Origin of the sequence: Pseudomonas frigoris (assembly GCF_047758635.1) — a bacterium.
GTDB classification, from domain to species: Bacteria; Pseudomonadota; Gammaproteobacteria; order Pseudomonadales; family Pseudomonadaceae; genus Aquipseudomonas; species Aquipseudomonas frigoris.
In genome coordinates this window covers 3,256,935-3,487,620 of the sequence record NZ_CP180479.1, presented here as the reverse complement: position 1 = coordinate 3,487,620, position 230,686 = coordinate 3,256,935, and the positions used below count along the sequence as shown (strand labels likewise).

At 57.2% G+C, this 230,686-nt stretch carries 186 protein-coding genes, 1 tRNA gene and 24 pseudogenes (2 of these 211 only partly in view); 101 read left to right on the top strand and 110 right to left on the bottom strand.

The genetic code is table 11. The features are described 5' to 3' along the window. A protein-coding gene (locus ACMXYH_RS15955; protein WP_415764087.1) for a PLP-dependent aminotransferase family protein crosses the window boundary here: on the top strand, positions 1-960 show its 3' portion. 441 nt of this gene lie to the left of the window's left edge; only the last 960 of its 1,401 coding nucleotides appear in the window; the start codon falls outside the window, past its left edge; it ends in the stop codon at positions 958-960. Positions 961-1,071: 111 nt separating this feature from the next. Continuing rightward, positions 1,072-2,718: a phosphoglucomutase (alpha-D-glucose-1,6-bisphosphate-dependent) gene (pgm, locus tag ACMXYH_RS15950; protein ID WP_415764086.1), complete on the top strand. Its 1,647-nt coding sequence runs from the start codon at positions 1,072-1,074 to the stop codon at positions 2,716-2,718. 61 nt (positions 2,719-2,779) lie between these two features. On the opposite strand, the gene ACMXYH_RS15945 is transcribed toward pgm, so the two are convergent. Continuing rightward, on the bottom strand, positions 2,780-3,475 hold the full coding sequence (locus ACMXYH_RS15945) for a pirin family protein (RefSeq protein WP_415764085.1): 696 nt from the start codon (positions 3,473-3,475) through the stop codon (positions 2,780-2,782). 274 nt (positions 3,476-3,749) lie between these two features. Here ACMXYH_RS15945 and ACMXYH_RS15940 point away from each other — a divergent pair, with 274 nt between their 5' ends. After that, a complete protein-coding gene (locus tag ACMXYH_RS15940; protein WP_415764084.1) occupies positions 3,750-6,224 on the top strand; it encodes a UvrD-helicase domain-containing protein in 2,475 nt (824 codons plus the stop codon). Positions 6,225-6,290: 66 nt separating this feature from the next. On the opposite strand, the gene ACMXYH_RS15935 is transcribed toward ACMXYH_RS15940, so the two are convergent. Continuing rightward, entirely contained in the window at positions 6,291-6,563 is a 273-nt protein-coding gene (locus tag ACMXYH_RS15935; RefSeq protein ID WP_129444231.1) for a DUF1652 domain-containing protein, read from the bottom strand. A gap of 263 nt (positions 6,564-6,826) precedes the next feature. Between ACMXYH_RS15935 and ACMXYH_RS15930 the strand changes: the two genes are divergently transcribed. The 14 genes from ACMXYH_RS15930 to ACMXYH_RS15865 all read left to right on the top strand — a co-directional run bounded on the left by ACMXYH_RS15930 (position 6,827) and on the right by ACMXYH_RS15865 (position 28,289). Then, positions 6,827-7,642, top strand: a complete 816-nt coding sequence (locus ACMXYH_RS15930) for a helix-turn-helix domain-containing protein (protein WP_129444229.1) — start codon at positions 6,827-6,829, stop codon at positions 7,640-7,642. Positions 7,643-7,692: 50 nt separating this feature from the next. Continuing rightward, complete coding sequence (locus ACMXYH_RS15925) at positions 7,693-9,096, top strand: NAD(P)/FAD-dependent oxidoreductase (protein ID WP_415764083.1); 1,404 nt, start codon at positions 7,693-7,695, stop codon at positions 9,094-9,096. 43 nt (positions 9,097-9,139) lie between these two features. Then, positions 9,140-9,481 (top strand): cupin domain-containing protein, encoded by a 342-nt coding sequence (locus ACMXYH_RS15920; protein WP_415764082.1) that lies wholly within the window; start codon positions 9,140-9,142, stop codon positions 9,479-9,481. Positions 9,482-9,541: 60 nt separating this feature from the next. After that, positions 9,542-10,627 carry a polyamine ABC transporter substrate-binding protein gene (locus tag ACMXYH_RS15915; RefSeq protein ID WP_415764081.1) on the top strand — a complete coding sequence of 362 codons (1,086 nt, stop codon included), beginning with the start codon at positions 9,542-9,544 and terminating at the stop codon, positions 10,625-10,627. 92 nt (positions 10,628-10,719) lie between these two features. Further along, a complete protein-coding gene (locus ACMXYH_RS15910) occupies positions 10,720-11,178 on the top strand; it encodes an REP-associated tyrosine transposase (RefSeq protein ID WP_415764080.1) in 459 nt (152 codons plus the stop codon). A gap of 477 nt (positions 11,179-11,655) precedes the next feature. Next, complete coding sequence (locus ACMXYH_RS15905; protein ID WP_415764079.1) at positions 11,656-13,113, top strand: serralysin family metalloprotease; 1,458 nt, start codon at positions 11,656-11,658, stop codon at positions 13,111-13,113. Between the two features lie 67 nt (positions 13,114-13,180). After that, positions 13,181-13,606: an AprI/Inh family metalloprotease inhibitor gene (locus tag ACMXYH_RS15900; RefSeq protein ID WP_415764078.1), complete on the top strand. Its 426-nt coding sequence runs from the start codon at positions 13,181-13,183 to the stop codon at positions 13,604-13,606. Between the two features lie 187 nt (positions 13,607-13,793). Next, entirely contained in the window at positions 13,794-15,569 is a 1,776-nt protein-coding gene (locus tag ACMXYH_RS15895; RefSeq protein WP_415764077.1) for a type I secretion system permease/ATPase, read from the top strand. Continuing rightward, complete coding sequence (locus tag ACMXYH_RS15890; RefSeq protein ID WP_415764076.1) at positions 15,566-16,900, top strand: HlyD family type I secretion periplasmic adaptor subunit; 1,335 nt, start codon at positions 15,566-15,568, stop codon at positions 16,898-16,900. Before ACMXYH_RS15895 ends, ACMXYH_RS15890 begins: the two co-directional genes overlap by 4 nt. A 2-nt stretch (positions 16,901-16,902) precedes the next feature. Next, the gene (locus ACMXYH_RS15885) at positions 16,903-18,267 is read left to right on the top strand and encodes a TolC family outer membrane protein (RefSeq protein WP_129444211.1); all 1,365 of its coding nucleotides are present in this window, start codon (positions 16,903-16,905) and stop codon (positions 18,265-18,267) included. A 135-nt stretch (positions 18,268-18,402) separates the two neighbouring features. After that, positions 18,403-21,360: an autotransporter domain-containing protein gene (locus ACMXYH_RS15880; RefSeq protein WP_415764075.1), complete on the top strand. Its 2,958-nt coding sequence runs from the start codon at positions 18,403-18,405 to the stop codon at positions 21,358-21,360. Positions 21,361-21,580: 220 nt separating this feature from the next. Further along, complete coding sequence (locus ACMXYH_RS15875) at positions 21,581-24,628, top strand: autotransporter domain-containing protein (protein ID WP_415764074.1); 3,048 nt, start codon at positions 21,581-21,583, stop codon at positions 24,626-24,628. A 23-nt stretch (positions 24,629-24,651) separates the two neighbouring features. Continuing rightward, a complete protein-coding gene (locus ACMXYH_RS15870; protein ID WP_415764073.1) occupies positions 24,652-26,340 on the top strand; it encodes a polyurethane esterase in 1,689 nt (562 codons plus the stop codon). Positions 26,341-26,435: 95 nt separating this feature from the next. Next, positions 26,436-28,289 carry a polyurethane esterase gene (locus ACMXYH_RS15865; protein WP_415764072.1) on the top strand — a complete coding sequence of 618 codons (1,854 nt, stop codon included), beginning with the start codon at positions 26,436-26,438 and terminating at the stop codon, positions 28,287-28,289. A 100-nt stretch (positions 28,290-28,389) separates the two neighbouring features. Here ACMXYH_RS15865 and ACMXYH_RS15860 read toward each other — a convergent pair whose 3' ends face one another. After that, positions 28,390-28,614: a YgdI/YgdR family lipoprotein gene (locus ACMXYH_RS15860; protein ID WP_129444202.1), complete on the bottom strand. Its 225-nt coding sequence runs from the start codon at positions 28,612-28,614 to the stop codon at positions 28,390-28,392. A 221-nt stretch (positions 28,615-28,835) separates the two neighbouring features. On the opposite strand from ACMXYH_RS15860, the gene ACMXYH_RS15855 reads away from it, so the two are divergent. The 4 genes from ACMXYH_RS15855 to ACMXYH_RS15840 all read left to right on the top strand — a co-directional run bounded on the left by ACMXYH_RS15855 (position 28,836) and on the right by ACMXYH_RS15840 (position 35,756). Next, on the top strand, positions 28,836-30,488 hold the full coding sequence (locus ACMXYH_RS15855; RefSeq protein ID WP_415764071.1) for a VRR-NUC domain-containing protein: 1,653 nt from the start codon (positions 28,836-28,838) through the stop codon (positions 30,486-30,488). Beyond that, on the top strand, positions 30,485-32,764 hold the full coding sequence (locus tag ACMXYH_RS15850; protein WP_415764070.1) for an ATP-dependent DNA helicase: 2,280 nt from the start codon (positions 30,485-30,487) through the stop codon (positions 32,762-32,764). The genes ACMXYH_RS15855 and ACMXYH_RS15850 overlap by 4 nt, the downstream gene beginning before the upstream one ends. 128 nt (positions 32,765-32,892) lie before the next feature. Continuing rightward, positions 32,893-33,801 carry a zeta toxin family protein gene (locus tag ACMXYH_RS15845; protein ID WP_415764069.1) on the top strand — a complete coding sequence of 303 codons (909 nt, stop codon included), beginning with the start codon at positions 32,893-32,895 and terminating at the stop codon, positions 33,799-33,801. Between the two features lie 86 nt (positions 33,802-33,887). Further along, positions 33,888-35,756 carry a hybrid sensor histidine kinase/response regulator gene (locus ACMXYH_RS15840; protein ID WP_415764068.1) on the top strand — a complete coding sequence of 623 codons (1,869 nt, stop codon included), beginning with the start codon at positions 33,888-33,890 and terminating at the stop codon, positions 35,754-35,756. A 60-nt stretch (positions 35,757-35,816) separates the two neighbouring features. Here ACMXYH_RS15840 and ACMXYH_RS15835 read toward each other — a convergent pair whose 3' ends face one another. Then, on the bottom strand, positions 35,817-36,062 hold the full coding sequence (locus tag ACMXYH_RS15835) for a hypothetical protein (RefSeq protein ID WP_129444192.1): 246 nt from the start codon (positions 36,060-36,062) through the stop codon (positions 35,817-35,819). Between the two features lie 151 nt (positions 36,063-36,213). Between ACMXYH_RS15835 and ACMXYH_RS15830 the strand changes: the two are divergent. Further along, positions 36,214-36,429, top strand: a pseudogene (locus ACMXYH_RS15830) (cupin); the annotation flags it as partial. Positions 36,430-36,494: 65 nt separating this feature from the next. Beyond that, complete coding sequence (locus ACMXYH_RS15825; protein WP_129445180.1) at positions 36,495-37,031, top strand: hypothetical protein; 537 nt, start codon at positions 36,495-36,497, stop codon at positions 37,029-37,031. Positions 37,032-37,284: 253 nt separating this feature from the next. Here the strand turns inward: ACMXYH_RS15825 and ACMXYH_RS15820 are convergent, their stop codons facing one another. The 5 genes from ACMXYH_RS15820 to ACMXYH_RS15800 form a co-directional block, all read right to left on the bottom strand. Then, positions 37,285-37,761: a hemerythrin domain-containing protein gene (locus ACMXYH_RS15820; protein ID WP_046055244.1), complete on the bottom strand. Its 477-nt coding sequence runs from the start codon at positions 37,759-37,761 to the stop codon at positions 37,285-37,287. A gap of 256 nt (positions 37,762-38,017) precedes the next feature. Next, on the bottom strand, positions 38,018-38,314 hold the full coding sequence (locus ACMXYH_RS15815; protein ID WP_129444190.1) for a hypothetical protein: 297 nt from the start codon (positions 38,312-38,314) through the stop codon (positions 38,018-38,020). Positions 38,315-38,501: 187 nt separating this feature from the next. Then, positions 38,502-39,845, bottom strand: coding sequence for a cation:proton antiporter (locus tag ACMXYH_RS15810; protein ID WP_415764067.1), 1,344 nt, complete (start codon positions 39,843-39,845; stop codon positions 38,502-38,504). Between the two features lie 99 nt (positions 39,846-39,944). Continuing rightward, on the bottom strand, positions 39,945-40,802 hold the full coding sequence (locus ACMXYH_RS15805) for an SDR family oxidoreductase (protein WP_415764066.1): 858 nt from the start codon (positions 40,800-40,802) through the stop codon (positions 39,945-39,947). Between the two features lie 177 nt (positions 40,803-40,979). Continuing rightward, positions 40,980-42,134 (bottom strand): MalY/PatB family protein, encoded by a 1,155-nt coding sequence (locus tag ACMXYH_RS15800; RefSeq protein ID WP_415764065.1) that lies wholly within the window; start codon positions 42,132-42,134, stop codon positions 40,980-40,982. Positions 42,135-42,368: 234 nt separating this feature from the next. Between ACMXYH_RS15800 and fdnG the strand changes: the two genes are divergently transcribed. From fdnG to ACMXYH_RS15765, 7 genes are all read left to right on the top strand, one after another. Then, a complete protein-coding gene (fdnG, locus tag ACMXYH_RS15795; protein WP_415764064.1) occupies positions 42,369-45,434 on the top strand; it encodes a formate dehydrogenase-N subunit alpha in 3,066 nt (1,021 codons plus the stop codon). Next, on the top strand, positions 45,435-46,370 hold the full coding sequence (gene fdxH / locus ACMXYH_RS15790; protein WP_415764063.1) for a formate dehydrogenase subunit beta: 936 nt from the start codon (positions 45,435-45,437) through the stop codon (positions 46,368-46,370). Further along, positions 46,367-47,020, top strand: a complete 654-nt coding sequence (locus ACMXYH_RS15785) for a formate dehydrogenase subunit gamma (protein ID WP_415764062.1) — start codon at positions 46,367-46,369, stop codon at positions 47,018-47,020. The genes fdxH and ACMXYH_RS15785 overlap by 4 nt, the downstream gene beginning before the upstream one ends. Before the next feature lie 5 nt (positions 47,021-47,025). After that, positions 47,026-47,952 carry a formate dehydrogenase accessory protein FdhE gene (fdhE, locus tag ACMXYH_RS15780; protein ID WP_415764061.1) on the top strand — a complete coding sequence of 309 codons (927 nt, stop codon included), beginning with the start codon at positions 47,026-47,028 and terminating at the stop codon, positions 47,950-47,952. 90 nt (positions 47,953-48,042) lie between these two features. After that, the gene (selA, locus tag ACMXYH_RS15775; protein WP_415764060.1) at positions 48,043-49,467 is read left to right on the top strand and encodes an L-seryl-tRNA(Sec) selenium transferase; all 1,425 of its coding nucleotides are present in this window, start codon (positions 48,043-48,045) and stop codon (positions 49,465-49,467) included. Continuing rightward, a complete protein-coding gene (gene selB, locus ACMXYH_RS15770) occupies positions 49,464-51,371 on the top strand; it encodes a selenocysteine-specific translation elongation factor (RefSeq protein ID WP_415764059.1) in 1,908 nt (635 codons plus the stop codon). The genes selA and selB overlap by 4 nt, the downstream gene beginning before the upstream one ends. A gap of 6 nt (positions 51,372-51,377) precedes the next feature. Next, a tRNA-Sec gene (locus ACMXYH_RS15765) sits at positions 51,378-51,473 on the top strand. 9 nt (positions 51,474-51,482) lie between these two features. Here ACMXYH_RS15765 and ACMXYH_RS15760 read toward each other — a convergent pair. The 5 genes from ACMXYH_RS15760 to phbB form a co-directional block, all read right to left on the bottom strand. Then, a complete protein-coding gene (locus ACMXYH_RS15760; RefSeq protein WP_134421893.1) occupies positions 51,483-51,971 on the bottom strand; it encodes an RES family NAD+ phosphorylase in 489 nt (162 codons plus the stop codon). Then, a complete protein-coding gene (locus ACMXYH_RS15755; protein ID WP_129444166.1) occupies positions 51,968-52,477 on the bottom strand; it encodes an antitoxin Xre/MbcA/ParS toxin-binding domain-containing protein in 510 nt (169 codons plus the stop codon). Before ACMXYH_RS15755 ends, ACMXYH_RS15760 begins: the two co-directional genes overlap by 4 nt. 532 nt (positions 52,478-53,009) lie before the next feature. After that, entirely contained in the window at positions 53,010-54,713 is a 1,704-nt protein-coding gene (gene phaC, locus ACMXYH_RS15750; RefSeq protein WP_415764058.1) for a class I poly(R)-hydroxyalkanoic acid synthase, read from the bottom strand. Between the two features lie 96 nt (positions 54,714-54,809). Next, the gene (locus ACMXYH_RS15745) at positions 54,810-55,988 is read right to left on the bottom strand and encodes an acetyl-CoA C-acetyltransferase (protein WP_415764057.1); all 1,179 of its coding nucleotides are present in this window, start codon (positions 55,986-55,988) and stop codon (positions 54,810-54,812) included. A 57-nt stretch (positions 55,989-56,045) separates the two neighbouring features. Then, positions 56,046-56,792: an acetoacetyl-CoA reductase gene (phbB, locus tag ACMXYH_RS15740; protein WP_129444160.1), complete on the bottom strand. Its 747-nt coding sequence runs from the start codon at positions 56,790-56,792 to the stop codon at positions 56,046-56,048. Positions 56,793-57,282: 490 nt separating this feature from the next. Here phbB and ACMXYH_RS15735 point away from each other — a divergent pair, with 490 nt between their 5' ends. Beyond that, entirely contained in the window at positions 57,283-58,320 is a 1,038-nt protein-coding gene (locus tag ACMXYH_RS15735; protein WP_415764056.1) for an AraC family transcriptional regulator, read from the top strand. Positions 58,321-58,379: 59 nt separating this feature from the next. Here ACMXYH_RS15735 and ACMXYH_RS15730 read toward each other — a convergent pair whose 3' ends face one another. After that, a complete protein-coding gene (locus tag ACMXYH_RS15730) occupies positions 58,380-60,848 on the bottom strand; it encodes a DUF3141 domain-containing protein (RefSeq protein WP_415764055.1) in 2,469 nt (822 codons plus the stop codon). A gap of 255 nt (positions 60,849-61,103) precedes the next feature. Here ACMXYH_RS15730 and phaP point away from each other — a divergent pair, with 255 nt between their 5' ends. Continuing rightward, positions 61,104-61,673, top strand: a complete 570-nt coding sequence (phaP, locus tag ACMXYH_RS15725) for a TIGR01841 family phasin (protein WP_415764054.1) — start codon at positions 61,104-61,106, stop codon at positions 61,671-61,673. Between the two features lie 35 nt (positions 61,674-61,708). On the opposite strand, the gene phaR is transcribed toward phaP, so the two are convergent. The 6 genes from phaR to ACMXYH_RS15695 all read right to left on the bottom strand — a co-directional run bounded on the left by phaR (position 61,709) and on the right by ACMXYH_RS15695 (position 69,413). Next, positions 61,709-62,257 carry a polyhydroxyalkanoate synthesis repressor PhaR gene (phaR, locus tag ACMXYH_RS15720; protein ID WP_415764053.1) on the bottom strand — a complete coding sequence of 183 codons (549 nt, stop codon included), beginning with the start codon at positions 62,255-62,257 and terminating at the stop codon, positions 61,709-61,711. Between the two features lie 159 nt (positions 62,258-62,416). Continuing rightward, the gene (locus ACMXYH_RS15715; RefSeq protein WP_415764052.1) at positions 62,417-63,685 is read right to left on the bottom strand and encodes an OprD family porin; all 1,269 of its coding nucleotides are present in this window, start codon (positions 63,683-63,685) and stop codon (positions 62,417-62,419) included. A gap of 129 nt (positions 63,686-63,814) precedes the next feature. Then, a complete protein-coding gene (locus ACMXYH_RS15710; RefSeq protein ID WP_415764051.1) occupies positions 63,815-65,587 on the bottom strand; it encodes an acyl-CoA dehydrogenase C-terminal domain-containing protein in 1,773 nt (590 codons plus the stop codon). Positions 65,588-65,651: 64 nt separating this feature from the next. Next, complete coding sequence (locus ACMXYH_RS15705; protein ID WP_129444145.1) at positions 65,652-67,322, bottom strand: cation acetate symporter; 1,671 nt, start codon at positions 67,320-67,322, stop codon at positions 65,652-65,654. After that, positions 67,322-67,648, bottom strand: a complete 327-nt coding sequence (locus ACMXYH_RS15700; protein WP_008146418.1) for a DUF485 domain-containing protein — start codon at positions 67,646-67,648, stop codon at positions 67,322-67,324. The genes ACMXYH_RS15705 and ACMXYH_RS15700 overlap by 1 nt, the downstream gene beginning before the upstream one ends. A gap of 142 nt (positions 67,649-67,790) precedes the next feature. Next, entirely contained in the window at positions 67,791-69,413 is a 1,623-nt protein-coding gene (locus ACMXYH_RS15695) for an acyl-CoA synthetase (protein WP_283180327.1), read from the bottom strand. A 230-nt stretch (positions 69,414-69,643) separates the two neighbouring features. On the opposite strand from ACMXYH_RS15695, the gene ACMXYH_RS15690 reads away from it, so the two are divergent. From ACMXYH_RS15690 to ACMXYH_RS15675, 4 genes are all read left to right on the top strand, one after another. After that, positions 69,644-71,923, top strand: a complete 2,280-nt coding sequence (locus ACMXYH_RS15690; RefSeq protein WP_415764050.1) for a PAS domain-containing sensor histidine kinase — start codon at positions 69,644-69,646, stop codon at positions 71,921-71,923. A 4-nt stretch (positions 71,924-71,927) separates the two neighbouring features. Beyond that, on the top strand, positions 71,928-72,563 hold the full coding sequence (locus ACMXYH_RS15685) for a response regulator transcription factor (protein ID WP_046055223.1): 636 nt from the start codon (positions 71,928-71,930) through the stop codon (positions 72,561-72,563). A 78-nt stretch (positions 72,564-72,641) separates the two neighbouring features. Next, positions 72,642-73,742, top strand: a complete 1,101-nt coding sequence (locus ACMXYH_RS15680) for an AI-2E family transporter (RefSeq protein ID WP_415764049.1) — start codon at positions 72,642-72,644, stop codon at positions 73,740-73,742. A gap of 88 nt (positions 73,743-73,830) precedes the next feature. After that, the gene (locus ACMXYH_RS15675) at positions 73,831-75,015 is read left to right on the top strand and encodes a patatin-like phospholipase family protein (RefSeq protein WP_415764048.1); all 1,185 of its coding nucleotides are present in this window, start codon (positions 73,831-73,833) and stop codon (positions 75,013-75,015) included. 261 nt (positions 75,016-75,276) lie between these two features. Here ACMXYH_RS15675 and ACMXYH_RS15670 read toward each other — a convergent pair whose 3' ends face one another. Continuing rightward, positions 75,277-75,924, bottom strand: coding sequence for an MliC family protein (locus tag ACMXYH_RS15670; RefSeq protein WP_415764047.1), 648 nt, complete (start codon positions 75,922-75,924; stop codon positions 75,277-75,279). A gap of 241 nt (positions 75,925-76,165) precedes the next feature. Between ACMXYH_RS15670 and ACMXYH_RS15665 the strand changes: the two genes are divergently transcribed. From ACMXYH_RS15665 to otnI, 6 genes are all read left to right on the top strand, one after another. Further along, entirely contained in the window at positions 76,166-76,333 is a 168-nt protein-coding gene (locus tag ACMXYH_RS15665) for a hypothetical protein (protein ID WP_166793860.1), read from the top strand. Further along, on the top strand, positions 76,326-77,231 hold the full coding sequence (gene ltnD / locus ACMXYH_RS15660) for an L-threonate dehydrogenase (RefSeq protein WP_415764046.1): 906 nt from the start codon (positions 76,326-76,328) through the stop codon (positions 77,229-77,231). The genes ACMXYH_RS15665 and ltnD overlap by 8 nt, the downstream gene beginning before the upstream one ends. A gap of 27 nt (positions 77,232-77,258) precedes the next feature. Continuing rightward, positions 77,259-78,551, top strand: coding sequence for a 3-oxo-tetronate kinase (otnK, locus tag ACMXYH_RS15655; RefSeq protein WP_415764045.1), 1,293 nt, complete (start codon positions 77,259-77,261; stop codon positions 78,549-78,551). Next, positions 78,548-79,186, top strand: a complete 639-nt coding sequence (locus ACMXYH_RS15650) for an aldolase (protein ID WP_415764044.1) — start codon at positions 78,548-78,550, stop codon at positions 79,184-79,186. Before otnK ends, ACMXYH_RS15650 begins: the two co-directional genes overlap by 4 nt. A 189-nt stretch (positions 79,187-79,375) precedes the next feature. Beyond that, a complete protein-coding gene (locus tag ACMXYH_RS15645; RefSeq protein WP_415764043.1) occupies positions 79,376-80,836 on the top strand; it encodes an SLC13 family permease in 1,461 nt (486 codons plus the stop codon). Positions 80,837-80,857: 21 nt separating this feature from the next. Further along, positions 80,858-81,640 carry a 2-oxo-tetronate isomerase gene (gene otnI, locus ACMXYH_RS15640; protein ID WP_415764041.1) on the top strand — a complete coding sequence of 261 codons (783 nt, stop codon included), beginning with the start codon at positions 80,858-80,860 and terminating at the stop codon, positions 81,638-81,640. Between the two features lie 46 nt (positions 81,641-81,686). Here the strand turns inward: otnI and ACMXYH_RS15635 are convergent, their stop codons facing one another. After that, positions 81,687-82,496: a DeoR/GlpR family DNA-binding transcription regulator gene (locus tag ACMXYH_RS15635; RefSeq protein WP_415764040.1), complete on the bottom strand. Its 810-nt coding sequence runs from the start codon at positions 82,494-82,496 to the stop codon at positions 81,687-81,689. 214 nt (positions 82,497-82,710) lie between these two features. Between ACMXYH_RS15635 and nspC the strand changes: the two genes are divergently transcribed. From nspC to ACMXYH_RS15615, 4 genes are all read left to right on the top strand, one after another. Beyond that, a complete protein-coding gene (nspC, locus tag ACMXYH_RS15630) occupies positions 82,711-83,808 on the top strand; it encodes a carboxynorspermidine decarboxylase (RefSeq protein WP_415764039.1) in 1,098 nt (365 codons plus the stop codon). Positions 83,809-83,835: 27 nt separating this feature from the next. After that, on the top strand, positions 83,836-85,071 hold the full coding sequence (locus ACMXYH_RS15625) for a saccharopine dehydrogenase family protein (protein WP_056742289.1): 1,236 nt from the start codon (positions 83,836-83,838) through the stop codon (positions 85,069-85,071). A 347-nt stretch (positions 85,072-85,418) separates the two neighbouring features. Then, positions 85,419-87,140 (top strand): type I secretion system permease/ATPase, encoded by a 1,722-nt coding sequence (locus ACMXYH_RS15620; protein ID WP_415767644.1) that lies wholly within the window; start codon positions 85,419-85,421, stop codon positions 87,138-87,140. After that, positions 87,133-88,503 (top strand): HlyD family type I secretion periplasmic adaptor subunit, encoded by a 1,371-nt coding sequence (locus ACMXYH_RS15615; protein ID WP_415767643.1) that lies wholly within the window; start codon positions 87,133-87,135, stop codon positions 88,501-88,503. The genes ACMXYH_RS15620 and ACMXYH_RS15615 overlap by 8 nt, the downstream gene beginning before the upstream one ends. A gap of 359 nt (positions 88,504-88,862) precedes the next feature. On the opposite strand, the gene ACMXYH_RS15610 is transcribed toward ACMXYH_RS15615, so the two are convergent. After that, positions 88,863-94,478: a putative Ig domain-containing protein gene (locus ACMXYH_RS15610; RefSeq protein WP_415767642.1), complete on the bottom strand. Its 5,616-nt coding sequence runs from the start codon at positions 94,476-94,478 to the stop codon at positions 88,863-88,865. Positions 94,479-94,832: 354 nt separating this feature from the next. On the opposite strand from ACMXYH_RS15610, the gene ACMXYH_RS15605 reads away from it, so the two are divergent. Then, positions 94,833-97,442 (top strand): bifunctional diguanylate cyclase/phosphodiesterase, encoded by a 2,610-nt coding sequence (locus ACMXYH_RS15605; protein WP_415767640.1) that lies wholly within the window; start codon positions 94,833-94,835, stop codon positions 97,440-97,442. 19 nt (positions 97,443-97,461) lie between these two features. Here the strand turns inward: ACMXYH_RS15605 and ACMXYH_RS15600 are convergent, their stop codons facing one another. The 8 genes from ACMXYH_RS15600 to ACMXYH_RS15565 form a co-directional block, all read right to left on the bottom strand. Next, on the bottom strand, positions 97,462-98,355 hold the full coding sequence (locus ACMXYH_RS15600) for a hypothetical protein (protein ID WP_415767639.1): 894 nt from the start codon (positions 98,353-98,355) through the stop codon (positions 97,462-97,464). After that, positions 98,322-99,311 carry an alginate O-acetyltransferase AlgX-related protein gene (locus tag ACMXYH_RS15595; protein ID WP_415767638.1) on the bottom strand — a complete coding sequence of 330 codons (990 nt, stop codon included), beginning with the start codon at positions 99,309-99,311 and terminating at the stop codon, positions 98,322-98,324. Before ACMXYH_RS15595 ends, ACMXYH_RS15600 begins: the two co-directional genes overlap by 34 nt. Continuing rightward, positions 99,308-99,961, bottom strand: coding sequence for an alginate O-acetyltransferase AlgF (locus ACMXYH_RS15590; protein WP_415767637.1), 654 nt, complete (start codon positions 99,959-99,961; stop codon positions 99,308-99,310). The genes ACMXYH_RS15595 and ACMXYH_RS15590 overlap by 4 nt, the downstream gene beginning before the upstream one ends. A gap of 8 nt (positions 99,962-99,969) precedes the next feature. Next, on the bottom strand, positions 99,970-102,513 hold the full coding sequence (locus ACMXYH_RS15585) for a bacteriophage N4 adsorption protein A (RefSeq protein ID WP_415767636.1): 2,544 nt from the start codon (positions 102,511-102,513) through the stop codon (positions 99,970-99,972). After that, positions 102,510-104,624 carry a glycosyl transferase family protein gene (locus ACMXYH_RS15580; protein ID WP_415767635.1) on the bottom strand — a complete coding sequence of 705 codons (2,115 nt, stop codon included), beginning with the start codon at positions 104,622-104,624 and terminating at the stop codon, positions 102,510-102,512. Before ACMXYH_RS15580 ends, ACMXYH_RS15585 begins: the two co-directional genes overlap by 4 nt. 12 nt (positions 104,625-104,636) lie before the next feature. Next, positions 104,637-106,850, bottom strand: coding sequence for a hypothetical protein (locus ACMXYH_RS15575; RefSeq protein ID WP_415767634.1), 2,214 nt, complete (start codon positions 106,848-106,850; stop codon positions 104,637-104,639). Positions 106,851-106,891: 41 nt separating this feature from the next. Further along, positions 106,892-108,103 carry a non-hydrolyzing UDP-N-acetylglucosamine 2-epimerase gene (wecB, locus tag ACMXYH_RS15570; RefSeq protein ID WP_415767709.1) on the bottom strand — a complete coding sequence of 404 codons (1,212 nt, stop codon included), beginning with the start codon at positions 108,101-108,103 and terminating at the stop codon, positions 106,892-106,894. Positions 108,104-108,872: 769 nt separating this feature from the next. Continuing rightward, a complete protein-coding gene (locus ACMXYH_RS15565) occupies positions 108,873-110,009 on the bottom strand; it encodes an ATP-binding protein (RefSeq protein ID WP_415767633.1) in 1,137 nt (378 codons plus the stop codon). Between the two features lie 291 nt (positions 110,010-110,300). Here ACMXYH_RS15565 and ACMXYH_RS15560 point away from each other — a divergent pair. The 10 genes and pseudogenes from ACMXYH_RS15560 to ACMXYH_RS15515 form a co-directional block, all read left to right on the top strand. Continuing rightward, positions 110,301-110,763: pseudogene (locus ACMXYH_RS15560) on the top strand (IS21 family transposase); the annotation flags it as partial. A 115-nt stretch (positions 110,764-110,878) separates the two neighbouring features. After that, a pseudogene (locus ACMXYH_RS15555) lies at positions 110,879-110,956 on the top strand (hypothetical protein); the annotation flags it as partial. A 71-nt stretch (positions 110,957-111,027) separates the two neighbouring features. Next, positions 111,028-111,498 carry an acyl-CoA thioesterase gene (locus tag ACMXYH_RS15550; RefSeq protein WP_415767632.1) on the top strand — a complete coding sequence of 157 codons (471 nt, stop codon included), beginning with the start codon at positions 111,028-111,030 and terminating at the stop codon, positions 111,496-111,498. 484 nt (positions 111,499-111,982) lie between these two features. After that, positions 111,983-113,260, top strand: a complete 1,278-nt coding sequence (locus ACMXYH_RS15545) for a cystathionine gamma-synthase family protein (protein WP_415767631.1) — start codon at positions 111,983-111,985, stop codon at positions 113,258-113,260. Positions 113,261-113,410: 150 nt separating this feature from the next. Then, a complete protein-coding gene (locus tag ACMXYH_RS15540; protein ID WP_415767630.1) occupies positions 113,411-114,841 on the top strand; it encodes an amino acid permease in 1,431 nt (476 codons plus the stop codon). A 60-nt stretch (positions 114,842-114,901) separates the two neighbouring features. Then, the gene (locus tag ACMXYH_RS15535; RefSeq protein WP_129444087.1) at positions 114,902-115,792 is read left to right on the top strand and encodes a LysR substrate-binding domain-containing protein; all 891 of its coding nucleotides are present in this window, start codon (positions 114,902-114,904) and stop codon (positions 115,790-115,792) included. Positions 115,793-115,808: 16 nt separating this feature from the next. Next, positions 115,809-117,188 carry a threonine synthase gene (thrC, locus tag ACMXYH_RS15530; protein WP_415767629.1) on the top strand — a complete coding sequence of 460 codons (1,380 nt, stop codon included), beginning with the start codon at positions 115,809-115,811 and terminating at the stop codon, positions 117,186-117,188. 22 nt (positions 117,189-117,210) lie between these two features. Next, on the top strand, positions 117,211-117,648 hold the full coding sequence (locus tag ACMXYH_RS15525; RefSeq protein WP_129444083.1) for an Lrp/AsnC family transcriptional regulator: 438 nt from the start codon (positions 117,211-117,213) through the stop codon (positions 117,646-117,648). 175 nt (positions 117,649-117,823) lie between these two features. Further along, entirely contained in the window at positions 117,824-118,873 is a 1,050-nt protein-coding gene (locus ACMXYH_RS15520; RefSeq protein WP_415767628.1) for a homoserine dehydrogenase, read from the top strand. A 5-nt stretch (positions 118,874-118,878) separates the two neighbouring features. Further along, positions 118,879-120,291: an aldehyde dehydrogenase family protein gene (locus ACMXYH_RS15515; RefSeq protein ID WP_415767627.1), complete on the top strand. Its 1,413-nt coding sequence runs from the start codon at positions 118,879-118,881 to the stop codon at positions 120,289-120,291. A gap of 354 nt (positions 120,292-120,645) precedes the next feature. On the opposite strand, the gene ACMXYH_RS15510 is transcribed toward ACMXYH_RS15515, so the two are convergent. Continuing rightward, positions 120,646-120,957 carry a hypothetical protein gene (locus ACMXYH_RS15510; protein ID WP_415767626.1) on the bottom strand — a complete coding sequence of 104 codons (312 nt, stop codon included), beginning with the start codon at positions 120,955-120,957 and terminating at the stop codon, positions 120,646-120,648. Between the two features lie 601 nt (positions 120,958-121,558). Here ACMXYH_RS15510 and ACMXYH_RS15505 point away from each other — a divergent pair. Next, on the top strand, positions 121,559-122,596 hold the full coding sequence (locus ACMXYH_RS15505; protein WP_178084155.1) for a GGDEF domain-containing protein: 1,038 nt from the start codon (positions 121,559-121,561) through the stop codon (positions 122,594-122,596). Between the two features lie 548 nt (positions 122,597-123,144). Here ACMXYH_RS15505 and gfa read toward each other — a convergent pair. Next, positions 123,145-123,723, bottom strand: a pseudogene (gfa, locus tag ACMXYH_RS15500) (S-(hydroxymethyl)glutathione synthase). 309 nt (positions 123,724-124,032) lie between these two features. Here gfa and ACMXYH_RS15495 point away from each other — a divergent pair. Further along, on the top strand, positions 124,033-124,683 hold the full coding sequence (locus tag ACMXYH_RS15495) for a dTMP kinase (protein WP_415767625.1): 651 nt from the start codon (positions 124,033-124,035) through the stop codon (positions 124,681-124,683). Between the two features lie 141 nt (positions 124,684-124,824). On the opposite strand, the gene ACMXYH_RS15490 is transcribed toward ACMXYH_RS15495, so the two are convergent. Together ACMXYH_RS15490 and ACMXYH_RS15485 are read right to left on the bottom strand one after the other, a co-directional pair. Next, positions 124,825-125,367: a hypothetical protein gene (locus ACMXYH_RS15490; protein ID WP_415767624.1), complete on the bottom strand. Its 543-nt coding sequence runs from the start codon at positions 125,365-125,367 to the stop codon at positions 124,825-124,827. A 414-nt stretch (positions 125,368-125,781) separates the two neighbouring features. After that, positions 125,782-127,029 carry a hypothetical protein gene (locus ACMXYH_RS15485; RefSeq protein ID WP_415767623.1) on the bottom strand — a complete coding sequence of 416 codons (1,248 nt, stop codon included), beginning with the start codon at positions 127,027-127,029 and terminating at the stop codon, positions 125,782-125,784. A 161-nt stretch (positions 127,030-127,190) separates the two neighbouring features. Here ACMXYH_RS15485 and ACMXYH_RS15480 point away from each other — a divergent pair. Next, positions 127,191-127,586: pseudogene (locus tag ACMXYH_RS15480) on the top strand (IS66 family transposase); the annotation flags it as partial. A 337-nt stretch (positions 127,587-127,923) separates the two neighbouring features. Continuing rightward, positions 127,924-128,235, top strand: coding sequence for a hypothetical protein (locus ACMXYH_RS15475; RefSeq protein WP_415767622.1), 312 nt, complete (start codon positions 127,924-127,926; stop codon positions 128,233-128,235). A gap of 36 nt (positions 128,236-128,271) precedes the next feature. On the opposite strand, the pseudogene ACMXYH_RS15470 reads toward ACMXYH_RS15475, so the two are convergent. The 3 genes and pseudogenes from ACMXYH_RS15470 to ACMXYH_RS15460 form a co-directional block, all read right to left on the bottom strand. Beyond that, positions 128,272-128,433: pseudogene (locus ACMXYH_RS15470) on the bottom strand (LysE family translocator); the annotation flags it as partial. Then, positions 128,434-128,649 carry a hypothetical protein gene (locus tag ACMXYH_RS15465; protein ID WP_415767621.1) on the bottom strand — a complete coding sequence of 72 codons (216 nt, stop codon included), beginning with the start codon at positions 128,647-128,649 and terminating at the stop codon, positions 128,434-128,436. A gap of 166 nt (positions 128,650-128,815) precedes the next feature. Further along, positions 128,816-129,007 (bottom strand): annotated as a pseudogene (locus ACMXYH_RS15460) (ParA family protein); the annotation flags it as partial. Between ACMXYH_RS15460 and ACMXYH_RS15455 the strand changes: the two are divergent. Next, positions 129,006-129,260, top strand: a pseudogene (locus ACMXYH_RS15455) (LysR substrate-binding domain-containing protein); the annotation flags it as partial. The pseudogenes ACMXYH_RS15460 and ACMXYH_RS15455 sit on opposite strands and share 2 nt — an antisense overlap. Before the next feature lie 595 nt (positions 129,261-129,855). Here the strand turns inward: ACMXYH_RS15455 and ACMXYH_RS15450 are convergent. After that, positions 129,856-131,421: a carbohydrate porin gene (locus ACMXYH_RS15450; protein WP_415767620.1), complete on the bottom strand. Its 1,566-nt coding sequence runs from the start codon at positions 131,419-131,421 to the stop codon at positions 129,856-129,858. Between the two features lie 168 nt (positions 131,422-131,589). Here ACMXYH_RS15450 and ACMXYH_RS15445 point away from each other — a divergent pair, with 168 nt between their 5' ends. The 6 genes from ACMXYH_RS15445 (at position 131,590) to ACMXYH_RS15420 (ending at position 138,427) form a co-directional block, all read left to right on the top strand. Continuing rightward, positions 131,590-132,864 (top strand): ABC transporter substrate-binding protein, encoded by a 1,275-nt coding sequence (locus ACMXYH_RS15445; RefSeq protein ID WP_415767619.1) that lies wholly within the window; start codon positions 131,590-131,592, stop codon positions 132,862-132,864. A 21-nt stretch (positions 132,865-132,885) separates the two neighbouring features. Continuing rightward, on the top strand, positions 132,886-133,848 hold the full coding sequence (locus tag ACMXYH_RS15440; RefSeq protein ID WP_415767618.1) for a carbohydrate ABC transporter permease: 963 nt from the start codon (positions 132,886-132,888) through the stop codon (positions 133,846-133,848). Next, positions 133,845-134,687 carry a carbohydrate ABC transporter permease gene (locus ACMXYH_RS15435; protein WP_415767617.1) on the top strand — a complete coding sequence of 281 codons (843 nt, stop codon included), beginning with the start codon at positions 133,845-133,847 and terminating at the stop codon, positions 134,685-134,687. The genes ACMXYH_RS15440 and ACMXYH_RS15435 overlap by 4 nt, the downstream gene beginning before the upstream one ends. A 27-nt stretch (positions 134,688-134,714) precedes the next feature. Further along, complete coding sequence (locus ACMXYH_RS15430) at positions 134,715-135,860, top strand: ABC transporter ATP-binding protein (protein ID WP_415767616.1); 1,146 nt, start codon at positions 134,715-134,717, stop codon at positions 135,858-135,860. Further along, the gene (locus tag ACMXYH_RS15425; protein WP_415767615.1) at positions 135,857-137,359 is read left to right on the top strand and encodes a glycoside hydrolase family 32 protein; all 1,503 of its coding nucleotides are present in this window, start codon (positions 135,857-135,859) and stop codon (positions 137,357-137,359) included. Before ACMXYH_RS15430 ends, ACMXYH_RS15425 begins: the two co-directional genes overlap by 4 nt. 75 nt (positions 137,360-137,434) lie before the next feature. After that, complete coding sequence (locus ACMXYH_RS15420) at positions 137,435-138,427, top strand: LacI family DNA-binding transcriptional regulator (protein WP_415767614.1); 993 nt, start codon at positions 137,435-137,437, stop codon at positions 138,425-138,427. 76 nt (positions 138,428-138,503) lie between these two features. Here ACMXYH_RS15420 and ACMXYH_RS15415 read toward each other — a convergent pair. Further along, positions 138,504-138,738 (bottom strand): annotated as a pseudogene (locus ACMXYH_RS15415) (group II intron reverse transcriptase/maturase); the annotation flags it as partial. A 95-nt stretch (positions 138,739-138,833) separates the two neighbouring features. Here ACMXYH_RS15415 and ACMXYH_RS15410 point away from each other — a divergent pair. From ACMXYH_RS15410 to ACMXYH_RS15405, 3 genes and pseudogenes are all read left to right on the top strand, one after another. Further along, positions 138,834-139,172: pseudogene (locus ACMXYH_RS15410) on the top strand (NAD(P)/FAD-dependent oxidoreductase); the annotation flags it as partial. A 39-nt stretch (positions 139,173-139,211) separates the two neighbouring features. Then, positions 139,212-139,421, top strand: a pseudogene (locus tag ACMXYH_RS31485) (DUF7693 family protein). 55 nt (positions 139,422-139,476) lie between these two features. Further along, complete coding sequence (locus ACMXYH_RS15405) at positions 139,477-139,719, top strand: AbrB/MazE/SpoVT family DNA-binding domain-containing protein (protein ID WP_415767613.1); 243 nt, start codon at positions 139,477-139,479, stop codon at positions 139,717-139,719. Positions 139,720-139,902: 183 nt separating this feature from the next. Here the strand turns inward: ACMXYH_RS15405 and ACMXYH_RS15400 are convergent, their stop codons facing one another. From ACMXYH_RS15400 to ACMXYH_RS15385, 4 genes and pseudogenes are all read right to left on the bottom strand, one after another. Continuing rightward, positions 139,903-140,670: a methyl-accepting chemotaxis protein gene (locus tag ACMXYH_RS15400; protein WP_415767708.1), complete on the bottom strand. Its 768-nt coding sequence runs from the start codon at positions 140,668-140,670 to the stop codon at positions 139,903-139,905. Between the two features lie 93 nt (positions 140,671-140,763). Continuing rightward, positions 140,764-141,849, bottom strand: a pseudogene (locus tag ACMXYH_RS15395) (cache domain-containing protein); the annotation flags it as partial. Positions 141,850-142,050: 201 nt separating this feature from the next. Then, positions 142,051-143,286, bottom strand: a complete 1,236-nt coding sequence (locus ACMXYH_RS15390; RefSeq protein WP_415767611.1) for an NAD(P)/FAD-dependent oxidoreductase — start codon at positions 143,284-143,286, stop codon at positions 142,051-142,053. A gap of 12 nt (positions 143,287-143,298) precedes the next feature. Next, on the bottom strand, positions 143,299-143,646 hold the full coding sequence (locus tag ACMXYH_RS15385; RefSeq protein WP_415767610.1) for a RidA family protein: 348 nt from the start codon (positions 143,644-143,646) through the stop codon (positions 143,299-143,301). A 741-nt stretch (positions 143,647-144,387) separates the two neighbouring features. On the opposite strand from ACMXYH_RS15385, the gene hisC reads away from it, so the two are divergent. The 3 genes and pseudogenes from hisC to ACMXYH_RS15370 all read left to right on the top strand — a co-directional run. Next, a complete protein-coding gene (gene hisC / locus ACMXYH_RS15380) occupies positions 144,388-145,524 on the top strand; it encodes a histidinol-phosphate transaminase (RefSeq protein ID WP_415767609.1) in 1,137 nt (378 codons plus the stop codon). Further along, positions 145,524-146,261, top strand: a complete 738-nt coding sequence (gene hutC, locus ACMXYH_RS15375) for a histidine utilization repressor (protein WP_415767608.1) — start codon at positions 145,524-145,526, stop codon at positions 146,259-146,261. The genes hisC and hutC (ACMXYH_RS15375) overlap by 1 nt, the downstream gene beginning before the upstream one ends. Positions 146,262-146,437: 176 nt before the next feature. Then, positions 146,438-146,857: pseudogene (locus tag ACMXYH_RS15370) on the top strand (MFS transporter); the annotation flags it as partial. 318 nt (positions 146,858-147,175) lie between these two features. Here ACMXYH_RS15370 and hutH read toward each other — a convergent pair. The 10 genes from hutH to ACMXYH_RS15320 all read right to left on the bottom strand — a co-directional run bounded on the left by hutH (position 147,176) and on the right by ACMXYH_RS15320 (position 157,359). Continuing rightward, on the bottom strand, positions 147,176-148,708 hold the full coding sequence (gene hutH, locus ACMXYH_RS15365) for a histidine ammonia-lyase (RefSeq protein WP_415767607.1): 1,533 nt from the start codon (positions 148,706-148,708) through the stop codon (positions 147,176-147,178). A gap of 12 nt (positions 148,709-148,720) precedes the next feature. Then, positions 148,721-150,397, bottom strand: a complete 1,677-nt coding sequence (hutU, locus tag ACMXYH_RS15360) for a urocanate hydratase (RefSeq protein ID WP_415767605.1) — start codon at positions 150,395-150,397, stop codon at positions 148,721-148,723. A 303-nt stretch (positions 150,398-150,700) separates the two neighbouring features. Continuing rightward, positions 150,701-151,453 (bottom strand): histidine utilization repressor, encoded by a 753-nt coding sequence (gene hutC / locus ACMXYH_RS15355; protein WP_415767604.1) that lies wholly within the window; start codon positions 151,451-151,453, stop codon positions 150,701-150,703. A 119-nt stretch (positions 151,454-151,572) separates the two neighbouring features. Then, positions 151,573-152,337, bottom strand: a complete 765-nt coding sequence (locus ACMXYH_RS15350) for an ABC transporter ATP-binding protein (RefSeq protein WP_415767603.1) — start codon at positions 152,335-152,337, stop codon at positions 151,573-151,575. A 16-nt stretch (positions 152,338-152,353) separates the two neighbouring features. After that, on the bottom strand, positions 152,354-153,064 hold the full coding sequence (locus ACMXYH_RS15345; RefSeq protein WP_415767602.1) for an ABC transporter permease: 711 nt from the start codon (positions 153,062-153,064) through the stop codon (positions 152,354-152,356). Then, positions 153,061-153,789: an ABC transporter permease gene (locus ACMXYH_RS15340; RefSeq protein ID WP_415767601.1), complete on the bottom strand. Its 729-nt coding sequence runs from the start codon at positions 153,787-153,789 to the stop codon at positions 153,061-153,063. Before ACMXYH_RS15340 ends, ACMXYH_RS15345 begins: the two co-directional genes overlap by 4 nt. Before the next feature lie 55 nt (positions 153,790-153,844). Continuing rightward, positions 153,845-154,627 (bottom strand): transporter substrate-binding domain-containing protein, encoded by a 783-nt coding sequence (locus tag ACMXYH_RS15335; RefSeq protein WP_415767600.1) that lies wholly within the window; start codon positions 154,625-154,627, stop codon positions 153,845-153,847. Positions 154,628-155,329: 702 nt separating this feature from the next. Continuing rightward, positions 155,330-155,530 carry a hypothetical protein gene (locus ACMXYH_RS15330; protein WP_415767707.1) on the bottom strand — a complete coding sequence of 67 codons (201 nt, stop codon included), beginning with the start codon at positions 155,528-155,530 and terminating at the stop codon, positions 155,330-155,332. 230 nt (positions 155,531-155,760) lie between these two features. After that, a complete protein-coding gene (locus ACMXYH_RS15325) occupies positions 155,761-156,066 on the bottom strand; it encodes an AEC family transporter (protein ID WP_415767706.1) in 306 nt (101 codons plus the stop codon). 315 nt (positions 156,067-156,381) lie between these two features. After that, positions 156,382-157,359, bottom strand: coding sequence for a GlxA family transcriptional regulator (locus ACMXYH_RS15320; protein ID WP_415767599.1), 978 nt, complete (start codon positions 157,357-157,359; stop codon positions 156,382-156,384). Positions 157,360-157,594: 235 nt separating this feature from the next. Between ACMXYH_RS15320 and ACMXYH_RS15315 the strand changes: the two genes are divergently transcribed. The 3 genes from ACMXYH_RS15315 to ACMXYH_RS15305 all read left to right on the top strand — a co-directional run bounded on the left by ACMXYH_RS15315 (position 157,595) and on the right by ACMXYH_RS15305 (position 159,992). Then, positions 157,595-158,485 (top strand): MBL fold metallo-hydrolase, encoded by an 891-nt coding sequence (locus ACMXYH_RS15315; RefSeq protein WP_415767598.1) that lies wholly within the window; start codon positions 157,595-157,597, stop codon positions 158,483-158,485. Between the two features lie 165 nt (positions 158,486-158,650). Continuing rightward, the gene (locus tag ACMXYH_RS15310; RefSeq protein ID WP_415767597.1) at positions 158,651-159,196 is read left to right on the top strand and encodes a cysteine hydrolase family protein; all 546 of its coding nucleotides are present in this window, start codon (positions 158,651-158,653) and stop codon (positions 159,194-159,196) included. Between the two features lie 559 nt (positions 159,197-159,755). Next, entirely contained in the window at positions 159,756-159,992 is a 237-nt protein-coding gene (locus ACMXYH_RS15305; RefSeq protein ID WP_415767596.1) for a hypothetical protein, read from the top strand. Between the two features lie 814 nt (positions 159,993-160,806). On the opposite strand, the gene ACMXYH_RS15300 is transcribed toward ACMXYH_RS15305, so the two are convergent. From ACMXYH_RS15300 to ACMXYH_RS15240, 13 genes and pseudogenes are all read right to left on the bottom strand, one after another. Further along, complete coding sequence (locus ACMXYH_RS15300) at positions 160,807-161,838, bottom strand: sensor histidine kinase (protein WP_415767595.1); 1,032 nt, start codon at positions 161,836-161,838, stop codon at positions 160,807-160,809. A gap of 9 nt (positions 161,839-161,847) precedes the next feature. Continuing rightward, complete coding sequence (locus ACMXYH_RS15295; RefSeq protein WP_415767594.1) at positions 161,848-163,323, bottom strand: RAD55 family ATPase; 1,476 nt, start codon at positions 163,321-163,323, stop codon at positions 161,848-161,850. Next, positions 163,320-163,754 carry a hypothetical protein gene (locus tag ACMXYH_RS15290; RefSeq protein WP_415767593.1) on the bottom strand — a complete coding sequence of 145 codons (435 nt, stop codon included), beginning with the start codon at positions 163,752-163,754 and terminating at the stop codon, positions 163,320-163,322. Before ACMXYH_RS15290 ends, ACMXYH_RS15295 begins: the two co-directional genes overlap by 4 nt. Positions 163,755-163,910: 156 nt before the next feature. Then, complete coding sequence (locus tag ACMXYH_RS15285) at positions 163,911-164,447, bottom strand: hypothetical protein (protein ID WP_415767705.1); 537 nt, start codon at positions 164,445-164,447, stop codon at positions 163,911-163,913. Between the two features lie 187 nt (positions 164,448-164,634). After that, a pseudogene (locus tag ACMXYH_RS15280) lies at positions 164,635-164,775 on the bottom strand (DNA binding protein); the annotation flags it as partial. A 169-nt stretch (positions 164,776-164,944) separates the two neighbouring features. Continuing rightward, the gene (locus ACMXYH_RS15275) at positions 164,945-165,139 is read right to left on the bottom strand and encodes a hypothetical protein (RefSeq protein WP_415767592.1); all 195 of its coding nucleotides are present in this window, start codon (positions 165,137-165,139) and stop codon (positions 164,945-164,947) included. A gap of 534 nt (positions 165,140-165,673) precedes the next feature. Further along, positions 165,674-166,015: an ATP-binding cassette domain-containing protein gene (locus ACMXYH_RS15270; protein ID WP_415767590.1), complete on the bottom strand. Its 342-nt coding sequence runs from the start codon at positions 166,013-166,015 to the stop codon at positions 165,674-165,676. Positions 166,016-166,079: 64 nt separating this feature from the next. Further along, the gene (locus ACMXYH_RS15265; RefSeq protein ID WP_415767589.1) at positions 166,080-166,793 is read right to left on the bottom strand and encodes a GGDEF domain-containing protein; all 714 of its coding nucleotides are present in this window, start codon (positions 166,791-166,793) and stop codon (positions 166,080-166,082) included. A gap of 517 nt (positions 166,794-167,310) precedes the next feature. Next, positions 167,311-167,514, bottom strand: a complete 204-nt coding sequence (gene tnpB / locus ACMXYH_RS15260; RefSeq protein ID WP_415767588.1) for an IS66 family insertion sequence element accessory protein TnpB — start codon at positions 167,512-167,514, stop codon at positions 167,311-167,313. A 33-nt stretch (positions 167,515-167,547) separates the two neighbouring features. Beyond that, entirely contained in the window at positions 167,548-168,816 is a 1,269-nt protein-coding gene (ltrA, locus tag ACMXYH_RS15255) for a group II intron reverse transcriptase/maturase (RefSeq protein ID WP_415767587.1), read from the bottom strand. A gap of 406 nt (positions 168,817-169,222) precedes the next feature. Beyond that, complete coding sequence (tnpB, locus tag ACMXYH_RS15250; RefSeq protein WP_017699433.1) at positions 169,223-169,531, bottom strand: IS66 family insertion sequence element accessory protein TnpB; 309 nt, start codon at positions 169,529-169,531, stop codon at positions 169,223-169,225. A gap of 282 nt (positions 169,532-169,813) precedes the next feature. Beyond that, positions 169,814-170,509, bottom strand: a complete 696-nt coding sequence (locus ACMXYH_RS15245; RefSeq protein ID WP_415767586.1) for a VIT1/CCC1 transporter family protein — start codon at positions 170,507-170,509, stop codon at positions 169,814-169,816. 455 nt (positions 170,510-170,964) lie between these two features. Continuing rightward, on the bottom strand, positions 170,965-171,864 hold the full coding sequence (locus ACMXYH_RS15240; protein WP_415767704.1) for a LysR substrate-binding domain-containing protein: 900 nt from the start codon (positions 171,862-171,864) through the stop codon (positions 170,965-170,967). Positions 171,865-172,048: 184 nt separating this feature from the next. Here ACMXYH_RS15240 and ACMXYH_RS15235 point away from each other — a divergent pair, with 184 nt between their 5' ends. Next, complete coding sequence (locus ACMXYH_RS15235; protein WP_415767585.1) at positions 172,049-173,059, top strand: zinc-dependent alcohol dehydrogenase family protein; 1,011 nt, start codon at positions 172,049-172,051, stop codon at positions 173,057-173,059. A gap of 132 nt (positions 173,060-173,191) precedes the next feature. Here the strand turns inward: ACMXYH_RS15235 and ACMXYH_RS15230 are convergent, their stop codons facing one another. The 4 genes and pseudogenes from ACMXYH_RS15230 to namA form a co-directional block, all read right to left on the bottom strand. Continuing rightward, positions 173,192-173,575 (bottom strand): nuclear transport factor 2 family protein, encoded by a 384-nt coding sequence (locus ACMXYH_RS15230; protein ID WP_140678742.1) that lies wholly within the window; start codon positions 173,573-173,575, stop codon positions 173,192-173,194. A gap of 296 nt (positions 173,576-173,871) precedes the next feature. Next, positions 173,872-174,892: pseudogene (locus tag ACMXYH_RS15225) on the bottom strand (alpha/beta hydrolase). Positions 174,893-174,983: 91 nt separating this feature from the next. Further along, entirely contained in the window at positions 174,984-175,367 is a 384-nt protein-coding gene (locus ACMXYH_RS15220; protein WP_415767584.1) for a nuclear transport factor 2 family protein, read from the bottom strand. Positions 175,368-175,427: 60 nt separating this feature from the next. Next, entirely contained in the window at positions 175,428-176,468 is a 1,041-nt protein-coding gene (namA, locus tag ACMXYH_RS15215; protein ID WP_415767582.1) for an NADPH dehydrogenase NamA, read from the bottom strand. Between the two features lie 112 nt (positions 176,469-176,580). On the opposite strand from namA, the gene ACMXYH_RS15210 reads away from it, so the two are divergent. Then, the gene (locus tag ACMXYH_RS15210) at positions 176,581-176,976 is read left to right on the top strand and encodes a winged helix-turn-helix transcriptional regulator (RefSeq protein ID WP_415767581.1); all 396 of its coding nucleotides are present in this window, start codon (positions 176,581-176,583) and stop codon (positions 176,974-176,976) included. 459 nt (positions 176,977-177,435) lie between these two features. Here the strand turns inward: ACMXYH_RS15210 and ACMXYH_RS15205 are convergent, their stop codons facing one another. The 12 genes and pseudogenes from ACMXYH_RS15205 to ACMXYH_RS15150 form a co-directional block, all read right to left on the bottom strand. Next, entirely contained in the window at positions 177,436-177,876 is a 441-nt protein-coding gene (locus ACMXYH_RS15205; RefSeq protein ID WP_415767580.1) for an SRPBCC family protein, read from the bottom strand. Between the two features lie 49 nt (positions 177,877-177,925). Then, positions 177,926-178,555 (bottom strand): NAD-dependent dehydratase, encoded by a 630-nt coding sequence (locus ACMXYH_RS15200; protein WP_415767579.1) that lies wholly within the window; start codon positions 178,553-178,555, stop codon positions 177,926-177,928. Continuing rightward, complete coding sequence (locus tag ACMXYH_RS15195; RefSeq protein WP_415767578.1) at positions 178,552-179,220, bottom strand: NAD(P)-binding oxidoreductase; 669 nt, start codon at positions 179,218-179,220, stop codon at positions 178,552-178,554. Before ACMXYH_RS15195 ends, ACMXYH_RS15200 begins: the two co-directional genes overlap by 4 nt. 69 nt (positions 179,221-179,289) lie before the next feature. Further along, positions 179,290-179,676 (bottom strand): nuclear transport factor 2 family protein, encoded by a 387-nt coding sequence (locus ACMXYH_RS15190; RefSeq protein ID WP_415767577.1) that lies wholly within the window; start codon positions 179,674-179,676, stop codon positions 179,290-179,292. Positions 179,677-179,735: 59 nt separating this feature from the next. Next, positions 179,736-180,116, bottom strand: coding sequence for a nuclear transport factor 2 family protein (locus ACMXYH_RS15185; RefSeq protein ID WP_415767576.1), 381 nt, complete (start codon positions 180,114-180,116; stop codon positions 179,736-179,738). 72 nt (positions 180,117-180,188) lie between these two features. Further along, positions 180,189-180,932, bottom strand: a complete 744-nt coding sequence (locus ACMXYH_RS15180; RefSeq protein WP_415767575.1) for an SDR family oxidoreductase — start codon at positions 180,930-180,932, stop codon at positions 180,189-180,191. Positions 180,933-181,004: 72 nt separating this feature from the next. After that, positions 181,005-182,108, bottom strand: a complete 1,104-nt coding sequence (locus tag ACMXYH_RS15175; RefSeq protein ID WP_415767574.1) for an alkene reductase — start codon at positions 182,106-182,108, stop codon at positions 181,005-181,007. 57 nt (positions 182,109-182,165) lie between these two features. Then, positions 182,166-182,747 (bottom strand): TetR/AcrR family transcriptional regulator, encoded by a 582-nt coding sequence (locus tag ACMXYH_RS15170; RefSeq protein ID WP_415767573.1) that lies wholly within the window; start codon positions 182,745-182,747, stop codon positions 182,166-182,168. Between the two features lie 156 nt (positions 182,748-182,903). Further along, complete coding sequence (gene ggt, locus ACMXYH_RS15165) at positions 182,904-184,649, bottom strand: gamma-glutamyltransferase (RefSeq protein ID WP_415767572.1); 1,746 nt, start codon at positions 184,647-184,649, stop codon at positions 182,904-182,906. Positions 184,650-184,833: 184 nt separating this feature from the next. After that, a pseudogene (locus ACMXYH_RS15160) lies at positions 184,834-186,092 on the bottom strand (cation:dicarboxylate symporter family transporter). A 114-nt stretch (positions 186,093-186,206) separates the two neighbouring features. Next, positions 186,207-186,632 (bottom strand): VOC family protein, encoded by a 426-nt coding sequence (locus ACMXYH_RS15155; protein ID WP_123364336.1) that lies wholly within the window; start codon positions 186,630-186,632, stop codon positions 186,207-186,209. A gap of 120 nt (positions 186,633-186,752) precedes the next feature. Continuing rightward, the gene (locus ACMXYH_RS15150; RefSeq protein ID WP_415767703.1) at positions 186,753-187,955 is read right to left on the bottom strand and encodes a pyridoxal phosphate-dependent aminotransferase; all 1,203 of its coding nucleotides are present in this window, start codon (positions 187,953-187,955) and stop codon (positions 186,753-186,755) included. A 101-nt stretch (positions 187,956-188,056) separates the two neighbouring features. On the opposite strand from ACMXYH_RS15150, the gene ACMXYH_RS15145 reads away from it, so the two are divergent. Then, a complete protein-coding gene (locus ACMXYH_RS15145) occupies positions 188,057-188,935 on the top strand; it encodes a LysR substrate-binding domain-containing protein (protein ID WP_129444019.1) in 879 nt (292 codons plus the stop codon). A gap of 100 nt (positions 188,936-189,035) precedes the next feature. Here ACMXYH_RS15145 and ACMXYH_RS15140 read toward each other — a convergent pair. From ACMXYH_RS15140 to ACMXYH_RS15120, 5 genes and pseudogenes are all read right to left on the bottom strand, one after another. Continuing rightward, a pseudogene (locus ACMXYH_RS15140) lies at positions 189,036-189,787 on the bottom strand (SDR family NAD(P)-dependent oxidoreductase). A gap of 143 nt (positions 189,788-189,930) precedes the next feature. Then, positions 189,931-190,241 (bottom strand): annotated as a pseudogene (locus ACMXYH_RS15135) (hypothetical protein); the annotation flags it as partial. A 57-nt stretch (positions 190,242-190,298) separates the two neighbouring features. Next, positions 190,299-191,276 (bottom strand): saccharopine dehydrogenase family protein, encoded by a 978-nt coding sequence (locus ACMXYH_RS15130; RefSeq protein ID WP_415767571.1) that lies wholly within the window; start codon positions 191,274-191,276, stop codon positions 190,299-190,301. After that, positions 191,273-191,674, bottom strand: a complete 402-nt coding sequence (locus tag ACMXYH_RS15125; RefSeq protein ID WP_415767570.1) for a VOC family protein — start codon at positions 191,672-191,674, stop codon at positions 191,273-191,275. Before ACMXYH_RS15125 ends, ACMXYH_RS15130 begins: the two co-directional genes overlap by 4 nt. 29 nt (positions 191,675-191,703) lie before the next feature. Next, positions 191,704-192,448 (bottom strand): annotated as a pseudogene (locus ACMXYH_RS15120) (SDR family NAD(P)-dependent oxidoreductase). A 138-nt stretch (positions 192,449-192,586) separates the two neighbouring features. Between ACMXYH_RS15120 and ACMXYH_RS15115 the strand changes: the two are divergent. Further along, positions 192,587-193,478, top strand: a pseudogene (locus ACMXYH_RS15115) (AraC family transcriptional regulator N-terminal domain-containing protein). Between the two features lie 188 nt (positions 193,479-193,666). Here the strand turns inward: ACMXYH_RS15115 and ACMXYH_RS15110 are convergent. The 3 genes from ACMXYH_RS15110 to ACMXYH_RS15100 all read right to left on the bottom strand — a co-directional run bounded on the left by ACMXYH_RS15110 (position 193,667) and on the right by ACMXYH_RS15100 (position 195,283). Further along, on the bottom strand, positions 193,667-193,903 hold the full coding sequence (locus ACMXYH_RS15110) for a hypothetical protein (protein ID WP_129444025.1): 237 nt from the start codon (positions 193,901-193,903) through the stop codon (positions 193,667-193,669). 346 nt (positions 193,904-194,249) lie between these two features. Continuing rightward, positions 194,250-194,561 carry a hypothetical protein gene (locus ACMXYH_RS15105; RefSeq protein ID WP_415767569.1) on the bottom strand — a complete coding sequence of 104 codons (312 nt, stop codon included), beginning with the start codon at positions 194,559-194,561 and terminating at the stop codon, positions 194,250-194,252. Between the two features lie 290 nt (positions 194,562-194,851). After that, complete coding sequence (locus ACMXYH_RS15100) at positions 194,852-195,283, bottom strand: general stress protein (protein ID WP_415767567.1); 432 nt, start codon at positions 195,281-195,283, stop codon at positions 194,852-194,854. A 264-nt stretch (positions 195,284-195,547) separates the two neighbouring features. Here ACMXYH_RS15100 and ACMXYH_RS15095 point away from each other — a divergent pair, with 264 nt between their 5' ends. Both ACMXYH_RS15095 and ACMXYH_RS15090 read left to right on the top strand, forming a co-directional pair. Beyond that, complete coding sequence (locus ACMXYH_RS15095) at positions 195,548-196,105, top strand: ATP-dependent Clp protease proteolytic subunit (RefSeq protein ID WP_129444031.1); 558 nt, start codon at positions 195,548-195,550, stop codon at positions 196,103-196,105. Positions 196,106-196,352: 247 nt separating this feature from the next. Then, positions 196,353-196,613 carry a hypothetical protein gene (locus ACMXYH_RS15090; RefSeq protein ID WP_129444033.1) on the top strand — a complete coding sequence of 87 codons (261 nt, stop codon included), beginning with the start codon at positions 196,353-196,355 and terminating at the stop codon, positions 196,611-196,613. A 199-nt stretch (positions 196,614-196,812) separates the two neighbouring features. Here ACMXYH_RS15090 and cydB read toward each other — a convergent pair whose 3' ends face one another. Continuing rightward, positions 196,813-197,814, bottom strand: coding sequence for a cytochrome d ubiquinol oxidase subunit II (gene cydB, locus ACMXYH_RS15085; protein WP_415767566.1), 1,002 nt, complete (start codon positions 197,812-197,814; stop codon positions 196,813-196,815). A 12-nt stretch (positions 197,815-197,826) separates the two neighbouring features. Then, the gene (locus tag ACMXYH_RS15080; protein WP_415767565.1) at positions 197,827-199,203 is read right to left on the bottom strand and encodes a cytochrome ubiquinol oxidase subunit I; all 1,377 of its coding nucleotides are present in this window, start codon (positions 199,201-199,203) and stop codon (positions 197,827-197,829) included. A 108-nt stretch (positions 199,204-199,311) separates the two neighbouring features. Here ACMXYH_RS15080 and ACMXYH_RS15075 point away from each other — a divergent pair. Continuing rightward, a pseudogene (locus ACMXYH_RS15075) lies at positions 199,312-199,455 on the top strand (hypothetical protein); the annotation flags it as partial. Between the two features lie 378 nt (positions 199,456-199,833). Here the strand turns inward: ACMXYH_RS15075 and ACMXYH_RS15070 are convergent. Beyond that, the gene (locus tag ACMXYH_RS15070; RefSeq protein WP_256661676.1) at positions 199,834-200,838 is read right to left on the bottom strand and encodes a GlxA family transcriptional regulator; all 1,005 of its coding nucleotides are present in this window, start codon (positions 200,836-200,838) and stop codon (positions 199,834-199,836) included. Positions 200,839-200,893: 55 nt separating this feature from the next. On the opposite strand from ACMXYH_RS15070, the gene ACMXYH_RS15065 reads away from it, so the two are divergent. The 4 genes and pseudogenes from ACMXYH_RS15065 (at position 200,894) to ACMXYH_RS15050 (ending at position 203,393) form a co-directional block, all read left to right on the top strand. Beyond that, the gene (locus tag ACMXYH_RS15065) at positions 200,894-201,673 is read left to right on the top strand and encodes an MBL fold metallo-hydrolase (RefSeq protein ID WP_415767702.1); all 780 of its coding nucleotides are present in this window, start codon (positions 200,894-200,896) and stop codon (positions 201,671-201,673) included. Positions 201,674-201,861: 188 nt separating this feature from the next. After that, positions 201,862-201,981, top strand: a pseudogene (locus tag ACMXYH_RS15060) (YkvA family protein); the annotation flags it as partial. A gap of 58 nt (positions 201,982-202,039) precedes the next feature. Continuing rightward, positions 202,040-202,612 (top strand): carboxymuconolactone decarboxylase family protein, encoded by a 573-nt coding sequence (locus tag ACMXYH_RS15055; protein WP_415767564.1) that lies wholly within the window; start codon positions 202,040-202,042, stop codon positions 202,610-202,612. 541 nt (positions 202,613-203,153) lie between these two features. After that, positions 203,154-203,393 carry a hypothetical protein gene (locus ACMXYH_RS15050; protein ID WP_129444040.1) on the top strand — a complete coding sequence of 80 codons (240 nt, stop codon included), beginning with the start codon at positions 203,154-203,156 and terminating at the stop codon, positions 203,391-203,393. Between the two features lie 76 nt (positions 203,394-203,469). On the opposite strand, the gene ACMXYH_RS15045 is transcribed toward ACMXYH_RS15050, so the two are convergent. From ACMXYH_RS15045 to ACMXYH_RS15035, 3 genes are read right to left on the bottom strand one after another with little or no spacing between them, the layout of a single operon-like run. Then, on the bottom strand, positions 203,470-204,294 hold the full coding sequence (locus ACMXYH_RS15045; RefSeq protein WP_415767563.1) for a DUF3618 domain-containing protein: 825 nt from the start codon (positions 204,292-204,294) through the stop codon (positions 203,470-203,472). Continuing rightward, positions 204,291-204,722, bottom strand: a complete 432-nt coding sequence (locus ACMXYH_RS15040; protein ID WP_129444044.1) for a phage holin family protein — start codon at positions 204,720-204,722, stop codon at positions 204,291-204,293. The genes ACMXYH_RS15045 and ACMXYH_RS15040 overlap by 4 nt, the downstream gene beginning before the upstream one ends. After that, positions 204,722-205,372 (bottom strand): hypothetical protein, encoded by a 651-nt coding sequence (locus tag ACMXYH_RS15035; protein ID WP_129444046.1) that lies wholly within the window; start codon positions 205,370-205,372, stop codon positions 204,722-204,724. The genes ACMXYH_RS15040 and ACMXYH_RS15035 overlap by 1 nt, the downstream gene beginning before the upstream one ends. Before the next feature lie 253 nt (positions 205,373-205,625). Here ACMXYH_RS15035 and ACMXYH_RS15030 point away from each other — a divergent pair, with 253 nt between their 5' ends. After that, positions 205,626-206,966 carry an SDR family oxidoreductase gene (locus tag ACMXYH_RS15030; protein WP_415767562.1) on the top strand — a complete coding sequence of 447 codons (1,341 nt, stop codon included), beginning with the start codon at positions 205,626-205,628 and terminating at the stop codon, positions 206,964-206,966. A 250-nt stretch (positions 206,967-207,216) separates the two neighbouring features. On the opposite strand, the pseudogene ACMXYH_RS15025 reads toward ACMXYH_RS15030, so the two are convergent. Next, positions 207,217-208,784, bottom strand: a pseudogene (locus tag ACMXYH_RS15025) (thiamine pyrophosphate-requiring protein); the annotation flags it as partial. Between the two features lie 54 nt (positions 208,785-208,838). Continuing rightward, on the bottom strand, positions 208,839-209,093 hold the full coding sequence (locus ACMXYH_RS15020; RefSeq protein WP_415767561.1) for a hypothetical protein: 255 nt from the start codon (positions 209,091-209,093) through the stop codon (positions 208,839-208,841). A 31-nt stretch (positions 209,094-209,124) separates the two neighbouring features. Here ACMXYH_RS15020 and ACMXYH_RS15015 point away from each other — a divergent pair, with 31 nt between their 5' ends. Next, complete coding sequence (locus tag ACMXYH_RS15015; protein ID WP_134422770.1) at positions 209,125-209,409, top strand: LysR substrate-binding domain-containing protein; 285 nt, start codon at positions 209,125-209,127, stop codon at positions 209,407-209,409. Positions 209,410-209,997: 588 nt separating this feature from the next. On the opposite strand, the gene ACMXYH_RS15010 is transcribed toward ACMXYH_RS15015, so the two are convergent. The 3 genes from ACMXYH_RS15010 to ACMXYH_RS15000 all read right to left on the bottom strand — a co-directional run bounded on the left by ACMXYH_RS15010 (position 209,998) and on the right by ACMXYH_RS15000 (position 211,438). Further along, positions 209,998-210,588 carry a cyclodeaminase/cyclohydrolase family protein gene (locus ACMXYH_RS15010; protein ID WP_415767560.1) on the bottom strand — a complete coding sequence of 197 codons (591 nt, stop codon included), beginning with the start codon at positions 210,586-210,588 and terminating at the stop codon, positions 209,998-210,000. A 247-nt stretch (positions 210,589-210,835) separates the two neighbouring features. After that, positions 210,836-211,000 carry a general stress protein gene (locus ACMXYH_RS15005; RefSeq protein WP_129444056.1) on the bottom strand — a complete coding sequence of 55 codons (165 nt, stop codon included), beginning with the start codon at positions 210,998-211,000 and terminating at the stop codon, positions 210,836-210,838. A 135-nt stretch (positions 211,001-211,135) separates the two neighbouring features. Beyond that, on the bottom strand, positions 211,136-211,438 hold the full coding sequence (locus ACMXYH_RS15000) for a hypothetical protein (RefSeq protein ID WP_134422776.1): 303 nt from the start codon (positions 211,436-211,438) through the stop codon (positions 211,136-211,138). A 229-nt stretch (positions 211,439-211,667) separates the two neighbouring features. Between ACMXYH_RS15000 and ACMXYH_RS14995 the strand changes: the two genes are divergently transcribed. Next, positions 211,668-212,645 carry a ribonuclease Z gene (locus ACMXYH_RS14995; RefSeq protein ID WP_415767559.1) on the top strand — a complete coding sequence of 326 codons (978 nt, stop codon included), beginning with the start codon at positions 211,668-211,670 and terminating at the stop codon, positions 212,643-212,645. 826 nt (positions 212,646-213,471) lie between these two features. On the opposite strand, the gene ACMXYH_RS14990 is transcribed toward ACMXYH_RS14995, so the two are convergent. Then, positions 213,472-213,837 (bottom strand): histone-like nucleoid-structuring protein, MvaT/MvaU family, encoded by a 366-nt coding sequence (locus tag ACMXYH_RS14990; RefSeq protein WP_129444065.1) that lies wholly within the window; start codon positions 213,835-213,837, stop codon positions 213,472-213,474. Positions 213,838-214,287: 450 nt separating this feature from the next. Between ACMXYH_RS14990 and ACMXYH_RS14985 the strand changes: the two genes are divergently transcribed. Then, complete coding sequence (locus tag ACMXYH_RS14985; RefSeq protein WP_415767558.1) at positions 214,288-214,629, top strand: hypothetical protein; 342 nt, start codon at positions 214,288-214,290, stop codon at positions 214,627-214,629. 119 nt (positions 214,630-214,748) lie between these two features. On the opposite strand, the gene ACMXYH_RS14980 is transcribed toward ACMXYH_RS14985, so the two are convergent. From ACMXYH_RS14980 to ACMXYH_RS14960, 5 genes and pseudogenes are all read right to left on the bottom strand, one after another. Further along, positions 214,749-215,450 carry a DUF3320 domain-containing protein gene (locus ACMXYH_RS14980; protein WP_415767557.1) on the bottom strand — a complete coding sequence of 234 codons (702 nt, stop codon included), beginning with the start codon at positions 215,448-215,450 and terminating at the stop codon, positions 214,749-214,751. A gap of 42 nt (positions 215,451-215,492) precedes the next feature. Next, on the bottom strand, positions 215,493-216,662 hold the full coding sequence (locus ACMXYH_RS14975; protein WP_415767556.1) for an AAA domain-containing protein: 1,170 nt from the start codon (positions 216,660-216,662) through the stop codon (positions 215,493-215,495). Then, a complete protein-coding gene (locus tag ACMXYH_RS14970) occupies positions 216,638-218,290 on the bottom strand; it encodes a hypothetical protein (protein WP_415767555.1) in 1,653 nt (550 codons plus the stop codon). Before ACMXYH_RS14970 ends, ACMXYH_RS14975 begins: the two co-directional genes overlap by 25 nt. 214 nt (positions 218,291-218,504) lie before the next feature. After that, positions 218,505-218,986, bottom strand: a pseudogene (locus ACMXYH_RS14965) (cupin domain-containing protein). Between the two features lie 164 nt (positions 218,987-219,150). After that, a complete protein-coding gene (locus tag ACMXYH_RS14960) occupies positions 219,151-219,675 on the bottom strand; it encodes a transporter suffix domain-containing protein (protein WP_129444011.1) in 525 nt (174 codons plus the stop codon). A 119-nt stretch (positions 219,676-219,794) separates the two neighbouring features. Here ACMXYH_RS14960 and ACMXYH_RS14955 point away from each other — a divergent pair, with 119 nt between their 5' ends. Genes ACMXYH_RS14955 through ACMXYH_RS14945 form a run of 3 tightly spaced genes read left to right on the top strand, consistent with a single transcriptional unit; the run spans position 219,795 to position 223,517 of the window. Next, positions 219,795-221,348, top strand: coding sequence for an efflux transporter outer membrane subunit (locus ACMXYH_RS14955; RefSeq protein WP_415767554.1), 1,554 nt, complete (start codon positions 219,795-219,797; stop codon positions 221,346-221,348). Further along, complete coding sequence (locus tag ACMXYH_RS14950) at positions 221,345-222,484, top strand: HlyD family secretion protein (RefSeq protein WP_415767553.1); 1,140 nt, start codon at positions 221,345-221,347, stop codon at positions 222,482-222,484. Before ACMXYH_RS14955 ends, ACMXYH_RS14950 begins: the two co-directional genes overlap by 4 nt. Positions 222,485-222,488: 4 nt before the next feature. Then, the gene (locus ACMXYH_RS14945) at positions 222,489-223,517 is read left to right on the top strand and encodes a DUF2955 domain-containing protein (RefSeq protein WP_415767701.1); all 1,029 of its coding nucleotides are present in this window, start codon (positions 222,489-222,491) and stop codon (positions 223,515-223,517) included. On the opposite strand, the gene ACMXYH_RS14940 is transcribed toward ACMXYH_RS14945, so the two are convergent. Continuing rightward, complete coding sequence (locus ACMXYH_RS14940) at positions 223,502-223,957, bottom strand: YMGG-like glycine zipper-containing protein (protein WP_134421513.1); 456 nt, start codon at positions 223,955-223,957, stop codon at positions 223,502-223,504. The genes ACMXYH_RS14945 and ACMXYH_RS14940 overlap by 16 nt on opposite strands. A gap of 227 nt (positions 223,958-224,184) precedes the next feature. On the opposite strand from ACMXYH_RS14940, the gene ACMXYH_RS14935 reads away from it, so the two are divergent. From ACMXYH_RS14935 to ACMXYH_RS14910, 6 genes are all read left to right on the top strand, one after another. Continuing rightward, entirely contained in the window at positions 224,185-226,572 is a 2,388-nt protein-coding gene (locus tag ACMXYH_RS14935; protein ID WP_415767552.1) for a DUF3772 domain-containing protein, read from the top strand. 214 nt (positions 226,573-226,786) lie between these two features. Next, positions 226,787-227,563, top strand: coding sequence for an ABC transporter substrate-binding protein (locus tag ACMXYH_RS14930; RefSeq protein ID WP_415767551.1), 777 nt, complete (start codon positions 226,787-226,789; stop codon positions 227,561-227,563). 100 nt (positions 227,564-227,663) lie between these two features. After that, positions 227,664-228,353: an ABC transporter permease gene (locus ACMXYH_RS14925; RefSeq protein ID WP_415767550.1), complete on the top strand. Its 690-nt coding sequence runs from the start codon at positions 227,664-227,666 to the stop codon at positions 228,351-228,353. A gap of 14 nt (positions 228,354-228,367) precedes the next feature. Continuing rightward, positions 228,368-229,066: an ABC transporter permease gene (locus ACMXYH_RS14920; RefSeq protein ID WP_415767549.1), complete on the top strand. Its 699-nt coding sequence runs from the start codon at positions 228,368-228,370 to the stop codon at positions 229,064-229,066. A gap of 9 nt (positions 229,067-229,075) precedes the next feature. Continuing rightward, positions 229,076-230,188 (top strand): succinylglutamate desuccinylase/aspartoacylase family protein, encoded by a 1,113-nt coding sequence (locus ACMXYH_RS14915; RefSeq protein WP_415767548.1) that lies wholly within the window; start codon positions 229,076-229,078, stop codon positions 230,186-230,188. Positions 230,189-230,206: 18 nt separating this feature from the next. Next, positions 230,207-230,686, top strand: partial view of an ABC transporter ATP-binding protein gene (locus ACMXYH_RS14910; RefSeq protein WP_415767547.1) — the 5' portion only. 285 nt of this gene lie beyond the right edge of the window; the window shows 480 of its 765 coding nt (coding positions 1-480); the start codon lies at positions 230,207-230,209; the stop codon falls past the right edge of the window.

Below are 230,686 nucleotides of genomic sequence, written 5' to 3'. Positions count from 1 at the left end.
ATTGCCTTGGCAGCGCGCTACACCACCTCGCCGCTGCGCTGCTGGCACGCCGACGATGTCTATATTGGCGCCGACCTGCGTGGCGTGCTGGAAATACTGATCGCTGTGTTGAATCTCAAGGACGCCACGGTGTTGGTCGAGTCGCCCTGCGACTGGGCGATTCTGCGGTTGCTGCAGGCTGCGCAGGTGCGAGTGATCGAGCTGGCGGTGCAATCCAGCGGTGGCCTGGACGTCGAATGGCTCAAGGAGTTGCTGGAGACCGAGCCGGTGCGGCTGGTGATGGTTTCATCCGGGCTGAACATGCCGCGAGGCAGCCTGGCACCCGACGACAACCGACAAGTCGTCGCGCACTTGCTGGAGCGACATGGCAGTTGGGTGTTGGAAAACGACTGCTACGGCGAACTCGGATTCGAACCGGACGGCCAGCGGTTTCGCGACTTGCTGGACCCCGATCGGCTAATCGTGTTTTCCACCTTCGAGAAAATCATCGGACCGGAGGCGCCATACGGCTATCTGCTGTCGCGGCATTTCAGTGCTGAACTGCAACGGTACTTTCTGCTGCGTTCGTTCCGCTTGTCACCGATTCGCCAGAAAGCCATCGCTCGCTTGTACGGCAACGGACGTGTCGATCAGCACCTTCAGGTATTACGGCGGATGCTCAAGGACCGCAAGGTGCAGATGACTCAGCTGTTGCAGGAGCGTCTGGGAGATGCCTTGCACTTTGTCGAACCCCAGGGCGGTGCAACCATCTGGGTTCGTTCGCTGCGCCAGGTCGATGTACGTCGCGTGTTTCAGCGCCTGCTCAAGCACCAGGTGGTGATCGCGCCGGGAGAGCTGTTCAGTCTCCAGGGCTTGCATGCGCAACACTTGCGCCTGAGTCACACCTTCGGTGGTGATCACGACCTTGCCGCGGCAGTGGGCTTGTTAGGGGACGCCTTGCGTATGGAATCGATCGATTGAACGGGGCCACACACCCTGCGTGACACTCATGGATCGATCCCATCGCGTTGCGGTCAAACTGCCAGTAAACTGCGTTCCTATTCCTGAACCACTCGACTTCAGAGGTTTTGCATGACACTCAGTCCTTTTGCGGGCAAACCGGCACCGGTAGAACTGTTGGTCGACATCCCGCGACTGGTAACGGCCTATTACACCGGCCAGCCCGATGCCGCCATTTCGACCCAGCGCGTAGCTTTTGGCACGTCCGGGCACCGAGGCAGCTCGTTCGACTTGAGTTTCAACGAATGGCATGTTCTGGCGATCAGCCAGGCGATCTGTCTGTACCGCGAAGCCCAAGGTATCGATGGCCCGCTGTTCGTCGGCATCGACACCCATGCGCTGTCCACCCCGGCCGGCGCCAGCGCCCTTGAAGTGCTGGCCGCCAACGGTGTGACAGTGATGATCGCCGAAGGTGACGAATACACCCCGACACCGGCCATTTCCCACGCCATTCTCTGCTATAACCGCGGACGCACATCGGGCCTGGCGGACGGCATTGTCATCACGCCGTCCCACAACCCGCCACAAAGCGGTGGCTACAAATACAACCCTACCAACGGTGGCCCGGCCGATACCCACATCACCAAGTGGATCGAAGCCAAGGCCAACGAACTGCTGAGCAACAAGCTCGCCGGCGTCAAACGCATCAGCTACGAGCAGGCGCTGAAGGCCAGCACGACCCATCGTCACGATTACCTCAATACCTACGTCGCCGACCTGATCAACGTGATCGACTTCGATGTCATCCGTGATGCCAAGCTGCGTCTGGGTGTCGATCCGCTGGGCGGAGCAGGGGTGCGCTACTGGTCGGCGATTGCCGAACATTACCGTCTGGATCTGGAAGTGGTCAACAAACAGGTCGATCCGACCTTCCGCTTCATGACCGTCGACTGGGATGGTCAGATCCGCATGGACCCATCGTCCACTCACGCCATGCAGGGCCTTATCGGTCTGAAAGAGCGTTTCGACGTAGCATTCGCGTGCGACCCGGACCACGATCGCCATGGCATCGTGACCCCGTCCGGTGGTTTGCTCGCGCCGAACAACTACCTCGCCGTATCGATCGATTACCTGTTCCAGAACCGCCCGCAATGGCGCGCCGATGCGGCCGTGGGTAAAACCGTGGTCAGCAGCGGCTTGATCGATCGCGTGGCAAAACGTCTGGGTCGTCGCCTGTACGAAGTGCCGGTCGGCTTCAAGTGGTTTGCTGACGGCCTGTTCGACGGCTCTCTGGGCTTTGGCGGCGAAGAAAGCGCCGGTGCTTCGTTCCTGCGCAAGGATGGCAGCGTCTGGTGCACCGACAAGGACGGCTTGATCCCGGCACTGCTGGCCGCAGAAATGACCGCCCGCACTAGCCGCGACCCAAGTCAGGCCTATCGCGCCTTGACCGATGAGCTGGGCGAGCCGTTTTCGGTGCGCGTCGATGCCAAGGCCAATCCTGAGCAGAAGGCACTGCTGAGCAAATTGTCGCCGGATCAGGTCACTTCGACCCAACTGGCGGGCGAAGCGATCCAGAGCATCCTCAGCCATGCACCGGGTAACGACCAAGCGATCGGTGGTCTGAAAGTCATGACCGAGAACGGCTGGTTCGCGGCGCGTCCGTCGGGCACTGAAGACATCTACAAGATTTACGCTGAAAGCTTCGTCAGTGACGACCACCTCAAGCAATTGGTGGCAGAAGCGCAAACACTGGTGGACGGCGCGATCTCTGCGAAGTAATCCAGAATGTAAAAAGGGGCGGCCATGACGGTCGCCCCTTTTTTTGTCCGCGTTTACCCGATCAAGCGAGGTCCACCAGGACGATTTCACTGTCTTCGATGGCGGTCACCCGCAACACTTGCTCATCGGCAACCGCAATACCGTCTCGAGCTTGTGCACGCAAGCCATTGACTTCAATGACGCCAGTAGCCGGTACCAGATAGGCGCGACGGCCATTGTCCAGGCGATATTCGGCGGATTCACCGGCCTTCAGGTTCGCGGCCACTAATCGGGCATCGGCTCGAATCCGCAGGCTTTGATCGTCGCCGGCCTTGCCGCTTGCCAGTGTCAAGAAACCTTCGCGCTGGCCTTTGGGGAAGGGCTTGGCGCCCCAGGACGGTGCCAAACCGGTTTCGTTCGGGATAATCCAGATCTGGAAGATCTTGGTCTCTGTCGCTTCCAGGTTGTATTCACTGTGGGCGATCCCGGTACCGGCGCTCATGACCTGAACGTCGCCCGCTTCGGTACGCCCCTTGTTGCCCAGGTTATCTTCGTGAGTGATTGCGCCTTCACGGACATAAGTAATGATTTCCATGTCCCGGTGCGGATGTTTCGGGAAACCGGTGCCAGAGGCAATCACGTCGTCGTTCCACACCCGCAGGTTGCCCCAGTTCATGCGTTTTGGGTCATGGTATTCGGCGAACGAAAAGTGGTGATGGGCATCCAACCAGCCATGGTGGGCGCCGCCCAGGGATTTGAAGGGTCTGAGTTCAAGCATGATCGTCTCCTGAAAAGGTTCGTCATGGGGCAGAGCGCCTGAGCCACGAAACGCGAACCGGTGGTTGATGGCGAGCATCATCTATCAGGCACTGATCGATAAAAAGCGTAAAAAATGCCTCAATACAATCGAATAATTTGATATCAAACAACCTCGAAAGATTCTCACCCAACCTTCACTTCATCGCATAAGCCAATGACCTGTAAGCATTTCACTAGAACTGAACGGCAAATGCAGACACCATAGCCCTCAACAGACCCTGGAGTCAGCCCGCGTGCCGCAACACACTCCCGATCTTCCTCCTGAACTTCGTCCCCTGACCGAGATGCCGCTGCTCAAGCGTCTGGCCGCCCGGTTCTTTGGTCACGGCCTGACGCGTCTGCGCGCACAACACCGGGCATCCTGGCTGCACGGCCAGGCTGACGGCTTTCGCAGTGGGCACAGTGCCGGGGTGGATTACGGCTATAAGGAAGGCAAACTTGAAGGGTTGGAAGAAGGCCGGCAGGTATTGCTGATCCGCGACTCACGCTCGACCGAACACCGGCCGCCCAACGTTGACGAGAATCTGTTCGACGATTGGCGTCTGCCGTTGAGCGCCGAGTTGAAGAAGCGTATGAAGACGGATGTCGCTCGCTTGCTGCCACCGCATGCCCAGCCCAGCGCCGCGCAGTGGAAAATGATCTTCAGCGACACGCCCTCGACCTCGGTGATTGCCGGCGCGGGTGCGGGCAAGTCGACCACGTTGGTGTTGCGAATTTTGCTGCTGACCCATTATCTGGGGTTCGAGCTGAGTTCGATGACGGTGGTGACCTTTACCCGTGAATCGCGCAAAGACTTCATCAACAAACTGATCGAGCTGTTTGCACTCTGGGATCGGTCGCTCAGTTTCAAAGAGGCGCGTGATCTGGTGCGCACCTTCCATTCGCGAATCCTGCCGATGGTTCGAAGCTTGCCGGGGTTCGAGCGGCTGCAAGCCTTCGAAAACCTCAGTCACCGTCCGCAAAACGGCGATGAGGAGGTCGATAGTAATCCTTTCGACCTGCGCATCAACGACGCCCAGCGCCAGCAACTCAACGCTTGCTATCACAGCCTGCACACTCGCAATGAGCGCTTTCGCGAATTGATCAAGCCCTTGTCCCGTCACGCGCTGCAACTCAAGGAGCTGGAACGCGATCACCCGGACGTGCAAAAGCGCATGGCTGTGACCGAACTGGCCGCCAAACGCGACGAGGAGCTCTGCGACGCTATCGAAGATTTGTGGTTTCGTGCGAGCGCCTGGCCAATCAAAGGCATCGAGCCGAAGCGCCAGACGTTCGATATCAACGGCTCGACATTTCATTGTCATGGCTATATTCCTAGCCTGGACGCTTGGGTGGTGCTGGGGTTCGATCCTCGGGAAAACCCGCAGGTCAGCCGCCCCAATGCCAAATTGAGCGTGCGGGCGGAATGGGCGGTCAAGCGCACCCTGTTTCAAGCTTTCTGTCGTAAGCCATTGATATGGCTGGATAGTTACGAGTCATCAAAGCGAGTATTGGCGTCCCTTGGAGGCGATGCCAGTGCCGGGCCGGGCTTCGATTACAAGGTCAAGGGCGAACTCAGCTCTGCGCCGTTACTGGACTGTTTTGTCGCTGCCGCCGGATTTATCGAGAACCTCGGCCTGGATGTACCCAATGCCGTGGGCCAGATGAGTTTTGCCAAGGACGACCCCGACCGGTTTTTCTTCGAGGCCTTGAGCCTGTACTGGCGAGCGCTGGAAGATCATCTGCTTGATCAGAAACCACCGGTGATGACCTACAACCGGATGTTCGCCTTGTTCAGCGAACATTCGCCGGAAAACCTGAAGCTGCTGACCGATGAGCTGCTCAGGCCGATGTCGCACTTGATGATCGACGAATTTCAGGACGTATCGCCGCAGATCGTTTCCTGGATTCGCGCGAGCCTCACGGAAATCCGCAGTCGCGGCCCGGCCATGCACGTGGGGCGCGGCGCACAACGTTCGTCGTTGCTCTGTGTCGGCGATGACTGGCAGTCCATCTATGGCTGGCGGGGCAGTTCGCCGACGTATTTCATGGAATTCAACAAGGAATTCCCTTCGCCGAGCACGACCAAGGTCATGCTCAGCGACAACTACCGCAGCCATCAGCACATCATCGATGCCGCCGAACACATCGTTCGTGCGGCGCCGGCGATCGCTGGCAAGAAGGCCAAGGCCAGTGGCGAGCCGAAGGCATTGCTGCCGGTTAACGTTCTCGATCGTGACGATCAAGGCATGGCCAAACGCCTGATGGAGCACTACAGAAAGGGCGATTCGATCTTGATGCTTTATCGAAAAAGTAGCGATAAGTCATTGATAGAAGAACATATTCAGTCTGTAGTTAATGTAGATTCTAGCTTGCCGTACGAAGCACGACGGCTGAAGCAGCTGACGTATCACAGCGCCAAGGGACTTCAGGCTGACGCCGTGTTCCTGTTGGGTGATTGCCAGCACCTGACCAGTTCGCCGTACAAGAACCAGGTCTATCGCATGGCGGGTCTTGGCAAGACAGGCGACAGCGAAGCGTACGACAGCGCACAGAAAGACGAGATCCTGCGACTGGCTTACGTCGGCATCACTCGGGCGGTGAGTCATTGCTATTGGTATGTCGATGGGCAAGACACCCAGGCAGCCAACCTGCCTAAAGCTTCCGATCGGATCGGCAAAGGCAAAGTGTTCTTTGCCGATCACCGACTGGGCAAGACATCGGCGTGAACCTTAAGATATCGTCGCACACAAAAAAGCCCACTTAACGTGGGCTTGTTGTTGAGTGTTCAGCCTTCAGGCGTAGCTCCTGAGGGCGGTGGGTGGAATGAAAGCCTCAAGCTCGTCTTCCACCGCTTCGATTATTCGTTCTACATCCGCAGCATTCATTACCGTCGCGCAAGGAATGCCGGCGATGGCGATCATGGTCTCGCCACTGGCACGGTCAAATAGACGGGCAATCATACTGCCCGGCGCATCCATGCTCGCCTCGAAACCCATGGGATGAAAATGCCAGCGCATCAGCTGGCAGGCGTTTGGAAAGGTGACTTTACTGAACCCTTTATTCATATGTAGCCCGCCTCATTCATCGAGCGCTTCCTTTAGCTCATGTTAGGAGGGAAGAGCCTTCAATGGCTCAACCGATGACTGCCTTTAAAAGTAGCAGCCAATTGTGAAAACGATGTGGATTTTTCAGGCCGTTTAGCGATTGGTTCAGTTTTTTTGATGCAGGTCACGGGAACGGTCGGTGTTCGGCAGTTGGCCACCACTGGTTGGTCATTGAAGCCGAGACGGAATTTCGGCAAGCTCGGCTTTTTCTCGCCGAGTCCTATATGCACGCTGATGATGATGGTCCGCTGCAAACCCAGGCCACGGGCGACACGGTGATGCGTTATCACTTGCGCTGGAAACACCGGGACCTGGGCGGAGTGATGGCGCTCTATCACCCAGAGATTCAGTACAGCGATTTCTTCCAGAACCGTGTGATGGGGCTGTCGGAATTACGTGAATACGTGCGCAGCAGCATGCCCCGCGATCCCGATGAAGCCCTGGAGCACTCGGACCGTATTCGTCTGGACGGCAACACGGCGTTCATTCAGTACCGTATAACCCTTCGCGGCGGTGAAGGCCTGGTGTCGTTCCGGGCCAGCGAGGCGATTACCGTACGTGACGGACTGATCTGGCAGGTCAACGAATACGCCTCGCTGGTCCATGAACAGCCCGTCAGCAAAGCCGCCAGCAGCCAACGCCCGGCGGTTAGTCGACTCGGGCTGTCTGCACGCCAGCTGAGTTTCATGGCTGAAGATTTGCAGCAGTATTTTCAGCGCCAACAACCTTACCTCGATGCCGAACTCGACCTGCAACGGGTGGCGAAGGAGTGCGGGTATAGCCGCAATCAGATTTCCTACCTGCTGAATCAGGTGCTTGGCCAGAGCTTCTATCGATACGTCAACCAGGCGCGCCTGCAGCATTTGCTCGCGGCGCTGGATAACGCCACGCCGCCACTGCGTATCGACGAACTGGCGTTTGCCGCCGGGTTCAATTCGCTGTCGGCGTTTTATAGCTGCTTCCGTCAGCACACCGGCCAGTCGCCCAAGGCCTACGTAAAACAAATTTCTTTGCGTGCACGCGCGCAAGACAGCCTCTAAGTCCACGCACTAGGATCGACGCCATCGAAGTTTGAGTGGCGGAGTCTTGCATGTCGGCGTGGCGCACTATCAGTTTGTGGATGGATCAACTCGACGAGCCATTGTTGGCGCGTCCAGCGCTGGAACAGGATCTGGACGTCGACGTCGCCATCATTGGCGCGGGGTACACCGGGCTCTGGACCGCGTACTACCTCAAACGCCAGGCGCCCGACCTGAGCATTGCCATCGTTGAAGCGCAAACCGCCGGTTTTGGCGCCTCGGGGCGTAACGGCGGCTGGCTGATGGGCAATGTGCTGGGCGAAGACCGCCTGCTCGCCGACTTGCCGCCCGAACAGCGCCGGGCTTCTTTCGATTTGCTGCACGGCATTCCGGATGAAGTCGGGATTGTCCTCGAACGTGAAGACATCGCCTGCGATTACCGCAAAGGCGGGGCGCTGTATTGCGCAGCACGCTATCCGGAGCAGGAAGCCAGCCTTCGGCATTATCTCGACACGCTCTACAGCCAAGGATTGACCGAAAGCGATTACCGCTGGCTCAGCCCCGAGCAGTTGGCGCAACAGATCAGAGTCGCCAAACCTTATGGCGGTATCTATGCACCGCACGTCGCGACCATTCACCCGGCAAAGTTGGTGCGAGGTCTGGCTCGGGTGGTGGAGAAAATGGGCGTCAGGATTTACGAGAACAGCCCGGTCACCCAATGGCAATCGGGTGGCCTGCGTACGGCGAAAGCCTCGGTTCGCAGCCGTTGGATCGTGCCGGTGGTCGAAGGTTACTCGGTCACCTTGCCACCGTTGGGGCGTTATCAGCTGCCGGTGCAGAGCTTGATAGTGGCCACCGAGCCGCTATCCGCTGCCACGTGGGATGAAATCGGCCTGAGTCGCGGCCAGGCCTTCAGCGAAAGCAGTCGCCAAGTCACTTACGGTCAGCGCACGGCTGATAACCGGTTGGTGTTCGGTGCCCGGGGCGGTTATCAGTTCGCTGGCAAGTTACGCCACGACTTCGACCTGAGCACCAGCGAAGTGGAGCTGCGGCGTTATCTGTTTGGCGAACTCTTCCCGCAGCTCAAGAACGTGCGGATTACCCATGCCTGGGGCGGCAATCTGGGGATGTCCCGGCGTTTCAAGCCGCACATGCTGTGCGATCAGGCCAGCGGCATCGCCTTGGCTGGCGGCTATGGCGGGGAGGGCGTCGGTGCCAGCAACCTGGGCGGCCGGACCCTGGCCGATCTGATTCTGCAGCGCGATACCGAGCTGGTTCGCCAGCCGTGGGTCATCCAGGGAGGGCTCGACGCGCTCAGGGCCTGGGAGCCGGAGCCCTGCCGCTGGCTTGGTTACAACGCGATCATCCGCAGCTTCGCCCATGAAGACCAGACCCTGGCCAACCCGGCCACCGCACCATGGCGTCGCAAACTGGCCACCGGTATTGCCGGCTTCATGGAAGGATTCATGCAGTAAACGGCGCGCTCTTCATCTATAGGCTCAATCGACAGGTACTCCCATGAGCATCACGCAATTCAAGAACACCGCAACCCTGAAGCTGAAAGAGTCGAATCCGGTCGCCGTACCACTGGGCATGCCCGTGGCAGTGGCCTCGACCACCAGCGTTGAACGCGACGATGGCGTCGAAACCGGCGTCTGGGAATGCACGCCCGGCCGCTGGCGGCGGCAGATCGTCGCCCAGGAGTTCTGTCACTTCATCCAGGGACGCTGCACGTTTACCCCGGATGACGGTGAAACCCTGCACATAGAAGCCGGCGATGCACTGATGTTGCCAGCCAACAGCCTTGGTATCTGGGATGTCCAGGAAACCGTGCGCAAGACCTACGTTTTGATTTTTTGATCCTCTGATTGCCTGCCAGCTCTCCAATAAAAAGAAGACAAACCAAACAGGAATCGACTCATGATCCGAAAGACACTGACTCTGGCTCCACTTGCGCTCTTCGCGACTCTCGGCCACGCGGGCGAGACCGTCAAGATCTACAACTGGTCGGAATACATCGCCCCGGACACCACCAAAAACTTCCAGAAAGAAACCGGCATTGCGTTCAGCTACGACGTCTTCGACAGCAATGAAACCCTCGACGGCAAATTGATGACCGGCAAATCCGGCTACGATGTGGTCTTCCCGTCCAACCATTTCATGGCGCGGCAGATTCAAGGCGTGGCGCTGAAGAAACTCGACAAGAGCCAACTGCCGAACTGGAAAAACCTCAACCCGGCGTTGCTCAAGGCCTTGCAGAGCAACGATCCGGGCAACGAACACGGCTTCCCGTACCTCTGGGGCAGCACCGGCATCGGTTACAACATCGCCAAGGTCAAGGCCGTGTTGGGTGATAACGCGCCAGTGGACTCCTGGGACCTGATTTTCAAACCCGAAAACATGCAAAAGCTGCAGAAGTGCGGCGTGGCCATCCTCGACAACGGCCCCGAACTGTTGCCGGCGGCACTGAACTACCTGGGCCTGCCGCATCACAGCAAGAACCCGGAAGACTATAAAAAGGCTGAAGCGCTGCTGATGAAAGTCCGCCCGTATGTCAGCTATTTCCACTCGTCCAAGTACACCAGCGACCTGGCCAACGGTGACATCTGCGTGGCCGTCGGCTTCTCCGGTGACATTCTGCAGGCCGAAAACCGTGCGAAAGAAGCCAAGAACGGCGTCGACATCGGCTATTCGATTCCCAAGGAAGGCGCCGCCATCTGGTTCGACATGGTTGCCATGCCCGTAGACGCCCCGGATGAAAAAGCCGGCTACGCCTTCATGAACTACCTGCTGCGTCCGGACGTCATGGCCAGCATCAGCAACTACGTGCATTACGCCAACGGTAACGAACAGGCCGACAGTTTGATCGACCCGGCGATCAAGAATGACACCAAGGTCTACCCGAGCCCGGAGATGATGGGGAAATTGTTCGCGCTGGAGGCGATGCCGCTGAACATTGACCGGGTTCGTACGCGGGTGTGGAACAAGATTCGGACCGGGAGTTAAGAGTTCATATCTTGTAGTCATTGGGTGCTCATCGGGTTGACTGACACGCTGTAGATTCCTGGCCTCCTTTCGATGGATCAGGAGGCAATGGAATGCCTGTTTATACAAATGCGGGTCAGCTACGCGTTGGTCGCTTCTCTGAGTCCGGACGTATTTATCTGCTAACGGCTGTCGCTGACCAACGGCAGCCGTTTTTTGTTGATTGGCGACTGGGGAGGTTGGTCGTTCAGGAGTTGCGTCAGGCGCAGGAGGAGGGTTGGGCGGATTTTTTGACGTGGGTTGTCATGCCAGACCATATGCATTGCCTGGTGCAGCTGCATGACAAGACGCTGGCGGAGCTGATGTGCCGAATCAAATCCCGGAGCGGTTTGGCGGTTAATCAGGCGTTAGGGCGGCGAGGGAGGTTGTGGCAGAAGGGGTATCACGATCGTGCGGTTCGGCGGGAGGAAGATGTGAAGGCGCTTGCCCGGTATGTCGTGGCCAACCCAATACGAGCAGGACTGGTGACACGCGTTCATGATTATCCGCTGTGGGATGCGTGTTGGTTGTGAGTATCTGACGACTGCTGCGCAGCCGAACGCAGCCTTCGGCAGCTGCTACAGGTTTCGCGTACACCGCAATCCTTGTAGCAGCTGGCGCAGCCTGCGTCCGGCGGCGCAGCAGTCGCCAAAATCTAAAACCCAACAAATCTCCAACTGATATCAATGCGCTGGCACTCATATTAATAACTCACACAAAGTGAGACCCCATCGACAAAAAACAACTTACCTTTATTTAATAATTAAATAACAAATTGTCAGACAATTTGCGCAAACCGTCATCTAACAAACAATATTTCGACAGCGCAGGCATTGTTTTCGGGTACTTGCAGGAACAACTCAATTTGACGTCAAAAAAGTAGTGGACGTTTGATTTCAAATTGTGTCAGTTTTCTTTCGCCTTCATTGGGCGAGTGATAGGACGATCTCGCCAGAGATTGTCGCTGTCTGACAAAAAACTGTTCCATAGCTAAACAAGGAAGTGTGTTTATGTCGAAAGTAAAAGACAACGCTATTGATACCGCCGAACAGGCGTTCCAGCCACTGCAAGCATTGGCTGCATCCAGTTCTGCGTTCAACCAGATCAATAGCTTCAGCCATCAGTATGATCGGGGCGGTAACCTTACGGTCAATGGCAAACCCTCCTTCTCCGTCGACCAGGCAGCTACCCAGTTGCTGCGCGATGGCGCTGCCTACCAAGACAAGGACGGCAGCGGCAAAATCGAACTCACCTACACGTTCCTGACCTCGGCGTCGTCGAGCACCATGAACAAGCACGGGATTACCGGGTTCAGCCAGTTCAGCGCTCAGCAGAAAGGCCAGGCTGTGCTTGCCATGCAATCCTGGGCCGATGTGGCCAATGTCACGTTCACCGACAAGGCCACGGGCGGTGACGGTCACATGACCTTCGGCAACTACAGCGGCGGTCAGGATGGTGCAGCGGCCTTCGCCTATCTGCCTGGCACTGGCGCGGGTTATGACGGTACTTCCTGGTACCTGACCAACAGCAGCTACACGCCAAACAAAACGCCGGATTTGAACAATTACGGCCGGCAGACCCTGACCCACGAAATCGGTCACACCCTGGGCCTTGCCCATCCTGGCGACTACAACGCCGGCGAGGGCGCTCCCACCTACAACGACGCTTCCTACGGGCAAGACACCCGCGGTTACAGCGTCATGAGCTACTGGAGTGAAAGCAATACCAGCCAGAACTTCAGCAAGGGCGGCGTCGAAGCCTATTCGTCCGGTCCGCTGATGGACGATATCGCGGCCATCCAAAAGCTCTACGGCGCCAACACCACCACCCGTACCGGTGACACCACTTACGGCTTCAACTCCAACGCCGGGCGCGACTTCCTGAGCGCGACTTCGTCGTCGGACAAGGTTGTGTTTTCGGTATGGGATGCGGGCGGCAAGGACACCCTGGACTTCTCCGGTTTCACCCAGAACCAAAAAATCAACCTCAATGAGGCCTCGTTCTCCGACGTTGGCGGCCTGGTGGGTAACGTGTCCATCGCCAAGGGCGTCAGCGTCGAGAACGCTATCGGCGGTTCGGGTAACGACCTGCTGATCGGCAACAGCGTGTCCAACGAACTGAAGGGCGGTGCCGGCAACGACATCCTCTTCGGCGCGGGCGGTGCGGACAAACTGTGGGGTGGCGCCGGTTCGGATACCTTCGTGTTCGCGGCCAGCAGCGATTCCAAACCCGGTGCTGTCGACCAGATCCTCGATTTTGTCAGCGGCCTGGACAAGATCGACCTGACCGGTATCACCAACGGCGCAGGCCTGCATTTCGTGAACTCGTTCACCGGTGCGGCAGGCGATGCGGTGTTGACCTCTTCGGGTGGCAACAGCCTGTTGTCGGTGGACTTCTCCGGGCATGGCGTGGCTGATTTCCTGGTCAGCACCGTGGGTCAGGCGGCTTACTCCGACATCGCTGCGTAATGTGAGGTGAAAAGGAGGGCGGCGCAGACGCGCTGCTCTCTGCACCTTGATCGGAGTAAAGCGCCTTATGATCGATAACGGCTTCACTTACAGAGCAACCGCGTGGCTATTGGCGACGTTCATGATGTTTTTTGGAGATTTAGCCATGGCGAGCAGCCTGAAATTAGCAGACCCCTCGGAACTGGCCGGCAAATGGCAGGCGACCCTGAGCGCCAAAGATGACTCGCCAGAGTCCCAGGCGTTGCAGGACAAACCGTCCAACGCCTGCGTCATCGACTTTCAACCGAAACAGACGCTGGGTGAGGGCGCCGATTGTCTCAGCGCCTGGCTGGACGGCGAATCTGCGATTGGCTGGTTCCCTGAGCCGGATGGCCTGGCGATCACCGGCAAAGAAGGCTCGAAGATTCTATTTCTCAGCCGCCAACGCGACGGATCGTATAAAGCCACATTGAAATCCGATCTGGTCATAACACTTGTGCGCCAGGTGCAATAACACGCTTCGAATATAACGCTGGTCATTACCGGGATAAGCACAGCACAACTAATCGAAGCGCTCTGTCGCCCACGAAAAGTTGTTATTAGTTTGTAAACGCTCCCGCAGAGCCTATATCCGCCCCTGCGCGGACAGTTAACGGAAACTTCGCCAGATAGGGCGAGGAATAACACCTCAGGAATAACCCATGAAGATGGCAAAGAGCCCGGCCACCGCACCCTTATTCAAAGCGCTGGGCGAATACAAGAGGATCCTGATCAGCGTCGGTTGTTTTACCGCGTTAATTAACGTGCTGATGCTGGTCCCGTCGATTTACATGCTTCAGGTCTACGACCGCGTGCTGTCTTCGCAAAATGAAACCACCCTGGCGATGCTGTCGTTGATGGTGGTCGGGTTCTTTGCCTTCATCGGTTTGCTGGAGATCGTGCGTAGCTTCATCGTGATCCGCATCGGCAGCCAACTGGAGCGCCGCTTCAACCTGCGGGTCTATCAGGCCGCATTCGAACGCAATCTTTTCAAGGGCGAAGGTAACGCCGGGCAAGCCTTGGGGGACCTGACGCAAATTCGCCAATTCGTCACTGGTCCTGCGCTGTTTGCCTTCTTCGATGCGCCGTGGTTTCCGGTCTATCTGTTCGTGATCTACCTGTTCAATGTCTGGCTCGGCGTGTTTGCGACGGTGGGCACGGTGCTGTTGATCGGCCTTGCTTGCCTCAACGAGACAATGACCAAAAAGCCCCTGGGCGAAGCCGCGGGGTTTTCCCAGAAATCCAGCCAACTGGCCACCAGTCACCTGCACAACGCCGAAACCATTCAGGCCATGGGCATGCTCGGGGCGTTGCGTACACGTTGGTTCCAGGTCCATTCACGTTTCCTCGGCTTGCAGAACCAGGCCAGCGACACCGGCGCCGTCATCAGTTCCCTGAGCAAAACCTTGCGTTTGTGCCTGCAATCTCTGGTGCTGGGCCTTGGCGCCTTGCTGGTGATCAAGGGTGATATGACGGCCGGGATGATGATCGCCGGTTCCATTCTGATGGGTCGGGTCCTGAGCCCCATTGATCAGTTGATCGCCGTGTGGAAACAGTGGAGCGGCGCCAAGCTCGCTTACCGTCGGCTTGATTCGTTGCTGCAAGCCTTTCCGCCGAGTGACGAGGCCATGGCGCTGCCGGCGCCGAAAGGCCAGATCGCGTTCGAGCAGGTCAGCGCCGCACCGCCGGGGCAACGGGCAGCCACGCTGCACCTGGTCAATTTCAGCCTCGGTGCCGGGGAAGTGCTGGGCGTACTCGGCGCCTCCGGTTCTGGCAAATCGACATTGGCCCGGGTGCTCGTTGGCGTCTGGCCGACGCTGGGCGGTACGGTGCGGCTCGACGGCGCGGACATTCATCGCTGGAACCGCGACGATCTTGGCCCCTACATCGGTTATCTGCCACAGGACATCGAGCTGTTCAGCGGCAGCATCGCCGAAAACATCGCCCGGTTCAGCGAGGCGGACCCGCAAAAAGTCGTTGCAGCCGCGCAGCAGGCCGGCGTTCACGAACTGATTCTGCGCATGCCGCAAGGCTACGACACCGTGCTCGGCGAGGACGGCAGCGGCTTGTCCGGGGGGCAGAAGCAGCGTGTGGCACTGGCCCGCGCCCTGTATGGCAACCCGCGTCTGGTGGTGCTGGATGAACCGAATTCCAACCTCGACACCGTGGGCGAAGCAGCATTGGCCAGCGCCATTGCGCAAATGAAAGCCCAAGGCACCAGCGTGATTCTGGTGACCCATCGCTCCTCGGCACTGGCCCAGGCCGACAAGTTGCTGGTGCTCAACGAAGGACGCTTGCAAGCCTTCGGTGCATGCCAGGACGTGCTCAAGGCACTCTCTGGCGCCCAGGAACAACAACGTGAAAAAGCTGCGCAAGCACCGGGCGGGCTCAGCATGAGCCGGCAGTATCAGCCCTCGTCAAGGAATTCGGGCGTATGAGCAACATCAGCGAAGCCACCATGGAACACGACTACATCGCAGATCGTCCTGAGCGCGACGCGCGTTTCTTCGCCCGCATGGGCTGGATTCTGGCGATCGTCGGCGCCGGCACTTTCTTCACCTGGGCCAGTCTCGCGCCGCTTGACCAAGGCATTCCCGTGCAAGGCACGGTCGTGGTGTCGGGCAAGCGCAAAGCCGTGCAATCGATGAGCAGTGGCGTGGTCAGCCAGATTCTGGTGCGCGAGGGCCAAGTGGTGAAGCAGGGCCAGCCATTGTTCCAGCTCGACCAGACGCAAGTCGCCGCTGACGTGCAATCGCTGCAAGCGCAATACCGCATGGCCTGGGCCAGTCTGGCGCGGTGGCAGAGTGAACGGGACAACCTCAAACAGGTGAGTTTCCCCGCTGAACTGAGCAACAATCCTGACCCGCGTCTGGCCTTGGTGCTGGAAGGTCAACGGCAGTTGTTCAGCAGCCGCCGTGAAGCGTTTTCCCGCGAACAGGCTGCCTTGCGCGCCAGCATCGAAGGCGCCAGCGCACAACTGGCTGGCATGCGCCGCGCCCGCACGGATTTGACTGCCCAGGCCAGCTCTCTGCAACAACAGCTGAGCAACCTTCAGCCCCTGGCGGATAACGGCTACATCCCGCGCAATCGGTTGATGGAGTACCAGCGTCAGCTGTCGCAGGTTCAACAACAATTGGCAGAAAACACCGGCGACAGCGGCCGGGTGGAGCAGGGCATCCTCGAATCGCGGCTGAAACTGCAACAGCACATCGAGGAATACCAGAAAGAGGTCCGCACCCAACTGGCCGATGCGCAATTGAAAAGCGTGACGCTGGAAGAGCAACTGACCTCCGCCGGGTTTGATCTGCAACACAGCGAGATCATCGCCACGGCCGACGGCATTGCGGTCAACCTCGGGGTTCACACCGTGGGCGCGGTGGTGCGTCAGGGCGAAACCCTGCTGGAGATCGTGCCTCAGGGGACGAGTCTGGAGGTGGAAGGGCACCTGCCGGTCAACCTGGTCGACAAGGTCGGCACGCACTTGCCGGTGGACATCTTGTTCACTGCATTCAACCAGAGCCGCACGCCGCGCGTGCCCGGCGAAGTCAGCCTGATCTCCGCCGACCAGATGATCGACGAGAAAACCGGTGCGCCGTATTACGTGCTGCGCAGCAGCGTCAGCGATCAGGCCATGGAAAAACTCAACGGTCTGGTGATCAAGCCTGGCATGCCGGCGGAAATGTTCGTGCGCACTGGTGAACGTTCACTCCTCAACTATTTGTTCAAGCCGCTGCTCGACCGGGCAGGTTCCGCGTTGACTGAGGAATAAGGATGTTCCGCTGTATGAATAAGCTTTCCATGCTCGCCGCGACCCTGGCGTTGCTGACCTGCAACAGTGTGCTGGCGATGGGACCGTTCGACATCTACGAACAAGCATTGCGCAATGATCCGGTGTTTCTCGGCGCCATCAAGGAACGCGATGCAGGCCTTGAAAACCGCGCCATCGGCCGCGCCGGGCTGTTGCCCAGGATCGGTTACAACTACAACAAGGGGCGCAACTCCTCCAAGGCCACCGCCCTCAATGAGCGCGGGCAGAACCGGACCGATGACCGCAACTACAGCAGTTACGGCTCGACCCTGACCCTGCAACAACCGCTGCTCGACTACGAGGCTTACGCGTCGTACCGCAAAGGCGTGGCGCAATCGCTGTTTGCCGACGAAGCCTTTCGCGGCAAGAGCCAGGAATTGCTGGTTCGGGTGCTGGAGAATTACACCCACGCGCTGTTCGCTCAGGATCAGATCGACATCGCGCAGGCCAAGAAAAAGGCTTTCGAGCAACAGTTCCAGCAGAACGAACACATGTTCCGACAGGGCGAGGGCACGCGTACCGACATCCTTGAGGCCGAGTCCCGCTATGAACTGGCCACGGCCGAGGAAATCGAAGCCCGTGATGAGCAGGACGCGTCGTTACGAGAGCTGGGCGCGCTGATTGGCGTGCCGGCGATCGACATCGGGGATTTGGCGCCGCTGGATCAGAGTTTCCAGACGTTCACCCTGCAGCCGGCCAATTACGACACCTGGCACGAGATGGCCGTGGCCAACAACCCGAATCTGGCTTCGCAGCGTCATGCCGTGGAAGTCGCGCGTTATGAAGTCGAACGCAACCGCGCCGGGCACCTGCCCAAAGTCAGTGCCTACGCCTCGGTGCGCCAGAACGAGTCGGAAAGCGGCAACACCTACAACCAGCGTTACGACACCAACACCATCGGCATCGAAGTAAACGTGCCGCTGTACGCCGGCGGCGGGGTTTCCGCTTCGACCCGTCAGGCCAGCCGCACCATGGAGCAGGCCGAGTACGAACTGGACGGCAAGACCCGGGAAACCCTGATTGAACTGCGTCGCCAGTTCAGCGCCTGCCTGTCGGGCGTGAACAAGTTGCGGGCTTATCAGAAAGCCCTGAAGTCTGCCGAAGCGCTGGTGGTTTCGACCAAGCAAAGCATCTTGGGCGGTGAGCGCGTCAACCTCGATGCGCTGAACGCCGAACAACAACTATTTACCACCCGCCGCGATCTGGCACAGGCACGCTACGACTACTTGATGGCCTGGACCAAGTTGCATTACTACGCCGGGACATTGAATGAGCAGGATTTGGCCAAAGTGGACGAGGCGTTCGGCCAAGGCCCGAGAACCCAATAGATGCCCCCCTGTAGGAGCTGTCGAGTGAAACGAGGCTGCGATCTTTTGATCTTCAACGCTTTCAAGAACGTTAAAAGATCGCAGCCTCGTTTCACTCGACAGCTCCTACAAAAAACAAAAAAAAGAGAAGTGAACATGGACGTACAGATCAAGCCGATGTCGGTCGGCACGCTATTACTCCTGGTGTCAGCAATGCCCGGCTCGGTGCAAGCCGCTTACCTGGAAACCGGCGTGCCCGGCGATGCCGCCAGTTGGCGCTCGGCGGAGTTCCAGCGCGACTGGGGACTCGCCCGCATGCAAGCCGATCAAGCCTACGCCGCCGGCATCACTGGCAAAGGCGTGAAAATCGGCGAGCTCGATTCAGGCTTCGATGCTGCCCATCCCGAATTCGCCACCGACCGTTACCACGCGGTGACCGCCAGCGGCAGTTACGTTGACGGCTCCCGGTTCAATGTCGACGGCACACTCAACGCCAACAACGACTCCCACGGCACGCACGTCGCCGGCACTATCGGTGCCTCGCGCGATGACACCGGCATGCACGGCGTGGCCTACAACGCGCAGGTCTACGTCGGCAACACCAACAAGAACGACAGCTTCCTGTTCGGCCCCAACCCTGATCCACGCTACTTCAAAGCGGTCTATAACGCGTTGGCGGATGCCGGTGTGCGAGCAATCAACAACAGCTGGGGCAGCCAACCGCCGGACGTCAGCTATCGGACCCTCGACGATCTGCATGCGGCCTACGCCCAGCACTGGAACAAAGGCACCTGGCTCGATGAGGCGGCGGACGTTTCCAGGCGCGGTGTGATCAACGTGTTCAGCGCCGGTAACAGCGGTTACCCCAACGCCAGCGTGCGCTCAGCTTTGCCTTATTTTGAGCCGGACCTGGAAGGCCACTGGCTGGCGGTGTCGGGGCTGGATCAAGGCAACCAGCAGAAATACAACCAGTGCGGAATCGCCAAGTATTGGTGCATCACCACCCCCGGCGCGAAGATCGACAGCACCATTCCCGGCGCAGGCTATGCGATCAAGTCCGGCACCTCCATGTCCGCGCCGCATGCCACCGGTGCCTTGGCGCTGGTGATGGAACGCTATCCGTACATGACCAACCAGCAGGCGCTGGAAACCCTGCTGACCACCGCGACCCAACTCGACGGTTCGATTACCGAGGCGCCCAATACCCGCGTCGGCTGGGGCGTGGCCAACCTCGAACGGGCGATGCGCGGGCCGGGGCAATTACTTGGACGTTTCGACGCCAATCTGGGGGCAGGGCAGAGCGATGTCTGGAGCAACGACATCGCCGACAAGGCGCTGATTCAGCGTCAGAGCGAAGACGCGGCGGAACACAGTGCCTGGCAACAGACACTGAAGACCAAAGGTTGGGAAAACGGTGTACCGGTCGGTGCCAGCCAGCAGGACCAGACCGACTATGCGGTGGGCTCGGCACGCGATCTCGCCGCCTCCACTCGGGTCTACGAAGGCAGCCTGATCAAATCCGGTGTCGGACGCCTGATGCTGACCGGCAACAGCACTTATCGCGGGCCGACCACGGTGAATGGCGGTCTGCTGTCGGTCAACGGTTCGCTGGCATCGCAAGTGACCGTCAATGACCGCGGCACGCTGGGTGGGTCGGGACGCGTCGGCTCACTGACCGCCAACCGCGGCGCTACGGTTGCGCCCGGCAACTCCATTGGCACCTTGCAGGTCATCGGCGACGTCACGTTTGCGCCGGGCTCGACTTACGCGGTGGAGCTATCGGCGACCGACAGCGACCGGATCGTCGCGGGCGGCACGGCCACGGTCAGCGGCGCGACCGTCAGCCTGTCACTGGAAAATAGCCCGACCTTGCTCAGCACTCAACAAGTGCAAAGCCTGCTCGGTCATCAGTACACCATCCTGCAAGCGGCCGGCGGCGTTCAAGGTCAGTTCGGCGCGGTGCTGCCCAACTACCTGTTCATCGGCGGCAGCCTCGATTACGCCGCCACCGGCATTCAACTGAGTGTCGAGCGCAACGACACGACCTTCGCCAGCGTCGGCCAAACGCCGAACCAGCGCGCCGTAGCCTCCGACGTGGAAGGGCTAGGGGCGGGCAATCCGGTTTACGAAAGCCTGCTGCTGTCGCCCACCGCGACGTCCGCCCAACAGGCGTTTCAGCAGTTGTCGGGGGAAATCTATCCGGCGCTGGGATCGGTACTGATTAACGACAGCCGCTACCTGCGTGATGCTGTCGGCGAGCGACTGATTGACGCCCAAGGCACTCAAAGCAATGGCTGGATCAAGGCGCTGGGCGCTTGGGGCAAAACTGATGAGCGCCATGACACCGCCGGTTACACCACCTCGATTGGCGGCTTGCTCGCCGGTGTCGACGGAGCGCTCGATGAGCAAACCCGGATCGGTCTGGTCACCGGCTATAGCGACAGCTCGGTGAGCATGGGCTCTGGCACTCACTCATCGGCCAAGGTCGACAGCTATCACCTGGGTGCTTATGCCGGCCGCGAGTCAGGTGCCTGGCGTCTGAGTGCCGGCGGTGCCTACAGCTGGCATCGGGCCGACGTCAAACGTGACCTGCAATACGGCGACGTCAGCGCCAAACAGAAAGCCAAGGTCGATGCCGGGACCACCCAAGTGTTCGGTGAAGCGGCGTATCGCCTGAACCTGCAAGCGCTGGCGCTCGAACCTTTCGCAAATCTGGCTTACGTGCACCTCGACACCGAAGGTTTCACCGAGAAAGGTGACGCCGCCGCACTGAAAAGCAGTGGCGACACGCGTGACGCGGTGCTCAGCACGTTGGGCGTGCGCGCATTGAAAACCGTGAACCTCTCCGGCCAGCAGAAACTGGACCTGAGCGGCAGCCTCGGCTGGCAGCACAACCTGAGCCATACCGATTCTGAAGAGCACCTGGCGTTTGCCGGCGACAGCACAGCATTTTCCGTGGAGAGTTCGCCAATGGTGCGTGATGCGGCGCTGCTGGGCGCCCATGCCAGCCTCGCCCTGAGCCGGGACATCCGCTTGAACCTCGATTACACCGGCCAACTGGCCAGCCGCGAGAAAAGCCATGGAGTAGGCCTCAGCCTCAATTGGCAGTTTTAATGCAGAACCTGTAGCAGCTGGCGCAGCCTGCGTCCGGCTGCGAAGCAGTCGCAAAATCAGACACTGCGGTCCATCAGTTACACCGTGCATTCAGGGTTTACGACTGCTGCGCAGCCGGACGCAGGCTGCGCCAGCTGCTACAAGGGGCGTGATTCACAAATAGAAATGGGTGCTTTGAAGGCACAGGGATTTTGGCAACACAACTAAGGACGGTAGCTGGATGAATAACAAGCACAACAACGTTGCCTTGCTCTGCGCATTGGCCACCCTCGGTACCGCGCAAGCGGCGCCTTACGTGGAAAACGGTAGAGCGGGCGATCCCAACAGTTGGCGCAGCACTGAATTCAATGCCGATTGGGGGCTGGGAGCGGTCAACGCACAAGAGGCCTACGCCGCCGGTTACACCGGTAAAGGCGTGAAGCTGGGGATCTTCGATCAACCGGTCTACGCCGCGCATCCGGAGTTTTCCGGCCCGAACAAAGTGATCACTCTGGTCACCAGCGGCATCCGCGAATACACCGACCCGTACATCCCGGTGAAAGCGGGAGACGCCTTTCGCTACGATGGCTCGCCCTCGATCGGTTCCGACGGCAAGCTGGGTGCCCACGGCACCCACGTTGGCGGAATCGCTGCCGGCAGTCGCGATGGAGGCCCGATGCATGGCGTGGCGTTTGGCTCGCAGATCATCAGTGCGGACAACGGAGATCCGGGCCCGGAAGACGGCATCATTCGCGGCAACGACGGCGCGGTCTACAAGGCCGGTTGGGATGCCTTGATCGCCAGCGGCGCGCGGATCATCAACAACAGTTGGGGCATCGGCATCACCGATCGCTTCGACCTCGGCGGACGCAACCCCGCCTACCCGCATTTCACCGTGCAAGACGCGCAATTGCAGTTCAACGAGATCCGACCGTTGCTCGGGACCAAACCGGGTGGAGCCTACGATGGCGCCATCGCGGCGGCCCGCAGCGGTATCGTGACGATCTTCGCGGCCGGCAACGACTACAACCTCAACAACCCGGACGCTATCGCAGGCCTGGGCTATTTCGTCCCGGACATCGCGCCGAACTGGGTCACCGTGGCGGCGTTGCAGAAAAACCCGAACCTCAACAGCCCGGACCTCTACAACATCAGCACCTTCTCATCGCGTTGCGGCTACACAGCAAGCTTTTGCGTGTCCGCACCGGGCAGCAAGATCTACAGCTCGATCATCAGCGGTACCAACGCCGACAACCTGACCACCGGCTACGCCAACTACAACGGCACCTCAATGGCGGCGCCGCATGTCACCGGTTCCATGGCCGTGCTGATGGAACGCTTCCCGTACATGACCGGCGCCCAGGTCGCCAGCGTGATGCGCACCACGGCCACCGACCTCGGTGCGCCAGGTGTCGATTCGCTGTACGGCTGGGGCATGATCAACCTGCGCAAAGGCATCGATGGCCCGGCGATGTTGGTCACCGAGCAAGACATTCCCGAGGAGTTCCGCATCCAGGGTGCCTACGGTTCGAGCCAGTTTGTGGCGGACTTGCCGGGGATCGGCGCGATTATCGACGCGGGCAAACCGACCGAACGCGTGTGCAATGACGTGCACTGCGGCCTCGACACGTGGCGCAACGACATTTCCGGCCATGGTGGCCTGACCAAGCAGGGCATCGGCACGCTGGTGCTGACCGGCGCCAACACTTACGTCGGCCCGACCCTGGTCAATCAGGGCCGCCTGGCAATCAACGGCTCGCTGCTCTCGGCGGTCACCGTCAACGACAGCGGGATCCTCGGCGGTAATGGCCGCATCGGTGCATTGACCGCGAAAAGCGGTGGCACCGTGGCGCCTGGCAATTCCATCGGCACCTTGCAGGTGGCGGGCGACGTCACCTTCGAACCTGGCTCGACGTACGCCGTGGAGTTGTCGCCGACCAGCAGCGATCAGATCGTGGCGGGCGGTAAAGCCGTGATCGACGGCGCTACCGTCAGCCTGTCTCTGGAAAATAGCCCGACCTTGCTGACCACCAGCGAAGTGAAATCCTTGCTCGGCAACCAATACAACATTCTGCAAGCGGCCGGCGGGATCGAAGGGCGTTTCGGCGCCGTGCTACCGGATTATCTGTTCATCGGAGGCGCACTCGGCTACTCGGCCAATGGCATCCAACTGGCGGTAGAGCGCAACGCAGCGTCCTTCGCCAGCGTCGGCCAAACGCCGAACCAACGCGCCGTCGCCGCGGCCGCCGAGCAACTGGGCGCCGGCAATGCGCTCTATGAAACCTTGCTGCTTTCGCCGACCGCCGCCGTCGCGCAACAAGCCTTTCAGCAACTGTCCGGTGAGATTCACCCGGCGATCGGCACGTTGTTGATCAACGACAGCCGTTACCTGCGCGATGCCGTCGGCGAACGCCTGCGCGAGCGTGATCTGTTCAACGCTGCGGCACCCACCGATGACCGTAGCAACGCCTGGGTCAAAGTCCTCGGCGCCTGGGGCAAGAGCGATGGCGGGCATGACAACGCCAGTTCCAACAGCTCCATCGGCGGCTTGCTGGCCGGTGTCGACGGTCTGATCACTGAAAATACGCGGCTGGGTTTCGTGACCGGTTACAGCGACAGTTCGTTGAGCATGGGCGATGGCACGCATTCGTCCGCCTCGGTCGACAGCTACCACTTGGGCGCCTATCTGGGCCAAGAAATCGATGCGCTGCGTCTGAGCGTCGGCGGCGCATACAGCTGGCATCGCATTGACGTGAAGCGTGACCTGCAATTCGGCGACGTCAGCGGTAAACAGAAATCCAAACGCGATGCGACGACTGCGCAACTGTTTACCGAAGCGGCGTATCGCCTGGACCTGCAACCGCTGGCGCTGGAACCGTTCGCCAACCTGGCTTACGTGCACTTGAACAGCGACAGCTTCACCGAGAAAGGTGATGCCGCGGCGCTCAAGGGTGGCGAAGACAACCGCGACGCCGTGCTCTCGACCCTCGGCCTGCGGGCGAGCAAAGCGATTGCCCTGTCGGACAAACAGCAGCTGGAACTGTCCGGCACGCTGGGCTGGCAGCACAACCTGAGCAACACCCGTTCCGAAGATCACCTGGCCTTCGCCAACGGCAATACCGCGTTCAGCGTGCAGAGCGTTTCCCTGGATCGTAACGCCGCCGTTGTGGGTGCGCGGGCCGGTTTGGCGGTGGCGCAGGACGTTCGTTTGAGCCTGGATTACAACGGACTGCTTGGCTCCAACGAGAAAGACCACGGTGTGGGTCTGACACTCGACTGGCAGTTCTGATTTAACGTAAAGGAAGCAAACCTATGGGACTGTTTGATTACAAAAATGCTGACGGCAAGGCGTTGTACAGCGACGCCATCGCGCTGACGCTGTATGCGTACACGCCAACAGGTAAACCGCTGCCGGCGACCGGTTGGGCGCCGATTGGCGCCACGCAGCTGGGTTATCAAGGCAAGGTCGGCGCACAAGGCACCTACTATGGTGAGAAGGATGGCTTCACCAGCGCCGAAGCCGAAGTGCTCGGCAAGTACGACGCGGCGGGCAAGCTGATCGGTATCGGCATTGCCTTTCGTGGCACCGGCGGCCTGGGTTACAGCGACACCTTCGGCGACATGAAAAACAACCTGCTGGCTGCTGTCGGCCCGGTGGATTACGCGACGAACTACGCGAAAAACGCTTTCGACAATTTGCTCAAGGACGTCGCTACGTTTGCGCTCGCCCATGGCCTGAACGCCAGGGATGTGCTGGTCAGCGGTCACAGTCTCGGTGGATTGGGCGTCAATAGCCTCGCCGAACTGAGCGGCAACAACTGGGGCGGTTTCTTCAAGGAGGCCAACTACGTTGCCTTCGCCTCGCCGACCCAGAGCGCTACCGGCAACAACGTGCTGAACATCGGTTACGAGAACGATCCAGTGTTTCGGGTACTCGACGGCACCACGTTCAGCAGCGGATCCTTGGGCAAGCACGACGGACATCAGGACTCGGCGACCAACAACATCGTCAACTTCAATGACCAGTACGCGTCCACCTCGCAGAACCTGGTGCCGTTCAGCATCCTCAACCCGCTGAACTGGTCGGCTCACGGCTCGCTGGGTTATGCCGACGGGTTGAACCGGGTGATCGACTCGCGTTTCTACGACCTCACCGACAAGGACTCGACGCTGATCGTGTCCAACCTGGCGCAAGCGTCCCGGGGCAAGACCTGGGTCGAGGACCTTGGACGCAGCGGCGAACCTCACACCGGCAGCACATTCATCATCGGCACCGACAGCAACGACCTGCTCAAGGGCGGTGCTGGCAATGACTTCATCGAAGGCCGCGATGGCAATGACCGGTTCCGCGATGACGGTGGCTACAACCTCCTGCTGGGCGGCAAGGGCAGCAACACCTTCGAATTGCAGAAGCCGTTGCAGAACTTCAGCTTTGCCAACGACGGCGACGGCACGCTGTACGTGCGTGATGCCTATGGCGGCATCAGCATGACCCGCGACATTGGCGCGCTAGTCAGTAAAGAGTCGGGCTCATGGTGGGGCAGCAAGGAGGTGACTTACAGCGTCACCGCCAACGGTTTGCTCAACGGCAGTGAACTGACCCCCTACAACCACTCGCTTAACGGTGATGCCTACGGCAATACACTGGCAGCCAGCGTCGACGGCGACTGGTTGTTCGGCAATGCCGGCAACGATCTGCTGCGCAGTGACAAAAGCCACGTGACCTTCGTCGGTGGCGCGGGCAATGACGTAATGCAGGCCTCAGGTGGCAACAACACGTTCCTGTTCAGCGGCGCCTTTGGTTTCGACGTAATCAATGGCTACCAGAGCAACGACAAACTGCTGTTCATGGGCGTTCAGGGCGCGGGGCAGGGTTATGACTTCACGCAACACGCTTCGCAGTCGGGCCATGACACGGTGCTGAAGATTGGCGACTTTGCCGTGACCCTGGTGGGGGTGGGACTGGATAACCTGTCGGCTTCAGGCATTACGTTTGCCTGAGGCTGCATGCACTAAATGCTCCGGGGCGCCTCATGATCGGGCGTCCTGGTTGTGAGCTATCTCTAACAATTCCAACAAAGAGAGAGGCAATACCAATGGGTGTGTACAACTACAAAAACTTCGGTACAGCCGATTCCAAAGCGTTATTTACCGACGCGATGGCGATCACGCTGTATTCCTATCACAACCTGGATAACGGCTTTGCCACCGGCTATCAGCACAACGGCTTCGGCCTTGGCTTGCCGGCGACACTGGTGACCGCACTGATCGGTGGCACCGACTCCCAGGGCGTCATTCCCGGAATCCCATGGAATCCCGATTCGGAAAAAGCCGCACTGGACGCGGTGCAGAAAGCCGGCTGGACGCCGATCACCGCCACGCAACTGGGCTATGACGGCAAGGTCGACGCACGCGGAACGTTCTTCGGCGAAAAGGCCGGGTACACCAGCGCTCAGGTGGAAATCCTCGGCAAGTACGACGCGCAGGGGCATCTTAGCGAAATCGGTATCGCCTTTCGCGGCACTAGCGGCCCACGAGAAAGCCAGATCAGCGACTCCATCGGCGATGTGATCAATGATCTGCTGGCGGCGCTAGGGCCCAAGGATTACGCCAGTAACTACGTCGGCGAAGCCTTCGGCAACCTGCTTGGCGACGTTGCGGCCTTTGCCCGGGCCAATGGCCTGTCGGGCAAGGACGTGCTGGTCAGCGGTCACAGCCTCGGCGGGCTGGCGGTCAACAGCCTGGCGGATTTGAGCAACGACAAGTGGGCCGGGTTCTACCAGGATTCCAACTACATTGCCTACGCCTCGCCGACCCAAAGCGGCACCGACAAAGTGCTGAACGTCGGTTACGAAAACGACCCGGTGTACCGCGCCCTCGACGGTTCATCGTTCAACCTGTCGTCGGTGGGCGTGCACGATGCCGCCAAGGTTTCGACGACCGATAACATCGTCAGCTTCAACGACCACTACGCCTCGACAGCGTGGAATGTGCTGCCGTTTTCGATCCTCAACATCCCGACCTGGATCTCGCACTTGCCCACCGCCTATGGCGACGGCATGAACCGGGTGATCGAGTCGAAGTTCTACGACCTCACCAGTAAAGACTCGACGATCATCGTCGCCAATCTGTCGGACCCGGCGCGCGCCAACACTTGGGTTCAGGATCTGAATCGCAACGCTGAAACCCACAAGGGCAGCACCTTCATCATCGGCAGTGACGGCAACGATCTGATCCAGGGTGGCAAGGGCAATGACTACCTGGAAGGCCGCGATGGCAACGACACCTTCCGCGACGGTGGTGGTTACAACATCCTGTTGGGCGGCAAGGGCAACAACGTGCTGGATGTGCAGCAGTCGGTGAAAAACTTCGACTTCGCCAATGACGGCGCCGGCAACCTGTACATCCGCGATCTCAATGGCGGCATCAGTATTACCCGCGACATCGGCAGCCTCGTGACCAAGGAGCCAGGGTTTCTGTGGGGGGTGTTCAAGGATGACGTGACCCACAGCGTCACTGCCGAAGGCCTCAAGGCGGGCAACAACCTGACTCAGTACGCGTCCACAGTGAAGGGCGGGGCCGGAGCCGATACGCTCACGGCTCACGCGGGTGGCGATTGGTTGTTGGGGCTGGACGGCAACGACCATTTGCTCGGCGGCAAGGGCAACGATGTGTTTGTCGGCGGGGCCGGTAATGACTTGCTGGAATCGGGAGGCGGGATCGATACGTTCCTGTTTAGCGGTGCGTTTGGTCAGGACCGGGTGGTTGGCTACCAGGCCAGCGACAAACTGGTATTTCTCGGGGTTCAGGGGGTGACGCCGAACGACGACTATCGGGCGCATGCCACGGCGGTGGGGCACGACACGGTGCTGACGTTTGGGGGGGATTCGGTGACGTTGGTCGGGGTTGGGCTGGATAGCTTGCCGGGCGGGGTAATCGTTATCGCCTAGGTTTGCTGCCACACCATCAAAAGATCGCAGGCTTCGTCAGCTCCTACGCCGGTCGTGGGTGTAGGAGCTGGCGCAGCCTGCGATCTTTTGATTTTGCTGTTCAGTCTTCCTGTCGAATCGTGGTCACTTCATCGGCCTTGACCTTCACTTTCGCCCCGGAAATATCTTCGAACTCGAAGAAGCCGTCCTTGGTCTTGGTTTTCGGCGTGTCCTTGGTCAAATACTGGGTGCCGTTCTGCAGCGTCACAACCGTTGGTGTCGAGCAACCGGCCAGGGCCAAAAAGGCCGCTACCGCCAGGGGCAAGCCCAGAGTCTTGATATTCATAACCACCTCTCATCCTTCAAAAAAACAGCGCGACTGCCACGAGCGAAATCAATCGTCACTGTACCTCTAACGCGGTTGGTGCGATGGATCGGCAGAAAGTTCATAGCCATCCGAAAAATTACCGAATAACGCCGCCGCTGATCCTTTTCCGTTTGCACCGGGCAGGGCGTAGCTGGTATCTGTACGCATAACCAGTACTCGCTCGCCATGGCCTTTTTCCTGTGACTGCAAACCCTCTCGACGATCCGTTCTACTACTTGAACAACTTCATGCAAGTGCTTGATTGGCTTGAGCATCGCTATGCCGATGTGCTGAGCGTCGAAGAGCAACACTTCATTCGCGAGTTCAAGCGGTTGCCCCGTGAGTCCAGGGCGCTGCTGGTCAGGATGGTGATGCGCAAGGGGAATCACTTCCGGGCGAGCAAGCTGCATTATGTCGAAATCGGCGACATCGCCATCGCCGCCGGCCCACTGCTGGCGCTGGGCTGGATCGATGAGCAATCGCCGCTGTCGATCGAAGCGCTGTTCGAGGTGTTGCTCAAGGCCGAAATTCTCCAGTGTTTTGGCACCACCATCGATCAACCAAAAGGAAGAAAGACCGATTGGCTGCCCGCATTGAGCGAACAGTTTCCTCAGGCTCACAGCTTCGGCCAGTGGTGCCCGTCGCTGGATGACCGATTGTTCAGCCTGACCATCATGGGCCTGTGCGACCGCCTGCGCTTGATGTTTTTCGGCAATCTGTACCAGGACTGGTCCGAGTTCGTGCTGGCTGACCTGGGCATCTTTACCTATGAAAAAGTCGAGTTCTGCGCCGACTCCCGAGGCCTGCGCAGCCGTGACGACGTGGACGCCTGCCTCTTCCTTTATGAGTGTCAGCAGCATTTCGAGGCCGGCGAAGCCGTGGACGGCATTGTCGAGCAGATAAAAGGGCTGGCGCTGAGCAATCCCTGGCTGCAACGACGTCGCGGCAAATTGTTATTCCAGATAGGTCAGCACTGCGAGCGCATGGCGGATTTCTCTACCGCACTGGCGATCTACCGCGAGTGTGCCTATCCCGGCGCGCGCCTGCGGTTGATTCGCGTGTTGGAGCGCTGCGGTGAATTCCAGCTGGCCATGGACCTGGCCGCCGCGGTGGAGCAATCGCCGGAAAGTGCCGCCGAACAGCAACAATTGCTGCGTGTGCTGCCCAGGCTGCGGCGCAAGTTGGGCGGGCCGGTGATAAAGCGCTCGTCCCCACGGGAGATGCTGCGCCTGGACCTGCAACTGCCCAGAACCGACCCGGCGTTGTCGGTGGAGTCTTACGTTCAGGCGCATTTGGCGCAAGAGTCGGCACCGGTGCATTACGTCGAAAACAGCCTGATCAACTCGCTGTTCGGTCTGCTGTGCTGGCCGGCGATTTTCGCGCCGTTGCCGGGGGCGTTTTTCCACCCGTTCCAGCGTGGGCCGGTGGATCTGCACAATGAGGACTTTCACGCACGCCGCGCGGAGCTGTTCCAGGGTTGCCTGTCTGAACTCGATGACGGGCGTTACCGCCAGACGATTCGTCAACGCTATGCCAGCAAGTGGGGCGTGCAATCGCCCTTCGTGTTCTGGGGTGTGCTGAGCGAAGAATTGCTCGATCAGGCACTCGATTGCCTGCCGGCCGAACACCTCAAGCACTGGTTCAATCGACTGCTGTTGGACATCAAGGCCAATCGCGCCGGCATGCCAGACCTGATCCAGTTTTGGCCGCAGGACAAAACCTACCGGATGATCGAAGTCAAAGGCCCCGGTGATCGCCTGCAAGACAATCAATTGCGCTGGCTCGAGTTCTGCCATGAGCACCAGATGCCGATTGCCGTCTGCTACGTGCAATGGGCGGAGCAGAGCGCTTGAGTTACAGCATCGCGGTGCGGGCGCTGTGTGAGTTCACCGCCAAGGTCGGTGACCTCGACCTGCGTTTTACGCCTTCGCCGACGGCGCTGGAAGGGATTGTCGGCCACCGTACGGTGGCGTCCCGGCGCAGCGAGGGCTACCAGAGTGAAGTCGCGCTTGAAGGCCTGTATCAAACGTTAAAGGTAAAGGGCCGGGCCGACGGCTACGACCCCGCGCAAAATTGCCTGGAAGAAGTCAAAACCTATCGCGGCGACTTGAGCAAGCAACCGGCCAACCACCGTCAGCTGCACTGGGCGCAGGCGAAGATTTACGGCTGGTTGATGTGCCAGAAACTGCAGCTGGCGAAGATCAATCTGGCCCTGGTGTACTTCAACATCGTCAATGAAAAGGAAACCTGCCTGGTCGAGGCTTTCAGCGCCGCGCAACTGCGGCTGTTCTTCGAACAACATTGCGCCTTGTTCCTGCTCTGGGCCGAGCAGGAAATGGCTCATCGCGAAGGGCGTAATCGGGCCGCGCAACAACTGGCGTTTCCCCATGCCGACTTTCGACCCGGGCAACGTCATCTGGCGGAATCGGTGTTCAAGGCCGTCAGCACCGGTCGTTGCTTGATGGCTCAGGCGCCTACGGGGATCGGCAAGACGGTCGGCACGCTGTTCCCCATGCTCAAGGCCCTGGCGCCGCAGCAATTGGACAAGGTGTTCTTCCTCACGGCGAAAACCCCGGGGCGCAAACTGGCGCTGGACGCCGCGCAAGTGATCCTCGACAGCGCCGACGCGCCACCCTTGCGGGTGCTCGAAATGATCGCCCGGGACAAAGCCTGCGAGCATCCGGACAAAGCCTGTCACGGAGAATCCTGCCCGCTGGCCCAGGGGTTTTATGATCGTTTGCCCGCCGCTCGCCAGGCGGCCAGCAAGTTGTCCCTGCTGAACCAGAACGCTTTGCGCGAGGTTGCCCTGCAACACGACGTCTGTCCCTACTACCTGAGCCAGGAAATGGCCCGCTGGGCAGACGTGGTGGTCGCCGATTACAACTACTATTTCGATTTCAGCGCGCTGCTGTTCGGGCTGGCCCAGGCCAATAACTGGAAAGTCGCGGTGCTGGTGGACGAAGCGCACAATCTGGTGGAGCGGGGCCGGCAGATGTACAGCGCCAGCCTTGACCAATCGACCCTCAGCGGCGCACGAAAAACCGCGCCTGAGGCGTTGAAAAAATCCTTGCAACGGGTCAACCGTGAGTGGAATGCCCTGCATAACCTGCAACTCGGCGCCTATCAGGCCTATGACAAGGCGCCGGAAAAACTGCTCCAGGCGTTGTCGTCGTGCAGCGCGAGCATCGGCGACTACCTGAACGATCATCCGCAAGGCCTGGACGGAGCGTTACAGAACTTCTATTTCGACATGCTGCAATTTTGCCGGGTGGCCGAGCTCTTTGATGAACAGTTTCTGTTCGACATCAGCAAGCGCGACCTCGACCGCCAGCGCAACCTGTCGCAGCTGTGCCTGCGCAACGTGGTGCCCGCCGGCTTCATCCGCCCGCGCTTGACGGCAGCACGCAGCAGCGTGCTGTTTTCCGCGACCCTGAGCCCTCGCCACTACTATGCCGACCTGCTGGGCACGCCGGTGAACACGGTGTGGATAGACGTTGAATCGCCATTTCACGCCGATCAGCTGCAAGTGCACATCGTCAGCCAGATCTCTACGCGATTCGTCCATCGCCAGTCTTCCCTTGCGCCGATCGTCGAGCTGATTGCCCGGCAGTTCAGCCAACGTCCTGGCAATTACCTGGCGTTTTTCAGCAGCTTCGATTATTTGCAGCAAGTGGCGCAGTTGCTGGCCGAGAAACATCCACACATCCATCTGTGGTCGCAGTCCCGGGGCATGGGGGAAGGGCAGCGACAGGACTTTCTCGATCAGTTCACCGCCGAGAGTCAGGGCGTCGGTTTCGCGGTGTTGGGCGGGGCGTTTGGCGAAGGCATCGACTTGCCGGGCGCGCGGCTGATCGGAGCGTTTATCGCCACCCTCGGACTGGCGCAACTCAATCCGGTCAACGAGCAGTTGAAACAGCGCATGGCGGCGATTTTCGGCGCCGGTTATGACTACACCTACCTGTTTCCCGGTGTGCAGAAAGTGGTGCAGGCGGCGGGGAGGGTGATCCGCACCCAGCAGGATCAAGGGGTGGTGATGTTGATCGATGACCGGTTTGGCGATAGCAAGGTCAAGCAGTTACTGCCGCGCTGGTGGTCGATTGCTCCGAGGATTTTGCACGCTATCGAGTAGGATTTTTTACTTTAAAAACATCGACATATCTTGAAAGAAAGGCCCGTTTGAACAATCAGTGAATGCCGTCTTTATTCAAAGAGCCAGTCATCACTTTCAAGCTGAATCTTTGATAAGGAAATCAAGATATGTCAGTAGCACCGAAATACACGTACACCCCTGAGCAAGTCACCGCAGCATTCAATGAAATAAAAGTGACACTGTTCAGCGGCATCACGGCCGAGGCAACCCCAAAAATTCTGGTCGTTGCCGGGCTGCAAGGGTCAGGCAAAACCTATCTGCTGGAAAAGAACCTGCTGCCTTCAAAACGCTACGAAAACTATGTTCGCCTTTACCTGCCCGACTACCGCAAGAAACACCCCCAATACACAGAGATGATCAAACTTGGCGTCTTGCATGCGTATGAGCATACCGAGGCATTTGTTCGTGAAGTCAGTAGGAAGATCTTTACGCAGGCCTTCACGGATAAATTCAACATCATCATGGAATGTGCGTTCGACAGTGTCGATTTCGTTGCTTTTGCGACTTCGGCGACCGCCGCCGGCTATCAATTCGAGACTCACATCGTTGGCTGCACTCAAGAGTTTGCTCATGTGTCGAGCATTAAACGAGCGTTCAAAAGCCTTGAAGACCAGAAAATGGAACGGTTTCTCACGGTATCGAAGCTGAATGCCAGCATGAGTTATGCGCCTGCGATCATCCTGGCCTTCGAGACGGCTGCAAAGGCGGTTAGCGGCTCGCAAATCAATGTGTACGAACGCGGGTTCGGCGTGTTGAACGAGCGGACCTTGATTGCCCAGAGTACCTACACCAAAGCTGCCGACGGCTCCGTCACCACAACGACAACCAAGGTGGATTTTGCGTACAGCGTCTATTCCAGCATCATCGACAACCATGTCTTCGCGGTGAGCGATCGCGACGAAGTGGTCAAAGAGTGCCATCTGGCACTGTGCAAGATTGCGACTCATGCTTCGCATGTTCCGAATTTCGTCTACAACGATCTCTACGCCTACATCGTCAAACACGTGAATCGATAACACGTACGACGAGAGTCGTTTATCTGACTTTCCAATTTCGTGGTTTGCCGCATACTCCAGAAAAACAACAGTGCCGTGAGGAATCAATGAGCGAGGGTCGAGAAAAAGCCAGCGCCATCGAGGACAGCCGTTTTCGATTGTTGATCGATGCTGTCGTTGATTACGCGATCTACATGATTGATCCCGATGGAACCATTACCAGTTGGAACGCTGGCACCAAGCGTTTCAAGGGGTATGAAGAGGCCGAGATTCTCGGTCAGCACTTTTCGCGTTTCTATACCGAAGAGGATCGCCGTGCCGGTTTGCCCCAGCGAGCGCTGGACACGGCGATCAGGGAGGGGCGTTTCGAGGGGGAAGGCTGGCGGGTTCGCAAGGACGGCACGTATTTCTGGTGCCACGTCGTCATTGATCCGATTCTCGACACGTCGGGCAAGTTGCTAGGGTTTGCCAAGATTACCCGCGACCTGACCGACCGCAAAATGGCCGAAGAAGTCCTCAAGCAAAGCGAGCAGCAGTTCCGCCTGCTGGTTCAAAGCGTCACTGACTACGCCATCTACATGCTCGCCCCGGATGGCCGCGTGACCAACTGGAATCCCGGGGCTCAGCGAATAAAGGGGTATTTGCCCGAAGAAGTTATCGGCCAGCATTTTTCGATGTTTTACACCCCGGAAGACCGCGAGGCCGGCGCCCCACAACGGACCCTGGACATTGCAATACGTGAGGGGCGATTCGAAAACAAAGGCTGGCGCGTGCGCAAGGACGGTACGCGGTTCCTGGCCAATGTCGTGGTCGATCCGATTTGGGGCGAAACCGGCACGCTGCTCGGTTTCGCCAAGATCACCCGTGATATCACCGAAGCCGCACAAGCCCAGCAGGTGCTGGAGCAAACCCGCGAAGCGCTGTTTCAGGCGCAGAAGATGCAGGCCATCGGCCAACTCAGCGGCGGCATTGCCCACGACTTCAACAATTTGCTGACCGTCATCCTCGGCAATCTCGAAATCGTCCGCAAACGCGTGGGGGACGATCCGAAAATCACCCGATTGGTGGACAACGCCACTCAGGGAGCCTTGCGCGGCGTCTCTCTGACCCAACGCATGCTGGCTTTTGCCAGACGTCAGGAGCTCAAAGCCGAACCCGTCGAGATACCGGCGCTGGTGCAAGGGATCATCGGGCTGTTGCGTAGCTCGCTTGGGCCTTCCGTGGTACTTGAAACCCGCTTTTCGCGAGAACTGGAACCGGTCTTGGCCGACGTCAATCAGCTTGAGCTGGCGGTGCTGAACCTGGTGACCAACGCCCGCGATGCAATGCCCCATGGCGGAAAAATCGTGATCAGTGCCAAGACCGAAGAAACCTGGGATCAACCGCAGCTATCCCTGCTGTCAGGCCGTTATGTCTGCCTGAGTGTCAGCGATACGGGGGAGGGCATGGATGACGCCACGCTCGGTTTGGCAATGGACCCGTTCTTCACCACAAAAGGCGTTGGCAAAGGCACGGGGCTGGGACTTTCGATGGTGCATGGTTACATCGAGCAACTGGGCGGACGATTCGTCCTCAAAAGCCAGAAGGACATAGGCACGATCGCCGAACTGTGGATACCCATCGCCACGACTGGTTCGGTTGCCAAGCCCGTTACCGAGGAGGCCGCACCGCCGATGCACCGTCTATGCGTGTTGGTCGTGGATGATGACAGCCTGGTGTTGACCAGTACCTGCCTGTTACTCGAAGACCTGGGGCATCGGGTGATCAGTGCGACATCCGGGGCGCAAGCGCTGAAAGCGTTCGACAGTGAGTCAGCGATTGACCTGGTCATCACTGACATGGCCATGCCCCAGATGAATGGCGCGGAACTGGCGCAGGCTATCCGAACCATGAAGCCGGACCTGCCGATCATCCTTGCCACCGGTTACGCCGAGCGCCTGGAAGGTTTCGCAACCAGACTTCCGCGCCTGTCCTAACCTTTTACCCAACTGAATCTGGTGGAGATCATCGCCACGGCCATGAAATGACCAGCGAGCTCAATGTTCGGCGGCGGATCCCGCGTTCTTCTTGAAGCCGCGCACGTTCATGGCGCACAGACAAAACTGCAACACGATCAGTGCATAGGCTTGAGTGTGGTAACCCCAGATCACCCATAAAACATTGCTGACAATAAAACAGATGAAACCCGAGACCCTGCGTCTGGGGTTTTGCGAGCCGATCAACCACGCCGCCAGCACCGTGATCAGCATCGCTGGCCATTGCACCCAATCGAGATAATCCATCCCCATTCCTTAATGTCAGACCCTTATGTGAGGGACCACAGTGACGAGGCACCGTTCGAGGCTTTGCCTCACGATGCCTTTGAATTTTTCGCCATCGAGTGGCTCAGAGTTTTTAACAGCGTCCTGGAGCACTCCCGCCATGAGCCATCCTATGCCGGCGGGCACCGGGCACTGCAGCCTGGACCATAGCAGTGATTTTCTGGTCGTTGGTGCCTATCCAAAAGGCCAGGAAAAGTATGACATTCAGCGTCCGGACCCGACGACTCACGACCAGTCCGTTGCTCGTATTGCCAAGGTTCCGCTTCCCTTGGCCGATCCTGTGTATGGCGGCGAGGGTGCCTTGATGGGTGCCTGGAGGGCGCGTTGAAATCCAGCTGAACTTGTCAGTAGACGTTTCTTCTAAACGTTTCCTACCCCGTGCGTGCCCCTCCTGTGCCAAGAATACTGACCAAAGCCCCGACCGAAGAAAGCCTGACCGAACACAATGCGAAGATGTTCGGCTCACCCAAAGATCGCCTGGATTTCTACCGCCGGGAAATCCAGTACGAAACCAGCATTCTGGCCAATCGCACCGACGCCTACCTGGCGGCGCAATCGTTTTTGGTGATTGCCTTCGCGTCCTGCATGTCCAACCTCAACCCCGAGTGGGGAAAACTCTTCACCCTGGTGGTGCCGCCATTCCTGGCGCTATTGGGGCTGCTCAGTTCGCTCAACGCCTGGCCGGGGATTCGCGCGGCATACGACATCATCGATCACTGGCATTTCAAGCAGAGTGAGTTGTTGCGCAGCGAACCCTTGATGGGCCTCGCTTACGATGAGTCGCCGCTGTTCAGTGAGATGGAATCGTCCCATAAGGGGTATCGCAAGTCGTTGTTGTTTTCGGTGCGTACGCCATGGATTTTCGCCTCCTTCTGGGTGCTGCTGGGCAGCTACGCGTTTTATATCCAGGTGACCAACCCCGGCGCGTGAACCGAACAACCAAAAAGGCCCGGCATATGCCGTAATGCCGGTCAGTTAAGGGGGTGAACACCGCAACCTCTGTGGGAGCGAGCTTGCTCCGGGCGGCGTTCCGACGATAGCGGCAGGTCAGTCAGCATTGATGTTGAATGTTGCGCCGCCATCGTCGGAACGCCGCCCGGAGCAAGCTCGCTCCCACAGGTTTTGCACCTTAACTGACCAGCATTAGGCATATGCCGGGCCTTTTGCTGCCTCGCCACCAGCATCAAGCCGCCAGATTGGCTGCGCTCATTTCTTTCTTGTATTGGGCTTTCAAGCTTTCCATCTGTGCGCCCAATTCCTCCAGGGTGGCTTTACCCAACAGCTTTTTGGCCTGGGGAAACATTTCCGTTTCCTCCTCTTCAATGTGATGTTCCAGCAGTTCCTTGACCACTTTCACGCGACCGGCGAATTCCGGGGTGGACGGATCGGTGACTTTCAGGTCTGGCAGCACCAGCGAATCTACGGTGCGATGTTCTTCCTTGGCTTCGTAATACATGACGTCCTGTTCCTTGCCCCCAGCCTTCTTGTACGCCGGGTACAAGACCTCCTCTTCGAGACGGGTGTGGATGGCGATCTCCATTTCCAGTTTGGCCAGTAACTCGCCGCGTTTTTTAACACCACGTTCGGTGGATTCGCTTAATTGGGTCAGGATGCCTTTTACGCGTTCATGGTCTGCTTTCAACAGGTCTATGGCGTTCATGGTCGAGTCTCTCCAACGAGTCAGGGGGTGAGCGCGAACGGTCTCAAGGCCGAAAGTCGCTCATTGTCCTTGAGCATTTGTCGTGCCGGTTTGCCGGTGCGATAACTTGTTTATAAAACAATAAGTTGAAGTGACTGATGGCGAACTGCGGTCATGCAGCCTGCATGAGTCCGGAAATTGACTCATGCAGTTCGCAGGGGAGCATTAATGTTCCAGACAATAAAAAGCCCGGCGACTATGCCCGGGCTTTTCAAGTTCAGGCTCGGGATTCGGGGTGCTGGAGCAAACGATGAGCGTTTTGCGTGGACATCGAGACAGGCGGGAAATCTTCGTTGAGCAGCCGCAAGTGCTCGATCGCTTCCTCGAACTTCAAGTCGGCCTTCCTGCGCATGGCCTGATAGCGATCAAACCGTTCCACATCCATGTCGCTCACCTCAAGTAACGCCCAGGCGCTGCGGCTCAGTGCCTGGGCGTCTTCAAACATTTGACAATTACGTTCCAGGGCGAAGGCCCGGCAGGCTTTGATTTCTTCGGAGGTGGAATAGTGAATCATGACCAGCACCTGATTTTCTCAAGGTTCCTGTTGATAGGTATCGACGCCGCAGGGGAACCGAACCTGGCAAGTCCCTCCGTGCAAAAGCCGGGCGGGATTAGAGTTGTGACTGGCCGGGTCGCGAAGAATTTCAAATTTATGAACGTGAAAATTCGATAATTCCGACCCTGAACGCACAGACCTCAAATCAAATATCCTGTTTTTTATGTTGTTCATATCGAGCCAGGATCGGTTGAGTACTGATCCCGTGGATGAGGATGCTGAGCGCGACCACGGACAAGGTCAGATCCATGCAGAGTGTTGAGATCGACGCGCCCAGCCCGTGGTTCAGGGCATAAAACAGGTAATACAGACTGCCAATGCCGCGTATGCCGAACCAGCCAATCAACATTCGCTGGCGCCCGTTGAGCAAATTGCCCCAAGGCATGGCGATGACGCTCAGCGGTCGTATCAGGCAAAACAACACGCCGGCGATCGGCAACGCACGCCAGTCCCAATGCGCCATCAGCACCACGCCGAGCAGCGTTACCAGAAAGACTTCCATGGCCCGTTCCACCAGGCTACCGAAGGCAAGCATGTCGCCCATCATGATTCCCGCCGCGACCTGGGTGTCTTCAAGGTTCTCGGTATCGCCATGAACGGCGTCTTGTGGCTCGACGTTCTGATGTCCCACAACAGGCTGAACGAGATGCTCGGCGGGAAGTTCGTCGTTGCCCGTGGATTTGACTTCTTCGTGACGCAAGCCCAGACCGGCGGCAAACACCGACAGAAAGCCGTAACCGTGAATCGACTCGGCCCCGACATAAGCCAGGGCAATCAAGGCGAGGGCGAGATAATCATTCGGGGAAAGGGTGCTGTCGTCATTCTGGATTCGCATCAACAAGGTCAGGCGGCCAATACCGCGTCCCATCCAGTAGCCGGTGAGCAAACCGGCCGGGACTGCCCACAACAGACTGCGTAGCACCCAATCGCTCAGCCAGCCGGGGTTGCCGTCGTGCTGCACCAGGAGCAGGCCGAGGATGACAAACGGGAAGGCGATCCCGTCATTGAGCCCGGCCTCACCCGACAGCCCAAAGCGCACGCTGTCATCATCCCGGGCGTCGTTGACTTGTACCAGGGCAGCGAGCACCGGGTCGGTGGGCGCCAGAATCGAACCGATCAACACGGACGCGCCCCAGGACAATTCGAAACCGTAATGCAGCAACAGGCTGACGCCGGAAATGGTCAGCACCATGACCGGACCGGCCAGCCCGTAGGCAATGCGCCAGTTTTTATCCTTGAACGGCAAGCGCAACTTCAAACCGCAGACAAACAACGAAAACAGCACTGCGACTTCCGTCAGGTGCTCCATCCAGGTGGACGCATTATCGGTGTCCAGTTTCAACAGCCCGAGCCCCGCTGGCCCGATCGCCACACCCAGCACAAGGCATACCGCCGACGTAGTCACCGGCATCCAGCGCAGGTACGACGACGTCAGTGCCAGTGTCAGCAGCACGGCACCCAACACCGCCACCCATAAAATGAAGCTCATGCTCGGTACTCGTCGGGTGCGTGCTGCTCCAGATATCGAAAGGCCCGCCAAAGGAGGGCCTATAAAATGTGGAGTTCTGGAAATGCCGGCAGGTTCAATTTAAAGCATCGGTTTGCCGCCGGTAATCCCGTACCGTTGCCCGGTGATGTAACTGGCCTCATCCGAGGCCAGCAACACATAAATCGGCGCCACTTCCACCGGTTGACCCGGCCGGCCGAGCGGGGTCTGCCCACCAAAGTTCTGCACTTCTTCATCGGGCATGGTCGAGACAATCAGCGGCGTCCAGATCGGCCCCGGTGCCACGCAATTCACCCGAATGTTCTTCGGCCCCAGCATCTGCCCCAGGCCAGCGGTGAAGTTGGCAATCGCACCTTTGGTCGTGGCGTAAGGCAGGAGGGTGGGTTTGGGCATGTCTGAATTGACCGAACTGGTGTTGATGATCGAACTGCCGGGGTTCATGTGCTTCAACGCGGCCTGACAGAGCCTGAAAATGGCGGTGATATTGACGTCGAAGGTCATCACCCATTCTTCGTCCGGGATGTCCTCTAAGTGTTCGTGGGTCATCTGGAACGCGGCGTTGTTGACCAGCACATCGATCCGGCCGAAGCGTTCGACCGTCTTGTCCACCAAGGCCTGGCAGTGCGCTTTCTGCGCCAGGTCACCGGGAAGCAACAGACACTGCCGGCCGGCCTGTTCGACCCAGCGTGCGGTTTCCTGGGCGTCTTCATGTTCATTGAGGTAGGCGACGGCGACATCGGCGCCTTCACGGGCGAAGGCGATCGCCACGGCGCGACCGATGCCACTGTCGGCGCCGGTGATCAGGGCGATCTTGCCGTCCAGTCGGCCAGAACCTTTGTAGCTTTGTTCGCCACAGTCGGGGTACGGGTCCATTTTCTTTTGGGAACCGGGGACTGGCTGGGCCTGTTTCGGGAAGGGTGGTTTGGGATAGGCAGTCATTGGGAAATCTCCGTTCGCAAGGCAGAAGAGTCAAAGGGTTGACCCTGGTGTTTTGCCTTGAGTTCGGTTGGGTTTCATGTCGCGAAAAATCAAAAGATCGCAGCCTTCGGCAGCTCCTACAGGGTGTACGCAATTTCGCGTAGGAGCTGCCGAAGGCTGCGATCTTTTGATCTGGATTCAGGCTTTGCGATTGACCAAACTACGCTCCATCCGCGCAATGCCTTCTTCCAGCAATGCCCGTGGGCAGCCGAAGTTCAGGCGCACGAACTGTTTGCTGTCATCGCCGAAATCCAGACCAGGGCTCAACCCGACCTTGGCTTGCTCAAGGAAAAACTGCTGAGGGTTATCCAGTCCCAGCGCCGAGCAATCGAGCCACGCCAGATACGTGCCTTGCGGGATATTCATGGTCACACCCGGCAGGCGCGTGTTGACTGCTTCCACCAGATAATCCCGATTGCTTTGCAGATACGCCTTCAACCCGGCCAGCCAAGGGCCGCCTTCGCTGTAGGCGACGCGCGTCGCTTCCATGCCCAACGGGTTGACGCTGTCGACCATGCCGCAGCGGGCGTGGTTGACCTTTGCACGCAAAGCCGAGTCCTGAATGATCATGAAAGATGTCTTCAGACCGGCAATGTTGTAGGCCTTGCTCGCCGACATCAGCGTGATGGTGCGCTTGGCGATTTCCGGGCTCAGGGAGGCCGTCGGAATGTGCACGCGCCCGTCGAAACACAGCTCGGCATGAATCTCGTCAGAGATGATCCAGGCGTCCTGCTCCAGGCAGATGTCGGCGACCGCTTGCAGTTCTTCTCGCGGGAAGACTTTGCCCACCGGGTTATGCGGGTTGCTCAGCAGCAGCGCACCGCCACCGGTCAGCGCCTGGTTCAGGGCATCGAGTGGCGTGGCGTAAGTGCCGTCCGCCAACGCGTCGAATTCGAGTTCAACCTTGTTCAAACCCCAGTGCCCCGGCGCATGACGCAGCGGCGGGTAGTTCGGGACCTGAACCACGACGTTCTGCTGCGGCTGGACCAGCGCATTCAGCGCCATGTTGAAACCCGACTCCACGCCCGGCAAGAAAATCAGCTCCTCAGGCAATACGCGCCAGGCGTACTTGTTCCAGAGGTCAGCGACGATGGCATCGCGCAAGTCATCCTGGGCCACGCTGTAGCCGAGCATCGGGTGTTCCAGACGTTTTTGCAGGGCCTGGAGAATCACCGGCGGTGCGGAGAAGTCCATGTCGGCCACCCACATCGGCAACACGTCGGCCGGATAACGGCTCCATTTGGTACTGCCGGTGTTGTGGCGGTCGAACACCTGATCAAAATCGAAAGTCATGCTCAGTCTCATAAAAAGCGTGGTTGAACGTGGGGCAATGATAAACGCCAAGGACCTGTGGGAGCGAGCCTGTGTGTGATGGCTGATGCCCCGGTATTGCCCGATGGTCGGTTTTCACACAGTCAGTTCTAACATTGTCTACAGTTTTAAATGTCGGCAGCCAGACTGCCACAACCGTGATTGTCCAGAAAAACCCGGCAAAAGTACCGGGTCTCCCCCTGACAGGAGTGCACGATGGACCTCAACCGTCGTCAGTTCTTCAAGGTCGCTGGTATCGGCCTTGCTGGCTCGAGCCTCGGCGCGCTGGGCATGGCCCCCGCGACTGCCTTCGCCGAGCAGGTGCGCCACTTCAAGCTTGCCCACACCCATGAAACCCGCAACACCTGCCCGTACTGCTCGGTCGGCTGCGGCGTGATCATGTACAGCCAGGGCGATGCCGCCAAGAACGTCGCGCAAAACATCATCCACATCGAAGGCGATTCCGACCACCCGGTCAACCGCGGCACCCTGTGCCCCAAAGGCGCCGGCTTGCTGGACTTCATTCACAGCCCCGGTCGTCTGCAATACCCAGAGGTGCGCAAACCTGGCACCACCGAGTGGACGCGGATCTCCTGGGATGAAGCGCTCGATCGCGTCGCCGACTTGATGAAGGCCGACCGCGACGCCAACTTCATCGAGAAGAATGCCCAGGGCCAAATGGTAAACCGTTGGCTGACCACCGGTTTCCTCGCGGCCTCGGCGGCGTCCAACGAAGCGGGTTACATCACCCACAAGGTTGTTCGCAGTCTCGGCATGCTGGGGTTCGATAACCAGGCGCGTGTCTGACACGGCCCGACGGTGGCAAGTCTTGCCCCGACGTACGGCCGTGGTGCCATGACCAATACCTGGACCGATATCGGCAACGCGAATCTGATCCTGGTGATGGGCGGCAACGCAGCAGAAGCGCACCCGTGCGGCTTCAAATGGGTGACCGAAGCCAAGGCGCACAACAAGGCCCGCTTGATCGTGGTCGATCCGCGTTTTACCCGGACCGCCTCGGTGGCCGACTATTACGCGCCGATTCGCACCGGCACTGACATCGCCTTCATGGGCGGCCTGATCAATTACCTGCTGACTGAAGACAAGATCCAGCACGAGTACGTGCGCGCCTATACCGACGTGTCGTTCATCGTCAAAGCCGGTTATGGCTTCGAGGACGGAATCTTCAGCGGCTACGACGCGGCCAAACGCAGCTACACGGACAAGTCCGGCTGGGGTTATGAACTCGGTGAAGACGGCTTCGTCAAGGTCGACCCGACCCTGCAAGATCCGCACTGCGTCTATCAATTGATGAAGCAGCATTACAGCCGCTACAACATCGAACTGGCGAGCCAGATTTGCGGCATGCCGGTGGATGCCATGCAGAAGATCTGGGAAGAAATCGCCACCTGCTCGCAACCGGGCAAGACCATGACGATTCTCTATGCGCTGGGCTGGACGCAGCATTCGATCGGTTCGCAGATCATTCGCAGCGCGGCCATGGTGCAATTGCTGCTGGGCAACGTCGGCATGCCGGGCGGGGGCGTCAATGCCTTGCGCGGGCACTCCAACATCCAGGGGCTGACCGACCTCGGTTTGCTGTCCAATTCGCTGCCGGGCTATCTGACCCTGCCGGGCGACGCCGAGCAGGATTACACCGCCTACATCACCAAGCGCACGCAAATGCCGTTGCGTCCGGGGCAGCTGTCCTATTGGCAAAACTACGGCAAGTTCCACGTCAGCCTGATGAAAGCCTGGTACGGCGCGAATGCCACGCTCGAAAACCGCTGGGCTTATGACTATCTGCCGAAACTGGACATCCCGAACTACGACATCCTGAAAGTGTTCGACCTGATGGGCCAGGGCAAGGTCAACGGCTACATGTGCCAGGGCTTCAACCCCATCGCCGCGTTGCCTGACAAGAACCGGGTGATGGCGGCGCTGGCCAAGCTGAAGTGGCTGGTGGTGATGGACCCGCTGTCCACCGAAACCTCGGAGTTCTGGCGCAATGTCGGGCCGTACAACGACGTTGAAACCGCTGGCATCCAGACCGAAGTGATTCGCCTGCCCACCACCTGTTTCGCCGAAGAAGACGGCTCGCTGGTCAACAGCAGCCGCTGGCTGCAATGGCACTGGAAAGGTGCCGACGGCCCCGGCGAAGCGCGCACCGATGTGCGGATCATGAGCGAGCTGTTTATCCGTCTGCGCCAGCGTTACCAGGCCAACGGCGGCGCTTATGCCGAGCCGATCCTCAAACTGTCCTGGCCGTACAAAATCGCCGAGGAGCCTTCGCCGGAAGAATTGGCCAAGGAAATCAACGGCTATGCCACCACGGACTTCACTGACGCTACCGGCGCGGCGATCAAGGGCAACGCGCAACTGGCCGGTTTTGGCCAGCTCAAGGACGACGGCAGCACCGCTTCCGGTTGCTGGATTTTCTGCGGCAGCTGGACTGAGGCGGGCAACCAGATGGCCCGGCGCGACAACAGCGACCCGTACGGCATGAAACAACATCAGGGCTGGGCCTGGGCCTGGCCGGCGAACCGACGGATTCTCTACAACCGCGCTTCGTGCGACCCGCAAGGTAAGCCGTGGGACGAGAAAAAACGTCTGGTGTGGTGGAACGGCAAAGTCTGGGGCGGCACCGATGTGCCGGACTTCAAGGCCGACTCGCCACCGGAAGCCGGGATGAATCCGTTCATCATGAACCCCGAAGGCGTGGCGCGGTTCTTTGCCGTCGACAAGATGAATGAAGGACCTTTCCCCGAGCACTATGAACCGTTCGAAACGCCGATCGGCATCAACCCGTTGCACCCGGAAAACAAGAAAGCCACCAGCAACCCGGCGGCGCGGATCTTCGATTCGGTGTGGGATTCCTTAGGCGTGGCCAAGGACTATCCATATGCCGCGACCAGCTACCGGCTGACCGAGCATTTCCACTTCTGGAGCAAGCATTGCAAGCTCAACGCGATTGCCCAACCCGAGCAGTTCGTCGAGATTGGTGAGGTGCTGGCCAAGGAGAAAGGCATCGTGGCCGGCGACCGGGTCCGTGTCAGTTCCAAGCGCGGACATATAGAAGCGGTGGCGGTGGTGACCAAGCGGATTCGTCCGCTGCAGGTCAACAATCAGGTGGTGCACCAGATCGGTATCCCGCTGCACTGGGGCTTTACCGGGCTCACGCGCCACGGTTACCTGACCAACACCCTGGTGCCGTTCCTCGGCGATGGCAACACTCAGACCCCGGAATCCAAGTCATTCCTGGTCAACGTGGAGAAAGTCTAAATGGCCAGCCAAGACATCATCGCCCGTTCGGCCACCACGACCGTCCCGTCCTCGGTGCGCAATCAAGAGGAAGTGGCCAAGCTGATCGACACCACCAAGTGCATTGGCTGCAAGGCATGTCAGGTTGCCTGCTCGGAATGGAACGAGCTGCGCGACGATGTCGGCCACAACCTCGGCACCTACGACAACCCTCAGGACCTGACCGCAGAAACCTGGACCTTGATGCGCTTCACCGAGCACGAAACCGACGCCGGCAATCTGGAGTGGCTGATTCGCAAGGACGGCTGCATGCACTGCGCCGAGCCCGGTTGCCTGGCGGCGTGCCCGAGCCCGGGGGCGATCATCAAGCATGCCAATGGCATCGTCGACTTCGACCAGGACCATTGCATCGGCTGCGGGTATTGCATCACCGGTTGCCCGTTCAATATCCCGCGAATCTCGCAAAAGGATCACAAGGCTTATAAATGCACGTTGTGCTCAGACCGGGTGGCGGTGGGGCTGGAGCCGGCCTGCGTAAAAACCTGCCCGACGGGCGCCATAGTGTTCGGCACCAAGGACGACATGAAAGAACACGCGGCCGAAAGGATCGTCGACCTCAAGAGCCGTGGCTTCGAACACGCAGGCTTGTACGACCCGGAAGGCGTCGGTGGTACTCACGTGATGTATGTGCTGCACCATGCCGATGAGCCCCGGTTGTATGCCGGTCTGCCGGACCACCCGACCATCAGTCCGCTGGTGGAACTGTGGAAAGGCGTGAGCAAACCCTTGGGGTTGCTGGCCATGGGCTTGGCGGTGCTGGCCGGGTTCTTCCACTACGTGCGCATCGGGCCGCAGCTGGTCGAGGAGGACGAACACCCGACCATCCCCGATCCCGCCGTGCATGAAATCGACCCATCGGTGCATACCTATGATCCGAAGGGGGAGGACAGGCCATGAACGACAAACCGATCCTTCGTTACACATCAAACCAGCGCACTAACCATTGGCTGGTGGCGATTCTGTTTTTCATGGCGGCACTGTCGGGGCTGGCGTTGTTTCATCCGGCGTTGTTCTGGCTCAGCAACCTGTTTGGCGGCGGGCCTTGGACGCGCATCCTGCATCCGTTCATGGGCGTGGTGATGTTTGTGCTGTTCCTTGGGCTGGTGATCCGTTTCTGGCGGGCGAACTTCTTTATCAGCAACGACCGGTTGTGGCTGAGGCGAGTCGGGCGGGTGATCAAGAATGAGGAGGAGGGCGTGCCGCCCATCGGCAAGTACAACCCTGGGCAGAAGCTGCTGTTCTGGACCTTGCTGATTTGCATGCTGGTGCTGCTGTTCAGCGGGCTGGTGATCTGGCGTGCGTATTTCAGCGAGTACTTCGGCATCACCAGCATTCGTTGGGCCATGCTGCTGCATGCGTTGGCGGGTTTCATCCTGGTGCTAAGCATCATCGTTCACATCTACGCCGGCATCTGGATCAAGGGTTCGGTCAGCGCCATGCTGCATGGGCGGGTCAGCCGCGCCTGGGCGAAAAAACACCATGAACTGTGGTACCGCGAAGTGACCCGCGACGAGCACCCCGACCGGCCGATCAGCAAAAAAGGATAACCCCCTTGGCGACGATTCTTGAGCCTGGCGAGATCGAAGCGGCGGCGAGTTCACCGCCGTTTCTCTACCTGCCTCCGAAAAACCTGTTCACCTTGCGCGCCTTGCGCCTGGAGCGTCTGGTCGTCGGCCATCCACTGGCCGATTACCTGCGGCTGGTGACCGGCCTATGCCACGTGCAGCAGGGTCTGATGGACGATCCACCCGTGGCCGCCATGCCCGATGCCCAACGCATGCGCGTGTGCCAGCAACACGGCTTGCCGCCGTTCGCCGCCGACAGTCTGGTGCGCGAGGACCATTGGCTGCCGTACCTCGAAACTCTATTGCAGCGTTACCAGCCACCACCGCAACCTGCTGTGGAAAAAGCCGTGGCGACCTTGCGCAGCGCCCACGTCGGGCAACTCAAGGCCTGGGCGATTGCGCTGGTCAGCGGCCAGTTCACCATGCTGCCCGCCGCCGTGGTGCCGTTTCTCGGCGCGGCGTTGCAGGTGGCCTGGAGTCATTGGTTGCTGAGTACACCGGACCTTGCGCTGAAACCCGGCGACAGTCTCAGCCAATGCCCGGCCTGCGGTTCGCCGGCCATGGCCGGGGTGATTCGCCATCGCAGCAAGTACAACGGCTTGCGGTATCTGGTGTGCTCGCTGTGTGCCTGCGAATGGCATGTTGTGCGGGTCAAATGCGTGTATTGCGAACAGAGCAAAGGCCTTGAATACGTCAGCCTCGATGACGACCGCTACGCCGCCAATCAGGCACCGTTACGCGCGGAGGTCTGTCCTGGCTGCGGCAGCTACCTGAAACTGCTTTACCTGGAAAACGACGCCGAAGCTGAAGCGCTCTCGACCGACCTGACCAGCCTGCTGCTGGACATGCGCCTGGAGCAGGAAGGCTACCAGCGTCCAGCGCCTAATCTTCTGCTTGCACCCGGAGGTGGCTGAGCTACCCCTTTGAGCTCTGCCTTTGAGCTCTGCCTTTGAACTCTGCGGCTACACTCAGGCGCTACGATCATTCGTAATCAGGAGCGCCTGATGTCCTCCAGATCCGCCAGCCAAACTCTGCGGCTGCCTTCCATCGACAGTCTGCTGCGCCATCCCGCCTGCCAACCGCTGGCCGAGCGTTATGGGCGTGACGCGTTGTTGGCGAATTTGCGGCAATTGCTGGATGACTTGCGTGAACAGGTGCTTTCAGGGGAACTCGACGCCATTGAGATCACGCCTGAAGTGTTGGCGGGCAGGGCGGGTGAACGCCTGGCCACCCAGCATCGCAGCAACGTGCGCCGGGTGTTCAATCTCACCGGCACAGTGCTGCACACCAATCTGGGGCGAGCGTTGTTGCCGGAGGAAGCCATCGACGCCGTGCAGAGGGCGGCCCGTTATCCACTCAATCTGGAATTCGACCTGCACAGCGGCAAGCGCGGCGACCGTGACGATCTGATCGAAGGCCTGATCCGCGAGTTGACTGGCGCCGAGGCGGTGACGGTGGTCAACAACAACGCCGCAGCGGTGTTGCTGACGCTCAACAGCCTGGGCGCGCGCAAGGAAGGCATCATTTCCCGGGGCGAACTGATCGAAATCGGCGGCGCCTTCCGCATTCCCGACATCATGGCGAGAGCCGGGGTCAGGCTCCACGAAGTCGGCACCACCAATCGCACCCATGCCCGCGATTACGAGGCGGCCATCGGCCCCCGTAGTGGTTTGGTGATGCGCGTCCATGCGAGCAACTACAACATCGAAGGCTTCACCGCTCGGGTGCCGACCGCCGAGTTGGCGCAACTCGCGCATAAACACGGTTTGCCATTGCTTGAAGACCTCGGCAGCGGCAGCCTGCTGGACCTGACGCGCTGGGGCTTGCCCGCCGAACCGACGGTGCGCCAGGCGCTGATCGATGGTGCGGACATCGTTACCTTCAGCGGCGACAAACTACTGGGTGGGCCCCAGGCCGGGTTGATCGTCGGCCGCAAAGACCTGATCGCGAAGATCAAGAAGAATCCACTCAAGCGCGCCTTGCGGGTCGACAAACTGACCCTGGCCGCCCTCGAAGCGGTGTTGGGCCTGTACCGCGACCCTGATCGACTGGCTGAGAGGTTGCCGAGTTTGCGTCTGCTGACCCGACCCCAGGCGGACATCCTCGCGCTGGCTGAGCGCCTGCAACCCTCGCTGGCCAAAGTCTTGGGCGACGGCTGGAGCGTCAGCGCGGTCCCGGCGCTGGGCATGATCGGCAGCGGCAGCCAGCCGGTGGCGCGATTACCGAGTGCCGCGCTATGCCTGCGGCCGCACGCGTCCAAACGTCTTCGCGGACGGCAGCTGCACGGTATGGAAGCGGCCCTGCGTGCGTTGCCGATTCCGGTGCTCGGGCGCATTGATGACGATGCGTTGTGGCTGGACCTGCGGCAACTGGACGATGAGCCGGCGTGGCTGGCGCAACTCGATCAAATTGCAGGAGCCGCAGAGTGATCGTCGGCACCGCAGGGCACATCGACCACGGCAAGACCGCCTTGCTCCAGGCCCTGACCGGTCAGGCCGGCGACCGTCGCCGAGAAGAACGTGAACGCGGCATGACCATCGACCTCGGCTACCTGTACGCGGCGCTGGAACCGCAAGCGCCCCTGACCGGTTTTATCGATGTGCCCGGTCATGAGCGTTTCACCCACAACATGTTGGCGGGGGCTCAGGGCCTTGATCTGGTGTTGCTGGTGGTCGCGGCCGACGACGGCGTCATGCCGCAAACCCGCGAACACCTGGCCATCGTTGAACTGCTGGGCATCCCTCGGGCAATGGTTGCGATCAGCAAATGCGACCGCGTCGAACCGTCCAGAGTGCAAGCCGTTCGCGATCAGATCCAGACATTACTGGCACCGGGGCCTTATGCCAACGCGCCGCTGATTGCGCTGTCGAGTGTGACCGGGGAGGGCATCGAGACCCTGCGACAAGCCTTGCTCAAGGCGCAGCGTGAAGTCGTTCAACGCAGCACCACCGGTGGTTTTCGCCTGGCGATCGATCGCGCCTTCAGCGTGGCCGGCGTCGGTATCGTGGTGACCGGCACTGCGTTGTCTGGCGTGGTGGCGGTGGGCGATACGCTGATGCTCGGCCCGCAGGGCAAACCCGTGCGTGTACGCGGCCTGCATGCACAGAATCGGGCCGCCGAAGTCGCAATGGCCGGACAGCGAGTCGCGTTGAACCTGAGTGCCGAACGCTTGGCCCTGGAGCAGATTCATCGCGGTCACTGGTTGCTGGCCGAGTGGCTGTACGCGCCGACCCAGCGAGTGGATGTCGACCTGCAATTGTTAGCCAGCGAACCGAAAGCCTTCGAGCACTTCCAACCTGTGCACGTTCACATGGGGACTCAGGATGTGACCGGGCGGGTGGCGTTGCTGGAAGGCGCCCGCCTGGCGCCGGGTGAACGGATGTTTGCGCAACTGCTGCTGAATGCGCCGGTGCAGGCGGTGATGGGCGATCCGTTGATCCTGCGTGACCAGAGCGCCCAACGCACCCTCGGCGGCGCGCGGGTGCTCGACCCGTTTGCACCGACCCGACAACGCCGAAGCCCCGAGCGGCTGGCGCAGCTACACGCCCTCGCCACATGCAATCAGTTGGAAGACAGCCTGCCGGCGTTATTGGCCAACAGCGATACCGGGCTCGATCCGCAGCGTCTGGAGCGTCAGTTCAACCGCCCCCGCAACACGTGGGTTTTGCCCGATGACGTGCGCCTGATCGACACCCGCCAAGGTCCATTACTGTTCAGTGCTGTCCGCTGGGAAGCACTGAAAGCACCATTGCTGGAACACCTCGCACGCTTTCATCAACTGGAACCGGATCAAATGGGCCCGGACCGGGATCGCCTGCGGCGGTTCACCGGCACCGCGCTGGACCGTCCGACGTTCATCAGCCTGCTCGACGAGTTACTCGCCAGCGGGGCCATTGCCGCCAGCGGGCCATGGCTGCATTTACCCGATCATCAGGTGCGTTTGAGCGAAGACGACGAAGCCCTGTGGCAACACTTGCAACCGTTGTTTGAACAGGCTGGTTTTGATCCGCTGTGGGTGCGTGACCTTGACCATGACGAGGCGGCCGTGCGCTTGCTGCTGTGCAAAATGGCGAGGTTGGGATTAGTGCATCAAGTCGTCCGTGACCTGTTCTACACCGATACGATGATTCGTCGATTGGCGGCTATGCTTGTGCAACTGGCCGCGCAAAACCCGGTGATTCAGGTCACGGCGTTTCGTGATGCAGTGGGCCTGGGTCGCAAGCGCAGCATCCAGATTCTCGAATACTTCGACCGGATTGGCCTGACGCGACGGTTTGGCGACAAGCGCCATATCCGCCTCGACAATGCCTTGGCCCAAGGCACCGAGCACTGACTTCAAGGAAGGCAATCGCGCCCGGTGGCGCGGCCGGGCTTCAAACCCGGTTGGGGACGGCATCCGTTCCCGGGCAGGTTCGACTCCGGCTGCCTTCCGCCATTTTTCCTCTCACTTGAGCAACCGGGTATCCAGCCCAAAGCGTTCCTGAGAAACAAGTTTGAATTGATCCGCGGCCAAGTCGCAGCTCACCAATAGATTCCACGAATGACGGGTAACCGCAGACGGGATGAGCAGAAAGGGATGCTCGGCCAGTAGCTCATCAGCAAACAGCTGCTGATTGGGCGAGAGTTGAGACGGGATGAGCCAATTCGGGTTCGGCACATCATCGGGCTGAACAACCTTGATGAAATTCGAATCCAGCACTTCGAAGCACGTCAACACGTGAGGCACCATATCCAGCGTATCGAAGCCTGCGTGGGCTGCGACTTCCAGAATGGCAGTGGACGGGTCGGCCGAAGCGTAAATAACCCGGCGGCCGGGAGGGTTCCAACGACCACCGGATTGCTGCGCACCAATGCCACTGTCCCACGTGTCCTTGAAGACCTCGCGGTCAAGGCGCCAAGCGTGCCACTTCCCATCCCAGGGCAGAGGATTCATTGATAAACCCCGTGTTCAATCCGGGTCAAATAGTCCTCGACTACCTGGAAGCCAAGCGAGTTGTCGATCAGCTCCAGCGGGATATTTCCGTCCAGGTATTTGCAGGGTTTCTTCAACCAATCCTCAGCCAACTGCTGATTGCCAAACACGTTGATGGCGTGCTCCAGGGCCTGCGCATACTGGAAGGCGACTGTACTTTGTTGCTGGTTTAGCCGCACTGGTTTGGTCTCCTTCGCCAAGCGCTGGACAGTCCTGAGGGACTTCCCTGTAATGCGCTGAACAAGGCCGTGCGCCATGTAAAGATCGGATATAGAAAGCATGTCCCTGACGTCGCTCAGGTCAAAGCCTTCCTTTGTGTATCGGATGATCAACATGCGCGTATCACCTTCGCGGCCATGTAACAGCACCTCAGTCGGCTTTCGGGTGACACTTTTTGTCTCCGTCGCTACGACTGCTTTTCCTGTGGATTTGACGGCAGGCTTGTCTGCTTGATTCGCGGCGGGCATACCGATTACCTCCATACGACATTTGACGTAATCATAGCGCCAAATGTCGCAACCTGCGCAATTGAGTTTGACCAAGCCTGCCGGGCGCCAGACGCTCTCTCTCTTGCCTGACTTGAGCTACCACGTTAAACGTCGCGCGTCCGACGGCCAACCCGAAAAACTTGTGGGACAAATCCTCTATTTTTTGATTTTCGACACCACTTGTGGGACCCGCGCTAGCGCCAAATCCACACAGTCAAGATCGCGCGTTCCATCTGAGTAGTCACGATCCTCTGTGGCGAGGGGGCTTGCCGGAATGCTGCTCCACCCCGTTCGGCGCTGTAGCAGCTGTCGAGCTTGCGAGGCTGCGTCCGGCTGCGTAGCAGCCGCAAGGTCAGACATTGCGGTGCGTCAGACGCACCGCATACACAGGGTTTACGACTGCTTCGCAGTCGGACGCAGCCTCGCAGGCTCGACAGCTGCTACAAAACAGGCGTTGTTGCTGAAATGGCACTACCACAGAGCCGAGTTTTTCGCCGTGCAGGGTTGTCGATCACTGCATCACATAACGCCCAGGCGCCGACTCAATCGCCGGGTATTGGGCGTTACCGGTATGCAGCACCGAGGGCTGGCGTTCGCCGGACTGTTCAGCCAGCCAGACGAACCAGTCATTCCACCAGCTACCGGAATGTTGCTGGGCGTTCTTGAACCAGGTTTCCGGATTTTTGGTGACCCGGTTGTTGGTCCAGTAGTGGCGTTTTTCCTTTGCCGGCGGGTTGATCACCCCGGCGATATGCCCTGATGCGCCCAGCACAAAACGCTTGGTCCCGGAGAGCAACTCGGTGCTGGCGTAAGCGCTTCTCCACGGCACGATGTGATCGTCATGGGTGGCGAGGATGTACGCTGGAGCATCGATGGCGCGCAGGTCCAGTTTGACCCCGCAACAGTCCAGCTCACCGGATTTCAGGTCGTTCTGCAGATAGGTGTGGCGCAAATACCAGCAGTACATCGGGCCCGGGAGGTTGGTGCTGTCGTTGTTCCAGTACAGCAGGTCGAGGGGGATCGGTTTCTGGCCCTTGAGGTATTTGTCGACGTTGTAGTTCCACCACAAGTCGTTGGGACGCAGCAGCGAGAAGGTATTGCCCATGTCCTCGCCCTTGAACAGGCCGATGGGGCCATCTTGGCCGCCGATGGTGCGCTCGCGGTAGGCCACCAATTGTTCGTCGACGAAGATGTCGATGGGGCCGGTATCGAGGTAGTCGAGGAAGGTGGTCAACAGGCTCACGCTGCCAATCTCGCGGTCACCGCGCGCCGCCAGGACCGCCAGCGCCGAACTCAACAGGGTGCCGCCGATGCAGAAGCCGACGCAATTGGGCCGCTGCTCGCCGCTAATTTCGCGGGTCACTTGCAGGCCTTTGATGATGCCGGTTTCGATCAGGTCATCCCAGGTGGTGCCAGCGTGCTCCTGGTCGAAGTTGCGCCACGACATCAGAAACACCGGGTGCCCTTGTTTCAACAAATGGCCAACCATCGAGTTGTCCGGGCGCAGGTCGAGAATGTAGTACTTGTTGATCGACGGCGGCACGACAAACACCGGACGCTGGTACTGGGTTTCGCTTTGCGGGTAATACTGGATGAGCTGGAAGAGTTCGTTCTCGAACACCACTTCGCCGGGGGTGTTGGCGAGATCGACACCGACTTTGAAGGCGCCGGCGTCGCACTGGCGCATCTTGCCTTCTTGCAGGTCGCTGGCCAGGTGCAACAGGCCGGTGAGGAGGCTGCTTCCCTGAGTATCGACGACACGTTGCAGCGCATCGGGGTTGCTGGCCAGAAAGTTACTCGGCGCCCCGGCGGCGATGGCTTGTTCCACCAGATAGAGCAGGCGTTGGCGCGGTTTTTTGTCCGGGATCGCTAACGTGTCCAGCAGCTTCAGCAGAAACCCTGCGTTGAGCAGATAAAAGGCGGCGAGGGAGCCGAACAGTGGCTGGCTCCAGTTGCCGCTGGAAAAACGTCGATCGTCGAAGCTGAATGGCTGACCGGTCAGCAGTTGCTGGCCGAGTTCGCCCCATTGCTGTTGGTAATCCGATTGAAGGCTGTCCAGGGTGCCGCGCGGCAGGTCAAACCACTCGTTGTATTCCTGGCCGGTAAACCACGGATTGCTACTGACCCAGAGACGTAATTGTTGCACTGCAAAGGAGGCAATGAACGGAACCTGGCCTGACCAGAAGGTGTTGAAGGTATGCGCGTTATTGTCCATGGAGCTCCTTGCCCACATCAGTAAACCGGGTAGAAAAAAACCGCGGCGCCGGACTTCGGCGCCGCGTCAGCAACTTAAGCAAACACTCCTGTGTTTCTAGCGCTCGATGACCAGGCTGACGCCCTGGCCGCCACCGATGCACAACGTAGCCAAGCCTTTTTTGCCGTCGCGACGAATCAGCTCATGCAACAGCGACACCAGAATCCGCGCACCCGATGCACCGATCGGATGACCCAGGGCAATCGCGCCGCCATTGACGTTGACTTTGCTGGTGTCCCAACCCAGTTCCTTGCCGACGGCCAGTGATTGCGCGGCGAACGCTTCATTGGCTTCGATCAGGTCGAGGTCGTCCAGGCTCCAGCCAGCTTTGGTCAATGCCAAACGGGTGGCCGGTACCGGGCCAATGCCCATGATCGACGGGTCCACGCCAGCGCTGGCGTAAGCCTTGATGCGTGCCAGCACCGGCAAGCCGAGGGCCTTGGCCTTGGCGGCGCTGGCCAGCAACAGCACGGCGGCACCATCGTTGAGGGTCGACGAGTTGCCGGCGGTCACGCTGCCGTTTTTCTGGAACGCGGGTTTGAGGTTGCCCAGCGCTTGCAGCGTGCTGTCCGGACGCGGCTGTTCATCGGTGTCGAAGACCAGCGGCTCACCTTTGCGCTGAGGGATCAGGATCGGGGTGATTTCACGCTTGAAGTAACCGGCTTCGATGGCAGCAGCGGCTTTCTGTTGCGAGGCCGCGGCGAAAGCGTCCTGGTCTTCGCGACTGAGCTCGTACTTCTGCGCCAGGTTCTCGGCGGTGATGCCCATGTGGTAGTCGTTGAAGGCGTCCCACAACCCGTCCTGAATCACGCTGTCTTGCAGTTGCGCATGACCCAGACGCAAACCGGTGCGGGCCTTGGGCAGCACATACGGCGCCAGGCTCATGTTTTCCTGACCGCCGGCAATGATGAGTTCGGCGTCGCCGCAACGGATGGCCTGGACCGCCAGTTGGACAGCCTTGAGGCCCGAGCCGCAGACCTTGTTGAGGGTCAGGGCAGGGGTGGTATGGGGCAGGCCAGCCTTGATCGCCGTCTGGCGTGCCGGGTTTTGCCCCGAGCCTGCGGTGAGTACTTGGCCGAGGATCACTTCATCGATCTGCGAGCCGTCCAGACCGGTCTCTTCCAGCAAACGGCGAATGACCGCTGCGCCCAGCTCGGTGGCTGGAATCGCGGACAAGGCACCTTGAAAACTGCCAATGGCGGTACGAGTAGCGGCAACGATTACGACTTCGTTCATGCGTGACCTCATTAAGATTTTGTCGAGCGGAAGCAGGGCATCCATGCCCTGACAGGTCTACTGCATGTTCATGCCGCCGTTGACCGAGAAGTCGGCCCCGGTGCTATAGGCTGATTCATCGGAAGCCAGCCAGGCCACGATGGAAGCGATTTCTTCAGGTTGGCCGAGGCGCCCGACCGGTGTGGCCGCGATCATGGTGTCGAGAATGTCCGGGCGGATGGCCGCGGTCATGCTGGTCTGGATGTAGCCTGGGGAGACGGTATTGACGGTCACGCCCTTGCCGGACACTTCCCGGGCCAGGGCCATGGTGAAACCATGGATGCCGGCCTTGGCCGCGCTGTAGTTGGTCTGGCCGAACTGGCCGCGCTGACCGTTGATCGATGAGATGTTGATGACCCGTCCCCAACCCTTGGCCAACATTCCTTCAATCACCTGTTTGGTGGTGTTGAACAGGCCGCTCAGGTTGGTGCCGATGACCGCGTTCCAGTCTTCGGGCGTCAGTTTGCGAAAGGAAGCATCACGTGTGATGCCGGCGTTGTTGACCAATACATCGATCGGGCCGTACTGCTCGCGAGCCATCTCGAACGCTTTGCGCGTTGATTCCCAATCGGTGATGTCGCCGTAGATGCATTCGAATTGATAACCCGCCTCCAGTTGGCTCGCCATCCATTCTTTCTTGCGGGAGGAATCTGAGCTACAGCCCACGATGACCTTGAATCCTTCCTTGTACAGGCGTTGGCTTATCGCAGTGCCAATCCCACCCATACCACCCGTGACCAACGCAATACGACCAAGCGACTTCATATGCTCTCTTCCTTTTTGTATTTTGCGTTGCAAGATGGGGGGATTGTTCGGCATAGACGGGGTGTGCGGAAGTGTTGAGAGGTGACGGTCTGGTGTCCAACGGTGCCATGCACGAAATGAAATAGAACTATTCGACACTGCTGTCGTCGCCTCGAAGCGTTCGTGTAGCAGCTGCCGAGCCTGCGAGGCTGCGTTCGGCTCGGGCCGCGTTCGGACGAAGCAGTCGTAAAACCGGACACCGTGGTCTTTCAGCCAAACCCGTACGCAGGATTGCGAGGACTTCGGTCGAGCGCGACCCCGGCTCGAACGCAGCCTCGCGGGCTCGGCAGCTGCTACAAGGTGACGACTGACCTGAAATAGTGGCTAAAAGTGAGAAGTACCTATACTGGGATCAATATTGGCAACTGAACCACCCGTTAGTATTTGATTTATCGCAGATCAGTCATGGCTCCGGACAGGATGTTCGGTTCCACAGGTCATTGAGGACGCCATGTATAGAATGAGTTCGGGCTATGCCAGCGTGCTGGTAAATACGCTCTCGGCTCAAGGACTGGATGTTGCCAGTCTGTGTCGGGAGGCTGAACTAGACATACAGCTCGCGAACAAACCAGGAGCGTTTTGCGAGCGAAAGGCTATCTATCGACTATGGGATCTGGCCGCTCAGGCCTCGGGTGATCCGGACATTGGCTTGAGGGCCTATGGAAGTTTCCACCCCGGCAGCTTTCAGATCGTCGGCTACACCATGATGTCCAGCCTGAATCTGAAAAAAGCCCTTGAACGACTGATCCGTTTCAGTCCGTTGATTGGCACTGGATTCAGCCTTTTCTTCACATCGGAACAGCACAATTACCGACTGTCCGGGCTCGATCATCAACAAAAAGGCTCGGTCAAACCTCGCCAGTACACCGATGCAGCGCTGGCTTCATTGCTGGGTTTCTGCCGTAAGCTGGCGGGCAGCAACTCACCGCAACCCTTGAGCGTGGGATTCACCTATCCCGAACCTGAAGACACCTCCGAGCATCGACGGCTGTTTGGCTGCGACCTGCATTTTGATGCGGCTTACGACAGCATTTTGTTTGACGAGCAGGAGCTGCTGCGTCCGTTGAGCATGGCCAACGAAGCGTTGGCGGTCATGCATGACAGTTTTGCCGAGGCTCAACTGGATCTGCTGTTTGGTTTTTGCATTGTCGGCCGGATTCGCGCGCTGCTGACCGAGCGCTTGAGTCAGGGCCAGGGGCAATGCGACATGGAGTCGATCGCGGCGGCGTTGAACATTAGCAAGCGGACGCTGCAACGCGCGCTGGAAAAGGAAGGGACGCAATTCAAGGACGTGCAGAACGCGGTGCGCCGGCAATTGGCCGATTTCTACCTGCGCCATTCTCACTTCAACATGAAGCATGTCGCGTATCTCCTTGGTTTTCATGATCACAGCAGTTTCAACAAAGCCTGTAGCCGTTGGTTTGGCATGACACCCGGTCAGTATCGGGCCGATGAATCGTTTGAAATCGAGGAAGCCGCGTCGGTCTGACGCGGTCCTGTGTGGCGAGGGGATTTAGCGAAACGTCGCACCGCCACACAGGTTGCTCATCAGGGTGCAGGAGGTTTCTTCGCGCCTTTTTTGCCCTTGGCGGGTTTGCGCGCTTTTGTCGGCGCTACCGGGGCAATCGGCTCAGCGACGACCACCGCGGCCTTTTGTTTGACGGACTCTCGCACGACGACCGGAGTTTGCGGCTTGATCGGCTCAGGGGTTACCACCGGGACTTTCTCTTCGATGGCATCGGCTTCACCGGGTGGTTGGGTCAGGCTGAAACCCGGCAGCGGCACGTCCAGCAGCGTGTGCAGCTCACGCCAGAAGGGGTTGTCTGCGCCGCTGGTCAGCAGTTCCGGCAGCAAATTGGCGACGGCCGCCAGCACTTGCTGGCGTTCTTCGACCTCGGCAAGCATCAAGGGCAGGCTGTTCAGGCTTTCTTGCGGGTGGGTGGCGACCAGCAGTTTTTGCAGGCGCAGGGTTTCGCGCAGATCAAGCGGCTCGGCACTGTAGTCCTGAAGCAACACTTGCAGTTGCTGGATCAATTTTTCGACGCTTTCCTTGCCTGGCTCGTCGCTGTCGCGGCCCAGCAGGAACAGGATCCGTATCAAGGCTTCCATCAGGCCGCCAAGGGGCAGGGCATCCTGCAAGCGCTCGATCAATACCTTGTCGTGCTGCTCTGCATGTTCCTGAAGATTTCGCCCGGGTGCATTGCCGGTGAGGCTGTTGAGTACGCCATACACGCCGTAGAAACACATTTCCTGAGCCGCATCGCGCAGATCCCGATAGCCGTTCAAGGCGTCCTGCACCTGGTTGGAAAACAGTTCCTGCCAGACCAGCAAAGGGTTGCTCTGGCTGGCGGGGTGGCGATCCTTGCTCACTTGGGCGGCACTGCCTGCCAGCCACCACAGCGCCGGGTTCAAACTGCTCCAGGCCACTTGTTGCTGATGGAAAGGGTGCGCCCTGCGCAGCATTTCGGCGCTCGGTTCGTTGATCAGCTGGCGCAACCACGGGCGTATGAATTCGTCGTACACACTGTTGTTGATGTCGGACGCGCGCTGGACCAGCGCAAATTCGCGATCGTCATCACGGGGCGGCTGCACCTGGCCATGGATGTCGGCGATACGCCGGCGTTCGAAACGCACGGCATACGGCGTCGCCGAATTCTCCGGCAGGTCTTCGATCAGCATTTCATACAGCCCGGCTGACAGCGCATTGATCGCATCGACCGCACCGAGCAATTCACGGTGCTCGCGCCGCGCCACTTCACCGGACACGAAGATGCCCAGGTGACCGATGCTCGCGTGCCGCAGGTACACGATGGTGCGTCCGGCATTTTGCAACGCGAGATCGCTTGGATAGACGTCGGAGATCCAGTCCAGTGCCTGTTGCGGGGGGGTGATGTTGTCGCCATACGAGCAGAACACCACCACCGGCACTTCGATCAGCTTGAGGTCAAGCCCGCTACTCTTGCGACCGAGGCCGCCGGACAGCCGATTGCCGATGAACAGGTCGTCGACAATCATCTCGATCTCTTCGCCATTGAGCAGGGTCGGGCTGCCCCACCAGCGTTCGAAATCCAGAAAGCGTGCGGCCTCGCTGTCGACTTCGCTGAACAAGTGGTAGTACTTGCCCCAATAGGTGTTGGCCGGGTCCAGGTTTTCGAAATTGCTGACCAGCCAGGTGCCGTCGAAACGGTCATTACCAAGGTCGCTTCCCAGGCGCGCCATCCAGCCACCGCCCAGCAAACCGCCGGTGTAGCGCATCGGATTGCGGCCATTGACGCCGGCCCAATACGACAACGGCGCACCATTGACAATGATCAGACCCGGCAGCTCTGGCCGGGTGGCCGCGAGGCCCATTAAGGCCCAGCCCGCCTGGCAGTTGCCGATTACCACGGGTTTGGTGCTGTCGGGATGTCGGGCGCTGACGACTTCGATGAACCGCGCCTGGGCTTCGCTGATATCGGCGAGGGTTTGCCCAGGGCGGGGCGAGTGGCTGAAGGAGACGAAGTAGGTCGGGTGGCCGGCTCTCAGGCTCTCGCCGATGACCGAATCCTGTTTGAAACCGCCGATCCCCGAGCCGTGGCCGCCGCGTGGGTCAATGATGATCACCGGCTGTTTTTTGCTGTCGATCTGTTGACCGGGGCCGCCGAGGATTTGCAACAACGAATAGTTGACCGGGCGGGGCAGGTCTTCGCCGGCGACCAGCGTTTCATGATTGAACTTGAGCAGCAGCGGATACCCGGCGCGTTCGTGGGCCAGGGTGTTGTCGCCGCGCTGGCGCAAGGTATCCCAGAACAACACGCTGCGTTGTCCGAGGTCCGTGAAGTATTCCTGCCAGTCAGCAGGCGTTGGCTGTCGGAGTTGCCCAAGGCTTAAAGGCGCGAAGGTTTTTGCCTGGCGCTTCTGCACGGCGTCGAGGACGTTACGGGTATTGAGGCGTTGCAGATGATTGAGGTGCTCGAACAAGCCTGCGGGTTCGGAGAGCTTTTCATCTTGCAGCGCAATATTAACTTCCTGACCCATCGTGATCTCCTGACGCTATGCATGGCAACCTGCGCATCTGAACCCTTTAGTTAAAGAGGACTAGGCTGGCCGTTCGATAGTCTGGAGTTTATAGCGAATAGGGAGGGCATGAGCAAAGTTTATTTTGCACCGCACAAAAATAGACGTTGCCAAATAGTTTTGTGCACTGCAATATCAAGGCTAACGCGATGACTGGCCGGATCGCTATCGCGTCCTCAGGTCCATCAGGGCCTTCCAGTACCAGGAGATTCAAGCATGTCTTTTTTCAATTCGGAAAAACTGCAAACCGCTCAGAAAGCCAACCTCGATCTTTTGCAGCAAATCAGCGGCAAAGTCTTCGCCAGCGTTGAACAGCTCAGCCAGTTGCAGTTCAAGGCACTGCGCGACTCCACCGAAGAGCACTTCGAAGGTGTTCGCAAGCTGCTGGCCGTCCGTGATCCACAAGGTTTCGCTGAACTTCATGCTTCTTTCACCCAGCCAAGTGCACAGACTGAACGTCTGGCTGAATTCAACCGTCAGGTCCAAGCGCTGATCGTCGGTACTCAGTCGGACATCGCCAAACTGACCTCGAGTCAAGTCGAAGCGGGCACCCAACAGGTGCAAGAATTTGTTGAAGCCATCAGCAAGAATGCACCGGCCGGCTCCGAGCCTGTTGTGGCAGCGTTCAAGTCGAGCCTGGCGAATGCCGGTACTGTGTTCGAAAGCGCACAGAAAGCCGTAAAACAGGCTGCCGATGTGGCTCAGAGCAGTTTCGACGCAGCGACTGCCGCAGCCACCAAAGCTGCTCCAGAAGCAAGCACCAAGGCTACCAGCGGTAACAAGTAAGTCGCATCAAGTAAGCGGCACCAATGGCGATGGGTTTATTCCCCATCGCCATTTTTTTTCGGCCCGTTATCGGTGCCGGGTTTACCGCCAAACATGCCGAACAGGTTCTGGGTATTGAGGTACAACGCCTTGGATTGGTCGACATATTGGCGCATCAGGTCCTGCATCACCGGGGCCTGTTGATGCATGAAGTCGCTCCAGGCCTCGGACGACTGGGCGCCGGTCTGGGACTGGATGTCGATGACTGTCTGGATGCTTTTATCCAGATAGCTGCCGAGAACGCCCTGATAAGGGCCGTAGAACTGGATAATTCCCATCAGCATTTCGGTGGTGAAGATGGGCTCACCGCCGCTTTCGGCTTCCAGAATCACTTGCAGCAGGATGCTGCGCGTCAGGTCCTCGCCGCTCTTGGCATCGACCACCTGAAAGGCAATTTTGTCGACCACCAACTGGCGTATGTCCGCCAGCGTCAAATGACTGCTGGTGTGGGTGTCATACAGTCGGCGATTGGGGTACTTCTTGATCAGGCGGGGGGTGGTATCAGTCATGCGGGGCGTCTCGCGGCGGGCCTGGTTTGCAGGCATCTTAACCTACTCTGGCCACTGAAGCGGTTTGGTGTTGGGAGGGAGGGGCTAAGGGCAGAATCAAAAGATCGTCCGAACGCGGCCCGAACCTTCGGCAGCTCCTACAGAAGGAATGCGTACCCCGTAGGAGCTGCCGCAGGCTGCGATCTCTTGATCTACTTACCAGATCGGCAAGGTGTAGCTGACGATCAAACGGTTTTCATCCAGATCACTGCCGAAATTGGTCGAGCGCACCGTCGCGTTACGCCATTTCACCCCGACATTCTTCAACGGCCCGCTCTGCACGACATAGCCGATGTCGGTATCACGCTCCCATTCCTTACCTTCCGGACGATTGCCGCCCAGATCGATATTGTCGCCGGTGAGGTAGCGGGTCATGAACGTCAGCCCCGGAACGCCAATGGCCGCAAAGTTGTAGTCGTAGCGAGCCTGCCAGGACTTTTCGTCCTTGCTGGCGAAATCGCCGATCTGCACGAAGTTCACCAGGAAGGCATCGGTGCCGTTGACGTAGGCGTAGCCGGTGTCGCCGCTCATGCCTTGGTAACCCAGGCCCAACGCATGCCCGCCAAGGTAGTAGGTGAACATCGCGCCGATGGCGTTGTTATCGACATTGCTGCCACCGTCGTCCGTGGAGCGGGCGAAGCGCAGATCCGTCTTCAGCGACTGGCCCGTTGTCACCGACAACACATAGGTCAGGTTGACCAAGTGCTGGCTGTAGAAGCTGTCGAGATGGCCGTAGCTGTAACCGGTGGCGAGGTTGCTGGTCCATTTGTAGTTCAGGCTGGCGAAATCGAAGCTGTCGCTGTCGGCATGACGCGTGATGATGCCTTTGGCGCCGGTCCGGGTGATGCCCATGTCCTCGTAGTCCGAGGAGTCGCGCTGATTGACCTGGGTCAGTCGCCCGGCATCCACGGTCAGGCCTTCGAGTTCCAGCGACGTCAACTGACCGCCCTTGAAGGTTTGTGGCAACAGCCGTGAATCGTTGGCCAGTACCGTCGGCAGTTTCGGCAGCAGCGTGCCGAGTTTCAGCGTGCTTTTTGAGGCGCGCACTTTGGCGGTCAGGCCCAGTTCGCCGTACTCGTTCTGAGCCCCTTTGCTCGTGTCGCGGTGGCGTTTGAGCAGGCCGGAGCCTGCGCGATCCGGGCTGGAATCGAGCTTGACGCCGACCAGGCCGATGGCATCGAAACCGACACCGATCAATCCTTCGGTGAATCCCGATTCATAGCGCAGCAGGAAGCCCTGTGCCCATTCCTCTTGTTTGGATTGGGCGGCGTTGTCCTGGCGATAGTCACGGTTGAAATAGAAGTTGCGCAGCTCAAGGCTGGTCTTGCTGTCTTTGACGAAGTCAGCAGCGGCGGGGGCCGAGAGGCTGATGACGCCGCCGGCCAGCAACAGTCGGGTAGCGAGGGTGCGGGTGTTGCGGTCCATGGTGAAGCCCCTTTGTTTTTATTATGGAAAGACAGGTCCAGCGGCCCTCGCCAGGTGGGCGGGGGCTTATCGATAAAAAAACGCGAACGCCGAAAAGATAGGAGCGTGGCGCCGCGTGCGGTTCAATCGTTAGAACTGTTCGGCGCTCAGGCCAAACAAGGAAGCACTGCCCGCGCGGATGGATTGCTCCAGACTCAAAATGCGCGGCAGCAGGCGGTGGATATAGAAGTCGGCGGTGGCGATTTTCGCGCCATAAAACCCTTCGTCTTCGTGCAGCTTTTGCTTGGCAACCTGAGCCATGCGCGCCCAAAGCCAGGCGTAGGCGACGTAGCCGAACAGGTGCAAATACTCCACCGACGCGGCGCCGATTTCGTTGCGGTTGGTCGTGGCCTGATCCTGTAGCCAGTCGCTCAGGTCTTCCAGGCGCTGTACGGCATCGAACAGTTGAGCGGAGTAGGGCGCGTCAGGCTGATGGGCGAAATGACGGATCTCGCCGGTGAACTGGCGCAGCGCGACGCCGTTATCGGCCAACACTTTGCGACCGAGCAGGTCCAGGGCCTGAATGCCGTTGGTGCCTTCGTAGATCTGCGCGATGCGCACGTCACGGACCAATTGTTCCTGGCCCCATTCACGGATATAGCCATGGCCGCCGAACACTTGCTGGCCGTTGATGCAGCTTTCCAGGCCGGTGTCGGTGAAGAATGCCTTAGCCACCGGCGTCAGCAGCGCGACCAGGGTTTGCGCGCTGTCGCGCTCCTTGGCGTCATCGGAAAACTTCGCCAGGTCCAGTTGCTGCCCGACATAGCTGGCAAACGCACGGCCGACCTCGGTCAGGGCTTTCATGCTGAGCAGCATGCGGCGCACATCGGGGTGGACGATGATCGGGTCAGCCACTTTGTCCGGGGCAATGGCACCGGTCGGCGCGCGGCTCTGCACACGTTCGCGTGCATAGGTGACGGCGCTCTGATAGGACGCTTCGGCGCAGCCAATGCCTTGAATGCCGATGGACAGGCGTTCGTAATTCATCATGGTGAACATCGCCGCCAGGCCTTTGTTGGCCTCGCCGACCAGCCAGCCGCTGGCGCCGTCGAAGTTCATCACGCAGGTGGCCGAGGCCTTGATGCCCATTTTGTGTTCGATCGATCCGCAACTCACGGCGTTGGCATCGCCGAGGGAACCGTCGGCATTGACCAGTACTTTGGGCACTACGAACAGTGAGATGCCTTTCGGCCCCGCCGGTGCGTCCGGCAGTTTGGCCAACACCAGATGGACAATGTTTTCGGTCAGGTCCTGATCACCACCGGTGATGAAGATCTTGCTGCCGGTAATGTTGAAGCTGCCATCGGCCTGAGGTTCGGCGCGGGTGCGGATAATCCCCAGATCGGTGCCGGCGTGGGCCTCGGTCAGGCACATGGAACCGGCCCAGCGGCCTTCGTACATCGGCGGCAGGTAGAGGCTTTTCAGGGTGTCGCTGGCGTGGGCATCCAGCGCCAGGCAGGCACCGGAACTCAACGCCGAATACAAGGCAAAGCTTGAGTTGGCGCCGTAGAGCATTTCTTCGAACTGCACGGCCAGCATCTTCGGCATGCCCATTCCACCGAAATCGGCGTTACCGGAAAGACCCACCCAGCCGCCTTCGATGTAGGTGGCGTAAGCCTGTTTGAAACCGATCGGCGTGCTGACCTGGCCATCGACCCACTGGGCGCCTTCCTCGTCGCCGCTGCGATTCAATGGCGCAATCAGGTGCGAGGTGACTTTGGCCGCCTCCTCAAGAATGGCGTCAGCGGTGGCGGCATCGACACTGTCAGCCAGGGCTGGCAGGCGTGCCCACAGGGCCGGGGCGTCGAACACTTCATGCAGCACAAAGCGCATGTCGCGCAGCGGGGCGTTGAATTCGGGCATAACGTGAACCTCAAAAGGTTGTGCGATGGGCACGGCGCCGCTTTAGCAGGCCGTGCCCTTTCTATCAATGGCTGGAAGCGCTGGCGGCACCGAGGCCGGTCTGGGCGCGAACGAACTGGTCGGCGTAAGCGTCACGCTCTTTGTCGGCCCGCACGCTGCGGTCGAGTTTCGACACCACGACGATCACGAAGAACGCCAGCGGCATGGAGAACAGCGCCGGGTGGTCGTACGGGAAGATCGCGTGAGCATGGCCGAGCACAGTGACCCAGACGGCTGGCGAGAGGATCACCAGCACCAGCGCGCAGATCAGGCCGGCGAAACCGCCGATGATCGCGCCTTTGGTGGTCAAGCCTTTCCAGTACATGGCCATGATCAGCACCGGGAAGTTGGTCGATGCGGCGATGCCGAAGGTCAGGCCCACCAGGAACGCGACGTTCATCTTCTCGAACAGAATGCCCAGCAAAATCGCGATGATGCCCAGGCCCACGGTGGCCATGCGGGTCACGCGCATTTCCTGTTTCTGGCTGGCTTTGCCCTTCTTGAACACCGTGGCGTAGAGATCGTGGGATATCGCCGAGGCACCGGCCAGGGCCAGCCCGGAGACCACCGCCAGAATGGTGGCGAAGGCCACGGCCGAGAGGAAACCGAAGAACAGGTTGCCACCGACCGCTTTGGCCAGGTGCATGGCGACCATGTTGCCGCCGCCAATCAAGGCGCCGCCGACTTCACCATTAACGTAGTACTGCGGGTCGGTGCCGATGATCACCATCGCGGCAAAGCCCAGGGTGCAGACGACAAGGAAGAAGAAACCGATGAAACCGGTGGCGTAGAACACCGATTTGCGAGCTTCCTTGGCGTTAGGCACGGTGAAGAAACGCATCAGAATGTGCGGCAGACCGGCAATCCCGAACACCAGGCCCAGCGACATCGAAGCGGTGTTGATCGGGTCGGCGAGCATTGAACCGGGGCCCATGATGTTCCAGCCGCTGGCATGGGCTTCGACGGCTTTGGTGGCCAGGGTTTCGTAGCTGAAACCGAATTGCGACATGGCCATGAACGCCAGAGTCGTGCCGCCGGCAAGCAGCAACACAGCCTTGATGATCTGCACCCAGGTGGTGGCGATCATGCCGCCGAAGATCACGTACACCAACATCAATGCGCCGACGATCACCACGGCTACCGGGTAGTCGAGGCCGAACAGCAATTTGATCAACTGACCGGCACCGACCATCTGCACGATCAGGTAGCAGCACACCACCGTCAACGAACCAAACGCAGCGAAGATCCGCACTTTGTTCTGGTCCAGTCGATAGGACACGATGTCGGCAAAGGTGTAGCGCCCCAGGTTGCGCAGACGCTCGGCCATCAGGAAGGTGATGATCGGCCAGCCGACGAAGAAGCCGATGGTATAGATGAAGCCGTCGTAACCTTTGGCGAACACCAGGCTGGACAACCCCAGCAGCGTGGCGGCGGACATGTAGTCGCCGGCAATCGCCAGACCGTTCTGGAACCCGGTGATCCCACCGCCCGCGGTATAGAAGTCCGACGTGGATTTGGTTTGCCGCGCGGCCCACCAGGTGATGGCCAGCGTGCCCAGCACGAAGACGAAGAACATGCCGATCGCATGCAGGTTGAGCGGTTGTTTTTCCACCGCACCCAGCGCGGGTGCAGCCAGCACAACGGAGGCCGGCAAGAGCCCGGCAGCGGCGAGGAGAAGTTTACGGAGCAGGTTCATTACTTGCTCTCCTCGAGAATAGCGGCGCCCAGTGCATCGAAACGCGTGTTGGCGCTGTAGACGTACCAACCGGTCAGTAGCCAGGAAAATATGATGATCGCTGCGCCAACCGGCATGCCCAGGGTCAACATCCGATGCTCGGCGAGCGGCGCATGCAGCCACTGCGGGGCAAACGCCACCACCAGCATGAACGCGTAGTAAGTACCCAGCACCGCAGCACTGAGTGACCAGGCCAGGCGCGAACGGCTGCTCACCAATTGAAGGAATTTCGGATTGGACCGAATGCGTTCACAGCGTTGGGTATCGGTTGAATGGATGTCGATCATGGGTGGCTCCATCTTGTTGTTGTTATCGATGCTTATGGCATTTAAGGGCAGGGCAGAGCAGAGCAGAGCCGAATCCGGCCTGCACGAGCCCGAAGCGGCCGGTAAAAACACCGGCCGCTTGACGGGTACAACGTGGATTCGGTTAGAGCGCTTTGGCCCTGTCGCGCAGAACGTACTTCTGGATCTTGCCGGTTGAAGTCTTCGGCAGCAGGGTGAAAACCACCGTGCGCGGGACTTTGAAACCGGCCAGGTGTTCGCGGCAGAAACTGATGATGTCGGCCTCGCGAACGTCCTGGTGATCAGCCTTCAACGTGATAAAAGCGCAGGGCGTTTCGCCCCACTTCTCATCAGGGCGGGCGACGACGGCCGCTTCCATGACGGCTGGATGGCGATAGAGCACACCTTCCAGTTCGATGGTGGAAATGTTCTCGCCGCCGGAAATGATGATGTCCTTGAGTCGGTCCTTGATCTCGACGTAACCGTTCGGATGACACACCGCCAGGTCGCCGGTGTGGAACCAGCCGCCTTCGAACGCTTCGGCCGTGGCGGTCGGGTTCTTCAGGTAGCCCTTCATCACGGTGTTGCCGCGCATGAAGATCTCACCGATGGTCTGGCCATCTCGCGGGGTCGGCTCCAGCGTCTTCGAATCGCCGACCATCACGCCTTCGAGCGTCGGGTAGCGCACGCCCTGACGGGATTTGATTTGCGCCCGTTCGTCCAGCGGCAACTCATCCCATTCGGCATGCCAGGCGCAGAGCGTCACCGGGCCATAGGTTTCGGTCAGGCCATACACGTGGGTGACCTTGATGCCCATTTCTTCCACGGCACCGATCACTTTGGCCGGTGGCGCGGCACCGGCGACCATCGCGTTGACCGGGTGATCGATCGCCGCCTTAGCCGATTCCGGCATGTTGACCAAGGCATTGAGCACGATCGGCGCGGCGCACAGATGGGTGACCTGATGCTCGCGGATCAGCGTGAGGATTTTTTGTGGATCGACACGGCGCAGGAACACATGCACACCGGCCATGGCAGTGATGATCCACGGGTAGCACCAACCGTTGCAATGGAACATCGGCAGGGTCCAGAGGTACACCGGGTGGTTGCCCATGGCCCAGGTCATCTGGTTGCCCAACGAGTTCAGATAAGCACCGCGATGGTGGTAAACCACGCCTTTGGGGTTGCCGGTGGTGCCTGAGGTGTAATTCAGCGAGATGGCTTGCCATTCGTTCGCCGGCCACTGCCAGGCGAAGGCTGGATCGCCTTCGGCCAATAGCGCTTCGTAGTCCAGATCGCTGACCGCCTGACCTTCGCCGTACTCCGGATCATTAACGTCGATGACCAGTGGCGGGTGATCGAGCATGCCGATCGCCGCGTGAATCACATCATGGAACTCGCGGTCGGTAATCAGCACTTTGGCTTCGCCATGCTGCAGCATGAAGGCAATGGCTTCGGCATCCAGACGCACGTTGAGCGGGTTGAGCACCGCGCCAATCATCGGCACGCCGAAGTGCACTTCAAGCATCTCGGGAATGTTGGGCAGCATTACCGCCACCGTGTCGTTCTTGCCGATGCCGCGACCGGCCAGCGCCGAAGCCAGACGGCGGCAGCGGGTGTAGGTCTGCGCCCAGGTGCGGCGAATAGAACCATGGATGACGGCGGGGTAGTTGGGGTAAACGCTGGCGGTGCGCTCGATGAAGCTGAGCGGAGACAAGGCAATATGATTGACAGCCGCAGGGCCTAGCCCTTGTTCATAAATCGACATGTACGGGTACTCGGTGGCTGATTGTTAGCTCTATAGATGACCTTGCAGCGTCGCCGCTGAGGGCATCTTTTATGTCCGGCTTGCTTTATATAACATTCAGCTATTGATATGGAAGTACAACCTACGTCATATAGGGTATGTACTATATTTTATTCTGGCAGGTCTAAATCAATACAGCCACACCGCCAAGGCCGGTATATCCTTGGCTTCCCCAACGAAGCGGACCTGTGATGACCCTGACCCCCGTTCGATTGCACAGCTGGTTGCGCCTGCAGCGCGAGGGTGTGTCTCTGGCCGCCCGGGCCGATGCGTTGTGCCGTGCGCTGCAGGATTGCCCCGAGGTGCGCCGGGCGGTTTATCTGAGTTGGCAACCCAATGCGCGGATTTACAGCCACGAGGGCGCCGCCCAGCATTTTCCACCGGGGCTGGGCGACCCTTCGCTGGCCAGCGATCAGCGGCTGTTTGATCGGCTGGTCGAGGCGGGACGGCTGGACCTGGCTCAAGTACGTCAACTCGATTGCTGGCTGGCCGGCCGACTGCGCCGGGCGGCTATCAGCCATGGCCAGGTGTTTGATCTGGCCTTGACGCCTGGGCAGCCGGGTTTGTTGCTGGTGGAAGTGTGCGAGGGCGTGAGTCTTGATTGGCTGGGTTGGGTGCAGGACTTGCTGACGACGTTGCTGAGCAGCGTCAACGGCATGTTGCGGGGCTCGCCGCTGTTGGGCCACGATCCGCAACCGAGTCTGTTGCTCGATGCCCAGGGCCGACCGCTGGAATTCAATGCCGCGCTGTTGGCGCTGCTCGCCGAAAAGCCGCTGACCGATGTGCTGGGCTTTTTGCCGGTCAATCACCGGGTGCTGGTCCGTGCCTGCCTCGACCAGCAACGCGCCATCGACGGGGTCGAAGCCCAATTCGAAGCGCAGATCCTGATCTGGACGTTTATCCCCGATCCCCAGGACAACCGCGTGCTCGCCCGTTGCCGCGATGCCACGGCACAAGTGCTGGCCGAGCGTGAAGCCGCCACGGCACGGCGGCTGTACAGGCTGATCATCGAGAACACCACTGACCTGATTTCCCGACACACACCGGACGGGCGCTTTCTGGATGCATCGCCCGCATCCTGGACATTGCTTGGCTACTGGCCGGAGGAGTTGCGCGGGCAAATGGCCCAAGGCTTGTTCCATGGTCAAGACCTGGCCAGCCTGGTGCAGCGCGCGCGGGATGCTCTGGAGCAGGACGGTTATCACACGATGACCTATCGCATTCGTCATCGCGACGGGCATTACCTGTGGTTCGAAACCGCAAGCCGGGCGATTCGTGAAACCTACACCGGGACGGTGGTTGAAGTGGTCAGCGTGTCCCGGGACATTACCGCTCGGGTGCAAGCCGAGGAGAACAAGCGGCGTCTGGCGGAGGTGGTCGAGGCCAACACCGATCCGGTGTTGTTCATCGACTCCGAGGGGCAGGTCACTTATCTCAATCCTGCTGCTCGGCGCATCCTCGGGATCGACGAGCAGCAACCGATGCCGGCCCTGGCGCAATTGTTCGCCAGCGCTGACCTGGCACGTCTGCAGCGTGATGGCTGGAGCAGCGCCGAACGCGACGGTGTCTGGAGCACCGATGCGCGATTGCAGCCACCGGGTGGCGGCACTTCAGTGCCGGTATCGCTGGTGTTGCTGGCGCACCGTTCGGCCGGCGGCGAGCGCTATTACTCCTTGGTGGCGCGGGACATGACCGAGCGTGAACTGCGTGAAGTGCAACAGCGCCGCCATCAGGACGAACTGGCGCACACCGCGCGGTTGGTCACCCTGGGTGAATTGGCCTCGGGCATCGCTCACGAAATCAACCAGCCGCTGGCGGCGGTGGTCAATTATGCCAATGCCAGCCAGCGCTATTTACAGACGCTGGATTCCAATCCCCAAGCCGCCGCCCGAATGGCGCAGGGGCTGGAGCGCATTACCCATCACGCCACGCATGCTTCAGAAGTGATCAGACGTTTACGGGCGTTTCTACGCAAGGGACAACGCCGGATGCAGGCCCTGAATTTCACCGATGTCGCCCGCGAGGCCGTGCGCTTGTGTGCCTGGGAAGCGAGCAATTGCCAAGTGACAATCGAGGATCGCCTGCCGGATAATCTGCCGCCGATTTATGCCGACCGGGTGCTGCTGGAGCAGGTGCTGCTCAATCTGTTGCGCAATGCCATCGATGCCAACCGCGAACAACATCCGGGGCAACCTTCCCTGATCGTGATGGCTGCGGGGCAGGGCGGTGGTGCCACCGTGGAAATCAGTGTGCAAGACCAGGGACCGGGCGTCAGCGAGCCCGAACTGGAGCAGATATTTACCCCGTTCTATACCAGCAAGGCCGATGGCCTGGGGCTTGGTTTGTCCATGAGCCGCAGCATCATCGAAGGTTTCGGTGGCGAATTGCAGGCCCGACGCCAAGCTGTCGGGCTGCTGATGTGCTGCCGCTTGCCGCTGGCCGGCCCAACAAAACAACAACAACAGGAATAACGTAATGGCAGGTGTGACGGAGCACGTGGTGTATGTGGTCGACGACGATCAAGGCATGCTCGACTCAACGGTCTGGTTATTGGAATCGGTAGGGCTCAAGGCCTTGCCGTTTACCAGTGGCGTGGAGTTTCTCAGTGCTTGTGATGCCACGCTCGATGCCTGCGTGCTGCTCGATGTTCGCATGCCCGGCATGGGCGGTTTGAACGTGCAGGAAGAAATGCGCACACGTGAGCTGAACTTGCCGATCATTTTCGTCAGCGGGCACGCGGATGTGCCGATCGTGGTTCGCGCCTTCAAGGCAGGCGCCCATGACTTCATCGAGAAGCCCTATAACGAGCAATTGCTGCTGGACAGCGTGCAACAGGCGCTCAGTAACTGCGCAGCAAACCGCTCGGGCAATCAGGGTCATGAAGCCTTGCAGGCACGTTTGCTGACACTGACCCCACGGGAGCGCGATGTCTTGCTGCCGCTGGTGCAGGGTTACACCACCCGTGAGATCGCTGAGCAACTGGGCGTGAGCGCAAAAACCGTCGACCTGTATCGCTCGCGGGTGATGAAACGCATGCAGGCCAATACCTTGCCGGACCTGGTGGGCATGGCCATCGCCGCTGAACTGGTCGATCCGCTGAAGCTACGGTGATTGCTCGCGTTTTCTAATGAGCGACTATGCTGGGCTAACCCATCTCATCCCTCTGCAGCGATCTGCAAGGAGGCAGCAATGGTGCCCACCTCCAGCTCCGAGAAGGCGTTCACACGCAGTCTGCTCGATGTTTTGATCCGTGCCGGGCTGATTGCCGTACTGGTGCTGTTCTGCTTTGAGATCTTCAGCCCGTTCCGCGACCTCATGCTGTGGTCGCTGATCCTGGCGATCACCCTTTATCCACTGCAAGTGCGGCTCAAAGGGCCGTTGGGTCAGAAAGACGGCCGTATTGCGGCGCTGATTGTGCTGATCGCTATCGTTGTGCTCATGGTGCCGATCTATCTGTTGGTCACCTCGATTGCCGATTCGGTCGCGCATGCCATGACCACCGTGAGGGACGGCAACTTCCATATTCCGCCACCCGCCGATTCAGTCGCTGACTGGCCGTTAGTGGGCAAGTCTGTTTCTGCTTTATGGCTGCAGGCCTCAACCGATCTTCCCGACCTGGCGGCGAAGTACCTGCCGCAGATAAAACATTTCAGCGTGAGCTTCCTGGGCAAACTGGCCGGCGTCGGCATGGGGTTCCTCACCTTTATCTTTGCATTGATCATCGCCGGCATTTTCATGGCCTATGGCGAGAGCGGCAGGCGCAGTGCGGTACAGATCGCTTCACGCGTCAGCGATCCGGCCAAGGGGCCGAAAATCGCCGAACTGTGTACCGCAACGATCCGTGCGGTCGCGCTGGGGGTGGTCGGCATCGCCTTCATCCAGATGCTGCTGGTGGGCATCGGATTCGTGATCAAGGGTGTCCCCGGCGCCGGTCTGCTCGCCTTGGCGGTGCTGCTGCTCGGCATCATGCAATTACCGGCGACGCTGATTACGCTGCCCGTGATTGCCTTTGTGTTCGCCACCGAAGGGGCCAGCACGGCGACCATCGTCTTCGCCATCTATGTGTTCGTTGCCGGCCTGGTGGATAACGTGCTCAAGCCATTGCTGTTGGGGCGCGGTGTCGATGTGCCGATGCCGGTAGTGTTGATCGGTGCCCTGGGCGGCATGGTCACCAGCGGTATCCTCGGGCTGTTCATCGGCCCGGTGGTGCTTGCGGTCGGCTATCAGTTGTTCTGGCAATGGGTGGAGGATCAGCCGCAGAACAGACCGGACGTCCCGCGGACGTTATGACGGCCCGGGCTTGCGCTAGCATAAAAGGTGTTCAGACACTCGCCCTGACATTGGCAGACGGGATCTTGCAGGGGCCGGAGGAGGCGTTTTGAAAACATTCCTGCTCGGGCCTAGCGCCTCAACGCTGAACATGTTGCGTCAAGCGTGCCTGCAACGCCGAGATGCGGTGCCGCCAACGTTAACGGAAAAAGCGCTCATCCCTGACATTCCAGATGCTCGCTACTGGCTGGACCAGGATCTGACCCCGTTCATTCGGGATGTGAGTCAAGCCAACCTTCGAGAGGCTGAGGCGCTCGCCAGCGCAGGGATGCCCAGTGACACCCTGCCGCTGGCAAGCATGTTGGCCGTTTCGGGGGGCGGCGATGCCGGCACATTCGCGGGGGGCATCATTGCGGGATGGACCCTGCATGGGTCTCGTCCCGTGTTCAAAGTCGTCACCGGCATTAGCGCTGGCGCCCTGGTCGCCCCGTTTGCCTACCTGGGGCCCCAGTACGACGGTGTCATTCTGGGTATCTGCAATGCAGTCGGTCCAAAAGACATTTTCCATCCGCGCAATATGCTGACCCGTCTTGCCAGCGATGGTATGGCGCACAGCAAGCCACTGTCGCGGCTGATTGCACAGCACATCACTGCCGAGGTTCTTGCGGCGATCGCGTCGCAATACGCCAAAGGGCGTCTTCTGATGATCGGCACCACCGACCTTGATTCTGGACGCCCGGTCACCTGGAACATGGGCGCTATTGCCTCCAGCCAGGCACCGGGCGCGCTCGACCTGTTTCGCAACATCATGATCGCGTCGATGAGTATTCCCGGCGCCGTCTCACCCGTCATGATCGATGTGGAGGTTGACGGTCAACAGTTTCAGGAAATGCACGTGGACGGAGGCGTCCTTACTCAAGTGTTCCTTTACCCACCCGGCACCGTGATGGCGCTGAACCGCGTGTCCGGGGCGCGTTTGCGTGATGAACGGCATTTCTATGTCATTCGCAACGGCAAACTGGAGTTGCAGTGGTCCGGAACCAAGCGCCGCACCTTGAGCATCGGCGGTCGCGCCATCAGCGCATTGATCCAGACTCAGGGGATCAGCGATCTGGACCGAATTTACCGAATTGCACAGCAGGATGGCGCGGACTTCAATCTGGCGTACATCGGCTCCGATTTTGATATTTCTCGCAATCATAGATTTGATGGCGAGTACATGAAGCGCTTGTTCGACTACGCCTTTCAACTCAGCGCGAAAGGGTATCCGTGGCATAAATCGCCGAGTACGTGAGAGAGGGCCGGCGTTCTGCCTAATGCCAGTCAGTTAAGCCGTAACGCGATCTGTAGCAGCTGCCGAGCTTGCGAGGCTGCGTTCGGCTGCGTAGCAGTCGTAAAATCAGTCATTGCAGTACATCAGGCATACCGCGTCAGCCGGACTCACGACTGCTTCGCAGCCGAACGCAGCCTCGCGGGCTCGGCAGCTGCTACAAAAGTGTCGCGGCTGAAATATTGGAATAGCGGCGCTTGATTTTCCGCACTTGCCCCAGAGAAATCAGCTGACCGGCTCGGCCGTACAACTCATTGCCCCTGAGCCTGGCTTCTGGAAAATCACCCCGTTGCCGTCTTGCCAGAAGCGGTAGCTCCCCTGGGAATCCTTGCCAGTGTATTGGGTTCCCGAATCACTCGGCACCTGGCTCAGGGTGATCGAGGTGTTCGCCCATTTCAGGTACACGACACCTGGCTGCGTGTTAAAGAAGGTGGCGGCAATCAGTGCGTTAAACCCTGTACAACGAAAAGCCAGGGGACCTTCGGTGAGCGTGTCTGGATCCTTGGTTCTCACAATGGCCGAGCCTTGGCGTAGCTGGTGCGCGCGCTCGGCATAACTTCGGATCGTGCACGCCTTGGGCTCAGGCGTGGACGCACACTGATTACGGGAGTCGATCCAGAACTGCTGGTCGATCAAGACTTTGTCTGGGCGCGGTACTGAACGTTCATCCGTGAGCGCCAGGCGATAAAGACGCGTCAATTCGATATCCATCTGTGCCAGTTGCGAATCGCGACAGATAAGCTTTTCGACGGATGCCCTTGCCGTGGCGCAATCGAAACTGGTCTTGAACGACGCAGCATTTGCGCAGGTGCTCATCGCCGCGCAAACGCTGGCAGCGAGCAGACAGGTGAAAAGGGTCGTGACCGTTTTCATGTTGGCTTCACCCAGATCATTACGCGATCCCCGGATTGCCATGGAACCTATCGATCTGTTGGACATTCATTCGTTCGCATTGGGTGTATCGCAGTGTAAGTCAGTGCTCGAAACTTGCCACTTCTGGCGATGTTAAAAAATGTTATTTAGAAAAAATACTTCACATAATCTGATCATTGGTAGATGATCTCCAGCAGCCGGTATGACAACCTGATAACACGACAAAAACAGGATTGCCTTGATGTTCGACGAGATCCCGACTCATGTGCTGAATGACAGCGCCCCTCAGCGGGTTTATCCGCTCGGCGCTGATCCTGTCTACCGCAGCCCTCTCTACAACGCGGCCAATGTCTGCGCCTGGCAGGCGCGCAAGCAGTCGCTGCTTTCCTCTGGAGTACCCCATGAATAACAAGAATGTCGGTGTTGTCGGTCTGGGCGCGATGGGCCTGGGCATTGCTCGCTCGTTGTTGCGCAGCGGTTTCAATGTGCATGCCTGTGATGTGCGGGCTGCAGTGACTGAACAGTTTGCCGGGGAGGGCGGTGTGGCTTGCTCTTCGCCGTCGCACATGGCCGCTGGATGCGACGTGATAGTGACCGTGGTGGTCAACGCCGAGCAGACCGAAACCGTATTGTTTGGTGAGGGTGGTGCCGTGGCCGCACTGCGGCCGGGCAGTCTGGTGATCGGCTGCGCCACCGTAGCCCCGACTTACGCGGTGGATCTGGGCCAGCGCCTGGCTGCGCTGGGCCTGCTGTATCTGGATGCACCGATTTCCGGTGGCGCCGCCAAGGCTGCCGCTGGCGAGATGACCATGATGACCTCGGGGCCGGCCGACGCCTATACCAAGGCTGAGTCAATTCTGGCGGGCATGGCCGGCAAGGTTTATCGCCTGGGTGACGTTCATGGCCTGGGGTCGAAGGTCAAAATCATCAATCAGCTGCTCGCCGGGGTGCATATTGCCGCCTCTGCCGAAGCCATGGCGCTGGGCCTGCGCGAAGGGGTCGATGCCGATGCGCTGTATGAGGTGATCACCCATAGCGCCGGTAATTCCTGGATGTTCGAAAACCGCGTGCCGCACATTCTCAAGGCTGACTACACGCCGTTGTCCGCGGTGGATATTTTCGTCAAGGACCTGGGCCTGGTACTCGATACCGCCCGAGCCAGCAAATTCCCGCTGCCGCTGTCGGCCACCGCTCACCAGATGTTCATGCAGGCGTCCAGTGCCGGCTTCGGCCGTGAGGACGACTCGGCGGTGATCAAGATTTTCCCGGGCATCGAATTGCCGACTGCCAAGCCCCAGTCCGTTTGAAGCCCGAGCCCGTTTGAGGAACACCCCATGACTACCTCCACCGCACGCCCGCTGCTGGGCTGCATCGCCGACGATTTCACCGGTGCCACGGACCTTGCCAACATGCTGGTGCGCGGCGGAATGCGTACCGTGCAAAGCATCGGAATCCCGAGCGCAGACGTTGCTGCCGGGCTTGACGCCGATGCGATCGTCATTGCCCTGAAGTCGCGCACCATTCCTGTCGCCGAAGCGGTCGAACAGTCCCTCGCAGCGCTGGCCTGGCTGCGCGAACAAGGCTGCGAGCAGATCTTCTTCAAATATTGCTCGACGTTCGACTCCACCGCGGCCGGCAATATCGGCCAGGTCAGCGAAGCGCTGCTGGCCGCACTGGACAGCGACTTCACTCTGGCCTGTCCGGCGTTCCCGGAGAATGGCCGGACAATCTTTCGCGGCCACTTGTTTGTGCAGGATCAACTGCTCAGCGAGTCGGGCATGCAGCATCACCCGCTGACGCCGATGACCGATGCCAACCTGGTTCGGGTCCTGCAATCGCAGACTGGCCTGAATGTCGGCCTGTTGCGTTACGACACCATTGCCCGCGGCGCTGAGCAGGTGCGTGCGCGAATCGCAGAGCTGAGGGTTCAAGGTGTCGGCATGGCCATCGCTGATGCCTTGTCGGACAGCGATCTGTACACCCTCGGTACCGCCTGCGCCGATCTGCCGTTGTTGACGGGTGGTTCGGGGCTGGCCCTGGGGTTGCCGGAAAATTTCCGTCGCGCTGGCAAGCTGCGCGACCTCGATGCCTCAAAGCTCCCGGCGGTGTTCGGCGGGGAAGTGGTGTTGGCCGGCAGTGCTTCGATCGCGACCAATGGACAAGTGGCGGCCTGGCTCGAAGCCGGGCGGCCGGCCTTGCGGATTGATCCGTTGGCCTTGGCCGCGGGTGAACCGGTGGTGGCGCAAGCCTTGACCTTCGCCCGTGATAACGAACAAACCGTATTGATCTACGCCACCAGCTCACCGGATGAGGTCAAGTCGGTGCAACAGCAACTGGGTGTCGAGCAGGCTGGCAGTCTGGTAGAAAACGCCTTTGGCGAAATTGCCCAAGGTCTGCGCCAGAGCGGCGTGCGCCGTTTCGTGATCGCCGGCGGAGAAACCTCGGGCGCTGTGGTTCAGGCGTTGGGCGTACAGCTGCTGCAGATCGGCGCGCAGATCGATCCGGGTGTGCCGGCGACCGTTAGCAATACTGACGAACCTTTGGCGCTGGCACTCAAATCGGGCAACTTCGGTGGCCGCGACTTCTTCAGCAAAGCCTTGAGCCAACTCGCGGGAGGTGCTCAGTGAGTAACGAAAACGCCCTGCGCGAAGAAATCTGCGAGGTTGGCCGCAGCCTTTACCAGCGCGGTTATACCGTCGGCAGCGCCGGCAATATCAGTGCGCGCCTGGATGACGGTTGGTTGATCACACCGACCGATGTCTGCCTCGGGCGCCTCGATCCGGCGACCATCGCCAAGGTCAATCTGGCCGGCGAATGGGTGTCCGGTGACAGGCCTTCAAAGACTCTGGCGCTGCATCGCCAGGTCTACGACCGCAACCCGAATGTCGGCGGCGTGGTGCATACCCATTCCACTCATCTGGTGGCGTTGACGCTGGCCGGTGTCTGGCAGGCAGACGACATCCTGCCGCCGCTGACGCCGTATCAGGTCATGAAAGTCGGGCATATCCCGTTGATTGGCTACCAGCGACCCGGGTCGCCGAAGGTTGCCGAGCAAGTCGCGCAGCTGGCCAATAGTGTTCGCGGCGTGATGCTTGAACGGCTTGGCCCGGTGGTCTGGGAAAGTTCGGTGTCCAGGGCCAGTTACGCCCTGGAGGAGCTTGAGGAAACTGCACGGCTCTGGCTGATGAGCCATCCCAAACCGGAACCTCTCGACCAGGCGGCTTTGGACGAGTTGCGAGAGACTTTCGGAGCGTCCTGGTAAAGCGCTGGCTTAACACGACAAATCGATACAGCAGGCCCTGTACATGAGACGCGCAGCGACTCTCGACGGACCCGGCTTGCCTGAAAAAACAATAACAACAGGAAATCCAAGCATGACTCACCTTCACTGCGGCATTTTCAGATTCAGTGCTAGAACCGTTTCGTTTACCCGGCGTGGAGGGGTTCTGAAATGAGCCCGTTAGTCCTGATGATTACCGCAGGGGTGGGCATCGCGCTGTTGTTGTTCCTGGTGCTCAAGTACAAGTTCCAACCCTTCGTAGCGTTGATGCTGGTGAGCATTCTGGTGGCGCTGGTGGCCGGCGTGAAACCGGCCGATCTGGTGGCGACCATCGAAGGCGGCATGGGCAAGACCCTGGGCCATATCGCGATCATCATTGCCTTGGGCGCGATGATCGGGCGGATCATCGAACTCTCCGGCGGTGCCGAGGCGCTGGCCAAGACCCTGATTACTCGTTTCGGCAACCGGCGCACACCGCTGGCGCTGACGATTGCCGGTTTCATGGTCGGGGTGCCGGTGTTCTTCGAAGTCGGCGTGATCATCCTGATGCCGCTGGCCTATGGCATTGCGCGCAGTGCGCGTAAGCCGCTGTTGGTCTTCGCACTGCCGATGTGCGCGGCCTTGTTGACCGTACACGCCTTTCTGCCGCCACACCCGGGCGCCGTGGCCGCTGCCAGTCAGTTGGGCGCGGACCTGGGTCGCGTGCTGATGTTCGGTCTGCCGCTCACCGCGTTCCTTTGCTATGTCGGCTACCGCGTGGCCGGGCGCATGACCCGTCGGGTGTACCCGATGACCGACGATATTCGTGCCGAGGTCTATGGCCCGCATGTCACCAACGAGGATCTGGCCGCCTGGTCCAATGGCAACGACAAGAGCGCTGAGCGAGCGGCTGTGGCCGTGTCGCACATGGGCCTGGAAGAGTCCACCAGCAGCATCGTTTCCAAGTTGCCGCCGGCACCCCCACCAGGGTTTGGCCTGATCGTCAGCCTGATCCTGCTGCCCATCATTCTGATTCTGCTGGGAACGCTGTCCACCTCGTTGCTGCCTGCCGAATCGACCCTGCGCGGCATCATGACCGTGCTCGGCGCGCCGCTGGTGGCGCTGCTGATCGACACGTTGCTGTGTGCCTGGTTGCTGGGTTCGCGTCGGGGCTGGAGCCGCACTCAGGTGTCCGACGTGATCGGTTCGGCCTTGCCCGGTGTGGCCATGGTGATCCTGATTGCCGGTGCCGGCGGGGTGTTTGGCAAGGTGCTGGTGGATACCGGAATCGGCGCCGTGGTCTCCGATATGCTGCGCACCACCGGTCTGCCGGTGCTGGCGCTGGGCTTTCTGCTGACCCTGCTGTTGCGCGCGGTGCAGGGCTCGACGACGGTGGCGCTGGTGACCACTGCCGGCATCATCAGCCCGCTGATTGCGACCCTCAATCTCACCCCGAACCACATGGCCCTGCTGTGCCTGGCCATGGGCGGTGGCGGGTTGGCCATGTCCCATATCAATGACGCCGGTTACTGGATCTTCACCAAGCTGTCCGGGCTGAACGTGGCCGACGGCTTGCGCACCTGGACGGTGTTGACCACGTTGCTCGGCACCTTGGGTTTCTGTATTACCCTGCTGATCTGGCCATTTGTCTAACTCTTAATTTCAGGAGCTACCATGCCTCGTTTTGCTGCCAACCTCAGCATGCTCTACCCGGAACATGCGTTTCTGGATCGCTTCGCCGCCGCGGCTGCCGATGGTTTCGAAGCAGTGGAGTATCTGTTCCCCTACGACTACAGCGCTGAAGAGCTCCAGCAACGCTTGAGCGATAACGGCCTGGTGCAGGCGCTGTTCAACGCGCCGCCCGGTGATTGGGCGGCAGGCGAGCGGGGCACGGTGTCGTTGCCGGGCCGTGAGAGTGAATTTCGTAGCGGTTTTGATCGTGCCCTGGAGTACGCCGGCGTGCTGGGGAATTCACGTATCCATGTGATGGCTGGGCTGTTGCCGTCGGAAAGCGATCGCCCACGGCATCACGGCGTGTACCTGGAGAACCTGGCCTATGCCACCGCCCGGGCGGCCAAGGTTGGTATCACGGTGCTGCTGGAACCGATCAATACACGAGACATGCCGGGCTTTTTCCTCAACCGGCAGGACCAGGCCCAGGCCATCTGCAAGGAAGTGGGCGCCAGTAACCTGAAGGTTCAGTTCGACTGTTATCACTGCCAAATCGTCGAGGGCGACCTGGCCACCAAACTGCGTCGGGACTTCGACGGTATCGGCCATATCCAGATCGCCGGAGTGCCAGACCGGCATGAGCCGGACCTGGGAGAAGTCAACTATCCCTATCTGTTCGAGTTGATCGACCAGTTGGGTTATGACGGCTGGGTAGGGTGCGAGTATCGGCCGCGTGGCAATACTTCGGCCGGCTTGCAATGGCTACGGGACTGGAAGGTGCGCTAAGCGCAACAGAGGAGGGGGGCGACGGACGCTGCCGGAGCTCGTCGTTTCAGTCAGACGGCAACAACAGTTCGACACCTTGCTTGCGAATGCCATCGGCCGCGGCCGGGGTCAACGCATCGTCGCTGAGGATAATGTCGAACTGCTCTAGCCCGGCAATCTTGTACATGCTGAATGTGCCGTATTTCGAACTGCTGGCCACCAGCACCACTTGCGAGGCCGATTGCATCGCGGCTTGTTTCACCTCCACCTTCAGGGCCGAAGGCGTGGTGAGGCCGCGACGCAAGTCCCATGAGCTGGTCGATATGAACGCGATGTCGGTGACGACCTGGCGCAGGGTGGCAACCGCCAGGCCGCCCACGCACGATTGATTGGAGTGATCCAGCTGCCCGCCAGTATGAATCACCGTGACATGGGGGGCTTCGATCAGCGCCTGGACAATGCCGAAGTCGTTAGTCACCACGGTCATGCCGGACATCGCCTTGATGTAGGGGACGATTTCCAGTGTGCTGGTTCCCGCATCCAGGTAGATCGTCATATCGGCATGCAGTAGCCGGGCGGCGAGCTTGGCCATGGCCTGCTTCTGTGGCAACTCGACCACCGCCTTGAGCTGGTGGCTGGGCTCACTATGGAGCTGGCTGGCGATCCGCACCCCACCCGTTACCGAGTAAGCACGACCTTCCTGCTCCAGCAACGCGATATCGCGACGTATGGTCATGTGCGAACAGTCGAACATTTCCATCAACTGATGAACGCTCAGCACCTGATGCTTGCGCAACTGTCGCAGCATCAATTCACGGCGCTGTTCAGGAATCATCGGTGCGCCGCTTTCGGCGGCGATGTCCTTTTGATTAGGCATTCGGGCTCCAGATTAAGGAAAGCTGACGGTCAAGCTAACGGTCAAACATAGTAGCGAATCTGCGGCGGGATCAGTAGCGCGGTGATGTGACGGGGCCTGGGACTTAAATTGAGCCACGATTCGCGTGGACAGTGCTTCCTGCTCTTTCGATATGTAGCCAGTGAAGGCACAATGCGCATCCTTTTTTGGCTGGCCTTGCCGGAGGCGCCTCGAAATGATCAAAACGCCGTACTACCTCATCGATAAACAAAAGCTGCTGGCGAACATGCAGAAGATCGCCTATGTCCGCGAACAATCCGGGGCCAAGGCGCTCCTGGCACTCAAGTGCTTCGCCACCTGGTCGGTGTTCGACCTGATGCAGCAATACATGGACGGCACCACGTCGTCGTCGCTCTACGAGCTCAAGCTCGGTCGACAGAAGTTCGCTGGCGAGACCCATGCCTACAGCGTGGCCTGGGCCGACGACGAGATCGAGGAGATGCTCGACAACTGCGACAAGATCATCTTCAACTCCATCAGCCAGTTGCAGCGCTACGCCGAGGCTTCAGCAGGCAAGGTGCGCGGCCTGCGGGTCAATCCGCAGGTGAGCAGCTCGGATTATCTGCTGGCCGACCCCGCGCGGCCGTTCAGCCGTCTGGGCGAGTGGGACCCGGTGAAGATCGAGCAGGTCATCGACCAGATCTCTGGCTTCATGTTCCACAACAACTGCGAGAACGGTGATTTCGGCCTGTTCGACCAGATGCTGTGCACCATCGAAGAACGCTTCGGCGACTTGCTGCACAAGGTCGAGTGGGTCAGCCTCGGTGGCGGCATCCACTTCACTGGTGAAGGCTACGCGCTGGACGAGTTCTGCGCACGCCTCAAGACCTTCTCGCAAAAATACGGCGTGCAGGTTTACCTGGAACCGGGCGAAGCGGCCATCACGCAGAGCGCGTCGCTGGAAGTCACTGTGCTCGACACCCTCTACAACGGCAAGCACCTGGCGGTTGTGGACAGCTCCATCGAAGCGCATATGCTCGATCTACTGATCTATCGCCTGAATGCGAAGCTGGCGCCCAGCGAGGGTGAGCACACGTACATGGTGTGCGGCAAATCCTGTCTGGCCGGAGACATTTTCGGTGAGTATCAATTTGATCGTCCTTTGGCTATCGGGGATCGGCTGTCGTTCATCGACGCAGCGGGTTACACCATGGTCAAGAAGAACTGGTTCAACGGCTTGAAAATGCCGTCCATCGTGGTGAAACAACTCGACGGTACTGTCGAGGTGGTTCGTGAGTTTGGTTACAACGACTACATGTCCAGCCTTTCGTAAGCTGGCAGAGAAGGAGAGAGAGAAAAATTGAAGAAGAACGTGCTTATCATTGGTGCAGGAGGTGTCGCCAAGGTGGTGGCCCACAAGTGCGCGCAGCACAACGATGAACTCGGTCGTATTGCTATCGCGTCGCGCAACATCTCCAAGTGCCAGGCCATCATCGACAGCGTCAAGGCCAAGGGCAGCCTCAAAGTGCCCGCCGAAATCCAGGCCTTCTCGCTGAACGCCATGGATGTGGAAGCGACCAAGGCGCTGATCCGCGAAACCGGATCGCAGATCGTCATCAACGTCGGTTCCGCCTTCCTCAACATGTCGGTGCTGCGCGCCTGCATCGATACCGGCGTGGCCTATCTGGACACCGCCATTCACGAAGAACCGGGCAAAATCTGCGAGACGCCGCCCTGGTATGGCAACTACGAGTGGAACCACCTCGAAGAGTGCAAAGAGAAGAACATTACCGCCATTCTCGGCGTGGGCTTCGACCCGGGCGTGGTCAACGCCTATGCAGCATTGGCGCAACAACAGTATTTCGACCGCATTGATTCGATCGACATTCTCGACGTCAACGCCGGTTCCCATGGCAAGTATTTCGCCACCAATTTCGACCCGGAAATCAACTTCCGCGAATTCACCGGACAAGTGTGGAGCTGGCAGAACAGTCAGTGGACCAGCAACACCATGTTCGAAGTCAAACGCACCGACGATCTGCCGGTCGTAGGCGCGCAGAACCTGTACCTGACCGGCCACGATGAAGTGCACTCGCTGTCGAAAAACCTCGACGTGCCCAACGTGCGTTTCTGGATGAGCTTCGGCGAGCACTACATCAATGTGTTCACCGTGCTCAGGAACCTCGGCCTGCTCTCCGAGCAACCGGTCAAGACCGCCGAGGGGCTGGAAGTCGTGCCGCTGAAAGTGGTCAAGGCCGTGCTCCCTGATCCGAGCTCGCTGGCGCCCGGCTACACCGGCAAGACCTGCATCGGCGACCTGGTCAAGGGCACCAAGGATGGCCAGCCGCGCGAAGTGTTCATCTACAACGTGGCTGATCATGAAGACGCTTACGCGGAAACCGACAGCCAGGGCATTTCCTATACCGCAGGCGTGCCACCCGTGGCAGCAGCCCTGTTGGTCGCCCGCGGCGAGTGGGACGTGCAGCGCATGGCCAACGTCGAGGAGCTTCCGGCTGAGCCATTCCTCAAGGCACTGGATGTGATGGGCCTGCCGACCCGCATCAAGGACGAGAATGGAGATCGTCCCTGGAGCTGAAACGCTTGAGGTTCGCAACATACAGGTGAACCTCGTTTCCCGCTCCATACGCAAAAACGCCGCTCTTTGAGCGGCGTTTTTGTTTGTGCGTATTGTGTTGGGCTTGTTGAGGACGAGATCAAGAACTCTGCCTCCAACATCCCCGCCCGTCACCCACATTGAACCCCAGCCCGTCGAACCGGCACTAACCCCTGGTTGCGTGGTCAGTAATTGGCGCCTGTAGCGACAAGGACCGTCTCTGATTGCGGCGCATCCAGCTACGTTTAGTGTTTTCTCCATGCCTTAGGGCAAAACGTTCGCGATGGATTGCGTCTTGAACCGACTTTTCCTTTTGCGAGCGACACTCTATGGGTTTGCTTCTCGATCCGCGTCATGACATTGATGCCGCTTTATTAAGCTATCGCCGGGTGTTCTGGTCGCTGGCGCTGTTCAGTGGGGTGATCAACCTGCTGGTGCTGGTGCCGTCGCTCTACATGATGCAGGTGTACGACCGGGTCCTCACCAGCCGCAACGAAACCACCTTGTTCATGCTCACCTTGATCGCCCTGGGACTGTTCATGTTCAGCGCCCTGATCGAGTGGGCACGCGGCGAGGTGATGATTCGTATGAGCGCGGGGCTGGACGATGCCTTGGGCGAGCGGATTTTCGACGCCGCCTTCGCCCGCAGCCTGCGCGAGCACAACGCCAACCCGGCGCAGGTGCTCATCGATCTGGCGACGCTGCGGCAGTTGATCACCGGCCAGGGCCTGATCGCCTTGCTCGATGCGCCATGGTTGCCAATCTTCTTGCTGGTGGCGTTCATCTTTCATCCCTGGTTCGGCGTGCTGACGCTGGTTTTGGCCCTGGTGCTGACCGGCCTGGCGCTGTGGGGCGAGTTGGCGACTCGCACACGCTTGGGCGAAGCCAATCGCCTGGGTGTGCAGTCGTCGATCTATGTAAACAGCACGTTACACAATGCCGAAGTCATCCAGGCCCTGGGCATGCTCGGGCCGTTGCGCCAGCGCTGGAGCCTGCTGCAGCAACGCATCATTGCCGCCCAGGCCCATGCCAGCGACCGCGGCGCGCGTATCACTTCGATGACCCGTTTCGTGCGCATCTCCGGACAGTCTCTGGCCCTGGGTCTGGGGGCGTTGCTGGTGCTTGAAGGCCAATTGTCGGCGGGCATGATGATTGCGATGTCGCTGCTGCTGGGGCGTGCCCTGGCACCCGTGGAAATCGCCATTGGCTCGTGGAAGCAATTCAACTCCGGCCGCCAGAGCTACCAGCGCCTGAGCCAACTGCTTGCCGAGCATCCGCGCGAGCGCCTGCGCATGCCTTTGCCACCGCCGACCGGCGCAGTGCGCCTGGAGCAGGTGTATGTCGGCCCGCCCGGCGCCTCGCAACCGATCCTGCGAGGCATCAATTTCAGCCTGGCCAAAGGTGATGTGCTCGCCGTCGTCGGCCCCAGCGCCAGTGGTAAATCAACGCTGGCCAGGGCGCTGGTCGGGGTATGGCCGGCGATGGGCGGGTCGGTGCGCCTGGACGACGCCGAGATCAGTCAATGGTCCCACGACGCCCTGGGCCCGCACCTTGGATACCTGCCGCAGGACATCGAGCTGTTCGACGGCAGTGTGGCCGACAACATTGCCCGCTTCGGCGAGCAGGACGCCGACAAGATCATCGCCGCCGGGCGTCACGCCGGCATTCACGAGATGATCCTGGGGTTCCCCAAGGGTTACGACACGCCGCTGGGCCCCGGCGGGCTTGGCTTGTCCGGTGGACAAAAGCAACGCCTCGGCCTGGCTCGCGCGCTCTATGGGCGCCCGTCGCTGATTGTGCTCGATGAGCCCAACTCCAACCTCGATGAAGCCGGGGAGCAGGCGCTGGTGCAGGCCATCCGTGCGCTCAAGGCTGCTGGCAGCACCGTGGTGCTGATTACCCACCGGCCTAATGTGCTGGCGGTGGTCGATCACATCCTGGTGCTCAAGGACGGCACTCAACAAGCATTCGGTCCACGGGACCGGGTGCTCAAGGCATTGATGCCGGGGCCAAGACCGGCCGCGGTCAGGGAGGCTGGCAAAGATGCGTGATCTGACCCCCGGAACACAAACGTACAGCGAGCAACGGCCGAGCGTGCGCGGCGCCACAACGCTGCCCTGCGCCAATACCGACGCCGGGGGGGCAGCACGCTATGGTGTGGGTTTCCTGGTCCTGACGCTGGGCGGCTTCCTGCTTTGGGCCTGCCTCGCGCCACTCGACCAGGGTGTCGTGGGCAGTGGCACCGTGGTGGTGGCGGGCGAACGCAAGGCTGTGCAGTCATTGGTCGGCGGGGTGGTGGAAAAACTGCTGGTCAGCGATGGCGACCGCGTCACCCAGGGGCAGTTGCTGGTGCAGCTCAATACGGTGCAGGCACAGTCGCAACGGGACGTGACCCTGGGCAAGTTACTCAACGATCGCAGCGTCGAGGCACGGTTGATTGCCGAGCGCCTGGGCTCAGCCGAGATCCAATGGCCCGCTGAACTGCTGGAACGCGCCGACGAGTCGCGGGTCAAGGCCGCCATGGCCTTGCAGAGCCAGTTGTTTCTGACTCGCCGCGCAGAACTGGGCAGCCGCTTGCAGATCATCGAACACGAAGCCGCGGCATTGCAGCAGCAATTGCTCGGCTACGAAGGCGTCAAGCGTAACTACGATACGCAGATGCGCTTCCAGCAGCAGGAGCTGGAAGGCCTGCGTAATTTGGCCCTTGAAGGCTACATTCCGCGCAACAAACTCTACGAGGCCGAGCGCAACGCTGCCCAATTGGCTGGACAGATTTCCTCCGGAGTGGGCGATGTCGGCAGGACCCGCCAGGCGATCAACGAAAGCCGGCTCAAGGCCTTGCAGGCGCAGCAGGAATTTCGCCGCGATGCCGAAACCCAGCTCAGCGAGGTCTCTGCCGAGGCGGCAGGTTATGCCGATCAGATTCATGCCTTGCAGTTTGAAGTCGACAACGGTGCGATCCGTGCGCCAGCGTCCGGGCAGGTCATGGACGTGAGCATTCATACGGTCGGGGGCGTTGCGCAGGCCGGCCAAACCCTGATGCAGGTGGTGCCGCTGGATGCGCCGATGGCGATCACCGCGCGTTTCGAGCCGCTGATGGCCAACAAGTTGCGCCCGGGTCTGCCGGTGCATGTGCACTTCACCGCGCTGCAACGGGTGGATACGCCGACGGTCACTGGCACGGTGACTACGGTGTCGGCGGATCAGTTGATCAATGAACAGACGCACCAGCCGTACTTTTCCGCCAAGGTCGAAATTCCCGCCGACACCGTCGCCTCGCTGCAGGCCGCCGGCCTGCTTGTGCGCCCCGGCATGCTCGCCGATGTCACGGTGGTGACGGGGGAACGCACCTTGATGAATTACCTGATGAAACCTTTGCGTGAACGCTTGCTTGCGGCCTTCAAAGAGGAATGAGCATGACCGCTGCGTTCGACGCCTCACGCCTCAATGACCCGACCGTGTAATCGGCACACGGTCGTTTGTGATTGGGTCTGTGGTTAATGCCAATCAGTTAAGCCGCAACGCGATCCTTGTAGCAGCTGGCGAAGCCTGCGTTCGGCTGCGAAGCAGTCGTAAAACCAGTCACCGCGGTGTGTCAGTTAAACCGTGGGTTCAGGATTTACGACTGCTTCGCAGCCGAACGCAGGCTTCGCCAGCTGCTACAAGGATCGGGGTGCGGCTTAACTGACTGACATTAGGGTCTGTGGTGGTCTTTGGTTTTTCGGGCACTGCAAATCCCTTATGGGAGCGAGCAAGCTCGCTCCCATAAGACGTCAGGCTGTAAAGTCGCTGGCCTGCAGCTCCTTGACGCCCACCACTTCGAATTCGAACTCGGGGGTGGCGTCGGCGTTGACACTGCCGTAGAGAATGCCTTCGGCAAAGCGCAGTTGGCCGGTGGCGTTGGTGGGGTCGAAGGCGTTGCTGCCGATGAACGTGAAGGCGTCGACGGTGGCGGTCAGCGGGTTGGCGTCCAGGCCGGTAAAATCCAGATGATCACCCTCGGTGGTCTTGAAACCGCTGATCACATCGCGCAAAGCCCCGACGCCCATGTCCGACAGCGCACCAAACGCGTAGGTATCCGCGCCAGTGCCACCGGTGAGCGTGTCGGTGCCTGCGCCGCCGATCAACCGGTCATCGCCCGAACCGCCCACCAGCGTGTCGTTGCCCGCACCACCGTTCAGAACGTTCGCTGCGCTGTTGCCCGACAGACTGTCGGCGTAGGCGCTTCCCGTCAGGTTTTCGAAGAATTTCAAGGTGTCGAGCCCGGAGCCCACGGTGTTTTGTTGCGCTGACGTCGAGAGGTTTACGGTAACGCCGGACAGGGCGCGTTCAAAAGACACCGTGTCATTGCCATCGCGCCCGTCCAGCACGTTGTTGCCGGCTCCGGCGAACAGCGTGTTGTCCAGCGCGTTGCCCGTGCCATTGGCGACGCCAGTGCTATCGATATAAAGACGCTCGACGTTGTTGCCGAGGGTATAGGCCGCCAGTCTGCTGTGCACGCTGTCGATCCCTCCAGGCACCGCATTGCTGTTGGTCTCGATCACGGTGTCATCGGCGTTGTCGACATAGTAGGTGTCGTTGCCATCGCCACCACTCATGCTGTCGGCCCCTGCGGCACCATTGAGCACGTTGGCGGCGGCATTGCCGGTGATGAAGTTGCGCAGCTCATTACCGGTGCCGTCGATGTCCGACACGCCGGTCAGCACCAGATTCTCGAGGTTGGCGCCCAGGGTCCAGCTGACCGAGGCCTGCACCGTATCGATCTGCGAGGGCGAGGTGTTGGTTTCCACCACGCTGTCGGACGCGTTATCGACCACATAGATGTCATTGCCATCGCCACCGGTCATGGAGTCGGCGCCCAGGTCGCCATCCAGTGTGTCGTTGCCCGAGCTGCCCACCAGGGTATCTGCCTGGTCGGTGCCGGAAATCATCCCGCCCTGGTTTTGAGCGTTGTCGAAAATCGCCTGCGCGCTGTTGTTGTCGCTGGGGTTGCCTTGAAAGCCAAGGTCATCGGCGATGTAGTCGGCCAGGCGCTGGCCGACGATTTCCGCCGATTCCTCGTGCAGGTGCCAGACGTCGTCGGGATACACCAGCGGATCGACTTCGTAGCGCAAGGGCAGGTCGGTGTAGTCCACCGCCAGCTTGACGTCAGCACGCTCGGCGGCGATTGATTCCTGGACGGCGCGGACATAGCCAACGCCCTCGACGATGGAGGCAATCTTCTCTGGCGAATAACCACGGGCGCGCGCCGCATCCTCCTGGTAGTGACCGGTTTCCATCATGTACACGCTGAAGCTGCCGAACTGGGTATGCAGGTAATCAAACACCTTCAGGGTCGCGTCCTTGTAGGCAGCGGCCGCCGCTGTTTTGTCCGTGGCACGGCCGATCTCCTGGGCGGCTTCCTCGCCCTGGCCCCAAATGATGCCCATGGTGACGTTATCGATCGATTGCAGTTCGGTACGCTGGTCCCCCAGCAACGCGACGGCACGCAACAGCGCAGCCCCGGGCTGATTGGTGTCGGTCAACCACCAGCACAACTTGAGTTCCTCGGCGCTCATGGTCGACAGGCCGTTGACCGTGCTGCCGCCCACCGCGATGTCGATGCCGTTGCCATCGGCGTCGGTGAACTGGCTGCGCACGTCATAGGGGGTGTAGCGGTCCAGGTCTTCGACCAGCATCGAGGTGCCGGACTGATTGTCGTCCTCCGTCATGCGCAGCAGGCGCGCATTGGATTGGCCGAGTGTGGGCAGGTAGAGGATGTCCTGCTGGGCGCGCTCGCCGAACACGAAATCACTGGCGGTCAGCGTGTTGAGGTAGTTGCCATTGAGGGCGATTTCGAAGCGATTGCCATCGGCGTCGGACTCGGCGGATTTGATGTAGGTCTTGTCGCCGGCCGCGTTGAGGGTCATGTACAACGTGCCATTGCTGCCATCGCCGAGGCCGAGAAACCCCAAGCCTGACACATCAATCTTGTCGACGCCCGCGGTGAAGTCATAAATCGTGTCGGTGGCCGTGACGCCACCGGTGTCGTAGTCGCGGTAGCTGTCGAGCACGTTGGTGTAGCGGAAGGTGTCGGCCCCGTCGCCGCCGTACAGCGAGTCGCGTCCGGCGCCACCGTCGACGATGTCCGCGCCGGTGCCGGCCTTGATTGTGTCATTGCCACCGAGGCCGAGGATCAGGTCCGCGCCCGCCGTGCCGTTGAGGGCTTCGGCATTGTTGGTGCCGGCGATGGTATTGGCGGGCGCATCGGCCACCGCCAGGGCGAAGCTGTCACTGACCGACGCTCCTGAAGGATCGGTGGCCTTGACCAGTACGTTGTAATTGCCCGACGCCGTGCTGATCGGCGTACCGGTGAACGTCAGGCTGGCCGCGTTGAAACTCAGCCACGCGGGCAGGGCGCTACCGTCAGCGAGGGTCGCGGTGTAGGTCAACGCATCCTGGTCGGCGTCGGTGAAGCTGTCATGGGTGACGGTGTAATTGAACGGCGTGTTTTCGGTGGCGTTCTGGTCGAGGAGGGGAATGGCCACCACCGGCGCTACATTGCTGGGTGCGTTCTGGCCGGCGAAAACAAAATGACTCGCCGTCAGGCTGCTCACCAGGTTGCCCGCCATCGACAATTCGAAGCGGTTGCCGTTCGCGTCGACGGTGAGATCCTTGAGGTAGGTGCGGTTGCTCGAAGCACTGTAGGTCACTTGCAGCGTGCCGTTCAGGCCATTGCCCAGGGCCGTGTAGCCGAGCGCCGAGACATCGATCTTGTCGGCGGCCACGTCGAAATCGAGGATCTGGTCACTGACGCTGGTGGAACTGGTGCGGTAGCTGTCGAGTGTCGAGGTGTAGCGGAACACATCGGCACCCGCGCCACCGGTGAGTTTGTCCACCCCGGCGCCACCGACCAGGATGTCGTTGCCCGCGCCGCCATTCAGCGTGTCGTTACCGGCGCCACCGAAGAGTTGTTCGTTGGCAGCGGTGCCGGTCAGTGTGTCGTTGTTCGGCGTGCCGTTGATCACAGTGGGTGAGGCGGGCACGTCCTGCACGGCGAGGGTGAAGCTGTCGCTAACGGTGGCGTTGCTGCCGTCAGTCGCGGTGACCTGTATGGAGTAAGTGCCCGATGCGGTATCGCTGGGTGTACCGCTGAACGTACGAGTCGCTGCATCGAATGTCAGCCAGCTGGGCAGGGCGCTGCCATTCGCCAGTTTGGCGATGTAGCTGAGGCTGTCGTTATCCGGATCGGTGAAGCTGGTGGCCGGCACCACGTAGCTGAACGGGGTGTTTTCGGTCGCGTTTTGATCCAGCAACGCCGTTGCTACCACCGGCGCATGGTTGACCGTTGGCGAAGTGGCGAAGACGAAATTGGCGCTGGTCAGCTTGTCGACGTAGTTGCCGTTCAGCGTCACTTCAAAGCGGTTGCCATCGGCGTCGGCGGCCAGGGACTTGATGTAAGTCTTGGTGCCGGCACTGTTGAGCACCAGGGACACAGTGTTGTTCTTGCCATCACCCAAGCCGGTGAAACCTAAGGCCGAGAGGTCGATCTTGTCGGCGCTGATATCGAAATCGGTGATCACGTCGCTAAGGTTGGCACCGCCGGTGTTGTAGTTGCGGTAGCTGTCCATGCGATTGGAGAACACAAAGGTGTCCGCTCCGGCACCACCGGTGAGGGTGTCCATGCCGGCGCCGCCGTCGAGCTTGTCGTCGCCCGCGCCGCCACCAAGGCTGTCGTTACCCGCGAGGCCGAGCAGGGTGTCCGCCGAATCGGTACCCAGCAGCGAGTCGCTGCCGCTGGTGCCGGTGACCACGTGATTGAAGATGAAATTGCTGGCGGTCAGGGTGCTGGCGAGGTTGCCCGAGAGAATCAACTCGAAGCGATTGCCGCTGGCGTCGGCATCGTAGTCCTTGATGTAGGTGCGGTCGTTGCTGGCGCTGTAGCTGACCTGCAGGGTGCCGCCACGACCATTGCCCAAACCCGTGAAACCGAGGCCGGCGAGGTCGATCTTGTCCTGGGTGACGTCGAAGTCGGTAATGGTGTCATCGAAGCTTGCGGTTGCGTTGCGGTAACTGTCGGACTGAGCGACGAAACGGAACGTATCGGCGCCGGTACCGCCGGTGAGTTTGTCGGTGCCTGCACCGCCCACCAGAATGTCGCCACCGGCCCCGCCATTGATGGTGTCGTTGCCGGCTGCGCCGTAGAAAATCTCGCTGGCGGCACTGCCCAGCAGGGTGTCGTTGCCAGCCGTACCTTGCACGGTGGTCATCGGCGCCGTGGCACTGGCGTAGCTGCCGTCGCCATAGACCAGCGTCGCGCCCTTGCTGGTGTGGCTGATGGTGTTGCCAATAATGGCGTTGCGGTCGGTGCCGTCTTCATTGCGCTCCGCAACACCGTAGGTCGACAGGTTGCTGCCGCTGATGATGTTGCCCTGGATCGTGTTGTCGCTGCCGTTGAAGTACTTGCCGGACACGCCCAGGGTGTCGTCGTAGGACTGGATGATGATTTCCGGTACGGGGTTGCCCAGGGAATTGTTGTTGAGCGTGTTGTCGATGATCTCGACGTGGTTGCTGCCGTAGATGCGGATCCCGGCGCTGGCGTTGTCGTGAATGTCGACGTCGCTGACGGTCACCTCGCTGGACAGCTTGATCAGCACCCCTTCGGCGCCGTTGCCGTACACCTCGCCACCGGTGATGGTGATGTTGCTGGGGGAGGGGATGTTCTCGCTGCCGCGCTGCACCACGATGCCGTTGCCGCCATTGTTGTAGGCAACGTTGTTGGTGAGGGTGAAGTCGTGGGTACTGGTGACGACGTTGAAACCGTGGCGGTCATTGTCGTAGGCGACGTTGTTTTCGAAGGTGCTGTCGCTGAGGAAGTCAGCAACGAAGCCGTCCAGGCCATTGCCGTGGGACACGCTGTTCTTGATGACCATGTTGACGGTCTGCTCGTGGGGGTCGAAACCGTACCCGGAGCAATCCTTGATCTCGACGCTGTCGAGGGTGACGTTGGAGTCGTAGCCTTCCTGGCCGGGGATGAAGCCATTGAACCAACCGTCGATCTTGCCGGTGGTGTGGTCACGGTTGCCGTCGATGGTGAGGTTGCTGACGCCAAAGTCGTGGGTTTCCTCGCCATAGGCCGAGCGGATGACACCCGTGATCTTGGTGTCGGAGCCGTCAGCCACCTTGACGGTGGTTTTGCCCATGCCGTCGCCGTACAGGGAGACGTTGCTCTTGAGCATCAGGCAACCGTCGGAGGGTTCCTCGCCTCCCGAAACGATGTAAGTTCCGGTCGGCACATACACCTGCCCCCCACCTGCGGCGGCCGCTGCATCAATCGCACTTTGTATTGCCGCGGTGTCGTCTGTGATGCCATCTCCTTTGGCGCCAAAATTTTGAACATTGAAAATCATGAGCTTATCTCCGTATCGGGCTAAAACCTCGGAAGATGCCAATATTCCATCGACAGCCACGGTGTTAGGGCCCAACGAAGCGCAAAAGTTGTGACCACATATCGGGGAGGTGTCAAAAAACCGCACTAACTGATCAGCGGTTGTGAGGTGTTTCGAAAAAATAACGTTCTGTTGACGCTCGCTCCTTTCAGCCCAATCCAAAACAGAGTCAGAAAAATTGAGCAGGATTGGCTTGTCTCGCAACCGTTGAGCGGTTGAGGACGATAGCGGGTCAAGGCATCGATATTCGGGCCGATAAGATCAACAAGTACATTACGGACTTGTCCTGCCAACAGTCCGCCGCCTGGAAGCCTAATGAAAAGCAAGCCTCTCGACCCTCTGCCGCAGATGCAAACCTCCAATCTTTCCCTGACCCGCATGTCTTTGACGGGCTTCTCTTGTCTGTTGTTGTCGATCTTCCTGTTGGCCAGCACCTTGATTGTTTACATCGCCTTCGAGCAAAACCAGGACGCCGAGCGCCGCAGTCGCTTTTATACGGAAAAGGCCGTGCAGGCCCTGGAGAAGTCGGTTCTTTTGACGATCAAGGATTACGCATTCTGGGGCGATGCCTATGAGCACCTGCACAGGAAGGTGGATACCGACTGGGCATTTGTCCGCCAGAATGCCGGTTCGTCGCTGTTTGAGGATTTCGGGTTTGAGGGCGTGTTTGTGATCGATCCGACCGATCGTACGGTGTACTCGGTCATCAATGGGCAGCTGGAATCGGTCACCGCTGAAGACTGGTTGAAACAACCCATCACCGCGCTCATCGAACGTGCACGCATCGATGTCGAAAGCGAAACACCCATCAAGGCGTTTCTCGATGTCGACGGCACCCCGGTGTTGGTCGCTGCCGCGCCCCTGACGCCTGGCACCAACCCCCAAGTCGAAACGGATGACAGGCCAGCCTCAATACTGTTGTTCGTCTCCAGGCTCGATGCTGCCCGATTGAGTAGCATGGCCAGTGATTTCGGGATTGCTCAATTGCGCGTGGCCTCAGGTGATAGCGCAGCGCTCGGCACATCGTTTTTGCGTCTGGGGGAAACCGGTACGGCGGGCACCCTGCAGTGGACACCGGCGCAGCCGGGGTATCGGTTGATGACCGTGGTGTTGCCGCTGATCGGTATAGCGGGGCTGATTATCGGACTGATGACCTGGCTTTTTCAGCGGCGTACCACGGCGGCTGCGCAAGTGATGGATGCCAGTTACACCTCCTTGCAGGTCAGTCGCACGGCATTGGCGGCCAGTGAGGCGCGGTTTCGTGATGTCGCCGAAGCGTCCTCCGACTGGATTTGGGAAATCGATACCGGGTTGCGCTTCACCTACCTGTCAGAGCGCTTCGAAACCGTGACGGGACTGCGCAGGGCCGAGTGTCTTGGTCGTCCTATCGATGACTTGCTGGTGTCTGATCAGGGCCCGCTTTCCCAGTGGTTGAAAAACCACTCGCGACGGGCCAACGCCATCTTGCAATGCAGCTATCTGTCAGGGGACGGGCAAGCCAGGATTTTCCGTCTTTCCGTGCGGGAGATGGAGGGGCTGGGCTATCGCGGCACGGCCAGCGATATCACCGAAGAAGTGGCGGCCCGCCGACGGATCGAATACCTGTCGCAACACGATGCGCTGACGGGCCTGGCGAATCGCGCCCGTATGCAGGAATTCCTCGATGGCAAACTCAAGGCTGCGCCGACCCTGAGTGATCCGTTGGTCATGCTCAGCGTCGACCTCGATCGCTTCAAACCGGTGAATGATTTGCTCGGGCATGCCGCAGGCGATCAAGTGCTCAACGAGGTCTCCAAAAGGCTGGGGCAGTGCTTGCGCTCCGATGACCTGGTCGCGCGAATCGGTGGCGATGAGTTTGTGCTGGTGGTGGCGAATATGGTTTCTCAGGATGAGGTCGAGCACCTGTGCCAGCGCCTGATCGACTGCATCGAACAGCCGTTCCAGATTAATGAGCATGAGGTGTTTATCAGTGCCAGCATCGGCATTGCCATGGCACCGGCCGACGCCACCCTGGCCGATGAGTTACTGCGCTATGCCGACATCGCGTTGTATGAAGCCAAGGATGCAGGACGCAATACCTGGCGTTTTTACGCGGGCGACATGAATGCTCGAATCCTCGATCGTCGTCAGTTGGAAAGCGATCTGCGTCACGCGATCAAACATGATGAGTTGCGTCTGCACTTTCAGCCGCGTTATCAGATTGCAGGCAGGGTCATGGCCGGTGCCGAAGCGCTGGTACGTTGGGAGCACCCGGTGAGAGGGCTGTTGGCGCCCGACGTTTTCATTCCCATAGCGGAAGAAACCGGGTTGATTCTGCCGCTGAGCAACTGGGTGCTGCACACCGCTTGCAGGACCGCGTCGACCTGGCCTGAAGAACTCTTTGTATCGGTGAACCTGTCGCCGACAGAGTTTCAGCGCGGGCAACTGGTGTCCAGGGTTCAGGCGGTGTTAACGCAGACCGGTTTGAATCCGGCCCGGCTGGAATTGGAATTGACCGAGAATGTCATGCTGGACGACGCCAAGGGCGCGCTGCAGATCATGCACGACTTGAAGGCCTTGGGTGTCCGCCTGGCAATGGACGATTTCGGCACTGGGTACTCGTCATTGAGCTACCTGCGTTCATTTCCTTTCGATGGGTTGAAGATCGATCGCAGCTTTATTTCCGGGCTGGCCGCCAGCGGTGATGATCAGTCGATCATCGAGGCCATCGTCGGGCTGGGCAGGGCCCTGTCGCTGACAGTCACGGCAGAGGGGGTGGAAACGATCGAGCAACTTCAGGCGTTGCAGGATGCGCGGTGCGATGAGGTTCAAGGGTATTTCTTGAGCCGGCCCATGGATGCGCAGGCGATTGGACACTTGATTGGCGTCCACGCGAAGCATTCAGGGCTGCGAGCGCTGGCCGAAAGCGCTCACGCTGAAAGTTAACACGTCAGCTGCGCACGCTTTACTGCACCATTTGCTCGACCAACTCTGGCGTCACGTAGTGCGGCCCGTCGAACAGGTAGAGCGGATATCCGTCATAGGCCGCCAGTTGCGGTTTGAGCTCGGCAGCGGTCGCGGAGCGGAAGCCGCCACCAAAGTTGGGGCGGAAGGCTTCGACGATGATCCGCACACGGTCATTGCCCAGACGCTGGCGCAGGGCGTCGGCGTAGGTTCGCGCGACCGGTGCAGTGCGGGCGTAGACGCCAACACCGTCCTGGAAGAACACGCCGATGTCATCCGGCAGCCATTGCTTGAGCCATTCGGCGGTGGCGACGGGGCCGATATTGGCACCGTCATAAACGCTGATCCACAACGGTCTTGGCAGCTTGGCCAGCAGGGCGGGCAGGTCTTTGGCGCGGGTCCAGCTGGGGTCGACTTCAGCCGGGAAATACCAGCCGGTCACGTGTAACGGCGTAGGCAATTTGGCGATCCGCTCCGAGACCGTGGCCAGTTCTTCGATGTTGTCCCGAGAGCGGTTCTCGCTGAAATAACCCGCCAGCCCCAGGATCACGTCCTGCGCCCAGGGTGCCTTGGCGATGCGCGCCCAATCGGGCAGCACCGGTACGGTGGGCAGGCAGGTACCGGGAACGAAGGCCTGATCGTCCACGACTGTCCATTGGACCAGCAGCTCACGCGCTCCCAGTTTTTCCCAGTGTCCGCTGATTCCGACGGTCTTGTTATCCGGCTGCCAGACGATGCCGACAATCCCCGGGTCCAGGGCCTTGGTCTTCGTCACGTAGAGCATGCCGGTACCTGCGCCGACGGTGACGGCAAGCAACAGAGCAGCAACGGTCGCGCGACTGGCGGTGTAGCCGAAGATTTTCACGGCAGTGCCTTTTTGATGCGTTGATGCCATTGGCTCAGCGAGGTGACGCCTTTGGCGTTCCAGTTGGCTGCCGCATCAGGGCCAAGGTGGAACTGGCCCTCGTTGAATTGCCAGACGATCACTTGCGGCTTGTGTTCGGCAAAATCCGCCGACTCCAGGTATTGCAGCAGCGTAGCCCACGGACCGACGTCGCCGGGGTTCCAGGTCAGTGCGACGGGACGGTCCAGGGTATTTGAAAGCTTCTGCGTAAAACCCAGGTAAGGCTGGACAAAGCTGTTGCCTATCACTTGGACCGGTGCCGGCGCATCGTCGATCAGCAAGTCGTTTTCGGCCTGATGGCGAACGGTGTAGATGTCGCGACCAATCGCCTTGCGCTTGATCGCTGGCAGAAAATTACTGGCCAGGTCGCCGAACGCGCGTCTGTCGAACCATTGGCCCAGCACCGCGCCACCACCGGGGTCACCTCGCAGACGGTAGCGCTCGGTAATCAGTTGCGCCGTGAAGTCGGCGGTGTTTTCGGCGCTCCAGGCTGTCCAGTGGTAGTCGGCGCGGTAAAACGCGGTCTGTTTGCCTTGCTCGGTCCGATGCAGGATTGGCTTGATGTTCAGCGTGGTCAGACCTGCTTGGGCCAAGTCGTTTTGCAGGTGGTCGTAACGCTGCATCACGGCGACGCTCAAGGGTTGATCGGCGGGCAGCCGCTGGGCATAAAACGGCGCTTTCATCGGCACCACCAGCACTACCAGCCCGATATGTTCGCGTTCAAGTTGCTGCTGGAGTTCTTTGACCAGTGCAATGCTGCGGGCAGTGCCGGTGTTGTCGACTTTGCTCAGGCTTTCCCAGGCCGGGAATAACCAGCCGCCGTTGCCGGTGATCACCGCCGACGCCGCTTGAACGCCGGTGCCTGACAGGCTCGACAGCAGGCCAGCGATCATGGCGGACATCGACAACCGACGGGTAAAACGATCGGGTTTGGATTGAAGGTTCATGGGGCGGTCTGGTCGACAAGGCCAATCAGGCGAGGGGCCTGGCGGGAGCCGATCAGGAACAGGCTATAACGATCGCCGGCCTTGAAGGGCGCCAGCTTCAACGGCGGGCTGGCGTTGTCATTGCAGCTGGCAACCAACGTCGCCTGCACCGGGTTGATCGTGCGCTGGGCTTGTCCGTTGAACGGCAGCTGGGTGAATACCGGGGCGCCATTGGCCAGTTTGACTTCAGCCTTTTCGCAACCGCTGCTCAGGTTATAAACGCTGAGCTCGGCGCGCAGGTATTTACCGCGCAGCGGCGGGTCGATGACCAGGCGTGGCGCCCGTGCCGGATCGCTGTCGAGAATCAGCGTGACCCACGCACTTTTCGGTGCGCTCAGGCCTGTTATCTCGCGACCATTGATGGTCAGCTTGAGCGGTTGCCGCGAGTCCACGACCTGGAAGGGACTGGCCACCGTGCTCTGGGCGGAAAGGGCAAAGGTCGCGCCTTGCTCAATACGAACCTGCATGGCGGTATCGCCGGGATTGACCACCCGCACATACGCCGAGCCCTCGGGCAGTTTTGGCGCATACAGCTGGGCGATTTCAGGGGCGGCGTGTGCCCACATCGGGACCAGGCCAAGACCTAGCCACAAACACATTCGAACGTTCATGCAAGTCCTCAATAGGAATAGGTCAGGCGAGCGAACACGCCTTGAGCGCGGTCATCGCCCAGCACCTTCACGCGGTACTGCAGAGAAAAGTCCACATACGAGCGGGGGGCGTTGTACGCATCTTCACGGAACCAGTACCGGACGTTGTTACCGATACCAACGCCACCGGCCTTGCCAGATGATGAGTCCGTGCTGCCGTCGGTGTCCGTCTTGCTGTTCATCTTGGAGTCGTAGTCGAACGCGGCCACGACATGGGGGAAACTCACCCAGCGCGAGCCTGTGCCGCCGATGGCGTAGCTGCGACCCACCTGCCATTCGCTGTTGAAGTAGTCGCGCGAGTCGTTGACGTAATGACCGGCTTCAGCGAACAACTGCGAGGTCCACCAGCTGGAGGCATCCACTCGCAGATCGGTCCCGATGCTTGAGCCGTAGCCCAGACGCACCAGCCAGTCACCGTCGACGTCCGACGATCCCAAGGGGAATGTACGCTCGACGGCGGCCATCACGTTCAGCGATGTGAAGGGTTTGACCCGGACACCCACGGCGCCTTGCAGCGCATCGAAACCGGTATCCGAATCGCCGTTCTTGCTCCACAGCGTGTCGGTGATGCGTCCGTAGAGTTCGACAAAACGTGCGTTGCGATAGCCCAAGGGACGCCAGGAAAGCTCGGTGCTGTTTTGCAGGCTGTCATTGCTGTTGCTGCCGCTACTCGGCGCTGAGCTCAAACCGCTGCTCGAACTGTTGCCGCGATAGCTGGTAGTGCTGGTCAATCCCCAGGTGCGCGACACATCGGCCACCGCGCGACGGGTGTCGAACAGTTGCTGTGGGGACATATCGAGTTCACCGGCATTTTTCGCGTCGATGACTCGCTTGAAGTAGGTAACGGCTTGCTCGTCGTCATTGACCCGCATGGCGTTGTACGCCGCATCCTGTGTTGCTGTCGGCGTGAGTCGGGTATCGGCATCAGCCTTGCGGAACGAAGTGTGGGCAGCGTCATCGTCGCCGGCCTGGACCGACAAATAAGCGATCTGCAGGTCGCTCATCGATTCCAGCTCGCCCGTGTCCCCCGCTTGTTGCAGGCGTTCGCGCGCAGTTCGGCGCTGGCCGATGGCGGCATACAGACTGGCTTCTTCGTAAGCGGGAAGACTGGCCAGCGCCAGTGCCTGGGTAAAGTCCTTGCGCGCCCCGGCATCGTCACCCGATTGTTGACGCAGACGGCCGCGCTGGGCGAGCAGACGAGCGTCATCGCCCGTGAGCTTCAGACCTTCGCTGGCTGCCGCGATGGCTTCGGGCACACGTTTCTGATCACTCAGGGCGCTGACCAGCAGTCGGCGGTAAGCCGGATTCTGTGGCGCACGGGCAATGGCTTCGTTCGTCAGGGCAACCGCCGTCGCAGGGTCTTTGCGGGCCAGGGCCGCGTAGGCTTGGCCGGCCATGTCGGTTCCGCCATCACGTTGGTTGCCCGGCCAGATATCACAGACCAGGCCGAAAGCCGTTTCCTGACAGTTCAAAGCCGGAGCAGGGAAGTGGGCAATCACGTTCGCGCCATTGTTTTTCTGCCGCAGCGCCATTCGGGCAGCGGTACGTCGGCGGGCCACTTCGCCGCCTTCATCGTCGACCAGTGGCTGCAGATGATCGAGCGCCTGCTGAGGCTCGCCATGGGCCAGTGCGGCGTCCGCGGCGAAGAAACGAATGTCACGAATTTCCGCTTCCAGCAGGCCATCGATGGCCAGGGCGTGATTCAGGTCAGCCTGGGCGGCCTGAGTTTTGCCCTGACGATCAAGGGCGTAGCTGCGCAGAATCCACGGCGCGATTTCCCCATCGTCTTGTGCCAAAGCGCCTGACGCGGCCTGTTCGGCCCCACGGTAATCCCTGGCAGCGAGCAGGGCACTGATCAGCAATTGCTGATTGGCGCCGATTTCCGGGGACAGGGCGACGGCTTTTCGGGCTTGGTCAATGGCGAGGGTCGCATTGCCTTGGTCCAGGGCGCGATAGCCCTGAACCGCCAGCGGCGCCGCCAGTTGACGACGAATCGCTTCGCGACGCATCAATAACGTATCGTCGTCCGGGAACACCGCGAGGGCCTGGGTGGTGGCTTGATCCGCTTCCTGTAGATGTTGTTGGCGTTGCAACGACTCGATCAGCAGCAGTCGATAATCCATGCGTTTGGGCGCTTGGGCGATGGCTTTGCGTGCCGCTTGGGCAGCCACGCCGAAGTCATCGCGATCATAGGCCTTGAACGCCTGGGCCGCGGGGCCGAAGCCTGGGGCCTGACGTGATTGCGGGTAGCGCTTGGGATGGTCTCGCTGTTCCTTGTCGCGTTGTGCCAGTGCAATCAAGGTGTTCAAGCGAGTGATATCAGCCCGCTGACGCAACGCTTCGCGGGCCTTGGCGATGGCCAGGTCGTAATCTTTACGCTCGTACGCGCTGTACGCCTCGTTGGCAGTTTCAAAGGCCGGGCCGGTCAACGGCAGGGGCAGCGTCTCGGCATGAACAAGCCCAGGTAACAGGCTTAGCCCCGTGGCCATCAGGGTCAGGAAGGGGCGGTTCATGCCGGAAGCTCCGCAGGGTAGTGGCTGTGCTGACGCGCCACAGCCTTTTCGATGGTGGAGCGGGGCAGCACGCCGCTGTCGACCAGGTAGTCGCCAATGCGTCCGTGACGCTGCGGGCGGTACTGCAACATGGTGCGATTGAATACGTCGCGATCCAGCAGCCCCATTTCGATCAACAGGTCGCCCAGCAGCGGCGCACGGGCATCCGGCACGGATTGGCCTTCACGCACGTTCAGTTGACGCAATTGCGCGACGATTTCGCTTTCACGGGCAATCAGCTGCACCGGTTCGCTGCCCAGTTCATCGCTGACCTGTTGCAGACCTTCGGCCGGAAGAGGGCTGGCGACGGCGATTTGCGCGCGGCCGTCGGCATTCAAGCCAAGCGGCACCACGCGCCAGCGCAGGGCGAACTCATCGTCCAGCGTCAGGATCGAGTCCCGTGCCTTGGCGGCCACATTGAACACCCGCGGCAGATCGTTCTGGAAGGCGATGGCTTCAGCCAGCGTCTCATCGTCCAGCCAGCCGTTGCTGAGCAAAATCCGCCCCAAGGGCATGTGCCGGGTTTTCTGTTCGGCGAGGGCGCTTTGCAGGTCAGCATCGTTGATCGCCTGCCAGGACAGCAACACGCTGCCCAGCTTGCGCGGTGCGGCAGCCACCAGGTCGGTGGACGGGAAGTCGTGCATGGTCTTGTCCCACACCAGTTTGCGGTTCAGCGCCTTGCCCACCAGGAACATGCGCCAGGCGCGTGATGCGGCCATGAAGTTGACGAAGTTGCCCACCACCATGCGCGGGATGGACAGCAAACCATGCTGCCAGCCGTACAGTACGGTGGTGAAATAGCAGCGGTGCGCGATACGCCAGGCCAGCGCGATACCGTTGGCCAGTAGCAGGTATTGGATAAAGCCATTGGTTTCAAAGGGTGTCGGGAAACTCACGTCCCACAGGCCACTCTGGCGCAGGATGATCAGGCCCAGCAGCTGCACCAGAATCACGTAGGCGATGATGCTGACGAATGCCGTCACCACGCCCTTGCGATCACGAAACAGCAGATAACGGTTGGCCAGCGAGCCGTTCCAGCCCATTTGCTCCCAACCTTGCAGGCCAATGCCCAGCGTCCAGCGGGCTTTCTGGCGGAACGCGGTACGGAAGGTATCGGGAAAGAATTCCCGCACGCACAACGGCATCTTCAGGGTCGATTCGTAAGGTTTGCGAAACCATGATTTACGTAACACGCGAAACTGCACCGGGAAGCGCACGAAGATTGCGTTCATGCCGACCTTGGCCAGGCGTGCGCCGACGTCGTAGTCCTCGGTGAGGCTGTCAGTGTTAAACGGCTGGTTCTGGGTTTCCCCGGCCAGTACGCGCAAGGCACGATGGGAGAAACAGGTGCCGACCCCGGCAGACGGCACCGTGTCGGTCATGCTTTCACGTACCACCAAATCCTTGCCATGCCATTCGGCGAATTCGTCCATGTAGGTGCCGGCCACCCATTCGTACCAGTTGCGCTCCAGCGAAACCACGGGTAACTGGATCATGTCCTTGCGCGGCAGCAAGTAGTTGAACAGGCGTAACTCCATCGGGTGCAGTACGTCTTCGCTGTCGTGCAGCACCACGCCGGCGAAGGTCATGCCGTGGGTTTTCTCGTGCAGAAAGATCGCCTGGATCACCCAGTTCAAGCAGTCGGCCTTGCAGGTCGGCCCGGCATGCGGGACTTCCACGCGATGCAGCTGCTTGTAGCGCCGACGCATGCGTTCCACTTCATCGATGGTGCGTTGGTCATTGATGTAGGTGCCGACGAAGACCACATAGTTCTGGTAATCCAGAGTCGACACCATGTTCTCGATCATCGGTGCGATGACGTCATATTCCAGCCAGGCTGGGACCATGATCGCCAACGGCTGTTCATCCCGGGCCATCAATTGCTCGGCGGTCAGCGGCCGGTATTTGCGATCCACGGTGAACTTGCGAAACAGGCGGCGAGACCAGTACCACAAGTCAATGAACAGATCGTCCAGGCTGGAGATCAGGATCAGCACTGCGACCACGATGGTCGAGATCTCCAGGAAGCTGTAGTAGTGGGCCAGCCAGTAGGGCCAATAAAGCGACGTCATCGAAAGTTTCCGTTACTGGCGATTGCGACGGGCGCTACGGCCAGCCAGCAACAGGATGAGGACCAACAGGATGCCACCCGGAATCAGCCACAACAGCGACGGCTTGCGCCAGGCGTCGAGGCCCTTGGGTTCTTCGTTGTCGATCAATTGGCTGCCACTTGGATCCTGGGTGTCGAAGGTGGTCAGTGCACCGTTGTCACCGAGGATGGCCACGTCGCCGCGGGTCAGCAGAATCTGTTTGGCGAAGCGTGGCGCGTCATTGCCCAGGGCGCGATAGACCAGACCATGCTGGCCGCCGGCATCCACCACTTGCAACGAGGCCAGGTGGTTGAGGGGATGGATGTCCAACAACATCTGATCCTTGTGATTGATGCGCAAGCGACCCTGATCATCGACCTGCACCGATTCCTTACTGTCCTTGACCGGCAGCTCGAAGGCGAGAAAGGCTTTGTCCGGCGTGACCGAAACCTTTGGGTCGGCGCTGACGTTCAGTTGCGCCCGCAGCGGCGAAACACCGACGGCGTCAGCCACCGAAATAACCTGCGGCAAGCTGCTCGCCGGATGATCGAGGTAGGCCTGTGGTACGAGAATTTGCGTGTCCATGGCAAAGCGCGCGGCCATGCCGGAAAAGTCATCAGCCAGCGCGGTTTTTTCCAGCACGATGTGGCTGGTCGGCAGCACCGAAACCGGGAAGGCTTGTGGTGTTTCCAGGCAACGATCGCTGACCGGCTGACGCTGGAACGACACGCGCAGCACGTTCTTCGAACCCAGGGCGTAACGCGGGATACGTGCTTCGATGCGTTGCTGTTCACCGTTGGCCACGAGCTGTTGCGCGCCAATCAGGTAATCGTTGAGAAACAGCGAGGCCACCGGCGCGGTGTCAGAGGCACCGGGGGCGGCAGATACATCGACCACCGCCTTCACCGGCAGGCGACCGTCGTAGGCCACGCTGCCCAGAGGGAACGAGGTGCTCCAATCGGATTTGGCCAGCACTTCAATGGCGTCGGGGTTTCCGCCCAGGCGCGACAAGGCCACACGACCGTCGGCGCTCAATGGCATTTGTGCTTCGCTGACCGTCAATTGGCGGCTGCGTGCCAGTGCGTTCCAGGCAGTGCTGAACAGCGCCAGCGCCTTGCCGGTTGCTTGCGGCGCGATCATCAGCACCGGGCGGGTGCCCAGCAATGCCAGGCGTATGTTGTCGGTACCGGTGGCGGCCAGACCTGCATTGATATGCCGCTCACGCCATTGCGTGAAGGCGTTGGCTGCCGTTGCGTCGAGACCCTGAATCTGGCTCTGCAGCGCGTCCAGCGATTCATTGACGGCTTTGAGCAGTTGCGGGTCGTTGATTGCCAGATCCGCCTGGACGTTCGGCGTCTGCCCCAACATCAACAGCGCACCGATTTGCGCCGGGTTGGCCAGAACGTGCGGGCCTTGGCCATTGAGGCTGGCAAACGCTGGAATAGCCAGCAGTTCGGCCGGGATGCGCAGGCCGGTCAGGTCGACAGTGTCTTGTACGGCGGGGAAGGGCAGAACGCGGCTGTGCTTGCCAATCCGCTCCAGTGCCACACCGAGACGCCAGGCCGCATCGTAGCTGTCGGCGGACAAGGTGCCCGGCGCGACCATGATCCCCGGTTTGCCAGGCAATGCCGTCCAGGCAGCACCGACGTCCTGTAACTGGCTGGCGTCATAGCTGTAATTGAGGCGAGTGTCCGGTTCGATACGCAATACATTGCCGATCGCGCGTTCGTCTTCGCACAACACACGGGACACGACTGACGACCAGGCAATGCCCAGACGCAGCGAGCCGTTGTCACGCGCTTTCTTGTCCACGCCCAGTGTGGCGCTGGCATCACCTTGGGCTTCGCTGAGCCCTTCGGCGCGCACGGGATAGCCGTCCAGCGACAGCAGCAATGTGTTGCGACCGCCTTCACCATTCAGGTAGCTGGCGTCGAAATTCAGTGTGGCATCCGTCAACGGCACACCCGCCGGCACTGGCAAATACAATTCGCGGCGGGCATCGGTGGAGCCGAGGATGATCGGTGCATCGATCCCCAGATCGCTCAAGCGGATCTCACGCTCTTGTCGGGTGTCGGCGTTGAGCCGGTTGATCGCCTGGGTGAGCGGGCTGTCCGCGGCCAAGGCAAAGGTCGGCATGAGCGCGAGCAGGCTCACGCCACAGGCAAGGGCGCTGAGCGTGCCCGTATGGATGGCAACGGAAGACTTCATTCAGGTAGATCTCGAGCTGATAAGGGGAGGAGCGGTTTGGTTTAAAGAGAAGTGAAGGCCGGGAGACTTTTCTCGGGTACAGGTACTCCCGACAGGTGGTGCAGGAACTTGGGCAATCGCACCCCAGCCACGACGAAATCATCGACCGGGCGCCCCATCAGGGCATCGACGATGCGCGCACTGGCCTTGCCATCGCCGTAAGGGTTGGCCGCCTGGGAGCATCGGCGCCACAGCAGGTCGTCATCGAACAATGCGTTGACGCCAGCGATGATCGAGTCCGGCGAGGTGCCGACCAGGCGCACAGTGCCCGCCGCGACAGCTTCCGGGCGTTCGGTCACATCACGCATGACCAGCACCGGCTTGCCCAGGGACGGTGCTTCTTCCTGCACGCCACCGGAGTCAGTGAGGATCACATGCGCCCGTTGCATCAGGCGCACGAAGGCCAGGTAGTCCAGCGGATTGATCAGGTGCACGTTGGGCAGATCGCCCAACTGCTCGGTGACCGGGCCCAGGACGTTGGGGTTCAAATGCACCGGATAGACGATCTGGATATCAGCGCGTCGGGCCAGGTGGCTCAAAGCCTTGCAGATATCGAGGAATCCTTCGCCGAAGTTTTCCCGGCGATGCCCGGTGACCAGCAGCACCTTGCGGCCGGTTTGCAGGAACGAGAACTGCCGGTCCAGGCTTGCACGCAGGTCTGCGTCCTGCTCGATACGTCGCGCTGTCATCTGCAACGCGTCGATCACCGTATTGCCGGTCACGAAGGTGCGACCCTGCAGGCGTTCGTCGAGCAGGTTCTGGCGCGACTCGTGGGTCGGCGCAAACAGCATGTCCGCACCGAGGTCGATGCAGCGGCGGTTCATTTCTTCCGGCCAGGGGCTGTAGATATCACCGGTTCGCAGCCCGGCTTCAACATGACCGACTGGAATGCGTCGATGGAACGCAGCCATTGAGGCAACCATGGCCGAGGTGGTGTCACCATGTACCAGCACCCGGTCCGGGCAAGTCTTTTCCAGCACGGGGTCAATCGCCCCGTAAAGCGCCGCGGTCAATGAGTTGAGCGACTGGTGCGGCGTCATCACATCGAGGGTGTAATCGGCCTTGAGGTCGAACAGATCCAACACCTGTTTAAGCATGCTTTGATGTTGGCCGGTAATGCATATCTGCGAATGAATGCCAGGTTCCGCAGCGAGGGCTTTGACCAAAGGCGCCATCTTGATGGCTTCTGGACGGGTACCGAAGATCGAAAGAATTTTAATCTTTGAATGATGGCGAACGATGATGTCTTCCTTGCGCAGTTTTAGTGCGCAGCACAATAGCTGGCCCAAGTTTTATTGAAACTTGAGCAAGCTAGCGTTGTTTGAATTTAGTAAAGGCCGGGTAATCAGTGTGAGATCTGATGTTCACTTCATGTGAGGTATGTGTCGCCTGGGGAAACCCGGAACTGGCCGGATTATTAGCATCGAAGGCGAATATTTTAAAGTGTTATATCTGTTTTTTAATTAAATAATCAAGCTTGGAACTTTTATATTTGTGGTCGGTCTTTTCTGGTTTCTTGTAATTTGTGGGCGGTTTTTTTAGATTATTATTTAATATCCAACTTTTTGTTTTTTCTTGTTATTTTATAATTTTAGTCCGTTCGTCAGTGCGATTGAATTACTCATTGGTGGTAATGGTCGCGGTCTACGTAGTAGATCGACACGTCCTCGGGTAATAGTTGTGGCGGTCACTAAAATGACGCCTGAATATTGTCGCCTTGAAGTAAGACTTGTGTGGGGCAGTAGCTTTTTTACGCATGCGACACTGCGCATTAGTAGCGTTAGGGATATTCAATTTGGAAAAAACTTCGCCGACATATTGGATCCGTGATGCACCGCAGCTTTTGGCCGACAAATGCCGGTGCGTAGATTGTGCTCTCCGTATTTATTTTCGTCCTCACCAAATAGCGTAGACCGATACTGACACATACAGCAGAGCAATCGAAGTATCCCAATTGCTACCGAGTTGGTGTGGTTGCCCTGCTTACGTTGTTAATCCCCCCATAGGCATTTTTACGAGAAAAGTGGTTCCGCGCTCGCTGTCGGAAGTCACATCTATAGTCCCCAAGTGCGCAGCCACGATCTCGGAAGCGATGTACAGACCTAGGCCAAGGCCAGTGCTAGGACCTAGATCAAGAGACGCGTGCTGAGAGAAACGTCCCATGGGGTTAAAGATGAAGGGCAGAATGTCCTCCGGGATAGGCTCGCCGAGATTATGGACGACGAACACGACGCTGCTGTCAGATACCTCCAGTGAAACCTTAATCGGGAAACGCAGATCACCATGCTGCACGGCATTGCTGAGCAGATTGGAAAACACCTGTTCCATGCGGGCGCCATCGAATTCACCGCGAGCCGACGCCCCCACTTTGAAGACAATATCCGCGCTTGAATGAAAAGTGCGGATCTCTTCAACTATTCGTATGCATAGTGGCGTTAGGTCGATGTCTTCCTTTTTGATGGGAATCCCAGGGCCCATTTGGCAGCGGGTTAGATCCAGCAAGTCGCCAACGATCCGGCTAGCTCGACTTACGCTGGTGTATATCCCCGATGCAATTTTAGTCTCCCGCGCCCCCAGCTCATCCGAGCGCCGCAAAACATCGGCACCCAGCAAAATAGCCCCCAGTGGCGTGCGCAAATCATGGCCAAGGATGCCTAAAAAAACGTTGCGTGAGGCCTCCACTACACGCGAGTAGCTAGCAATAGACTCAGCGAGCGCCTGGTCTATGGCTTCGTTGAAGCGAATCATATCGTCCACTTCCAAAACTGTCCCTGCCTTCATCTGCCCCAGCCATTGACTGAGTACGCTTGTCCTCAGCGCTCGATATTCAGATACCATCTGATCCAGCGTGAACCCCGCCATTAAACGCGTTACTGCATGGGTTTCCGCAGGGGTTTCCAACTCCTCCATAGGAGCATTGCCCTGGGCCTTGGCGATTTGCTCTTGCGCAGACTGGTAGGTGCACAGGTCTATCGCTATTGCACGCAGCATCTGTTCGGCGTGATCCCGTAGAGCCTTGGGGTCCAGTGCTTCGCCGGGGACCTCAATGGTTCTTGCGAAGTCTTCCCAAGCTTGGAGAATTGGCTCAAGGTTCTTGATGATGAAGTCAGATAGGCGCATGCCAGTGATCCTGATTATGGAGTCGTAATCGAGGTCGAAAACGGGAACGAAACAGCACAAGCTGAATTAGAGCATCGATTCGGCCGCCTGGCATGGTTTGTCTACATCGAGAGCCTGCGCTACCAACGCAAAATCTCAGCCCCCCTGCGCTTTACTAGTGCATCAAGTGTTGCCGCTGACCGAAAACTGACCCAGTAAAGGCTGTTCTGCCGACTTAAAACTGACCCAGGTGTTCAACTGCTTCTGCTCAATTTTTGAGCAGGAGAACACAGGGTGATCAGCATGGAAATGATGGCCAAAATTCGGCGCATGTATTTTCGCGACATGCTGTCGCTGCATCAGATAGCCAAGCGAACCGGGCTGTCGAGAAACACCATACGGAAATGGGTCAGAGCGCCCGAAGCTACTCAGCCGGCGTACCAGCGGTGCGCAGCCTTCAACAAACTCAGTCCATTTCACGAGACGCTGGAGCAGGCGCTCAAGGCCGATTTCGTTTCGGGCAAAGCACAACCGCAGGAGCGCCACAGCACTCTTTGAGCAGATCAAGGCCGAGGGTTACGACGGCGGCTACAGCCAGCTCACAGCGTTTGTACGCTCGTGGCGAGGTGAGCAAGGCAAGTCTTTGCGCGCCTTTGTACCGTTGACGTTCGCACTCGCAGAGGCCTTTCAGTTCGACTGGAGCGAAGAAGGTCTTCTGATTGGCGGCCTGTTCCGACGCATCCAGGTGTCCCACATGAAGCTGCATATTGGACGGGGCCATGTCACGGACTTGGTTAAGCCCTCGGTATCCTAGAACATGGCGGCGACGCTCGAGAGCGGTGCCGGCAGAAACTGCGGAACATGCATGGAAAAAGTTCTTGTTACGCCACCAGCTGGTGGCGCGTCGTTATGACATCAGTCGGGAGGCACAGGACGCGTACGCGCTGCAGTCACAAAAGCGGACCGCGGCTGGCGTGAAGGTCTGGCCTCTTGCCAGCCCTACCGGTGAGTCATTCAAGAGTTAGTTCGAGAAGAGAAGATGAATAACAAGACAACTCAGGTGGTGGTCGGGGCCTGGCGATCCGCTATCCAGCGCGACTGTGACTGGCGCTGTATTGATGCCTTTGGCCATGTCAACAACTTGATCTACCTAGACTGGTGTCAGGAGGCGCGTAGTCGTCATTTCGCACTGGTGGCCGGTCATTTTCCAGGACAGGGCGGGATTGGACTGGTGGTGCGCTCGGTCGAGTTCACCTATCACAAGTCGATGTTACTGGGTGAACAGGCCCTGATAACCACTCGTCTCAAGCGGATGGGGAGTACTAGCTTCGTGCAAGAGTACGCAATATGGAACGGCGAACTGTGTGGCGAAGGGGCTGTAACCTGTGTGTTTTACGATGTTCAGGCCGGCACCAAGGCGAACCCGTGTCAGGCGCTACGGAATGCAATGATTGTGCGTGAGCCGCTGCTCGGATCACCGGCAGGTCTCCAAGTGGAAGAGATCGATTGATGACCAATGCCCAGCACGTTGCGTTAATAACAATGGCCAGCGATTAATCCGCTTTCCATTCGACAGCGATACTCCATCATCGACGAACTCGACGAGTCAAACTCAATATCGGTTTCCACTGCCCGTTTTTATCATTCATTGGCACCACGTTCATGAGATCAACGATTAAGGAGCCAGACTCGTCCACTGCGATATGCCCTGAAACTTCTCCTACCCTCCAGATTCTCAGCTTCCTTGGCCGTCCTGAAGGGCCACTGGTTCTGCGCAGCAAACAACTTGGCTGATTGCCTCAAGGTGACGTTTATATCTCGCGCACCTGTCGAAAGACTGCAATTTGCTTAACCCTCACGCAATCACAGCCATTAAAAAAAGCGGCCCTTTGGCACCTATAACATCGTTTCTCGGAGGCGCTGCTTTTCACTATATTGGCCGTCAGATCCGGTGAGTGACTCAACATTCGCCACCCTCAGTGCGAGTAGTCTTAATGAATAAAAAACCAGGCAACGCAGGGTTTGTAAATGCCGGTGCGGGAACCCGCGCAGTGTGGGGCGGGGAGCACGTCAGGCATCCCTACAATGCGACTCAAACGCCGATCGTGGTCAGTGCCGCTTACGGTTATGACGACATTGATGTCTGGTACGACGTGGCGTTGGGCAAGGCCCCTGGATTTATTTACAGCCGCATGAGCAACCCGACAGTCGAGACTCTCGAGGCAAAGATTCGCGAGTTGGAGCTGGCCGAATCAGCCGTGGCTTTCAGCAGCGGAATGGCGGCGATCAGCAGTGTGCTTTACACCTTCCTGGCCAATGGCGATCGTGTGGTGTCGACCAAGGACAGCTATGGCGGCACCAACAAGATTTTCGAAGAATTCCTGCCACGTACCGGTGTGAACGTGACGTTGTGCGAGACGTTCGATCACGAAGAAATCGAACGTGAAATCGCCAAAGGTTGCCAATTGGTGTACCTGGAAACGCCGACCAACCCGACGCTGAAAATACTCGATATCGAGCGTCTGGTGGCTGCAGCCAAGCGTGTCGGTGCCACGGTGGTGGCGGATAACACCGTCGCCACGCCGTTGAATCAGAACCCGCTGGGACTGGGGGTGGATGTGGTCATTCACAGTGCCACCAAATTTCTCAGCGGCCATGGCGACGTGCTGGGCGGCCTGGTGTGCGGTAGTGAATCGCTGATGGCCAAGGTTCGTCATTACCGGGAAATCAACGGTGCAGCGCTTGACCCGTTCTCTGCCTACATGATCATTCGCGGTATGAAAACCCTGGTGCTGCGCATGCGTCAGCAGCAAAATAGTGCCCGTGTACTGGCCGAGTACCTCTGCGTCGAACCGTTGGTGGAGTCGGTCAATTATCCCGGTTTGCCCGGCCATCCGAATCATGCGGTGGCGTGCGCGCAAATGTCCGGCTTCGGTGCAATCGTCAGCTTTGTTGTGGCGGGCGGCATGGACACGGTGAAGGTGCTCTTGCCACGACTGCGATTTGCCCACTGCGCTGGCAATCTCGGTGCGGTGGAAACCATCTACGGTCCCGCGCGAACCACCAGCCATGTCGAGAACACGCAGGAGGAACGACTGGCCCTGGGTATTTCAGAAGGGCTGGTGCGGATATCTGTCGGCATCGAAGACACCGACGATCTGCTCGACGACCTGAAACAGGCGTTCGCATTTGTCAGAGGGTCTGGCAACGAACCCGCACAATCAAATACGCAGCTTTCAATCAATGAAGGTTGCGCCGGAATTACAAACTGAAGCATTAGCGTAAAACCTCACTGCAAGGAGGTGAGTGGGGCGTTCATGAAGTGGAATAATAATAAAACTTAGTGGCGATCTGTTTTTACTCTGCCGAGTCAATCATCGCAGACGTTAATTCGTGCCCTAATAACTTTCATGAGAACAACCATGTCCATAAAAGAAGAACAACTTAATACACATTCCGGTTTTAAACAGGAAATGCAGACACGGCATATTGTCATGTTGGCATTAGGCGGCGTCATTGGTACCGGGCTGTTTCTCACGTCCGGGTACACGGTTAACCAGGCCGGTCCCTTGGGAGCGGTGATCGCTTACATTATCGGCGCGCTCATGGTTTACATGGTGATGATGTGCCTGGGCGAATTGGCGGTGCAGATGCCGGAAACCGGTTCATTCAGTACTTACGCCACCCGTTATCTCGGGCCTGGAACCGGCTATACCGTGGCTTGGTTGTATTGGCTGACCTGGACGGTGGCCATCGGTTCTGAATTCACCGCTGCCGGCATCTTAATGGCGCGTTGGTTCCCGGATACACCGGTATGGATCTGGAGTGCCTTGTTTGCAGGCCTGGTGTTTCTGACCAATGTGATTTCGGTGCGTCTGTTCGCTGAGACCGAGTTCTGGTTATCTTTGGTGAAGGTGGTGACCGTAATAGTGTTTCTGATGATCGGCGGTGGCGCAATTCTCGGTCTGCTGCACATCGAGCAGGGCCACAGTATCGGGTTGAGCAACTTTACTCGCGAAGGACTTTTTCCTACCGGAATCATGCCGATAGCAATGACGTTGCTGGCGGTGTCTTTTGCGTTCTCCGGCACTGAATTGATCGGTATTGCCGCTGGGGAAACCAAGGACCCGCAGCGCAACGTACCGCGTGCCATTCGCACGACGGTGCTGCGCCTGGCGATCTTTTTCGTGGGGACCATTTTCGTCCTTGCGACACTATTGCCCCGAGAACAGGCCGGTCTCGTCGAGAGTCCATTCGTCACTGTGTTCACTTACATTGGGATTCCGTATTCGGCAGACATCATGAACTTTGTGATCATCAGTGCCTTGCTGTCAGCCGCCAACTCCGGTTTGTATGCCGCGTCACGGATGCTCTGGACGCTGAGTGATCAGGGTCATCTGCCCAAGCGGTTCTCGGCCCTGACTCGCATGGGTACGCCGCTCAACGCCATTATAGTCAGCATGGCGGGTGGGGCTGCCTCGTTGCTCAGCAGCGTGTTTGCCGCCGACACTATCTATCTGGCTCTGGTGTCGATCTCCGGATTGGCGGTCGTTGTGGTCTGGATGAGCATAGCCGCGAGCCAGATTGCTTTTCGCCGTCACTTTGTGGCCAACGGCGGTGACATCCGCGACTTGAAATTCCGTGTCCGGGGTTATCCATGGGTGCCGTTGGGAGCGCTGGTCTGCTGCAGTCTGGCATGTGTGGGGATTGCGTTCGATCCGGAGCAGCGAGTAGCGTTGTACTTCGGTTTGCCATTCATCGCCTGGTGCTATTTCGTGTATTACATTACCCGTAAAAGCCGCGAGCAACGCTTGTCGGTTGTCCCCTTGCCACAACCGTCCGACGCGATCTAGTCAGCGTCGACGGGATGGGCAAGCGTGCTCGGTGGAGGGGGCGTCCAAGAGGTTCAAGCCATGAAGCAAAAGACGCTACCCCCATTGAACTGGCTGCGGGCATTCGAGGTGTCTGCCCGCTGTTTGAACTTCACCCATGCCGCCGAAGAGCTGTTTTTGACCCAGGGGGCGGTCAGTCAGCAGATCCGCCAACTGGAGAGCCATCTTGGGGTGGCGCTCTTCAAACGCTTGCCACGCGGCTTGGGACTGACCGAGGAAGGCCAGGCATATCTGCCAGTGGTGCAGGATGCGATCACGCGACTGGCAGTGGGGACCAACGAAATTTTCGGCCAGCACAAACGTCGGCCGATCAAGGTGCGCGGCAGCCTGGCGTTTTTCGTGCATTGGCTAGCGCCCAAGCTGGCGGGGTTTAGCCAGGCGCATCCGCATGTCGATATCCGATATATAAGCAATATCTGGGTAAAGGAACTGGACGGTGAGGATGACATGGAAATTCGCTGGGGCCACGGTCAATGGCCCGGCCTTGTGTCGCAGCGCCTGAGCTGGGACACGCTGTTCCCGGTCTGCTCGCCGGACCTGATGGCGATGTCACCGCTGACGGTACCTGCTGATGTGTCGCACCATCCGCTGTTGCATGTTTTGGGTTACGAAGAGGGTTGGGGTTACTGGTTGAACATGGTCGGTGCGGATACCGTCGACTCCTCGACGGGTATGCAGTTCGACACATTGATCTCCACTTTGCGCATGGCCGAGCTAGGGCAGGGGATTGCCCTGGCGCGGTCCTCGATGGTGGAGGAGATGCTTCAGGACGGACGGTTGGTCGAACCCTTTACCCTGCGTATTGAAGCCAGCGAGTCTTTTTACCTTGTGCGCGGTTCCGGGGCCGAGCAGCACCCCGACGCGGTGAAATTTTCCACCTGGCTTGTCGAGCAGGCACATCGTTTCAAATGAATGGCCGGAGCCAACCATGCGCTATGTGAGTACCCGAAATTCGACTGTGCAGGTCGACTTCGAACAGGTCGTATTGTCTGGAATTGCCGACGACGGTGGGCTGTTCGTACCGCTCGAACTGCCGCTGTTTGAATCGCATGACATCGCCAACTGGTCGACCCTGCCCTATGACGAACTGGCTTACAGGGTGATCAGTCCGTTTGTGGGTGAGTCGATCCCCGAGACAGACCTCAAGCGCTTGCTCAAAGAAGCTGGCAGCCAATTCAGCCATCGTTCCCTTGCACCTTTGCATCAGGTCGATCGTAACGAGTGGGTGCTGGAGCTGTTCCACGGGCCGACTCGCTCCTCGAAGGATTTTGCCGCTCAGTTGCAGGCGCGGCTGGTGCCGTATTTTCTGCGCAAGCGTGGGCGTCGCGGGGTGGTGATCGGCGCCACCAACGGCGATACCGGGCTGGCCGCCATTGAGGCGTTCAAGCACTGCGAGGACACCCTGGTGATGGTGTTTTACCCGGAGGCGGGCGTGCCTCGGGACCAACTCCAGCATCTGCAAGCAGCCGCGCACCCAAGGGTTCATCAGTTCGCAGTGAATGGCAGCTTCGACGAATGCCAGACCATTGTCACCCGGCTGTTCCGACAATGGCCGTATGCGCAGTACGAGGTGATCGGTTTCAACTCCAGTAATTGGGTCAGTGTGTTGGCGCAACTGGTGTTTTACTTCCACGCCGTGTTGCAACTGGGCGGTGGTCAACGTCCGATCGGTTTCAGCGTACCAGCGGCGAGTTTTGCCGAGGTGTATGCAGGCTACATCGCACAAAAAATGGGCCTGCCGATTACCCAGATGATTGTTGCAACCAACCAGAATGATGCGTTGCATCAGTTGTTTCAGAAGAACTACTACAGCAGGTCACGAGCCAACAAGACGTTGTCACCGGCCATGGACCTGTCGATTTTTTCCAATCTGGAACGGTTCCTTTGGGAGTTATACGGGCGTGACGACCAGGCGGTGTGTGCCCTGATGGAGGGGTTCGAGTCCAGCGGCGAGATGGTCATTGCCAACGAGTTCTGGTTGCAGGCGCGGATGATCATCGACTCCTATGCGGTCAGTGATGAGCAGACGCTGAAGGAGATTACTTCGCTGTATCGCGACACCGGATACGTCATCGACCCGCATACGGCCACTGGTGTGCTGGCCGCCCGGCTATATCGGCGAAGCCTGGTGGCGCCAATGGTGACTCTGGGGGAAATCTCACCGGTCAAGTCGGCGGCACTGCTTGGCGAGTTGGGCATCAGTGTCGCGAGGCCGCAACCTGGGGTCGCGACGCAAGGGCAGGCGCAGGTTTACCGGATTGAGCCGGACGACCTAGACACCATCCATGAGCTGCTCGGCGCGCTGTGATGGCGCGGAAACAGGAGGCCAAGTGAAGCGAATTCTGGACCCTCTCGATGAACACATCATCGCGGAACTACAGCTCAATGCCAGGGCTGCACATGCCGAGCTGGCAGCCAAGGTCAACCTGTCACGCAATGCGGTACGTCAGCGCATCGAACGACTTGAACGCGACGGGGTAATACAGGGATATACGGTGAAAACCGGGGAGGGACGACAAGCCGCTTCGAACATCAACGCTGTGATTTTCGTTTACCGCTACGACCGGATGCGTGGCGCAGATGTACTGCAAGCGCTGCGGGAAATTCCAGAAGTCCTCCAGTGCGATGTGATGAGCGGCGAGTTCGACCTGATGCTGCGGGTCGGCGCGGCTAGCCCACAGCGGGTGCACAAGGTTTGGACCGAAATTGCCGCATTGCCCGGCGTGGAAAACACGGTGACTTCCTTCGTATTGTCGTCTGTCGTGTAGCCGCTTTTCGTGCAGCCAAAAGCCAACCTGTATTGGCTTTTTTTACGCCTGAAGCTTTGCTCTGGCTCTGGTCAAAACGCCCACAAAATAGAGCAAATTGGCCTATTTCACTGCCCTGGCCTCATCCCTAACCTAGTACTCAACAACCCATCACCTGGATCAGGGGCATAACAAAATGACTGAATACAAATTGGCGCTGGTTGGATTTGGCGGTGTTAACCGGGCGTTGGCTCAACTGATTGCCGAACGTAACGAACAGTGGAAGACAGAATTGGGTTTCACCCTGAAAATTGTCGGTGTGACTGACTTGTTTCTTGGTTCGGTGATTGGCCGCGAAGGGCTGGACGCCAATGTGCTTGCCCAATTACCGGCAGTCAAAGGTGCAATGGCGCAACTGTCGGGTGGCGATGTCATAGCCCTCAATGAAGCGGTGATCAAGGATTCCGGAGCGGACATCATTGTTGAAGCCACCTTTACCAACCCGGTAGACGGTGAGCCGGCAACTTCGTTCTGCCGTTGGGCGCTAGAGGGTGGCCAGCATGTCGTCACCACCAACAAGGGACCCATTGCCTTGCACGGTAGCGAGCTCAAAGCACTGGCTCGACGCAACAACGTCGCGTTTGAGTACGAAGGTTCGGTGATGAGTGGCACGCCAGTCATTCGTCTGGCCAAGCAGGCGCTGGCCGGTAGTTCCATTGTCGGTTTTGAAGGCATTCTCAATGGCACGTCCAACTTCGTGCTCACCAGTATGGAAGGCGGCCTTAGGTTTGCCGAGGCCGTCGTCAAGGCTCAGGAACTGGGCTACGCCGAAGCCGACCCGACAGCCGATGTCGAGGGGCATGACGTGCGCCTCAAGATGGTGATCCTGGCCAACGAACTGCTGGATGCCAAGCTCACTGTCAGCGACGTCACGTGCAGCGGCATTTCATCCCTCAGCCTTGGCGACATCGAAAAAGCCCGGCAGGACGGCGCTCGCTGGAAGCTGATCGGGTCGGCAGTGCGCCATGCCGACGGCTCGATCAGTGCCAATGTCGAACCGCGGCTGTTGAACAATGACCATCCGCTGGCCAGTGTTGGCGGTGCGACCAATGCGGTGTCGTTTACCAGCGAACTGCTCGGTGCGGTGACAATTTCGGGGCCGGGAGCCGGGCGTACGGAAACGGCGTTTGCGCTGCTCTCCGACATCATCAGCATTCATCAATCCATTGCACGCAACCAGGAGTAACGCCTGTGAAATTATCGCGCCTGGTTCTAAATGTCATGGAGCCGCCCATTGAAGTCTTTAACGCCTATGACGGTTCCGTCATCGGCAGCGTAACAAATGTCTGTGCGTCGCAAGTTCCGCAGTTGTTGGAGACGGGACGCAGCGGTGCACTAGCGTGCGCCGCGTTAGCTCGTCATCGTCGGGCTCGAATTCTGGAGCAAGCCGCAATCAACATCGAACGTGATGCCGATGTGTTTGCCAGGCTGATCGTCGACGAGGCCGGGAAGACCCTCAAACAGGCGGAAAAGGAGGTCAAGCGTTGCGTCAACACCCTCAAGCTGTCGGCCGAGGAGGCCAGGCGCAATGCCGGGGAGGTGGTGCCTTTTGACGCTTATGAAGGTTCCGAATCGCGTCAGGGCTGGTTTTCCCGTGAACCTCTGGGTCTTATTGTTGCGATCACGCCGTACAACGATCCGTTGAACCTGGTGGCGCATAAACTCGGACCGGCCATTGCGGGCGGTAACGCGGTGATTCTCAAACCATCCGAGCTCGCGCCATTGTCGGCGATTAAACTGGTGTCTTATCTGGTCGCAGCGGGCTTGCCTGAATCAGTGGTTACAGTGGCCACCGGCGGCGCGGAACTGGGCAAGGCGTTAGTCGCCGCCCGTGAGGTACGGATGATTTCCTTCACCGGCGGTTTCGTCACCGCAGAGCAGATCGCCCGCACGGCTGGGTTGAAGAAACTGGCTATGGATCTGGGCGGCAATGCGCCGGTAATCGTCATGGACGATTGCGACCTTGAGGCGGCTGTCGAGAGTTGTGTGTCCGGAGCGTTTTGGGCCGCGGGGCAGAACTGCGTAGGCACCCAGCGCTTGCTGATTCAGGCGTCGATTTATGAAGCGTTCCGAGAGCGTTTTGTCAGTCAAGCCCGTGCGCTTGTGGTCGGCAATCCATTACTGGCCGATACCGATATCGGCCCCATGATTACTGCGCAAGCCGCGCAGAATGCCGAGCAAGTGGTGAACGAGGCCTTGCAAGAGGGCGCCACGTTGCTCTGCGGCCATCGGCGTGAAGGATCGTGCTATGCCGCCACCGTATTGGAAAATGTCGATCACGCCAGTCGACTCTGGCGCAATGAAGTCTTCGCTCCGGTGGTGGTATTGCAGTGCTTTGAGTCTTTCGACGAAGCCATCGATTTGGCCAATGAACCCGAATACAGCCTGCATGCGGGGATCTTCACCAATGATCTGGCAACGGCGATGAGCGCCGCACGAAGGATCGAAGCCGGAGGGGTAATGATCAACGACTCTTCCGACTACCGCTTCGATGCGATGCCGTTTGGCGGTTCGAAGTACGGTAGCCTGGGCCGGGAAGGCGTGCGATTTGCCTATGAGGAAATGACTCAGCCCAAGGTGGTGTGCTTGAACACGTTGCGCTAGTCGATGCGCGGCAACTGTGTCGGGTCGTATGGCGTTGGGTCGGTTTTGTCACCTCCCCAATGCGTTTTGCTGAATGTGGAGTCTTCACTCGCATGAGAATAGAGCCTACTGCGGAGTTCATTAGGCAGTCTAAGAGAAACTCTGAAAAAGACTTCCAGGTTTGGTGAAATACGCTTCTCACATGAACAGAACGGTTGAGCCCAGATGAAACAGATGTCCTTCGCCGATGCCGAGTATGCCGGCAAGCGTAAGTAGACCCGCCGCGAGCGCTTCCAGCCATCCTGACCATGCGTCGACAGCTTGCATAAGAGGAGGGCGGCTAGGCGCCGATTACCGCAGCACAGGCGCTAAACATCACCACTGATTTGATGCAGAGCCTGCCTCTTTCAAGCCAGGGTAATCATTGAGCGCAAGGCTAGACTCACCATCGTCCATTGGCTCGCGCACTGATTTATGTATCACTCCGGCTTCAGCATCCGCACGCATCTGATCGAGCTCCCTGTGAAATGCCTTGTCCTGAACCGTGGGTTTACTGGTGTATGGCTTTCGTTCGGGTTCAGGCTGTGCTGCATAAGTCGTTACCGCATCAGGGTCGTGCTGTAGCTTTTCTTGTACTTGCGATTCCAGCATCACACGTAGCGCATCTTTGTCGGGCCGATTCAGCAATTTGTCACTCCTATTAGGAAACCAGGCACCCAGTAATCGACTGGGCCAGTGGCCGGTTGGGGAACATCCAATCGATCGTGTCGAAAATTTGGGCTGCAGATACAGCCAAAGGATTTAAGGTCGAAGAGAGGAGGCGGATCATCAATTTCTTCCAACACGGCGATCGTGTCAAATTGGGAACATGCCTGGGATGATTCCTTAATCAACGGGAACGCAGGCAGTGAGAGAGTACAAAGCTACGATCCTTTTTCGATTTTCAGGGTGCTGATCATTGGGGTTGGCCTCTATGCGGGTATCCCTGGCTGGATCGGCTTGAACGCATAAGAATGGCAATGTGATAAAGGTGATTGAAAGCCATATCTCCTTGATCGCGAGTTTCCGACTATCACGCCATGCTAACTATGCTAGTTACAAGGCTAAAAATGGTATTCACAAGTCAGTTGGGTGCTATCCAGAGGCATAACGGTGATGGATAGTCCGCGCTCGCAGTCGCCTCGCTGGACATCTTGCTGATGAACTTATGTATGGCTGCTTGGTGTACGTAAGGATATGCTGCCCCCCGAATTCATATATGCCAATAAAAACCAACCACAGTGACGTTATGAGCCAATCAGAGACGCGTGCGACTGCCCTAGCGCTGTATCCAGAGGACTCCCGCGAGGCGGCGGCTCTGCTGAAGCAGGCCGTACCACTGATGGTGCGTCACAACATTCCACCAAATCCCGTGCACTATGCTCTCTGGTACACCTACAGCAAAGGTCAGGAGCCAGAGCTTAATCGCCATCTGGACAGGGTGGTCAAAGACTTCGACTGTTTCCCTCCAGAATCCGCTACGAAGCTTTTCCGCGACTACATCATTCGTAACGAATTGGAGGAGGCGCGCGCAGGGCAACAACAAGCGATCAATCTGGTTGACGACATGGAGCGTAATGTCTCGCGTAGCGTGAATGGCAGTGCCAACTTTCAAGCCAGTCTTGGTCATTGCATGGAAATGCTCGCGGAGCCGGTCGACAAGAGGTTGCCCGCCATTCTGAGCGAGCTGCAACAGAGCACCCAGGTCATGCAGGATCAGCAAGAGCTTTTCCTCTCCCAGCTGCACACAGCGCAAAATGAAATTAAGAGTCTGAGAGACAAGCTCGAGCGAGCCCAGCTGGCGGCATCTTTGGATGGGCTGACTAAGGTGTTGAACCGAGCTACCTTCACTCGCTTGCTGGAGCATGCATTGATCAACACGCCTCACGGGGTGGCATTGGTCATGCTGGATATCGATCATTTCAAGCAGTTCAATGACCGGTATGGCCATCCTTTGGGCGACCGGGTACTTGAGCATGTTGGTCAGGTGTTACGGAACTCAATCCCGCCTCAGGCCTTGGCGGCACGCTATGGTGGTGAAGAGTTCTGTGTAGTCCTGCACGAGTGTTTTGATCTCACCAGTGCTCATACATTTGCTGAGCAGCTGCGCTTAAAAATTCAGGCACTGCGGATCAAGGTTCGTGGCACGGATGAGGTGCTAGACACTGTAACTGCGTCCTTTGGTGTCGCCCTCGCCAAAGCAGGTGACGATGTGGAAAGCCTTCTGATTCGTGCCGATGATGCCCTCTACCAAGCCAAGCGCAGCGGGCGCAACCGAGTGAATTGAAACTGGCGTTCGGACTCTTGCTGCAATCACATAGCTCCACAGGATCATGATTGGATAATTGAAGACCCTTGAGGTGGGTATGGACTCATCAATCAAAAAATATGACCCCGTCGAGACTGTTCAAACAGATATTTGGGCAACGATAGGGCGGCCTTCACGCGGCGCCAGGCCTCCACGACCAAGGTATCCCCTTTTGTGTTTTACAAGCGGTTCGCTTGCACTGTGTAGAGACCCAAGCCGTCATTGATCTCATTGGACGATTGGAGCATTCGGTAGGCGTTTGATGGTGCCGGGATTAGCCTGATTTCATGGTGTTGATCATCCTGCAATGGTGACGTGAACGTCACAGCCCCAACGAGCCGGGTTGGTTGTGCGGATGATTGCAAAGTCGCTTTTAGGCGATTCGGTGATTCTGGTGTTTACGTCCGCGCTGTTGAGCTGCAATGGACTCAAACCTCAGGAATTAGGCAAGGTAGGGGGCGCATATCGTTGTTTTTTGGGATGTATGGCATAGAGGCCAAGTACGGCTTTTAGGTACCGGCGACAAATCAGGCGGCGGGGAGCAAGCCTTTTTGTTTGGCGACATGAGTCGCCAGTGCGTCCATCAAGTCCGGGGACAGGCAGTCATAGGGTTCCAGGCCGATCGAGCGCAGGCGCTCACGGATGGCCTTCATTTGCGCTGGCGGTGTGCCGGTTTCGATGATGGAGGACACGAACGCCGCGAATCCCGGCGCAGCCCATCCGCTCTGCGGCGAAAGCTCGGTGTGGACGAAGTCCAGGCCATAAAACGCATGGTCCTTGTTCTCGATGCGCCCGAAGAGATGGGCGTGGCACTGCTTGCAGGCGTGCCGCTGGATGGTGGCGGTTTCGTCGACAATTTCCAGTTTTTCGCCGTGGGCAATGACGCTGACCTAATCTCGAGGCACCACGCCGATGACGGCGAATGTCGCGTTTTGTGGTTTCCAGTATTTGCTGCAGCCGCACGCGTGGTAATGCAGGGTTTGTGCGTCGATCTTGACCTCGACCTTGTCGGTCGCACACAGGCATTGCAGGGTGCCGCCTGTGAAATTCGCGGCGGCGGGTTAGATACCGTTGTCCAGTGCGGGGTGAAGTTTCAAGGTGCTCACGTTGGCTTCTCCGTTTCAGGGTTTTAGACGAACGTGCCTGGGGCCGAGCTGTTGCCTCCGTCAAGTAGAGCGCCACTAAATGTTCCTGTGGAGAAGTTCCACCCTGACACATAATTGAACAGATGGGCGATGACCGATGTTCATAAGGGGCTGTAACCCTGGATTTTGAAACCCGTCAGTCAGAAATCAGGTTAGAGTGTTCGTCAATGTCTGTTCATAAGCACCCTCCACTCGATTCGCGTAGTCGCGCCAAGCGGTTCCAGCGAACGAACCGGGCAAAAAAACCGTATATCAATCGTTATGTGAAGAATGAATCGTCCGCTGTTTGTTTCTCTAGATGGGCCCAAAGGAGCCGGCAAAACCACACTGTTGGAAGCCGTTACGAAAGTACTGAGGGCAGACAACAAAAAGGTGATCCGACTTTGCGAGAGAAAAAGCGATCCCTTTAGGGGTGAAACAATGACCCTCGTTAACAAACTCGTCAGAAATCCCACCCGGGATTTGGAGTTGGAGGTTTGTGAGCGCTTTGCTGATAGCCGTACCTGGATTTCCCGGCACGTGCTGGCTAAACAGCCACCAGACAGCATCATCTTGATCGATCGCTGGTACCCGTCTGATGCCGCGTTTCGCCGGATAGTCCCGTTTGCAGAAATTCTACAGTTGAACATTGATCGAAACGTGCGAGTGCCAGACCTGCATGTCGGGGTTGTCACCGCCCCTGATGTTTCATGGACGAGGGCAGCGGCACGACGGCGTGGGCTGAGCAGTACCGTGATCCATACGCTGGAAGAACAAGTTGCTTGTACCAAGGCGTTCGAGCGAGCGATTGCAGATCACGGCTGGGTTTTATGCCGTAATGAAGGAACGATCGAAGACGCAACGATGCAGGTGATTTCTGAGATCTATAGAGTCCTTCGATGCCCCGTAGGCGAAGTTCGCTGCGCCGGTTTGTGTTCATGAGCTTCGTTTTTCATGAGTACAAGAGAGGACCTTGGAAGAAGTTCCACTCAGACATTTAACATAATATACATTATGCGTACCGTCCTATACAGAACTGGGGGGCTCTGGTGTTCAGATTTGAAGCCACGCCCAGGCCTCGATTCACTCTGCCGCAGCTCGTGCCTGCACCTCAACGATGTAATTCAGGACGAACGGATCCTGAGAACCTTGCGCCTTGTAATAGCCAACCACATTGGCCAGCGTCCACCGCAGCAACCTCATCAGCACCGGGTCGGAAAATTTCCAGCTGCTCGACTCATACGGATACCGGCTGTTGGTGAACACGTCGCGGTATCTCTCAAAGGAATCTTCCTGGCTGTCCAGGGACAAGCTGCTACGAATCGCTTCGGGCATCGCATGAAACAACGTCAACAGATCGTGCTTATCAGCCGTTTTACGGCTGGTTTTGCCGACGCTTTTCAGATGTTGGTGAGCCGCAGCCAACGCTACAGAGTCGAGTTTGTAGGTCTCGCCGGATGTACCTTGATGTTGGTCAGGCACGGAAATAAAGCTCTTGAGCAGAATTTCCATACCAATCGCCGCATTGACCTGGGCAACGTGCGGTAGGTTCTGCGCGTCCAGAACCTCAGAAGCTTTCAGGTAATTATGAGCGCTTTGAAGCATCCAGCTTGGAAAATGACCCATTGAATACTCCTTTGAATGGGCACCTCAGATGGCTAGAGCCCTTGATTTACGGGGCTTTTTACCGATTAGACGTGTTCTTGAAAGATACCGCACATGCTTGGAAGATAACGAACAAGGATGAGCTACCCGTAGATCATCTGGTGAGCTACCCTACTCCACTAATAATCATGAGCTATAACTACACTAAATGGCTGTTTAGTTTAGTTATAACAAGAAAAGCAAAATAGTGACGATGTACTAAAAACAAAAAAATAGCTCACAATGTGCTGGTGGTAATCGGGTGGTTACAGGGATCTCGCGATCGCACCCCTTTGCTGGATCAAACCAGTTCGTCGATGACGATGTAAAAACGTCCTGCCCTGGTGCTGCAACAGCACCGGCTGAGACCCTCCTCAAGGAGGGTCGAAATTTAGCTCACTCAACAACCAACACCGGCGTGAGAAAAAGAACCAGCTCAGTGCTGGTCGACACGGTTGAACTGCTGGAAAACAACCATTTGAAGCCTGGGATTTTGCCTAAGAACGGGACGCTTCTAACCACGGTTGTATCGACGTCCGAATAAACACCACCCAATGCAATGGTCTGGCCGAAAGGCGAAGAAACACGGGAAGTCAGCGAGGTCGTGTTGATCGGCGGGACGCCATTCATAGCGTTGGAATAATCAGGCTCATCCTTTGAAAGGATCACATCAAGTAACACGCCTTTATCGTTAACAATCGGAGTCACGTCGAGCGACAAAGCAGCCTGCTTGAAGGATGTGGATGTTGCACCATCGCCGGCCGATTGCTGATAAGGAACCTGAGAACCTTTGACAATTTTGGCTTGATGACGGTCAGAGGTATAAACGCGAGGGCTGGAAATCACCCTGCCCCTGCCCTCCTGCTCCATCGCTGAAAGCCTGGCATCGAGTGTCAAAGCGCTTGAGACAATGCCAACAGCACCAATGGCACCAGAGGTAAAGCCAAGCGGCACAGAGCCTGAAACAGTCCCGGCACCGCTGCCTACAGTGCCACCCCATTGAACGCCCAGATTCTTGGAATACGAGCGATCCACCTCGACGATACGAGCCTGGATCATCACTTGCTTCCTGGAGTAATCAACAGCAGCAATCAGGGTTTTGAGTTGCTCTAAACGCGGCTTACTCATTCCGGCAACGATGATCGAAGAACCGTCTTCAAAACTTAGAGTCTCTCCAGGGTCAAGAGGAAATGCTTTTATTGCGTCCGACGCCAAAATGTTATGCACCTTGAAGATCGAAACATCAAAGGAGTTGACGCCAAAGGAAGGACTACTTTGAATTTGCTGATCTTGGGCAGCAGCATATGAATTTGTTGAATAGGAATCACCTGGTCGTGGATAGCCACTAACACGAAGAAACTTACCTTCAACAGTGTATAAAAGGCCCTTTGCAGATGTTACATACTCAATAGCTTCATCCCAAGAAACATCTTTCATCCTCATTGAAAGTGAACCACGAACATTATCGTCCAAGACAAGGTTCAACCCTCGATAATCAGCCAAGAGTTGCAAGGCGTCAGAAACCTTGATCGTCTGGAAATCAAAGTTCAGCGCTTGGGGAGAATCTTCAGCATGAGAGAAAGAAACGAAAGTGAACAGAAACAAAGCGAGAAAAAAGCGCTGTAAAGCTATAAAGGTAACCATGAGAGGATTACAAGTAGTTGGTGAATTATTTGATGGCGTCGGTCGCGCTACGCTAACCGCCACCACCAATCAATCCACCTACAATTGGGATAGGTTTACGAAGTGACCAATTTGTAATTTTGAAACCGTCTACCAAACAGTAAGCCTCAGTAAAATCAGGGAAAGAAAAAGCGGTACCGGTGATGGATGCACTGCATGCCTGGATGATCGCCCAGCGCCAGATCGTGCACGACGGCTCGGCGATCAGTAAAGCTCTGGATTACAGCCTCAAACGCTGGACGGCGCTGTCGCGCTATCTCGATGATGGCGCCGTACCCATTGACAATAATTGGGCAGAGAACCAGATCCGGCCTTGGGCGTTGGGGCGCAAGAACTGGCTCTTCGCAGGATCACTGCGCAGCGGAAAACGGGCAGCGGCGATCATGAGTTTGATCCAATCGGCGCGACTCAACGGGCATGATCCGTATGCTTATTTGAAGGACGTCCTCACGCGGCTGCCGACGCAGCGGGCGAGTGAAATTTCCGAGTTGCTGCCGCATAGGTGGCAACCGGTTTAGTTGCGCAAGACGGGATGCCCGGACGCATACCCCATGAGCGCTATCAAGGTCAGCCAAGTGAGGCGTTGTGAAGCGACAGTGAAGGCTGTCGAGTGGGATAGGGTTGATGGTTAGAACTTCCTTGATTGGCGTTTCTGCCTACTTTTCGACTCACTCAAATCCAGCACACTATTTGACACCGTCAATTGGTTGGAAGAAATTGACAGTGTGCCCTGCCTGACCTGTGTCCGACTCAACGCGCGGCAACCGCAGCTCTCAGCATGTCGACCTCATTTCTACTACCCGTCCACCTGCTCAGTCGGTTACTGAGAGATGGTTTTTTTGATAGGAAACAAAAGTGCTGACTCGTCCAGATAAAGACTCGCTTCGTGCGATGCTCGAAGCTCAAATTCAAGAAAAACTTCAACGCGACCCTGATGCCGTGACTACCTACGCAGCTAAGCCTGAACCCGAACGAAAGCCTTACACGAGCAAGCAAACTATTCAGGACAAGGCGTTCCACAGAGAGCTTGACCAGATGCGTGCAGATGCTGAAGCCGGAGTGATACATAAATCAGTGAGCGAGCCAATGGACGATGGTGAGTCTAGCCTTGCGCTCGATGATTACCCAGGCTTGAAAGAGGCGGGTTCTGCATCAAATCAGTGGTGATGTTTTGGCGGTAATCGGTACCTAGTCGCCCTCCTCTTATGCAGCCTGTCGACGCATGGTCAGAATGGCTGCTCCGAAGCAGATGAACGTCGACCCAACTACCCGGCTGACCCACCGGGATAGCTCGGGACGGGTCAACACGCCCTTGGCCCAAGAGACCAGTGCGGCATACAGACAAAGAGACGTCACCGAGACCGATCACGCGAGCTTTATGGCTGCGCCCTGGATATCGTCACGCGCCGCTCGTAAGTCAATAGCGTCCTGGTTGAGTCGGTGAATCATGTTGAGCAACCGTTGGCGTAGCACTTCGTCTTGGAGCTGCTCTGCTGCGCGCATCATATCGAGCGCCGCTACCTCATTGTTAGTGGCGACGGAGTCGAGCAGTTTGCGCATGCTTCTTGATGGTCGATTCATCTCCAGCTCCCTGGATTTCAGTGACGCGAATCATATGGCCAGAATGTTTCGTCAGTATTTCAGCTGCCCGAACTGGCTTGAATCACCGGCTCCGGCTCATTTGACGCTAACTGGAGGGACAACCTGAGGGGTCGATTACGCTTGTAGCAACCCGTCATTGATGAAGCTAAGCGGCTCGCTCCAGAGCATCCAGCAAACCAAAAAACTCCCGAGAAAGCTTATGCCGAGGGGCCAAATGGATGATGGGTACTGAAACCTCGTGAGATTCGCGCATCTTGACGGAGCTGCTTAGGTACACCGGCAGCACAGGTAAACCTTCTGCCAACAATTCATCAACTAGATTTTGATGAAGACTGGTGTCCGTCACAGGCCCGCTCATTCTGGAAGACGATGCGCTGATGATCCAAGCGGCGAAAGATGGCGCTGGTATTGCCTATGTCTACGAGTAGTTGGCGCGCGCCGAAATCCGGAACGGGCATCTCAGAGAAATACTCCAGGAATGGAAAGCACCGCCAAGCCGATTCTTTCTTTATTACTCCAGCCGGCGCCATGTGCCACCTGTCTTAAAAGCGCTCATCGAATTCATCAGAGCGGGTGACTTGCGAATCTGATTCAGAACCATCCCGACCGGCAACTGTGGATCGAGTGGCGTCCGAGGCATGACATTCCGTTTTTTATCTGGGAGAAGTGAAACGTATCAAACGTTGCGCATTGGCTAGAGGCTTCCGACAACGGTACTCAGGCGCACGCGGAGGTTTGGAAAAGCTAGTTTTTTGGTTTTCGGGTTGCTCTGAAATCAAAAGCTAGCCGCGACTGACGTCGCAAAAAGAACGATCCTCCTACCCAGCGGGCAAAGCCGCCTGCAGCCATTCCCTGCCATTTACTTCATTCTAATTTTCCAAAAAGGCAAGGACAGAGACAACAGCAACGGCGAAGCAATCGAGTCGATTGCCCTAAAGCCTGTGGAGTCACGAAAGCTCACAGCCATCGAGATCCCCGCTTTTTTTTGGTATCAAATATAAGAACTCCATTTCCTTTTTTTAGATTCAAGGGCACGGAAAAAATATTTTTTTGGGAGGGCAGTGATTGTTGAAGCTAGAGAGTTTTCATAGCCAATCTCAAAGCAGATCTCTCAAACCGACGTCTCTATTTGCAACAACCGCCGGCAGGTACGCTGAAGGCGGGTTGGCCGGACGCGTTCAAGTATTAAAACCAGGTTTCCATTTGTATCCCGTATTGCCACACACCTCCGGCGTTGAAATCCGTCTTGCCGAAGGAGTCTGAGGTACTGTATCTGTCCAGATCCGAAGACCAATTCATGAAGCTTGCGAACACTCGCAATTCGGGACGTGTGAGAAGGTCTCCAACGTCAGGCTTGAATGTCGGTGCGACTGTGAATTTCCAGAAGTTACCGTCGACCGCATTGCGCTGCAGGTAGCCCTTGGGGTCGAGATCCATGGTTTGCCAGCTCATTTCGTAGGCCATCTCGAAATTGCTGTTGATTGCATTGGCCAAACGCATGTTCAGGGTCATCCAGCGGTAATTGTCACCCTTGACGTATCTATCCTTGCTTTGTTCGGCCAACAAGCTTGGGCCGATGCGCCAACCAGGCGCAATGGGGGTCTCGCCGTAAAGTGCCAGACGCAGAGCGCGGGCATCGTCAATCAGCTCACCATCCGAGCCGACGTTCTTGACCTCTGCCCCCAGACCTTGCCCATAGAGCAGCGCTGTTTTGAAGAAGCCTTCCCGGCCGAAGAAGTTTTTCTGGTGATTGGCCAACATGCTGTGCAAGCCGGAATCCGCAGGCGTCAGCCCTGCTTCATTGCTGCGAGTGCCAATGTCGTTTTTCTTTGAGCCAATGGCGTTGAACATCCACTGCCACTGACCACCGTCGAAGAACTGGTTTGAGGTCAGGATGTAGCTTTCCACATCGGCGTTGATACCGCCCTCACTGAAATCCCCGTAGTTACGCCCGATCAAAGAGTAATTCGAGCGCCAGTTCTTGTTCATCTGCACATCGTAGATACCACCTCCGGTGCCAGCCAGATAGACCACGTCGGAGTCCAGCCAATGGATATCGAAGTTATCTCTGTCGAATCGTTTGCCTGCCCACAAGGTGGAGTTCTCGAACACTGAGTTGCCCTTGAAGGCGGCGAGATGATCGAGTTCGGTAAAGACCTGACGCACGTTCAGGTTGCTCTCGTCGGCCGTCCAGTCATTGGAGCTTTCCACACCATCGGCGATGGACACCGTGAATTTGGAGCGGGTGCCGTTCTGCGCATAGGTTTCTTTCGACAGGTCTATGCGCATGTAGGTGTCGTCTTCGTTGCCGAGTCGCCCGACTGCACCACCGACTGAACCGGCAGGGGTTGCATAAGGGCCACCACGACCACCACCTAGCCCATCGTTGATCAGCAATCCGGAACGGGCATAACCCTTGAAGCTGAAGCCGTCCGTGAGGTGGCCGCTGCTGCCTTGCTTTTCCATGCTTTGCTGACGGGCTTCGAGTTTTGCCAGTCGGGTGTCCAAAGCAGGCGCCGAAATGGCTGCGGCAGTAGACGCAGCGGGCTGCAAGGCGGGAGCTGCGAGTTTGATTTGCTGCAATTCCCTGGCGAGTGCCTGGGTTTGCTGTTCGGCTGCGGCTGCACGCTTTTCCGCTGCGCTGGTACGGGCTTCAAACGCGGCCATGCGTTCTTCCAGAGTCGCGGCCTGAGAGGTTGCCGCCGATGTGCCGAGCACGCCTGCGAGTAGCCAGCCTGGTGCTTTCTGCATGTGGATTTCCCTGTTTTGTTTTTATTGTTTTGTTCCCGCGACCGGCCATTTTTCGTGAGTTGTGAATTGTCGCAATCGACGAAAAAAAGGATGCCTCATCGCAAATACGCTGCTACATTTGGCGATGTTAACGTTAACTTTTCTAAAAACAAAAATAAAGGGGGCTCTATGAAACAGCTGAAATCTCTCCTTCCTGCAGCACTGCTCACCCTCTGTGCAGGGCTTCCATCCCTCTCGAGCGCAGCCAATTTGACGATCTCGTGCGGTGCGGTGGGTGCGGAGTTACAACTCTGCAAGGAGGCTGTCGAGGCGTGGTCGAAACAGACCGGCAACAACGTCGAGGTGGTTTCCACGCCTAACTCGGCGACCGAGCGGTTGTCGTTCTACCAGCAGATCCTCAGTGCGCAGTCCGCCGACATCGACATCATTCAAATCGATATGGTGTGGCCGGGAATGCTGGCCAAACATCTGACGGATCTTCGCGAGGTGCTTCCCGCCAACGCGACCCAAGGCTATTTCCAGGCACAGGTGGATAACGCCACGGTGAACGGACGGCTGGTGACGATGCCGTGGTTCACCGACTCGGGCCTGCTGTATTACCGCAAGGACTTGCTCGAGAAGTACAACCAGCAGGTTCCCCAGACTTGGGAGGAAATGACCGCTACCGCCAGGAATATTCAACAGGCCGAGCGCGCTGCCGGGAACCCCAATGCGTGGGGTTACATCTTTCAGGGGCGCGCCTACGAAGGCCTGACGTGTAATGCGCTGGAGTGGATCAGCAGCCAACCGGAAGGAGGGCTTGTCAATCCACGAGGCGACATCGTGGTCAACAGTCAGGCCTCAAGAACGGCTTTGACCCTGGCGAAAAGCTGGGTAGGAGACATCTCCCCGCGTGGCGTACTCAATTACACCGAGGAAGAAGGACGTGGGGTATTCCAATCGGGAAATGCGCTGTTTATGCGTAACTGGCCTTACGTCTGGGCCTTGGTGCAAAACCAGGACAGTGCCGTAAAAGACAAGGTCGGGGTTGCTCCCCTGCCCCGTGGCGGCAAGACCGGCAGCCATGCATCCACCCTCGGTGGCTGGGGTCTGGCGGTATCGCGTTACAGCGCCCATCCAAAACTTGCCGCAGAGCTGGTGAGCTATCTGACCAGTGCTCAAGAGCAAAAACATCGTGCCCTGATAGGCGCCTATAACCCGGTTATCGAGTCGCTCTATCAAGATCCCGAACTGCTCGCGGCAATGCCTTATTACAGTCAGCTGCACAGCATTCTCAACGATGGGGTCATGCGCCCCGCCTCTATCACTGCCGATCGCTATCCACGGGTCTCCAATGCGTTCTTCGATCGAGTGCATGGAGTGCTGGCGGGCGAGTTGCCTGTCAATCAGGCGCTGGCCGAACTGGAAAGCGAACTCACGCGCATCAAACGCCGGAACTGGTAAGCCACAAGGAAAGAAATCACCATGTCTGTCTCTTCTACCCATGCCCCCTGTGACGAGCTCCTGCTCACCAGGGAAACGCCCGTACAACGTCGCCGAGTACGCGCTGCCTGGCTGTTTCTGACACCGATGTTGCTTTGTCTGGCCCTGGTGGCGGCCTGGCCGCTACTGCGAACATTCTGGTTCAGCCTGACCGACGCCAACTTGGCGGACACCGGTGGCGGATCCTTCGTCGGCTTGAGCAATTATCTGTTCCACAACGGTTCCACCTGGTCGGGCATCCTGGTCGATCCTCAATGGTGGAACGCGGTGCGCAACACCTTGCATTTCACCGTGGTGTCGGTGGGACTGGAAGTCGTCCTGGGACTGCTGGTGGCGTTGCTGCTGAACATCAAGTTCACCGGCCGTTCTCTGGTGCGTGCGTTGATTCTGATTCCGTGGGCGATTCCAACCATTGTCTCGGCGAAGATCTGGTCATGGATGCTCAACGACCAGTTCGGCATCATCAATCACCTGATGCTGAGCCTCGGACTGATTGACGCTCCTCTGGCCTGGACGGCAGATGCGGATCTGTCGATGTGGGCGGTCATCGTCGTCGACGTCTGGAAGACCGTACCTTTTGTCACGCTGCTGATGCTGGCTGCCTTGCAGATGTTGCCGAGCGATTGCTACGAAGCCGCGAGGGTCGATGGCATTCATCCGCTGAAGGTGTTCTGGCGTGTCACGCTTCCCCTGCTGATGCCCGCACTGCTGGTGGCGGCGATCTTCCGCATCCTCGACTCGCTGCGGGTTTTCGACGTCATCTATGTGCTGACCTCGAACTCATCGAGCACCATGAGCATGTCGGTCTATGCCCGCCAGCACCTGGTGGAGTTCCAGGATGTTGGCTATGGCAGCGCGGCCTCGACTCTGTTGTTTCTGGTCGTTGCGGTAATCGCCATGCTTTATCTCTACCTCGGACGCCGTCAACTGGAGGTTCGGTCATGAGCCAGCGCCTACTGAAAAAAGCGCTGTGGCGCCTCGGGTTCTGGTGTCTGATCGGGGTGTTGCTGCTGTATGCGGTCTTCCCTTTTTACTACGCCATCGTGACTTCGCTAAAGCCGTCCAGTGCCTTGTTCGAGGTGAGCTACTGGATCGAAAACCCCGACTTCTCCAATTACGCGGCGGTACTCCATCAAGCCTCATTCCTGCGGGCTATCGGTAACTCGCTGGTGGTTGCGCTTTGCGTGGTGACGCTGGCGCTGTTCCTCAGCCTCACCGCCGCCTATGCATTGGGAAGGGTGAAATTCCGTGGACGTGGCACGGTATTGATGATGGTTCTCGGCGTGTCGATGTTTCCCCAAGTCGCTGTACTGTCGGGGCTGTTCGAAGTGATCCGCGCCTTGGGTCTGTACAACACGTCCTGGGCGTTGATCCTGAGCTACACGATTTTCACCCTGCCCTTCACCGTCTGGGTGCTGACCACGTTCATGGGGCAACTGCCCCATGAACTGGAAGAAGCGGCAATCATGGATGGCGCGTCCCCATGGGTGACGCTTACCCGTGTGCTGTTGCCGCTGCTCTGGCCCGCACTGGTCACCACTGGCTTATTGGCCTTTATCGCAGCGTGGAACGAGTTCCTGTTTGCCCTGACCTTCACCCTCACAGACACGCAACGCACGGTACCGGTCGCCATCGCCTTGATTTCCGGCGGGAGTCCCCATGAGCTGCCTTGGGGGCTGTTGATGGCTGCATCGGTGCTGGTCACCGTCCCACTGGTGATTCTGGTGCTGATCTTCCAGCGCCGAATCGTTTCCGGTCTCACTGCCGGCGCGTTAAAGGGTTGATGCCCAACAAATACAAGGAACAGCATCGTGATCAAATTGAAGCTAGACAACGTGAACAAACAATTGGGCGGCGTGCGGATTCTTCGCGACGTCAGCCTGGAGATCGCTGCGGGTGAATTCGTGGTGTTCGTTGGCCCTTCGGGTTGCGGTAAGTCGACCCTGCTGCGACTGATCGCCGGACTGGATTCGATCTGCGCCGGCGACCTGCTGATCGACGGGCGACGGGTCAACGACCTGGAACCGCGCGAGCGTGGCGTCGGCATGGTGTTTCAGTCTTATGCGCTGTACCCGCACATGAGCGTCTACGACAACATCAGCTTTGGTCTCAAACTGGCCAAGACTGAAAAGAGCAGCTTGCGCGAGCGGGTGCTGAAAACTGCGCAGATCCTGCAATTGGACAAACTGCTGCAACGCAAGCCAAAGGAACTGTCAGGAGGGCAGCGTCAGCGTGTGGCCATGGGCAGAGCCATGGCACGAGAGCCGGACATTTTGTTGTTCGATGAGCCGCTTTCCAATCTGGATGCATCCTTGCGGGTGCAGATGCGCAACGAAATCGCCCGTCTGCATGCTCGACTGGGCTCGACCATGATCTACGTCACCCACGATCAGGTGGAAGCGATGACCCTGGCCGACAAAATTGTCGTGCTCAATGGCGGTCGCGTAGAGCAGGTCGGTTCACCGCGCGAACTCTATGAACGCCCAGCCAGCCGCTTTGTCGCCGGTTTTCTCGGTTCGCCCAGAATGAACTTTCTGGCGGCGCGCCTGCATGCCCCGGGCGAAACCAGCCTGGTCGACACCCCCGTTTTGGGTATGACCTCCCTGCCCTTCGACAGCTCGAACCTGACGGCAGACGCGCAGCTGAGCCTGGGGATTCGCCCGGAGCACATTTCGCTCAAAGCGGCTGAGGGAGCCGTCGGCATCGTCGTGACCGGGGTCGAATACCTGGGTAGCGAAACCTATGTGCACCTCGAAACAGGTCAGGACGAGCCACTGATCTGTCGTTGTGAGGTCAACGCCGGATGGCAGGCGGGCGATCGGGTCGAACTGCAGCTGGATATCGACAACCTGCACCTGTTCGACGCCGACGGCACGGCCTTGAAGCGCCACCCACAAGCCATTGAAAACCTGCCGAATGACGTCTCTCTGCGCTCAGTCCGAGCACGCGCCCTATGACCTTGTCTTTGAATACCATGAGCGAACCAATGTCTTCTTCCCTTGACCTTGCGCAGCGTGCACTGAGTGACGGCCTGTCTCGCGTCATCCACGATTATCGACCCGGTTATCATATTGTTCCCCCGGCAGGCTGGATGAACGACCCTAACGGGGTGGTGTACTTTCGTGGTGAATATCACGTTTTCTATCAACATTACCCCTTCGAGGCGAAATGGGGCCCGATGTATTGGGGGCATGCCAAGAGTGCCGATCTGGTTCATTGGCAGCATCTGCCCATTGCCCTGGCACCCGGCGATGACTTCGACCGTGACGGTTGTTTTTCCGGTAGCGCGGTGGTGTGTGGAGATACCCTGGCATTGATCTACACCGGACACACCTGGCTGGGGGAACCGGGTGACGAACGCTCTATCCGTCAAGTCCAGTGCCTGGCCACCAGTATCGACGGCATCCACTTCGTCAAGCATGGCGCAGTCATCGAGACCGCGCCGCAAGACACGATCATGCACTTTCGTGACCCCAAGGTATGGAAGGAGGATGACTATTGGTACCTGATTGCCGGCGCACGTCTGGGCGATGTGCCGTTGCTCCCGCTGTACCGTTCCACGGATCTGCACGTCTGGGAGTTCCTTGACTACGTGTCCAGCGGCAGCGAGGGCGATGGCTATATGTGGGAGTGCCCGGATCTGTTTCGACTGAACGGACGCGATGTACTGCTGTACTCCCCCCAAGGCATGCAACCCCAGGGTTACGAACGGCTCAACAAGTACCAGACTGGTTATCGAGTGGGCCGACTCGACAGCGACTGGCACTTCGCTGGCGGGCCTTTTATCGAGCTGGATAACGGCCACGATTTCTATGCAGCGCAAACGCTACTGGCCGCCGATGGTCGGCGACTTTTGTGGGCGTGGCTCGACATGTGGGAAAGCCCGATGCCGAGCAAGGCCCATCACTGGTGCGGCATGCTCGGTTTGCCGCGCGAACTCGAACTGCGCGCAGATCGCCTTTGCGTGTATCCGGCGCGGGAGCTCACCGCTCTACGCAAGGCGCCATTGCCGGACACGCCCTGGTGGGATGGGTCGGGAACCCGGTGGGTGCCGGAAGTGAAAGGCGACATGCTCGAAATCCATGTGCATCTGGATTTGCTCGGCTGCACCAACGGCCACCTGGGAATCGCCTTGCGCTGCAGCGACGATGGCCATGAAGAAACCCTGCTCTACTACGATGCGTCGCTGCAGCGTTTGGTGCTTGACCGTAGCCGCTCGGGTGCGCAAGCCACAGGTCAGCGCAGCGTGTCGATAGAACCGACACAAGAGCGACTGGAACTGCGGGTGTTCCTCGATCGCTCGTCCATCGAGGTGTTCGACGAAAACGGGCGCTTCAGCCTCAGCAGTCGCCTCTACCCCCAGCCTGGCAGTCTGGGTGTGAAGCTCATTGCGAGCGGGAGTGGCGGGCGTGTCGCCATTCCCAGAGCATGGCCTCTCGCCTCGGGATGGCTATGAGCAGCGTCATACGAGTCGCGAGAAGCGCAGGCCATGTGTCATGATTCTGCGTCAACCTGACCGGCCTCGCCTCGCATGACTTCAGTGAAAGACGTTGCACAGCTGGCCGGCGTGTCCCTGATGACGGTTTCTCGAGCGCTCAATAATCCGGAAAAACTGAGTCCCGAAACCCTTCTGCGGGTGCGTCGCGCCATTGATGAACTGCAATTCGTACCGAGCCTGTCGGCGCGCAAGATGCGCGGCGACAACCTCCAGAGCCGAACCATTGGTGTGTTCGCGCTGGACACCGCGACCACACCGTTCGCGGTCGAGTTGCTGCTGTCCATCGAACAGACCGCGCAGCAAGCAGGCTGGAATGTATTTATCCTTAACCTGCTAAGCAACCCGCCCACCGACCAGAATATCGACCTGATGCTATCGCACCGTCCCGACGGGTTGATCTTCAGCGCCATGGGGTTTCGCCACGTGAACATTCCCGAGCGCTTGAAGAGCAAACCCCTGGTACTCGCCAATTGCCTGGCAGATGACAGTCGCCTGGTGAGTTATGTGCCAGACGACGAAACGGGGCAGTATCGAGCGGTACATCATGCGTTGAGCCAGGGCTATCGGCGCCCTCTGTGCATCAATCTGCCAAAACAGAGTCTGGCCTGGGGCCTGCGGCAAAAAGGCATGCAGCGTGCCTGTCAGGCATTCGGACTGGCGCCTGACGCGCTCCTGCAATACAACCTTTCCGATCATGATGCCTACGGTGAAACCGCAGGCATCCTCGACCGGCATATCATTGATAGTCGTCCCCAGTTCGACATTCTGATCTGTGGCAACGACCGCATTGCGTTTTGTGCTTATCAGCTGTTGTTGGGCCGAGGTCTGAAAATCCCCGACGATGTCGCCGTGCTCGGCTACGACAATATGATCGGTATCGCTGAGCTGTTCATCCCGCCGTTGACGACGGTGCAACTGCCGTACTACGAGATCGGTCGTAAGGCTGCCCAGCACCTGATCGAGACCATTGAGGTATCGGGAACCCAGCCAGTTGATTGTCCATTGGTGGTCAGGGCATCACTATAAGAATTAGTTAATTTGGTGATAGCACACCCATTGGCTTTCGATTTGCCACCAGCTTGTCACGCACCAGGGTTGTTAGGCGGGCAGCTTCGATGGCTTGGTGCGTTTTTCTGCCCGGGCGAAACCGTAGCTATAGTCCGATGGTAGAAAATCGGCATGAGCTGTCACAGCAAAGCCTCTTGAATCAGGCAATCACAACGCTGGAAAATCCCCACCTGCTCAATTCTGCGTTTGGACTTGTGAATTTCGACGGCGCGTACATCTTGGCGGCGGTATTTGCCGGCCAACAATCGATCTTAGAGGATCGGCCAATACTATTTCACCTACCCCTCACGTTGCTTCACGCCATAGGCACCCGCATCGCTGACCGAGAGGGTATACGCACACTTGTTAGGGCTCCTAACATAGGCTCAGCAACATGGTTCGACTACCGGCAGATCTGATCGTCTACGCCACGGGCTATGGCTCAATGAATGGTTGAGCGGCGAAGCTGATTTCCCAGGAAGTAGCTGACAAGGTCGGCCGCTGCTGGGGCTTGGGTTCTGGAACCACGAATGATCCTGGCCCGTACGAGGGCGAACTGCGGAACATGTGGAAGCCAACACAGCAGAAAAACCTCTGGTTCCACGGTGGCAACCTGCATCAGTCACGGCATTATTCGCTGTATCTGGCGCTGCAGTTAAAAGCGCGCTTCGAAGGCATCGACACATCCGTCTATGGCCTTGCCGAGAGTCACCACACTGGCTGAGTCAAATGGCGCCCAGCCGTGGTTGGGTGCCCCTCCACAATGCCCCGGATCAGCCTACCCGTAGAGATTGATGGCTGGCAGCTCACACTCTTCAATGACTGTGACACCCTAGACTACTGCGAGTACTGCAGGTCGCCTGATGGCTGAGTCGGGACACTTGGGTTCTGCCAGAGTGACGGAGCCGATCCTGTTGAACTGTTGAGTGCCTGGGAGCGTGAACAGCTCGAACGCTTGCTCGCTGCCCAATGAGCCTGGAAGCAAAAGCACGTTACCATTGCCGACGCAGAAGCGATGGAGCCCACACGTGAAAAAGCCCCCTATGAAAATAATCATCGAAGAATGGGATGGTGACGGTGCAATCCGAATTCCCGATGAAGCGCTGCAGGAATTGGAGTTGGATGTCGGCGACACTGTGTATCTGATAGAAGAAATTGTCGGCAACACGCGCTGCCTAGTCCTATCAAAAAAGCCTCAAATCGCGGATCGAATAGACGAGCTCACTGAAACCTGGGATAGCGGACAGCCTGGCAACGCCGAGGAGAAATGAGGCAGCCGAACTGCGCTTCCATGATCGATGACAGCACTTTCATCTCCATCTGAAAAACCTACAACTAAGCCGGGCCCCCTGGCCCGAACCGGCGACTTCTACATTGCCTCTGCGGAGGTCTATCAGACACAGGTCAACGTGATTTCGAAGGGTAGCGTAGTCATCCTAGCTTAGGCGTCTTTATTAAAACTTGAAGCGCCCTACGAGCCCCTTCAATTGACCAGAAATATCCGTCAGGCGACCCGATCCGGTGTGCGCCGAATGCGCAAACCTTTCGACCAACTGGGCATCGGCATGGATTTGTGCAATGTGTCGGTTAATATCTTCGGCCACCTGATGCTGCTCCTCTGCTGCCGTGGAGATCTGAGCGTTCTGGTCGCGAATCGAGTCCACCGAGTCGCGGATCTTGTCGAAACTGTCGCGCGCCTGCTGGATACATTCAACGCTGGTTTGCGACACATCCAGGCTCCGTTGCATCTGCTGGGTGACCTCCTTGGTTCGCCGCGCGAAGTTGCCGAGCAGGCTGTCGATCTCGCCGGTTGAGTCTGCAGTGCGTCGTGCCAAAGCGCGTACTTCGTCGGCCACCACCGCAAATCCACGGCCCTGGTCGCCGGCGCGCGCCGCTTCAATGGCGGCATTGAGGGCCAACAGATTGGTCTGTTCCGCGATCGAACGAATGGTATCGAGGATGGTGTTGATGTTCTTACTGTCCTGCTCGAGCATCTGCATGGTACCTGCCGACTGCTGCAGGTCGTCACTTAATTTAAGAACGCTGCCCGTGGCCTCACCAATGTGCCGTTGCCCGTCGTACACCTCTCGATAACCGACGTCCGCGCTGGAAGCAGCATGACTGCAAGAGCGGGCCACTTCGTTAGAGGTAGCGACCATCTCGTTGAAAGCTGTGCTCACCAACTCAACTGCTTCGCGCTGGCGCACTGCGGCGTTGTTCATGTTACTGGCCACTTGACTGGTGTCCGCAGCGACCTCTTGCAAATCGGAGGAAGCGCTGCCGATGCGCCGCATCAGTTGCGCGATCATGCCAAGGAACTGGTTGAACCAACCCGCCAAAGTGGCGGTTTCGTCCTTGCCCCGCACTTCCAGTTCGCGGGTCAGGTCGCCCTCCCCTTCGGCGATTTCCTGCAGGCCATCGGCAACACCGCGAATCGGTCTAACGATCACGCCGGCGAAGCTCGCGCCGACGATGGCGAAGATGATTGCCAACACGGCGGCGATCAGTGCGATCAACCCTGTCAGGCTGGTGGCCTGAGCCATGACTTCGTCGCGTTTGATCAGCCCGATGAAGCGCCAGCCCAGGCTTTCGGAACTGACCACATTGACCATGTATGGCACGCCATCGAACTCGACCTGGGTCACGCCGTCACCACTCTTTGCCAGCTCGGTATAGCCGGGGCCCAGATCGGCCAGGGGCTTGAAACTGTTTTTGGCTTTCGCCGGATCGACCAGAACGTTGCCATTGGCTTCGACCATCATCAGGTACCCGCTGTTGCCCAGTTTGATGGTTTTAACCAGTTCAGTCAGTTGCTTGAGCGAAACATCCACGCCGACAACACCCGCCGGGTTGCCGCTGGCGTCGGCGAAAGCGCGAACCGTGCTGACCAGCACCATGTCATCCGGCGCCCAGTAGTAAGCGTCCGTGCGCACGGTTGAGCCTGGCGCGGCCGCCATGGCGGTCTTGTACCAAGGACGTACTCGGGGGTCGTAGCTGGCCATTTTCGGGTCGTCGGGCCAACCGGCAAAGCCGCCGTCGTTGAGCCCCAGGGAAATGGACGCGGTGGTCGGATGGGTCTCGGCAAATCGATCGAAAATAGCCTGGAGCCGCTGATCGGCTTCGGTCACAGGCGTTTGCTCAGCATTGGCAGCGGTATAGTTTTTCAATCCCTTGACGGTGGAGATCCGAGGATCCTTGGCAAGGTATTCGACGTTTTGGCGGATGCTGTCAAAGAACTGCTTCATACCGTTATCGATCTGGCGAATTTCACGACCGCTGCTATCCAGGAAATTGGCTTGTGCCGCGCTCCGCAAGTTCAACACGACAAGCACCGCGACCAGAATCACCGGAAGGCAGGCGATGGCGGAAAATACCCATGTCAGCTTCTGTTTGATGTTCATGACTTCTCCAGCGGGTATTTATAAGGAGTTAGGGCGAGCCGATGGAACGGACTGAAATCAGAACAGCGCCCACGACGACTGCCACGAAATCTGCAGGGCAGCGTCCGTAGATAAAAATCAGTGTTTATTTTCCTGACAGGCAGGTTCTCGCCCGTTACTCCGACGGAGATGGGCGAGAAGGTTCATGCACTGCTGCTCAGCTCAGAAACGCCCTGGAGCAAAGGGTGCCGGATCGACCACAGGCGTCTCGCCCATCATCAATTCTGCGAGCAGTCGACCGCTGACCGGGCCTAGCGTAAATCCTTGATGGGCATGGCCGAAATTGAACCAGAGCCCTTTATGCAAGGGCGCCGCGCCGATCACCGGCTTCATGTCTACCGTGCAGGGTCGGGCGCCGCTCCATGGCGTGCGCTCTACCTGGGGGCCTAACGCTAATACCTGCCGTGCGGCCCGCTCGGCCTTGCCCAGTTGCACCGGTGTTGGAGGCGCACTCAAGCTGGCGAATTCCGCCCCCGTTGACAGGCGGATACCGCGCTTCATCGGCGCCAGCATGTAGCCTTGTTCGGTATCCAGCACCGGGCGGCTCAATGTCGCGCCATCGGCAAAGTGAGCGTGGTAACCACGCTTGACGAACAACGGAATGCGGTAACCCAACTCGCCAAGCAATTCGTGAGCCCAAGGGCCCAACGCCACGACCACCTGCGACGCGCCGACCGATCCAGAATCGGTGGCGACGCTCCAGCCGGCTCCCGACTGACGCAACGAGCGCGCATCGCCGCGCACAATTTCCCCACCTTCACGCACGAACAGATCGGCATAACGCTGCACCAACTCACCCGGTTCAATGCACGTCCAGGGTTGCAGCCAATGAATGCCCCCCACCAATGCATCGCTCAGCGCTGGTTCCGCCAGTCTGAGCGCGACACCGTCCAGATGCTCGGACAATACGCCGTGTGCACTCACGCGTACCGCACGCTCCACCGCCTCATCGAATTGCTGTGGGCTACGAAAAGCCTGGATCCACCCTTTGCGCACGATCAGGTTTTGCGAACCGCTTTGCTCAATCAACTCCGAGTGCTCGCTGATCGAGTGCTCAATCAGCGTGCGAAAGGCATCTGCAATGGCCTGGTAATGCCTAGGCGCGGAGTTGGCCCAATACCTGACCAAAGCAGGCACGTATTCAGGCATCGCGCGCAGATGGTAATTGACGCCAATGTCACGCTTGGCTGCCACGTTTATCAGGCTGGCAAGATCCCTTGGGAACGCATAGGGCTCAATGGCCTCACGCTGAATGATGCCTGCGTTGCCGAACGACGTTTCACGCCCCGGCAAACCTTTGTCCACCAGCGTCACCGCGCAGCCACGGCGTTGCAAATGCAACGCCGTGCATACGCCGACAATGCCGGCCCCCAGTACCACCACTTGTTTTTCGTTCACGCTGCCTCCGAATCAAGCACGCTGTTGCGCGATGACACTGATCTCGACCAATGCATCGACCACAAGGCCGGCGCAGACGGTCGCGCGCACGGGCAGGTTGGTCGTGAAGAATGATGCATAAGCCCGATTGAATTCGGCGAAATTACTCCGGTCGGTCAGGTACACGGTAACGCTGACAACATCGTCCAGCGACAGCGATTCGGCTTCCAGCGTCTGGGCAATACGCGTCAAGGTCAAACGCGTTTGCGCTTCGATACCTTCAGGAAAGCTACCGTCCTCACCAAACGGCAATTCGCCAGACAAAAAAACCAGGCCTTGGCTGTGGCGGACGTTGGAAAAGGGCAGATTGCTAACGGTCATGGCAGTTCTCTCTTGGGTATTTCAAGGAGGCGCCCATCAACGAGCACCGGTTGTGAATCATTGATTCGACTTCAGCGGTTTTTACGGTAGGCCATTGAGTCATGCATACGCTTGAGCATGTGATCCCCCTCGCGGACACCGGACACATAGATCAGGAGCAAACAGCTGTTTGAGATCATGTCGGGTCGTTGCTTAATAGGTTCAGGAGGGGTGGACTGCCGGTTTCAGTCTGAAACACTTAACCTGTATATACAAGATTAAGCATTTACCATGCCGCTCGATCAAAAAATGCGCCATGAGCTTAAGGTAGAGCGACTTACCCTTCTCTCGCGATTAGGACACCTTAGGCGCCCCGATACTCAAGGTTTCGTTTTTCCCCACTAGGCATCATGGGTAACACTCCTGGCGCAACCATTGGTTACATAAGGCTAAAAGGCAGCGATCATCAGCCTGATCTACTTCGCTAGAAACAGGCCTGTGCTGCGGAATCAAGAGCAGCTCAGACAGTTTGGCCTGCATTTTGCCTTACTGGTATATACAGGCACATACAGATGTCTGCTGCGTAATCATCCTGCTCCCCCAAGGATGTTACTCATGAATGTACTGATACCGCTCAGACCCATTCAACTACCAGCCGTACGAGATCAGCCATAACGCCGAATAGCCGCGTCTGCAGCAACTCCTGCAGAACTGCCTAGATCGTAATGCCTTCCAGCAAGACACTAATGAGGTTAGCCCTGTATGAATGCCAATGACTTGAACCTGCTTGCCCGCGCAGAAGTGCGCGAATTGGCCAGTTACAACGCCGGCCTCGCCTCGGATGCTGTGCGCAAGCGTTTCGGCCTGACTCGCGTCGCCAAACTAGGCAGCAACGAAAACCCGATGGGCACAGCACCCGCCGTTAGCGCCGCAACGGCTCGAGCTTGCAGCGAAATTGCGCTATACCCCGATGCTGGCTGCCAGGCATTACGCTCTGCACTCTCGGAAAAGCTCGACGTACCCGAGAATCAATTGGTGTTCGGCAACGGCTCGGAAGATTTGCTGAGCGTCATCAGCCGGGTGTTTTTAGACCACGATGACGAAGTAGTTACCGTGGTGCCATCTTTCGGTTTGCACCTTATCTACCCAATGGCAGCTGGTGCCCGGGTGGTCGGTGTTCCCATGACCGACAGAGGCACCTTCGACGTTACGGCAATGATCGCTGCACTCACCCCCCACACGCATGTGCTGATGTTTTCATGCCCGTCAAATCCGGTCGGCTGCACCTTAAGCGCCGACGAGTTGCAGCAGCTGCTCGACGCATTGCCCTCACAGTGTCTGCTGGTGTTTGATGAGGCCTATTATGAATACGCGCAGTGGGAGGCCGAGTACCCGGATTGCCTCGGTTTGATTCAGGCCAGCGGCAAACCGTTTATCCTCTTGCGGACTTTCTCCAAGGCTTATTCCCTGGCAGGTTTGCGCATCGGCTACGGTATCGTCAGCGATCCACTGCTGGCAGATCTGATCAACCGCCTGCGCACCCCGTTCAACGTCAACAGCGTGGCACAAGCTGCAGCGATTGCGGCGCTGGCAGATAATGATCATCTAAACGCCTGCCTATCCCATGTCGCCAGCGAACGCCGGCGGCTGGAAGTGGCGCTGCACGAGCAAGGCATTACGACCGCACCTTCCTTGACCAACTTCCTGTTTTTCAGCACGCCTCATCCGGCCGAAGTAATCAACCAGGCACTGCTACGTGAAGGGGTTATCATCAAACCGTGGCGCGAAGTTGGATATACTGGGTACTTGCGCGTCTCTGTCGGAAGCTGTGAGGATAACGACCTTTTCCTCCAAGCACTGGCAAGCGTCCTTGCCGCACTAGAGACACGGACTGACTAATGATCAAAAATGCACCACAAGCGCTCTACCGGCGTGCAAAGGATTATGTGCAAGACCAACTTCGCGCGGGCGTTTGGAAACCTGGTGATCTGATTTCTTCAGAAAACCAACTGGTGCAAGAACTGGGCATTTCGCGCATGACCGTCAACCGGGCCTTACGTGAACTGACCGAGGAAGGTCATTTGGTGCGGATTTCAGGCGTTGGCACGTTCGTGGCTGAAAGCAAACCGCAATCGAACCTGCTGCGCATCACCAATATAGCCGACGAAATCCTCGCCCGGGGTCACAGTTATACCTGTCGCGTCCTACACCTGGGACGCGAGTCGGCCTCGATGCCGGTCGCGTCCGCGCTAGGCCTGACCACCGGTTCTTCGGTTTTTCATCTGGTCTGCGTGCACAGTGAAGAAGGCGTGCCGGTGCAGCTCGAGGATCGTTACGTCAATCCCGAGTTGGTGCCGGAGTTTTTGAAGCAAGACTTTGGGGAGCACCTGCAACCAGCAAGATACCTGTTGCAGGTCGTCAAGCCCGATGAAATGGAACATATCGTCGAAGCCTGTCATCCCAGCAACGATGAAAGCAAACACATGCAGATTGATGCCAACGAACCCTGCCTGGTGCTGATACGCCGGACGTGGAGTCAGAGCAAAATCGTCACCTATGTTCGCTTAGTGCACCCGTCCTCACGCTATCGTCTAGGCAGTCGCCTGCCAGTAAATGGGGCGCACAGAGATAGTTAGGCGTGAAGGCACTTGATGAATTGAACCAACATGATTTGGAATGAACGCGTCATAGCTGCAGCTTCGTTCGAGCCAAGGTATCAGCGCCGAGTCTCGGGAGTTGCTCCCCGCCGCAGTCTTCCTGCTATTTTTTGCTTTTTCACCGGCTACTTCATGTTGCGTCCGATCTGCGAATCCTCATTGTCCGGGCTCTCGCCCTATTCTCGCAGCTACTCCTGACAGGCCGCTTGGCGGAGAAGTTGGGGGTACGCATGCTTCTGGCGATCGTGCCGCTGATGATGTGCATCGGCTTCATTAGGGTCGCGCTGGCACCAAGTTTTATCATCCTAGCTGCCCTAATGATCGTGCGCCGCATCGGCAATATGCCTTCGCCCGTCCCGGTCGGGAGTAGCTCTTCGCGCCGCTCGACGCCCAGAGTAAATACAAAGCCAAAAGCGTCATCGATACCGTCGCTCAGTGCGCAGGCGATGCCATTAGCGGCCGGGTCAAAAGTACACTCGAGTGTTGGGCCAAGGCGGCCTGCTTTGCGGTTGTCGTTACAGGGTGCGCATTGCTCTGGGGGTTGCCTGGGATGGAGGCTCGGCAAGCAGTCAGATGAATCTAATGCTAAAAGCTCCGATCTTGCTGTCGACAATCCGACGCAAGGTTTTCCGGTGGAGCGAGCGGGCATTCTGTACGCACCGCTTCAGCGAAGGCGCGTCAGTCATAGGCATCTTCTTGAAACTAATATTCTCAGGCGGCAACCTTCGCGAGTTGTCATGTACTACAAACGCAAAAAAAGCTCCACAGCTACAACGACGGTCTGTCGCCAATAGCTGTAGAGCAAAAAACCACATTACCGCTGTAGCTAATGTGCGGGATTACTCGAACAATTCAGCTCACCCGAGACAGGGGCCAAAGGCCCCTCCCCCCGATTACAAGCTAGGCAGCAACTTCGGCAACACCAGTTCGTTCAAGCAACGGGAAGCCAACAGCTCGCTCGCCGCGTTGATATCCGGCGCGAAGAAGCGATCTTTCTCGTAGTAGGCCACTTTGCTGCGCAGACTGGTGCGGGCAAGCTCCAGCTTCTCCGAAGTCTTCAGACCTTCGCGCAAGTCTAGGCCCTGGCAGGCAGCTAGCCACTCTACAGCGAGCACGCCACGGGTGTTTTCAGCCATTTCCCACAACCGCTTGCCGGCTGCTGGAGCCATGGACACGTGGTCTTCCTGATTCGCGGAAGTCGGCAGGCTATCTACCGAATGTGGATGCGCCAGTGCCTTGTTCTCACTGGCCAGCGCCGCTGCGGTAACTTGGGAGATCATGAAGCCGGAGTTCACGCCGCCATTAGCCACCAGGAACGGCGGCAGTTGCGACATATGCTTGTCCATCATCAGCGAAATGCGACGCTCGCTCAGGGAACCGATTTCAGCGATGGCCAATGCCATGTTGTCAGCAGCCATGGCCACAGGCTCGGCGTGGAAGTTACCACCGGAGATCACATCGCCTTCGGCAGCGAAGACCAACGGGTTGTCGGAGACGGCGTTAGCTTCGACGACCAACACTTCGGAGGCTTGACGGAACTGGGTCAGACACGCGCCCATGACTTGCGGCTGGCAACGCAGGGAGTACGGATCCTGAACCTTGCCGCAGTTCTGGTGCGAGTCAGAGACTTCACTGCGCTCGCCCAGCAAGTCACGGTAAGCGCTAGCGGTGTCGATCTGGCTTTTTTGTCCACGAGCGGCGTGGATGCGAGCGTCGAACGGCGAGCGCGAGCCCAAGACTGCTTCAACTGTCAAACCACCGATGGCCAGTGCGCCAGCGAACAGATCTTCGCCCTCGAACAAACCACGCAATGCGTATGCGGTAGACACCTGCGTGCCGTTGAGCAACGCCAGACCTTCTTTGGCAGCAAGTGTCAGTGGAGTCAGACCGGCGATTTTCAGCGCCTCGGTCGCCTCCAGCCATTCGCCTTTGTAGCGGGCTTTACCTTCACCCAGGAGTACTAGAGACATGTGCGCCAAAGGCGCCAGGTCGCCGGATGCGCCGACCGAACCTTTCAACGGAATGTGCGGATAAACCTCGGCGTTGATCAATGCGATCAGCGCTTCGATAACGACGCGGCGAATGCCGGAGAAGCCACGGCTCAGGCTGTTGACCTTGAGCACCATAACAAGTCGGACTAGCGCATCGCTGATCGGCTCGCCAACACCGGCAGCGTGGGACAGAACCAACGAGCGCTGGAGGTTTTCCAGGTCGTCGGTGGCGATGCGGGTCGAGGCCAGCAGGCCGAAACCGGTATTGATACCGTAGGCGGTGCGGTTCTCGGCGAGGATCTGTTCCACGCAGGCAACGCTGGCTTCAATCTGGGCCGAGGCGCTGTTGTCGAGGGTGATTTTCACCGGGTGCTGGTAGACATCACGCAGTTGGGCAAGGCTCAGTTGGCCTGGGATAATGTTGAGTGTGTTCATGCTTTGGCTCCTTTAACAGGGGGTGATCATTGGCAGGTTCAAGCCTTGCTCTTTGGCGCAATCTATTGCGATCTGGTAACCCGCATCGGCGTGACGCATGACGCCGGTCGCCGGGTCGTTGTGCAGTACGCGAGCGATACGCTCGGCCGCTTCGTCCGTACCGTCGCAGACAATCACCATGCCCGAGTGCTGGGAGAAGCCCATGCCGACGCCGCCGCCGTGGTGCAGGGAGACCCAGGTCGCGCCGCTCGCCGTGTTCAGCAGAGCGTTGAGCAGTGGCCAGTCGGACACGGCATCGGAACCGTCTTGCATCGATTCGGTTTCGCGGTTCGGGCTGGCCACAGAACCGGAATCCAGGTGGTCGCGACCGATGACGATTGGCGCCGACAATTCACCGCTACGCACCATTTCGTTGAATGCCAGGCCGAGCTTGGCGCGCAGGCCCAGCCCGACCCAGCAGATACGTGCCGGCAGGCCCTGGAAGCTGATGCGTTCGCGCGCCATGTCCAGCCAGTTGTGCAGGTGCGCGTCGTCCGGGATCAGTTCCTTGACCTTGGCGTCGGTCTTGTAGATGTCTTCAGCGTTGCCCGACAGTGCAGCCCAGCGGAATGGGCCGATGCCACGGCAGAACAGCGGCCGGATGTAGGCCGGTACGAACCCCGGGAAGTCGAAGGCGTTTTCCACGCCTTCTTCCTGCGCCATCTGACGGATGTTGTTGCCGTAGTCGAAGGTCGGAATGCCCATTTTCTGGAATTCGAGCATCGCTTTAACGTGCACGGCCATGGATTGCTTGGCGGCTTTCACCACGACCCCAGGCTCGGTCTTGGCGCGAGCGCGGTACTCTTCCCAAGTCCAGCCGGCTGGCAAATAACCGTTGAGCGGGTCGTGGGCACTGGTCTGGTCGGTGACCATGTCCGGGCGCACGCCACGCTTGACCAGTTCCGGCAGGATCTCCGCCGCGTTGCCCAGCAGCGCGATGGAAATCGCCTTGCCTTCCTTGGTGTACTTGTCGATACGTGCCAGTGCGTCGTCGAGATCTTTGGCTTGCTCGTCGACATAGCGGCTGTTCAGACGGAAATCGATGCTGACTTGCTGGCATTCGATGTTCAGCGAGCAAGCGCCGGCCAGGGTCGCGGCTAGCGGCTGGGCACCGCCCATACCGCCGAGGCCTGCGGTCAGCACCCAACGACCTTTGAGGTCATCGTTGTAGTGCTGGCGACCGGCTTCGACGAAGGTTTCGTAGGTGCCTTGGACGATGCCCTGGCTGCCGATGTAGATCCAGCTGCCGGCGGTCATTTGGCCGTACATGGCCAGGCCCTTGGCGTCGAGTTCGTTGAAGTGTTCCCAGCTCGCCCAGTGCGGCACCAGGTTGGAGTTGGCGATCAGCACGCGCGGAGCGTTGCTGTGGGTCTTGAACACGCCGACCGGCTTGCCTGATTGCACCAGCAGGGTCTCGTCGTCGCTCAGGTTGGTCAGGCTCTCGACGATCTTGTCGTAGCACTCCCAGTTACGCGCCGCACGACCGATGCCACCGTAAACCACCAGTTCTTTTGGGTTCTCGGCCACTTCCGGGTCGAGGTTGTTCATCAACATGCGCAGTGGAGCTTCAGTCAGCCAGCTTTTGGCGGTCAGCTTATTACCACGCGCGGCGCGGATTTCGACATTACGGAAATGGGATGGCTTGCTCACCGGTAATCCTCTCGAAATGACTTTCTCAGCCTATTTATTGGTTTAGCGCTACAGATCGCACATAAATATAATCATGTATATACAACCATAATCAAGCAAAATTTTACTCGCCTGTAATTTGTCTTTTGTGACCCGTTCATCCAGCAGGGTTGTGCTTATTGCAGATGAAGGGCAAGGCTATTTGAAGAGGTGGTTAAGACAGCGAAGTGATGGGATTCAGCAATTCGACAGTCCTGCGCTGTCGCAGGTTATGGCAGGCAATCGAGGCGCGCGGCCCCTGAGGACGACAGGCTCAGACCCGAGTCATGAACCGAATCGCCCTTCCAGACGGTGCCGTGAACCCGGCAGAATCAGGCGCGCAGACGTGACAGACTGATAGCCAGACCAAGTCCGCCGACGAATCAACAAGCACGCCTCATGACGTGTGATCTGCAACAGCCTGCACTCCTCCTCGTTGGCCAGGATCGCCTCGACCACATGCTCACCTTCAGTCAGAGGAGCGACCTTGGAAAGATAGGCATAGGGCGTCTGCATCACGAAATTCTGCCGCAGATAATCCGGAGCCACTGCCGCGTTCACGTAGCGATCCTCCAATTGCACCTCCACATTATTCTCGTAGTGCACGATCAGAGAATGAAACACCCGCTGCCCTTCGCGTATTTCCAGCGACAAGGCGTGGTCAGCGCTAGCCCCCTCCTCGCATAGGAGAATCACCTTGCAGTGATGGCGATGGTCACGCTCGCTGATCTCATCAGCAATGTTGTTGACGGCAAATAAAGCCGATTTACCTTTGCGTTCGGCTACGAACGTCCCCACCCCTTGCATGCGCACTAACACACCATCGGCGGTGAGCTCAGAAAGAGCGCGACTTATGGTCATGCGACTCAATCCAAGTTCCTGAGCCAGTTCACTTTCCGAAGGTATACGTTCGTGAGCCGACCAGGTGCCACTCAAGATCAATTGGGTGATCATCTGTTTGACTTGTGCATAGAGCGGCGCGGGGGAATCACTGAGCTGATCGACCCGCGAAGGAAAATTCCGGGATTTCTTCGGCACGTGGTTCTCCTCATCAAACTGGACAGCGGCCTACTCCCACCGCAAACGCACGACCGAACGGGCAGAGCGCGTGCGAAGGAGCATCTGAGCGACCGAACAGCCGCTCGAAGGCATTCCGGTTACTTCAGGTTGCCACTGAGGAACTGCTGAAGGCGCTCGCTTTTGGGATTGCCCAGGACATCTTCAGGGAAACCCTGCTCTTCCACGAGCCCTTGATGGAGGAACAAAACCTGGTTCGACACCTTGCGCGCGAAGCTCATCTCATGGGTCACCATGATCATGGTTCGGCCTTCTTCGGCCAGACCCTGGATAACCTTAAGCACCTCGCCCACCAACTCCGGATCCAGCGCCGAAGTCGGCTCGTCGAACAACATGATCTCCGGCTCCATGGCCAGAGCCCGGGCAATAGCAACCCGCTGTTGCTGCCCGCCGGAGAGAAAGGCCGGGTATTGATCGGCGACGCGGGACGGCAAACCTACCTTGTCCAGGTAACGCCGGGCCCGCTCCTCTGCATCCTTCTTACTGACACCCAGTACCTGGCGCGGGGCCATCGTGATGTTGTCGAGCACGGTCATGTGGCTCCACAGATTGAAATGCTGAAACACCATCGCCAGGCGCGTGCGCAGGCGTTGCAGTTCATCGGCGTCGGCCACATGCATGCCGTGGCGGTCATGGATCATGCGAATCGGCTGGTTATCCAGGCCCATGGCACCGTCGTTGGGCGTTTCCAGAAAGTTGATACAACGCAAGAAGGTGCTCTTGCCCGATCCACTGGCGCCGATCAGGCTGATCACATCGCCTGTCTTGGCATTGAGCGAAACGCCCTTGAGCACTTCGTGGTTGCCATAGCTTTTATGCAGGTTTTCAACGGTCAATTTGTACATGTTCAAACATCCTGAATTAATGAGCCGGGCCGAGGAAAGACAGCCAACGGCGTTCAGCCAGACGGAACAGGCCAACCAGAGAGAAAGTAACTGCGAGGTAAATCGCGGCGGCGATACCGAACGACTGGAAAGTCAGGAACGTTGCCGAGTTGGCATCCCGGGCGACCTTGAGAATGTCCGGCACAGTGGCGGTGAACGCTACGGTGGTCGAGTGCAGCATCAGTATTACTTCGTTGCTGTAGTTCGGCAGCGAGCGACGCAGTGCAGACGGCATGATGATGTAGGCATATAACTTCCAGCCGCGCAGTCCGAAAGCCTTGGCTGCTTCGACCTCACCGTGATTCATGTTACGGATCGCCCCAGCGAAGATTTCTGTGGTGTACGCGCAAGTGTTCAGGGCGAAGGCCAGGATGGTGCAGTTCAATGCATCACGGAAGAATGCGTCGAGCATGGGCTGGGATCGCACCGCTGCAATGCTGTAAATGCCGGTGTAGCAGATCAGCAGCTGTATATACAGAGGCGTGCCACGGAACAAATAGGTATAGAACTGCACCGGCAATCGCACCCAAACGTTGGTCGAAACCCTGGCAATCGACAACGGAACCGACATCACGAAACCGAAGAAGAGCGAGGCACTGAGCAGCCACAGCGTCATCGCCAACCCGGTGATGTGGTAACCATCGTTATAGAGGAAGGGTTTCCAGTATTCCTGCAGTAGCTCGATCATCGCACGGCCTCCCGAGTGCCTGCGGCGTAGAAGATTTCCAGCCGGCGCAAGACGTAGTTCGATGCGGTGGTGATGATCAGATAAATCAAGGCCGCCAGCACCAGGAAAAAGAACAGTTGATAGGAGCTCTTGCCCGCGTCCTGAGCCACCTTGACCAAGTCGGCCAGGCCAATGATCGAGACCAGAGCGGTGGCCTTGAGAATGACCATCCAGTTATTGCCAATACCCGGCAAAGCAAAACGCATCATTTGCGGGAACAGCACGAAGCGGAAACGCTGGGCACGGGTCAGGCCGTAAGAAGTGGCTGCCTCCATCTGGCCACGGGGCACAGCGAGGATCGCGCCACGGAAAGTCTCGGTGAAATACGCCCCATAGATAAAGCCTAGAGTTATCACACCGGCACTGAATGGATTGATCTCAATGTAATCCCAACCCATGGCTGCGGTCAGATTGGTCAGCCAGGTTTGCAGGCTGTAGAAGATCAGCAGCATCAGAACCAGATCCGGCACTCCACGGATCAGCGTGGTGTAAGCCTGCGCGGGGACGCGCAACAGTGCCGACTTTGAAAGCTTGGCACTGGCACCGATCAGGCCCAAGACCACGCTTAGCAGCAAGCAAAGGAAGGATAACTTGACAGTCATCCAGGAGCCTTGCAGCAACAGTGGGCCGAAGCCCTTGAGACTGAAGCCTGACAGCCCCAGCATCTGCAATATGTTTTCTAACATTGGGGAGCCCTTCGTAAATCAGGAAAACGCCCATCCGCGAATGGGCGCAGCGTCGTTATTTGCCGCTGTAAATATTCTGATCACCGAAGTGTTTCTTTTGGATGGCCGCGTAGGTGCCGTCGTCGTGCAGCGCCTTTATACCTTTGTCCACCAGGGTTTTGAGCTCGGCGTTGCCTTTGAGGAGACCCATCGCCGTTTTCGCTGGCAGCAGCTCGTGATCGACTGGCTTACTGACTTCAAAGTCGGCGCCTTGCGGGGACTTCAGGAAACCCATTTCAGCTTGCATCATGTTCTGAATTGAGGCGTCGAGGCGACCAGTCACCAAGTCAGAATAAACTTGGTCTTGGTTGGAATAGGCCTGGGTCTTGATCCCGGCCTTGTTCAGCACGGCCTTGGCGTAGGCCTCCTCGGTGGTGCCCTGCTCATAGCCAACGGTTTTTCCGGCTAGCGTCTTGAGGTCTTCGCTTAGGCCAGAGCCCTTCTTGAACACGAACGACGTGGGCACCGAAAACAATTCGCTGGAGAAATCGATGACTTTTTCCCGCGATGAGGTCACGGTCATGGCAGAAATCACGCCGTCGAATTTGTTGGCCTTCAGGCCGGGAATCATGCCGTCGAAATCGCTTTCTACCCACTTGCACTTGACCTTCAGTTCAGCGCAAATCGCGTTACCCAGATCAATATCAAAGCCCACCAAGCTACCGTCGGCGGCCTTGGATTCGAAGGGCGCATAAGAGGGGTCAACACCAAAGCGCAACTCCTTGTACTCCTTGGCCAGGGCAGAGCCAGCAGCCACGCATAGAGCCAATACTGAAAGGGTCAAAATAGATTTTTTCATTGTTTTTATTCCTAAGAACCAACAGAAGCGCTTGTGGCGCACGAGTACAGTTATGGAGCACGTGTGTCGTTACACAGAACACACACAGACCCCAATTTGCGGATAAACGTGTCGAGACGCGTGGTCGACTCTAACGCGCAAATACATACTTGTACAGACAGGCATAGGCAATCAATCAGCCATTTATCTGGTCGACTGCTTCAGGAAGCGTGATGGAGGCTGGATGGTGCCGGGAATACGGCTGATTGAAGCGTCTGCGACACGAGCATAGCCTGACAGTCATCTGTTCCTGTGCGCCCATTCAATGGCAGGCGACTGCCCTGTCGATAGCGAGTGAACGGATCAACCAGCCGCACATAGGTGACGATTTTGCTCTGACTCCAGGCCCGGCGTATGACTACCAGGCAAGGTTCATCGGCATCGTTTTGCATGTGTTTGCTTTCGTCGTTGCTGGGGTGAGCCGATGTTCGGGATTTTGGGTCACCTGGACGCCCCGAGGCGCTGGCTAACAGTTGCAACGGTTGTCCCAGCAACCATGCGAGACTGGATGTTCAACAAAATCGCCCTGAATCGTTACCGGCTTTTCGGAAGGTATGACTCCACCCATCTTCCGACCGCCGATCACGACCGCCGCTTTTTTGAAAGCAAACCTGTAAATATGGTCTCTGGATACTCCTCGAGGTCGGGCATCGCCGTGACTTGCTAGGACGTAGATTCCGGCGCTTCGCCCCGATGGCGTTGATCGGCGTAGCAACTCTGATTTAACCTTCCCGAACGACGAGTTGATCGGTAGATGTTGCACTGTCCTTTCGAAGAGGAATGAATAACCTTGTCGTCCTTGTACTCTGAGACATAGGAAAGTTGGTCAAACGTCAGTCCCGTCTCCTCAGCCAGTTCACGCATCGCTGCCTGCAGGGCGTCTCGCCTTTTTTGACACGGCCACCTGGCAGGTTCCATTTGGCGTTGCGCTTGCGCCTGACGAACAATGTCGGAACGACGGCGCAGGAATCCCGACTCCAGATGAATCACCATCCCAAACGAACCTACTGATATCTGGATGGTTTACTCGTGCAGTATTAGAGAAACACTCCAGCCGAGCGCTACCTTGCCCGACGACTGTAGATTCCTTAAAGTCAAACCCACTGGGTCATCACTAGGATAACGGCGGGAGGTGCTACTCCTGCCAGCAGGGTCTGGCAAGCGATGATCCCAGCCATGAGGGGCGCATCTCCCCCTAGCTGCCTCGCCATGATGTACGAGGATGAGGCTGTGGGCAGCGCCTGGAATAGGAGTGCTGCAATTGCGGCCTTTCCTTCAAGCCCGAATAGATGGCAGGCCCAAAGCGTGACCAGTGGCATGATCAAAAACTTCACCAGCGACGAGTAACCAACCGGGTGTAGCCATTGCCTCATGCTCCCGAACTCAAGCGCGGCCCCCACGCAGAGTAAACCGAGCGGTAGTGACGCTTGCCCCAAAGCTTTGAGCACGGGCTCGATACCTACAGGTAGCCCCAGCCTAACGGCTGAATCAATCCGCCTGCGAAGCACGCCAGTACCAGCGGGCTCAGGGCCAACTGCTGAAGGAGTTTGCTTAAAGGCATCCTGCCGCCCGATCCGTACTTCGCGAAGACCATCACACACAGGATGCTCACTGTGGGCACTATCGCCGCGTTCGCGACGGCTGCCAGGGCTATGCCTTGCACACCGAACAAGCCCGCAGCTGCCGACACGCCCACGTAATTAGCTAACAGCTTCCTACGATTTTCCTTCTGGCTTCATTTCACGAAAAAACATTCGCCGATACTCAGAAGGCGAAGTGCCGAGATGAGCGCCGAATTGTTGCCTCAAGGATAAGGGGGTTCCAAAACCTGCCTCACCGGCAACGCATTCAATAGGTAAATCAGTCGTTTCAAGCAGTTCTTGCGCTCTGACGACTCGCTCAGCATTCAACCATTTAGAGACGGTACTGCCAGTGGCCTCCCTAAAGCGACGAGTAAACGTGCGCCTACTCATTTTCGCCATGTCTGCCAGGACGTCGAGCGATAGATCACTGGCTAGGTTCATTCGGGCCCACGCCAGTACATCAGACAAATGAGTCTCGCTGGATAGCTGCGGCACAGGATGTTCTACGTATTGAGCTTGGCCTCCTTGCCTATGCGGCGGCGTCACCAGCATCTTCGCGGTGCGATTCGCCACATCAGCACCGAGCCGCTGGCGTATCAGATGCAGGCAACAATCGATTGCCGCCACGGTTCCCGCAAAGGTCATGATGTTGCCATCACTGACATAGAGCACCTCGGGCCTGAAACGAACTTCAGGGAAGCGTCGCGCAAACTCGTCTCTGACTGCCCAGTGAGTGGTTGCTTCTTTGCCATCAAGCAGCCCGGCATCTCCGAGCACGAATGCTCCCAAACATAACCCGACTATGAGCTTTCCTTGGACATTAGCGAGCTGTAAGGCTTTCACGAGCTGTGCGGATGCAGCGACCGATTGATCGCCCCACGCTGGAATGACAATTACGTGAGAGGACTCCATCAGTTCCAGGCCATGAGTGACCTCCAAGCCGATGCCTTGGTCGCTACTCACCATACCCGGCGTCTCTGCGCAGTAACTAACCTCGTATCGAGGTTCACCAGGTGCGGATTGAGCCGTCCCCAGCACCACTCCCGGCACAGAGAGATGGAACAGGCTCACGCCGTTGAAAGCTAGAACAGCAACACGTATGGATTGCATCAGGCCGCCTCGGATTTGCCGTGTAATTGCTATCGAACGCATACAGGAATTGTGAGCGATCGTTCACAGTGATGTATTTCAAGGACGGAAGGGAACGTCGCCCCCCTAATCGCATAAATCCAGACCCCGCGTATCGCTTGGCCCGATTATATCGAAATATGTCATTCAGGCCACTGTCAGGCTTAAAAGCATTCGGCAAGAATGGTGTTCTCGATGTATCTACAGGATTAATCACATGAACTTCAGAACGCTTCCGCTTGCCCTCAGCATTGTTTGCGCTGCTGCCGCCACTCCGGCATTTGCGGTCTCAAACGTCACCAACGCGCCGGACGCATCCCATAAAGTGGACTTGCAGCAAGTTCGTAACGCAACGGTGAAAATCACCTACGGCGGCACGACCTTCCTGATCGACCCTATGCTGGCCAAAAAGGGAGCCTACCCAGGGTTTGAAAATACCTACCGGAGCAACCTGCGCAATCCTCTGGTTGATCTGACCGAGTCGCCCGCTGAAGTTATCTCTGGTGTCGACGCAGTCATCGTCACGCATACGCATCTTGACCACTGGGACGATGCCGCACAAAAAGCGCTGCCTAAAGACATCCCATTGTTCACGCAGCATGAAGAAGACGCGCAGCTGATTCGCTCCCAAGGCTTCAAGAATGTGCGCGTACTGACTGATGAAGCTGAATTCGGGGGCGTCAAAATCACCAAGACCGGTGGTCAGCATGGCACTGACGAAATGTATGCCGTACCAGCTTTGGCTAAACCTCTGGGCGAAGCCATGGGCGTCGTTTTTCAAGCGCCAGGCTACAAGACCCTCTACCTCGCCGGTGACACTATCTGGCGTAAAGAGGTCGACCAGACCATCGAGAAATATCACCCCGAGGTCATCGTGCTCAATGCTGGGAAAGCAAAAATGACCGGCTACGAGGGTGCGATCATCATGGGCGAGGAGGACGTTCTGCGCGCGTCAAAGGCCGCGAAGAACGCGAAAATCGTCGCCGTGCACATGGACGCAATCAATCACATGTCCCTGACCCGCGATGAATTGCGCACCTATGTCAAGAAGCAGGGTATCGAGAGTCGCGTAGATATTCCGGAAGATGGCGCTTCGTTGGAGTTTTGATTTAAAGCACCGGGAGCCGCTGTTGAAGGCGGCTCGTGATCACCTATTAGCGACTGGGTTCTCACGAAGAGAGTGGTTTATTCAACGGCCCGCTTTTACGCAGTCTGTCAGAGGCAGATCAGCCTTCACGGAAAAAACAAATTAGTGACTTAATTGGAGATCGTTATGAAACGAGGCCTTGTTGTAGTTGATCTGCAAAACGAATACCTGCCGACTGGCAAATTGCCTTTGTCTGGGGTCGAAGCAGCTGTGGCGAATGCTAGCCGAGTGATTAGTCGCGCGCGAGATACAGGCATTCCAGTTTTCCATATACGACATGAATCCGATAATGAGGGTGCCACGATATTTATCAAGGGATCTAGCGGAGCGGAAATTCAGACCGCTGTAGCTCCTGTTGGTCAAGAACCCGTGATCGTTAAAAAGCACATCAACGCCTTCAGAGACACTGATCTCAAGAAGCAGCTAGATGCTTTCGATGTCCAGGATGTCGTGGTGGTGGGTGCGATGAGCCACATGTGCATCGACGCTGTCGTGCGTGCTGCGGCGGACATGGGTTATCCGGTTACTGTGCTGCATGATGCCTGCGCCACCCTGGATCTCACATTTCGCGGCGTGAACGTGCCTGCCGCTCAAGCGCATGCGGCGATGATGGCAGCATTTGAGTTCGGCTACGCCACCGTTAAATCTGTGGACGAGTACCTCTCGGCTTAAACGCGTAACGGTTCAGTTTTTCGGAGCCCGTGCGGGCTCCTTCTAGTTTCTAGTCATGATCGTGCGAGCTACACGAAAGCGGTTTGCCCCCCGCTTTACTCCCAGAGATTTGTTCGACAAAGCATGGGAAACCCCTGTGCTGAAGCTGGCCCAAGAAATAGGTATATCAGACGTTGCGCTGTCCAAAGCCTGTCGGAAACCCCACGGCGCTTCGCGTCTTGTTCGAGTGAATGCACCTGGGCCACTACCTCGACTCCGGCGATGACATCCAGCTCTCTCTTAGCGAGTCTGAGGGCTACTTCATAGCCAAACCCTGTACCTGCTCCCGTAACGAGCACTCTCATGATTTTCTCCTAGATGGTGATATTTAAGAGGTGGCCGAATGAGGGGTGCATTTCGTCAGCACATGGTTTATCTGTCCGGAATAAAGGAACGCTCGTTCAACAAATCTACTCATGCCCTGACGAGCGGTTACGGAGTATGTCTCACCAAAAAATTCTGAATCATTCGTCAATATCACCCTCTATCTTTCATTCTCGGAGAAATTGAGGGGAGTCGTTTGAACTACCTGGATTGGGTTCAGTGGCCTGCGATGCTGGTAACGGTATTTGCCGCTTGGTTGATCGGATCTCAACGACCTGCAAGGCGAATGACGGGATTTGTATGTTTCAGCCTGAGCAATATGCTGTGGGTGATTTGGGGGGTGTACGTAGAAGCCTATGCTCTCATCGTCTTGCAGATTTGCCTTTTCCTAATGAACCTTCGCGGGTTCAAGAAGAACCTCGATGTACACTAGGTTTATCCGTCAAAATCAGGCGCTTTCAGGTACTAATCCGTACCTCTGGCACTGGGCATCAGGAAGCTCGGTATCCATTGAGATTCTTATTGAAGCCACGGGCGTTCAGGCCCCGAAGTGCGCACTCGAGCAGAATCAATGCATATGCGTTCGCATGAAGTCCCCAGATCACCTTCAAAGCATTACTCGCGATGAGTCCCCAGAAAAGGATCATCCGCCGACGTAGCTGTTGAGAACCAATGAACCAGGCTGAAATTACTGTCACGGTCATCGCGTGCCATTGCCAAGATCAATGTATTCCAAGCCCACTCGCTCGGCAGTAAAGCGGTTGATCACAATGCCGCACCTAGAGACGTCAGATAGCATCCAAGGCTTGGCCCCGTTGGTCGCACGACCGCTCTCTTTTCGCTCAGTGACCCAGAGATGATTTCTCCGACTTAAAGAAAATGAGCGTTCGGTAGCGATGACTCACTGAGATGAGAATTCCAAGCTGCATACGCGGCCGAATGTTGGGTTACAGCCGCACACCACCTTTCACCGGAAAGCTCGCGAGTTGCGACCAACATCATCATTTGGTTAATAGCTGCATCTAGATCTAAAAGCAGCTCATGAGATTTAAATCTAAAGTCGTCCGCTGCGTTCATGTCGGATCCTGTGCTCAGCGGGTCTGATTCGATGTTACGAGTTGCAGTACCCGCCAAGAATCTTGATTGCGGTTTTTTATGGATCAGTCAGAGCGATGGACGGCAATAATCTTGTCTGGTGAGAGCTGACCTATGCCCCTGGACTTAGATCAATCACTGTCCACGCCTTTTTATCCGTTTGAATGGATTACCATCGGTAACGTGACCACGAATTCGCTACCCATGCCATCACCCTTGCTCATACCGGTAACTTCGCCGCCGTGCGCCTCAACCAGCTCGCGGACTACTGTCAGTCCGATGCCCAAGCCTGACCCATTGAATCCGACGGCATGCACGTCTTGAACATAGGGGTCGAAAATAAACGGCAGTGCTTTAGCGGAAATGCCGATTCCATTGTCGGAAATGGTTATCTGCAAAACGTCGGACGCTACTGTTACAGAGAGTTCGATTCTACCGTGGGTCGGGGTGTATTTAGCCGCATTCGCCAGAAGGTTGTGAAGAATCTGCGCGAGGCGCCCCGGGTCACCATTTACCATCAAGATGCCATCGGGAAGATGGGCGTCGAAACGCTGCTCTTGTGCGCTCATCAAAGGGCGACACGCATCAATGGCCTCACGTAGAACTTGAATCATGTCGACATCGCGGCGATTGAGTCGCAACTTACCAGTGCAGGCACGGGAGACGTCCAGCAGATCGTCGACCAGCTGTGACATATGTTGCACTTGGCCTTCGATCAACTCCCGCATCCGAGGCAGCTGATCGCTAGGCAAACGCACCATACGTTCTGCAATCATGCTGATGGGTGTTAATGGGTTACGTAGCTCATGGGCCACTGTCGCCAGTATGCTTTTTTGCTGACTCAGTGCGCGCTCGGCTACAGCCTGAAGGTCTTGAGCGCTGAGCGCGGCTATGACCAGCTGTGCATTAGCCTCACGCAGTTCCTGGTACAAACGCTGCTCTTCCAAGCGAGGGGCGACTATAGCGTCTGACGGCACCAGCAGTTTCGCCGGTACGTGCTGCGGATTAGCCTCAATCACCTGTTCAACCTGCTGACTATCCACCAGCCGGCTGCTGGTGTCGCTCAACTCTTTTTGAAGAGCTGCCAGCACGGCGCGTGCTTCAACGGTTTTCTGGCCAAGCAGGAAGAGTTCGTGAGCGGCATTAGCGATCTCACGCTCATTCGTGCCATCGACATTACTCATGAGTCGGGCTCAAGCATTTTTATCTCCTGGATGTGATACACCTGAAATCCGCTTTGTGGGTCGGCCTCCGAGCAGACCTTCTTGTTCATGAAGCATTTCGCCAATCTGCAAGCCGTTTTCATCGACGCGGTACAAGCGCAGCTCATCGGAGTGGGCGCTGGCCCGCAACTTGACCACGGCCATGATGCGCAGTAAGCGACTCTCTACTTCGATATAGCGTTGGACAATGATCGCATCGGTGAGAAACGCCGTGCCGTAAGGGCTGAAACGCAAGTCGGTGTAGCGGTCTTCCAGCTCGGAGGTCATCAGAACACTGACCCCGGCACCAGTCAGTGCGGTGACCATTCGCGACAGCGATTCACGGAAGTCTTCGCGGAAGGTCGGCGCCAGCGCCAGTTCGAAGCCCGACAACGAGTCGATCACTAAACGAGTGGCTTTCAGGCGAGATATCTCGGCCAACAGCAACTGGACGATTTCGTCGATGGACAAGTCCGGTGCACGACTGTCCACCAAGCCTACCTGACCGCTTTGGATCAACTGAATGAGGGCGGCATTTTGAAAATGATTGGGCCGTTGTTCGAACACCGCGATCACACCGGTTTCACCGTTGCGTGCGCCTTCTGCGAGGAACGTCGCTGCCAGGATGCTTTTGCCCGACCCCGACGGCCCGGCCACTAGCAAGGAATAACCACGGGGCAGGCCGCCACCCAGCATCTCGTCGAGCTGTGGCACGCCCATTTTCAGGCGCTTGATGGGGATCTCCAGCGGCGCTTCAACCGGGTTGAGTGGCGCGGGTGCAAACACCTTGATCCCCGACGTCGCAATGCGGAAGGTGTGCAAGCCCGGTAACGTGGGCTGGCCGCGCATCTTCATGATTTCAATCTTGCGTACCATGGAATTGCGCTGCACGCTCTGACGCAGCCAGATCAAGCCATCGGCCACGGTGAAAATCGGGTTGGTGTCGGTTTCGGTAAAGTATTCGCCAATCAGGAAGGTCGTCGCCTGCCAGGTGGTCATCAACATGCCCAGTTGCTGAACGAATTGCGGCAGGTTGTTGTTGGGGTTGTCCTGGGTCTGGCTGGCCAGCACCACCGAACGGAACGAGTCGACGAACACCAGCGCTGGAGAGTGCGCCTCGACTTCGCTGACGATGCGCCTCAGCACTTCGTCCAGATTCCCGGCCAGGGTGTCGTCGGTCAGGTTGATATAGCGGATCGACTGGTTGATCGCTTCGCTGTCGAAAAAGTCGAATTGCTGCTGATAACGCAACATCTTCAGCGGCGGCTCGCCCAGTACGGTAAAGAACAGCGCCGGGCGCTCGGGCGTCGCCAGGGCAAACATCATCTGGTGCGCCAGGGTAGTTTTGCCGCAACCCGGCGGGCCGGCGATCAGGTTGAACGAAAACTCCGGCAGTCCTCCGCCCAGCACCTCGTCCAGTCCTGGCACACCGGTGGCCAGGCGGTTGATAGTCACTTTGGTGCTCATGGCGAATTTTCCTGCGAAGGGGTGTCGCTCAATAAAGGTTCCCACATACCACGAAGCAAACGTGCGGTGAGCGAGGGCCCGATCAGCGTGGTCAGCAGTGCGTAAAAGGTAGTCAGCAACACTTCACCGAAAAACAGCGCATCGGCGTCGCTTTGCTCAACGATTACGGATTTGAGGGCAATCAGATCCATGCCTGCCTGCACTCTGTCACAGGTGCCGGCCAGTCGCGGATGAGTGGAAACGCACAGATTGAGGCTGCGGCGATAAAGCGCGACAACCCCTTGCTGGCCGATGATGGGCCTGAGGGCTGCGTCCATATCCTGCAAGGTTGAAATAATTGCGTGGGCGGTCTTTGCAAGATCAGCAATGTCACCGACCCGGCGCGCCAGAGAAGCTACGATCTGGCGGCCCTCTTCGCTTTCCCTGGACATGGCTCACTAATTTTTGATGGGCACCTATCGATGGTACACCCTATAACCTGTGATCGAGTTTTCATTTGGGCGCAGAGCTGATGATGTCCGGATGCCAGCTAGGTGGCTGAAAAAAAGTAGTCCCAAACAGCAAGGACTTGCCTCTCTGTCTACGTCTCAAACACCTGGATTTGCGATTTGGATATAAACCGACCAAATGCCAAGCAATATCCAGAACGTCGCAAAGATCCAAGGTGTGCGCACCGAAAACAGCAACGCCTTTCGATACCCCTTTTGCGTGGACTCTCTCTCACAAAATAAAGGCGATTCGTCATACGCCAACCCCATTAAAGGCTCGCTATGCAATAGCTCACTCTGCTTGAAATGCCAATGGCCGATAATGTCGTATGCCGCACGAATACCGGGCCAAGCATTCAACGAACTTAGCACTCCAAGCAACGTAAGAAACGGTGGTACTACCAGCGTGAACAACTTGCCCCATTCGGGGTTGAGATTGCCCATAGAAGAGGCAAATGCGATGACCAAAAAAGACTGAGATGCCAGAAAGGCGTCAGTACGATTAGCCAAGATGCTGGTTTCGTACTGAATCTCTCTTCGGTAAAAATCCAAGCGTTCCTTTGGCGACCCGAACATCCTGGCATTGTGCTCGTTTAGTGCGGTGTCACTTATCTGTGAAGTCAAAATTCTCGGCACGGTGGGTTCATCCTCATCAAACATGTGAAGCCGGCTTTCCACCCATCCCAACCTGCGAATTGAATTGGATATCTCCCACGTTAGCATTGGTACTCACTAATATCTGTGTTAGCCGGACGTTTAACCGCATTCCTCCGCAAGGCCAACAAAAATGGCCCTCTCGGGCCGTTTTGTACTCAAACTAAACTCACTTGGAAAGCCGGGACTCGACGGTGTCGGAGCCGTGTTCAGCTTTCCATTCTTTAAGACCCTTGTGGTTACCGCCTTTGGTTTCGATGACCTCGCCGGTATGCGGATTTTTGTAGACTTTTACCCGCGAGGCGCGCTCAGCATGTCGCAGATGACAACTGTCGCCACTTCGTACTCATGATGTATTTCTAACGCTTTTGCTAAAAACACTTCTTGCCGACTCATAGGACTCTCCTGCATCAGACAAAAAGCATTGATCGAGATTGTCAATCTCAGCTAGTGAGCCCGTCCTTTTCAGAATCTGCAATTTAAATATTTGTGTTAGGCGTATTCATAAAGGCATCCCAGCTTTTATAGGCGTCGTGCTGCCTCTTGCTGGCAAAATCCCAGTCGGGGCCTGAAACGCATTTGGATGTCACCAGCGTCATCATTTCCATCGTAGCGGCGTCGAGTTCTATCAGGAGCTCGTGTGATTTCATCCTGAAATCTTCGATCGATGCCATTAGCTTTGCCTCGGCGCGGAGGTCACCGCCATTGAGAAACAACTGCTCCTCGAGCGGTGGAGTACGAACACGCCAAATAATTCATACCGTCTGATCGCTGGTTCGTTTAGCCCCGAACCTTCTCCGTCAAAGTCAGCCGCTATAGCGGGACGGAAGAGTCGTGCATGAAATAAGGGAGCGGCCCGATCTTTGTCCCCGCGTTTGAAAGCGACGCGGATCAGTCGATGTCGCCGACAATGCGCACAGCGCGCTGGACGCCATCGACAGAAACGAAAAGTTCTTCAAACTGACGCTCGCGGTATTGACGTCCCCCGGCGTTACGGCGTTCGGCCAGAAGCAGCCATTCAAATTACCCAAATTAGATTCATACATGAAAGATTCACATCGACAAACAGCTCGAACTTGCGGCTTGAATTGAAAGGTGGCCAGCAAGGCAACGGGCCCTCCTGATGAGCGCCCCGCCTCTACTTGGACAGGAGAAAACGCAAAGCCCGGTGATGCATAGAGAGATCCGTGTCTTTCCAAACTCCTGAACTAGCTTAGATAGATGTCTTTCAAAGATTCTTCGGTCACGCTTTTCCCCGCCAACACGGAAACGATCTCCCCGACGCGAATCGCATATACCCGGGTCGCCATCTGGATGGCTTCCACTGTTTTCTGTTCGACTAGCAGGATTGGCGTTTTACGCGAGCGGATCTCTCGAAGGGTATCCAGCACAATCTCAGTTATTTTAGGTGAAAGCCCCATTGTCGGCTCATCCAAAATCAACAAATCCGGACGGGACATAATCGCCTGGGCAATGGACAGCATTTGTTGCTCGCCGCCGGACATGGTGCCCGCATGCTGTTTGCGTCTTTCCTTCAGCAGCTGGTACATATCCTCGATATCTTCATCAATGGCTTTGCAACCTATCTCGTGTTAATCCACGAGATGCCATCAATTAGAAGTCATCAATATCAACTATACAATTCCTACCCTTGGATTTTGCGTGATAGAGCGCACTGTCTGCGGAAATTAACAACTGCTTGAGAGTGGATCGCGATTCATTCATCGAGGCACACCCAATACTGACTGTGATTTTAATTTCCTCACCACCAGTATCGACACTAGATGCTTCAATGCTGCTCCTGAGTCGCTCCGCAGTAACTGACGCATCCAGGCTATTTATCTTAGGCAACATAACGACAAACTCTTCTCCCCCAAACCTAGCTATAGTATCTCCGGGACGAAGAATTCCCTCAGCAATTTTCACTATAGACTTAAGAACTTCGTCGCCAATGGGATGCCCCCAGCTATCATTAACATGCTTGAAGTGATCGGCGTCTAGCATGATTATCGATATTGAGTGCTCGTATCGACTTGCCCGAGCAAACTCTTTCTCTGCCAAGTTGAAAAAGTGAGCGCGATTAACTGCGCCTGTGAGGTGGTCTTTAGTGAGCAAGTTGGCCAGATTATCACTCGACACCTTTCGCTCGGTGATATCTCGAAGCACAACTGTATAGCCAGAAAACTCATCATCGTCTTCACGTAGAACGGCGATCATCGTTTGAGCGAAAAAACTGTGTCCTGATTTGTGTTGGCAAAGATAGTCTCGTGAATGCCAACCTTCTTCACGTGCGAATGTGAGATGTTCATCCAAAACATTAACTTCCAAGGCGGACATTGCTGGTAAGGCGAGTGATCGGGATTGCCACGTTCCCCGAATCGCATCAATTTCCCGTTTAGGCTTCGTCTATCCCCCGGCAGCGTTTCTAGTACCGCGTTCCATTACTTGACAGGGATGACTGGCTGCAGTGCCTTTTTGGCTGGGGCCGATAATTGCCGTAGGCCCGTCAATCCTTACGAGGGTTCTGTCAACGATTCACATATGTTAGCCATGCGGGTTGGGTCACTAGCCCCCGTACCTCCGTGCAATTCGGATGTACTGCGCACCCCGTCACCGGACTGCGTTCTCTTGCAAGAAGGACATTGTTAATCGGGCTTCACACCTCAGGATTGGCTCCTGACGCATGCCGATCTAGTGAACTGACGGATACACGACAGGCTCGTTACTCCCGGACAGCGGAGTTGAGCAATGAGATTCGGAGCTTACAGCGCGTACCCGGACGGTATAGCTTTCGAAGCAAAGCACGCGCCTTCTCGTGTCGCACCATGGCCCGGATTATACCCAATCAAGCAACGAATCGCGGCGTCAAAACCTGATGCGGACGGTTGCGCCAGAGATCAAAACCGTCGAGCAGCCAGTTCAGCTCTTGTACCGTTAGCACGATCGCCTCGTCAGTGACGTCGGGCGAGGTTTTGAACCGTTTAGACTCTAGGCGCTTGAGCCAAAGGCAGAAGCCGTTGCGCTGGTAAGTAGGCCGTAGGAGTTTCACCTTCAGCCTCTCGCAGAACCGTACGTGAGCCTCTCAACTCATACGGCTCCCGTTGCCCGGTCGAAACTCATTTCCATAAACATGCCAGTGCACGAACAACGATGGACAGGCTTTCTTCATCCGGTTGAGCCAATCAACACTGCGGCGCTTGTGCCCCGCCAGTGGTTTGTACTTCTGACGGGCCCAGCGTTGCAGCTTCAAGTCAAAGTGATTGAAGACCTTGCGCATGACCATTTTGTAGAAAGCCCCATAGTAGTTCCACCACCCGCGCAGGGTAGCGTTGTACTGTTGTGACAACTCAAGAAGGCTGACCGGTGTTTGCCGCTGGATATTCCAGCTGCGAGTTCGTTGACGCATTCTTTTTAACGCCTCATTACTGGCCCCGGGCAGGAAGTTGGTAAACCGGCGTCCATTATTGCCCCATGCCTCCCGTGGCCGGAAGGTGAACCCCAGAAACGTGAACTGCGTCGTTGGGTACGCTGCTTTGCGGTTACTGTCTTTGCAATACACAATCTTCGACTTTTCCGGGTGCATGGTCAGCAGACATACTTCCAACCGTGCCTTGATTGCCGCCATGACCTCACACGCCTGCTTTTCGCTACGGCAGTGAACCACCGCATCGTCGGCGTAGCATGCAAATGGACAACCTGGAAAAGTCCGTTGCATCCAGGCATCGAACGCATAGTGCATAAACAGATTCATCAATAAGGGACTGACAACCCCACCTTGGGGTGTACCGCTTTCACGCGGAACCTGAACGCCGTCAGCAGTCTCAAACGGCGCTTTAAGCCACCGTTCGATATACAACAGAATCCATTCATCCTTTATGTGATGCCTGACCGCTTTGAGCAGCAGCTCATGATCAATGTGATCAAAGGCTCCCTTGATATCGAACTCCACCACCCAATTGATATTCCAGCAACGCCTACGAGTGATCTCCACTGCCTGTTTGGCTGACTTTCCCGGCCGGTATCCATAGGAATCCGGATGGAACAGACAGTCCAGACTCGGCTCTATAAGCAACTTGATGGCGGTCTGAGCCACCCGATCGGCTACTGTTGGAATACCCAGCTTGCGTTTGCCTCCTGATTGCTTCGGAATTTCCACCTGCCGAACCGGTGGCGGAAAATAGGAACCCGACGACATGCGGTTCCAAACCTTGTACAGGTTCCGTTGCAGCTTCTGCTCGAACTGGGCAATAGATTGTTCATCTATCCCAGCGGCTCCTCGATTGGCTTTCACTCGCTGGAAGGCCTCCCAAACTGTCAGCTTGGAAATGCTGTTCGACTTTGCTGCGCTCATGCCGCTCTTCCCCGCCGAAGCCGGTTGACGACATAAGCGAGCTGGGCAACGCCATCCCTTCGCTCCACTCTCATTACAAGAACTTCATCACTACTACGAATGGCTCCGCCCCTCGGCCTTTGCATCGGTATTCTTCCTTGCGGTGGTAGCCGCTTGTCATTTCCCTTGGCATCAAAGGCGAGGTTCTCACGTTCCATATCAAAGCCTGTATTGAGCTCATGCCGCCTATACACCGGCTGCCATCTGGACAGTAGACAGATATCTTCCAGACTAATCCCGAGGCTACTGGGCGACCTCGGTTTTGACAGCGCTTGAATCCTTAACGATGCGTCTTCGGACGGTTTGCTTTCGCTCATCTTCTCAATACGTACCTGACGCCGTTATCGGCGCCTTTTCCAACGGTCGCTCACCACCACGCCTTTTGAACGCAGCAGCACCGGGCGGTTTGAAGCCAGCTCCTGCAAGCAGACTCCGGGAGGCCTACTCCCATCTTTGATACAGCATCGCTGGCTGACGCCAGCGTTCGTGACACACCCCAGTAGAGGATTTTCACTCGATTACGGTGGCGATTCAGAAAAACAAATAGCACGGGGTCGAACACGGCGACTTTAATATCCAGTTCGACCAGCGCAGCCAGGCCATCGATAGACTTTCGGAAGTCCACTGGCTTGGGGTAGAGGTACACTTTTTCGACTTTTGCATCGGGTCGCATCATGAGGTGCTGGCTCCAGAAAGAGTTGGGGAGCACAGCTTCGAGCATCAGATTTCGACTTGGAATGTGGGCTTCATGGAGCGCTTACTCTGTTCCAGCTTTCAATCCTGTGGGATTAAAAAGCTAAAGAAAACAGAAGAAAAAACCGGCGGCATCCTATCGGATAAAGGTGTTTGGGGGCAGCGCTGCTTTTCTCTTGCCTTCAAATATATAAACCCTGTTCCATCCTTGTATAAAGGCCCACTCTCACCATCAAGAATTTAATTCTGGAATCCGCTCCGGGTTTTATACTGTGGTTCCCAACAGGGTACCGACTCCTGCTGCCACCGCCATCGAAAGCGCACTCCAAAAAGTCACACGTAAAACCCCATTTTTAATATTCGCCCCGCCGACCTTGGCCGCCAAGCCGCCAAGGATAGCAAGGAAGACCAACGACGCGACGACGATGACTGGGATGAGATGTTCTTGTGGAACTACTACGACCACGAGTAATGGTAGTGCCGCACCTACGGCAAAGCTTAGCGCAGATGCAAGAGCAGCCTGTAATGGCTTTGCACTCATCGCATCGGTGATTCCCAACTCATCTCGGGCATGCGCCCCCAAGGCGTCGTGATCCATTAGTTTAGTCGCGACTTCTTTTGCAAGCGGCACCTCAAGTCCTCGCTCAACATAAATTCCTGTCAGTTCACGATTCTCGCCCTTCGGATTTTCCTGAATCTCAATTCGCTCCGTCTCTAGGGCAGCCGCTTCCGTGTCGGCTTGGGACTGCACGGAAACGTACTCTCCGGTAGCCATCGACATAGCACCGGCGACGAGAGCAGAGACACCCGCTATAAGGATGCTGTTGTGAGTTGCGTGAGAGGCGGCTACGCCCAGAATCAGACTTGAAGTTGAAACGATTCCGTCATTGGCCCCCAATACGGCAGCGCGCAGCCAACCAATGTTGTCTATTGAGTGTTTCTCTTTATGATGCGCTGCCATTCTGGAATTCTCCGTGTGAAAAATTGCATTAGGTCGGGTCACTCTGGCGTCATGAGCACCGTGAGATTCATGTTGATGAGCGGAGATCCAATCACCGGTAATGACTGAATCAACCGATTAAATTTCAGAAAGATGCTTTACGCTGCCAGCATGCCCCAGAACATACCGATCACGGCAAAAGCCATTACGATAGTACATCGTGTTTAACAAAAAAGGCCCTCGAAGGGCCCTTTTGTACTCAAACCAAAATCACTTGGTCAGCCAGGATTCGACGATTGCGGAGCCGTGCTCTGCTTTCCATTACTTCCGCATTTGTATTGCCAATGTATTTCTCAAGACCGTGAGGAAACGATTGGGTCGATTGCTGCCCGATACACAGGAGTTGATGATCGTCCGCCCAATACATGTTACGGCAAGAAACTACCTCTATTGCCGAGCCAACATACAAATGCAGTTCAGTGAGATTTGAACCAGCTGGGGTGCAGCACAGGAAAATGCTCCTTTAGCCAATCCACGAATGCATCCACCTGAGGTGCAAGATGCGTTCTGCTTGGGTACAACACGGAAACCAGGCGAGGCTTTGGACGAAATGCCCTGAGCACTTCAACCAGCTCTCCGCTTGCGAGGAAAGTCTCAACGGTAATTCCCGGAGCTTGAACAATGCCGAAACCTGCAACACCGCATTGAACGTAGGCATTCGACTCATTCACAGTGATACCACCATGAGGCGTATGTGGACGATCTTCACCGTCTACCGAGAAATGCCAAGGCAGCGGTCTGTTATTTTGACCGGAAAGGAAGCTGACACATTGGTGGTCTGCTAAATCATTTAGGGTTTTGGGTGCCCCGCAGGCTTCGAGATAGCTTGGAGACGCACAGGTCACCATGGTGGCGGTACCAATTTCTCTAGCTACCATGCTTGAGTCCGGGAGGTCACCGATTCGCAATGCACAGTCGATGCCCTCGGCTACGAGATCTACCGCACGGTCGGTCACGCCCAGCGAAAGCTCGATTTCGGGAAATGCCTCTGTAAATTTTCTCAGGTTTTCCATGAAGCTGTGCTGGGAAAATGCAGTGGGGATGTCAATGCGAAGCCGTCCCCGCAACGTCGATCCACTACGGTCGAACATGGAAGTGGCTTCTGCGATTGTTGCCAAAATCTCTTTGACACGCTCATAAAACCGCTCGCCCTCAGCAGTCAGTTTCACTTTACGGGTAGTGCGTTGGAACAGGCGGACACCCAGCGAAGCTTCCAGATCCTGAATGGTGCGTGTGACGTGCGGGCGTCCTGCCTGCATTGCCTCCGCGACTTTTGTGAAGCTTCCCAACTCAGCCAGCTTGGCGAATACCTGCATCGACTGTAGAAGCTCCATAAGTCTCTTTCTCGGGAAACATGATAACTGGATGATTGTTGCTGATCAGGATAACAATCCTGTTGGTTTCTGCACATTTATCTACTGCCGCGAAATCTCAACAATGTCCTAAGCGTGAGGGAGGAGCTTTCCTCCCCTGCTCTTTCAAAATTGCTGGAGACTGAAAATGAAAGCGTGGCTTCTGAAAGATTTCGGATTGGACAATCTTGTGCAGGGGGAAGCTGAGACACCCGTGCCCAAAGCTGGAGAATTGCTGGTAAAAGTAGGGGCTGTATCGCTCAACTTCCGGGACAAGGCAATCGTTGACGGCATCTATGAGCCTCATATGGTGCCCAAGCCGCTAATCCCTGTAAGCGATGCGGCAGGTACTGTCGTAGCAGTCGGTGATGGCGTCAGCCGCTTCGCTATCGGAGATCGAGTTAACTCACATCTTTACTCACGTTGGTTGGATGGCATGCCAGGGCCTGATGAGCCCAATTACTGCTTCGGCTCGCCATTGCCGGGCGGTCTGGCGGAGTACATGATTATCCATGAAGACAGCGCGGTAAGTGCTCCCGACAATATGTCAGATGAGGAAGCTGCGACGCTTCCAATTGCTGCTCTGACGGCATGGTATGCGCTCGTTGATTTCGGCCAGATCGAGGCAGGCCAAACCGTTTTGGTTCAGGGCTCAGGGGGTGTTTCTGTTTTCGCTGCACAAATTGCAACGGCACTTGGCGCCAAAGTTATCGTCACTTCCAGTCGAGATGACAATCTGCAAGCAGTGAAAAAACTGGGTGCTGTTGCGGGTGTAAATTATCGCACTAGCCCTGAGTGGGCAGAGGAAGTACTAAAGCTCACTGACGGCAAGGGGGTCGATCTCCTGCTGGATGTGGCAGGCGGGGATGGCATCAATCAATCGGTTGCAGCGACAAAGGCAGGAGGACGTATCGCACAGATCGGCTTCCTGACCGGCCAAACCTCTGCGCTGAACCTGATGCCTTTGATCTTCCGGCAAACAACGATTCGTGGCATCGCCGTTGCTCCTCGCTCCTCATTTGATCGCATGAACGAATTCTTGAATGAGCACAAGATTCGCCCGGTAATCGACCACGTGTATCCATTTGATCAAGCACGCCAAGCGTATGAGCACTTGGCCAGAGGCGCCTTTGGTAAAGTAGTAATCAAAATTTCGTAAGATCAAGAAAGGACTGGGTCATCCGGCGGTTGAATACCGACTCCACTAACTAAAGTCGATGGCTGTGATCGAAGGGTTCCAGCGCAGAAGCCCTAGATAGTCGAGCACAAAGCCGCCGGACGGCTCAAGTAATTAAGGCGCTACATGCGTTTGGAAAATCTTGCTAACCACAGTCCACTTACCTTCGACTTTCAGCAGATGGAAGAAGTCAGTGAAAGAGATGCCTGACATGTCGTTAGCGTCGATGCGAGCGCTAGCCGCGGTACCGACGATCTCGATGCGGACTATAGCGGCCTGTGCGTCAGGAGATGGACGGAAACCCTTGTCGATCCCATCGAACAGGATTGGAATCGCGCCGCCTGCCAGCTTGCCATCGGCGCCGACGCTGTACATCGTCGCATGTTCGTTGAAAGCGGGCTTCATGATACTGCTCTTGGCCTGCTTGCAGCCCTCAATGTACTTGTTCAGCACCTCGGTGATAGCTTGGTATTCTTCTACGTACGTAGGTTTGCTCATTGTTTTACTACTGATAACTTGTTGGTCGCTCGGTAGGTTTTCTGCTTGAGCAATCGCGCCCAAGCTCGAAATTACTGCCACAAAAAACAAATTCTTGATAAAAGTAATTTTCATTTAGTTGCTCTTAATAAGGTTGGCAATTACTGATTTATACTCAACTGCAAAAAGCACAGCAGACGTTCCGAAAACTTCGGTGCTGCTGTTGCATCGCAATGAAATGAAATGAAATGAACGATGTGTTTTCAATAATTAATGCCGCAGTTTCACCGTAACCTGCGGACTCTTTGTTTTTGAAACTACTTGCTCAGGCTGGTCTTAAGTTCTTGAGATGCCTGCTCGATCGCGGTGCGGGGCGCCGGCAGATGGCTGAATGCGTTCGACAGCCCAAAATCGTGAATCATGCCGTTGTAGCGTACCGACTTCACAGGTACACCCGCAGCGTCGAGCTTGCGGCCGTAAGCTTCAGCTTCATCGCGCAGGACATCGAATTCGGCAGTTTGGATCAGCGTCGGCGGCAAGCCCTTCAACTGCTCGGTTGTCGCCTGCAGCGGCGAAGCGTAAATCTGCTTGCGTGCTTCGGCGTCGAGTGCGTAATTGTCCCAGAACCACACCATCAAGTCCTTCGTCAGGAAGTAGCCGTTGGCAAACTCCTTGTAGGACGGCGTGTCAAAGTTTGCATCCGTCACCGGGCACAGCAACACTTGCGAACGCAGTGCTGGTGCGCCCTTCTCGTTCGCCATCAAGGCAACCACGGCTGCAATGTTCCCGCCTGCGCTGTTGCCAGCTACGGCCAGGCGTTTGCCGTCTACGTTGATCTCCTTGCCATGTTCGGCCACCCACTTTGTCGCAGCATAGGCTTGCTCGATGGCGACGCCGTATCCCGCCTCAGGCGAGAGGGTGTAGTTGACGAAGACCGCCACCGCACCCGAGCCTACCACCAGGTCACGCACCAGCCGTTCGTGGGTCGGGAAGTCGCCCAACACCCAGCCGCCTCCGTGGAAGTACATGAACGCAGGTAGTGTCTTCTGTTCGCTGCCGACCGGGCGAACGATGGTCAGCTTCAGGTCGCTGCCATTGACACTGATTGTCTTCTCGCTGACGTCAGCTGCCGGCAAGGCCACTTGCGGGGCAGCCTGAGCAGCCACCAGCGCGGCGCGGGCATCGAGCGGTGTCATGGAATCCAGCGTCTTGCCGCCTTCGAGGGATTTTAAGAATTCTGCCGTGTTGTGTTCAACGCCGGACTGGTCGGCTGCAAGTGCATTACCAATGCGACAGGGTCACGACGGAAAGGGCAAAAGCGGAGGTGAGGGTTTTCATGATCTTTCCTTTGTATTGCTTGGGTGTGTGCATTATTAAATTAGGCGTGCTGCGAAGCCTCATCTGCCCCCTTCTCAAGGATGGCAGAGGTTCAAGGGGCGACGTGGGTGTGGAAGATCTTGCTGATTACCGTCCACTGACCATCGACTTTTAGAAGATGGAAGAAGTCGGTGAAGGAAATGCCAGACATGTCGTTAGCGTCGATGCGAGCGCTAGCCGCTGTACCGACGATCTCGATGCGGACGATGGCTGCCGGTGCGTCAGGAGATGGGCGGAAACCCTTGTCAATCCCTTCGAACAGAATTGGAATCGCGCCGCCTGCCAGCTTACCTTCGCCATCGACGCTAAACATCGTTGCTTGCTCACTGAAAGCCGGCTTCATGACGCTACTTTTGGCCTGCTTGCAGCCCTCAATGTACTTATTCAGCACCTCGGTAATAGCTTGGTACTCCTGTACGTAAGTAGGTTTGCTCATGGTTTTACTCCTGATTCGTTGGATTGCATTGATTACTGATTTGATTAATGCAGAAAAGCTTCAGGCTTTGGTATCAAGCCAGACAGATCCATAACGTGTGTAGGCCTCAGGAATCTCTATGACCTCCCTCAGATCATCTGCCGCGGTGCGCACCCAGAATGGATCTCGCAGCATTTGGCGACCCACGAACACCAGATCGGCTCGGCCGTTTTGCAAAATTTCTTCAGCCTGACGCCCACTCTGAATCACACCCACAGCACCAGTAGCAATATGCAGCTCCTTACGCAGTAATTCGGCGGCAGGTACTTGGTAACCCGGGTAGGTCTGCACCTTGAACGTCTTGATTCCGCCGGAGCTGCAGTCGATCAGGTCAACACCCTGCTCTTTCATCCAGCGACCATATTCAAGGAACGACTCAGGCGTGTTTCCGCCATCGGCATAATCAGAACTGGATATCCGTACGAACAGAGGACGATCACCCCAATGATTTTTTACCTCCTCCAACACCTCGCGCAGGAAGCGATAGCGACGCTTGGCATCACCGCCGTATTCGTCGTCGCGGGTGTTAGCCAGCGGCGAGAGAAACTCACTCAACAAGTAACCGTGCGCGGCATGTATCTCGAGTACATCGAATCCAGCGTCGCTGGCACGCCTTGCGGCATCGCCGTAAAGCTTAACCAAACCCGGAATTTCATCCGCCGCGAGTTTGCGAGGAACAGGGCTGGTTTCCGTGAACGGAATCGCCGATGGCGCGATGTGAATGAGATTGGGCAGGTCAGCATTGCGCCCCGCATGGCCGATCTGAGCGCCGGCTTTTGCACCAAAACTGTGAAGTAGTTCAGTTAGCGCTTTCAAGCCGACAACGTGTTCATCGCTCCAGATACCGAGGTCACCGGCTCCGATACGACCGTCAGCCTGAATAGCCAACGTTTCGGGAAAAATCAGCGCCGCCTGACCCAGAGCACGAGCTCCATAATGAACGCGGTGCCATTCAGTGACAAAGCCATCATCCGCTGCCATGTGCATGCACATAGGGGACATAACGACGCGGTTTTTCAGTTTAAGGCCTTTAATTTCATGGGGCGAAAGCAGCAAGCTCATCAAGCGGATTCCATAGTGGTTAATATGGAATCATGCTAACTTACGCAGCACTTTCGTGTAAGTACGCACAATTATGTGCTGTAGGCACACTTTTTATACCGTGGTGATAACAGTGAAAAAATGTAACCCTCAGGATGAAATTGAGGCCTTCGCTTGTCCCGTCGCGTTTACTGTCGATGTCATTGGTGGAAAATGGAAATCGCTCATACTGTTTCACCTGATGTCAGGAACGAAGCGCTTCAACGAACTGCGACGCCTAATACCAGATATCACTCAGAGGATGCTGACACTCCAGCTGAGAGAGCTGGAGGTTGATGGGATTATTCATCGCGAAATCTATCGCGAGGTGCCGCCAAAGGTGGAGTATTCGCTGACAGAATTAGGTAGCTCTCTCGCGCCTTTGGTGAGTGCCATGCGGGAATGGGGAGCTGTACATGAGCGTAAAATTTTGGAACTCAGGCGCTCTGCGATGCCGGTAAGTTCGGTCGCCTCCTGTTCCAGCATTTGATCTCGCGCAAGCGTCGGGCCTTAGCGCAGCCTTAGCCTTGATACGCCCTGGCGTGATCGGCGACCATCGCAACGAATTCCGTCTCGCCAAGCGATTGCTGGTGGCAATCTTGGGCTCGAAGGGCCTCTGCTGCCCAAGCGATGGCGGCTTAACCCGGCGCCCAACATACCCAGGCGTTGCTTTATGTGACCCTAAAGCCCCAGCCCGGTGTGCATATCCTGCCAGCCGAACGAGTGGTCTGAGTTTTTAATCCTTGTACTGACGTCACACAGGCTACGGCCCGCCAGAGTTCCAGCAATGCACTCGGTTAAATAAAACACCCTGATCGAAACCCGGGTGTTCAGCGATGGCCGCAGTAAGTCAACTTAGCTGAATGTCATCAGCTTCCAAGGGCCCTTTTGCATTCAAGTTTAGAATGCTTGCCTAGCCAAGACTGGACGTGTCAATTCCTTTAAATCTTTAATGCCGGATTAGAAACAACTGAAGACTATTGTGGCCATCCACGATCAGTCCTCGTATGAGTTCCTGGTAGTGGTCTGCTGTATTCAAATCTTGCAGGTCAAAGCTTGCAGACCAATTGATGAACGTCTTGGACTGTCCCGTAAGTGAGACCAATTTCACAGTGGCGAGATAGTTATCTAATGGTAACGGGGACTCCTCGAAGCGATAGCACAACGTTAGATTGCGATCATCCACCGTTAACAAACGCTCCCTGACAACCGCGCCATCGGCCAGTGTGAGCTTGCGAACACAACCAACCAATCCATCAGGCTGGTTATCCTCAATACTGCTTTCGACTATAGAGGGATGCCATTTATGAATCTCTCCAAATTTTTTCAACACGCTCCAGGCGTGTCCTGTATCGCTGTTCAAGACAGCGGAAAACTCAACCATAGGCATTGTGTATCTCCCTTCAAATGATCTATTTGTGAAAACAGCTAACTCAGGCTCAAATGCAGCACTCGGAGGTGATTATGTGAACACCCGGTCTGTGCTCAAGGGCTGATTCGAGCAACACCTGGGCGATTCGCGACGCGGGGTTAAGTTGCCAGCGAACGGGTAACAATCTCCCCACCAGGCCCAGTACGACTACCAGTGCTCGCTCACCCAACCGCAGTTCGTCGCGCGTCCCACTGATGACGCCGGGCCTCACATAGGTGAGTGATTCAAAACCAAGCCCTGTAAGAGATGTCTCCAACTCGCCCTTTACCCGGTTGTAGAAAAAGCTCGAGTTTGGGTTCGCTCCGGTGGCCGAATTGAGAACGTATGCTGAGGTGCCATTCATCCTGGCCAAGCGCGCCACACCCAACGGGTACTCGTAATCAACAAGTCGAAAACTGTCTTTCGATCCAGCGCGCCGCATCGTCGTACCCAATGTGCAAATCACGGCATCCGCCCGCCACCAGTCGACTGTTTCCGGTAGATTGTCGAAGTCTGTTAGTGGCGCATGTAACTTGGGATGCGCAGCAAGCGCACAGCGAGTCGGTGCAACCACCTGACTGATTCTTGGATCATCGAGCGCCTGTTTCAGTACCTCGCGCCCAACAAGACCGGTAGCGCCAACCAATACCAACTTCATTGCGAGCAACGCCCACGATCAAGCCTGCGAACCGCGTCGGAGACTGGCGTGTCACCCTGAGTGAGCTCGATAATGACTCGGCTCACCTTGGGCTGGTCGATCAACTCGGCAAGTGTCGCTGCCACGTCATCTCTTGAAACTTCACCGTAGGGAATAGCGACATCAGTAAGGATTTTGCCGGTGCCGGTGTCTTCCAGAAGCGTTCCTGGGCGCACAATCACCCAATCCAAATCCGACCCCACCAGGTGAGCATCTGCTCGTTTTTTCACGGCAATGTAATTTTCGAAACCTTCGGATAACGGGCTACCGCGCAGCGCATCGGGGAAGGCCGAGACCAGAATGAAACGCCTGACACCTGCTTGAATGGCTGCGGCCACTGCCAACTCCAATCCTCGCCCATCAATCGCATTGGTCAGATCCATACCTGCGCCGCCCGCACCTGCAGTGAAGACCACGGCATCACTGCTCGACATAAGCTGCGCCATTTGCCCTGATTCAAGCTCCAACAAATTGCCTTCGATGGGCATCGCTCCCAAATCCGCAAGCTCACTCCCCTGCTCCGGGTTCCGATGCAGTGCGATCGCTTCGTGACCTCGCCCGACGAGTTGCATAACCAATCGCCGCCCCACTTTTCCAGCGGCGCCGATGATGAAAACCTTACTCATGATCGCTTCTCCATTTGACGATGAACGAGCTCCGATCCCGGCATTGATTCAACCGGGATCGGTGAACGCTCAACCTTCGAACTGGTGATAAACCTTGGCGATCACCTTCCAGGTGCCGTCAATTTTGATCAAAGTCAGGTAGTCGTTGTAATCAGCGCCAATCGCATCTTTCTCCATGTCGACACGTACCACGGCAGTCGTAGGTGTGATCGCCAGCACGTCGAGCCGGGTAGTAATTTCGGGGGCATCGCCGTTCTTCTGAACGAAATCAAACAGATTCTTAATCGGGCCACCTAGCAGAACACCATTAGTGAAACCGTACATCACGGCATCTTTATGGAAAGCTTGCGCAACGCCTTCTGCACTGCCCACACGCAGACCTGCAACGTACTGATTGGCGGTGGCGATGACAGCGTTGTACTCAGCAGTCGAAACTGCCTTGATATTCTTTGACATGGTTCTCTCCTTTCAATAAGGGCGAGGTACAACACACCTCGCCAGAGGCGCTCGAGTGCTCAAGCGCTCGGATGGGTGTGGTAAATCTTGCTGACGATCGTCCACCTGCCTTCTACCTTCAGCAGGTTGAAGAAGTCGGTGAAACGAAATCCCGAAACGTTGTCGGTATCGACGCGAGCACTGGCGGCAGTGCCCACGATGTCGATGCGAACGATCGCGGCTTTGGCTTCGGGAGATGGGCGGAAAGAGTTGTCGATGACGTCGAACAGATTCTGGATCGCGCCGCCGACGAGCTTGTCGCCGTCGACCCCAAACATGGTGGCCTGCTCGTTGAACGCGGGCTTCATCAAAGTGCTGTCAGCCTTGGCACCACCTTCGTTGTACTGGCCAAGCACGTCGACGATCGCGTTGTATTCCTGGACGTAAGTTGGATTGCTCATGATGGACTCCTGATTGAAAAATTTCCGATTACCCACCAGGTCTGGATGGGCGCGGGCATGGCCCACCAACGATCACCAATCCTGGCGTGTCGGAGAGATGATCAGATCGTTGACGGTGACGTTTTCCGGCTGGTTGAGCGCGTAAATCACTGCACGGGCAATATCGTCAGGCGCAATGGCAATCCGGTTAAGCTCCTGAGCAGCCTTGCGCCCTTCAGGATCGCTAACCTTGTCCGCCCAGCCGGTATTGATGACGCCTGGACTGACAGTGTTGACGCGGATGCCATGCTGCACGCCCAACTCCTTGCGCATGGACTCGGTCATGGCCTGGACAAAAAACTTGGTAGCGCTGTAGACACCCGCTGCCGGCCCCACTTGGTGACCTGCGACAGAGTCCATGTTGAGAATCTGCCCGGACTTCTGTTCCAGCATGAACGGCAGTACCGCAGCAGTAGCGTTGAGGTAGCCCTTGATGTTCACATCGATCATCTTTTCCCAATCCTGCACGGCCAGATCGACCCAGTTGGAAAAGAGCATCAGACCGGCGTTGTTGACCAAGATGTCCACGGCGCCGTAGGTGTCTTGTGCAAACTTCGCGAGAGCCTTGGTTTGATCCAGATGGGTAACGTCTGTGGTGAAAGCGACCACGTCGCTCCCGGCCAAACGCAGCTCGGCAACAAACGCTTCCAACCCGTTCTGATCGAGTGCTGCTGCCACGACGCGAACGCCATGTGCGACCAATGCGCGGGTGGTGGCAGCACCAATGCCGGAAGACGCGCCAGTGACGATGGCTACTTTGTTCTGCAGATAATTCATGCTCAGTACCTCTTTACGGTGAATGCTGTTGCGACGGACTTCCCCCGGGCCTGGCTGGCGCAAGGGCACGACTCAGTAGCTTGCCGTTGGCCAATCGGTGTAGCCCTTGGCACCTCCGCCGTAGTAACTCTCGCGCGGAGCGATAGTGAGCTCGGCACCACGACGCAAGCGCTCTACGAGGTCTGGGTTGGCAATGAATAAGCGGCCAAACGCCACGGCATCAATCCGCCCTTGCGCCCGGCGCTCCAGCGCCATATCCAGGTCATAGTTGTTGTTGCCAATGAACGGCCCTTCGAACTGCGCACTCAGCGCGTCCAGATCCACACCTTCGGGAACGGTACGAGAGGTGGCGGTGGCGCCTTCAACGAAGTGCAGATAGGCCAAGTTGAACTTGTTGAGCTGCTGAATCAGGTAGCCATAGGTCTCCATGACGTTGCTGTCAGGAGGGGTATTGCCTGCGTCAGGAGTCACTGGCGAGAGGCGGATGCCAACCCGGTCACTGCCCCAGATCGCAACCACTGCTTCGGTGACTTCGAGCGTCAGCCGAGTCCGGTTCTCGATGGAGCCGCCGTACTGGTCAGTGCGCTGGTTGGTGGAATCACGCAGGAACTGGTCGAGCAGATAGCTGTTGGCAGAATGGACTTCCACACCATCAAAACCGGCTTGCTTTGCATTTTCTGCCGCATGCCTGTATTGCTCGATGATCCCCGGGATCTCTGAAGTCTCAAGCGCCCGAGGCATGGACACTTCGACCATGCCATTGTTGGTGTAGGTGGTACCTTCGGCCTTGATTGCCGAGGGAGCTACCGGCGCCTCGCCGTTTGGCTGTAACTCGACGCTGGAGAAGCGGCCTACGTGCCATAGCTGACTGACGATCTTGCCGCCTGCCGCGTGTACCGCGTCAGTGACTTTTTTCCAGCCTGCCACCTGTTCTTCCGACCAGATACCAGGCGTCATCGCATAGCCGCGGCCCTGAGCAGAAATGTTCGTGGCCTCGGCGATGATCAGGCCTGCGCCGGCACGCTGGGCGTAGTAAGTGGCATGAAGCTCATTGGGTACGCCGTCATCTCCCATGCGGCTGCGTGTAACAGGAGCCATGACAATACGGTTTGCCATCTCAATGGCGCCCATCTGCACCGGCGAAAAAAGGTCAGTGTTACGTCTGCTATCAAGCATTCTAAATACCTCTAATATTAGACCGGTCGTCTAGTTTTCCGGTTAAAAAAAACGCCCCTATGCAAGCAGGCGTTTACTCGTGATCAGTGCGGTTTCAAAAGGGGCCGTGGTCTGCTTGACCTTGACCAGCAGCGAGGCGCCAAGCCATAGCTGATACAGCGATTCGGCCAATATCGCCGCGTCCAGGGTCGGCGAAATGGAACGATCTGCCATGCCCTGCTCGACACAGCGCGTGATGCGCTGGATGATCAGCGCGGTGCCCTCCTCCAGCACCGCACGCATGTCTTCCGACAAGTCGCAGACTTCAGCACCCAGTTTCACCACAAGGCATTTCTCCTCGGGGTGATCGAACGCTTGCGTCTTTGCCCAGTAGTGCAGATAGCCCAGCAGCCGCTCGGCTCCGGTTCCTTCTGCGGCCATCACGACATCGACGCGCCCGATGTACTCCTGAAAGTACTCTTCAAGCAACGCCTGGCCGAATTCCTCTTTCGAACGGAAGTAGTGATAGAACGACCCTTTGGGTACGCCAGCGGTTGTCAGCACTTCCGACAGCCCCACGGCGGTGTAGCCCTTGTTGGTCATCAGCGACTTCGCTACATCGATGATGTGCTGCCGCATGTCTTGGATAGGTTTCTTCATAGGATAGGAAGCCTACAGAAAACTAGACCGGTCGTCTAGAGAAGTTTTCCCAATCTAGAATTCTGCTATCCCTCAAATCGCCAAGTCTCACCTCAGTGCCCGACGATGGAAACGGAAACCGTTGCTCAGATCGAGTTATCAGTTAGGAATGACGAATTATTTGACCAGCATCGTTACTCCCCTTCCTCTCGGGTCTGTCACCGGTTCCGGGATACCGCTATCCACCTTGATCGCCTGAATATCACCATTGAAGCCCTGGTTGACCAGGTTATAGCCCTTGGCGCTGAGATCTCTGGCCAATTGCCCCGTGATCGGAGAGTAAGGTTCCCAGAAAACGGTATTTGCCGGCAGCAATTGATGATGAAAGCGCATCGCGCTAACGGCATTTTTCAGCGGCAACTTGAAGTCGTAGATATTGCTCACCACCTGAAAGATCGACGTAAAAATTCTAGGGCCACCCGGCGTGCCAATGACCAATGCGACTTTTCCGTCCTTCAGGAAGATGGTCGGCGACATTGAGGAAAGTGGTCTCTTTCCGGGCTCAATCGCGTTGGTGTCATTACCGACAACCCCCAACTGATTGGGCACTCCGGCAAGGGCCGAGAAGTCATCCATTTCATCGTTGAGCAGTATTCCGGTTTTATTGGCAACCACTCCAGACCCGAAGAAGCCATTCAATGTGTAGGTGTTGGATACCGCGTTCCCCCATTTGTCGACAATTGAAAAATGCGTCGTTTCCGGTTTTTCCGGGAAGGTAATCTTCAAACCTGCGACTACTTTGCTGGTGTTTGAGGGGGCCGAAACACTCACTTCCGCCGCACACCGCAGTAGGTAATTCTCATCCAGCAACTGTCTTACCGGAACCTTGTAGAAGTCGGGATCGCCCAGGTACTGCGCTCGGTCGGCAAACACTCGCTTTTCGATTTCTGCGACCAGATGAATGTACTCTGGCGAGTTCAGCGGCACGCCACTAAAATCCGCGTTGCGCGCTTCTTTCATCTTCAATAACTGAACCAGCGCGATACCACCGGAACTGGGCGGTGGCGCGGTCACCACCTGGAAACCATTCCAGTTTGCCTGTATCGGCTCTCGCCAAATTGCCTTGTAGTTCCGCAGGTCGGCTTCACTGATAAGTCCGCCATGCTCCGTCATATCAGCAACGATCAGTTCGGCTGTTTTGCCGGAATAAAAACCTGCAGTGCCGTGCTTCGCGATTCGTTTCAATACCGCTGCCAGTTCAGGCTGCTTGAAAAGCATGCCCGACTGCAACGTACCAAAATGTTGTGAGAAATTGGTTTTTCCAGCGAATCGCTGTTTGTTTTCCGCTGCCGCCAAACCGGCTAGCATTTCATCAACTCGAAAGCCCGCATCTGCATAGCGGATTGCCGGCTCGACCAGCACCTGCCAGCTGAGTTTGCCAAGACGCTGATGGGCTTCCCACAGGCCGGCGACCGTACCTGGCACGCCCACGGCCTTGTAACCAAGCACGCTGCTCTGAGTGCTATCAGCAGGGATCACTCGTCCATTGCCGGCGACGAACATGTCCTTAGTCGCCTTGAGCGGTGCCCGCTCGCGGTAATCAAGGAAATAAGGCTTACCCTCGTGATAGATCGTCATGAACCCACCACCGCCAATGTTGCCAGCTTCCGGATAGGTAACGGCTAAAGTGAATGCAATGGCCACCGCCGCATCGATGGCATTGCCACCTTTGGCAAAGATGGCTCTAGCTGTTTCAGCCGCATAACGATCAGGTACTGCCACCGCAGAATGGGTCAACAAATGCGATTTAACAGTGTTACCTGAAGCGGCCTGAGCATTTCCCACGGTCAGGAAGCTGGCGAGTAAAACCGCACACAAAAAAGCAAACTTACGATGTGAATCGGGAAAGGATTCTTTGCGCATAAAGTACCTTATTTTTTATTAGTAATCGGCAGCAAAACGCGGAAATCCGAATTGATGCAGTTAAGGAAAAACCTAACTGCACAGATCAGAACCCGGCAAAGAGAACACACATAACAACTATTGTTGAACGACGAAAACAAGAAGAGCCAAAGGCTTTTGATGGCCGATGGCTCCCCCTGAATAGCTATGCTTTCTGTGTTACCAACTCAGCTCTTGAAGGCTCAAGGGCCGCCTTTTCCCATTTGGCAATTACCAAGGGGGCGATGGCATTACCCAGCACGTTCAGCGTGGTGGTTCCGCTATCGATAATCCTGAAGATCCCCGCGATAAGCGCCACCCCTTCCAATGGAAGACCGGCAGAAGCCAATGTCGCAGACAGAATAATGATGGCAAATCCAGGTACCCCAGCAGCACCTTTGGAGGTCAGCACCATTGTGACCACCAGCAGAATCTGTTGAGAAAGCGACAGGTCGATACCATAGAGTTGAGCGACAAAAATCGTAGCAACCCCAAGGAAAATTGATGCTCCATCCAAATTGAACGCATAACCGACTGGAACCACAAAACTGACGATACGGCGTGGAACACCATAGCTCTCCAATTTTGTCATCAACTGCGGCATAACCGCCGCCGATGCGGCACTCGAGAAGGCAAGATCAGCTCATTTCGGAAATATTTGATCAGCTTGAAAACGTTCTCGCCGATCAGATAGCAAATTCCGCCGAGTACCACCAACGCGAAGACAATGAGTGCCAGGTAAACCACACCAATCAGCTTGAGTAAGGGCAAGAGCGAGGCAAAGCCAAAGGTCGCGACGGTAGCGCCAATCATGCCAAATACGCCTATTGGCGCGTAAGCCATGACGATTGAGACAACTTTGAACATCGCATCAGAAATGCCCTGAACCACCGCGACCACTGGCGCGCTTTTTTCTCGAGGTAGCGAGTTCAAAGCCAGACCGAACAGCACCGCGAAGAAAAGCACCGACAACAGCTTCGCTTCTGACATCGCTACGATGACGTTGTCAGGTACGATATTTTGCAAGATAACGAGTGCCCCTTTCGAAGGCTCCATGGTTATCGACGCGGCGCTGTGGGAGATTCCTGAAATATCAGTGCCCGTTCCAGGTTCGAAAATATTCGCAAAACACAGCCCTAATACGATGGCTAAGCCCGTGATCGCAAAAAAGTAAGTCAGCGACTTCACTCCCATTCGGCCAAAGGATTTGTTATCTCCACCTCCAGCGATGCCAAGAATCATGCAGCAGAACACAATAGGAACAACAACCATCTTCATCATTTTGATGAAGATATCTCCAAGCGGTTTCAGGATTTCAGCACTGACCCACGATTGATATTGCGGATTGGTATTAAAGTACCAACCGACGAGCACGCCAAGCAAAAGCCCGGCAACTATTTGCCACACCAAGGGAATACGTTTCATGTCTAGCCTTCTTGTTGGAATGAAAGGACTGCGTTACAGAGCAGTTGCTAGAGTCATGAGCTTCCAGCTCACTTGAATAAAAATGGCACAACATAGTTATGCCAAGTGTCATTGTTATTTTGCAAATAGCTGGCTCATATCCTTGAAAGCTTTGAATTCAAGCGCGTTACCGCATGGGTCGAACAGGAACATCGTCGCTTGCTCGCCAACCTGCCCCTTGAAACGAATGTACGGTTCAATCACAAACTCGGTGCCAAAAGACTTCAAGCGTTCTGCCAGTGCCTCCCATTGCTCCCAGCCCAAAATAATGCCGAAGTGAGGAACCGGCACGTCGTGTCCGTCTACCGGGTTGCTATGGACACTCTCTTGCGAAGCAGTTTTTGGATGTTCATGAATAACCAGTTGGTGACCGTAAAAGTTGAAGTCGACCCACTGTGTGCTGGAACGACCTTCTTCCAGTCCAAACACTTCACCATAAAATGTGCGTGCTCCAGCGAGGTTGTAGACAGGGATTGCGAGGTGGAAAGGAGAGAGGCTCATTAGAACTCCAATTACAGTATTTTTGTTTGTGAAAAAAGGAACAGCGTATTAATGCCGCCCGACGGTTCTGCGCACCGCCCACAACCTTTTAGCGTTTTGGGCGGAAGTGAATTTCAATAATTAGCTCAGTTGTTCGCACGCCAAACGTATGCGCATGCACGCCTGCTCAAGTTGTTCAGTAGATGTCGCAAATGACATCCGAAAATATCCTTCGAGACCAAATGCGCTGCCAGGCACCACAGCGACTCGCGCTTGCTCAAGTAAATAGCGGCAAACATCCGTGTCATCGCTTAGCAACCTCTTGGCAGGTGTTTGGCGATTGATCAGGCCCTCACAGGAAGGGAACAGGTAGAACGCACCCTCTGGTCGACGACAGGTCAAACCTGGAATGGATTCGAAAGCACCTAGGCAGAGATCGCGCCGCTGGCTGAAAATTTGATTTCGGCTCTCTAAAAAATCTAAAGGCCCGTCCAGCGCTGCCTGCGCCGCCGCTTGTGCGATGGAGCAGGGGTTGCTCGTGCTTTGCGACTGCAAAGTGGACATTGCGGCAATAAGCTCTCTCGGGCCTCCCGCAAAGCCGATACGCCAGCCCGTCATGGAATACGCCTTTGAAACACCGTTAACGGTCAGGGTTCGGTTGCGCAGTGCAGGCACCTGAGCTGCGATGGTGTTGACCTCCCAACCGTCATACCGCAGGTGCTCATAGATGTCGTCCGAGAGCACATACACCTGCGGATGCCCCAACAAGACGGCACCCAGTAGTTTCAGTTCGATTGCGGAGTAGCCAGCACCGGTCGGGTTGCTCGGTGAGTTCAAAATGACCCATTTCGTGCGGGGGGTTATTGCGCGTTTAAGCTGAGCGGCTGTGATCTTGAAGCTCTGGTTTTCCGGGCAGCTCACTTCCACTGGAATGCCACCGGCTAGCCGCACCATGTCCGGATAGGAGACCCAGTAAGGCGCGGGGATGATCACCTCATCGCCATGGTTCAGGGTCGCCAGCAAAGCATTGAAGATGATCTGTTTGGCGCCCGTGCCGACACTGATTTCTGACGAGTCATAAACAAGGCCATTCTCGCGTTCGAACTTGCGAACAATGGCGGCTTTCAGTTCCGGCGTACCATCGACATCAGTGTATCGGGTCAGGCCTTTGTCGATCGCAAGCTTGGCAGCCGCGTTGATATGATCGGGCGTTGGGAAGTCCGGTTCGCCTTGCGACAGGCCGATGATATCCACGCCTTGGCGCTTCAGATCCGCCGCTTTTCGAGTGATGGCAAGCGTCGGTGAAGGCTTTACAGCTTGCAGAAGATTCCCCAGCAGTTGCATACCCTGACCCTTATTGTTTTTGAGGATGGGGCCATCGTAGAGCTGCAAGCCGAGTAAAAAAATCAATATATATTTCTTAGAAACACAATTATTATTTGTGAATGATCAAAGAACTCAAAACACTGATTGCCGTAGCACGGGAAGGCACTTTCGCCGCCGCCGGCAACAAGATCGGTCTCACCCAGGCTGCAGTAAGTGCCCAGATTCAGCGTCTGGAGGCTGAGCTCGGCTTCGAGATATTCGACAGAAAGGGACGCTCGGCCCACCTCAATAGAATGGGCCACCAGACACTCCTGCAAGCGCAAGAGCTGCTTCGCCTTTACGACAACCTTGGCTCCACCACAGTGGGACTTCCTGCCAGCGTCCTGGTGAATATCGGCGCTATCGCTTCCGTACAGCGCTCCTATTTACCGGACGCCTTAGCAAAGTTTCACCAACAATGCCCACAGTGCCGAACACGCGTAATTCCAGGCTTGTCGATGGGACTGGTCAACCTTGTAGATGCCGGCGAAATTGACATGGCAGTCATCATTCGCCCGCCCTTCTCTCTGCAAAGCGATCTGCGGTGGACGACCTTGGCGCTTGAGCCCTATCGCTTGATCGTTCCGCGCGATGTACCGGGAGAAGATTGGTCAAAACTACTTTCCAGCCAACCGTTCATTCGGTACGACCGATCATCCTTCGGGGGAAGGCAGGTAGATCGCTTCCTGCGGCAGATGCATTTCACCTTACGTGAAGTCTGTGAGCTGGATGAACTGGAGGCCATCATCAAGCTGGTGGAAAATGGTGTAGGTGTAGCGCTAGTGCCGCAGACAGCACCCCATCAGGAATGGCCAGCAGGTGTACGAGCGCTCGACCTTGGTCAGCACACCTTCCACCGTGATATCGGGCTTGTGCATAGATCTCGGCAGACCTTTACCGAACCGGTGCGGATACTTGCCCAGCTTATAAGCGATCAAGTAAAGATCGGTTCCGAATAAATTCCTGGCAAAAAAAGGCCCTCAAAGGGCCCTTTTGTACTCAAACCAGAATCACTTGGTCAGCCAGGACTCAACGGTCGCAGAAGGGATTAAAAAAGTCTTAATAAGCTTTGTTCTCAACCAAGCAATTGCCTCCATCCACCACGAGCAACTCACCTGTGATGTAACTCGCTTCAGGTGAAGCCAAGAATACAACGGCAGCGGCCACTTCCTCTGGCCGACCCTCTCTCCCAAGAGGTGTAGAGCGTGCTGCTTTGACTTCATCAGGAGTGCTCGACCCTGTAGCTATCCAACCAGGGGCAACTGAATTCACAGTGATACCTAGATGAGCAACCTCAAGAGCAAGACTCATGTTCATCCCTACCATTCCGGCCTTTGCTGCACTATAAGCAGCCTCTCCTGGATTACTGGCTCGTGTGCCTGTGGTTGAGCTGATGTTCACTATGCGGCCATATCCTCTAGCCCGCATCCCAGGCAACACCCCTTGAGTTAACAGGAACGCAGTTGTCAGATTTCTAGGCTCGTATTCGTGAACTCGGCGAACGGTTCTGGACTCCCTTGCATCGCCATACCGGCATTATTTACAAGAATATCGATGCGACCCCAGACGGCCTCAGCCCAAGCGACGAACTCACTAACCTGAGTTTCCTGAGTTAAGTCTACCGGTCGACCCTCTGCTTCGAAGCCGGCGGCGCGTAACTCCGCAACCCGCTCATTGATGCGTGCGCTGCTTGCCGTGACGATCAGCTTGGCCCTTTGAGCCCCAAGACGATGGGCAATAGCCATACCGATTCCAAGCTCACTGCCCGCTCCACTCACAAGCGCCACCTGATCTGCCCAGCTTGAATTCATCATCCTTGCCTCTGTTGAAGGTTTGCCAAGCACACGAATGGAGGTGTAGCAGATAGCCGGAAACGCCGGTTGAGGATTTGGTCGCTGACTTCGATAAACTGCAAATAAAAAGGGCCTTCGAAGGGCCCTGTTGTACTCAAACCGCGCGCGGTATCGAGGGCACTGGGGGCGTACAGCGCAGCAGTTGTTCCCGGATTTTCGGTGGAATGGGTTGGGTGCCGGCGGTGGCGGCTTCAGCGCGGGCTTGGCTTAGCCACAGCGCCAGGACAGGTGCCGCAATCTTGTAGATACGATCAGGCCGGGGGCCGAGCACCTGTCCCAGGTCTGGCAGACAGATGCAGCCGTCCAGGCACACTTGTTTTTCGCCAGCTGGGCAGGCGTTGGCCTGGGCTGGCACTACAAGAGTCAGGCAAAGAACAAACAGCGCCACCAGGCGCGTGGAAATGGGCTGCATTGGGCGCTCCAGGTGCAGTCGCATTTGAAGAGCGCGAAATCGAGGCGTTGTAGCGCCCTAAAAACCCGTGATAGTTGTGCCTGCAATCGTCTCGGCGAATCCGACGCCAAACGCTCGTGCGGGCGTTTCAAAGCCTGGTCGGCGCTCACCGCCCAACACCCGCCGTGCTGCCTCCACAGCAGCTAACGGTGTGTAGGTGTAGCCGTTGACGGTCTCAATGACCGAGCGCGCAATTGTGCCGTCAGCGCCTATGACTTCAGCCACGGCACGGGCGCGATAGACTTCACGCTGCTGAGCACTTGGGCCGTCGGGAAGTAGTGAGAGATCGCCTTCCGGGAAAGCATCGCCAGTGATGTGCACGAACATGGAAATGTTGGGGATGCCGGTGGTATGCCAGCCGGTGACCAGATCACCGAAAGACAGCGGCGCACACAGTACCGGCCCTTCGCCAAAATCGAAGAGTTGCGGCTGCGCATCGGGGGCTGCAACCAGTAGCCCTTCAACTCTCGCCAAAAGGCCCGCGCCAATGATCTCGCTGACACTTAAGGCCGATCCCCGCGACATGGAGCCGGCGACTTGTAGCGCCACTTTCAGCGACTGCGGATCCTGCACACGGCGAGCGACGTGCATTGCCAGGCAATCTGTCGGCACCACGTCCCAGCCGACACCGGGCAACAGCATGACGCCCGCCTCGGCAGCCTGCGCGCCGAGCCGTTCCGCCAGCCTATAGACATTGATCTCCGCCGTGATGTCCAGATAGTCGACTCCAGCCTTGATACAGGCCTGCATCAAGGCGTCCGCCGTCTGTGCGAAAGGCCCGGCAAAATTCAGCAGCACGCCGATGCCGTCCAGGGATTCTGTTGCCAGGGCATCAGGCGCGAAGATCCGGTAAGCAACGCCCAGTTTCGCGGCGAGCGGCACCAACCTTTCGGCATTGCGCCCAGCGATGACAACGTCCAGCCCCAGCTCCGTGGCATGCTCGGCAGCCATGCGACCGGTGTAGCCCGTCGCGCCGTAGATCATCAACGTATTCATTGAGTGTGCTGCCAGTTTTTGTAGACAAATTCGAGTCTGTAACCGTCCGGGTCAAGGACATTGGCAGCGTAGTAATTGGGGTCGTAATGCAGGCGTGTACTCGGCGGGCCGTTGTCGACAGCTCCATTTCCCATAGCCGCCGTATAGGCTGCGTTGACCTCGGCCTTGCTGTTGGCCACGAAGCCGACATGAACTGCCCGCCCCTGCGCTACGCCCTCGCGCAACCAGAAGAACACCCGCCCATTGGCGCCGAAGCCCTTGAGATCAGAATGGCCTGGCGGCCCGTCCTTGCCGTCGTAGTCAAGCCGCGCGGTAATGCCAAGCGGGGTCAGCGTTGCGGTGTAGAAAAGGATGGAACGTTCAACGTCGCTTACGGAGATAAAAATATGATCAAGCATTGCGGTTGCCTCACTGTTCAGATGCGGATTCAGATGAAATAGCCGCCTGCAACTTCGATAGTCTGGGCATTGATCCAGCTTCCTTCTTCGGACAGCAACATGGCGATCACGCGAGCGACGTCCTGGGGCTCGCCTACTCGGCCAAGCGCGGTTTGCGATGCGAGTCACGCCTCGAACTCGTCATTCAAACCGCCACCCAGTTCGGTGCGAATCGCCCCCGGCGAGACAGCATTGGCACGTATGCGTCGATCAGCGAATTCTTTGGCCATGTACCGGGTCAGCACGTCGAGACCGCCCTTGAAGGCCGCATAAGGCGCGACACCCGCCGTGGCGACGCGGGTCGTGGCGCTGGTCAGGTTGACGATGCCGGCACCCTCCTCCATCAGCGGCAGCAAGGCTTGAGTCAGGAAAAACGGGCCTTTGAGGTGAACATTCAGCAAGCCGTCAAACTGTGCCTCGGTGACCGACTCCAAGGGGTTGAACAAGCCGTGGCCGGCGTTGTTCACCAGGCCGCCGAGCGTTGCCACCCCCCAGGTTGCCTGTAATGCTATTACGATGGCTTCACGAAACTTGTCGAAGCTGCTGACATCGGCGACGTCCAGCTCAAGCGCCACAGCTTCGCCGCCCGATGCCTGGATACGACGGACGACAGCGGTTGCTGAATCAGCATTGCTCTTGTAGGTCAGGATGCCCCCCCATGCCGCGCCTGGCACAATGTTCGGCAGTGCTGGCGCCGATGCCCCGGCTGCCACCGGTAATGACGATAACGCTCATTCGCTGCTCCAATGTCACTGAGTTGAATCACCACAGTAATCTTCGCCATCGCGACGAGCGCAGCCGTTCCTACTCGAATCCTGCCTGTTTCTGCTTTTTGCTTGCGTGGGTGTATCAGCCTGAGTTCAGATGCTCCCCATGAAAAATCAATTGGAGGAACTTCGCGCTTTGGCTTCTCGGGCTGAGAACCGCCGCACGGAAACGGGCATCCCGCGCGTAGCCATGGTGCAGGGCAAAATCCCTGAACACCTGCTGGCTGCCGTTTACGACCCGATGATTAACCTGATCCTGCAAGGCAGCAAATCAATGACCATCGGCGACCGCACGCTTCGGTATGACCCGGCGACGTTTCGTCATGTCCATCGAGTTGCCTGCGGTCGGTCAAGTTTACCCCAGCGCTAGCGGCGGGCCTTACCTGGCAGTCAGCCTGACACTCGCCCCGACAGTTTTGGCGACCCTACTAGCCGACCTGCTAAAGCCCCTCGGACAATACGACAAGGATGCAGGATTTTCTGTAGCCGCCGTGACGCCCGACTTGATGGACGCCTGGGTGCGCATGCTACGTTTGATGGCCAGGCCTGAAGATATCGCGGCCCTAGCGCCGGTTTACGAACGAGAGATTTTGTACCGTGTTTTACAAGGCCCCCACGGCTGGATGCTGCGTGATATCGCGGCACCCCATAGCGCCATGGCCCGGGTCAGCCTAGCCATCCAGTACATTCGCCGGGAGTTTGCCGAATCCATGCGGGTGGAGACGCTGGCACAACGGGCTGCGATGAGCGTGTCAGCCTTTCACCGGCATTTCAAAGCCGTCACCGCACTAAGCCCGTTGCAGTATCAAAAAAGAGTTCGCTTACTTCACGCGAGGACGCTGCTGGTGGCCAACGCCAAAAGTGTGACCAGCGCGGCACTCGAGGTCGGATATGAAAGCACTACGCAATTCAGCCGCGACTACGCACGAGTGTTTGGCTTACTGCCGGCGCGAGACGCGGCAAGAATTCTTGGGGAAACCCGCAGCAATGCAAGGTAGATAAACTGGTTTTTTAGCCTATTAAGTATTGAGCCAGTTTGTCAGCCGTTCCCATGCACATCTCGTTAAGATCTAAGGGATCAATTTTCGGTATGGGTCGGTTGCAGTCCATTGTGACAGGCAGCAATCGGCCAAGATCATCCCTTTAAATCTGCCAAGGCGCGCGCTGCAGGTCGCTGCACCTTAAATCAACCGGGTTGATCGACGACCTTAATCTGCGTCAGCCCTACCAGCTCAGCCTGCTTTAAAATCTCCTCCGGTGTCGCGTCCGCAGTGGGCATGATCAGGCTGTTCTCTCCATCCCCAAAATGCAGCTGTAGCAGGTGCATCGCCGCCTCATGTGCGGGCAGCTGAGGCTGCTTCAATTCGAAAATGTGGGTGCGGGGCTCGCCGTTAAACAGGTATTCCAGAGTGTAGTTGTGCACGGTGAGATCCTTGTAATGTGGGATCAGCCTACGATATTGAATTATTGGTCAGCTTTTCGTTCAGCTGCTCCGCTTGGGCCTTCTTATGCAAACGCCACTCTTGGCAATCGAGTAACCGATGGGTTTCGGTACGTCGGCTAGCACTTGCACTGTTGCGCATCTAAGGCGTCACCCCGGTTGACCGTCTACCGAGACAGTTCACTCCTGACCGAGCCTTTGGATACTGCCTACAAGAGCGTGATTAGCCACGCCTCCGAATTGCTCATTCACGAGTCATTTGCACGGCACTACCATCTTGGTGTCCACAATTCGCAGTTCTTGCATCTATTTCGTCTCAGCGATTTGGTTAGCGAATGAGACTCACGGCAGTGGCGCGGATTAGAATTTCTTCCTGGTGAAAACGCTCTTCTAGATCGCGCTTGTAGCTTTGCCACCAAAGCCGATCAACAGCTTCAACCATGACCTCATAGACGATGACGTCGTCCTCTGCTCTCTCGTTACCTTCCTGCAGCGAAAAACCTTTCGCCGGATTGCGGGTGAACGCCGTGACCCCTCCGAACTGATCGGCCATCTGTTCCCCTACACGGCGAAAAAGCTCAACGGGCTGAGGTGTGCCATCGTTAGTGTTGAGCGGCAAAAAAATTTCGACCAGGTGCATTTAGATAACCTCGACATCTTAAGAGGTAGTTTCGTGAATAAGGCCGATACCTCTTCATAGGATCACTTGTGCCGCCTCTTGCGTGAAAATTTCGATGGTTTTGGGGCCAATCCCTTCGAAAGCGCTAGAGCAATTCTTAAAATTCTGGCGATCGGCACTCGCCTCTACGATATTGTTCCCCCCAAACATATTCGTCGCTGAGTTTTGAGCCAAGGCTCGGATCTCAGTATTGGCCGGGAATATCGAAATCAAGCCCCGAAAGATTCGGGGCTTGATAGGGTCAGACGTCATCAGGGTTTGCGTCCTCCGCCTCCGCTCATCCCATCATCCTTGCGTCCCGTTTCAGAGGACTTATCGCGGTCATCGGCGACATTGCTGCCGCGTCCGCTTCCTTGCCCACCGCTGGACGATTGATCAGCCTTGTTGGATTGTTGTCCGCCTGAAGCTTGGCCGCCTTTTTGGCCTGGTTTGGACATGTTTTCTTTATCGTCGGCAAATTCGCCTCCGCGATTCGTACCCTGCCCGCCTCCGGACATGCGATCGCTATCGCGAGATTGTTGTCCGCCGGAAGCTTGACCACCTTTTTGGCCTTCTTCAGACGCGCGTTGTGGATCTTTGGCAAAATTTCCGCCAGAGGCTTCTCCACCTTTCTTACCGGCTTCAGAAGCCTTGTCCTGGTCATTAGAAAAATTGCCTGGATTTTTGTTTCCTGTATTGGCCATTTTTGTTCACCTCTACATCGTTAGCACGAGCATGGGCTCGTCTAATTGGGAGGACGCACAAAACAGAAAGTTTGAACGGAAATATTGGGCTCGCGACGAGTGGATAGGGGTATTTGGTTCCATCGAAAATGAGCGCGTTCGATGGACGGAGTATGCGTCATAGAGGGGGCATCCTTCGTCGAATTTCAGATTAAAACGATCGATGTTTACTAGACTTAATAACTCGTAGAAGCCCTCCATGCATCACACTCAGGCGGTCAATCGATGACTGAACACATCGTGCATTTTCATTGCCAGATCGATCAGGGAACGACTGAGCGCTTCCGGGATTGTTGCCTCGAAGCCATCGATCAAGGCGCCACCTCCTTGCTCCTCAATCTTTCTACAAGCGGGGGTAGCACGAACTTTGGCTTCACCCTCTACACGTTCCTGAAGTCATTGCCGGTGCCGCTATGCGCGATCAACGCGGGCAACATCGAATCAATGGGCATCATCATGTTTTTGGCGGCAGGCCGCCGTATCACCTCGCCCCACTCACGCTTCCTGATTCACCCGATGAATTGGTACTTCAGCCAAAAATCAGTCGACCATCAGCGCCTGCGTGAATACCTGTCGAGCCTCGACAACGACCTTGCACGTTACGTGCAAATTTTCACACTCGAAACGGCTGATGCAGAGACCAAGCTCGATATTTTTCATTGCCTTTCAGCGGAAGAAAAAGTCATCGCCGCTCATGAGTCTCTTGCATACGGGATTGCGCATGAGATGAAGCAAATGATGTTCGCTGATAATGTCAAACATTGGAAAGTCAGCGGTGGATGAGCCTAGCCCGCTCCGCGATATATAGCTGTATATCAAAGACTAATCACGAGAGAGCAATCGTTGCTGCCATCATGGAATTGGCGCTTTGGGGAAATAGCCTAGAAAAAAGCACGCCAAGCAATGGGCCTCGAAATACACCGTTGGGCCTTGGCGTTGAACTCAAGCGTCACACCCTCCGTCTAGCGCATAGATGGGGCAAAAGCTTCAGCCCTTAGCCCTCAACCCTTGTATGTTCAAGGAGATTGCCATGGCCACCACTGCCGCACGCTTGAATTACTTCCACGACACTCTTTTCGGCCCTATAGCGAAAAGCGTTGATTGCGACCTTGTCATTACGCCTATCACCCCCGGCGCTTTTCAGGTGCAGGTGCTTTCTCCAGTACCAGATGACCTACACAAGGCACATTCCTTGACAATAATCCTTTCCCCCAAAGAACATCTGACAGGCACGGTGGCTCAGACGCACAAGTTAGACAACGGTGATCTGGAGTTCCAAATCGATGTATGAGTTTTCGCTAGACGTTGAAGCCATCCTCAACATCGATGCTGTGCCAGCATCATTCTCAGAGTAGGCGGGCACGCTGATGGGCGCGGCTGTTGAACCGTGCGAGATCGTTGTAACGGTCACCAGTCAGCGCGCCCCGATTCCCTCAATTGATGCCATTGCTTTTCGCCCTTACCCGGTCAGAAGCAGGTCAGCGTTGCAGTCAATCGCGAGCAGCACGAACCTTCCCGCTAAAGATGCTAAAGCCGTAGGTGTTGTAGATGAGGGTCACTGGGATCAGCACGGCGAAACCGACCAACATGAAAATTTGACTGGTCGGACTGGAGGCGGCGGCTTGCAACGTCAAATGCGGCGGGACAATCAGCGGATAAAGCGCTGCGATCATCAATGCGAAGGCCAAGACGAAGATTCCCAACGCAGCGAACAGCGGTAGATATTCTCGGCGGCTTCGAAATCCCAAGATGAAGCCAATTAGCAGTGCAATGAGCAGCGTTGAGGCCGGCAGACAGACAAGAGGATCTGAAAGCCGATGCGCATAGCGAGTATCGAGTGTCGCTGTCCAGGCCACCAACACGACCAATAGCACCACAGTTACGATTGCCAGCGTCCTCGCCTGACGGCTTGATCTCCTTTGGAGATCGTCCTGAGTACGCCAATAAAGCCAGCAGGCGCCCAGCCATGTGTAGCCCACGACGAGCACCGCGCCACAGTACAGCGGGAACATAGCCAGCCATTCCCAACCGTTACCATTGTATTGCCCGCCGTCATTAGATACGCCTTGTACCAGCGTGCCCAACACCACGCCCTGAGATCCGCCGGCGAGCAGTGAACCGACCAGCAGCAAGCCATCGACCATGCGCTTGATTCCGTCACTGGGCCAGTAATCACGAAATTCCAGCGCTACCGCTCGAAGAATCAACGCCAAAAACATCAGAATAAAGGGCAAATAAAGCGCCGGCAGCAGGATGGCGTAGGCCAGCGGAAATAGTGCCAGGAGGCCGCCGCCACCTAGTACGAGCCACGTTTCATTGGCATCCCAAATCGGCAAAATAGTCACTGCCATGGCACGTCGCTGCTTGCTACAGCGGGTAAGACCAAGCAGTACGCCTACACCAAGATCAGCGCCATCCAGTAGCACATAGCTCATCACTGAGAACGCCAAGGCCGCCGCAGAAAGTAGTGTTATCCAGTCATTGTCCAACATGGATTCATGCCCTTAGGAATCACCTGTCTCGTCAGCCAGGGTTGGCTGTGGCCCGGCCTCGTCTTCGTGCGGTGGTTCACGCAGTATTCGCAGAAGCACCCATAGGCCAACGCCGAATATCAACAGGTAAAACGACAGGATGAACCATGTTGACCCAATCACCTGCTGTCGAGACACCGACGAAAGACCGTCAGTGGTGCGCAGCAGGCCATAGACGGTAAAGGGTTGGCGACCCACCTCGGTCACTACCCAGCCACTCAGCATCGCCACAAATCCAGCCGGGGTCATCAGCACACACCCTCGGAGCATCCAACGCGCTGCGTACAATCGTTGCCGCCGTCGCAATACCAAACCGGTCAGGCCCTGTCCCAGCATCAATAGGCCTAGACCGACCATGACGCGAAATGCAAAGAACACCGCAGGCACCGGCGGGATGTTCTCAGGAGGGAATTCGTCCAGCGCGGCGATAGTGCCACTCAGGTCGTGCCGCAAGTACAGCGACGCAATGCGCGGAATAGCCACTTCCCAATGGTTGCGCCGCGCGGTCATGTCAGGAATGGCAAACAAGCGTAAAGGTTCGCCCGCTCCTTCAGCTGGGCGAGTCCAGGAGCCTTCGATGGCGGCCACCTTCTGCGGCTGAACCTTAAAGCTGTGCTCACCATGAAGATCTCCCGCGAGAATTTGTACTGGTATAAGCACCACAATCGCCCAAAGCGCCATTGAGTATGTAAGCCGAGCTCGCGGATTCTCAGGTGCACGTAACAGCTGCCAGGCGCTGATACCGGCTACCAGCGTGCCGCTGCCGAGCAGTGCCGCCAACGTCATATGCACGAGTCGATAAGGGAACGATGGATTGAAGATGATTGCCCACCAGTCGTCGGCTATGAAACGCCCATCTGTGGCAATGGAGTAACCAGCGGGTGTATGCATCCAGGAGTTGGCTGACAGAATCCAGAACGCACTGATCAGTGATCCGAGCGCCACCGCGCAAGTGGCGAAGAAATGAATACGAGGGCCGACCTTCTTCAACCCGAAGAGCATGATGCCAAGAAAACCAGCCTCTAAAAAAAAGGCGGCAAGCACTTCGTAGAACATCAAGGGGCCGAGGATATCTCCCGCCTGAGTCGACAACCGCGACCAGTTGAGACCGAACTGATACTCCAGAATCAGTCCCGAAGCAGTGCCCACCGCCACATTGAGGGCTAATACCTTCAACCAGTAACGATACACATCCAGGTAGACTTTTCGGCCACGCCACAGCCAAAGCGCTTCAAGCACCATCAGAAAGTTGGCCAAACCGATGGTGAGTGCCGCCAGCACTATATGAAAGCTGATGGTGATCGCGAACTGGACACGCGCCGCAATCAGTACCGAATCAACCGCGTCCATGCCGTCCACTCCCCATTAGCCAGCGCAGACGGGAATCAGCGGTTGGCAGCAGCAATCGATATTTACGCGGATTACCAATGGTATTGACGGGAATAGGCCGATGCCTGTCATTTTGCCGCTCTCCACGCAGGAGTGAATGCGGTGCCCCGTCCTGTTTTTATGCCAATGTGCCAAGCTAAAATACAAGCAGAACAACTTGGCATAACCGATGTGTGCTGGGCCTTAGCTCGAGAATTTCATTCGAAAGGTTGACTAATCATCGTCAAATGACCTGACCATCTCTCAGGTAGAACTGTCGATACTCGCACCTCGCTGGCAAATCCCACTCGAAAACCAGTGTATTGATTGAAATACGTTTACATGTGCCGCGATCAAAACCTATATAAAAAATATCACGTACAGTATTTTGATAAGCTACGGCATTCTGTCATCAGTTCGCTATTCGAATTCTTTGCAGCAAGGCTAAAAATTTTTCGCCAGCAACCCTAATTTTTGAGATTGCATTGCAGGAAAGTAAAAATGATGCTGAACGATTACATGAATGCTCGTTACGTTAAGGGAGCGACAGATTTCGAAACAGAATGCAGAAGCGAAACTTTGACTAGACACTTAATAAAGACCCTACTTAAATCAATAACGACCAAACTTCTGTCGGTATTCCGCTGGCGTTAAGCCAGTCAACTCTTTGAACATTCTCCGCAAATTGGAATCACTGCTGAAACCAAGCTCTAGGCTGATTGTGCTGACGGTTGATGACGTCAACGTGAGGCGTTCGCTGACCTGGTTTAATTTTATAAGACGGGCATAGGCTGCAACCGCTAGGCCGGTTTCTTTTTTGACCTTGCGCGCTAGAGTGCGCGCGGACATTCCGAGGTTATCCCCCAATTTGTCCACTGTAAGTTGTTCAGCCGGCAATTGCTCAACGAGGACAATTAGCTTACGCAATAACCTGTCGGACTGTTCCATTAGGCTTATTGTCTGAAAGGCGGTGTGAACGACTGCCGGGCGTGGTAGCACCATCAACTTGATGAGGTCTCGAAAAATTTCAGAGCTGACATTCTTTTCGATTAGCGCCTGGGCAATGGGTAGATATCCGTTTACGCCTGAAGCTGTGGCCGTTCTCTGATTAATGATGCAGGTCTGCTCGCTTTGCCAGCGCACCTTTTTATAGCGTTGAGCCATTGTCTCCACGAGCCACCATGTAATCGTCGCCGCCTGATCATTTAACTGACCGCTCGCTGCAAGTAGACAAACCCCCGTGCAATAACTCAAAAGCGTGCATCTTTTGGCACGATTCGATAGCGCTGCCACCAAGGGCGAGTGAGCTACCAACACCGTTTCAACCTCCTGCGACGACTCCGCCCAGAAACCTGGAACTAGGATGGCGTCCAGCTCGTCGCTGTCGAGGGACTCTGTCGCCTGCAACGTTACGCCATGCGCACATTCAACTGACCCGATCTGCACCGCAACATAGACAGTCTCAAACAGATCATGACCTGTACGCCGATTCGCTGCGTACAGAAGATCAGCGAATGCAAACAACCCCGCAGGCATGCAGTTGGAGAAAAGGAGCAGTCCAATTCGTAAGGTTCTGGGCATGGCTGAAAATGAATCGATTATGGCTAGTTTCGCCATTATGGCCTCAGTATCGGATTGGCACCATGAGATCTCTTTCCAGGAGGGTTTTATGATGAAAATTCAACAAATTCGAAATGCCACAATCATTGTCGAAATTGGCCTCTATCGTATCCTTGTCGACCCAATGATGGCGCGAAAAGATGCGCTTCCGCCGTTACGATTATTCGGCGCCAGGCAGCGTAACCCAATCGTCGAATTGCCGGATTCAACCCCGGCTGTTCTCAATGCGGTAACCCACTGTCTAATCACCCACTGCCAAAAGGGGCACTTCGACCACTTGGATCGAGCAGCTAAAAAATGGCTTCGCGATAGACAAATTCCAGTGATCTGTTCACCGCACGACGCGCCTCATCTTGCAAAGCAAGGCCTAAACATCCAGCCGCTTCCTGAAAATCATGAGCAGCCTAATCTCTTTTTGGGCGGAACGATTCGTACAATCAAATGCACCCATGGGAAAGGCCTGATAGGCAAATTGATGGAGCACGGTGTCGGTTACTTTATCGAAATGCCAGGCGAACCCAGCCTATATCTGGCTGGCGATACAATTCTCACGCCGACCATAAGGGATTTCGTGCTACATCATCAGCCACAAGTCAGCGTAGTACCTGCTGGCGGCGCACAATTTGATTTTGGTGACGATATTATCATGGGGATTGACGAGGTCGTTGAATTCACCCGGTTGAAACGCGGAACGGTGGTGGCCAATCACATGGAGGCGGTCAGCCATTGCCCGGTAACTAGACCTGCGCTCGCTAAAGCAGGAAAACTAGCCGGTATTGACCAGCGCTTGCGGATCCCAGCAGATGGCGAAATTATGGAGTTCACGTTTTAACTAATAGCCATCGTGAGGTGTGTCCACCAGCTTGTATGCCGGCACGAATTTAGAAACTTCTTGCGGATGCTACGAAAATTGGCACTGATAGGGACGGAGTCAAAATGGACGGAATCCTCGAACACCTGCGGAGCCGGGCCAAGAATCTCAAGCGCCAAACCATTGTTCTCTGATTTTGTTATCAGGTTCCACTAACGCCTTGGCTGCCGAAGTGCATTTCCGTGTTAGTCGTGGCCTACTCGTTGAGTCCAATCGACCTTGCCCCCGATTTCATTCCTGTCCTCGGGTATCTGGATGAGGTTGTCATTTAAATACTCTGGCTACCAATTAAAAGACCAATCAGTCTATATTATGAGGAGCACTTACATGCTTTCTGAATACCAAATGACGCTGCCAGCTATTGAACTGGAGGCCTCCGAAGGCCGAGCAAAGGACGTTTTGACCAAAGGTAAAGCACAAGCAGGCGTTCTCCCAAACATGTACTCCCACATGGCGAACTCGCCTGGCCTGCTGGAGACATACCTGGAAGGCTATTCAGCCTTCCGTAACGAGTCAGGTTTCACATCGGCGGAGCAGGAGTTGATTTTTTTGGTTATCAGTCGCGAAAACGGATGCGAATACTGTGTCTCGGCTCATAGCACCATTGCCGATATGAAGTCAGGGCTCGCCCCGCAAGCCACCAATGCGATTCGTGACAACACGGAGATCGAAGATGAAAAGCTCTCGGCATTGGCCGCGTTCACACGTGTGATGTTCCATACCCGGGGGTTGCCGTCTAAGTCAGACGTTGATGCATTCCAGGGGGTCGGCTATGGCGAACGGCAGATCTTGGAGGTCGTTCTGGCGATTGCGATAAAGACGTTGAGTAATTATTCCAATCACCTCTTTCATACCCCTCTAGACAAGATCTTCGAGGGCAGGGCTTGGCAGCAGGAATAACCGCTTCCGGAAATTTGAGCTCGCTCTGCTTCTTGGCGATCATCCCAAGAGAGATGGTCGTAAGCACTGCACGCGGTCTCCCTGGCAGCTCAGACCGTGCTAAGTGGCCTTTCTCAGGTACCTTCCTCATACGGTGATGAGGCTAGGCTGTAACAAACGAAATTCCAACGACGTCCATGTATACCTTGGCTTCATGCAGGATCGCAGATCGTCTGCACCGCTTGGCGCTTTCTGGCGATGCTAACGCGGTCAAGGTTGAAGACACCTGCAAATATGTTTCGACGTCGGACAGCTTGCACCAATTGTAAACCTTCAGCTCGGCAGTCTCTCGCCTCACTTTGTTGCCACTTTTTCGGCGGCATCAGTATTTTAATTTGGCGACACTGCCACTGACTCAGCAACGATAGTTGTTGTTCTCTTCATTCAATTGGTAATCGAGGTCAAAGCGAATGAACGACCGCCGACAGTCAATGTGAACGCCTAAAAAAGCTCGAACTCGCACCGTTGTATCCAATGTGTAGGTCTATGGAGGTAAAGCGACATGAATAATGATGACCGTGATAACGACTTCGAATCAGAACCAACGTCCGATGCCCCACCCACCGATACATCGGGAAAACCCGTGAATGTGGTCGAAAGAGATTTACAGGACGCGGACAGCGACACCAAAGGAGTCGATGAAACCATTACGCCATCTTCTACCCGAACCAAGGAACAAGAGGTTGAGGAACTCAATCGAAAAACAGCGGAGATAGAACGTAAGGTCGCGGATGGCAACTAGCAGCAGGCTTGAAGTATGTTTGACCAAATGAGAAGCGGGAGGTCAGTGTCAGACCTCCCGTCGTTCAGTCAACCTTTTATGAAGTACCCAATCCTCGAGATTGATCGGCCGGCGTCTCGGATGCTGCCCGGAGCTCCCCTTCCGGTTTCACGTCTACGTCTGAGTGATCAGTCGTTTTTGTCACCGTATCGCGCACCGCATCAAATCCCTCCCTCGCCTGTTGTTTTACCTTGTCGGCCAGGCCTGCGCTGGTCTTGCCCATATAGCGTTGCTCAGTCTCCGTCGAAGGCAATACCGCCCCCAACATCGCCCCTAACGCGATACCTGCAGCGGCTACCATCAGAGGCTGCTGCTTCAGCAACTGGCTGAATTGATTGCTCATCACTTGTGTACTGCGCACCAAACGGTCGCTGGCGTCATGAACGGCATGGCTGATGTTTTCGGTGGCAGCCTCCAGGTTGTCCCCCAGGCTCGCAGCTTTACCTTTGACGGTCTGGTACCCTTCCTTGAACGTGTCGGCGGTCTGGTGCAAATGGTCACGCGCGCTGTCGATGCCGTCGGCCAGCCCATCGGCCCATTCTCCGACTGTGTTCTGATCCGGGCCGGCGCGATAACCAGGGCGAGGGGTTGGCGGACGGTTCTGGCTCATCATCAACCACAACAATCCAACCGACGTCAGTACCGCAGGAAGGGGATTATTTCGAACGCTGGTGCCCAGGTTGGTCAGGAATGTCGTGCCGTTGCTCTGCATCAAAGACAACGCCTGATCGAACACCTGACCCGGCGTGAATTTGCTTTCTAGGGCATCAACGATGTTGCCGATACTCGCCCGCTGCGCATCGACTTCACGCTCGATAGCCTCTGGGCTTTTCTGCGACTCAGTTTCGAATTCACTGTTCATGAGACTTTCCTCCGCAGCGCTTCCTGGTCTTTGCTCAAGGCATCTAGCGTGCGATCAGGCTTGAAGTGGGACGGCTCGAATTGTTTTTTCCCGGACTGCAGCATGGCGAACCCTACGATCATCACCACGACACCGACAATCAGGGCTGCCAACCACGGGGCTAGGACAGTGCTCAGGCCATAGACGGCGGACATCAATAAGATGATGAACCCTGCCATCAGCACAATCACACCACCCGCGACACCGGCAATGCCTGCTTTGAGCGTCGTAAGGCTCGCCTGAAGCTCTGCTTTGGCCAAAGCGAGTTCCTTGGTGAACAGCGCAGGCACTTCACGGGATAGCTGCCGTATCAACCCGACGACCGAAGCGTCGGGATCAGGCACAGGCACTGGTCTTGAGCCCGGAAAATCTGGATCATCTCTGTTCATCACAGTGCTCCTTTGACGTTTGTTGAACCGGGTGTCGAGTTCGTTGCGAAGTCCAAAGGATGATCATGCTCATTCGGTGAAGGCGGGGTGATGCCAGTGGCCAGGCCGGGGCTTTGATCGGTGCGAGATGGAACGGAGGTTTCATAGGGTCGTTGAGCGCCAAAACCACCTGACGGAGGCATTGAGTTACCTGCTGCTGGATCGCTGGTATCAGTGAATGTCGCCGCAGGCGAGCTCCCTGCTTTCAGGAAGCGCGATAGACCAAAACCCAGCGCAACACTGCCGGCGATGAAGAGTGCAGGGTTGTTACGCGCGAGGTCGGCGGCGTCATGAAGCAGCTGTTCGGCACTTTTTCCACGCAGATTGCCCGCCAGGCCACTCATGGATTCAGCCATGTCTGCAAGGTAATCGGACATGCCGAGCGTGTCCTTGCTTTCGATCTCGGAAACGAAGGACTTCGCTCCTTGGGCCAGCGCCTCTATCTGGTCTGCTGCCGTGTCGCGGTATTGTCCAAACTGCGCGTCTGCTTGCTGCCTGGCGTCGCCAAGCGCCTCAGTAACGTTTTCTTTCAAGTGTTCGAAGTTCTGCTCTGTCCCTCCGGAGTTGGGTTTATCTGGCTGACTTCCGGTGGTGCTGTCTGAAGTATTCATGTCGTCCCTCGCCTTCTGGATGAAAAAGCGTTATCAGGGTTCGCCACGAAGTGCCCGCAGCCCCCCCTCATTTCAGATGACGGAGCAGCGTTATAGGGAGTTCCAATGAAATGATGAGCGATGCAACTTCTCCCTAGATGCCGAAGGATAGAAAGACTGCCCCATCAATCTGTACGCCTTTGGGTCATTTCGATGGAACATTGTTTACAACCCGTCCTCTATCGCAACACCAGCCGAACCTGAGGATGTCACCATGATTCACTCACTAACCGGTATGAAGCCAGGCGAGCGTTACGCCGTCGAAAGCCTCGAACGCACTCGTAATTTTTCAGGCTTCTTTCTCGATGGAAAGTATTACCTAGAGCCCGAGTTAATGACCGCCGTCGGGTGGCTGGAAGGTCAGCAATTTTTGTATGACGAACTTGACCCTTTAGGTGAACCAGTGTTTCCAAATCGGGTCGCTGGCACCATCGAAGACCTGACATTAACCTTGGCCGATGGTGCACGTCTGAAGTTGAACCAGGTGCGCTATACCGCCCAAGTGGATCCCCCCACACAAGGAATCAACGCCACCCCTGATCTTTACCGTCGCAAGGCGTCTGGGCCACTCTGCGACAAACTGGTGGTCATCACCGGGGCATCAAGCGGCATAGGTCGTGCGGCGGCACATGCGTTCGCCAGCGAGGGCGCCCGTCTGGTGCTTGGTGCTCGTGATGAAACGGCGCTTGCTGAAGTCGTCGAAGAATGTGTTTCACGCGGTGCGACGGCCCTGGCAGTTCGCACTGATGTGACAAGCAGCGAACAGATGCGAGCGTTGGCCGATCAGGCTGCCGCTTTTGGGGACGGTCGCATCGACATCTGGATCAACAATGCAGGTGTCGGTGCGGTGGGCAACTTCGAGGAAACACCTCTTGAGGCTCATGAGCAGGTGCTGCAAACGGATCTGCTCGGTTACCTGCGAGGAGCCTATGTGGCTTGGCCCTATTTCAAGGCGCAAAAACGGGGTATTTTGATCAATACCCTTTCACTCGGGAGCTGGGGCGCACAACCCTACGCAGCAGCTTACTCGGCCAGCAAATACGGTCTGCGGGGTTTGAGCGAAGCGTTACGTGGTGAGCTGAATGAGTATCCTGATATACATGTCTGCGATATCTATCCAGCCGTCATGGACACACCGGGATTTCGTGACGGGGGTAATTTCACCGGTCATGCCCTTAAGCCACCTCCACCCATTTATGATCCGCATCTCGTCGCCCAAGGTATGGTTGCCTGCGCGTTACGTCCAAGGCCGAGTACCACCGTGGGAGGAGCAGCCACGATGGCGCGACTAGCGCATTTTTTGGTGCCCGGCTTTCCCCTTCTATATGGATGGCTGACTCGTATGGGCCTGGAACACAGCCCACAGTCGGCATCGACATCAGGCAACCTTTTCGCGCCGCCAAGCGGTCAACGTCGCATTGAAGGTGGCTGGCGCGCAGCCAAGCGGAGACCTTCCATGCTATTGGCAGTCGGCGCAACGCTATTAATTGGCGGAGCTCTGTTTGCGCTTTATCGTCATGGACGGCGCGAACGTGCTCTCTACGAAAGAGCATGATTAGAGTCATGGAACCTGCTGGCATTGTTTGAGAAACAGCAGGCCGCACGTTCACACCTGGATCCAATCGCGAGATGATTGGCTCACAAGCCTATGAGTCATCGGCATTTTGCGAGGATTTCCGAAATTCCAAGGTAAACAATCGACTCATCAAGTCTCGCAACATTTAGTGCTTCGCCCGATGTCTCCGAACGCAAAAAAGCTGGCAGGCATCCCTGACAGCTGGAGCGTTACTTACTTTTTGGAAACCTCCAGGCATTACAGCCCCAAAAATCTGCTTGGCGGTTTGCACAATGACGCCAGCTTCATCCGGATCGCCTTGCAGCAAGGTCGAGGCAAATTTCTTCGCCTGCTCAAGTTTGATATGCGGCGGCAGTGATGGGACATTCGGGTCAGTCTTGAATTCGATCAGATTCACTTCGGACTTTGCCACTGCCGCCAATATTTGGCGACGGTAATCAACTCGGCCATGTTGCTCATCTGCATTGCGCCATCGCCGACCAGGGCAATCACTGTGCGTTTCGGGTGAGCGAATTTCGCTGCAATCGCATACGGCACGGCGGCGCCCATGGATGCCAGGCCGCCGGAAAGCGAACACATCATGCCGCGCCTAATCTTCAAGTCACGCGCGAACCAGTTAGCGCACGACCCTGAGTCGCTGGTGATGATGGCGTGTCCAGGAAGGCGTGGTGAGAGTTCGTAAACCACCCGTTGCGGGTTGATCGGATCAGCCTTGGCCAAGGCGCGTTTTTCCAACGTTTTCTCCCAGGTGGCGCGCCAGCCTTCGACCTTTTTACGCCACTTGCGTGGGGTCTTGTGTTCCAGCAATGGCAGCAGCGCCGCCAGGGTCTCGGCCGCATCGCCCACAAGGTTCACCTCCATCGGATAGCGCAGGCTCAACATGTCAGGTTGAAGATCAATCTGGACACCGCGCGCCTGGCCTTCTTTAGGCAGAAATTCGGAATAAGGGAAGCCTGAACCGATCATCAGCAAAGTGTCGCACTCAGTCATCAACTTGTAGCTGGGCTCGGTGCCGAGCAGGCCGATGCTGCCGGTGACCCACGGTAAATCGTCGGGCAGTACCGCTTTACCGAGCAAGGCCTTGGCGACACCAGCGCCGAGCTTCTCGGCAACTGCAATGACTTGATCGGTCGCAGCCAACGCGCCAGCGCCAACGAGGATGGCGACTTTTTCGCCGGCATTCAGCACATCCGCTGCTCGCTGAAGATCCGCCTCATACGGAACAACCCTCGGTTTGCTATCACCGACGCCTGAATGAACGGTGCCGTGTTCCCTGGCGGGCGCCTTGTATTCGGCTTCCTGCAAGTCATTGGGCAAGATCAGCGCGGTCACCCGACGCTCGCTAATTGCGGTACGCACCGCCCGGTCGATCAAGTGCTGGACTTGCGATGGCGTCGAGGCTTGTTGCACGAATGCACCAGCTACATCCTTGAACATAGACAGCAAATCCAACTCTTGCTGATAGTTGCCCCCAAGTGTTGCACGCGCTTCCTGGCCGACGATGGCCAACACCGGCATGTGATCCATTCGCGCATCGTAAAGCCCCGTGATTAAATGCGAAGCGCCGGGGCCAGAGGTCGCAATGCATACGCCCAGCTCTCCCGTGAACTTGGCGTGAGCGGAGGCCATGAACGCAGCCATTTCTTCATGCCGTGCCTGAACGAATTCGATTTTGCCTTGGGCACGACTCAGCGCCCCAAAAACACCGTTGATACCGTCCCCCGGATAACCAAAAATCCGCGTTACGCCCCATTGGCTGAGTCGCTCAACCAGAAAATCGCTGACTGTCGTTGTCATTAATCCTCGCCTTTCGCCTATGCGTAGAGTCGCTGCTGGAACGACAGGTGAAGCTCAGCCAACCTTGTCGTTGTCCTGTTCGGGCGTTTCAATGCCAAGCTCTTCTTCGGGGGCTTCGTGCGGGTAACCAGGTAACCCCCGGGCCTCATTCGGCCCTTGACGATGGCCTGGCGAATTCCTTTTGTTATCCCTATCCGTGGTGGCATTCGGATCTTCATTACGGCCAGCCTGGCCTAGCACGCAGCCGTCGTCATTGGGGTTGCCCAGATCCTTGATGGGTTTGTCCTGGGTAGTAGATGGGGTTTTCATAGATGCCTCCAATGCAAGGTCATGAGACTCTTTGGAGACACGTTCGGCGCCAGAGTGCAGCTCAATCAGCAGTAGCTTGATAGCATTGCTTCATCTGGTGCATGACGGACGCGGTTTCGCTTGCGTGCCGGATTTTGCGGTCAAGGATGCCCTGGCTGATGGGAGCCTCAGATCTGTGTTGGATTCGTACATGACCCGCACCACTGTTTTCCAGATTCTTTGGCCTAGCAGTAAGCAAATGTCTCCGAAGGTGAGAGCGTTTGTAGACTTCTTTGTAGAGCGGTTCGGAAATCACCTCGTAACGAGTGAAACGTGAAACGTGAAACGTGAAACGTGAAACGTGAAACGTGAAAAATGATTCGCCCCTCCCCTGGGCTATCAAGCGGTTGAGTAGGATGCTGACAAGGTGCATGTCGTAGGTTTTTAGTATTTGCTGATGCCGGTTTCGACCGGGAAGATCGTGACCTAAAGTAATCCATCCAGCTTTTTTGACGGACTTCTGGTTGCTCTAAAATCAAAAACCAGCCGCGCCTGCGTCGCAAAAAACGATCCCTCCTTGCCCTGCGGGCAAAGCCGCCTTCCGCCCATCCCTGCCATTTACTTCCTTTTAAATTTCCTGAAGACAACGACAGAGGCAAAAGCAACGGCGAAGCAATCGAGTCGATGGCCCTAAAGCCGTTGGCTATTGGAAAAAGCAGTGTGATGAAGTTCCCTGCTTTTTGTTTGGAATCAAATATAACAACTCCGTCGCGTTTTTTTGATTTCAAGGGGGCTCGCAAACTATTTTTTCAGGGGCATGGCTTCTAAGCCTCCCCTAGCAATTCGTGACCTTCACCCTGCTCTCAACGATCTCGCCAGCCGTGGAGGCTCTGTATCGATTTGAACAGGTGTTTTGGCTACGTGCTCACGCCAGGAGCGGTTTGTCCTCACGCCAGACGCGAGCGAGCGCTTCATCGGCTTTTCGCTGAAGGTCGGAGCGGCTATGAACCAAATCAGTTCTCCTAGCGGACGGTGCGAGCTGTTCAACGTCCGAATCGACATTCAGCAGTATTGCCGAGAGGCTTGCGTGCATGGTTAAGACGGCGGCGACCACATCGCAGTGCAAGAATGGCTTCACACAGGGTAAGCCTGTCTCCGCAAGTTCGATGCCTTGAAGGCAGCATCTCGCAGCAGCGAGTGCACCTAAGGTAATTTCCAGTGTTCGCTGTTGACTGTGACCTTGAGAGTCAACCGCAGGCTCTTTGATAAAAGCACTGAACGTTCGAATATCGTTGTCGGCGTGGGCCTTCATGACGTCCATCAGTTGCTCCACCTCATAGATGGTCTTTTTCCGCTCGTCCTCCAGGTTACAGGCAGCAGATTTTCGTAGCGCCATGAGGAGAAGCGCAAGCCCGAAGCTGGCACAGACGCATGACGTGGCACCGCAGCTTGGTACCGAAGTATCGGCCGCAATTTTGTCTCGAAAAGACTCGAGGCTTGATGACCAAATGCTCATCCGCAGCACATCCTTTAAGGCAGGGTATGACTAATTGGGTAGTCGCTCTTCATCTACTGGGCCCGGCGTAACCCTGTCTCTGTCACCCGCCGGTTCCTCTTCCCTACTGACGTGCTCTTCGTCCGTCCCCTCACCGAAGTCCTGCTCATTCAACTGATCTCGGTAGTTCTTCTCTGGTTCGTTGTCTCGCCCTGCTTTATGAGGATACCGACCTGCTGACATAGGCATGACAGCAGGTCAGCTGTTATCACCGTTCTCCGCGCGTCCCGCCATGGCTATGTTGCCCGCCGATTCGAGCTTTCTCAGCCTTGTCAGTTGCGACATTGGCATTAGGCTCGCTTTTGCGCCCCGCCTCTTTGACTTTTTGAGGGTCATCGGAAAAGCCGTGATGCGGTTCTTGTCGTTTGGTCATGGCTGATCTCCTTAAAGCAAAAAATAGTTACCTTCATTTGAGGCGGCACCATAAGCCTTCGCCCAGTTGACACGACCAACGGGAATTAGCCGCCGCCATAATGAAAAAAGCCTCTTCAAATGCGACTACTGCGGCTCAATCAACGCGGTCATTGTTCTGTTTCGGTGTTTCAATAACCGTTTCCGTTTCACCGTTCGATTGCCGCGCAGGCGGTATCGAGGGTGCCTGATCATTTTCTGAGTCACTCGGGTAGCCGGGCAAGCCGCGCGCATCTTCCGGAGTCAGAACATTGCCCGCAGAGTCGCTTTCGTGATCCCAGTCGGTAGTCGCATTTGGATCTTCGTCGCGACCGGCAGTGCCCAAAATGCAGCCATCATCATTCGGATGGCTCGAGTCATTTTCTGGCAAATTTTGAGTGCTGGTTGAATGCGGTTTCATAGGGGGGCTCCAATGCGGAGTAGTGGGTCTTCTTTGGAGTAACCCAGTGCATCCAAGTGCAGCGCAAGGGACAAACGGTGTGGGTATCCGCTTCAGTACCCACCGGAACTGAAGAACACAGAGCCAAATGCCCATTTCAGCCTGTCGAAGACATAAGAGTGGGAAAAAGGATTTTTTCGGCGCTTCACTCGCTGCCTGATTATCAGATCACTTTAAGAAAGGGTCGGCCATGGATCTCGTATTTCTCGGTACTTCAGCAGGCGTTCCGACCCGAAATCGAAATGTGAGCGGCACCGCTTTGCTCGAGTCCGCAGGCAGAGGTTGGTATCTGATCGATTGTGGTGAAGCCACTCAGCATCAACTGTTGCGTACTCCATTGTCATTACACGAGCTTCGAGGATGCTTCATCACGCACGTTCACGGCGATCATTGCTTCGGCCTACCCGGCTTGCTGGCCAGCGCCGCCATGTCGGGACGTCTCGAACCACTACATATAGTGTTGCCGGTTGCCCTACATGCCTGGTTGCGTCTAAGCGTGACTGTAAGTGAGTCCTACCTACCCTTCGAGTTGCATCTGCATGCGAGCGAAAACTTTGAGGGCTGGCGAAATGGCAATGTTCAAGTCAACACCGTTGTCCTCTCCCACCGAGTCCCATGTCATGGCTATATATTTTCCGAGGCCACCCCTGACCCACGATTGGATGTGCAACGCCTCGAGACAGATGGTGTCCCCCGAGGCCCTCTTTGGGGAGAGCTGGCGCATGGACATGATGTTGAGCATGCTGGACAGATATTTCGTTCCAATCGTTATTTACGGCCTGCCCGACCAGACCAGCGCATCATCATTTGCGGCGATAACGATTCCCCCGAACTATTGACGGAGGTGGCGCCTGGCACAAACGTGCTCGTGCACGAGGCGACCTTCACTCAGCCTTTAATCGATCGCACGCGGACGACTTATGGACACAGTAGTGCCGCTGCTGTGGCGCGTTTTGCTGAGTCGGCACGCATCCCAAATCTAGTGCTTACCCACTTCAGCGCGCGCTATCAATCCAACCCCAAACTTAGCCCGTCCATTGATGATGTCCGCGAGGAAGCAGCGGCACACTTCACCGGCGAGTTGATCCTGGCGGATGACCTGCAACGCTACCACCTGGGTCGGGACGGTCGCCTGAAGCCTGCCATCGGCCGCTTGTCGCGATGCTGATTACTATTTGTAATCAGCGCCGCGCTTGCAAATCAAAATGAGGGGCCGTGCAATGAAGTGGAGCTCAAGCCTTCCGCCGGTACCCCGACCCCAGCCGAGCCCTGAGCGCTTTTGCTGAAGCAGTATGGAAGCAAAAAGCGGGTGAAATTCATCGAACGATAACCGCGTGCTCGTGCTCGCATTCACTGATGAGTCCAACCGAATTACGTTCCAGTCTCGGCCCTGAGAAATAGAGCCGCAATCTGCTGTCATAAATTGTCTCAGCTGAACCTTGCGCTGGTATTGAAATCGTCGTGCCTTGGCGGTACTTGTAGGACACCATTCGTTAGCAGGAAGCGCACCATGGGGCCCAGATTCAGAGTGATTGAAACCACCAGACTAGAGGATGGCAACAAGCGATATAGGGTTGTAGATCTGGTTGAGGGAGGCTCAGCGAGCAAACACGGTGTGTTTGAGGTTAGAGCTGAGGCAGAGACTGTTTGCTCGACATTGAACACCGAGCATAAATGGCCGACAGAGATAGGGATGCGTCGTGCCGCACCGGTTAGCTCTCAATGATCTACACGATTATCGAACCTGCTTTCCAAATCTATTACCCGGGGGCGCAGACGAATGCCTCCAGGTCTCCGAGAGCTTATTACCTCATTACGTGTGGCCTCGTCCTCCTGGAGACACGGAGACTCTCTGAGAACTCAACCCGCTGAAGAACGCTTGACACGAGCTCTGCTACCTCATGCAACAGATAACGCGTCAAGTCGCTGATTTGAAGCAATGAAAGTCCGCCAACAAAAAGGCCCTCGAAGGGCCCTTTTGTACTCAAATCAACTTACTTGGCCAGCCAAGACTCTACGGTGTCGGAGCCATACTGAGTTTTCCATTCCTTCAGTGTTTTGTGATTGCCGCCTTTTGTTTCTACGACTTCGCCGGACTCAGGATTCTTGTAAACCTTCACCTGGCGAGGCTTGCGAGTGCTGCTCTTCGACTCAGCAGTGGGTGCGCGACGACCTGCCTTTGGATCAAGTAGGTTGACAATGTCTTTTAAGCTGAAGCCGTACTTCGCCAATAAGGCTCGGAGCTTTGTTTCGAATTCGATTTCAGCCTTCAAGCCCGCGTCACCTTTGAGGGCTTCGAGTGCTTGAAGCTGTTCAGCTAGGTGTTTTTCGAGCTGACGGAACTCTGCGAGCTTGGACATGGGAAATCTCTCCGTGATTGTTATTCTAACGTTACACCAAAAACTCCAATTTGCATGAAGCGAGGTGCGTTTACTTTACTCATTAAGTCGTCTCCGTTGCAGGATTCGCACTTGAGCAAACGTCCATTAATAGACATTTGGCGACGAGCGAAGGTTCGTAATATCGCAACAGAACATTGGTGTGATGGCGCCGCATCTGACTCTGATTTGCGGAACGGAATTGTCAGCGGTGGTGTCGTTTGTATTAGACACCTTGGTGTCGAAATCCCGTTCAGATAAAGAGGTAGTTTTCATGAACAATATCATCTACATCGTTGGGGCAGTGGTGATCGTCCTAGTCATCCTGTCGTTTGTCGGCCTTGTATAGCCTACCCCAGCTGAAACCCATTCTGGTGACGCCGCTAGCGGTTCAGTCCGAGCTAAACCACGGTACTCAGAGGAGTTTCAGACATGTATCCGACGACTCCTGACGGTCGCTACTTTGTGGTCAAAGGACAGCTGTGGCGTTGCACCAACCCATCGTTAAATGAAGATGTGCGACAGCGTCTTGTCGACGAACTCATGGAAGCGCGACGTGAGGTAAAGGCAGCGAAAGCCTCCGGCGATCCTGGGCAGCTAAAGTTGGCCAGGGCGAGCGTCCAAACAACTAAGGTGGCGCTCGGGGAGCGCGGGCCGGTTTGGTGGGACGACGGTAGCCCTGACTTCAATACATGTCAGGTCGCCAATACACCCTATGCCGACTGGTATCTCTCATTGAGTGCCGCAAACTCCAGAACACCAGAGGAAAAATGAGCTGGGGAAAACGAACAGCAGAAGCGCGGCACCTCAGAGCATTTATGTTTATGGATACCCGCTCGATTGAGAGGCCCCAGAGTCAACACCATTGTATTAACCCTGGGCTTACAACGAGTCTATTTTTCCTGCTCTACTCGGCTCGCTTTTTCGAGCCTCAGTCGGCTGGACGCGGTCAGTTTCTGAAGTCCCAGCTCTCTGGCCATGGCGTGCAGTAATGCCTCCCCTGCTTTGCCTTTGGCACGAAGCTCCCGAGCGAGTGATGCCAGCTCATCGCCACAGATTTCATCAACCGGTCGGACACTCGCCTCATCTTCTGGACGCCGACAGACAACGGCAGATGCATCAGTTATCTGGCTCGGCCAGTAGAACTCCCCGACATCATCAATCGTCATACGATGAGTGCTCTGCGCCATCGCCGACACTCTTTCTCGAATCTTCGAACCCGTACGCACCCAACCATGAGCCCTGGCAATTCGCCGAGCAAGTATTACATCGAGAATAGGCCCTTCTTCGCTGATCACATGCTCGATGAGTGCGCTTAAAACGCCGGAGTAACTCGCATCAAAAAAAGCTTCCGGATCCACCCCTTGGACATTCGAAGCAGGATCGGATTCTCGGTAATAAACAACCGCCGCCGGAAAATAATGCGATTGGGGGCTGCTCACAGGCTGAGGTGCCAAAGCAACTGCTGCGTATTGCTGGCTCTGAGGGGCATCTGCCTCGTCATTAGCACTCTCGATTGTCAGCGGCTCAGTGATTGAACCTGTGACCTCCTCGATCAACTCGATGACCTCCACTACTGCAGTTTCGGCCTGCAAGCGGGCGGCCTCTTCCCGGGCTTCATGCTCGGCGCGTTGAGCTCAACTCAACACAAGCAAAGCGGTCAGACGTTCATGGATAAGATCAGCGGTGCCAACGGCGTTAATCCACCAGTCAGTTGACCAGATACGCAGAATCTCCCAGCCAAGCCCACGCAATACGTGCTCACGCAGCTTGTCTCTATCCCGCGCCGTAGCGCTGCGATGGTAGGTCGCCCCGTCACACTCCACACCCGCCAGGTAGCGACCAGGTGCATCAGGATCGACCACGCCCAAATCGATCCTGAATGCGGAAACACCGACTTGAGTATGCACCTGCCATCCTCGGCTTGTGAGCGCCGCGACGACCGCTTCTTCGAAAGGACTGTCAAAGCCGCCGACACTGCCAGTGACTGCTTCAGCGAGCGCTCGAGGCCCGCGCTGGGCAAATTCAAGGAAGTGCTTCAGGTCACGTACGCCAATCGACTGTGTTCTCGTGAGATCTATTTGCTCAGGTTGCAAACTAGCGAAGACGCACAGCTCGTGCCGAGCTCTTGTAATTGCTACGTTCAATCGACGCTCGCCGCCAGGGCGATTGATAGGGCCAAAATTCATGGCCAGAGTACCCGCTGCATCGCGGCCGTAAGTAATCGAGAAGTAGATGATGTCTCGCTCATCCCCTTGAACACTCTCAAGGTTCTTAACAAACAGAGGCTCAAGTTCGGTATCGGCAAAGTACGCTTCAAGCGAAGGTTCGTTACGACGAGCTTCGTCCAACAAATCCTCGATGAGTTTCTGCTGCTCACCGTTGAACGTCACCACACCAATGGTCAGCTTGCTTTCTCGGAAACCTGGTGAGCGCAGACGACCAACTACATCAGCGACGATAGCACGTGCTTCAATCAGGTTTGTTCTCGAACCACCCTTGGAGTAGACACCCGCGATCTCGTGCAGTTTAACGGCACGGTCATTCGTCACGGGGGATGGAAACGTCACAAGCTTGGACTCGTAGTAACGCTGGTTCGAGAAGGCAATCAAACTTTCATGGCGACTGCGGTAGTGCCAATTCAAGTGACGAACCGGAAGGTTCGCGCTGATGCACTCATCCAGAATGCTCTCAAGATCGGCCTCAACATCTTCATCATCCGCCGTCGATTCTGCGCGATCAAAGAATGACGTTGGAGGTAGCTGTTTGGGGTCACCGACCATCACAACTTGTTTACCACGCGCCATGGCCCCAACTGCATCCCACACGGGGATTTGCGAGGCTTCGTCGAAAATGACGAGTCAAATGCACTCGCGCCAGGTGTGAGGTATTGGGCGATGGACAGCGGGCTCATCAGCATGCACGGCGTCAGTTTCGTCAACGCATCTGGAATCTTGGACATCAACTGGCGAAGCGGCAAATGACGAGTTTTCTTACCCATCTCGTACCTGAGTACACCCCACTCCGAGGAACGAGTCACGCTCTCCGGATTAGGAAGATCCGCACAAAGACGTGCCCGTAGCCAATCACGGGTCAATGCAGTGAAGCGATCGTCCAAGGCTCTGAAATCCCGAATTCGCTGCTCATGTTCAACACTCACAAAACCACGAATGACAGGTTCGTTGTCTACGACCGCGTTCAGCCACCACCGCGCGTAGTTGGTTTCAAATGAATGGCGGACTTCACCGGCTCTAACAAGGTTGCCTTCCATAGCCTGAACCAGATTCGAGAGCCCCGCACCAACCGCCTCTTCACGCACCTTGCGCCATGCACACCAGGCACGAACACCGGGCTCAGATCGAACCATGGACTCGCAATGCTGCAGTAGCGCATCCAGCGTAAACAGCTGGATGTTCGCTTGCCCCGATTCTGTAAAACGCCCCGCTGTCGCTAGAACATCCACACGCTGACGGAGTAACTCAAAGCACTCACGCAATTCAGCACCTGATTGGCAAGCTATGCCCTCGGGTTCAAGCAGTGCATTCGCGTCGCCGAGCAGCACCTGTATTGCACTGCGATACGCAGATACAAGTTCGGGTGTCGTACCGAGCTGAGCGAGTGCAGATGCTAGCTTGCCTTGGAACGCTACCGCTTCCGTGACCTTGTCTACTTTGGTTTTAAGACCCACCCACAATCCAGAGCTAACCGCACTCAGATCATCGAATTCCAATAGGGCTTTTTCAACGAGATGTCGCTGCTGAAGCACGGCCAAATCCGACTGCATGGTCTCGCCGCATCGTCCGACTGCTACTGGATCATGATCACCCTCGAGCCCACCCTGGTCGACCACTGGACGACGCGAGGTTTGAAAAGCAATTGCAGCGAACAGCGGTTCCGCGTCGGTGTCAAGCCCAGACCATAATCCTTCTGTGAGGTCGCCCAGGAGCAAATAGGGAGCCAACTCCTGGTCAAGCAGGACAATAGAACGCATATGGACGAGGTCTGATTTCAACTGCTCGCCACAATGACCTTCAGCGACTAAATCAAATCCGATATCCGTCCAAGGCTCGTCCGCAGTCACGCACAGCGTTGCCTGGCGCAATTGAATGACAGCCTTAAGATTCTGCACAACCGACAGTGAGCCGTCCCAGATTTGCGTGCAGTGTTCACCCAACTCCATTGTGTCGAGCTTCTCGCGCAGGTCACGGATCTGAATCCAGACAAGTAGATCTTTCGCCACATCGGGTTCTGCATCACCGGAGTCGGCTGTTGAGAGAGTCTTTGTGGCTTTGCGCGTCCCCATCAGTGACTTGGGCCAGAACGACTGCTCTGCGCTTTGCCAATCTGCGACTAATTCGCGTACATCAAGTGTTTCGATGATGTCGGTATAAGTCACGGAGAGCTCTTGTTTGAGTTCCGCGATACCGTCGAGCATTTCTATTGCTTGGCTCAGTGTCTCAAACGTCTGCACCGGCCAGGCTGGGCTGGGCTGAGCTGAGCTGCGAAAGCAAAGCCCTGCGTCTCGCCAAAAGGTTGAAGCCTTTCTCTGCAGCGTTAACCGTCGTGACAGGCCATACCGGTGAAAAGTGAAGATCGCTGGATGACCCGGTTTCAGGGGCCTAGAGGAAATAGTCATTTTTAAAGGAGGGTCACATCAGCTTCTCAAACAGCTGCGAATGTTCGGGAAATTGCTCGATAAGCTTTTGCTGACTGCCCAATTCCATATCTGCAAAATCAAACCCTGGTGTAACCGCTTCGCTGATCAGGCCGTATCCCGCCAATCCATTTGTAAGCGGCGAAGCTTTCCAGACACCACCCGGTACATGCAACCAACCGTTTTTAATGTGTCGTCCGGAAAAATCAGGCTGTACTGAATCGCATCTCCCAGATGGTAGTAATGCACGATGTCCGATTGGTTCAGATGGAAATGACCTGTCGACGAATCCTTGGTCAGCAAGTAGTAAATGGATGTCATCAGGTAGCGCCGGCCCCCAGCGGTCTCAACCATCGCGTGGTGATCGGTTTGAAAGGTTCTGCGGTAGAAACCGCCTTCCATGTGGGGTTCCAGGTTCAGTGCTGCAACTACAGCCTCAGCGCTGGGAATGTGTTTATCAAAGGTGTTGGTAGGCATGTTGATTGAGCCCTCCAGCCTTTGAAATAGCGCGCAATTAATGCGCTAACTCTATTATAGCTACGCATATGATTAATAATAACTATGATAAATGGCTCTTTAGTAGAGCTAGCCATTAGAGCTTGAGCACACGAGTACTCACTACCCTCGTCCACTATTGTTATTTACGCTGCACTTGTGTTTGCGACACGAGCGGTGCGAATAAACAAGGCGCGCACTTTCTCCCAAAAATTCCCCCCCAATACAAAAAAGCTACCGATCAGCATGAGGTCACCCAGCGCTTGAACTTGCCAGAGGTTGGGTCTGAGCCCCGGCCAAATGCTGTCGATGTAGGGTTCAAGAAAGGAGGAAATCAGCGGCACAAAAAACATCACGATGCCAACTCTATGACGTAATGGGCCCACTTCGACCTCCGTGCTGGGTGCAAGTGAGGACACATAACCGAACAGGCTGCGCTTTAACTGTTGGAATCCGGACTTGCCCATGATGGCAATGGCGAGAATCAGCAGGATTTTGTTGCTGATGAACAGCACGCCGGTCAGTGCAGCGATCTTTGACCCCGGCACATCGGCTGCCGCTGCGAGTGGCACCAACAGCCAGGAACCCAGCATCAAGCAGATAATGACTATTCCCAACTTAAAGCGCCAACCGGCTGAATGGGGTTCAACAACACCCGGGGTGTTATTCATAATCGTCGTACCTTTCTAGCGGATCACAGTAGATTTGATGGCGCTTAAAAAAGCGTAGCAGCCGTGTGCCCATTTGGACGGCTATGCTCCAGTGATCTTTGTTGGTCGGGAAATGCGTAATGCATCCAGGTACAACCCTGCTGAATTGGCCTGGCCGGTTCGTGTTGCTTGGAGTATTCGGCCTCAGTGGTTGCGTACGGCTTGGGCCGGATTTCCAGCCGCCCGGCGAAGAATGGGTCAAACACTGGAGCACCCCTGCCCTCGAGCAATCCAGCCAACGCAGCCTTAATCCGGACATCCGTCAGTGGTGGCAAGTCTTTGCCGATCCGGTCCTCAATCATTTGATTGCCGAGTCGGATGCACGCAACTCCAGCCTCAAAATCGCCGGCCTGCGCGTCATGGAAGCCCGCGCCCAACTCGGCATTGCTCAAAGTGGTCTTTACCCGCAACTGCAGCAAGCCAGTGTCGACAGTCTTTACTTTAACCGCAGACAATCCGGCGGAACCAACCCGCAAGACAGCCATTTCTGGCAACACAGCGCGGGGTTCGATGTAGGTTGGGAACTGGACTTCTGGGGCCGCTTCAGTCGCGCCATCGAGTCATCCGATGCCAGCTACTTCGCCGCTCAGGCCAACTATGAAGACGTGCTCGTCCTGCTGCGCGCGCAAGTGGCCGATACCTATTTTTCGCTGCGCACCACCGAAGCCCGTTTACGCGTCGCCCGGGAAAACGCCAAACAGCAAAAGCGCAACTTCGAGATCACCGAGAAGCTGTTTAATAGCGGCCAAACCGCCGAACTCGACCTGCAACAAGCCAGGACACAATACCTGGGCACGTTGAGCACCATCCCCAACTTCGAAGACCAGTTGCAAAGGACCCGCAATGCGTTGGCGGTGTTGATTGGTCAGCCACCCGGCCCACTGCCGCAACTGCTCGATAACGTGGGATTGATCCCGCTGGTCGACCGTGCCGTGTTGCAAGATGTACCGGCCAACCTGCTCCTGCGTCGGCCTGATGTGCGCGCCGCCGAGCTTAATGTCGCCGCCCAGTCAGCGCTGATCGGTGTGGCCGAGAGCGATTTCTATCCGTCGCTGACCTTACTGGGCAGCATCGTCTGGTCCACCGACACGCTCAGTGGCACGCCCCGGAATCTGGATTTGATCGGCGGCCCCAGTCTGCGCTGGAATCTGTTTGATCACGGCCAGATCAGCAACAACGTGCGCGTGCAGGATGCGCGGTTGCAGCAGTTGATCGAGGCTTACCGGGACAAGGTTCGCCAGGCGGCACGCGAGGCAGACGATGCGGCCTATGGCCTGATCAAATCCCTGGAGCGCGAACGCATTCTGGGTGAGGCCGAGGTGGCGGCCAAGCGTTCGCTGGTGCTGGCCAGCGCGCAATATCGCGAAGGTTATTCGGACTTCCAGCGGGTGCTGGATGCGCAACGTGCCTTGCTCGAACAACAGGACAATTATCTGGTCGCACGCAGCAATGCCGTCAGTAATGTCATTGCGTTGTACAAAGCCGTGGGCGGTGGCTGGTACAGCGCCCAGCCGAAAGTTGATCCAACCACCCGCCAGCAAATGGAAAACCGTACCGACTGGGGCGATCTGCTGGAAGAACCCGCCACTGCACAGCCTGCCATTCCAATGTCTTACAAGGTAAAAGACCAATGAGTGAAGCCGCCCAGCCCACGCCCGAGACACCTGTCACCCAGGCGCCAGCACCGGCGGCCGACCCGGCAAAAAAAGGCATCAAATGGGTGCTGCTACTGATCCTCTTGAGCCTGGCCTGGTACCTGTTGGCGGATCGTTTCACCCCCTACACACAACAGGCCCGGGTGGGTGCCTTTGTGATTCCGGTCGCCTCGGAAGTGGCAGGCCGCGTGACCCGGGTGAACGTGCGCAACAACCAGGACGTCAAGGCCGGCGAAATCCTTTTCGAGGTGGACCCGCAGCCGTACCAGATTGCCGTCGACCGCGCGCGCGCCGACCTTGAATCGACCCGCCGACAGATCGGTGCGAGCACCGCCGGCATTGCCTCGGCGCAAGCCAACTTGCGGGCCGCCCAGGCCAATGAACTCAAGGCGCGCCAGGACAATCAGCGTCTTGAAGGTTTGTATCGCGAAGACCCCGGCACCATTTCCGTACGTCTGCTCGAAGTGTCTCGCGCCAACCGCGAACAGGCTGTGAGTCAGGTCGCCGCTGCCCGCGCCGAAGTGCAGCGCGCGCGTGAACAGGAAGGTGGCAGCGAGGAAGACAACGCTTTGCTGCGCAGTGCCGCCACGGCGTTGTCCAAAGCTGAACTGGATCTGTCCAACACGCAGATTCGCGCTCGCTCGGCCGGGCTGATTACGGATCTGCGTACTGACGCAGGGCAATTCGCTGCTGCCGGCAGCCCCGTCATGACCCTGATCGCCATTCACGATGTGTGGATCAGTGCGGACATGACCGAGAACAACCTCGGTCTGGTGAAGCTCCACACCCCGGTTTCGATTGTTCTGGATGCTCTGCCGGGCGAGGTCTTCGAGGGGCGCGTGCGCAGCGTCGGTTACGGCGTCAGCGTGGGGCAGACACCCGCGCCTGGCACCTTGCCCAGCGTGCAGAACAGCCGCGATTGGTTGCGTCCGGCCCAGCGTTTCCCGGTCATTATCGAGTTTTCGCCAGACTCGTTGAACACGTTGCGTGACAGTCGGGGGATCCGTGCCGGTGGGCAGGCCGAAGTCATGGCCTTCCCCATCGAAGGCAATCCGCTGAACCCACTCGGCCGCGTGTTTGTGGGGTTCATGAGCTGGCTGAGCTATGCCTATTAAGGGCATGTCTACTCGGCGCACGCCGCGGGATCAACGCGCACTGCGCCTGGCCACCGGCACGGCGTTGAGCCTCACCGCCAGTTTCGGCCTGGGCTTGCCGATTCCTTTTATGGCGCCGGTGCTTTGCCTGCTGTTGCTGGCCTCGGTCAATCGCCCGCTGCCGTTCAAGGCCGGACTGGTTCTCGCGCTGGCCGCCATGTTGACCACCGGCATCGGCCTGCTATTGATCCCGGTCCTGCGTTATTACCCCGTCAGCGGCGTGCTGTTGATCAGCGTCGGTCTGTTCCTGGCGTTCCGCTTTGGCCTGCGGGGCGGCAACACCTTGATCATGACCTTCCTGGTGATTGGCCTGACCATGATTTCCTCGGCCGGTATCGCCGAATTCGATCTGGCGGCGATGGTCATCGGCGCACTGGTCAAGGGTTTGCTACTCGCCGTTGTCGTCGTGGCGTTCAGTCATGGGATATTCCCGGATCCACCCAATGCCCCTTCCCCGCCGGCTGCCCCACTCCTGCCGGCAGAAGAAGTCAGTCGGATTGCGCTGCGTGCAACCCTGATCGTGTTACCGGCATTCCTGCTGGCGCTGATCGACCCGGCCGGTTATCTGCCGATCATCCTGAAGGCCGTCGGCTTGGGACAGCAAAGCTCCGCGACGAATGCCCGCAACGCCGGTCGCGAGCTGCTCGGCTCAACCTTGCTCGCAGGCCTGTTGGCGATCCTCTTCTGGAGTGCCCTCAGTCTGTTTGTGCATCTGTGGATGTTCTTTCTGTGGATGCTGCTGTTCGGCCTGGTGCTGGCGCGCAAGCTGTATGCCCTGAGCCCGACGCGGTTTACCCCGGGGTTTTGGCTCAATACCCTGATCACGCTGATCATTCTGTTGGGTCAGTCAGTACAGGACAGCGCAGCAGGCAAGGACGTTTACACAGCGTTCGCCATCCGCATGGGCTTGTTCATCCTCGTGACGCTGTATGCCTGCCTGATGGTTCATCTGCTTGATCAACGGCGGCAAAATGACGTTCAAGGGTTAACCTGATACCCCTTACCCTGCAAGCAGCTGGTATAGGCGGTAGAACTGGTCGAAGCACTGGTTTTCTCTTGCGCCCGGCGTTCCTGACGCTGACGCGAGCCTCCGACGACCGCGCCTGCCGCGGCGGTTTCCTTGGCGCGATTCTGGCGATAGTCCTGCTTAACGTCATCATCGACGCGATCATAAAACTCGTCATGCTGACGTCCCCGCACCTGCGCCCCCGCAGCCCCTGCCGCAGCGCCCACGGCGGCCCCCTTCAGCCTTCCACCGGAAGGAGGCGGTGCAGTCGAGGCGCTCTGACTGGCCGCGATGTTGTGGCATTCGGTAATGTCCGTTTGGGTTTGTTGCGAACTCTGCCCTTTCATCGGCACGACCGTTTCCGCCCACCCTTGGGTCCAGGAAACCGACAGTGCGATGCACAGGCTAATGGATGACAACCTTTTCATAATGACCTCCGACAGGGCCCGGCACTCTGCAAGCACACTGGGTCGGTAGACAGACCGCTCAATACGTCACACCTCGTGTGCCTGAGCGTGGTTCAGCATAAATGATTGTAGATCCCCCCTTCTCACCCGCCCCCCTTCCCTATTCGTGGCCGGCGTGCGGAACTATTTTTCGCGCCTGCACACGCCATGACCTAACCTGAATGGCTAAAGCCGCTGGAGGCATGTCTATGCGTCCTGCATTGAAATTACTCATATTCGTTGTGTTCGCGCTGATGGGGGCGAACATCGGCGAGCTGTCGGCGGATGAACTACCCAACACGTCAAGCAACGGTGCGGCCAGCGCTACCGCTACGGTGTCAAAAAGCGATCTGGAAGCACTGCAATTAAGGCTGGACAACCTTAAACAGCAGGTGTCACTGACCAGTAACTACACCCAGTTGATAGGCTTTCAGGACAACGTTCAGTTGCTCTTCAGTGATGCGGACAAGTTGGCGGCCGTGTTACTTCCCGAGCAGGCGCAATTGCAAGCACAACTCAGTGTGCTCGGGATGGCATCCGCCACCAGCGTTGCCATCGAAAAGTCCGATCTCGTGAAACAGAGGTCCTATCTCACCGAACAAAAAGACAAGGTGGATGCCGATCTCAACATACTGCTGGCCATCAAAGAAGGCGCTACTAACCTCATCGCTCAGATCGCCAGCATTCGGCGCACACAACTGGAAACCGAACTCGCCCAGCGAACCGCCAGCCTCCTCAACCCCCGTTTCTGGTTACCGCTGTTTTCTCCACTGCCGGAGGATAAGAACCGTCTGACGTTTTTGATTGACCAGTCCAACAGTGTCATTCAGTCCGTCTGGCAACCCGGCCGGCGTGCCGTGACCGTCACGTTGTTATTGCTGGCCCTGGCCTTCTGGACGCCGGGGCGAAGACTGGCTGAGCGTGGTTTGACATGGATCTGCATTCATCGAGTACCGGAAGGTCGCCTGCGCAGAAGTTCATTGGCGATAGCGACGGTAGTTGCCACGATGCTGAGCGCAGGTTTCGCAATACAGCTCATCTCCGCGGCGGCTACCCGCCTTCAACCATTGCCGCAGCCACTGCAAGGCTACTTCGACGATGTCGAGAAAGTCGCTTACGCCTGCGCCCTGATTATCGGTCTGAGTCGGGCCCTGCTGTCTAAACGCAATCCCTCATGGCGGTTACCTGGCATCGCCGATGAAGTCGCACTTTCGATCAGCCCTTTTCCGGCGCTGCTGGCCGGTTCAATGTTGATACTCATCTCACTGGTACAAGTCACCAATGCGACGGGCATGAGTTCGCAGGTGGTTCTCTTCAGCCGGGGCGTCGTGTCATTAGTCGTCATCTTGATAATGGGTGCGTTATTGCTACGCGTCAGTAAAACCCGCCGAGCGATGGTCATTGCCGGGGAACACCCTGAGTCAGGTACTACGCTGGCGGGGCTGATTTATACCGGCGTCAGTATCGCCATGTTGATCTCGATTTTTGGCCTGCTGGTCGGTTACATCTCCCTGGCCCGGTTCATCACTTACGAAATTGTCTGGCTCTATATCGTTCTTGCCAGCTTCTATTTGCTGACGCAGTTGTTCAGGGACCTGTGTGATTACCTGTTTTCGCCCAAGCACTCCAGCGGCAAGGCGATCAAACAGTTGCTGGGTATCGGCGACGTACGGCTTGAACAAATCGAGGTTGTTGTGTCGGGTATTGGCAGAGCGGCCTTACTGTTGATTGCCGCGATTACAACGTTTGTGGGGGGGGTTGGAGCGACCTTTGGACAGCTGACTGACAGGGTTTCAGCGATCCTCGGCGGCGATGGCTTGCGCAAGCTGAACATCATTCCGGGCAATCTGTTGAATGCGGTCCTCGCACTGTTGATCGGTATTTACCTGATTCGATCGCTGCGCAGATGGCTGGATAACGAATTCCTGCCGAAAACCGATATGGACCCCGGCATGGGGGCGTCGCTGAGCACCCTGTTCAGTAATATCGGGTACGCGCTGGTCATTCTGCTGGCGTTGTCTTCTTTGGGCGTCAAATGGACGAACCTGGCCTGGATCGTCAGTGCGTTGTCGGTGGGGATCGGCTTCGGCCTGCAAGAGATCGTCAAGAACTTCGTATCCGGGTTAATCCTGCTCACCGAGCGTCCGGTCAAGGTCGGCGACCTGATCAGCATCAGCGGGGTCGAAGGCGATATCCGGCGGATCAATGTCAGGGCCACCGAGATACAGCTCAGTGACCGTTCGATCGTGATCGTGCCCAACTCGCAGCTTATTTCCCAGAACCTGCGCAATGTGACCATGGGCGGCAGCGCCCAAGGGGTGGCCACACTCGAGCTGGTGTTCCCTCTGGATATCGACCCCGAACAAGTCAAAACCCTGCTGTACACCACCTATTGCGAACATGAAACCATCCTCGACAAACCCTCCCCCGTTGTCCGATTCAGCAATCTGAGTCCTGAAGGCATCACCCTAACCATCACCGGCTATGTCAGCAGCCCAAGGATTGTCAGTACGACCAAGAGCGATCTGCTCTTTGAGATCCTGAAGCGATTGGGTGCGGCCGGCATCGAACTGGCCAAGCCTGTTTCCCCCGCGTAATGCCCATCAATAGCCTGCCTGGCGACTGAAGATGCTCGTGATTACACGGGATCGTTGTGAGTTTTTGCGTCACTGAATGACACGTTTATTTTCACATCATTGCATTGTGAAATAAAACATGTCATTTATAGCCACGCAAAATCATCAGGACTGATCCACCGTGCCAGATCGGATGGCCTGTACCACCCCAACGCCCCTCCAAGGAGTCAACAATATGAACAAGACAGAACTTCTAGGTGCTCTGGCACTGTGCGCCGCAAGCTTGCTGGCACACGCCGACGAAGACAGCCTGCGTATCGGTATCGAAGCCGCCTACCCACCCTTCTCTTTCAAGACGCCGGAGGGCAACGTCAGTGGTTTCGATTACGACATCGGCAACGCCCTGTGCGAAGAAATGAAGGTCAAATGCGAGTGGGTCATCCAGGAATTCGACGGCATGATTCCGTCGCTGAAAGTGCGCAAGATCGATGCCGTGCTGTCGTCGATGTCGATCACTGAAGACCGTATGAAGTCGGTCGACTTCAGCAAAAAGTACTACCACACACCAGGCAAGTTCGCGATGAAGGCCGGCAATGTGATCAACGACCCGCTGGTTGATCTCAAGGGCAAGAAGGTCGGGGGGCAACGCTCATCGACCTACGACCGTTTTGCTACCGAGCAGCTTGAAAAAGCCGGCGTCGAAGTGGTGCGCTACGGCTCACAAAATGAAGCCTACCTCGATCTGGCGTCGGGTCGACTGGACGCCACGCTCGCCGACATCGTCAACACCGATGAGAGCTTCATCAAAACACCGGCAGGCAAAGGTTTCGCGCTGGTGGGACCGGACATCAGCGACCCGAAATATTTCGGCCGAGGGGCCGGGATCGCGGTGCGAAAAGGCGACACCGTGAACGTTGCACGTCTGAGTACAGCGATCGACGCCATCCGTGCCAACGGCAAGTACCAGCAAGTGATGGCCAAGTACTTCGCGTTCGATATCTACGGCGAATAAGCCTTTACCCCAAACCCCGGCGCCGCCCTTTGCGGGCGCCGCTTTGGGCTTGTCTCGCGCGCCTCGCGCGCCTCGCGGCGCTCGTTTGAGGAACTTCATCATGCTTCACGGCTACGGATCGAGCATTCTCGATGGCGCCTGGCTGACCATTAACCTGGCCCTGACCTCCATGAGCATGGCGATTGCTTTGGGTCTGATCGGCGCAGCCTTTCGGTTGTCGCCGCTCAAATGGCTGGCGATGCTGGGCGAAGGGTACACCACCCTGATTCGCGGTATTCCTGATCTGGTGTTGATCCTGCTGATCTTCTACGGCGGCCAGGACTTGGTGAACCGCATCGCCCTTGCGCTCGGTTACACGCGCTATATCGACATCAACCCCTTTATCGCCGGCGTCTGCACCATGGGCTTCATTTTTGGCGCCTATCTGTCAGAAACCTTTCGCGGCGCGTTTATGGCGATCCCTAAAGGTCAGGCCGAGGCCGGCTTGGCCTATGGCATGAGTGGCAGCCAAGTGTTCTGGCGGATTCTGGTGCCGCAGATGATTCGTTTCGCCATTCCCGGGTTCACCAACAATTGGTTGGTGCTGACCAAATCCACCGCGCTGATCTCGGTAATCGGCTTGCAGGACATGATGTTCAAAGCCAAGAACGCCGCGGACGCCACCCATGAGCCGTTCACGTTTTTCCTTGCGGTGGCGGCGCTTTATCTGATGCTGACCAGCGTGTCATTGCTGGTGCTGCGCTATCTGGAAAAACACTACTCGGTCGGCATCAAAGCCGCCGAATTGTGATTGGGAGCAACCCCATGATTCTCGACTACAACCTGATCTTGGAAAACCTGCCGCTGTATTTCAATGGCGCATTGTTGACCCTCAAAGTCCTGCTGATTTCCCTGGCCTTCGGCCTGGTGCTGGCGATTCCGTTGGCATTGATGCGGGTGTCCCGATCGCCCCTGATCAACTTCCCTGCTTGGCTCTACACCTACGTGATTCGCGGCACGCCGATGCTGGTGCAACTGTTCCTGATCTATTACGGCCTGGCGCAGTTCGCAGCGGTACGTGAAAGCGCGCTCTGGCCGTACCTGTCCAGCGCAACCTTTTGTGCCTGCCTGGCCTTTGCGATCAATACCAGTGCCTATAGCGCGGAACTGCTGGCCGGCAGTTTGAAGGCCACGGCTCATGGCGAGATCGAAGCCGCCAAAGCCATGGGCATGTCGCGCTTTACCCTGTACCACCGCATTCTGCTGCCGTCGGCCTTGCGCCGGGCGCTGCCGCAGTACAGCAACGAAGTGCTGATGATGCTGCAAACCACCAGCCTGGCATCGATTGTCACGCTGGTGGATATCACCGGCGCCGCGCGTACGGTCAGTTCTCGGTTCTATCTGCCGTTCGAAGCCTTCATCACTGCCGGTCTGATCTACCTGGCCCTGACCTTCATCCTGGTTCGCCTGTTCAAGCTGGCCGAGCGTCGCTGGCTGGCGTACCTGGCACCGCGCAAGCACTAAGGAGCTGTTATGGAGCACATTGAATACCTGTTGCCGTGGAGTGCCTCGGGCACTGAACGGAAACTGTCGTTGTTTCGTTTTGGCAGCGGACCGCGCAAGGCCTACATTCAGGCGTCCCTGCACGCTGATGAGCTGCCGGGGATGCGCGTGGCGGTTGAACTCAAACGACGTCTGCGGGTGCTGGAAGAACAAGGTCATCTGAACGGAGTGATCGAGTTAGTGCCGATGGCCAATCCGATTGGCATCGCCCAGATGTTCCAGGCCACCCATCAGGGACGCTTTGAGTTCTCCAGCGGGAAGAATTTCAATCGGGGTTTCCCGGAGCTGACCGAAGCCGTGGCGGCGCTGCTGGAAGGAAAACTGGGAGACGATGCCGACGCCAACATTGCGTTGATCCGCCGCGCCATGAGCGTTGTTCTTACTGACATGTCGGCACCGACATCGGAACTCGATGGCCTGCGCCGCCTGTTGCTGCAACATGCCTGTGACGCCGATCTGGTGTTGGACCTGCACTGCGATTTCGAGTCGATCATGCTGCTTTACGCCATGCCGCAAAACTGGCCGCGATTGCGTTCGTTGGCCGCTCGACTCGGTGCCGGCGCGGCGCTGCTGGCCGAGGGTGCGGGCGGCAGTGCCTTCGATGAAGCCTGTGCGATCCCTTGGTTGCGGTTGGCCGAGCGCTTTCCTGAAGCCGATATTCCGCTGGCCTGTGTGGCCACCACCATCGAGTTGCGCGGCATGGCCGACACCGAACGCGAGCAATGTGTCGATAGCGCCGAGGCCATTCTTGGCTATCTCGCCGAGCAAGGCCTGATCAGCGGTGACTGGCCAACAGCGCCTCCGACCTGTTGTGAAGCGACGCCATTCGCCGGCGCGCAGTACGCCTATGCGCCGCATCCGGGGGTGGTGAGTTTTCTGCAACCGCTGGGTGCCCGGGTCAGGGTGGGCGATCCGTTGTTCGAAGTGCTGGATCCGCTGACCGATCGCCACAGTATCGTGCGCGCCAGCACCGACGGCATCCTCTATGCCCGAGAACGCCTGCGCTTTGCCCAGCCCGGTTTGTGGCTGGCCAAAGTCGCCGGCACCCGCCTTATTCGCCAGGGTCGCTTGCTCAGCGACTGATTCCAGAGAATAAAAACCATGTACAAACTTGAAGTTCAGGATCTACACAAAAGCTACGGCAGCCACCACGTGCTCAAGGGCGTGTCCCTGGAGGCGAAAGCCGGCGACGTGATCAGCCTCATCGGCTCCAGCGGCTCTGGCAAAAGCACCTTCTTGCGCTGCATCAACCTGCTGGAGCAGCCCAACGCCGGCAACATCGTGCTCAATGGCGAACAATTGAAACTGGTGACCAACAAACTCGGCGGGCTCAAGGCCGCCGAACCCAAGCAGTTGCAACGCATGCGTTCGCGGCTGTCGATGGTGTTTCAGCACTTCAACCTGTGGTCGCACATGAGCGCCCTTGAAAACGTCATGGAAGCCCCGGTGCATGTGCTGGGCATCAGCAAGAAAGAAGCCCGGGAAAAGGCCGAGCACTACCTGAACAAAGTCGGCGTTGCGCACCGGATGGACGCCTGGCCGGCCCATATGTCGGGCGGCGAGCAGCAGCGTGTGGCGATT

Bases quoted from the DNA above. Each gene is read 5' to 3' on its own strand.
- ACMXYH_RS15220 (WP_415767584.1), bottom strand. From the start codon at position 175,367: ATGAGCAAACCTACTTACGTACAGGAGTACCAAGCTATTACCGAGGTG.
- ACMXYH_RS14940 (WP_134421513.1), bottom strand. From the start codon at position 223,957: ATGAAAAGGTTGTCATCCATTAGCCTGTGCATCGCACTGTCGGTTTCC.
- ACMXYH_RS15070 (WP_256661676.1), bottom strand. From the start codon at position 200,838: ATGGCGAAACTAGCCATAATCGATTCATTTTCAGCCATGCCCAGAACC.
- ACMXYH_RS15290 (WP_415767593.1), bottom strand. From the start codon at position 163,754: ATGTCCAGGGAAAGCGAAGAGGGCCGCCAGATCGTAGCTTCTCTGGCG.
- ACMXYH_RS15105 (WP_415767569.1), bottom strand. From the start codon at position 194,561: ATGCACCTGGTCGAAATTTTTTTGCCGCTCAACACTAACGATGGCACA.
- ACMXYH_RS15435 (WP_415767617.1), top strand. From the start codon at position 133,845: ATGAGCCAGCGCCTACTGAAAAAAGCGCTGTGGCGCCTCGGGTTCTGG.
- ACMXYH_RS15230 (WP_140678742.1), bottom strand. From the start codon at position 173,575: ATGAGCAAACCTACGTACGTAGAAGAATACCAAGCTATCACCGAGGTG.
- ACMXYH_RS14970 (WP_415767555.1), bottom strand. From the start codon at position 218,290: ATGCTCGACGGTATCGCGGAACTCAAACAAGAGCTCTCCGTGACTTAT.
- hutH (WP_415767607.1), bottom strand. From the start codon at position 148,708: ATGAACACACTCAACATTATCCCAGGCCAACTGAGCCTTGCCCAACTG.
- ACMXYH_RS15705 (WP_129444145.1), bottom strand. From the start codon at position 67,322: ATGAACCTGCTCCGTAAACTTCTCCTCGCCGCTGCCGGGCTCTTGCCG.
- ACMXYH_RS15805 (WP_415764066.1), bottom strand. From the start codon at position 40,802: ATGACTGCCTATCCCAAACCACCCTTCCCGAAACAGGCCCAGCCAGTC.
- ACMXYH_RS15485 (WP_415767623.1), bottom strand. From the start codon at position 127,029: ATGGTTACCTTTATAGCTTTACAGCGCTTTTTTCTCGCTTTGTTTCTG.
- ACMXYH_RS15895 (WP_415764077.1), top strand. From the start codon at position 13,794: ATGAAGATGGCAAAGAGCCCGGCCACCGCACCCTTATTCAAAGCGCTG.
- ACMXYH_RS15550 (WP_415767632.1), top strand. From the start codon at position 111,028: ATGAATAACAAGACAACTCAGGTGGTGGTCGGGGCCTGGCGATCCGCT.
- ACMXYH_RS14960 (WP_129444011.1), bottom strand. From the start codon at position 219,675: ATGAATAACACCCCGGGTGTTGTTGAACCCCATTCAGCCGGTTGGCGC.
- ACMXYH_RS15035 (WP_129444046.1), bottom strand. From the start codon at position 205,372: ATGAATACTTCAGACAGCACCACCGGAAGTCAGCCAGATAAACCCAAC.
- ACMXYH_RS15245 (WP_415767586.1), bottom strand. From the start codon at position 170,509: ATGGCAGCGCATCATAAAGAGAAACACTCAATAGACAACATTGGTTGG.
- ACMXYH_RS15420 (WP_415767614.1), top strand. From the start codon at position 137,435: ATGACTTCAGTGAAAGACGTTGCACAGCTGGCCGGCGTGTCCCTGATG.
- ACMXYH_RS15580 (WP_415767635.1), bottom strand. From the start codon at position 104,624: ATGACGTCGCTTTATTGGCCCTACTGGCTGGCCCACTACTACAGCTTC.
- ACMXYH_RS14945 (WP_415767701.1), top strand. From the start codon at position 222,489: ATGTCTACTCGGCGCACGCCGCGGGATCAACGCGCACTGCGCCTGGCC.
- ACMXYH_RS15235 (WP_415767585.1), top strand. From the start codon at position 172,049: ATGAAAGCGTGGCTTCTGAAAGATTTCGGATTGGACAATCTTGTGCAG.
- ACMXYH_RS14990 (WP_129444065.1), bottom strand. From the start codon at position 213,837: ATGTCCAAGCTCGCAGAGTTCCGTCAGCTCGAAAAACACCTAGCTGAA.
- ACMXYH_RS15385 (WP_415767610.1), bottom strand. From the start codon at position 143,646: ATGACCGTTAGCAATCTGCCCTTTTCCAACGTCCGCCACAGCCAAGGC.
- ACMXYH_RS15425 (WP_415767615.1), top strand. From the start codon at position 135,857: ATGACCTTGTCTTTGAATACCATGAGCGAACCAATGTCTTCTTCCCTT.
- ACMXYH_RS15690 (WP_415764050.1), top strand. From the start codon at position 69,644: ATGACCCTGACCCCCGTTCGATTGCACAGCTGGTTGCGCCTGCAGCGC.
- ACMXYH_RS15050 (WP_129444040.1), top strand. From the start codon at position 203,154: ATGAATAATGATGACCGTGATAACGACTTCGAATCAGAACCAACGTCC.
- ACMXYH_RS15180 (WP_415767575.1), bottom strand. From the start codon at position 180,932: ATGAATTATCTGCAGAACAAAGTAGCCATCGTCACTGGCGCGTCTTCC.
- ACMXYH_RS15450 (WP_415767620.1), bottom strand. From the start codon at position 131,421: ATGCAGAAAGCACCAGGCTGGCTACTCGCAGGCGTGCTCGGCACATCG.
- ACMXYH_RS15095 (WP_129444031.1), top strand. From the start codon at position 195,548: ATGACTGAACACATCGTGCATTTTCATTGCCAGATCGATCAGGGAACG.
- ACMXYH_RS15465 (WP_415767621.1), bottom strand. From the start codon at position 128,649: ATGAATCGACCATCAAGAAGCATGCGCAAACTGCTCGACTCCGTCGCC.
- ACMXYH_RS15315 (WP_415767598.1), top strand. From the start codon at position 157,595: ATGAACTTCAGAACGCTTCCGCTTGCCCTCAGCATTGTTTGCGCTGCT.
- ACMXYH_RS15610 (WP_415767642.1), bottom strand. From the start codon at position 94,478: ATGATTTTCAATGTTCAAAATTTTGGCGCCAAAGGAGATGGCATCACA.
- ACMXYH_RS15635 (WP_415764040.1), bottom strand. From the start codon at position 82,496: ATGCCTAATCAAAAGGACATCGCCGCCGAAAGCGGCGCACCGATGATT.
- ACMXYH_RS15590 (WP_415767637.1), bottom strand. From the start codon at position 99,961: ATGAACGTTCGAATGTGTTTGTGGCTAGGTCTTGGCCTGGTCCCGATG.
- ACMXYH_RS15190 (WP_415767577.1), bottom strand. From the start codon at position 179,676: ATGTCAAAGAATATCAAGGCAGTTTCGACTGCTGAGTACAACGCTGTC.
- ACMXYH_RS15490 (WP_415767624.1), bottom strand. From the start codon at position 125,367: ATGGGTCATTTTCCAAGCTGGATGCTTCAAAGCGCTCATAATTACCTG.
- ACMXYH_RS15100 (WP_415767567.1), bottom strand. From the start codon at position 195,283: ATGGCCAATACAGGAAACAAAAATCCAGGCAATTTTTCTAATGACCAG.
- ACMXYH_RS15565 (WP_415767633.1), bottom strand. From the start codon at position 110,009: ATGCGCCTATCTGACTTCATCATCAAGAACCTTGAGCCAATTCTCCAA.
- ACMXYH_RS15020 (WP_415767561.1), bottom strand. From the start codon at position 209,093: ATGAAAACCCCATCTACTACCCAGGACAAACCCATCAAGGATCTGGGC.
- ACMXYH_RS15205 (WP_415767580.1), bottom strand. From the start codon at position 177,876: ATGCCTATGGTTGAGTTTTCCGCTGTCTTGAACAGCGATACAGGACAC.
- otnK (WP_415764045.1), top strand. From the start codon at position 77,259: ATGACTACCTCCACCGCACGCCCGCTGCTGGGCTGCATCGCCGACGAT.
- ACMXYH_RS15320 (WP_415767599.1), bottom strand. From the start codon at position 157,359: ATGCAATCCATACGTGTTGCTGTTCTAGCTTTCAACGGCGTGAGCCTG.
- namA (WP_415767582.1), bottom strand. From the start codon at position 176,468: ATGAGCTTGCTGCTTTCGCCCCATGAAATTAAAGGCCTTAAACTGAAA.
- ACMXYH_RS15300 (WP_415767595.1), bottom strand. From the start codon at position 161,838: ATGAGTAATGTCGATGGCACGAATGAGCGTGAGATCGCTAATGCCGCT.
- ACMXYH_RS15930 (WP_129444229.1), top strand. From the start codon at position 6,827: ATGCACGCTGATGATGATGGTCCGCTGCAAACCCAGGCCACGGGCGAC.
- ACMXYH_RS15080 (WP_415767565.1), bottom strand. From the start codon at position 199,203: ATGGACGCGGTTGATTCGGTACTGATTGCGGCGCGTGTCCAGTTCGCG.
- ACMXYH_RS15535 (WP_129444087.1), top strand. From the start codon at position 114,902: ATGAAGCAAAAGACGCTACCCCCATTGAACTGGCTGCGGGCATTCGAG.
- ACMXYH_RS15900 (WP_415764078.1), top strand. From the start codon at position 13,181: ATGATCGATAACGGCTTCACTTACAGAGCAACCGCGTGGCTATTGGCG.
- ACMXYH_RS15685 (WP_046055223.1), top strand. From the start codon at position 71,928: ATGGCAGGTGTGACGGAGCACGTGGTGTATGTGGTCGACGACGATCAA.
- ACMXYH_RS15755 (WP_129444166.1), bottom strand. From the start codon at position 52,477: ATGCCCGCCGCGAATCAAGCAGACAAGCCTGCCGTCAAATCCACAGGA.
- cydB (WP_415767566.1), bottom strand. From the start codon at position 197,814: ATGTTGGACAATGACTGGATAACACTACTTTCTGCGGCGGCCTTGGCG.
- ACMXYH_RS14985 (WP_415767558.1), top strand. From the start codon at position 214,288: ATGTATCCGACGACTCCTGACGGTCGCTACTTTGTGGTCAAAGGACAG.
- ACMXYH_RS15130 (WP_415767571.1), bottom strand. From the start codon at position 191,276: ATGAATACGTTGATGATCTACGGCGCGACGGGCTACACCGGTCGCATG.
- selA (WP_415764060.1), top strand. From the start codon at position 48,043: ATGTCCTCCAGATCCGCCAGCCAAACTCTGCGGCTGCCTTCCATCGAC.
- ACMXYH_RS15145 (WP_129444019.1), top strand. From the start codon at position 188,057: ATGATCAAAGAACTCAAAACACTGATTGCCGTAGCACGGGAAGGCACT.
- ACMXYH_RS15200 (WP_415767579.1), bottom strand. From the start codon at position 178,555: ATGAAGTTGGTATTGGTTGGCGCTACCGGTCTTGTTGGGCGCGAGGTA.
- ACMXYH_RS15270 (WP_415767590.1), bottom strand. From the start codon at position 166,015: ATGTACCAGCTGCTGAAGGAAAGACGCAAACAGCATGCGGGCACCATG.
- ACMXYH_RS15335 (WP_415767600.1), bottom strand. From the start codon at position 154,627: ATGAAAAAATCTATTTTGACCCTTTCAGTATTGGCTCTATGCGTGGCT.
- ACMXYH_RS15600 (WP_415767639.1), bottom strand. From the start codon at position 98,355: ATGGCATCAACGCATCAAAAAGGCACTGCCGTGAAAATCTTCGGCTAC.
- ACMXYH_RS14935 (WP_415767552.1), top strand. From the start codon at position 224,185: ATGCGTCCTGCATTGAAATTACTCATATTCGTTGTGTTCGCGCTGATG.
- hutC (WP_415767608.1), top strand. From the start codon at position 145,524: ATGATCAAAAATGCACCACAAGCGCTCTACCGGCGTGCAAAGGATTAT.
- ACMXYH_RS15945 (WP_415764085.1), bottom strand. From the start codon at position 3,475: ATGCTTGAACTCAGACCCTTCAAATCCCTGGGCGGCGCCCACCATGGC.
- ACMXYH_RS14925 (WP_415767550.1), top strand. From the start codon at position 227,664: ATGCTTCACGGCTACGGATCGAGCATTCTCGATGGCGCCTGGCTGACC.
- ltrA (WP_415767587.1), bottom strand. From the start codon at position 168,816: ATGAGCGCAGCAAAGTCGAACAGCATTTCCAAGCTGACAGTTTGGGAG.
- ACMXYH_RS14995 (WP_415767559.1), top strand. From the start codon at position 211,668: ATGGATCTCGTATTTCTCGGTACTTCAGCAGGCGTTCCGACCCGAAAT.
- ACMXYH_RS15005 (WP_129444056.1), bottom strand. From the start codon at position 211,000: ATGACCAAACGACAAGAACCGCATCACGGCTTTTCCGATGACCCTCAA.
- ACMXYH_RS15065 (WP_415767702.1), top strand. From the start codon at position 200,894: ATGAAAATTCAACAAATTCGAAATGCCACAATCATTGTCGAAATTGGC.
- ACMXYH_RS14975 (WP_415767556.1), bottom strand. From the start codon at position 216,662: ATGGCGCGTGGTAAACAAGTTGTGATGGTCGGTGACCCCAAACAGCTA.
- ACMXYH_RS15505 (WP_178084155.1), top strand. From the start codon at position 121,559: ATGAGCCAATCAGAGACGCGTGCGACTGCCCTAGCGCTGTATCCAGAG.
- ACMXYH_RS15310 (WP_415767597.1), top strand. From the start codon at position 158,651: ATGAAACGAGGCCTTGTTGTAGTTGATCTGCAAAACGAATACCTGCCG.
- ACMXYH_RS15670 (WP_415764047.1), bottom strand. From the start codon at position 75,924: ATGAAAACGGTCACGACCCTTTTCACCTGTCTGCTCGCTGCCAGCGTT.
- ACMXYH_RS15440 (WP_415767618.1), top strand. From the start codon at position 132,886: ATGTCTGTCTCTTCTACCCATGCCCCCTGTGACGAGCTCCTGCTCACC.
- ACMXYH_RS15010 (WP_415767560.1), bottom strand. From the start codon at position 210,588: ATGAGCATTTGGTCATCAAGCCTCGAGTCTTTTCGAGACAAAATTGCG.
- ACMXYH_RS15605 (WP_415767640.1), top strand. From the start codon at position 94,833: ATGAAAAGCAAGCCTCTCGACCCTCTGCCGCAGATGCAAACCTCCAAT.
- ACMXYH_RS15330 (WP_415767707.1), bottom strand. From the start codon at position 155,530: ATGCGTGAACTGGCTGAGGAGACGGGACTGACGTTTGACCAACTTTCC.
- ACMXYH_RS15785 (WP_415764062.1), top strand. From the start codon at position 46,367: ATGAACGACAAACCGATCCTTCGTTACACATCAAACCAGCGCACTAAC.
- pgm (WP_415764086.1), top strand. From the start codon at position 1,072: ATGACACTCAGTCCTTTTGCGGGCAAACCGGCACCGGTAGAACTGTTG.
- ACMXYH_RS15045 (WP_415767563.1), bottom strand. From the start codon at position 204,294: ATGAACAGTGAATTCGAAACTGAGTCGCAGAAAAGCCCAGAGGCTATC.
- ACMXYH_RS15845 (WP_415764069.1), top strand. From the start codon at position 32,893: ATGTCAGTAGCACCGAAATACACGTACACCCCTGAGCAAGTCACCGCA.
- ACMXYH_RS15745 (WP_415764057.1), bottom strand. From the start codon at position 55,988: ATGAACGAAGTCGTAATCGTTGCCGCTACTCGTACCGCCATTGGCAGT.
- ACMXYH_RS15345 (WP_415767602.1), bottom strand. From the start codon at position 153,064: ATGATCGAGCTACTGCAGGAATACTGGAAACCCTTCCTCTATAACGAT.
- phaC (WP_415764058.1), bottom strand. From the start codon at position 54,713: ATGGACAATAACGCGCATACCTTCAACACCTTCTGGTCAGGCCAGGTT.
- ACMXYH_RS15885 (WP_129444211.1), top strand. From the start codon at position 16,903: ATGTTCCGCTGTATGAATAAGCTTTCCATGCTCGCCGCGACCCTGGCG.
- ACMXYH_RS15615 (WP_415767643.1), top strand. From the start codon at position 87,133: ATGCGTGATCTGACCCCCGGAACACAAACGTACAGCGAGCAACGGCCG.
- ACMXYH_RS14955 (WP_415767554.1), top strand. From the start codon at position 219,795: ATGCATCCAGGTACAACCCTGCTGAATTGGCCTGGCCGGTTCGTGTTG.
- ACMXYH_RS15125 (WP_415767570.1), bottom strand. From the start codon at position 191,674: ATGCTTGATCATATTTTTATCTCCGTAAGCGACGTTGAACGTTCCATC.
- ACMXYH_RS15880 (WP_415764075.1), top strand. From the start codon at position 18,403: ATGGACGTACAGATCAAGCCGATGTCGGTCGGCACGCTATTACTCCTG.
- ACMXYH_RS15915 (WP_415764081.1), top strand. From the start codon at position 9,542: ATGATCCGAAAGACACTGACTCTGGCTCCACTTGCGCTCTTCGCGACT.
- ltnD (WP_415764046.1), top strand. From the start codon at position 76,326: ATGAATAACAAGAATGTCGGTGTTGTCGGTCTGGGCGCGATGGGCCTG.
- ACMXYH_RS15680 (WP_415764049.1), top strand. From the start codon at position 72,642: ATGGTGCCCACCTCCAGCTCCGAGAAGGCGTTCACACGCAGTCTGCTC.
- ACMXYH_RS15000 (WP_134422776.1), bottom strand. From the start codon at position 211,438: ATGAAACCGCATTCAACCAGCACTCAAAATTTGCCAGAAAATGACTCG.
- hisC (WP_415767609.1), top strand. From the start codon at position 144,388: ATGAATGCCAATGACTTGAACCTGCTTGCCCGCGCAGAAGTGCGCGAA.
- ACMXYH_RS14920 (WP_415767549.1), top strand. From the start codon at position 228,368: ATGATTCTCGACTACAACCTGATCTTGGAAAACCTGCCGCTGTATTTC.
- ACMXYH_RS14950 (WP_415767553.1), top strand. From the start codon at position 221,345: ATGAGTGAAGCCGCCCAGCCCACGCCCGAGACACCTGTCACCCAGGCG.
- ACMXYH_RS15090 (WP_129444033.1), top strand. From the start codon at position 196,353: ATGGCCACCACTGCCGCACGCTTGAATTACTTCCACGACACTCTTTTC.
- ACMXYH_RS15840 (WP_415764068.1), top strand. From the start codon at position 33,888: ATGAGCGAGGGTCGAGAAAAAGCCAGCGCCATCGAGGACAGCCGTTTT.
- ACMXYH_RS15800 (WP_415764065.1), bottom strand. From the start codon at position 42,134: ATGACTTTCGATTTTGATCAGGTGTTCGACCGCCACAACACCGGCAGT.
- ACMXYH_RS15715 (WP_415764052.1), bottom strand. From the start codon at position 63,685: ATGGACCGCAACACCCGCACCCTCGCTACCCGACTGTTGCTGGCCGGC.
- phaR (WP_415764053.1), bottom strand. From the start codon at position 62,257: ATGCCTGCAAACCAGGCCCGCCGCGAGACGCCCCGCATGACTGATACC.
- ACMXYH_RS15875 (WP_415764074.1), top strand. From the start codon at position 21,581: ATGAATAACAAGCACAACAACGTTGCCTTGCTCTGCGCATTGGCCACC.
- ACMXYH_RS15645 (WP_415764043.1), top strand. From the start codon at position 79,376: ATGAGCCCGTTAGTCCTGATGATTACCGCAGGGGTGGGCATCGCGCTG.
- ACMXYH_RS15185 (WP_415767576.1), bottom strand. From the start codon at position 180,116: ATGAGCAATCCAACTTACGTCCAGGAATACAACGCGATCGTCGACGTG.
- ACMXYH_RS15815 (WP_129444190.1), bottom strand. From the start codon at position 38,314: ATGATTCACTATTCCACCTCCGAAGAAATCAAAGCCTGCCGGGCCTTC.
- ggt (WP_415767572.1), bottom strand. From the start codon at position 184,649: ATGCGCAAAGAATCCTTTCCCGATTCACATCGTAAGTTTGCTTTTTTG.
- ACMXYH_RS15890 (WP_415764076.1), top strand. From the start codon at position 15,566: ATGAGCAACATCAGCGAAGCCACCATGGAACACGACTACATCGCAGAT.
- ACMXYH_RS15730 (WP_415764055.1), bottom strand. From the start codon at position 60,848: ATGGGTCAGGAAGTTAATATTGCGCTGCAAGATGAAAAGCTCTCCGAA.
- ACMXYH_RS15820 (WP_046055244.1), bottom strand. From the start codon at position 37,761: ATGAACGCCATAGACCTGTTGAAAGCAGACCATGAACGCGTAAAAGGC.
- ACMXYH_RS15920 (WP_415764082.1), top strand. From the start codon at position 9,140: ATGAGCATCACGCAATTCAAGAACACCGCAACCCTGAAGCTGAAAGAG.
- ACMXYH_RS15735 (WP_415764056.1), top strand. From the start codon at position 57,283: ATGTATAGAATGAGTTCGGGCTATGCCAGCGTGCTGGTAAATACGCTC.
- thrC (WP_415767629.1), top strand. From the start codon at position 115,809: ATGCGCTATGTGAGTACCCGAAATTCGACTGTGCAGGTCGACTTCGAA.
- ACMXYH_RS15295 (WP_415767594.1), bottom strand. From the start codon at position 163,323: ATGAGCACCAAAGTGACTATCAACCGCCTGGCCACCGGTGTGCCAGGA.
- ACMXYH_RS15540 (WP_415767630.1), top strand. From the start codon at position 113,411: ATGTCCATAAAAGAAGAACAACTTAATACACATTCCGGTTTTAAACAG.
- ACMXYH_RS15835 (WP_129444192.1), bottom strand. From the start codon at position 36,062: ATGGATTATCTCGATTGGGTGCAATGGCCAGCGATGCTGATCACGGTG.
- ACMXYH_RS15700 (WP_008146418.1), bottom strand. From the start codon at position 67,648: ATGATCGACATCCATTCAACCGATACCCAACGCTGTGAACGCATTCGG.
- ACMXYH_RS15760 (WP_134421893.1), bottom strand. From the start codon at position 51,971: ATGAATCCTCTGCCCTGGGATGGGAAGTGGCACGCTTGGCGCCTTGAC.
- ACMXYH_RS15925 (WP_415764083.1), top strand. From the start codon at position 7,693: ATGTCGGCGTGGCGCACTATCAGTTTGTGGATGGATCAACTCGACGAG.
- ACMXYH_RS15865 (WP_415764072.1), top strand. From the start codon at position 26,436: ATGGGTGTGTACAACTACAAAAACTTCGGTACAGCCGATTCCAAAGCG.
- ACMXYH_RS15275 (WP_415767592.1), bottom strand. From the start codon at position 165,139: ATGGCATCGATCGAAGATTTCAGGATGAAATCACACGAGCTCCTGATA.
- ACMXYH_RS15935 (WP_129444231.1), bottom strand. From the start codon at position 6,563: ATGAATAAAGGGTTCAGTAAAGTCACCTTTCCAAACGCCTGCCAGCTG.
- ACMXYH_RS15905 (WP_415764079.1), top strand. From the start codon at position 11,656: ATGTCGAAAGTAAAAGACAACGCTATTGATACCGCCGAACAGGCGTTC.
- tnpB (WP_017699433.1), bottom strand. From the start codon at position 169,531: ATGATGCGACCCGATGCAAAAGTCGAAAAAGTGTACCTCTACCCCAAG.
- otnI (WP_415764041.1), top strand. From the start codon at position 80,858: ATGCCTCGTTTTGCTGCCAACCTCAGCATGCTCTACCCGGAACATGCG.
- ACMXYH_RS15575 (WP_415767634.1), bottom strand. From the start codon at position 106,850: ATGAAGTCTTCCGTTGCCATCCATACGGGCACGCTCAGCGCCCTTGCC.
- ACMXYH_RS14930 (WP_415767551.1), top strand. From the start codon at position 226,787: ATGAACAAGACAGAACTTCTAGGTGCTCTGGCACTGTGCGCCGCAAGC.
- ACMXYH_RS15860 (WP_129444202.1), bottom strand. From the start codon at position 28,614: ATGAATATCAAGACTCTGGGCTTGCCCCTGGCGGTAGCGGCCTTTTTG.
- ACMXYH_RS15595 (WP_415767638.1), bottom strand. From the start codon at position 99,311: ATGAACCTTCAATCCAAACCCGATCGTTTTACCCGTCGGTTGTCGATG.
- phaP (WP_415764054.1), top strand. From the start codon at position 61,104: ATGTCTTTTTTCAATTCGGAAAAACTGCAAACCGCTCAGAAAGCCAAC.
- ACMXYH_RS15665 (WP_166793860.1), top strand. From the start codon at position 76,166: ATGTTCGACGAGATCCCGACTCATGTGCTGAATGACAGCGCCCCTCAG.
- ACMXYH_RS15545 (WP_415767631.1), top strand. From the start codon at position 111,983: ATGAATAAAAAACCAGGCAACGCAGGGTTTGTAAATGCCGGTGCGGGA.
- ACMXYH_RS15195 (WP_415767578.1), bottom strand. From the start codon at position 179,220: ATGAGTAAGGTTTTCATCATCGGCGCCGCTGGAAAAGTGGGGCGGCGA.
- nspC (WP_415764039.1), top strand. From the start codon at position 82,711: ATGATCAAAACGCCGTACTACCTCATCGATAAACAAAAGCTGCTGGCG.
- ACMXYH_RS14915 (WP_415767548.1), top strand. From the start codon at position 229,076: ATGGAGCACATTGAATACCTGTTGCCGTGGAGTGCCTCGGGCACTGAA.
- ACMXYH_RS15040 (WP_129444044.1), bottom strand. From the start codon at position 204,722: ATGAACAGAGATGATCCAGATTTTCCGGGCTCAAGACCAGTGCCTGTG.
- ACMXYH_RS15910 (WP_415764080.1), top strand. From the start codon at position 10,720: ATGCCTGTTTATACAAATGCGGGTCAGCTACGCGTTGGTCGCTTCTCT.
- ACMXYH_RS15445 (WP_415767619.1), top strand. From the start codon at position 131,590: ATGAAACAGCTGAAATCTCTCCTTCCTGCAGCACTGCTCACCCTCTGT.
- ACMXYH_RS15030 (WP_415767562.1), top strand. From the start codon at position 205,626: ATGATTCACTCACTAACCGGTATGAAGCCAGGCGAGCGTTACGCCGTC.
- ACMXYH_RS15870 (WP_415764073.1), top strand. From the start codon at position 24,652: ATGGGACTGTTTGATTACAAAAATGCTGACGGCAAGGCGTTGTACAGC.
- ACMXYH_RS15400 (WP_415767708.1), bottom strand. From the start codon at position 140,670: ATGAACAACGCCGCAGTGCGCCAGCGCGAAGCAGTTGAGTTGGTGAGC.
- ACMXYH_RS15620 (WP_415767644.1), top strand. From the start codon at position 85,419: ATGGGTTTGCTTCTCGATCCGCGTCATGACATTGATGCCGCTTTATTA.
- ACMXYH_RS15175 (WP_415767574.1), bottom strand. From the start codon at position 182,108: ATGCTTGATAGCAGACGTAACACTGACCTTTTTTCGCCGGTGCAGATG.
- ACMXYH_RS15340 (WP_415767601.1), bottom strand. From the start codon at position 153,789: ATGTTAGAAAACATATTGCAGATGCTGGGGCTGTCAGGCTTCAGTCTC.
- ACMXYH_RS15150 (WP_415767703.1), bottom strand. From the start codon at position 187,955: ATGCAACTGCTGGGGAATCTTCTGCAAGCTGTAAAGCCTTCACCGACG.
- ACMXYH_RS15695 (WP_283180327.1), bottom strand. From the start codon at position 69,413: ATGTCGATTTATGAACAAGGGCTAGGCCCTGCGGCTGTCAATCATATT.
- ACMXYH_RS15520 (WP_415767628.1), top strand. From the start codon at position 117,824: ATGACTGAATACAAATTGGCGCTGGTTGGATTTGGCGGTGTTAACCGG.
- ACMXYH_RS15350 (WP_415767603.1), bottom strand. From the start codon at position 152,337: ATGTACAAATTGACCGTTGAAAACCTGCATAAAAGCTATGGCAACCAC.
- ACMXYH_RS15495 (WP_415767625.1), top strand. From the start codon at position 124,033: ATGAATCGTCCGCTGTTTGTTTCTCTAGATGGGCCCAAAGGAGCCGGC.
- ACMXYH_RS15170 (WP_415767573.1), bottom strand. From the start codon at position 182,747: ATGAAGAAACCTATCCAAGACATGCGGCAGCACATCATCGATGTAGCG.
- ACMXYH_RS15810 (WP_415764067.1), bottom strand. From the start codon at position 39,845: ATGAGCTTCATTTTATGGGTGGCGGTGTTGGGTGCCGTGCTGCTGACA.
- phbB (WP_129444160.1), bottom strand. From the start codon at position 56,792: ATGAAGTCGCTTGGTCGTATTGCGTTGGTCACGGGTGGTATGGGTGGG.
- ACMXYH_RS15585 (WP_415767636.1), bottom strand. From the start codon at position 102,513: ATGAACCGCCCCTTCCTGACCCTGATGGCCACGGGGCTAAGCCTGTTA.
- ACMXYH_RS15155 (WP_123364336.1), bottom strand. From the start codon at position 186,632: ATGAGCCTCTCTCCTTTCCACCTCGCAATCCCTGTCTACAACCTCGCT.
- fdxH (WP_415764063.1), top strand. From the start codon at position 45,435: ATGGCCAGCCAAGACATCATCGCCCGTTCGGCCACCACGACCGTCCCG.
- ACMXYH_RS15240 (WP_415767704.1), bottom strand. From the start codon at position 171,864: ATGCAGGTATTCGCCAAGCTGGCTGAGTTGGGAAGCTTCACAAAAGTC.
- ACMXYH_RS15710 (WP_415764051.1), bottom strand. From the start codon at position 65,587: ATGCCCGAATTCAACGCCCCGCTGCGCGACATGCGCTTTGTGCTGCAT.
- ACMXYH_RS15055 (WP_415767564.1), top strand. From the start codon at position 202,040: ATGCTTTCTGAATACCAAATGACGCTGCCAGCTATTGAACTGGAGGCC.